The sequence below is a fragment of the Janthinobacterium sp. GW456P genome (assembly GCF_002127655.1).
Taxonomy (GTDB): Bacteria; Pseudomonadota; Gammaproteobacteria; order Burkholderiales; family Burkholderiaceae_D; genus Janthinobacterium.
Map to the genome: position 1 here is coordinate 1 of NZ_NEHB01000009.1, position 167956 is coordinate 167956.

The window sequence follows — 167956 nt, forward strand, 5'->3', positions numbered from 1 at the left end:
TGTGCCCACGGCCTGCGCCGCCTGCGCGCGCGACGCTTCCAGTGCGGCGCCCGTGCCGGCGCTGTCATCGGCCAGGCGCGCCACGTCGTCGATCAGGGGCCGCGCCGGCTGCAGCAATTCCCACTGCGCCAGCGCCGCGCGGCGCGCTTCGGCGGCGACACGTTCGGCATCGGCGTTATCTTGCGCCTCTTGCGCGGCCGTCGCCTGGGTTTGCAGCTTGTGCGTTTCCTGGTGCCAGCGCTGCTGCAGTTCCAGCACGGCCTTGCGCAGGTCGACGGCGTGCAGGGCGCTCTCGGCCGCGCCGCACAGCGCCTCGGCATCGCTGCGCTCTTCCTGCGACAAGGGCCGCTGGTCGGCCAGTTTTTCGCCCAGGCGTTCGAGGACCTGCTTTTCCTTTTTCGCCCGCTCGAAGGCGCGCATGGAAATATCGGTATAGATGCTGCTGCCCGTCAGGGTTTCCAGCAGCTCGCCCCGTTCATTGTCTTCCGTCTTGAGGAAGGTGGAAAACTCGTTTTGCGCCAGCAGCACGGCGCGCGTAAACTGGTCGAACGACAGGCCGATGCGTTTTTCGATCTCTTCCTTGACTTCCGTCTTGGTGCCGCCGATGGGTTGCAGCGCGGGCAGCTGGTGCAAGCTCATGGCGGTCGCCTGCAGCGCCCCTTCGGCCTTGGTGCGCGAGCGGCGCACGCTCCAGCGCGCGCGGTAGTGACCGCCATCGTTGCCGACGAAGTCGACTTGCGCGTAGCCGTCCGGCGTGCCGCGGCGCAGCAAGGTGCGCGTATCCTGGGCGTTGACGGTTTCCTTGCCCACGTCGGGCAGGGCGCTGCCCCGGCCCAGCACCTTCAGCAGGCGCGGCGTGGCGTCGTACAGGGCCAGGCACAGGGCGTCGAGCAGGGTGCTCTTGCCGGCGCCCGTGGGCCCGCTGATGGCGAACAGGCCGGAAGAGGCCAGCGGTTCCTGCTGGAAGTCGACTTCAAATTCGCCGGCCAGCGAGGCCAGGTTCTTGCCGCTGATTTTCAGTATTTTCATGGTTCTTCAGGTGCGCTCACGCGCCGGGCAGCAGCAGTTCGGCCAGGGCCGAGAGCAGTTCGGGCGGCGCCTCCCTGCCGTATTTTTGCTGGTGCAAAAGGCGGAAGACATCGTCCGGCTGCAGTTGCGCCAATTGGTCGAGCGTCAGGTTCTCGGGGGCGCTGCCGCGCGCGGCGCTCGACGTTTCGATCTTCGCCAGGCGCACGGGCTTGCCGTCGAGCGCCGTTTCGATGCGCGTGCGCAGGCCAGGTTCCGGCGCATCGAGGCGCACGCGCACTTCCAGGAACGGTTGCGCCTCGGCCGGTACGTCCGGCACGTCGAGGGCGGCCAGCTGCGCCAGCACCTCGGCTATGGGCGCCGGCGTGGCGGGCACGCGCAACAGGGGCACGGCGCGCGGCACGTCGATGGCGCGGACCTCGCGCAATTGCTCGCCGTCGATATCGAGGCACAGCACCTGGTGGCGATAGTTCACTTCGGCAAACGACAGCGGTATCGGGCTGCCGCAGTAGCGGATGTGCTGCTGGCCGCCCACCGCTTGCGCCTTGTGCAAATGGCCCAGCGCCGCATACGCGACGGCGGCATCGAATATCCCCGAGGGCAGCATTTCCGTGCCGCCGATGACGATGCGGCGTTCGGAATCATTCGACATTTCGCCGCCCACCATGTGGCAATGGCCCATGGCAACGATGGCTTGTCCGGGCTGGCGGCGCGCCAGCGCCAGGTCCGTCAATTGGCGGTACAGCAGGGCGATGCCGCCCAGGTAGGCGTCCTGCGTATCGCCGGCCGGCAGTTTCGGCACGTCGCCGGGGCGCAGGAAGGGCACGGCCAGGCACCAGGCCTGTACTTGCCCGTCGCTGCCGGTGAGCGGCAGCAGCAGGCGTTCCAGGTCGATATCGCCTGCCTCGTCGCGCAGCAGATGGCCGATCACGTGCGTGCCGTGCGCGGCCAGCAGGGGGCCGGGTGCTTCCAGGCGGCCCGCCGAATCGTGGTTGCCGGCGACGACGATCAGCTGCAGCGCGGGCAGGCGCGCGCGCGCCTGCTGCAGGAAGACATACAGCTGCTTTTGCGAGGCGGCGGACGGGTTGGCATTGTCGAACACGTCGCCGGCGACGAGCAGCACGTCGGCCTGTTCAGCCACGAGCGTGTCGAGCAGCCAGTCGAGGAAGCGCTGGTGTTCGTAGCCCCGCTCGTAATTGTGCAGGGTCTGGCCCAGATGCCAGTCGGAAGTGTGCAGCAGGCGCATGGTGGGGCAAGGATAGCGAAGACAGGCGCCAATATAGCAGGAATGACGGTATGCGCCAGTGGCTATATCAAGCCGTCAACGCGCCGGCGCGATAGGTATTCCGGCCATCCTGCTTGGCCTGGTACAGCAGCACGTCGGCCCGCTGCAGCAGCACGGCAGGGGGGATGTCTTCGTCGCGGTAGAAGGCCAGGCCGATGCTGGCGGAAATGCGCACGGTGATGCCGTCGAGTTCGAACGGCTGCCGCATGGCGGCGACGATCTTTTCCGCCAGCACGGCCGCGTCGTCGGGCCGGGTGATCTGTTCCATGATGATGGTGAATTCGTCGCCGCCCAGGCGGGCGATGATGTCGGTGGCGCGCATGGTGTGCGTCAGGCGCTGCGCAAAGGCGCGCAGCAGGGCGTCGCCGGTGCCGTGGCCGTGCGTGTCGTTGACGGGCTTGAAGCGGTCGATATCCATGTACATGACGGCCATCAGGTGCTGCTGCCGGCGGCTCGCGTGCATGGCGTCGCTGAGTTTTTGCTGGAAGCCGGCGCGGTTCGACAAGCCCGTCAGCGCATCGACCTGGGCCAGTTTCAGCAGCCGCTGTTTTTCGCGCTTTTGCACGGTGATATCCTGGCGCATCACGTGAAAACCCACCACCTGCAGCTTGTCTTCGCCGATCTGCGGGATGTAGATCACTTCCATGCAGCGCTCGATGCCTTCTTTTTCATCTTCCTCTTCAAAACTCAAGGTTTCGCCGGCCAGCACTCTGTCGATATACGGCGCCACCGTGGCGTAGCGCGCCTCGCCCACCGTGTCGCGCACGCTCTTGCCCAGCGCCTGCCGGCCTGTCAGGCCGAATTCGCGTTCATAGGCGATGTTCAGGAAGCGGTAGACCTGGTCGGCGTCGATGTAGGCGATCATGGCCGGCAAGGTGTCGGCGATGGTGCGCAGGCGCGCTTCGCTTTCCAGCAGCGCCACTTCCGATTCGCGCAAGGTGGTGATGTCGTCCAGGGAGCCCACATAGCCTTCGATCCGTCCGTCGATGAGGATGGGGGCAATTTTGACGGAAACCCAGACCAGCCTGCCGTCGCGCTGCAGGCAGCGCAAGGTGGACTGGAACGGGGCATGGCTGCGCGTGAGCTGTTCCAGCGCCCCGTGCATCAGCGGATAATCGTCCGGGTGCAGGGCGCTGGTCCAGCCGGCGCCCAGGGCGGCCGCGCGCGGCAGGCCCGTGATGGCTTCGAAGGTGCGGTTGACGTAGGTGCAGCGGCGCTGGCGGTCCAGACGCACCAGGCCGAGCGGCGAGGCGTCGTTGACGGCGGCCAGCTCGGCCTGTTTCTGGCGCAGTTCCAGTTCCTGCTGGCGGCGCTGCGAGATATCCTCGGCGATGCACAGGATATGTTCGATCTGCTGGCGCTCGTCGAACACGGGCACGGAGACGGCGCGCAGGTAGCGCAGGCTGCCGTCGCGCAGGCGCAACGGCTTTTCCGTATGGTCGATGACGCCGCGCTCGGCCAGGATGGCGCGGTCGTCCTCGGCGTCGTGCAGGCCGAAATCGGGCGGAAAGGCCTGGCAATCGGTCTTGCCGATGACATCGGCGGCCAGGTGGCCCGTGATGTCCTCGGCGGCCTTGTTCCACACTTCCATCTGGCCGAAATTTTCCGGCCGCGCGCTTTTCACGTACACCAGCACCGGCAAATGGTCGATCAGCGACTGCAGGAAGCTGCGGTTGTCCTGCAGCGCCAGTTCGTCGTGCTTGCGCGCGCTGATGTCGCGCGAGGTGACGGCCACGCCGTCGGCGATCGGCACCACCTGGTGGCGCAGCCAGCGCGTGCCGCCCGAGGCCAGCGGCAGTTCGAATTCGTCTTCCAGCGGCTGGCCCGTTTCCATCACCAGCACGAAGCGCTTGAAGAAACGCTCGCCGCGCAGCAGCGGCATCCGCGGCAGCACGCGCTGGCCCAGCAGTTCGGAGCGTGGCTTGCCCAGCATGTCGGCGGCCCGTTCGTTGATGTCGGCAAAGGTGAAGTCTTCCACCGGCTTGCCCGGGGCGGGCCGCCAGGCTTTCAGCAGCAGCACGGCGTCGAGGCTGCCCTGGTGCGCGGCGCGCAGCAGCGCTTGCGTTTCCGTGGCCTGGCGGATGCTGCGGCGCAGGCGCGCGCTCTGGCGCATCAGCAGGGCAGTAAAGCCGGCAATGAGCACGCTGGCGGCGAACAGCGCGCCCAGATATGCGAGGCGGCGCTGTTCGAAGCGGGCCAGGGCCGTGGCGCGGCTTACGCCCACCACGGCCAGCAGCGGGTAGCGGGACAGTTCGTGGTAGCTGTAGATGCGCGCCATCGCATCGACGGGCGGCTCGATCAGCAATTCCTCGGACGCGTGCTCGGGCGGCCCCGGCATGCGGAAGTCGATGCGGTCGCTGAGTATCAATTGCTCGCCGATGCGCCCCACCGTCAGGCCGCTGTCGCGCGCCACCAGCATCAGCGCGCCATGCTCGTCGAGGTTCAGGCGGTCGTAGTCGTCGACAAAATACGTAGGGTCGACGTGGATGACGATGGCCCCCGCAAAGCGGCCCTGGCCATCGTTCAGACGGCGCGCCAGGCGGATGGTCCAGTGCTTGCTGCCCGCGTCGAGCACGGGCGTGTCGACCAGGGCCGTGTCGGACGCATTGGCTGCCAGCGCCTTGAAAAATGCCTGGCTGGCCAGGTTTTCCGGCAGATACGCGTTGGCGCTGTCGATCACGTCGCCCTGCGCGTCGACGAGGGCGATCGGCAGTGCCAGCTTCGATGGCAGCACGCTGTCGAGCAAGCCCTGGCGGCGCGTGAATTCATTGAGGCGCAGGCTGCCGCCGGATTCCTCGTATTTGAGCTTGAACAATTGCGTGGCGTGATCCGTCTGGCGCAAGGTGAAACTGGTATGGTCGGCCAGGGTACGGGCCAGCGACTGGCTGACGGCCACGGCGTCGCGCACGGCGCTGGCCCGCTCCTGGCCCACCTGGTAAAAGACGGCCGCCCACAGCGCCAGCAGCAGGACGAGCGCGAACAGGGGCACCAGGCTGAGACGGTACAGGCGGCGGGCAAGGCGTTGCAGGGGTCTTGTTATCGCTATCACGGGCGCTTGCAGGCTAGGGTCATGAAAAAGGGAAGGGCGGCGAGGCGCGCATCATAGCCGAAATATGCCGACCTGCGCATTGCCTGCTGCCCTAAGTAACCCCAATAAATTATTGTGATTTCTGACTTTCATAACCGGCGCTCTGCGGCGTTGCTCACTGCTAGCAGTGCTCGCACTGCGTCGCAGCGAGCGCCTTGCATAGCATCCGGTTCTGTTCGTCATAAACTCACACTAATTTCCCGAGGATTACTTAGCGTCTGTTCATCGTCTGTCGCTGGGCTTATTTTGCGTTAAATCAAGTACCTGTGGCGCCGCGCACGCTAAAAAAAGCACGCCGGGGGCGGCACGGGCTGGCGGCGTGGCAGAAAAAGTACAATTGCGCCCCCATCCTCATTAAAATGGATGCTTCTTCCTCCCATATCGAAAGTTGTCATGCAGAGTAAAAAGCCCGACGCGGCAAGGCTGGACAAGATCGTGGCCGAAGCGCGCCGCGCCGCCGACCAGCGCGAGAGCGGCTACCGCGAGCGCTCGCTGAAGATGTATCCGTGGGTCTGCGGCCGCTGCATGCGCGAATTTACGCGCGCCAACGTGCAGCAGCTGACGGTGCACCACCGCGACCATAACCACGACAACAATCCGCCCGATGGCAGCAACTGGGAATTGCTGTGCCTGTATTGCCACGACAATGAGCACTCGCGCTACCTGGAAGCGGACCGTGGCGCCGGCCTGCTGTCGGCCGAGGTGGCGCCCGCCACGCACAATCCGTTTGCCGCGCTGGCGGGCCTGATCAAGAAAAAGGACTGAGCGGGCCGCGCCGCTTCCCCATGCGCATCCTGCTGACCGAAGACGACCCGCAGCTGGGCCGCGCCACGCAGATCGGCCTGGAACAGGGCGGCTATGCCGTCGACTGGGTCACCAGCGCCGAGCACGCGCACACGGCCGTGCGCCTGCACGACTATGGCTGCATCCTGCTCGACCTGGGCTTGCCGGGGCAGGATGGCATGCAGGCGCTGGGCGTGCTGCGCGACAATGGCTACGGCGGCGCCGTGCTGGTCGTCACGGCGCGCGACCAGGTGGGCGAGCGCATCGCCGGCCTCGACGCGGGCGCCGACGATTTCATCGTCAAACCGTTCGACCTCGACGAGCTGGCCGCGCGCATCCGCAGCGCCTGCCGGCGCGCCGCGGGCCGCCTGCGCGAGCACCTCGTGCATGGCGACCTGGTGCTCGATATCGCGCACCGGCAGGTGACGCAAGGGGGATTGCCCGTGGCCTTGACGGTGAAGGAATTTTGTATCCTGCAGCTGCTGCTGGAACACGGCGGCCGCGTGCTGAGCCGGGAACAGCTGGAGAAAAACCTGTACAGCTGGGGCGGGGAAGTGGAAAGTAATGCCGTGCAAGTGCATATCCACCACCTGCGCAAGAAGCTGGGGCGGGACTTGATACGCACCGTGCATGCGGTCGGGTATTGCATCGACAAGCCCAAAGCGGCTTGACGAAGGCGGCCGGGAAGCCGCCTCCCTGATCAGAAATCGACGGTGGCCGACAGCCACAGGCGGCGGCCGTCCAGGCTGTTGACGTAGCGGTTGGCGTAGGTCAAGGCCGGGCCTGATCCCGTGCGGTAAGGCTGGTAGTCGATGAAGTCCTTGTTGAGCAGGTTGTACACGGCCGCGTTCAGCGTCACGCGCCGGTTCAGCTGGTAGCTGCTGCCCAGGTGCAGCATGGTGTAGCCCTGGTAGTCGCCCAGCGCGGCCTTGGCGGCACGCGTGGCGGCCGAGGTGCCCGGATCGCGGAAGCGCTCGCTGCGGTACTCGGCGCGCAGCCAGCCGTTCCATTCGCGCGAGATATCCCAGCTCAAACGCGCGTTGACGGCGTGCTTGGGCGTGTCGCTCAGCGGCTTGCCCGCATTGCTGCCACTCTTCTGTTCGCTTTCCGTGTACGTGTAGTTGGCGCTGGCCGACAAGGTCTTGCCCAGCGGGAAGCGCGTATTCAGCTCGACACCGCGTGTGACGGCCTCATCCACGTTGACCGACTGGCCGAACGCATCGACGTTGGGCCAGTTGCCGAAGCTGACGCAGCCGGGACGGTTGGGCGAAGGACGGTAGCTGCAATTGACGAGGCCCGTGCCCGTGGTGATCTTGTCCTTGAATGCATTGTTGAACACGGTGCCGCTGGCCGTCCAGCCGGCCAGGTTGTCGAAGTAGGCGCCGATTTCCGTCGTCGTGCTCGTTTCCGGCTTCAGGTCCGGGCTGCCGACGAGCGGGATCGTGCCCTGGCCGCCGAAACCGTTGATGCCGGGCGACAGTTGCTCCACGCGTGGCGTCTTGTAACCCTTGCTGACGCCGCCCTTGACGGTCCAGCCCGGCGTCGCGTTCCACACGGCATAGGCGCGGGGGCTGGTCTGGCCGCCGAAGATGCTGTGATCGTCATGGCGGGCGCCGACAGTCAGCGCGACGTTGTCCAGCACCTGCCATTCGTCTTCCAGGAACAGGGCTTTTTGCGTGAACTCGAATGCCTTTGGCGCCACGCCGTCCGTCATGTCCGCTTTCCACCATTGCGCGCCGACGGTGGCCATGTGTTTGCCCAATGGCATGACCAGCTTGGTGTCGAAGACCTGGCTTTCCACTTCCAGGGTGCGCGCGCTGCCGGCCACGGCGCCCGGCGTGCCCGGCGGAATCGTGCGGCCCAGGGTTTGCGTCTTGTTCACCATGTAGCTGCTGTCGAGCGTGCCGAAACCGAAGCGGCCCGTGTGCGACAGGGTCCACTGGTCGCGCTGGTATTTCTGCTCGGGGCCGTAGCCGCCTTGCACGCTCTTGGTGCCCAGCTGGCCGTTCGAATTGTCGTAGGTCTGGCGGCCCGCGTCCGCGTCGAGAGTGACGGTATGAAAACGGTTCGGCGTGAAGGCCAGGCGCGCGCCGAAGTTGTCGATGTCCGCGCGCACGGGATTGGCGCCCATGTTTGGTGTGACTTCCGCACCGGCCGCGCCGTTGTAGCGGATGTCGGCCGCGTCGCGGCGTTGCTTGCTGCCGCGCAGCGACAGGCCCAGCAGATCGGTGGCGATGGGGCCGCTCAGGTAGAAGCGGCCGCTTTTCACGTCGCCGAAGTCCGATTCCTGCTGCACCGTGTAGTCGGCCGAGATAGAACCCATCCACTGCTTGCCCACCTTGCGCGTGATGATGTTGATCACGCCGCCCATGGCGTCGGAACCGTACAGGGTCGACATGGGGCCGCGGATGATCTCGATGCGCTCGATGGCGGCCAGCGGCGGTATGAAGCTCGTCTGCGTGCCGCCGAAGCCGTTCGGCGTGACATTGCCGGCCGCATTCTGGCGCCGGCCGTCGATCAGCACCAAAGTGTAGTCGCTGGGCATGCCGCGGATGCTGATGTTCATGCCGCCCGTCTTGTCGCCCGCCGCGCCCACGTCGATGCCTTCCACGCTTTCCAGCGCCTGCGTCAGGTTGCCGAAACGCTCCTTCGACAGTTCCTCACGCGTCAGCACGGTGATCGAGGCGGGTGCCTGTTTGATATCCTGCTCGAAGCCGGAAGCGGAAACGACCACTTCCGGCATGCTGGCCGGCGCCGCGACTTGCGCTTGCGCCGGCAGGCAGGACAGCGCGGCGAGCGCCAGGGCCAGGGTGGTGGGACGCGGCAGGCGCGCGCGGCGGGTGCTGTGGGACATGCAAACTCCTGAAGGGTTGATCAGTTATTGGTCTATGTTGTTGAGATAATGGGAATCATGGAGGCAATAAGAATCATTTACAATTACACCCATGGCTACCCAAAAAATATGTCGCTCCGGATCTTGCGCAGAAGTTCTTAAGAGATTCTTAACTGCTGGCGGCGGCATGCAAACCTGGTCCTTGCGGCGCACCCTGCTGGCCGTGCTGCTGGGCCTGACCCTGGCCCTGTGGGTGGGCAGCGCCGCCATCGTGTACGTGGAAGCGCGCCGCGAAAGCCAGGAATTGTTCGACCAGTCGCTGACCGAGACGGGCCATCTGCTGCTGTCGCTGGTGGCAAAGGAGGCGCGCGAACACGGCTTGACGGAGCCCGTCGACCTGCCCCTGCGCGGCCAGCCGAATCCCCACCAGTATTTGCTGTTCAAGGTGCGCGACGCGCAGCAGCGCGTGCTGTACCGCAATGACGCGGCAACCGATATCGCCCTGTCGCGCAGCGCGCCGGACGGCCTGTCGTGGACCACGATCGCGGGCCAGCGCTGGCGTCTGTTTTCGCTGTGGGATCCGCAGCGCACCTTGCAGTTGCTGGTGGCCGAGCCGACCAGTCACCGCGACGACATCAGCCGCGGCTTCTTTTACCGCATCGCGCTGTTCGGCCTGCTGCTGGTGGTGCTGGCCACCGTCGCCATCTGGTGGAGCATCCACCGCGTGTTTCGCGTGCTGCAGGCGTCGGCCGAAGAAGTGTCGGCGCGCACGCCCGATGAACTGGCCGACGTCAGGCTCGCTGGCGCGCCCACCGAGCTGCATCCGCTGCTGCTGGCAATTAACCGTTTGTTCGGCAGGGTGCGGCATAGCCGCGACAATGAACAGCGTTTCACGGCCGATGCGGCGCATGAGCTGCGCACGCCGCTGGCCGCCATCAAGACGAATCTGCAAGTGCTGCAGCGGGCCCGCAGCGCGGACGAGCGCGCGGAATTCATCGCCGCCCTGGGCGCCAGCGTGGAGCGCGCCACGCGCCTCGTCAACCAGTTGCTGGCGCTGGCCCGGCTCGATCCGCAGGTCCAGGAAACGGCGCTGGCGCCGGGCGACCTGGCGCACCTGCTGGAGGAACACGGTATGCAATGGCGGGAATGGAGCGACCAGTATCAGCTCTCGCTGGCCGTGAACGTGGCGCCGGCGCCGTGCGCGTTCGATGCGGACAGCCTGCAGATGCTGCTGCGTAACCTGGTCGACAATGCGCTGCGCCACACGCCGGCGCCGGGCGCCGTCGAGATCAGCTGCGGCGTGGAAGGCGGGCGCAGCTATGTGCGCGTGGCCGATACGGGACCGGGCATCGCGGAAGACATGCATGAGCGCGCGTTCGAACGTTTTGTGCGTCTGGGCGGCGCGCAGCTGCCCGGCAGCGGGCTGGGCCTGTCCATCGTGCGCCGCATCGCCGAGCGGCATGGCGCGGCCATCGTCCTGGGCGCCGGCTTGCAGGGCAGGGGGCTGGCGGTGACGCTTGTGTTTCCCGCCGCATAGCGTGGCTGCCGGTTGCGCGATCCGATAGCGATAAAACGCACAAGGCGCATCCGGAATGCGGTATCTTTCTGTTATGCACAGACCAGACAAGCACCCGCCGCCCGACCTCCCCCCGCTCTCGCTGGCCGCCGCGCGCGCCCTGCACCTGGCCGCCCAGGGTTTGCTGCAGGCGCGGCGCAAGAAAGCCGTGAAGGCCGACGTGCTCGATGTCATCCGCCAGATGGGCGTGCTGCAGATCGACACCATCCACGTCGTGGCGCGCAGCCCCTACCTGGTGCTCTGGAGCCGGCTGGGCGACTATCCGCAGCCGTGGCTGGAACAGTTGCTGGCCGAGGGCGCGCTGTTCGAGTACTGGGCGCATGAAGCCTGCTTCGTGCCCATCGAAGACTATGGCTTGTACCGCCACCGCATGCTCGACCCTGCCGCCATGGGCTGGAAGTATTCGGTCAAATGGATGGCCGAACAGGGCGAAGCCGTCGCGTCGGTGCTCGACCACATCCGCGCCAACGGCGCCGCGCGCTCGGCGGACTTCGAGCGCACGGATGGCCAGGCGGGCGGCTGGTGGAGCTGGAAGCCGGAAAAGCGCTCGCTCGAAGTGCTGTTTACATCTGGCGTGCTGATGATCGCCAAGCGCCATCAGTTCCAGCGCTATTACGACCTGGCCGAACGGGTGCTGCCTGGCTGGCACGACGGCTTGCTGCCGCCCGAGGATCAGGTGCGCCGCCGTTTGCTGCTGGCCAGCGTGAAGGCGCTGGGCCTGGCGCGGACCGGCTGGATCAGCGACTATTTCCGCACCAAACAGTCACGCGCCAGCCTGGCGCACGATCTGCAGGCGCTGGTCGACGAGGGCGCGCTGCTGCGCTGCACGGTGGACGGCTGGAGCGATCCCGTTTACGTGCATGCGGACCACGGTGAGCTGGCGCGCGCGGCCGCCGCCGGCAAGCTGGCGCCCACCCTGACGACGATTCTATCCCCGTTCGACCCCGTCGTCTGGGACCGGCGCCGCGCGCTGGAACTGTTCGGCTTTGATTACCGGCTCGAATGCTACACGCCCGCTGAAAAACGCCGCTATGGCTACTTCACGTTACCGATTTTGCGCCGCGGCGCGCTGGTGGGGCGGCTGGACGCCAAGGCGCACCGCGCGCAGGGGCGCTTCGAGATCAAATCGCTGGCGCTGGAAGACGGCGTGCGCCTCAGCCCCCGCCTGGTGCAGGACGTGGCCGGCGCCGTGCGGCGCCTGGCGCTCTGGCATGCCTGCCCGGATATCGATATTGCGCAGGCGCGGCCCGTGCTGTTCGGCCAGCAGCTGGCCGAGGCCCTGCACGACGGCGGCGCCGCCGCAAGGCAGGCCGCATGATGCTGCCGCCGGCGCCGCCATCCCTGCTCGCCGCCGATGGCCAGCCATGCTTCGGCCGCTACACGGGCCAGCTGGACGCCTTCGACTGGGCCGCGCTGGCGCCGCCGCATGCGCGCGGCGCCCTCTGGCGCCTGTTCCACCACAAGCGCTGGCATTACGTGGCCCTGTCGACCCCGGCCGTCTTTTGCGGCGTGGCCATCGTCGACCTGGGCTGGACCAGCACGGCCTTCGCCTATGCCTTCGACCGCCACAAGGGCAAGATCGTGGCGAGCTTTTCGCAGGATGGCCTTCCCGGCCTGTGCGCCACGGTGGCGCCGCATGCTGCCGCCTCCAGCCGTTTCCGCTTCCTCTCGCAAGTGATCTCCATCGAGGCGCAGCCGCAGCAGCGTTACCGATTGCGGCTCGAGTGCGGCCATTTCGGCATCGATGCGGAATTCGGCCCGCCCGTGGCGCCCACCTTGCTGGCCGTGGGACCCGTGGGCGAGGGCGGCAGCGCGCATGCGACGCAAAAATCGGGCGGCCTGCCCTTGTGGGGCAGCGTGCGCTGCGGCGCCGTCGGCTACAGCCTGGACGACGGCGTGGCCAGCGTCGATTATTCGAACGGCTTGCTGGCGCGCGAGACGGAATGGCGCTGGGCCTCGGCGCACAGCCTGGACCTCGGTTTCAACCTGCAGGCCGGCTATTTCGGCGCGCATGAAAACGCGCTGTGGCTCGATGGCCAGCTGCATGCGCTGGGCCGCGCGCATTTCGATTTCAATCCCGACAACCCGCTGGCGCCGTGGCACGTATGGACGGACGACGATCTGCTCGACCTGCATTTCAAACCCGAGGGTGCGCGGCGCGAGGACAAGAACCTATGGCTCGCCGCCAGCCGCTACATCCAGCCCATCGGCACGTTCAGCGGCTGGGTGCGTACCAGCGCGGAGTCTCCCAAGCGCATCGTGGCGCAGCTGGCGGGGGTGACGGAAAGCCACCGCTCGCGCTGGTGAGCATGCTTTTTCGCGAAACACATCGCAAGGTCAAATTTATTTGCCTGCGCATCCTTTACACTGGCGCACAGTCGCTCCGGCAAACCATGAGGCCAGAACATGAGTATCCGTAATCTCGACAAGCTGTTCAAGCCGGCCTCGGTGGCCCTGATCGGCGCCACGGCGCGCGAACGCAAGCTGGGCGCCATCGCCCTGTACAACCTGCTGGGCGGCGGCTACCAGGGAGATATCTGGCCCGTCAATCCCAAGTACGACGAGCTGATGGGCCTGAAATGCTACCGCAAGCTGGCGCACCTGCCGAAGGCGCCGGACCTGGCCATCATCTGCACGCCGCCCGCCACCATCACGGCGCTGATCCGCGAACTGGGCGCGCTGGGCACGCGCGCGGCCATCGTCATGACGTCGGGCCTCGACCCCGTGCGCGAGCAGTCGCTGCGCCTGGCCATGCTGAAGGCGGCCAAACCGCATTTGCTGCGCATCCTCGGTCCCAACAGCATGGGGCTGCTGGTGCCCAAACTGGGTTTGAACGCCAGCTTCGCCCATGTGGGGGCGACGGCCGGCAAGATCGCTTTCGTGTCGCAATCGGGCGCGCTGGTGTCGGGCGTGCTCGACTGGGCCAACGCGCACGGCGTGGGCTTTTCCAAGTTCATTTCGCTGGGCGCCAGCTACGACATCGATTTCGGCGACCTGCTCGACTACCTGGCCGGCGACATCGACACGGCCGCCATCCTGCTGTACATGGAAGATATCCAGGCGGCGCGCAAATTCATGTCGGCGGCGCGGGCCGCCGCGCGCAGCAAACCCGTGATCGTGCTGAAGGCGGGGCGCGAGGCGGAAGGCGCGGCCATGGCGGCCTGGCATACGGGCGCGCTGGCCGGCTCCGACGCCGTCTACGACGCGGCCATCCGCCGCGCCGGCATGCTGCGCGTGTATTCGGCCGAGGAACTGTTCGATGCCGTGGAAACGCTCACGCACATCCGCTCGCAGCGCGGCGAGCGCCTGGCGATTTTGTGCAACGGCGGCGGCCTGGGCGTGATGGCCACCGACGCGCTGGTGAGCAGCGGCGGCAAGCTGGCCGAGCTGTCGCCCGATACCGTGATCGCGCTGGAAAAGGCGCTGCCACGCGGCTGGTCGCACGACAACCCCGTCGGCTTGCCAGGCGACGCGGCCGTGCAGCGCTATGCCGACGCCATCGTGCCCCTGCTCGACGAGCCGCAGGCGGACGCCTTGCTGCTGCTGCACGCGCCCACGGCCATGGTCTCGTCGATCGACATCGCCGAAGCCGTCACGCCGCTGATCAAGGCCACCTCGCGCACCGTGCTGTCGTGCCTCCTGGGCGGCACCACCGTGGCGCCCGCGCGCCAGGTTTTTAATCGCGCCGGCATTCCCACCTACGACACGCCGGAAAAGGCCGTGCATGGCTTCATGCAGATCGTGCAGTACCGGCGCAACCAGGAAACCCTGATGCAGGTGCCGGCGCAGCTGCCCATGTCGGCCACGCCGCGCCGCGCCAGGGTGCGCGAAATCGTCGCCGCCGCGCTGGCGGCAGGCCAGACGGTGCTCGGCGAATGCCGCTCGAAAGAGATTTTGGCCGCCTACGGCATACCCGTCGCCACCACGCGCATGGCGGCCGACGTGGAAGAGGCGCTGGCCGTGGCGGCGGACATCGGCTATCCCGTCGCGCTGAAGATCCATTCGCCCGACATCGCGCACAAATCCGATGTCGGCGGCGTGGCGCTCGACCTCGATACGCCCGACATCCTGCGCACGGCCGCCGCCGCCATGCTCAAGCGCGTGCGCCGCATGCGGCCCGACGCGCTGATCGACGGTTTTACGGTGCAGCAGATGGCGCGCCGGCCGCAATCGCATGAATTGATCGTCGGCGTCACGACGGACGCCGCCTTCGGCCCCGTGATATTGGTGGGGCAGGGCGGCATCGCCGTCGAAGTGACGGCCGACCACGCCATCGGCCTGCCGCCGCTGAACATGGTGCTGGCGCGCGACATGCTGGCGCGCACGCGCGTGTCGAAATTGCTGGCCGGCTACCGCAACCAGCCGCCGGCCGACATCGACGCCATCTGCTACACGCTGATCCAGGTGGCCGAGCTGGTGGCCGACATCGGCGAGCTGGCCGAACTCGACATCAACCCGCTGGTGGCCGACGCGGACGGCGTGATCGCCCTCGACGCGCGCATTCGCCTGCAGCCGGGCCAGCAGCGCGACCGCCTGGCCATCCGCCCGTATCCGCAGGAGCTGGAAGAGCAGGTGACGTGGATGGACCAGTCCATCCTGCTGCGCCCCATCCGCCCCGAGGACGCGCCGCAGCACATGGATTTGTTCCACGCGCTGGACCCGGACGATGTGCGCCTGCGCTTTTTTACCTCCATGCGCGAGCTGCCCGTGTCGCAGCTGGCGCGCCTGACGCAGATCGATTACGACCGCGCCATGGCCTTCATCGCCACGCACACGGGGCCGGACGGCAAGCCGGAAACCCTGGGCGTGGTGCGCGCCGTGGCCGACCCGGACAACATCCACGCCGATTTCGCCATCGCCGTGCGTTCGGCCCTGAAGGGCAAGGGCCTGGGCCACATCCTGTTCGAAAAGCTGGTCGATTACTTCCGCAGCCGCGGCACGGAAGCGCTGGTGGGCGAGGCGATGGCGCGCAACAAGGGCATGCAGCGGCTGGTGAAAAGCTTTGGCGGCGAAGTCACACCATCGGAAGAGCCCGGTGTCGTCGACCTGCATATCGGCTTGCGCGCGCCGTAAAAGAAAGCGCGGCTGGCCCGCTGCGGGTTTGTGCAGGATCAAACCCATCGCTGTCGGTAGTCTTTACACTTTCACTTCCAGGATCAGACATCCAGCGCGTTTTCGGGAGTGAGTGCATGCTTACGGCAACATATATATTGGTTTCCCTGTCAGTGGAACAGGCCAGCATCCGCATGAGCCTACTGGCCTTTCAGAAGTACATGCATGTGCAGCTGCGTCACCAGAGCAGACTCAGCCTGGCGCAACTGCAGTATGCGGGCGACTGGCTGAGCCGCTTGTACCAGGGCGGCTACTGGCGCAAGGTGGAGATGTACCTGATCCCCGCCATCCGCCAGGCCGCGCCGCATGCCGATGGCTTGCTCAATGAAATCAATGGCTTGAACCACGTGGCGCTGGAAAGCATCAACGCGGTGCAGCAGCGCGCGGGCGCCGCCATCGACCATTCCGAATTGCAGGCCGGGCAGCTGTGCGCGGCCATCGACGCCTTTTGCGCAGCCTTGCTGCAGCGCCTGGAAAAAGAAGAGCGCGAACTGTTCGCGCTGGCGCGCAAGGTCATCGTGGGCGAAGCGTGGTTTGCCATCGCCTACCAGTTCCTCGCCCACGATGCGCGCGCGCAGGAAGCGCGCCGCGGCAAGGCGCAAGTGCTGCCCTTTGTTTTGCCGGCGCCTTTGCCGACATCCTTGCCGGCGCCGGGCGCGCCTGCCACCGACGGGGAAAGCGTCGAGGCCGGCGGCGCGTCGGCGCAGCTTGCACCGTCACCGCCGCTGCGCGCGCAGGCTTGAACGGTTAGCGAGCGCACACCCCGGCAGGCCCGCCTGTGCCGGGGTGGTTTTATCGCCGGGTACATGGCGCCGTCATAGGGAAAAGATTCATTTTATTCATTTGATAACTTGTTCAGCCCTGTCCGATGCAATACCCCGGGCTTTGTTATGATGGTGGTTTTGATCCACGCGAAACCCGTCATGTTCGAATTTCTCTTCAAGCGTTCTGCCAGCAAGACTGCCGTCCCCGATCCTGTCGTGGCAGAACAGGCCGCCGCCTCGGCGCAGAGCGCATCGCGCCGCGCCGAACAGGTTGCGCGTGCCCATGCCGTGGCGGGCGACGAAGCCGCCGCCTGTGAATTCATCCTGTCCAGCGAATTTGCCGATGCCCGCCTGATCGCGGCCGAACACGTCCATAGCTTGCCCCTGCTGGAAAAAGTCCACCATGCCATGCGCAATACGGACCGCCGCGTTGCCAAGCTGATGCAGGGCCGCATCGACCTGATCCGCCATCAGGCGGCCGAGACGCAACGCGCCCAGGCCAGCATCGATACGGCCCAGCGCCTGTTGAACGATGATAAGCTGAGCCCGAACCAGGTAGCCGAGCTGGACCGTCAATGGCAAGTCATCAAGGCCACGCCCGAGCTGGAGAGCGCCTTTGCCACCGCGCGCGCCGCGCTGGCCGCCCGCCTGGAAGCGCAAGTGTTGCTGCAGCGCGCCGTGATCGATGCCGTCGCCGCGGCGCGTGCCTTGGCTGCCAGTGGCCAGTCCGCCGGCGAGCTGGCCCAGGCGCTGGCCCGCCTGGACGCGGAACATGCGCAGCATGCGCAATCGCCCGAGCGCGCCTCCTTGCCGAAACACCTGGAAACCGATTTCACGCAGGCGCGCGAGCAGGCGCAGTCCGCCTTGCAGGCGCTGCAGCAGCACCAGGCCGTGTTCGACGCGCGCCAGCTTGCCCTGGCCGAATGGCAGGCGCAGGACGCCGCCACCTTGGACGTCGATGTGCTGAAACGTAGCTGGCAAGCCTTGCCGCGCCTGCCGGAATCGCCATTGTCCGACAGCCTGCAGCAGCAATTTGCGGCCCTGCTGGCCAGCGCGCCAGCGCCGGTCGTCACTGCCGCAGCCGTGGACGCGCCAGCGCATGCGGAACCGGCGCCGCGCAAGCCGCGCCAGGAACACGCGCCCGTGTCGAAGGAAGCGACGGAGCAGTTCTTCAAGGTGCTCGACGCCATGGAAGCGGCCTTGCAGGAAGGCTTGCTGCACGTGGCGTCCGAGCATGACAAGACCTTGCGCGATAGCAAGCACGGCCGTTTGACGCCTGCGCAAGCGGATCGCCTGGCCCATGTGCGCGGCGAGTTCAAGCGCCTGGCCGACTGGGCGCGCTGGGGCGGCAACGTGTCGCGCGAGGAACTGGTCAAGGCGGGCGAGGAATTGCCGGCGCAGCAATTACCGATGGCCGAGCTGGCCAAGAAAGTGGGTAGCCTGCGCGAGCGCTGGAAGTCGCTCGACACCTTGTCCGGCCCCGCACCGAAATCGCTGTGGGAGCGTTTCGACGCGGCCTGCAGCGTGGCGTATGCGCCGGCGGCCCAGCATTTCAAGCAATTGGCCGAAGAGCGCCACGGCAATGCGGCCAAGGCTCAGGAACTGATCGCGGAAACGGCTGCCCTGGCGGCAGAAGAGAGTACCGACTGGAAACATGTTGCTTCCGCCTCGCAGCGCCTGCGCCAGGCCTGGACGCGCCTGGGCACCATCGACCGCAAGGAAAAGAAACGCCTGGACGCCGAGTTTGGCGCCGCGCTCGATGCCCTGTCGAAGCCGCTGGACACGCAGCGCCAGATCGAGACGGCCCGCCGCGAACAATTGATTGTCGAAGTGGGCTTGCTCAAACCATCGGAACGCAACACGGTCGACATGCTCAAAGCCTTGCAGGATAAATGGCAGGAGCTGGCGAAAGCCTTGCCGCTGGAACGCCGCGCGGAACAGGCGCTGTGGCAGCGTTTCCGTGCCGCCTGCGACGATATCTTTGCCCGGCGCAAGGAAACGGCCCACGCGGCCGACCACGAGCGCCGCGAACACCTGCATGCGCGCGAAGCGCTGTGCGCGGCGCTGGAAACGGCCGTCGTGCCCGAGGGTGACGACAAGGCCCGCACGGCCTTCATCAATCACTTGCTGCGCGATACGCGCGCCGCCTGGAACGCCACGGGCCCCGTGCCGCGCGCCAGCGAAGCGAAGATCGAGCAGCGCTACCAGGCGGCGGTTGCCGGCGTGCAAGCGCAGGCGGACGCCATCGCCGAGCGCGCCGGCGCGGCCCAGGCCAATGCCTTGCGCGACAAGCTGCGCCTGGTGCAATCGCTGGAAGCGGCATTGGCCGATGGCAGTGCCGGCGCCGACGCGCAAGCGTGGAGCGAGCGCTGGAGCGCCTTGCCGCCGCTCGACACCCAGTACGAACGCAGCCTGCAGCAGCGCTTTGCCGCCGCCCAGGCCGCGCTGGGCGAGGGCAGCGCCGCCTACGCGCAGCAGTTGCAGGCCAACCAGCAGCGCCTGCTCGCTGAAGTCCTGCGTCTGGAAATCGTCGCCGGCGTCGACAGCGGCGCCGAGTTTGCCCGCGACCGCTTGAAGATGCAGGTGGAAGTGCTGCAATCGTCGCTCAAATCGGGCCAGAAGCCGCTCACGCAAGTGTCGCAGCTGATGCAGCTGTGCGCGATCGCCGCCGCCACCGATGCGCGCACGGCCAGCCGCATCGAAACCCTGCTGCGCCGCATCGGAGGCAATGCGAAATGAGTACCTCCGTCCGCATCCAGCAAGCCGATTTTGACTTGACTCAAGAAATTGCACAATTGCGTGCAGGCAACCCCAAGGTGGGCGCCGTCGTCGGCTTCGTCGGCACGGTGCGCGACATGAACGAAGGGCTGGACGTGGCCGCGATGGAGCTCGAGCATTATCCGGGCATGACGGAAAAGTCCATCGAAGCCATCATCGAGCAGGCGCGGGAGCGTTGGCCCCTGTCCGGCGCGCTGGTGATCCACCGCGTGGGGCCCTTGCTGCCGCAGGAGCAGATCGTGCTGGTGGCCGTATCGTCCGCCCACCGGGGCGAAGCGTTTGCCGCCTGCGAATTCATCATCGACTACCTGAAGACGGAAGCGCCGTTCTGGAAGAAGGAAGACACGCCGGAAGGGGCGCGCTGGGTCGATGCGCGCGACAGCGACGCGACGGCCCTGGACAAATGGACGACAAACGCAAGCCCCATTTGAAGCGAACGCGCCCCGCACCGTAGCATTTGCCAAAATGCATCAGTTTTCTGCTTTGTGTATGCTTGAAAAGTACTGCCTCACCCCAATTTGGTTAACAACTAATTAACCGGGAGCGCTTTTCATGCGACAAGATAAACTGACCACCAAGTTACAGGAAGCCCTGGCCGATGCGCAAAGCTTGGCCGTGGGCAACGACAACCCCTATATCGAACCAGTCCACCTGCTGACGGCCCTGTTGAACCAGGACGACGGCGGCGCCCGCTCGCTCTTGCAGCGGGCCGGCGTCAACGTGGGCGGCCTGTCCAAGGCCCTGGGCGCGTCGATCGAACGCTTGCCGAAGGTCTCGGGCACAGGCGGCGACGTGCAGGTGAGCCGCGAATTCGTGGCCTTGCTGAACCTGGCCGACAAGGAATCGCAAAAGGCGGGCGACCAGTTCGTGTCCAGCGAAATGGTCTTGCTGGCCATGACGGACGACAAGTCCGACTGCGGCAAGCTGGCGCGCGAAAACGGCCTGACCCGCAAGGCCCTGGAAGCGGCCATCGACGCCGTGCGCGGCGGCAACAAGGTCGACTCGCAAGAAGCCGAAGGCCAGCGCGAAGCCCTGAAAAAATACACGCTGGACCTGACGGAACGGGCGCGCAAGGGCAAGCTCGACCCTGTCATCGGCCGCGACGATGAAATCCGCCGCACCATCCAGATCCTGCAGCGCCGCAGCAAAAACAACCCTGTGCTGATCGGCGAGCCGGGCGTGGGCAAGACGGCCATCGTCGAAGGCCTGGCGCAGCGCATCGTCAATGGCGAGGTGCCCGAATCGCTGAAAGGCAAGCGCGTGCTGGCGCTGGACATGGCCGCCCTGGTTGCCGGTGCCAAGTTCCGCGGCGAGTTCGAAGAGCGCCTGAAATCCGTGCTCAAGGAACTGGCCATGGATGAAGGGCAAACCATCGTCTTCATCGACGAGATGCACACGATGGTGGGCGCGGGCAAGGCCGACGGCGCGATGGATGCCGGCAATATGCTCAAACCGGCGCTGGCGCGCGGCGAGCTGCACTGCGTGGGCGCCACCACGCTCGACGAGTACCGCAAGTACATCGAGAAGGACGCCGCGCTGGAACGCCGTTTCCAGAAGGTACTTGTCGACGAGCCGACCGTGGAGGCGACGATCGCCATCCTGCGCGGCTTGCAGGATAAATACGCGCTGCACCACAAGGTGGAAATCACGGACGCGGCCATCATCGCTGCCGCCGAGCTGTCGCACCGCTACATCACGGACCGCTTCCTGCCCGACAAGGCGATCGACCTGATCGATGAAGCGGCGGCGAAGATCAAGATCGAGATCGATTCCAAGCCGGAAGTGATGGACAAGCTGGAACGCCGGCTGATCCAGCTCAAAATCGAGAAGGAAGCCGTCAAGAAGGAAAAAGACGAAGCATCGTTGCGCCGCCTGGGCCTGATCGACGAGGAAATCGTCAAGCTGCAGCGCGAATACAATGACTTCGAGGAAATCCTGAAGGCGGAAAAGGCCGTGGTGCAGGGCAGCACGCACATCAAGGAAGAGATCGAGCAAGTCAAGCTGCAGATGGAGCAGGCCACGCGCGAAAGCAACTGGCAGAAAGTGTCGGAGCTGCAGTACGGCAAGCTGCCGCAGCTGGAAGCCCAGCTCAAGCAGGCCGACAGCGGCATGCCGAAACTCGACCCCGACCAGCCGAAATTGCTGCGCACGGAAGTGGGCGCCGAGGAAATCGCCGAAGTGGTGTCGCGCGCGACGGGCATACCCGTGTCGCGCATGATGCAGGGCGAGCGCGACAAGCTGCTGCACATCGAAGAGAAGCTGCATGAGCGCGTCGTGGGCCAGGATGAAGCGATCACGGCCGTGGCCGACGCCATCCGCCGTTCGCGCGCCGGCTTGAGCGATCCGAACCGTCCCTATGGTTCTTTCATGTTCCTGGGACCGACGGGCGTGGGCAAGACCGAGCTGAGCAAGGCGCTGGCCACCTTCCTGTTCGATACGGAAGAATCGATGATCCGCATCGACATGAGCGAGTTCATGGAGAAGCATTCCGTGGCCCGCCTGATCGGCGCGCCGCCCGGCTACGTGGGCTACGACGAGGGCGGCTACCTGACGGAAGCCGTGCGCCGCAAGCCGTACAGCGTGATCCTGCTCGACGAAGTGGAAAAGGCGCATGCCGACGTCTTCAACGTGCTGCTGCAAGTGCTCGACGACGGACGCATGACGGACGGCCAGGGCCGCACGGTGGACTTCAAGAATACCGTCATCATCATGACCTCGAACCTCGGTTCGCACAAGATCCAGGCCATGGAAAGCGATGACCCCGGTGTCGTGAAGCTGGCCGTGATGGCCGAGGTGCGCGCGCACTTCCGTCCCGAGTTCGTCAATCGCATCGACGAAATCGTCGTGTTCCACGGCCTCGACGAGAAAAACATCGGCGCGATCGCGAAGATCCAGCTGAAGATCCTCGAAGAACGCCTGGAGCGCATGGACATGCGCCTGAGCCTGACGGACGCTGCTTTGCAGCAAATCGCCGAGGCGGGCTACGACCCGGTGTATGGCGCCCGTCCTTTGAAACGGGCGATCCAGCAGCAGATCGAAAATCCGCTGTCGAAGCTGATCCTCGAAGGCCGCTTCGGCCCGAAAGACGAGATCCGCATCGACGCCCAGAACGGCAACCTCGTGTTTACCGGGGCGCAAGTGGGGCTGGACAAGGTGTAATGCTGTCTGGTCAGTCCCTGCGGGATTGGAAGCTATTTCATTGGGGGTAGCTTCCCCCGTCGGGTCTGACCCCAGTTTTACGGCATTTGCATTGAGGAAGATTTGCGACGATTTGCGACGTCTAACAAAACCGTAGCGAGCGGCAGTGATTTGTGGCAGAGAAGCGCAACCGTACTCTAGTACGGTGAGCATCGCAGGCCGCAAAGCGCGACGCGCAGTAGGTTTTGTTAGACGTCCTCAGGCAGGGCGGTATCAGGCTAGACCTGATGCCGCCCTTCTTGCTATCATCGTCACTATTTTCTGATGACTTCTGGAGGCAGCACGATGGCAAACACATGGCAAGCAGGACGGCGCATTGGACTGGGACTGACCTTGGCGGCGGCCGTACTGGCCCTGCCTGTCCAGGCCCAGGAAGAGAAGGTGCTGAACATCTACAACTGGTCGGACTATATCGGCGACGACACGATCAAGAATTTTGAGAAGGAAACGGGCATCAAGGTACGCTACGATGTTTTCGATAATAACGAAATCCTCAATGCGAAACTGGTGGCGGGCAAGTCCGGCTATGACATCGTCGTGCCGACGGCCCAATGGGCGCGCCTGCAGATCGATGCGGGCCTGCTGCGCAAGCTCGACAAGAGCAAGCTGACGAACCTGGGCAACCTCGATCCGAACCTGCAGGCGAAGCTGTCGAAGATCGACCCGAACAACGATTACCTGGTCGACTGGCTGTGGGGCTACACGACGGTGGGCATCAACGTCAACAAGGTCAAGGCCGCGCTGGGCGGCATGCCCATGCCCGACAACGCCTGGGATTTGATCTTCGACCCGAAATACGCGGCCAAGCTGAAATCGTGCGGCGTGTCCTTCCTCGACTCGCCGTCGGAAGTGCTGCCGGCCGCCCTGCAATACCTGGGCAAGCCCGCCTATTCGAAAACCGCCGGCGACTACCAGGAAGCGGGCAAGGTGCTGCAGGCGATCCGTCCCTACGTAACCCTGTTCAGTTCGTCAGGCTATATCAATGACATGGCCAACGGCTCCGTCTGCGTCGCGCTGGGCTGGTCGGGCGACATCAACATCGCGCGCCAGCGCGCCATCGACGCGAAGAATGGCAATGTGATCCAGGTGCTGGTACCGAAGACGGCCGCCCTGATGTTCGACACCATGGCCATTCCCGCCGACGCGCCGCATCCGAACAATGCGCACCTGTTCATCAACTACATCTTGCGCCCGCAAGTGCATGCCAGCCTGAGCAACAAGGTGTTCTACGCGAATCCGAATCCGGCCAGCATCAAATATGTGCGCAAGGACATCGGCGAGAACAAGGCCATCTTCCTGCCGGACGCCGACAAGCAGCGCATGGCCGCGCCGGAAGCGACCACGGCCGATATCCGTCGCTTGATGACGCGCATCTATACGAAGTTCAAGACGGGAGTGTAATACGGGAGTGTAAGACGGAAGCGTAAAAACAAGGATGGCGCGAGGGACGGGCCTGGTTGGCCGTCGCTGGCGCCATGCGATAGTGCCGAGGTGAACGCTACTCGTGATAGCGGTCCATCAGCTTATGGTGGCTGCCGCGCATTTCTTCGACCAGTTCAAAGGCGACAAAGCCGATGATGGCGGCGAAGATGGCGATGAAGAGAAAAACGAGGAAGGTGATTAACATGGTCTTTCAGCCGCCGTTGGACGGCCGTCCGCTGGGTTGCTCAATGTGCCGGAGCAGCGCGCCAGCACGTAGTTGATGCAATTAAACTCTAGCAGATCGGCAGCGCTTTACAAGGCTGCTGAGTTGTGAACTCCGCCAGTATTTGTCCCAGCGCATTTTTTGCGCATTTTCCTTATTTCACCGCCAGGTCATGCGCCATCACGGCTTTCAAATAGACACTGACGGGGTCGCCTGGCTCGCGCTGCGGGAACCTGGCCATGCTGCGCTGGCCCTGCGCATTTCCTTGTTTTATTTCACCACCAGGTCGTGCGCCATCACGGCTTTCAAATAGACGCTGACGGGGTCGCCTGGCTCGCGCTGCGAGAACCACCACGCGCTGGCCTTGCGCATTTCCCATTCCTGCTCTTCGCCCGTCAGCAGCAGGGCGGCCGCCTGGCCCAGAGTGGGCTGGTGGCCGACGATGAGCACGGTTTCCTTGCCGCCGGGCCAGTTGGCCGCCTTCAGGATGTCTTCCGCTTCGGCGCCGGGCGCCAGTTCCGGCATCAGCTTGAACTTGCGCCCCAGCGCCTCCGCCGTTTGCAGGGTGCGCAGGGCGGGGCTGACGAGGATGCGGCAATTTTCCGGTAGTTGCGAGGCCAGCCATTCCCCCATGCGGCGCGCCTGTTTCTGGCCTTTGACGGTCAGGGCGCGTTCGAGGTCGGGGAGGCCCGGCTCGGCTTCTGCGTGTCGCCACAAGATGAGATCCATGCTGTACTCCTGTGTGTAGAGTTGCCTATTCGCCGACCTCCGCGCCCGGCGTGCCCAGTGTGTGCATCAGGTATTGCTGGGCGCTGAACGGCATCTGCTTGCCGCGCGGCTTGCGGCGCGCATAATGGCCCGTCGGCTCCAGCTCCCATGCATTGGTATTATCCTTCAAATATGGGTTCAAGCCCTCGGCGATCACGCGCCGTTTCAGCGCCCGGTCCAGCACGGGGAAGGCCACTTCCACCCTGCGGAACAGATTACGGCTCATCCAGTCGGCGCTGGCCAGGTAGACATCGTGCGCCAGGTCGTTGCGGAAGTAGTAAATGCGGCTGTGTTCGAGGAAACGGCCGATCACCGAGCGCACCTTGATGTTTTCCGACAAGCCCGGCACGCCCGGCTTCAGGGTGCAGGCGCCGCGCACGATCAAGTCGATCTTCACGCCATCGGTCGAGGCCGCATACAGGGCGCGGATCACGGATTCATCGACGAGCGCGTTGACTTTCACGATGATGCGCCCGCGCCGGCCTGAACGGGCGATCTTCGCCTCGTTGCGGATGGCCTTGATGATTTCGCTTTGCAGGCCGAACGGCGCCAGCCACAAATGGTTCAGGTTGTGCGGCTTGGTCAGGCTGGTCAGGTGGATGAACACCTCATTGACTTCCACGGCCAGGTCCTGGTTCGCCGTCAGCAAACCGAAGTCTGTATACAGCTTGGTGGTCGTCGGGTGGTAGTTGCCGGTGCCCAAGTGGGCGTAGAAGCGCAGCGCGCCTTCTTCGCGGCGGATGACGAGCGCCACCTTGGCATGGGTTTTCAGACCCACGACGCCGTACACGACTTGCGCGCCCGCCTGTTCCAGCTTGTCGGCCCAGTTGATATTGGCTTCTTCGTCGAAACGCGCCATCAATTCCACGATGACGGTCACTTCCTTGCCCATCTTCGCCGCCGTGATCAGCGACTCCATCAAATCCGAGTTCATGCCCGTGCGGTAGATCGTCTGCTTGATGGCGACGACGGACGGGTCGTAGGCGGCGCTGCGGATGAAGTCGATCACCGTCTGGAACGATTGATACGGGTGGTGCAGCAGGATGTCGTGCTTGGTCAGCGCGGCAAAGATGTCGTTGCCGATGGCCTTGTGCGCGAGGCCCGGGAAGAACGGCGGGAAGCGCAGCTCCGGCTGCTTGACGTGGTCGATCATTTCCGACAGGCGCACCAGGTTCACGGGGCCGTTGACGCGGTAGAGGCGGCTTTGATCGAGGTTGAACTGGTCGAGCAGGAATTGCGACAATTCTGGCGGGCAATTGCGCGCCACTTCCAGGCGCACCGAGGTGCCGAACTGGCGCCCCACGAGTTCGCCTTTCAGGGCCTGGCGCAAATTCTTGACTTCGTCCTCGTCGACCCACAGGTCGCTGTCGCGCGTGACGCGGAACTGCGAATAGGCAATGACTTCGCGCCCGGCGAACAAATCCGAGATATGCGCATGGATGACGGAAGATAACAGGCAGAAGGACACGCCATCGCCGGAAATGTCGTCCGGCAGCTTGATGACGCGCGGCAAGACGCGGGGCGCCTTGACGATGGCGATCGCCGTGCCGCGCCCGAACGCATCCTTGCCGCTCAGCGAAACGATGAAATTGAGACTTTTATTGACGACCTGCGGGAACGGGTGGGCCGGGTCCAGGCCGATAGGCGTCAGCAGCGGGCGCACTTCGCGGTCGAAATACTGCTTGACCCAGGCGCGCTGCGCATCGTTGCGGTCGTTGTCGCGCAGCAGGTGCACGCCCGCTTCGCGCAGGGCCGGCAAGACTTCGCTATTTAATATGTCGTACTGGCGTTCCACCAGCGCATGGCATTCCTTGCCGATGCGCTCCAGGTTGGCCGCCAAGGCAGGGTGGCCGGCCAGCGAACCGCCGATGCTGCCGGCCGCCAGCAGGCTGGCCACGCGCACCTCGAAGAACTCATCCATGTTGCTGCTGACGATGCACAGGTAGCGCAGGCGCTCGAGTAGCGGAATGTTCGGGTCCTCCGCCTGGGCCATCACGCGCCGGTTGAAAGTCAGTTGCGACAGTTCGCGGTCAAGCAGGATGCCCGATTTGGTCACTTCCGTGTGCAGTTCAGGTTTCATATTCTTTTGTCTTTGCAGATAGTTAATTCTAGCCGTATTTCATCATGTATGACGCGTTGTGAGTGTAATCATGAAATATGACGTAAGCGTGACATAAGCTGTCATAAAGCGTCGCCCGTCCTGTCATTTTTCTCGCCAAAAAGAGCAATTCCCGGGGCGTAGCCAATTATTTCAGGATTTTTTACCCATGTCATAAAGCTGTCATATTCGCTTGCTAGACTGCGCAGCATTCAACCGGGACTTTGAGCCCTAACAACCCTGAGGACTTGATATGCAAATGAAGCAAATGTTCAAATTTATCGTCGTGGGTGCTTCGGCAGCGATGGCATTTTCTTCCGCTTCCGTCATGGCGGCAGATATGACAGGTGCTGGTGCAACCTTCCCGTACCCGATCTACGCCAAATGGGCCGAGACGTACAAAGCCAACACGGGCAACGGCCTGAACTACCAGTCCGTCGGTTCCGGCGCTGGCATCAAGCAAATCAAGGCCAAGACTGTTGAATTCGGCGCCTCCGACATGCCTTTGAAGGCGGAAGAGCTGGAAGAAGCGGGCCTGATGCAGTTCCCGGCCATCATGGGCGGCGTGGTCACCATCGTCAACCTCGACGGCGTGACCCCAGGCCAGCTGAAAATGACGGGCAAGGTCGTTGCCGACATCTACCTGGGCAAGATCACCAAGTGGAGCGCGCCTGAGATCGCCGCACTGAACAGCGGCGTCAAGCTGCCGGACACGGAAATCACCGTGGTGCACCGTGCCGACGGTTCGGGCACTTCGTTCCTGTTCACCGACTTCCTGTCGAAAACCAACCCGGAATTCAAATCGAAGATCGGCGCTGGCTCGGCTGTGAAATGGGCTGTCGGCGTGGGCGGCAAGGGTAACGAAGGCGTGGCAGCCAACGTGCAGCGCATCAAGGGTTCGATCGGCTACGTCGAGTGGGCTTACGCCAAGAAAAACAAAATGTCGCACACCCAGCTGCAAAACAAGGACGGCAACTTCCTGCAGCCTGACGACGAAAACTTCAAGGCAGCCGCCGCTTCGGCACCCTGGACGCAAACCCCAGGCTTCGGCGTGGTACTGACCGACCAGGCTGGCAAGAACAGCTGGCCGATCACGGGCGTGTCGTTCATCCTGATGCACAAAGTCCAGGCTGACGCAGCCAAGGCAAAAGAAGTCCTGAAATTCTTCGACTGGGCCTACAAGAACGGCGGCCCTGCTGCCGTCGAACTGGACTACGTGCCAATGCCGGCATCGGTCGTGAAACTGGTGCAGGAATCGTGGAAAGCCAACCTGAAAGACGCATCGGGCAAAGCCATCTATTAATTTGATAGCTTGACCATGTAAATACCCATCCTTGTCCCCGCCAGCAGCACGGCGGGGCAGGGAGTTAGCCAGGACCGCCCGCAAGCCCTTGCAGACGCTCCTGGCTAAAAAATGAAAGTAAGTAAAAGAATAAAAGCAACGACGCCTGACAAAACCGTAGCGAGCGGAAGGGAGTTGCGGTCGAGAAGCGCAACTGTACGAAGGTACAGTGAGCATCGCAGGCCGTAAATCCCGACGCGCAGTAGGTTTTGACAGGCGTATTAAAACAGCACGACCGGCAGTACCACCCACATCTGGCACAATATGAGCGCACAATCTACCTCCTCCACGATCCCCATGCCAGGCGGCAACATGACCGATTCCATCAGTCACGCGCAGATGCTTTCCACCATGCGCAAGCAGCGCTTCCAGGATTTCCTGTTCCACAAGGTGACGATGCTGTTCGCCCTGTCGGTGCTGATCGTCCTGGTCGGCATCATCATTTCGCTGATCATGGAATCGATACCGGCCTTCAAGACCTTCGGCCTGCATTTCATCGTGTCCGCGGAATGGGACCCCGTCAATGACCAGTACGGCGCCCTGATCCCCATCATCGGCACCCTGGTGACGTCCGTCATCGCCTTGCTGATCGCCTTTCCCGTCAGCTTCGGCATCGCCTTGTTCCTCACGGAAATTTGCCCGGCCTGGCTGCGCCGCCCGCTGGGCACGGCTGTCGAGCTGCTGGCCGGCGTGCCATCGATCATCTACGGCATCTGGGGCCTGTTCGTGTTTGCGCCCCTGTTCGCCGACCACGTCCAGCCCCTGCTGAAAGCCACCCTGGGCAACGTACCTGTCATCGGCCAGCTGTTCAGCGGCCCCATGATGGGCATCGGCCTGCTGACGGCCGGCCTGGTGCTGGCCATCATGATCATCCCCTTCATCGCTTCCGTGATGCGCGACGTGTTTGAAATCGTCCCTGCCGTGCTGAAGGAATCCGCCTACGGCCTGGGCTGCACGCGCTGGGAAGTGGTGCGCAAGATCGTCTTGCCATACACCAAGACCGGCGTCGTTGGCGGCGTCATGCTGGGCCTGGGCCGCGCGCTGGGCGAGACCATGGCCGTGACCTTCGTCATCGGCAACGCGAATAAACTGTCGTGGTCGCTGTTTGCCGCCGGTAACAGCATCACCTCGCTGCTGGCGAACGAATTCGGCGAAGCGCAATCGTCGCTGCACGTATCGTCGCTGTTCTCGCTGGCCCTGATCCTGTTTGTCATCACCTTTATCGTCTTATCCGCCGCCAAGCTGATGCTGGCTGGCATGTCCCGCAAGGAAGGCACGAAATGAGCCAGCTCAGCCAAGTTAGCACCCACGAAGCGCCGGCCAAGCCGGCCATGAATCCCGTCTACCGCAAGCGCCTGCTGATGCACCGCGTCGGCATCGCCCTGTCGGTGGCCGCCATGGCCCTGGGTTTGGCCGTGCTCGTATGGATTTTGTTCACCCTGGTGATCAAGGGTTTCGGCGCCCTGTCCGTCGACCTGTTCACGCAAACGACGCCGGCGCCTGGCAGCGAAGGCGGCGGCTTGATCAATGCCATCGTCGGCAGCGCCCTGATGGTGGGCCTGGCCACCGTCGTCAGCACCCCGATCGGCATCCTGGCCGGCATCTACCTGGCCGAATACGGCGAAGAAAACAAGCTGGCGCAAGTGACGCGTTTCGTCACCGACATCATGCTGTCGGCGCCATCGATCGTCATCGGCCTGTTCGTGTATGCGCTGTACGTGGCCCACGTAAAACACTTCTCCGGTTACGCCGGTGCCATCGCCCTGTCGCTGATCGCCGTGCCGGTGGTGGTGCGCACGACGGACAATATGCTGCGCCTGGTACCGAACAGCCTGCTGGAAGCCGCGTTTGCCCTGGGCGCGCCGCGCTGGAAGGTCGCCACCCTGGTGCGCTTGCGCGCCGTGAAGGCGGGCGTCATCACCGGCGTGCTGCTGGCCTTGGCCCGCATCGCCGGCGAAACGGCGCCGCTGCTGTTCACGGCCCTGAATAACCAGTTCCAAAGCTTTAACATGAACGCGCCGATGGCCAACTTGCCGTCCGTCATCGCTTCGTTTGCGATGAGCCCGTACGACAACTGGCGCTCGCTGGCCTGGGGCGGCGCACTGCTGATCACCTTCAGCGTGCTGGCCCTGAATATCCTGTCGCGCACCGTGTTCAGCCAAAAAGTCCCACATTAAACAGATACCGAGCGAAGCGAACCCATATGAATACGCAAATGAATCCAGCCCAAGACCTGGCACCAAAGAAAAAAACCATCGAGATTTCGGGCCTGAACTTTTTTTACGGCAAAACGCAAAGCTTGCATAACGTCAACCTGGACATCCACGAGAAGAAGGTCACGGCCTTCATCGGCCCGTCCGGTTGCGGCAAGTCGACCCTGCTGCGCACCCTGAACCGCATGTACGACCTGTATCCGGGCCAGCGCGCGGAAGGCTCCATCCTGTACCGCGGCCGCAACGTGCTCGACGCCGACCAGGACGTCAACATGCTGCGCGCCAAGGTCGGCATGGTGTTCCAGAAGCCGACGCCGTTCCCCATGTCCGTCTACGACAACATCGCCTTCGGCGTGCGCCTGTATGAAGACCTGTCGAAGGGCGAGATGGACGAGCGCGTCGAGTGGGCCCTGAAAAAGGCGGCGCTGTGGGGCGAAGTCAAGGACAAGCTGACCAAGAGCGGCCTGTCGCTGTCGGGCGGCCAGCAGCAGCGCCTGTGCATCGCGCGCGGCGTGGCCGTGAAACCGGACGTCTTGCTGCTCGATGAGCCGACCTCGGCGCTGGACCCGATCTCGACCTCGAAAGTGGAAGAGCTGATCAGCGAACTGAAACAGGATTACACGATCGCCATCGTGACGCACAATATGCAGCAGGCGGCGCGCTGCTCCGACTACACGGCCTATATGTACCTGGGCGAGCTGGTGGAATTCGGCGAAACGGACCAGATCTTCATGAATCCGGCCCGCAAGGAAACGCAGGATTACATCACGGGCCGCTTCGGCTGATCCGCGCAGCGCTATACACAAGACAACTGAATACGGAGAGACAGCATGATAGGCGAACATTCATCCAAGCAATACGACAACGAACTCGAAGCGATCCGCTCGAAGGTGCTCCTGATGGGCGGCATCGTTGAAACCCAGTTCCTCGACGCGATGACGTGCTTTCGTATCGGCAATGCGGAACGCGCCGACCGCGTGATGCGCGAAGACGACGTCGTCAACCAGCTGGAAGTGTCGCTGGACGACGCCTGCAGCCATTTGATCGTGCGCCGCCAGCCGGCCGCCAACGACTTGCGCACCATCATGGCCACCATCAAGGTGATTACCGACCTCGAGCGAGTAGGCGACGAGGCGACCAAGATCGCCCGCGTGGCGAAGAATCTGCACAAGCGCGGCAACGCCGTCGTCAACCACTACGAAATGGTGCGCGGCATCGCCAACACGGCCACCGACATGCTGCACGATGCGCTGGACGCGTTCGCGCGCAACGATGGCAAGCAAGCCTTACAATTAATTGCACAAGACGCCATCATCGACCATGAGTTTCGGTCTATCATGCGCAACCTGATTACCTTTATGATGGAAGACCCGCGCACGATTTCGGCGGCGCTCGATACCCTGTGGGTGGCCAAGGCCATCGAACGGATCGGCGACCATGCGAAAAACATCGCCGAATACGTGATTTACGTGGTTGAAGGCAAGGACATCCGCCACACCAAGGTGGCTGCTCCCGCCATTTCCGAGGAGCTCCCTGAGTAAGCTTTATGGCATCTGATAAAACCACGGTATTGATTGTTGAAGATGAGCCGGCCATCGTTGAACTGGTGACCTATTCGCTGCGCGAATCCGGCTGGAATTGCTGCTCCGTACAAAACGTCGCCGATGCCTGGGAATTCATCCAGCACCGCACGCCGCATCTGATCCTGCTGGACTGGATGTTGCCGGACCAGACGGGCTTGCGCCTGCTGTCGCGCATCCGCGCCGACCGCAATTTTGCCGCCATCCCCGTCATCATGCTCACCGCCAAGAGCATGGAAGAAGACAAGCTGGCCGGCCTGAACAGCGGGGCCGACGATTACGTCACCAAGCCGTTCTCGCCGCGCGAGCTGCTGGCGCGCGCCAAGGCGCTCTTGCGACGCAAGAGTCCGGAACACGCGCAGGCGCCCATGCGCGCCGGCAACGTGGCCCTGGACCCCGTCAGCTGCACCGTCATGATGGATGAACAGAAGATCGATATCGGCCACGCCGAATACAAGCTGCTGAAATTCCTGCTGGCCCACCCGGAGCGCGTGTTTTCGCGCAGCCAGCTGCTCGACAAGGTGTGGGGCGACCATGTGGTGATCGAGGAACGCACGGTCGATGTCCACGTATTGCGCTTGCGCAAAGCCTTGAAGGAGGCGGAAAGCCTGATCAAGACGGTGCGCAGCGTCGGCTACATGTTGTCTGAAAAGTAAAGCCTCACTCTATGAATCCGAAATTGCTGTTCTGGGTACCGGCCGCCTTGCGCATGGTGCTGGCGCTGCTGGGCGTGGCCGTCGTCTGGTATCTGTTTGGCGCCACGTATGCGCTGGGCATCGCTTTCGTGCTGATGGCCATGATGGTGTTCGTGCAGCTGTCGTATCTGTTTCAGCTGAGTAACTGGCTGGACAATCCGCAAAGCGCCAAGCTGCCCGACGGCTGGGGCGCCTGGACCAGCATCTTCGCGCGCCTGTACCGCATGCGCCGCGACGACGAGAAAAACCAGGCCGAGCTGACGGAATGGCTGGCGCGTTTCCGCCAGGCCATGCATCTGTTGCCCGACGGCGTAGTCATCATGGACGACGTGCTGTTCCTCGAATGGTGCAATCCTGCCGCCGAGAAACACCTGGGCCTCACGCACGAGCGCGACAAGGGCATGCGCGTGACGAATTTGATCCGCAGTCCCGAGTTCATGGATTACATCATCCTGGGCCGCTACGACCAGCCGCTGACGATCACCTTCCGCAACCGCAAGCTGATCGTGCAGATCATCCCGTTCGAGAACCGCCGCCAGATCCTCGTCACGCACGACGTGACGGAGACGGAACGCATCGAAATGATGCGCCGCGATTTCATCGCCAACGCCTCGCACGAACTGCGCACGCCGCTCACCGTCATCGTCGGCTTCCTGGAAATCGCTTCCGCCGAGCTGGACCTGGATGCCGCCACGCGCGCCGCCCACCTCAAGCTGATGACGGAGCAGGGCCACCGCATGCAGCATCTGATCGAGGACATGCTGACCCTGTCGCGCCTGGAATCGGTCGATTATCCGCTGCGCCCCGAGCCCGTGGACATCAAAAAGCTCATGCAGCAAGTCTTGCGCGACGCCAAGGGCTTGTCGGCCGGCAAGCATGAAGTGACCATGGAATGCAACGGCCCCGACGTGCTGGGCAGCTACGATGAACTGTACAGCGCTTTCGGCAATCTGGCGTCGAACGCCGTGCGCTACACGCCGGCGGGCGGCACCATCACTCTGCGCTGGCAGGATGGCCCGGCCGGACCGCAATTCATCGCGCAAGACACGGGCATCGGCATCAGCCAGGAACATATTTCGCGCCTGACGGAACGTTTCTACCGGGTCGACAAGAGCCGCTCGCGCGAAACGCAGGGCACGGGCCTGGGCCTGGCCATCGTCAAGCACGTGCTGCTGCGCCATGGGGGCACCTTGGCCATCCAGTCCGTGGCCGACAAGGGCAGCAGCTTCATCGTCAGCATGCCCAAATCCGTCGTCACGCCGCTGCAGGGCGAGTTGCTGGTCAAGTAGGTCGGGGAGGGGAACATCCCCTCCCTGTTTCCCGTGCGACTAGTGCGAAGTTGGCATAAGTCGTTACAATCTGGCTATGACTTTAATCAACGCCTCTTTTCGCCACGCCGGCGCGCAGCAACTGACCCAGTCGCTGCTGGCCGCGCGCCAGGACACCCTTTCCCTGTTCGACTGTTACGTCACTGCCGGCCTGGACGTGGTGGCGGGCTTGCCCCGTCATCCGCGCCTCAATCCGCCCTTATGGCAACTCGCGCAGATCGCCTGGTTTGCCGAGTGGTTCATCCTGCGCGAAGCGGCGTCCAGCCACCCGGCCGACGCCATCTATAACTCCCTGCTGACGCGCGGCGACGACTTGTTCGACGCCAACATGGTGCAGCAGCGCGCGCGCTGGACGCTGGAACTGCCCAGCCCCGGCGCCGTGAAAACGTATTGCCACGAAGTGCTCGACAGGGTGCTCGATAAACTGTCGCGCGAAGCCAATGTCGACAGCGCCCTGGCGCCGTACCGGCTGGCCCTGGCGCATGAAGACTTGTGTGGCGAAGAAATGCTGGCCGGCTTGCAATGGCTGGGCCTGGAAGCGCCGGCATCCCTCGCGGCCAGCCCGGCCTTGCCGCCCGGGGCGGGCGAGATCGCTTTTGCTGGCGGCACCATCGTAATGGGCTCGCCGCGCGGTGCCGGTTTTGCCTTCGACAATGAATCGCCGCCCCACAGCTGCTACGTGGCGCCGTTTTCCATCGATGCCTGCGCCGTATCCAACGCCCAGTTTGCCGATTTTGTCGCCGATGGCGGCTACCAGAACCGCCAGTTCTGGAGCGCGGCCGGCAGCACCTGGCTGATGCGGCAGGAGCGCTCGTCGCCCCTGTACTGGCTGCGCGAAGCGACGCAGTGGCGCACCATGCGTTTCGGCCAGCGCACGACCTTGCCGCCGAACGAAGCCGTGCGCCACATCAATCTGTATGAAGCGCAAGCGTACTGCGCCTGGGCCGGGCGCCGCCTGGCGACCGAGGCGGAATGGGAGTATGCTGCGCTGTCCGGCCATCCGCGCTTTCACTGGGGCCAGGTGTGGGAGTGGACGGCGACGCCGTTCGAGCCGTATCCGGGCTTTGCGGTGGATGCCTGGCGCGAATATTCGGCGCCATATTTCATGCAGCACCAGGTGCTGCGCGGCGCCTCCTTCGCCACGCCGCCGCGCCTGCATTCGGCCCGCATGCGCGCCTTCCACGCGCCCGAACGGGGCGACATCTTTGCCGGCCTGCGCACCTGCGCCTGGTAGCGCGCCGAGAACCGACATCATTTCAGGATACCCTTGAGTACAGATAACGCCCCGCAGTTCATTCCTAAACGCATCACGCCCACGCCGGAGCAGGTCGCCATCCAGACGGCGCAAAAGAAAGTGGTCTTGATCGACGCCAATGCCGGCGCGGCCAAGACGACGACCCTGGCCCTGCGCCTGGCCGAAGCCTTGCACCGGGGCCGCGCGCCCGAACGCATGCTGGCCCTCGTTTTCACGGAAGCGGCGCGCGTGGCCCTGCGCCAGCGCCTGCTGGAAGTGGGCGTGCCGCTGGGCGTCGTCAAGCGCCTGACCATCGACACCTTCGACGCCTTTGCCGGCAAAGTACTGTTGCAACTGGAAAACATGCAAGTGGCAATCATGCGCAGCGATGAAGAGCTGCGTCCCGTGGCCTGGGAAGCGCTGGAAGTGGTCTCCGAGAAATACGCTCACCGCTATCCGCTGGAAATCAACACGACGAATGGCGCCATCGCCGAATTCCTGAAACTGCAATTGCGCACCAAGGCGCGCCTGGATTTCCAAAATCCTGACTTCGAGAGCAATTCCCTCGACGACAACTTGGAGCTGCTGGGCATGTCGCGCACGCATTATCTGTGGCTGCGCGAATACGAAGGCTTGCGCGGCGCCGATACGGGCGATATCCAGTTCCGCGCCCCGTTCGATGCCACCTACGACCTGGTGCGCATGCTCGATGGCGACGAACCGCTGCGCCAGCAATTGCCCGCCTTCCAGATCATCGTGGCCGATGAATTGCACGACCTGAACGAAGCATCGTTCCGCCTGCTGACCATGCTGATACGTCGCGGCAACGCGTTTTTCTGCGGCGCCGGCGACAAGGATCAAGTCATCTACACCTGGTCGGGCGCCGACCACCGCTTCCTGCGCCAGCGTTTCGAACAGGAATTTCCCGCCTTGCAGCGCCTGCCGCTGACGGCGTCCTACCGCTACGGCCCGCAGCTGGCACAGGCCGTGGGTGTGCTGAAGAACAAGCCCAGCGTGTCGGCCCTGTCGCGCGCCACCCATATCGAGGTGCTCAAGTATGACCATGCGCAACCGCAGGCGTGCAGCGCCCAGCTGATCGCCGCGCTCGAACACGCGCATGCGGGCACGACGGCCATCTTGCTGCGCGACCGCGACCAGGCGATCCGCGTGGAAACGGCCTTGTTCCAGAGCGGCATCGCGTATGGTCTGGTGGACATGAACAGTTATCTGCTGAGTCTGGAAGTGCTGATGCTGCGCGGCATGGTCGCCATCGCCCGCAAGGATTTACATGCGATCAAGAGCGGCCCGCGCCGCGGCGAGATCCTCGAAGCCCTGGTGGCGTTCGCGGAAATCCCGTTTACACGCGCCGAATTGCAGCAGGCCAAGGCCGACGTGGCCAATTACCCGGACTTGCTGGAAGGCTTTTTGACCAACCAGCTGGCCAAGTCGCAGAACCAGGACAAGGCGGCGCTGACCCTGGCCGCCGTCGACTACCTGCGCGCGCTGCCCCCCGACGCCCTGGCCGGCGACGCGCTGCAGCACATCTTTGGCCTGATGCAGCTGGAACAGACGGCGCGCCGCATCTATGTCGATCCGGCCCAGGCGCGGGTCGTGGCCCGTTCCCTGCACGGTTTTATCGCCGTGTGCCGCGAAGCGGGCGTGGCGCTGGGCGGCTTTGCCGGCTGGCTGGGAGAAATGGAAGAGGCCGTGACGGTCTCGAGCGGCAAGGCCAAGCTGGTCATCGCCTGCATTGACCAGATCAAGGGCCTCGAATACCACCACGTGATCTTGCCCTACCTGGCTGTCGACGAATTCCCGCGCAGCAAGACTGACCCGCTGGAAGAGGAAAACCGCTTCTATGTCGCCGCCACGCGCGCGCGCGACAGGCTCAGCTTGCTCACGCCGCAAGACCCCGCCTGGCGGAGCCGCTACCTCGCCGCCCTGCAACTCAAGATTGTTGCTTCCAAGGCATAAATCTTTTGCCGCGCGGCTGCTTTCTGCGAAAGATGAAAGCGCGCATAATTTGTTGCTGTGATTGATTGCAATCTGAACCAACAAAGGAGTAATGATGCGAGTATTCTTGACAGGCGCGGCAGGATTTATCGGCAGTTCCATCGCGGCGGGCCTCGTGCGCGCCGGCCATCAGGTCACGGGCCTCGTGCGCCAGCCCGAGCAGGTGGCCGAGCTGGCCGCCATCGGCGTACAAGGCATCGTCGGTACGCTCAATGATCGCGAATTGCTCGTCGAGCAAGCGAAGGCGGTGGATGCCGTCATCAATGCGGCCAGCAGCGACCACCGGGGCGCCGTGGAAGCCATCATCGAAGCGCTGGCCGGCACGAACAAAGTGTTTTTGCACACGAGCGGCTCGTCCATCGTGGGCGACGCGTCGGGCGGCGAGGGCACGCGGCAGATCTATTATGAAGACCAGCTGCCGGCGCCCACGGCCGACAAGGCGGCCCGCGTCGCCATCGACGAGCTGGTGCTGGCCAGCGCCGACAAGGGCGTACGTGCGAGCGTGCTGTGCAACACCCTGATCTACGGCCACGGCGCCTTGCCGCGCGACAGCGTGCAGCTGCCCCGCCTGCTGAAACAGGCGCGCAGGAGCGGCATCGTGCGGCACGTGGGGCCGGGCCGCAATATCTGGTCGAACGTGCACGTCGACGATGTGGTCAGCCTGTATCTGCTGGCGCTGGAAAAGTCGCCCGCCGGCACGTTTTACTTTGTCGAGTCGGGCGAGGCGGCCTTTCGCGACATGACGGCCGCCGTCGCCAAGGCACTGGACATGGGCCCCGCGCAGGACTGGCCGCTGCCGGAAGCGATTGCCGAATGGGGCTACGAGATGGCGTCGTACGGCCTCGGTTCCAACAGCCGCGTGCGCGGCGAGCGGTCGCGCAAGCTGCTGGGCTGGCAGCCGCAGGGGCCGTCCGTGCTGGAATGGATCGGGAACGACATGCTCCAGCCGCCGCACACCATCTCCGGTTGATGCAGCTCAGCAAATCCGCATCTGTGTGCGCTAGCGAACGGTGCTTTTGGCCGATCGGGAGTATGATGCCTTTGCTTGGTTGAGACGCACTGCCGTGAAGTTGGCGGCATGTTCGATCTTCCAGCAGGTCAGCCGGTCGCCTCAAGGATCGGCACCAGATTCTTGCTGCCGGCGCACTTGCATCAGGCGGCTATGCACTGCAACTCCAGGTCGCGGTGTGAACTGCGAACCCCTTCAAGGCCGGCCTTAGCCGGTCTTTTTTTTGCCCGTCGTTCCCTCCGTTGCGCCATTCACCGCCACCTGTCCGCCATTCGCCGAAGCGCTGTTCTCGCGCGGCCGAAATCCGCGTATCTTTACGATCAATTAACTTCAAGGGGTGAGCGTGAAACCTGAACCAGCCTATTACCGCCGTACCCAGCTGCTGTGGGGCGTGCTGCTGATCGCCATCGGCGCCGTCATCCTGCTGGACCGGCTCGACGTGATCCATCTCCATGATTACTATGCACTATGGCATTATTGGCCGCTGATACTGGTCGTCTTCGGCCTCAACAAGCTCGTCGCGCCCGTCTCCGCCAGGCAGGTATTGAGCGGCTTGTGGCTGATCTTCTTCGCCGCCTGGTGGTATGTGTCGTACGAAGAACTGTGGAACTTGAACTTTTACAATAGCTGGCCAGCCTTGCTGATCGCCTGGGGCGTGGGCCTCGTGCTGGAACCGCTGTTGAACAAACATTTTATTGCCTACCGGGAGTCCGAGCATGAAAAATAGACCGCCGCTGCACTCGCCATCGCAGATCGTGCTGGGCGTCATCGTCATCGGCCTGGGGCTGCTGTTCCTGCTCGATAATCTCGGCTTCATCAATGTGCGCTACACCTTCCGTTTCTGGCCCACCATCCTCATCATTTTCGGCTTGCTGAAAATATCGCAAAGCCATAACCGCTCCGGCTACATTCTCGGCGGCGTGATGGTCTTGCTGGGCCTGAGCTGGACCCTGAAAGCCATGGGCTTGTTCTATATCAACTGGAGCATGCTGTGGCCGCTGCTCATCATCGCCGCCGGCGTGGCCGTCGTGTCGAAATCCTTGCCCGGCGCACAGCAGCGGCAGCGCCGCCGGCACTTTGCCGCGCCGCCCGATGGCAGCGCTGCGCCCGACGCATTCGGCCAGCCCAGGAATGGCGCCGTATCGCTCGACAAGGAACCGGTGGCGGCCGCGCCCGGCGCCGGCGGCCAGGCGGACGACGACAGCATCATCGAAGTGACGGCCATCCTGGGCGGCTACGTGCGGCGCGTGTCGTCGCAGCGCTTCAGGGGCGGCGATATCAACGTCATCATGGCCGGCTGCGAAATCGACTTGCGCCAGGCGTCGATCGACGGCGAAGCCGTGCTCAACGTGTTCGCCTTGTGCGGCGGCGTCACCATCAAGATTCCGCCCGACTGGAGCGTGGTGCTGCAGGGCACGCCCATCCTCGGCGGCTTCGAGGAAAAGACCATCGTGCCGCCGAACCAGAACAAGCGCCTGTACGTGACGGGCTACGCCATCATGGGCGGCCTGGAAATCCGCAACTAGGCGCGCATGTCCGTAGCCTTGTCGAAGCGGCGCGGCGCCGTGGTGCTGTTCCTGGTCTGCATCGCACTGGGCCTGGCCCTGGCCTTTGTCCTGGCCAGGGTGGCCCACGCGCCATGGCTCAACGCGGCCCTGCTGGTCGTGCCCGCCACGCTCGTGTATGCGATCGGTTCTGGCTTTTCCGCGTTTTACCTGTGCCGCGCCTATCCCTTGCACGCGGGCCATCCGCTCGCCATTGCCGGCGTAATGGGCGTGGCGGCGCTGTTCGCGGGCTTGCTGTGGGCGACCCTGCTGCAATTTCTGAACAGCGTCAGCCTGTTGCTGGAGCAGCACTGGCTGGGCGTGGACTTGACGCAATCGCTGCTGGCCCTGTTCTTCGGCCTGGGCGTGCTGCTGTATTGCCTGGCCGCTGCCGTGCATTATCTGCTGCTCGAATTCGTGCGCGCCAGCATGGCCGAGCAACGGGGCCTGGAAGCGCAGCTGACGGCGCAGGAAGCGCAACTGCGCATGCTGCGCACGCAGATCGATCCGCATTTCCTGTTCAACAGCCTGAACTCCATCAGTGCCCTGACGTCTATCGATGCGGCGGGCGCGCGCCAGATGACGGTGCAACTGGCCAGTTTCTTTCGCCAGAGCCTGAGCCTGGAAGCGCACAAGCACATTACCGTGGAGCAGGAACTGGTGCTGATCCGCCACTTTCTCGCCATCGAGCAAGTTCGTTTCGGCGCGCGCCTGCACGTGGCGGAAAGCATCGACGCCGCCGCGCTGGCGTGTTTGCTGCCGCCCATGCTGATACAGCCGCTGGTGGAAAATGCCGTCAAGCACGGTATCTGCGGCTTGACGGAGGGCGGCCTGATCGCCATCGAAGTCCGGCGCGCGGGCAGCCTGTTGCAGATCGCCGTGCGCAACCCCGTCGATGCGGATCAGGGACCGGCGCGCGGCAACGGCGTGGGCCTGGAGAATGTGCGCCAGCGCCTGGCCGGCGCGTATGGCCACGAGGCCAGCGTGCATTGGGAGCGGCGCGGCGGCCAGTTCGAAGTGATGATTTCCATGCCGGCGCAGACCGGCGACACGGAGGAAACATGATGCAGGCAAGAATGCGGGTGGCCATCGTCGACGATGAGTTACTGGCGCGCAGCGTGTTGCGCGAATACCTGGCGCGCCACAACGATATCGACATCGTGGCCGAGTGCGCCAACGGCTTCGACGCCGTCAAGGCCATCGCGGAATTGGCGCCGGAACTGGTGTTCCTCGACATCCAGATGCCGCGCCTCGATGGTTTTGAAGTGGCCGAGCTGATCGGCGCAAAGACTAAGCTGATCTTTGTCACGGCCTACGACCAGTACGCCTTGAAGGCGTTCGAGTGCCATGCCCTCGATTACCTGCTGAAACCGTTCAGCGAACAGCGCTTCGACCAGGCGCTGGCCCATGCGCGCGCCAGCCGCGGTACGCCGGACACTGTGCTCACGCTGGCGCGCGAGGCGGCCACGCGCGCCGCGCCCCTGGACCGCGTGCTGATCCGCGACGGCGCCAAGGTGCACGTCATCGCCAGCGCGCGCATCGACTACATCGAGGCGCAGGACGATTACATCAGCATCCGTTCCGAGGGCAAGTCCTACCTGAAAAGCCAGCGACTGTCGGAGCTGGAGACCCAGCTCGATCCCGCCAAATTCCTGCGCGTGCACAGGTCGTATCTGCTCAATATCGACGGCATCCGCCGCATCGAGGCGGCCACGAAAGACAGCCATGTGGCCATCCTGCGCGACGACACGCGCATACCCGTGAGCAAGGCGGGCTACCAGAAGCTGAAGTTACTGGTTGGCTAGCTGCACATCCCACCAGGCAGGCAAGAGTTGCCGGATTTCCGGGCGGGAAAAACGGTCGTCGATCAGGTAGACGACGCCCTTGTCGGACGTGGTGCGGATGACCCTGCCGGCCGCCTGCACCACCTTCTGCATGCCCGGATACAGATACGTGTAGTCGTAGCCGGCGCCGAAGATATCGCCCATGCGCTGGCGGATCTGCTCGTTGACGGGATTGATCTGCGGCAAGCCGAGGGTGGCGATGAAGGCGCCGATCAGGCGCGCGCCGGGCAGGTCGATGCCTTCGCCGAAGGCGCCGCCCAGCACGGCAAAGCCGATGCCGCGCGTGTCCAGGCCGAAACGGCCCAGGAATTGCGCGCGGGCACCGTCATCCATGCGGCGCGGCTGCTGCCAGATGGGCACATCCGGGTAATGCTGGGCGAACAGAGTGGCCGTCTTTTCCATGTAATCGAAGCTGCTGAAGAAGGCCAGGTAGTTGCCCGGCGTTTGCGCGTATTGCTTCGCCATCAATTGCGCGATGGGCAGCAAGGAGGCGGCGCGGTGCTGGTAGCGCGTGGAAATGCCGTCGGCCACGCGCACGGACAGTTGTTCCGCCTGGAATGGCGATTCCACGTCGACCCAGGCCGTGTCGGCCGGCATGCCCAAGGTGTCGCTGTAGTAATTCCACGGACTCAGGGTGGCGGAAAACAGGGCCGTGCTGTGGCTGGCCGCGAAGCGTTCTTTCAAGAACGGTGCCGGGACGATGTTGCGGATGCAGACGGTGGAACCCGTCTCCGTTTTGCTGACGTCGAACAGCGAATGCGCGCCGAAACTCTCCGCCAGGCGGTTGATCAGCAGCACGTCGAAATAAAAGCGCTGCAAGTTTTCATCGAGCGCGGCAGCGTGTTCGGCCAGGTAGTCGCCGATGGCCGTGGCCACGCCTTGCAGCGCGCCAAAGAATTTGTCGGGCAAGGCCGCATGCACGTGGTAGTCGCCATCGTGCTCCTTGAGTAGGGCCGTCCACTGGCGCGAGAGGCGGTCCAGCGGCTTTTTCAAGCCCTCGGGCGCAAACTTGCGCAGCATTTTGAGGTCGATCTGCGCCAGTTCGGCCGAATACATGCTGCGCGCGCGCGACACCATATTGTGCGCCTCGTCGACCAGCACGTTGACTTTCCAGTCGTGGGCCAGGGTCATGCCGTACAGCATGGCGCTGAGGTCGAAATAATAATTGTAGTCGCCGATGACGACGTCGCTCCAGCGCGCCAGCTCCATGCCCAGGTAATACGGGCAAATACCCTGCTGCAAGGCGATGGCGCGCACGGCTTCCTTGTCCAATATCAAACCGCTGGCCAGCGCCACCTCGCGCGCCAGCGGCAGGCGGTCGTAAAAACCCTTGGCCAGCGGACACGATTCACCGTGGCACGCTTTGTCCGGATGCTCGCAGGCGCTGGTCTTGGCGCTCAGTTCCAGCACGCGCAAGGGCAGCAGCGGCGCGTTCTCCTTGAGGATGGCGCAGGCGTCGAGCGCCATCTGGCGGCCCGGCACCTTGGCAGCCAGGAAAAACAGTTTGTCGAGGCCATGCGCGGCCGTCGCTTTCAACATGGGGAACAGGCTGCCCACGGTCTTGCCGATACCGGTCGGCGCCTGCGCCAGCAAACCGCAGCCGCGGCTGCTGGCCTTGTACATGGCCTCTGCCAATTGCCGCTGCCCCGGGCGGAAGTTCGCGTGGGGAAAGGCCATGGCCGTGAGCTGCGCGTCGCGGCTGGCGCGGTGCGCCAGCTCCTGCTCGGCCCAGTCGAGGAACAGCGCGCAATGCTGTTCGAAGAACAGACGCAGCGCCTCGGCCGTGCATTCCTCGTGCATGAGCGTTTCCTTCTGGCTGGCGATGTCGAAATACACGAGCGCCACGCGCAGCATGGGCAGGTTCAGTTGCTGGCACAGCAAGTGGCCGTAGATGCGCGCCTGCGCCCAGTGCAGCTGGCGGTGGTTGGCGGGCATGGCGTCCAGTTCGCCCCGATAGGTCTTGATTTCTTCCAGCTGCCGCCGCGCCGGGTCGTAGCCATCGGCGCGGCCTCGCACGTGCAGGGGGCCGAAGTCGCCGCACAGGCTGATTTCGCGCTGGTAATCGTCGTCGCGCCGGCCCGTGACGGTGGCGTGGCCGGCCATGCCTTCCTGCGCCGTGGGCGAGGGCGTGAACCGCAAGTCCAGGTCGCCTGTCTTGGCCGTGAATTCGCACAGGGCGCGCACGGCGATCGTGTACTTCATGCCCCCTCCCATTGCAGGTAGCACACGCTGACGGGCATGGCGTGTTCGGCGCAATAGGCGATCCAGCGCAGCTGGTTGTCTTGCAGGCGGTCGCCCGGGCCCTTGACTTCGATCATGCGGTAGCGCCGTTCCGCCGGCCAGAACTGGATTAAATCGGGAAAGCCGCTGCGGTTGCTTTTGATGTCGAGCAAGATGCGCTCGAATGCTTTCTTCAGGTGCGCGGCCGGGATGCAGGCCAGCGCCAGGTCCAGCAAGCCGCCGTCGAGCACGTCCCAGCTGACGAAGGGCGAGACGATGCCGCGCTTGGCGGCCAAGGTGGCGCGGATGGCGGCGTGGTAGCTGCCGTCGTCCAGTTGCGCCAGGCAAGCGGCGAAGTCCGGGTTGCGGCGCTGGTAAAAATCGGCGCTGTGCAAGTCGGCCGGGCCACGGTGGAACGGGTGGAAGAAGGCGCCCGGCATCGGCTTGAAGATGGCGGGCCAGCACAGCAGGCCGAACAGCGAGTTGATCAGGGTGTTTTCCACGTAATACACGGGCGCCTCATCGCGCATCAGGTGTTGCTGCACCACCCCTTCCACGTAGCATGCCTGTTCAGGATAGGGCAGGTGCAGATCGATGCGCTCCACGCTGGCTGCCGCGCTGGCCGCCTGCTTTGCATGGCCCAGCTTGCGCCGCAGACGCGGCGCCATGCGCAGCAGCAATTGTTGTTCCGCCTCGCTTTCCGGCGCCGCGAGGGCGATCATCAGGCGTTCATAGGCCGCTTGCGGCTGTTCATCTTTTTCCAGCACGCGGATGGCGCGGCCGCGCGCGCCCGGATAGCGGCAATCGGCGTAGGCGCGGTAGGCGGCCGGCCAGTCCTGGCTTTTTTCCAGGTGCTGGGCGATCTGGAAACGCAGCTTGTCGCGCCGACTGGCCAGCCAGGTATTGTCCTCGGACAAAGACAGCGCGGCCAGTTGCTGCAGCACCTCGGTTGCCGGCGCGCTGTCGTTGTAGCGTTCGCGGCACTGCTGCAACACTTCATAATGTTCGATATCCTGGCGCGTGCGAAAGCCGCGCGAAGCGGGCGAGAATTCGACTTTTTCGTATTGGTACACGCCCAGGTCGGATAGCACGAATTCCGACCAGTCCTGGTGATAGTTGCCAAAGTAGATCAGGCGCAGGCGGTCGCACAGCGCTTGCAAGCCGATGCGGTACAGCACGTCGGTACAGGCCGGGTGCCACGCGGAGAATGGTTTATTTTCCGCATGCAGTTCGCGCAAGGCGTCCAGTTGCTCGGCCTTGCGCGCCGCCTTCAGGGACGGGGCGAGATCGAAAGCCTGGGCGATTTCTACTTTCAGCAGCAAGTCGAACAACTCGTCGAGCGCAATGACGGGATCGGCTTCCACCCAGCCCGTGGCCAGCAAGGGCAGGGCGGCCGCGCGCGTGTCGCCGATTTCCGGGTAATTGAGTTTGCTGGCGCGAAACAGGCAGCCCTTGCGCATGACGAGGCGCACGAACAGGGCGCGCGACGGCTGCGGCAGTGCGCCGAATGCGGTGATGAAGCGCGATTCTTCAGGGCTCAGCAGATCGGCGTAACGCGCGCTGATCCAGTGCAGCACGTCCTGGAAATTATCCAGATAGTACAGGGGATTTTCCAGGACTCTCAACATGGGGATGGCAATAGGGCAAGTTGCAAGGCGATCTGTTTTACTGTGTTTATATACAGTTTAAACCTTCAGCCGCCGCTTGCCCAGCGATTTTATGTTCAGCCAGCCGTGCTGCAGGCAAACCAGCTGTCGAACTTTTCGTAGGGAATGAATTCCTCGCGCAGGCGGGCCAGCTCGCTATCGGTCAGCAAGCCCCGGTGCGCTTCCTTGCGTCCCTTCGGCAATGTCACCTCGTAATCGAGGATATCCCTGGCCAGCAAGGTCTGCAGCAGTTCGGCTTGCCGCGCCGTCAGGTAGCGCGCATGCGTGCCCAGGGTTTTGGTTAGTTGTTCCCTGAATTCCTCGTCGCTGACCTCGTTGTACGTATCCTGCTCCGCCATGCCGTTTAACAACATGTGGAACAGGAAGTCGTGCAAGTTTTTCGCCAGATATTGCGCTTCATGCTGGTCGTGCCACAGCAGCACGACGGGCATCTCGCCGTCTTGCTGGCCGGAGGCGAAAAAACAGTAGTGGTCGCCCGCGCCCGTTTGCGCGAAGGGGATGAACTGCAAGGCGGGGTCGATCTGCCGGTAGTCGTCGGCGTCCAGCAGCGTATCGACGGCATCGGCAACGGCCTCGATATTGAGCAATTCGAAGTCGTCCGCGTGCAGCAGCAGGGTAGGGCGCTCCGTCAAGGTGGGATAGACCAGCTTGTACCAGTCGGGCCCATATTCACCCACGGCCAGCATGCCGTCGTGCTCGAGCTGGCGATACAGCGCGGGATAGATAAAGCCGTGTTTGCTTTCAATTTCTGACAGTGTCATGTTTGTCCTGTTCGACGTGGGTCATGGCGGCATGATAGCCGAGGCGTTGTCTTGCACGCCTCACGGCAGCAGTGGCGCAGATATTTAATAAACTCTATCGTTTACTTATATGGCATGGCCACGTAGTCTTGCCAGACACTACCCATCGATTCCGCATGAAAAACATCATCCTGATTTCCGCCGCCTGTTTGCTGGCGCTGCTGTCGACCATCGGCGCCTCCTTGCCATACCCTATCTTGCCGCCGCTGTTCGCGGCCGAGGCGCCGAATGCCTTCAACAATTTCCTCGGCTTGCCGTCCAAATTGCTGTTCGGCCTGGCGCTGACGATCAACCCGCTGGGTTTGCTGATCGGTTCGGCCCTGCTGGGGCCGCTGTCCGACCGCTACGGCCGCCGCCCTTTGCTGATGCGCACGGCCGTGGGCGCCGCCATCGGCCATGCCATCACGGCCTGGGCGCTGGTGATCCAGTCCTATCCGCTGTTCATCGTCGCCCGTTTCATCACGGGTTTGCTGGAAGGTAACGGCGCCGTGGCGCGCGCCATGCTGGCCGACCAGTTGACGGGAGCGCTGCGCTTGCGCGCCATGTCCTGGCTGAATGGCGCGTTCTACCTGGGCTGGCTGGTGGGGCCGATTTTGGCGGGCGCGACCCTGCATTGGGGCGTGACGGTGCCGTTCTGGATCGCCGCCGCGGCCCTGATGCTCGTCGCCGTGCTGGTGGCCGTGGGCTTGCCGCGCGAAACCCCCTCGCTATTGACGACGTCGTGGTGGCAAGTGGCGCGCGACCGCCATTCGCTCAATTTGCTGCGCCATGGGGAGCTGCGCACCCTGTTCATCGTGCAACTGGCGTTCACCTGCGGCGTGGCCAGTTTTTATGAGTTTTATCCGCTGTGGCTGGTCGAGACGGCCAATTACCATGCGCAGGAGATTGCCTGGGTGAATGTGGGCCTGTGCGGCACGATGACGGTCACGTCCTTGCTGGCGGGCGGCCCCAGCCGCCATGCGCCGCTGCTGCGGGCCTGCTGGTATGCCTGCGGCGTGGCGCTGGCTGTCGGGATATTGGCGCTGGGTAATATCTGGGTGGGCATCGCCGCCATCGTGCTGTTCGGCATTCCGAATGCGCTGTACAACACGGTGATACAGGGTTGGTGCGCCGAGCGCTTCAGCGCGCACGGACAGGGCGCCGTGATGGGCTTGCTGGCCACCACCTTTTGCATCGCCAACATCGTCGTCGCCCTCAGCGGTTCAGTGCTGACCCTGATCGACACCCGCCTGATCCTTGTCGCCGGCGCCTTGTCCGCCGCCTGGGCCGCATGGCGCATGGCGGTCTGGCGCCGCCAGTTGGCCGGAACCGTCGAGGCGAAGGCTTGCCAGGATTGCTGCAGCTAGGCGCTGGCCATTTTTCGGCGGGTAGGAGGCTTATATCTGCTGGAGGGGAGGTGGTGCGTGTGCCGGCTCGTGCCGGTCAGATGAACCCTGAAAAAAGCCGGGGTCGTACCCTGCAGGGTACGACCCCGGTATCTGTCCTTGGGGTTCCTTACTTCTTCGCCGCCTTCGGCTTTGCCGCTGGCGCCGCCTTTTCAGCCGCAGCCTGGGGGCCGGCCGTCGCTTTTTCCGTGGCCTGCGCCACTTGCGCGCTGGCCTTGGCGATCTGCTCTTCCACGGTCTTCACGGCTTGCTTGGTGGCCTTGGTCACTTGTTCGTAGCCGAGGAAGGCGTTGTCGATGGCGGCCTTGACGATGGCGACGGCGTTTTCCGAGCCTGGCGGCACGTTTTTCGTGACGTCGTAGATCAGGGCGCTCAGATTGCTTTTCGCTTCGGCCACATGGGCTTCGGCGGCCGTCGTGAATTCCGTGTGGATTTCCTTGATGATGTCGTCGAGTTGCTGTTTATACGCCTTCGCGCCGGCCACGCCCGGTTGCAGCTGGGCGGCGGCGGCGGCCATGGCGGCCTTCGGATCCTTGGCCTGGCTGATTTCCTTGCCGGCGGCAAGGCCATCCTCAATGCCGGACTTGGCGGTGGCCATGTTCAATGCCAGCACCTGTTCCACGCCTTGCACGGCCTTCGAGGTGAGGGTGTTGAAGGTCATCAGCTGGAATTCAAACAGGGCCTTGGTGGCCGTTGCGAATTGTTCGGGATTCGTAAACATGTGGTCTCCTCGGTTTGAATAGATACGTTCTTATCGTTCCATACTCTTTCGACGCCGCATTGCCATCGCTTGATCTCAAGCCGGTGCCCCGTGTGGTCATGGCCCCATTATTTAACAAGCGCCGGTTTTTCGCAACGGCTATCTTTGTACGGTCCCGAGGCCAGTTCCCAGCCAAATCCCAGGGTGGACTGGGCGCACGACAGGGTGCCGTCGATCTTGCTGCGCCATTGATACCAGGGCGCCGGTCCGGCCGAGGCGTACGCGCAAGCGGCCAGCAGGGCCGTGGCAATCAGGTATTTCATAGTTGCTCCGAAAGAATGGCTTGCGGGTATTGTAGCGCGCCTGCCGCTCAGGGCGCGGGCGATTGCGGCGCCGCGGCGGGCAGTTGCAGGGTGAAGGTGGTGCCGCTGGCGTCACCGGTGCTGCTGATGGCGTCGATATGGCCGCCCAGCACGCCCGTGACGATGTTGTGCGCCACGTGCAGGCCCAGGCCCGAGCCGCCGGAACCGAGCTTGGTCGTGAAGAAGGGGTCGTAGACGTGCACGAGATCGTCGGCGGCGATGCCCACGCCCGTGTCGGCGATGGACAGGGTGATCGTCTGCCCGTCGTCGCTGCCGTGCGCGGTGATGGCGATGTTGCCGCCGCTGCGGCCCTCGAAGGCATGGCGCAGACAGTTTTCCAGCAGGTTGCTCAGCACCTGGCCCAGCGGGCCGGGATAGCTGTCCATGGCCAGGCCCTCCGGCACGTCCTGCGTCAGGCTCAGGCCGGCGGCCTTGAGCTGCGTGCACAGGGGCAGCATCAGCTCGGCCACGAACTGGCGCAGCAGGAAGTGGCGGCGTTGCGAACTGGCGCGGTCGACGGCGATCTGCTTGAAGCTCGAAACGAGGTCGGCCGCGCGCTGCAGGTTGCGCAGCATGATGGCGTCGGCCTCGCTGGCCTGGGTCAGGTAGGCGCCCAGTTCGGAGCGGCGCAGGCCGTCGAGAAAGCTGGCCTGGATTTCGCGCGTGCGCTCGGCCATCGTGGTGGCCACCACCAGGCCGTTGCCGATCGGCGTATTGAGTTCATGCGCAATGCCGGCCACCAGCGCACCGAGCGCGGCCAGTTTGTCGCGCCGCACCAGTTCTTCCTGCGTGATGGACAGGTTTTCCAGCGCGGCGGCCAATTCGCGGTTCGTCTGCTCCGAGTGTTCCTTGGCCTGCGTCAGGGCCGCCGTGCGTTCGGCCACCAGCTCTTCCAGGTGGGCGCGGTGGCGCTGCAGCTCGCGTTCGTGGCGCATGCGGCCGATGGCGATGCCGGCCAGGTCGGTGGCCGTGTCGATCAGCTCCAGGTCGCGCGCATCGGGCTGGCGTACTTCGCGGTAGTACATGGCGAAGGAGCCGAGCACGGCGCCATCCTGGCCGAAAATGGGCTGCGACCAGCACGCGCGCAAGCCGAACGGCGCGGCCAGTTCGCGGTAGGGCGCCCACAGCGGATCGCGCATGATGTCGCTGACCACCACCGGTTCGCGCAGGAACATGGCGGTGCCGCAGGAACCCACCCCGGGGCCGATGGCCACGCCTTCTAGCAGGGCCATGTACTCGGTCGGCAGGCTGGGACCGGCCGCGCTGTGCATGTGGACGCCGTCGTCGTCGAGCAGCATGATGGAGCACAGCACGCCACGCGACTGGCCTTCGATCAAGAGCAGCAGCTGGTTCAGCGTGGGGATCAGGGGCGCGCCCTTGGCGACCATTTCCAGCAGGGCGCTCTGGCCCGAGCGCATCGCTTCGGCGAGATTGCGTTCAGTCAAGTCGATGATGCGCGCATGCACGAGCTGGCGGCCCGGCACGGACAGGCGCATCAGCCGGATTTCGCAGGCGATCGGGTGGCTGTCGCGGTGGCAGCAGCTGGCGCGGAAGACGACGATCTTGCCTTGCAGGGTATCGCGGATCTTTTCTTCCAGCAGTTGCGGCGAGGCGCGGCCATCGCTTTGATGCTGGGGGAACAGCGGTTCCATGCCGCCTTGCAGCAGCTCGGCCAGCGGCATGCCGAACAGTTCTTCGGCCAGGTGGTTGGCGTCGATCAGCAGGCGGTTGTCGATATCGAACAGCAGCACGGCGTCGGGCGAACCGGCCAGGATCGAGTGGTAATTGACTTCCAGCGTTTGCGGATGCAGGGGGCGCGGTGGCGTGGCGGCATGCGCTGCGGGCGCCTCGGCCTTGTGCAGCGCCAGTTCCATCAGGATCTTTTCCGCCACGTCGCGCGCATTGAAGGGCATCTTGATGTAGTCGGAAGCGCCGGCGCCCACGCTGCGGCCCTGTTCCTCGGCGCTGGGTGTGGCCGACATAAGCAGCAGGGGCACGCTGTGGCGTCCGCCAGCATTGCGCAGACGCATGCAGGTGGCGCCGATATTCGAACCCGCCAGGGCCGCGTCGAGCAGGATCAGGTCCGTGCCGCCGGCCGCCAGTTCCACGCCTTCGTCGATATCGCCCGCCAGCCCCGTGCCCAGGTTATGCCGGTCCAGCACATACAGCAGTTCGCGCACTTCATTCGGCGAATTGCTGACCAGCAGCACATTGGCCCGGTCGGTGATGGAAGAAATCAACTGATTCATGGTGTCGCGCCCTTACGCGGTTCATGGGCCTAGTATTACATCAAGGCAAGTAGGAGTAAACGATAATTCTTGATGATCAAAAGCAATCTGCTCAAGCTGCATTTTGCGCTGCCGGTGCCGCATCCAGGGCCGCGCGCGCCTGTTCGATGCGCGGGTAATTGTCTTCGATCCAGTCGACCAGCACGGCCAGGCGTTCGGCCGCCTCGCGTCCCAGCGGCGTGAGGCTGTATTCCACCTTGGGCGGGATCACCAGATACGCCTGGCGCAGCACGAAGCCGTCGCCCGCCAGCGCTTCCAGGGTTTGCGCCAGCATTTTTTCGCTGACGCCGCCCACTTCGCGGCGCAGTTCGCTGAAGCGCCGCGTGCCGCTCAGCAACAGTACCAGCACCAGCACGGCCCAGCGGCTGGTCAGGTGGCTGAGCACGGCGCGCGACGGGCAGGCAGCCGCTAGCAGATGCGCGCCCTGGTTCTGACGGGCGAGGGCGGCGCGCAGGCTGGCGCCGGGAGTGTCTGTGGGCATGATAGTTGGCCTTCAATGTGAGGGTAATTTATACTTACCAAAAGGTACGTACTTACAATAAGTAAGCAATAGTCCTATTATAGGGTTTTACCAGCCACCTTCCAAGGAGAAATCATGATCGTCATCACCGGCGCCACAGGCAATCTGGGCCAGCACGTCATCGCCAGCCTGCTCGCATCCGTTCCCGCAGCGAACATCATCGCCGCCGTGCGCAATCCGGCCAAGGCCGCCGACCTGGCAGCCAAGGGCGTGCAAGTGCGCCAGGCCGATTACAACGACGGCGCCAGCCTCGATGCGGCCTTCAAGGGCGCAACGAAAATTCTGCTGATTTCGTCAAGCGAAGTGGGCCAGCGCGCGCAGCAGCACCAGAACGTCATCGATGCGGCCAAGCGCGCCGGCGTTTCCCTGCTCGCTTATACCAGCGTCTTGCGTGCCGACACCACGCCGCTGGGCCTGGCCGCCGAGCATGTCGTCACGGAAGCGGCCATCCGCGCGTCCGGCCTGCCGTACACGTTCCTGCGCAACGGCTGGTACCTGGAAAACCATACGGAACACCTGGCGCCCGTGCTCGAGCATGGCGTCGTGCTGGGCGCGGCGCAAAACGGCCGTTTCTCGTCCGCCGCGCGCGCTGATTATGCCGCCGCCGCCGCTGCCGTGCTGGTCGCGGACCAGCCGCAAGCCATCTATGAACTCGCTGGCGACCACGGCTTTACCCTGGCCGAGTATGCGGCCGAAGTGGCGCGCCAGTCGGGCAAGGTGATCGTCTATAAAGACTTGCCGCAGGCGGACTTCAAGGCGGCGCTGGTGAGCGTGGGCGTGCCGGAAGGCTTTGCCGATTTGCTGGCCGATTCCGATGCGGGCGCGGCCAAGGGCGGCCTGGAGGACAACGGCAAGCAATTGAGCGCGCTGATTGGCCGTCCGACGACGCGCCTGCTTGACGCCGTGAAGGTGGCGCTGGCCAAATAAGGGGAGGGAGGGCGCCATGGCAACACATGGCGTTCTGCAATGAAAAAAGCCGCAAACTCGTGAAAGTTTGCGGCTTTTTTGCGAATTAGGTAATGGTGCCCACGAAGGGACTCGAACCCCTACACCCGAAGGCACATGGACCTGAACCATGCGCGTCTACCAATTCCGCCACGTGGGCACTGGAAGGGACTCGAACCCCTACACCCGAAGGCACATGGACCTGAACCATGCGCGTCTACCAATTCCGCCACGTGGGCATGATGCTGCTTTTGCTGCTTTCTTGCTGTCTGCTGCGTGTTCTGCAGCGACGGACAAAATAATAAGGGTTGGCGGCGATTCGGTCAATGAACATTTTGCTCTTTTCTTCAAGAAACCCCCTTTTCCGCTGAAAAAAGCCTTTCTCCTATGAGAAATGGCTGAAAACTGCCTGTTTTTTCAGCGTATTCAGCGTCGTTGCTGCAGTGCCAGCAGCATCAGTGCCAGACATAGCAGCGGGACGGTGCCCGGCGCCGGGATGGCGTTCGGGGCGATATCCCAGCCGATGGCATCGAGGGCGATCAAGTCGTTCCAGCGCAGGCGCAGCAATTCGCCGTATGCCACCGTCGGGTCCATGATGCCCAAATGCAAATTGTCGCGCCAGTGGCTGGCCTGGTCGCCATCGCCGTGATAGCTGCCGTTGGCAAACAGGGGCCCGCGCGTGGCACCGCGGTCGAGCGAGAAATACTTGTCGCGGTTGTCGGCCGTCCAGTCGATCACGCCGGCCGCGGCGCTTTCTGCCGAGTAGCGGAACAGGTCCAGTCCCGAGACGTAGGTAAATTCCGTGTCGTCATAGGGGCCGCCCAGCGGCGGCGAGTTGTAGTCGAGGATGTCGACGCCGCTGAGAAAGCCCAGTGCGTGGCCGATTTCATGCATGGCCACGCCGATGAAGTCGATGCTGCGGGCCTCGATGCCATTGCCGGGATCGAAATCGAAGTTGAAATCGCTGTTGAACTGGATAAAGCCATCGCAATTGCCGATGCAGCCGTCCAGCGATTGCGGCGGCGGTGCCAGGCCGACGGCCTTGGCTTCGGCATTGCTCAGGGATAAATACTGATTGTTGGCGTCGCCATTATTGTCGAGATAGGGCAGGGCGCTGCCGGGTCCGTTGGGATTGTTGGCCGTGCGGTTGATCAGCATGCCGAAGCTGTCTCCCGTTGGCAGGTAGGCCAGCGCCCGCTGGTCGACGGTGGATGTGGCGTCGGCGGCCAGGGTGCCGCGAAAGTCGCTGTAGCGGTAAAACGCTTCCGACGAGCCCGTTTGCCCCAGGATGTTGCCGCCCAGCGAATTGAAGCCCACCGTCAGCTCGATGGTGACATTGTCTTTCAGGACGCGCGACCAGCGCGTGGCGGCCGCCTGGAATCCCTGCTGCGCCTGCGGCGAAGTGCCGGGTACGTATTGCAGATTGAACAGGGGCGAGGCGATGGTGCTGGCGGGCAAGATCAGGGCAAGGACGGCGACGAGGCTTTTCATGACGGCGCTCCGGGAATGGCGATGCCATCCTGCAGGCAAGAAGCGTGCTCGGTTTTAAAATCAGGCACTTATATACCTGCAGGCAGAGGACTGTCAGAAATGCCGACAGTCCGGGCCGCACCATCCTTGCCCGGTGCTTAATCGGGCAGGGCGATGATTTGCGTGCCGATCTGCAATTGACGTCCGCTGGGCGCGGAGAGTACTGCCGTGGCGACGGCCTTGCAGCCAATATCGAGCACGACCAGGAATTCCGCCGTCAGCGCAGGCGAAGACTTGATAAAGGCCGCATGCTGCTGCATTTCCAGCGGCGGATTGGGAGCGCTGAAGCTGGTCAATTGCTCTTCATCGGCGCGCAGGGATTGCAGGCACAGCGTGGCCGTGCCGTTCTCGATGCTGGCGCGGCCATTCGGGTACAGGTGGAGCGCGTTAATGGCATGCATGTTCCACTCGAAGCTGCGCGCAGTTGCCGAGCTTAGCTGGTCGCGGACCACCACCACGTCGTGCCGGCGTGAGTACCATACCTGGCGTTTGGCCCTGCTCAAGTCGTTGCTATAGGCGGCGCCGGCATCGCCCTCCACGAAGTCCAGGTCCGGAGTGTGCGTGAAAGCCGTGATTTTGCCGTTCTTGTAGCGCATATCGTAGTGGCCCTCGATGAATTGGCCTTTGCCGCCGTCGAAGGTGATGGCATTGTGCGCGCGCGACTGGCGATACCAGCTCTTCGACAGTGGCGACGCGTAAGAGTCCTGGTAGCCCGCCTCAATCAGCAATGGTTTGCCGTCGCTGTTGATGACCAGGCTATTCTGGTCGCCATGGCTGTGGTTGAATGCGCCAAACGGGCTGGACTTGAAGTATACCGAGGTGCGCGCGGAATCGGCGATATCGCTGTGCATGGCGGCCCAGCCTATGCTGGGGAAGAGCATGGCGTTCGCTGGCGGCTCGGGGTCGACACTGTCAGCTGGCAGCGGATAGGATGCCTGCAGCAAGGTGATGGGGTTTTCCTGGGGGCCCGGCTGGCTGCTGTACCAGGCCGCCGCCGGCGTGGCTTGCCGCGCCACGTAAGCCTTGAGCAGCGCAGGGTCCGGTTTGCTTTCATGGACGTCGCCAAAGACGTGGCGCGGTGCGCCAGGCGGAATGAACTGCATGAAATAATTGGCAAAGCCGCGCGACCACGGCTTGTCGAACAGGTTCACGCCCGTCATTTCGGCCAGCGGCTGCCATAGTTGCAACTGGAGGTCGGTGGTGTACTGGCCGTAGGCCGAGCCATTGGCAAAGCCGCCTTCCGGTCCGCTCCACACATGGGTGATGTGAATGTATGAGCGTACGGCGAAGTCGAACCATGTTTGCGCCTGCGGCGTGGTGTCGAGCAGCAGGGTCGATGTCACTGCCAGGTAGCCCAGCGCCTCGACGCCATGCGAATCCATGGGCGACTGGTCCAGGCGTCCGCCAGCGACGGCAAGATCGGCGTAGATGGGCGTCAGGCGTTGCGCGGCGATCGCCAGCCAGTGCGCGCGGCGCGCAGCGTCGAGATCCAGCCACAGGAAGTCGGCGCCCTTGGCCAGCACCAGTGCGATCATGCGCGCTACCTGGTCCTGCCCCTGGTAGCTGGTGGGGCCGTTCGGGTTCAGGGCGGCAAGCTGGTCGCCGCGCACAATGGCTTCGTCCAGGTAGCGGCGCTCCTTGGTCAGGCGGAACAGTAGCGCCGCCGCCTCCATCTGTCGGATGACGCCGCCTGCCGCGTTGGCGATGCGTACGTACTGGCCGCTATCGTTGGGCGTGGTCCATAGACCGTCATGCACGGGAGCGATGGCTGTGGTATTGGTGTTGACCTCGTTGATCAGCCGGTTCAGATAGGGGCGGCGCTTGCTGTCCATGCCGGCACTCCAGGCGTTCGCCTGGGCAAAGCTGGCCGGCAGTTGGCGCGGGCGAGGGTGGGCCCGTACGGTTGCCGCCAGTTGGTTTGATTCGGGCACGACAAAGTCGCGTGTGCTGGCATCGATGACGAATGGGCGCCAGGCCGACCAGTCGCGCTGCGTGGACAGCGGGCTGACGCGCCACTGGTAGGTGCCTATTGGCAGGGTGGCCGACGGCAGCAGGAAGTTGCGGGAAACCGTGTGGCTGGTGGCGACGCCCCCGGCAGGCTGGATTTCGACGATGTACTGTGCGGGATAGCTTGCATGCCGCGGCCAAGCAAACGAAGGCGGGTTTTGCACCTGCAGCAGCACTTGTTCCGGCGCCGGCTTGACGATTTCCGGGCTGCTGGAGCGGGTGGTGACCCAGTCCGCCGCCTGGCTGCCGCAGGCGCCGAAGGCGAGGCAGAGCACAATCAGACGGACGGCGAAGGAAGACTTGTTGTTGAGAGGGGTGTACGGCATCGACTATCTCCAGAGTTGCTGTTGCCAGTTGCGCGAGGTGCGGCACGGGGAAGTGATACTGTACTATTAAATTGTCAATTAAGTTCATTTTTAATAACTTAATTGTGTTCCTGCCGAAAATGAAAAAAGCCGCAAACTCGTGAAAGTCTGCGGCTTTTTTGCGAATTTTGGTAATGGTGCCCACGAAGGGACTCGAACCCCTACACCCGAAGGCACATGGACCTGAACCATGCGCGTCTACCAATTCCGCCACGTGGGCACTGATGCTGCTTTGCTGCTTTCTTTGCGTGTTCTGCAGAGAAGGCAGGATCATAGAGGCTGCCAGCGTGGAGGTCAATGAAAAAATACGGAAAGCGGCAAATAAATGCGGGGCGGCCTCCGGCGGGGGGAGCTGCAATGAAAAAAGCCGCAAACTCGTGAAAGTTTGCGGCTTTTTTGCGAATTAGGTAATGGTGCCCACGAAGGGACTCGAACCCCTACACCCGAAGGCACATGGACCTGAACCATGCGCGTCTACCAATTCCGCCACGTGGGCACTGTTGCTTGCTACTTTTTACTGCTCGAGTACTTGTTGCAAAATAACTTTACAGCAATTCTGCTATTATAGCGACTTGAAGAGTTTTGCGCCAGATGAGCTTTCGCTCCATACTGCACATCAACCCTGTACCGCTTTCCTGCAAAACATTCCCGTGAAGGTTTGTCGCTGCAAGAGACCGAGATTATAGAGCAATATTTGCCGAAGTCAAATGCATTGCGCAGCTTTTCTCCTTTTTTTCATCGGCGGGGCACTTGTTCGGTTTCCGCTACGCTGTGCGTTAGGCAAACCAAGGCGTCCTCCGGTACACTACCGCACATCACCGTGTCAATATTGACGGTGATGTCATCGGTCTTTGTCTTCCGTTTGATCACTGTCAATAACAACTATAGAAATACTTTTGAGCCAAAATACCCACACCATCCCCAGCCGGGAGGACATTCTCGGCATATTCCGCAGCGTCAACGCGCCTCTCGACCCGCAGTCTCTCGGGAAAACGCTGCAAGTGCATGCCGATTCCATGGATGTCCTGGTCCGTCGCCTGAAGGCGATGGAGCGCGACGGCCAGCTCAAGTCTGACGCCAGCGGTGTTTTCAGCCTGGCCGACCAGAGCGCGCTTGTCGCCGGTCGCGTCATGAGCCACCGCGACGGCTTCGGTTTCGTCATTCCCGACGACGCCAGCGCCGACCTGTTCCTGCCTGAGAAAGAAATGCAGAAAGTACTGCATGGCGACAAGGTCATGGCCCGCATCGTCGGCACGGACCGCCGCGGCCGCCCGGAAGGCACGATCGTCGAAGTCACGCAGCGCGCCAATACCCACGTCATCGGCCGCCTGATCCAGGAAAACGGTACCTGGGTCGTGGCGCCGGAAGACCAGCGCATCGGCCAGGACATCCTGGTCACCGGTTCGGTGGGCAAGGCGAAGGCCGGCCAGATCGTCAGCGTCGAACTGACCGAGCAACCGATGCGCTTCAAGCAGCCGGTCGGCAAGATCGTCGAAGTACTGGGCGCCCTGGATGATCCCGGCATGGAAATCGAGATTGCCGTACGCAAATTCAACGTGCCGCACATCTTTTCCGCCGCCGCCCTCAAGCAAGCTGAAAAACTGCCATTCGAAGTGCGCGCCGCCGACCTGAAAGACCGGGTCGACCTGCGCGACGTGCCATTGGTGACCATCGACGGCGAAGACGCGCGCGATTTCGACGATGCCGTGTATTGCGAACCCGTCAAGGTCGGCCGCGCCAACTGCTTCCGCCTGATCGTGGCGATTGCCGACGTCAGCCATTACGTGAAGCCGAACGATGCGCTCGATATCGACGCGTTGGAGCGCAGCACGTCCGTCTACTTCCCGCGCCGCGTGATCCCGATGCTGCCGGAAAAACTGTCGAATGGCCTGTGCTCGCTCAATCCTGCCGTCGACCGCCTGACCCTCGTCTGCGACGCCGTCGTCAGCGACAAGGGCGAACTCAAGGCTTACCAGTTCTACCCGGCCGTGATCCACTCGGCCGCGCGCCTCACGTATGACGAAGTCGCTGCCGTGCTGGGCAACACCAAGGGACCCGAAGCGGCACGCCGCGCGGACATCCTGCGGCACCTGCAAAATCTGGAAGCCGTCTACCGCGCCTTGCTGAAAGCACGCACGGAGCGGGGCGCCATCGACTTCGAGACGACGGAAACGTATATCGTCTGCAATAGCGCCGGGAAGATCGAAAAGATCGTGCCCCGCACGCGCAACGAAGCGCACAAGATCATCGAAGAGTGCATGCTGGCGGCCAACGTCTGCGCGGCCGATCTGTTGCTGCGTAATAAGCATCCTGGCACCTACCGCATCCACGCCAGCCCGACCAAGGAAAAGCTCACGCAAGTGCGTACTTTCCTGAAACAGGTTGGCTTGAACCTGACGGGCGGCGACACGCCATCGGCATCCGATTACCAGACCCTGATGCAGCAGATCAAGCAGCGTCCCGATGCGGCCCTGCTGCAAACGATGCTGCTGCGCTCGATGCAGCAAGCCGTCTACAGCCCGGACAATATCGGCCACTTCGGCCTGGCCTACGAGGCGTATGCCCACTTCACCAGCCCGATCCGCCGCTATCCCGACCTGCTGACGCACCGCGCCATCAAGGCCATTTTGCAAGGCAAGAAATACGAGCCAAAACTGTCCGATAAAGTCGTTCTGAACACCAACGTGTCGAACGCCACGCGCAAGCAGCAGGCCAAGGACAAGGCCGACGGCAAGCCGAAGAAGACGGACCTGACCATCTGGGACGCGCTGGGCGTGCATTGCTCGGCCAACGAGCGCCGCGCCGACGAAGCGTCGCGCGACGTCGAGGCCTGGCTCAAGTGCTACTTCATGCAGGACAAATTGGGCGAAGAGTTCACCGGCACCATCACGGGCGTGACCACCTTCGGCGTGTTCGTGCAGCTCGACACCCTGTTTGTCGAAGGCCTGGTGCACGTCACCGAACTGGGCACCGATTACTTCCAGTACGACGATGCGCGCCATGAATTGCGCGGCGAACGCACGGGCAAGCGTTATCAATTGACCGACCGTTTGACGGTGCAAGTGGCGCGTGTCGACCTGGAAACGCGCAAGATCGACCTGCGCCTGGTCACCGATGCGGAACTGGCGGGCGACGAAGCGCCGGCCAAGCAGTCTGGCGGCAAGCGCAAGGGCGAAAAGAAATCCATGGTCAAGCCCGGTCCCGCGACCGAACAGCGCCATGAGATTAAAGCCAATGGCAACAACGGCGGCAAACCCGGCAATGGTTCCGGCGGCCGTTCCAACGGCGCCAAACCCGCTGCCAAGGAAGTCCCCAAGGCGGCAGCCCCCAAGGCCGCCGCGCCAAAGCGCAGCAAGAAACCAGCCGCGGCAGCCGCTGCGGCGGCACCACGAGCAGCAAAAACTGTATCAAAATCAAGCAAGAACAAGCGATAAAAGAAACGATAACAAATGAAGAATAAAATGATTTTCGGCTTCCACGCCGTCACTTCGCGTCTGCGTCATGAAGCGTCGTCCGTGGAAGAAATTTTCGTCGATGCCAGCCGCGTCGACGGCCGCATGAAGGACATGATCGCCGCCGCCAAGGCGGCCAACGTGCGCGTCATGCCCGTCGACTCCTCGCGCCTGGACAAGATCGTCGGCACGCGCCGCCATCAGGGCGTGATCGCGTTTGCCTCGCAACTGTCGCTGGCGCGCAATCTCGACGAGCTGCTGGACGCCATCGACGGCCCGCCGCTGCTGCTGATCCTCGACGGCATCACCGACCCGCACAACCTGGGCGCCTGCCTGCGCGTGGCCGACGGCGTCGGCGCACATGCCGTCATCGTGCCGAAGGACCGCGCCGTGGGCTTGAATGCCACGGCCGCCAAGGTCGCCAGCGGCGCCGCCGAAACCGTCCCGTACATCACCGTGACGAATCTGGCGCGCACCATGCGCGAACTGAAGGAACGCGGCATCTGGCTGATCGGCACGTCGGACGACGGCGAAAAAGGCTTGTACGAAGCCGATTTCACGGGCCCGACCGCCCTGGTCATGGGTTCCGAGGGCGAAGGCATGCGCCGTTTGACGCGCGACACCTGCGACATCCTCGTCAGCATCCCGATGTTCGGTTCCGTCGAGAGCCTGAACGTGTCGGTCGCTTCCGGCGTGTGCCTCTACGAAGCGCGCCGCCAGCGCATCGCTTTAGAAGCTTAAGAACGTCCTGCACGTTTTTTCCCGCTGCCAGAAAACCAGCCGCCGCCCTTGAGGCGGCGCTTGTTTATCTGCCTCTCCGGCAGCACGCCGCCGAATACGCTACCATTTGCGTTCCACCTTATCCATTTTCATTATGTTCCACCACCTGCGCGAAGACATCAACAGCATCATCGAACGTGACCCGGCCGCCCGCAACGGCTGGGAGGTGCTGACCTGTTATCCGGGCCTGCACGCCATCGTCATGCATGGCTGGGCGCACTGGTGCTGGACGCGGCGCATGAAGTGGGTGGGACGCTTCATTTCGTATATCGCCCGCATCATCACCGGCATCGAAATCCATCCGGGCGCCGTCATCGGCCGGCGCGTCTTCATCGACCATGGCTTCGGCGTGGTGATCGGCGAGACGGCCGTCGTCGGCGACGACTGCACCATCTACCAGGGCGTTACGTTGGGCGGCACCTCGCTGCACAGCGGCGCCAAGCGCCATCCGACCCTGGAGCGTGGCGTCATCGTCGGCGCCGGCGCGCAGGTGCTGGGCAGTTTTACCGTGGGCGAGTACGCCAAGGTGGGCTCGAACGCCGTGCTGCTCAAGCCCGTGCCATCCGGCGCCACGGCCGTCGGCAACCCCGCGCACATCGTGCAAAAGGATGTCAGCGCCTTGCGCGAAGGCAGCACGGCCCATTTGTTCGCCGCGTATGGCGTCACGCCCAATGGCGACGATCCGCTGTCGAAAGCCCTGCAGGGCCTGATCACGCACGCTGTGGCGCAGGAACAGCGCATCGAAACCATCCTCGCCACCCTGAAGGCGGCGGGCATCTGCTGCCAGGGCGTGCCCGAGTGTGATAAATTCGATTCCGAGCAAATGAACAAGCTGGTTGATTAAGGATACAGGCATGAACACTGATGTGACGGCAGGCGAAAAAAGTAATGACAATCCGAATCTGCTCGACCCGTTCGAGATCCGCGTGCTGGCCGTGCTGGCCGAAAAGGAGGCGCTGACGCCGGACAGCTACCCGCTGTCGCTCAACGCGCTGACGAACGGCTGCAATCAATTGTCGAGCCGCGATCCCGTCATGGCGCTGTCCGAAGAAACCGTCTACGACGTGCTGCAGCGCCTGATGCAGCGCAAGTTGGTCAATGGCATCACGCAGGCGGGCGCCAGGGTCGCCAAGTACGAACACCGCATGCGCATCAAGTGGTCGCTGGAACAGGATAAACTGGCCATTCTGACGATCCTGATGCTGCGCGGCCTGCAGACGGCAGGAGAACTGCGCAGCCGCAGCGGCCGCGTGCATGAATTCAAGTCCGTGGCGGAAGTGGAATCGGGCCTGCAATTTTTGATCGACAAATACCCGCCGCTGGTGGCGAAACTGGCCATCGCACCCGGCGCCAAGGAGCCGCGCTACGGCCATCTGCTGGGCGGCGAGGAAGCGCTGGCGCAGTTCGAGACGGCGGCCGGTTTCGCCGGCGCCGTCAGCGCGCCGCAGCAGGGCAGCCGTGTCGCCCAGCTGGAACAGGAAGTGCTGCAGTTGCGCAGCGACTTCGATGGCCTGGCGGCGCAGTTCGAGGCGTTCCGCAAGCAGTTCGAATAATTTCCGGGCACGCGCCTATCGTGCCTGCGGGTCGAAATACGCGGTCCAGGTCAGGCGGGAAGCGGCAAGGCCCTGCGCCTTGCCAAATTGCGCCATGGCCTTGCGCGGTTTTGCCAGTCCCGCCAGGGCCACCCCCAGGTTGTAATGGGTATGGCTGTCCGTCGAGCCCAGCTTGAGCGCCGTTTCCAGTACGTTGACGGCTTCCCTGTACTTGCCCTGGTCACACAGTACGGCGACCAGGCAAGTGATCAGGGCAGTGTCTTGCGGGGTTGCTTGCACGGCGTTGCGCAACACGGCTTCAGCTGCCGCCATGTGCGCATCCCACTGCCCGGCATCGCCTTCGGCCAGCGCGATATGCGCCTTGCTTGCGGCGATGGCGTTCATTGCCGGCTTAGCCAGGCCAGGCGGCGCAATTACTTCCGGTTTCATAATCGACGCCAGCCGTAACATCCCAGTCATCGGTGTCGTTCATTGTTCATTCCTGGTAAATAGTCCATCGATACTGAAAGAGTTCAGGCATGCCATGCCGGTGGCGCGATGCGTCCCGTCTGCCCATCTTGAGCTTATTTAGAATATCATCTTGCCGGAATGCCAAGCGCGCAGTTTCTCCAAGTAGCTATTTAGCATGCACCACCATAAACAATTCGAATAAGCGGTCTTCACGCATGACTTTTTCCTTCCTCTGCCGCTCCTGCGGCGAGACCCACACGGGCATGCCCAGCTTCGGCGCCGATGCGCCGTGGCTGTACCAACAGATAGCGCCCGCCGAGCGCGCAGCGCGCTGCCAGATGGACAGCGATGCCTGCGTCGTCGATGAGGCGTACTGCTTCGTGCGCGCCACCATCGACATTCCCGTGCATGGCACCGACGAGCCATTCAGCTGGGGCGTGTGGGTGTCGCTGAGCGGCGAGAGCTTCGATGCGTGGGATGCCTGTTTCAACGATAGCAAGCGCGCGCACATCGGCCCCTTCTTCGGCTGGCTCAGTACGCAGCTGCCCGGGTATCCCGATACCGTGAACCTGAAAACCCGCGTGCACCTGCGCGACGATGGCGTACGACCGGTGATCGAACTGGAACCGACCGGCCATCCGCTGGCCGTGGAACAGCGCGACGGCATCACGGCAGAGCGGGTGGCCGAGCTGTATGCGCGGCTGATGCATGGCAGCTGACCGCCCGCCAAGTGCCGCTGCCGAGCTCATCATGCCAAGCATGACGGCGGCCGTTGCGCCGCAAGAAAAGAAGGAGCGCAAGCGGGCCGCGTACGTGCAGGCGATCAACAAGGAAAAGCGCTGAGCTGCGGGCCAGTCTGCCTTGCAGTATGTAAAGTAGGTTCTTCCGATGGCCTGCAAGCCGCCCTCGGCAACGAATTGGATGCCATATGATGATGCGATCGGTATTGACCTTGCTGCTGGCGGCAGGGGTGTGTGACGTGCATGCGCAGGGCGACAGCGGCGCGGTGACGGCCCGCAAGGCGCGGGTTGAGAACGGCTTGCTGCAGCCCGTTGCCGTGCGCGGGGCGCCTGTCCATGCCATGCGGCTGACCGAGCGGATGCCGGCCCTGAACGTGCCGGGCGTGAGCATCGCCGTCATCAATGCCGGCGCGCTGGAATGGAGCGGCTCCTACGGCGTTGCGGACGCGCGGACGGGCCGCCCCGTCACCGCCGGCACGCTGTTTCAGGTAGCCTCGATCGGCAAGCCTGTGGCCGCCCTGGTGGCGGTGCGGCTCGCGGCCGAGGGAAAGATCGATCTTGATGAAGACGTCAACCGGCGGCTGCGCCAGTGGCAGGTGCCCGGCGCGCAGCCGGTCGTGACGGTCCGGGCGCTGCTCAGCCATACCGCAGGCATGCCAACATTCGGCCTGGCAGGCTACGGCAGCGATGCGCCGCAGCCGACGCTGCTGCAGGTATTGGCCGGCTCCCGCCCGGCGACGAATCCGCCCGTCACGGTAGACACCCCCGTGGGCGGCCGCTACGCGTATTCCAGCCTCGGCTATGTTGTGCTTGAGCAATATCTGAATGACGCGACTGGCCAGCCGTTCGGCGTCCTGGCCGGTGAAACGGTATTTGCTCCGCTCGGCATGCGCGATACGCTGTATGCGCAGTCGCTGCCGCCAGCGCTCGCCACGCGCGCCGCATCTGGCCATGCGGCGGACGGCAGCGTTGTAGCCGGAAACTGGCGCGCCTATCCGGAACTGGCCGCAGCGGGGCTATGGAGCACGGCCCATGACCTGGCGCTGTTTGCGCTCGCCGTCCAGCGTGCCGCATCGGGAGAGGATGGGCAGCTGATCACGCCGCAGCAGGCAAGGGCGATGCTGACGCCCGTGCGCGGCAGTTATGGCCTCGGCTTCGAGCTCGATCATGCGGCAGTTGAGCCGGCATTCCATCACAGCGGCTCGAATGCCGGCTACAAGGCGCTGCTGTTTGCGTATGCGCGTACGGGGCAGGGCGCGGTCATTCTCGCCAATGGGGATAACGGCTGGATGCTGATAGAAGAAATCGCGCGCAGCATTGCTGCCGAGTATGGATGGGAAGACTATCGCCAGAGGGAACGCGTTGCCGCCCAGCCGAATGCCGCGTTATTGGCCCGGTTTGCCGGTGATTTTGCCGTGTCCAACACGACGCTGCGCGTCAGCCACGAGAATGGCCGTCTGTATATCGCCGGGCCGCCGGTTGGTCCGGTGCCAGTGGAATTAATCCCGGCGGGGGACTACGATTACTTCATGCGTGAAAAGGATGTCACATTGCATTTCGATAACAGTGGCGACGGCCGGATCCAGACCCTCACCTTTGTCGATGGCCGGCCGCGCAAGGGTACGCGGCTTGCCGAGGCTGTGCCGCGCGTCGATTAGCGGACCAGGGCACAGGGCGACCGTGCGGCAGGCGCCGCGCAATTGCCGCATGCGCCATGTTGCTGCGGCCGCTCCCTGTCGGTCCGGCGCCGTTTCCGGTATCATTCGGCATGAATACTATTTCCTTCCAACCGTTTGTTATTGGTGTCGCTGGCGGAAGCGGCAGTGGCAAGTCCACCGTATCACAGCAGGTGCTGGCGTCGTTCGGCGCCGACATGGTCTCGGTCGTGATGCAGGACGATTACTACTGCGACCAGACCCATCTCTCCCCTGAAGTGCGGCGCCAGCAGAATTACGACCATCCGCAGGCGTTCGAATGGCCTTTGCTGGTGCAGCATATCCAGGCCTTGCGCAATGGCGAAGCGATCGAGATGCCCGAGTACGACTTCACGCTGCACAACCGCTCCAACAGGACCATTCCCGTCAAGCCGGCGCCGGTGATCGTCATCGAAGGCCTGTTTGCCCTGTATGACGAAGACTTGCGCAACATGATGTCGCTGAAGATCTTTGTCGACACCGCTTCCGACGTGCGCTTCATCCGCCGCATGCAACGCGATATCACCGAACGCGGCCGTTCCGTGGAAAGCGTCATCGAGCAGTATCTGGAAACGGTGCGCCCCATGCACAAGCAATTCATCGAACCGACCAAGCGCAATGCCGATGTGATCTTGCCGCACGGCGCCAACGGCCCCGCCGTCGACATGATCACGGCCAAGGTGGCCAGCGTGATCGGCCGGTTGACGCGGGCCTGATCCCCGCCGGTCCGCTGCGCGTATGCCGGGCCGGCATACGCGTGCAGGGCGCCGCCCAAATCCGCCCACGGAAGAGGGGGCTCAGCCTTCCTCGCGCCAGCGGCGCAGGCAGATGGCGGCGTAAATCAGCGCCGCGCCTGCCGCCGCACCCAGCCAGACGGCTGGCAAGGCCAGGCTGGACCAGGAATCGCTGAACACATCCGTGCGCATTGCGTGCGATCCGCCCTCTGCCAGCGCGTGCATGTGCGGCAGCAGGTCCGGCTCGAACAGATACCAGCTGCCGGGGAGGGTGCCCAGCAGGGCGCGCCCGATGACGTTCATCTGTATCCAGTCGACGCCGCTTTCCGTCTGCGTCAGCTTGCCGGCCCAGACGGTCAGGATGAGCAGCAGCAGCGGCACGCCGACGGCCCACAGGAAGACTTTCGACTTGGCCCAGCTCGATACCATCAGCAGCCAGCCGACCGTCGGCAAGGCCCACAGGCAATACACGGGCAGCAAGCCGAACACGCGCAGCGGTCCCAGATACAGGCCGGGCGTGGCGAGCAGTTCGGCAAACACGTGGATGCCATTGGCCGCCAGCACGCCGCTCAGGATCAGGATCAGGGCCAGCGAAGTCAGGCTGGCGGCGGCGGCCACGATCAGCGGCGCGACGAGCAAGGCGATGGCCGCTTTCGACAACACCGTCTGGGCATCCGAGATGGGCAGCGATTTCCAGAACAGTACGCTGCGGTCGCGGCGGTCTTCATGCAGGGCGCTCAGGCAATAGAAAAACACGAGAAAGCCCAGTGCCAGGAACAGCGGCGCGGCCGCGTACGTGTAGTTGTTGGCGACGGCGTCGATGATTTCCGTGCGGCGCGGGCCGAAGGTGCGGGTATTGAAGACCGTGCTCCAGGACACTTCTTCGCCATTGACGATCAGCGCCGTGCGCATCTTGGTCTTGGCGATGGTGGCTATCGTCATCAGGGCGCCCAGTACCGTCATGACGACGCCGATGAGGGCGGGCGTCCATACCAGCATGCCCTTGTGTTCCCACAATTCACGCCGGATCAGCCATTGCATCTTGTTTGCAGGGGAAATACTCATTGGTACGATCCTTTCATGGTCGCGACAAACAGGTCCGCCAGGCTGGGCGTGCGGACTTCGCCGAGGGCTGCCAGCTGGGTGCGGGCGACGCCGTCGAACAGCATCACCGACTTGCCGAACACGCTGCGTTCGCTGATCGGCTGCAGCGCGCGCGCCGGATTGACGTGCTGCGGGCCCACCATTACCTCGATGTAGCGCTCGCCCACCTCTTCCATGGTCGAGGCCAGTACGATCTTGCCGTCGCGAATGAACATCAGGTCGCTCAGGATGTGTTCCACTTCCTCGATCTGGTGCGTGGTGATGACGATGGTCTTGTTTTCATCGAAATAGTCTTGCAGCAGGTTCTGGTAGAACTGCTTGCGGTACAGAATGTCCAGCCCCAGGGTCGGCTCGTCGAGCACCAGCAGTTTGGCGTCGATGGCCATCACCAGCGCGAGGTGCAGCTGCACCACCATGCCTTTCGACATGGCCCTGACCTTCATCTTCGGCGCCAGCTTGGTGTGCGCCAGGTAGCGCTCGGCCTTGCTGCGGTCGAAACGTGGGTGCACGCCGGCGACGAAATCGATGGCGTCGGCCACGCGCAGCCAGCCCGGCAGGATGGCCACGTCGGCGATGAAGCATACGTCGTCCATCAGCGCGTCGCGCTGCACGCGCGGATCGCGCCCCAGTACCGACAGCTCGCCATCGAAGCCCGTCAGGCCCAGGATGGCTTTCAGGGTGGTGGTCTTGCCGGAGCCGTTCGGCCCGATCAAGCCGACGATGCGCCCCGGCGCGATATCGAAGCTGATGCCGTCGATGGCGACCTGTTTGCCATACTGCTTGCGCAAGCCGCGGGCGCTGATGACGCTGTCATTGTTCAATGCATTCATGCGCTCTCTCCGTGTGCGCCACTGTCGCGGCTCGCCTGCAGTAGTTGCTCGAGGTTAAGGTCCAGTTGCGTGATGCGTTCCAGCATCGCCGGCCATTCTTCGCGCATGAAGCGCTCGCGTTCACTGGCCAGCAATTTGTCGCGGGCGCCTTCCAAGACATACATACCGAGTCCTCTGCGTTTTTCCACCAGGGCATCGTCGACCAGTTCCTGGTAGGCGCGCGAAACCGTGATGGGATTCAATTGATAATCGGCCGCCACCTGGCGTACCGACGGCAGGGCGTCGCCGGACTGCAGCACGCCATCGAGCATCATGCCCACCACCCGGGCCTTGAGCTGGCGGTAGATTGGGCTATTGTCGTTCCATTCCGCGCTCATGGGATGCGCTCCCACAAGGGCGGGGCAGTGCGGCGCGTGAAAAATGCTGTAGGCATCGAAGCTCCGTGATGTAGTTAATCGGTGTTGTAGTGAACTATAACACTAAGTCTCAAAAAATCAACACGTATTTTCAGGTCAGCCGCGCCTGCAAGTCCAGCGCATTGAACAGGGCGGCGCCGGCCGCCGTGTTATCGAAGATGCACCAGCTGTGCGCCTGCGCCGATGCGCGCCATTCGGCGGCCAGCGCCGCCAGGTAATCGGCCGGATAGTCGGAGTAATATATTTTCGGGCTGCCGTGCAGGCGCAGATAGGCCGCGCTCGTGGTCGGCACATGGGGGCCGCGCTGGCCGGCGGGCGGATCGGCGCGCACGCGCGTGATGCGCTGTGCCATCAGCAGTTCGGTGGCATCCGCCGCGAACCAGCTGGGGTGGCGCGCTTCGCAAGCGAGCATGCCGTTGAAGTGCTGGCGCAGCGCATGAAAAAATGCGGCGGCCGCATCCGCTTCGAAACGCAGGCTGGGCGGCAGCTGCACCAGCACGCAGCCCAGTTTATTCCCCAGCTGCATCACCTCTCCCGCAAAGCGGTCCAGTTCGGCCGCACAGTCGCGCAAGCGCCGTTCGTGCGTGATGCTGCGTGGTAATTTCACGCTGAAGCGGAAATGCTCGGGTACGCTGGCGGCCCAGCGCGCGTAGGTTGACGGCTGGTGCGGACGGTAGAAGGAGCTGTTGATTTCCACGCAGTCCAGTACTTGGGCATAGCGCTGCAGGTGGCTGCCATCGAGGGGGAAGTGGCTGGCGGCGACGCTGGAGATGCTCCAGCCGGCGGTGCCGATGTGAACAGTGTGCATGGCGCCATTACAGCAAGGCCAGGCGGGCGCGGCTATCGGACAAACACCCGTGCGGCCGTCGGCGCAGGCCTAGTCGACGATCTCGCCGTTCAGGTCATGGCGCGTGATGTTGCCGCGCGCATCGATGGCGATCCAGCCGCCGCGCGGCGGTTCCACGTCGCATTCCCAGTCGGGCAGGACATAGCGCAAGGTGTTGTCGACCTGGTGCAGGGCGGGGCGGTGCGTATGGCCGTGGATCATGACGGTGCTCGCGTGTTCGGCAAATACTTGCGCGACAGCATCGGGCGTGACATCCATGATGTCCATGGATTTTTCGCCATTGTGCTCGCGGCTGCTTTGGCGCAAGCCGTCGATGATGGCCTTGCGCTGCGCCAGGGGCATGGACAGGAACTGTTTTTGCCAGGCCGGCTGGCGCACCATGGCGCGAAACTCCATGTAGCTGGCGTCTTTCGTGCATTCGGCGTCGCCATGCAGCAGGACGATGCGCCGGCCGGCAATCGTGGCCACGTGCGGTTCGCTGAGCAGGGTGGCGCCGGCGGCGGCGGCAAAGCCGGAGCCGACAAGAAAGTCGCGGTTGCCGGCGATCCAATAAACATGCACGCCGGCATCGCTGACGGCGCGGATGGCGGCCGTCATGCGCGCATTGAACGGGTCTTCCAGGTCATCGTCGCCGGCCCAGTATTCGAACAGGTCGCCTAATAGATACAGCGCTTGCGCATACTGCGCATGGTGTTCCAGGAAAGAAAGAAACGCCGCGCTGGTGCGCGGGTGCGAGCTCTGCAGATGCAGGTCGGAAATAAAGAGTGCGGCAGGCATTGTCATCGTTCAACGCTCCCGTCGGTTTGGGATTGCTTGCTTGCGGGACGCATGATTGCTGCCTGATTTGTCTGGTGTGTTGAATGCATTGTTGAAGGTGGCTCTGAAAACCGTAGCGAGCAAGCCCAATGCCGGGTCGAGTAGCGGAGCCGTACCTTGAGTACGGCGAGCAACGGAAACCCGGCAGTGGGCTGCGCAGTAGGTTTGCAGGGCTACCTTAGGCGGCTTCGACTTTTTCGATGATGACATCGGTCACTGGCACGTCGGCGAACATGCCGGCGCGCGAGGTTTTCACGGCGCGGATGGCGTCGACGACTTCCTTGCCGTCGGTAACTTTACCGAACACGGCGTAACCCCAGCCGTCCTGGCCTGGATAGTCGAGGAAGCTGTTGTTCTTGATGTTGATGAAGAACTGGGCCGATGCCGAATGCGGATCCGACGTGCGGGCCATGGCCAGGGTGTAGGTATCGTTTTTCAGGCCGTTCTTGGCTTCGTTTTCCACGGTGGTGTCGGCAGGTTTTTGTTTCATGCCTGGCTCGAAACCGCCGCCCTGGATCATGAAACCGTCGATGACGCGGTGGAAGATCGTGTTGTTATAGTGGCCGGCGTTCATGTAGGCCAGGAAGTTGGCAACCGTTTTCGGCGCTTTTTCGGCGTCCAGTTCAGCGGTGATCTTGCCCAGATTGGTGGTGATGATGACGGAGGTCATGATGATCCTTAATAAATTGGATGAATAATTGATTCAGTGGCGCCAGGCAGGCCGGCGGGGCAAAAACGCTATTTTACAGTTTTGCGGGCGCGGACTTGAGTAAAGTCGCCGATTCGATCACCACGGGGGTGACCGGCACGTTCTGGTGCGGCCCCTTGTCTGCCACGGGCACGGCCTTGATCTTGTCGACCACGTCCATGCCTTTGATGACTTTGCCGAACACCGTGTAGCCGAAACCGTCGCGGCCAGGGTAGTCGAGCGCGCCGTTATCGTTCACGTTGATAAAGAATTGCGCGGTGGCCGAATGCGGATCGCCCGTGCGCGCCATGGCGATGCTGTAGGTGACGTTTTGCAAGCCGTTCTGCGCTTCATTCTTGATCGGCGCCTTGGTGGCTTTCTGCTTCATGTTCTTGTCGAAGCCGCCGCCCTGTATCATGAAGCCGTCGATGACGCGGTGAAACACCGTGCCCTTGTAATAACCGCTTTTGACATACTGCAAGAAATTGGCCACGCTTTGCGGCGCTTTTTCCTGATTCAGTTCCAGCACGATTTCGCCCATGCTGGTTTTCAGGGCCACATGGGGCGTGGGGTCGAGGGCGGTCGCCGGAGCGGCCGCCACGACGGCGCTGCCCAGGGTCAGACCGGCAAACAGGGTGCAAAAACGGGCCAGGAAAGACAGGCGTTTCGATTTGATTTCTTGCATGAAGGCGTCCTTGATCGTTATTTTTCTCTAAACTTGCTTTAATTGTAAAGAACTGAAAATTCGGTTGAACATCGTAAAAACCTGATTCATATCGGGCCAGTATGGTTTTTATCAATGTTATACTTGACCGCTAACGTCCCAATTCTAACAAACAAGAACAACAATATAGCGGGTCGACAGTTTTCGGCGCACACGGCAGTTCAGTGGCGCGGCACCCCCGGTGTCCGCGCCTGTCTGTCGTTTTGCCAGGCTGGCGGCCGCTTCACTTGCAAAGTACGATGAGCAATCTAAAGATTTACAACACCCTGGCTCGCGAGAAGCAGGTATTCGTCCCGATGGAAGCGGGCAAGGTACGCATGTACGTCTGCGGCATGACCATCTACGATTATTGCCATATCGGCCATGCGCGCATGATGATGGCTTTCGACGTCATCTACCGCTGGCTGAAGGCGTCCGGTTTCGACGTCACCTATGTGCGCAACATTACGGACATCGACGACAAGATCATCCGCCGCGCCGTGGAAAACGGCGAGACGATTTCCCAGCTGACGACGCGTTTCACCCGCTACATGGATGAAGACACGGCCGCGCTGGGCATCCTGACGCCCGACCACACGCCGCGCGCCACCGAATACGTGCCGCAGATGCTGCGCCTGATCGAGCAGCTGGAAGCGAAGGACCTGGCCTATCAAGGCGCCGATGGCGACGTCAATTACGCCGTGCGCAACTTCCCCCACTACGGCAAGCTGTCGGGCAAGTCGCTCGACGACCTGCGCGCGGGCGAGCGCGTCGACGTGAACACGGGCAAGCGCGATCCGCTCGACTTCGTGCTGTGGAAGTCGTCGAAGGAGTCCGAGCCGGAAGAAGTCAAATGGGATTCGAAGTGGGGCAAGGGCCGTCCGGGCTGGCATATCGAGTGCTCGGCCATGTCCTGCGCCTTGCTTGGCGAACAATTCGACATCCATGGCGGCGGCGCGGACTTGCAATTCCCGCACCACGAAAACGAGATCGCCCAATCCGAAGGCGCGTTCGGCCATACCAGCGTTAACTATTGGATACATAACGGCTTCGTGCGCCTGGACAATGAAAAAATGTCCAAGTCGCTCGGCAATTTCTTCACCATCCGCGAAGTGCTGCAAAAGTTCGATGCCGAAGTGATCCGCTTCTTCATCCTGCGCGCGCACTACCGCAGCCCGCTGAACTATTCGGACGTGCACCTCGATGATGCGCGTTTGTCCTTGACGCGTTTGTACACGGCGCTGGCCGACGTGGCGGTGGAAGAGGGCGCCATCGACTGGAGCGAAGCCCATGCCGTGCGCGTGCGCGAAGCGATGGACGACGATTTCAATACGCCGCTGGCCGTGGCCGCCCTGTTCGACCTGGCGACGGAAGTCAACAAGAGCAAGTCGCCCACCCTGGCGCGTCAATTGAAGGGCCTGGCGGGCGTATTCGGCTTGCTCGAACGCACGCCGCAGCAATTCCTGCAAGCGACCGTCGGCGCTGGCGCCGATAGCCGGGACGAGGCGGCCGGCATTGAAGCGGCCATCGCGGCGCGCAGCGCGGCGAAAAAGGCGCGCGACTTTGCCCAGTCCGACAAGATCCGCGCCGACTTGCTGGCGGCGGGCATCATTCTTGAAGACAAGCCTGACGGCTCGACCAACTGGCGCCGCGCATGATGGCTACGTCCAGGGAAAACGGGGAAGCGCCAGTAGTCGCTGCGCAGGTGATCCAGGTGCCGCACTACTGGGAAGAGGCGAAGATCGAGCTGATGAAGCGCGACCGCATCATGAAAAAGCTCATCCCGCAATTTGGCGACCTGCACCTGGTCGGCCACAGCGACCCGTTTACCACCCTGGCCCGTTCGTTGGTGGGGCAGCAGATCACGCCCAAGGCGGCTGATGCTGCCTGGAAAAAGCTGCTGCTGGCCTGCCCGAAATGCACGCCTTCGCAAGTATTGAAGGCGGGCGCCGAGCAACTGTCCGCCTGCGGTTTGTCCAAACGCAAGACCGAATACATCCTCGACCTGGCCGACCATTTCAAGGCCAAGCGCGTGCACGCGAGCCAGTGGGACCAGATGGATGACGAAGCTGTCATCGCCGAACTGGTGCAGATCCGCGGCATCGGCCGCTGGACAGCCGAGATGTTCCTGATATTTAATCTGCTCCGGCCGAATGTCTTGCCGCTCGACGACCCTGGTTTGATCCAGGGCATCAGCGTCAATTATTTCTCCGGAGAACCCGTTTCCCGCAGCGATGCACGCGAAGTTTCCGCCAATTGGGAGCCGTGGCGCACCGTGGCGACGTGGTATTTGTGGCGCAGTCTCGACCCTGCAGCCGCTCCTGCCGCATCCGATACAGCCCCCGGCGCACCAGCCGGTACGGTAAAATAAACATAGATGACGCCGCGCGCCCTGGCGCCGTGGCCGGTAAAACCTGGAGGTACAATGACTAAAACGACTTTCCTCAATTTTGAACAGCCGATCGCGGAACTCGATTCCAAGATCGAAGAGTTGCGCTTCGTGCAAGACGATTCGGCCGTCGACATCTCGGAAGAGATCGACCGCCTGGCCAAGAAGAGCCAGCAGCTGACCAAGGATATCTACGCCAAGCTGACCCCTTGGCAAGTGGCGCAGATCGCGCGCCACCCGCAACGCCCCTACACCATGGATTACGTGAATGAAATCTTTACCGATTTCCACGAATTGCATGGCGACCGCAGCTACGCGGACGATCTGTCCGTCGTCGGCGGCCTGGCCCGCTTCAACGGCCAGCCGTGCATGGTCATCGGCCACCAGAAGGGCCGCGACACGAAAGAGCGCGCCATGCGCAATTTCGGCATGCCGAAACCGGAAGGCTACCGCAAGGCCATGCGCCTGATGAAAGTGGCTGAGAAGTTCAACCTGCCCATCTTCACGTTCGTCGACACGCCAGGCGCCTTCCCCGGCATCGACGCGGAAGAGCGCGGCCAGTCGGAAGCGATCGGCCACAACCTGTACGTGATGGCCGAGCTGAAAGTGCCGCTGATCGCCACCATCATCGGTGAAGGCGGTTCCGGCGGCGCGCTGGCGATTGCCGTGGGCGATGCCGTGCTGATGCTGCAATACTCGACTTATGCCGTGATCTCGCCGGAAGGCTGCGCCTCGATCCTGTGGAAGAGCGCCGAGCGCGCCTCCGACGCGGCCGAAGCGCTGGGCCTGACCGCCCACCGCCTGAAAGCCATGGGCCTGATCGACAAGATCATCAACGAACCGCTGGGCGGCGCCCACCGCGATCCGAAACAGATGGCGACCTTGCTCAAACGCGCACTGGCCGACACCCTGCGCCAGTTCCAGGGCATGAAAACCAAGGACTTGCTGGCCGCGCGCCATGAAAAACTGCTGAGCTACGGCAAGTTCAAGGAAACCACGCCGAGCGAGTAAGCCAGCGCCGGCGCAGGCCGGCAGCAAGAACACCGGGGACAGGCTGCCAAACGACATGATTCGTTTGGTCGCCTGTCCCTCTTTGCATTCCAGGAGTCTTATGAAAAAGCAACAAACCGCCACCGTCGCCGATATCTTCGCCCGCGCGCTGGCAACTTGCGCACCGCCAGCAGGCAGCGCCGTCGGCATCGCCCTCAGCGGCGGCCTCGATTCCGCCGCCCTGCTGCACCTCGCGCATGCCTGGGCGCAAGAGCAGGGCGTGGTCCTGCACGCATTTCACGTGCACCACGGTCTGAGCCCGAACGCCGATGCCTGGCTGGGCCACTGCGAGCAGGCGTGTGCCGGCTTGGGCGTCGCCTTCGAGGCACGCAAGGTCACCCTGGAAAAGAATGCGAAGACGGGTACGGAAGAGGCGGCCCGCAAGCGCCGTTATGCGGCCCTGGGCGAACTGTGCGCCGCGCACGGCGTGCGCCTGCTGCTCACCGCCCACCATCAGGACGACCAGGCGGAAACGGTGCTGCTGCAATTGCTGCGCGGCTCGGGCACGGCAGGGCTGTCCGGCATGGATGGCGCCAACAGCGCGCCCGAGCTGCTTGGCAATCCGGACCTGGTGATGGCGCGCCCCTTGCTTTCCGTGGCGCGCAAACAACTCGAAGCGTATGTGGCGCAACACGCGATCGCGCACATCCACGATGAATCGAACGACGATCCCCGTTTTGCGCGCAATGCCCTGCGGCACCAGGTGATGCCCGTGCTGGCGCAGGCCTTTCCCGGTTTCCAGGAGCGTTTCGCCCGCAGCGCCCAGCACGCGCAATCGGCGCAGCGCCTGCTGACGGAACTGGCGACGCAGGATTTGGCCATGTGTCTCGATGGCGATTGCATCGAGCTGGCGAAATTGCGCGCGCTGAGCGCGGACCGCTGCTACAACCTGCTGCGCCACTGGTTCGGCACGCGCGGCTTGCGCATGCCGTCGACGGCGTGGCTGGCGGAAATGCTGGCGCAATTGCTTGAAGCGCGGCCCGATGCGCAGCTGCTGGTCACGCATCCCGAATGCCACGTGCGGCGCCACCGCGACCGTTTATACCTAACGCCGAAACTCGATGATCTGGCCGGCATGCGCGATAAAAGCGACGCGGGCATTCCTGGCCTGGAAAAAGCCAGCCAGCAATTTACGTGGCGGGGCGAGGCCAGCCTGGCCTTTCCCGCGTATGGCGGCGTGCTGCACTTCGATGCGGTGGAAGAGGGCGGGCAAGGTATCGATATTGCCTGGTTGCAAGCACAGACCTTGACCATCGACTTCCGCCAGGGCGGCGAGCGCCTGAAGCTGGCCTTGAACCGTCCCACCAAGAGCTTGAAATACCACTACCAGGCATTCGACGTGCCCGCCTGGGAGCGCGAACGCCTGCCCCTTGTCTGTGCGGCGCAACAATTGCTGTATGCGGCTGGTATTGGCCTCGATTGCCATTGCCTGAGCCTGCTGGACCGTCCCCGCGTGAGCTTGCGCTGGCTCTCCTGCTGAGCGCAGGGGCGGCTCCCACGGCCACTCCCGGGGTGGCCGGCAAGTGGCTGTCCATGCGCCCCCGACTGCATGGATTGGTTATTTCCATATGCGCAATCGGTATGAGCTAATGCGCTTTTTAGCTTGTTATTTTGCATTGCGGCATGTAGAGTAAAGCCCTCCTTTTTTATTCTTCTTGAGCGGAAACTTCACTCTTATGGCTTTAATCGTCCACAAATATGGCGGTACGTCGATGGGCTCGACTGACCGTATCAAGAATGTCGCCAAGCGCGTTGCCAAGTGGCACGACGCTGGGCATCAAATCGTGGTGGTGCCATCCGCCATGTCGGGCGAAACCAACCGCCTGATTGGACTGGCCAAGGAAATCATGGATCAACCCGATCCCCGTGAACTTGACATGATCGCCTCGACAGGCGAACAAGTGTCCGTCGGCCTATTGTCGATGGCACTGCTGGCGATCGGCAAACAAGCCGTATCCTATGCTGGCTGGCAAGTCGCGATCAAGACCGATTCCGCCTTTACCAAGGCACGCATCCAGTCGATCGATGACGAAAAAGTCAAACGCGACCTCGATGCGGGCAAGATTGTCATCATTACCGGTTTCCAGGGCGTCGACGAACACGACAACATCGCGACCCTGGGCCGCGGCGGTTCCGACACCTCGGCCGTGGCGATCGCCGCCGCCATGAAGGCGTCCGAATGCCTGATCTTCACGGACGTCGACGGCGTCTACACGACCGACCCGCGCGTGGTTTCCGAGGCGCGCCGCCTGAAGACCATCACCTTTGAAGAAATGCTGGAACTGGCTTCGCTGGGTTCCAAAGTGCTGCAAACGCGTTCGGTGGAATTCGCCGGCAACTACCGCGTGCCCACGCGCGTGCTGTCGTCGCTGACCGACCCGATGTTGCCGCTGGAAATAGAAGCCAATTCAGGCACCCTGATTTCGTTTGAGGAAGATACAAACATGGAACAAGCAGTCATCTCCGGCATCGCCTTCAACCGCGATGAAGCCAAAATCACCGTGCTCGGCGTGCCCGACCGTCCAGGCGTGGCGTACCACATCCTGGGACCGGTGGCGGACGCGAACATCGAAGTCGACATGATCATACAGAATCAGTCGGTCGACGGTAAAACGGACTTCACCTTCACCGTCTCGCGCGGCGAATACACGCGTGCGCTGGCCGTGCTGGAAGCGAACCGCGAAGCGCTGGGCGCGGCCAGCATCACGGGCGACGCGAAAGTGTCGAAACTGTCCGTCGTCGGCGTGGGCATGCGCAGCCACGTGGGCGTCGCATCGCAGATGTTCCGCACCCTGTCGGAAGAGGGCATCAACATCATGATGATCTCCACTTCCGAGATCAAGATCTCCGTGCTGATCGATGAAAAGTACATGGAACTGGCCGTGCGCGCGCTGCATAAAGCGTTCGAGCTGGAAAAAGCTTAAATATCCAAAAATATTGCCCCACGCCCTTGACCAAAGGGGGGGCAATCGATATTATGACGTTCGTCGCTGCAGCGCAGTTAGCTACAGAGACATAGTTGAGTAATCAGCTAGGAGACGTGGCCGAGTGGCCGAAGGCACATCCCTGCTAAGGATGCATACGGCTTATACCTGTATCGTGGGTTCGAATCCCACCGTCTCCGCCAGAATCAAATAAAAAAGCCTCCCCTGCGGGAGGCTTTTTTATTTGTCTGGACGGAACGATGGGATTCGAAGACGGAGCGCCCTGAAGGGCGCGCAGGCTCACCGAATCGCCGTTCTGCCGCGCCCCGCGCGGCCCCGTTGGCCGCGCAGCGGCCAACGCCGTCCCCTCATCCCAGGCACTGGCTGCCAGCGCATGCGCCGCCTTATGCGAGCACATACGCCGGCCTGTGCTCAGCAAGAGATTCTTTTTTATCGCATTCGTCCCAATCCCCTTAAAAAGTTGCATAATCCGCAAATGCCGCGCAGAAATTTCATACTGGCCAGCGCGGCCTATGCCGGCGGCATTGGCGGCATGGTCCGGATAAACGAGGGGGTACGCACATGCAGCTGCTTCGCCAAGTCAAACTGTCGCGCCGGCTGGCCTTGTTGGTCGCCATCTTTTCGCTGGGCCTGATCGTGTATGGCGGCTGGTCGCTGCGCGTGCTGCACGAACTGAAGGTCAACGGGCCCGTGTACCAGCGCATCGTGCAGGGCAAGGACCTGGTGGCCGACGTGCTGCCGCCGCCGGAATACATCCTCGAATCGTATCTGGTCGCCTTCCAGTTGATGGCGTCAGAAGACAGAAGCGCGCAAGACAAGCTGGTCGAACGCCTGAAAACCTTGAAGGCCGAGTACGACACGCGCCATCAGTTCTGGCGTACCCAGGATCTCGATCACGATATCGCCGAAGCCTTGCTGACGCAGGCGCACGCCCCTGCCGTGGCATTCTACGAGACGGCATTCACGCGCTTCATCCCGGCGCTACAGGGGCAGGACAAGGCGGGCGTCGCCACTGCCATGGCGGCCATGGCCGCCAGCTACGACAGCCATCTGGCGGCCATCAACCGCGTGGTCGATATGACCAGCAAGCGCTCGGCCGCGTTCGAGACCGAATCGGCCGACAAGGCGCGCTCGGCAACCGTGCTGCTGGCGGGCTTGCTGCTGGCATCGCTGGGCGTCAGCATCGCCGGCGCCGTGCTGATCAGCCGGAGCATTACCGGCCCCTTGCAGGAGGCGTTGCTGGCAGCGCAGAGGGTGGCCGCCGGCGACCTGAGCAATCGTGTCGACAAGCGCTTTTCCGACGAGCCCGGTCAGTTGCTGCAGGCCCTGGAAGCGATGAATGGCAGCCTGTCGCGCACCGTGGGCCAGGTGCGCAGCAGCACGCAAAGCATCACGATTGCTTCGCGCGAAATCGCGGCCGGCAATTTCGATCTGTCGTCGCGCACGGAGGCGCAAGCCAGTTCGCTGGAAGAAACGGCTTCCGCGATGAAGGAGCTGACCAGCACGGTCAAGCAGAATGCCGACAATGCCAGGCAGGCCAATCAGCTGGTGGTGTCGGCGTCGGAATTTGCCGTGCAGGGCGGACAGGTGGTCGGGCGCGTGGTCGATACCATGGGCGCCATCAATGCCAGCTCGCGCAAGATCGCCGATATTGTCGACGTCATCGACGGCATCGCCTTCCAGACGAATATCCTGGCCCTGAATGCGGCTGTCGAGGCGGCCAGGGCCGGTGAACAGGGACGCGGTTTCGCCGTGGTGGCCAGCGAAGTGCGCGGCCTGGCGCAGCGCTCGGCTGGCGCGGCGAGGGAAATCAAGGCCATGATCGGCGATTCGGTCGAGCGCGTCGACGCGGGCAGCAAGCTGGTGGACGAGGCGGGCGCGACGATGGACAAGATCGTGAACTCGGTCAAGCAAGTGGTCGACCTGATGAGCGAGATCGCCGCCGCCAGCCAGGAACAGAGCCAGGGCATCGAACAGGTCAACCAGGCCATCACGCAGATGGATGAAGTGACGCAGCAGAATGCCGCCCTGGTCGAGGAAGCGGCGGCCGCCGCCGGCAGCCTGGAAGAGCAGGCGGCCAGCCTGGTGCGGGAGGTGGGGGTGTTCAAGCTCGATGCCGGCGGCGCTGCCAGCGCGCTTGCCGCCTCAGCGCATCCGGGGCGCTGACAGGCTGGCTGGCGGCCAGGACCGTTGCTGCGCTACGGCGCGCGGGCCGCCGCCGTGGCTTGCTTGTCGCACGTCGCCAGGCTGCCGGCGCATGCGGAAAACGTTTCCAGATAGGTGATGGTTTTCTCGTATTCGTCGATCAGGTAACGCAGCTGATATGCCGCCTCGACAGATTCCCCCGTGCCGTTGTCCCGCAGCCTGTACATATCTTTCAAGAAGCGTTTTCTTCGCACCAGTTCCGCAGTCAGGCGCGCCCTGCGCTCGGCGGCCGGTGGCAGGGGATACGGCTTGCCATTGATGGATTTGACGCCCTCAGGCGTCAGATCCAGGTCCTTGCCGGGGTGGCGAAATTCCACGCTCATGCTGCCATCCGCTTGCACCAGTATCAGCAGTTCGTCGGCGTCGCTGTTGGCTGGCAAGGTCATGGCCAGCACTTCAGGCCTGCCTTTGGGCAGCCAGCGATATTCGAGCTTGACCTGCAACGGCGCCGCGGCCTGCGCCGGCAGGTGGAAGCAGCAACTGGCGGCGCTGCTCATGTGCGGATTCAGGGGATCGGTATCGACAGCGTTGTCAGGATTGCTGGTGGAACTGATGCCCACCTGTACCATGCGCGGGCTGTAGTTCAAGGTACTGACCGATACCTTGCGCTCACCGGCGCCGGGCGTGTACGCGTGCCGGCCCCGCTCCCCGCGCTCGTCGTGGCCCGCCCGGAGCGGCCGGCGGTACAGCGGTTCAATGCCGAAGCTCGCGATATTGCTGATATAGCCGGTATCGGACGGCCCGACGCGCGAGTGGCTGTTGCCCGGCGTATGGTAGAGGTAGCCGATCTCGTCCAGGGATAGCGCGCTGACCATGCGGTCCTGCTGAAACAGTGGCGGCGACGCGTAGCTGTCGCCGTTGCCCATGACTTTGGCGTAGATGGGGCCCGTCCATGGTCCGTGGCCGCCAAAGCGCGCCAGTACCACGTACTCGCCCAGCAGCGATTCTACTTTCAGGACATCTTTGGTCTCGCCAGTGACGGGATCGATGATGGAGTAAATGCCCGGAAAGGGATTGGTGGCGGCACGCGACAGCGTGGGCAGGGCAAAGCAGAGTGCGGCAACCGCGGCGATGCCGGTGGCGATGGCAGTGCTGGTTTTCATGCTTCGTCCGGTCGTTGTTGCTGCGTGTTCTGCGTTGCCACAGCGGCGCCGGGGGCGATCCCGTTCATCCGGCAGAACGCCACCAGGTCGGCCGGATAGAAGGGCGCGCCGCGATAGCTGCTGTCGTCGATATCGAGCACGCAGGTGATGGCGGCCGCTTCCCAGGACCAGTAGCCCCAGAATGACGTGTCGCGCCGGTGGCTGTCGTAATAGGGCTCGCGGCGGCTGGCCTCATACCATTGCCGCAGATAGGCGTGCATCAGGGCGGGACGGGCATCTTTTTCTGCCGCGAATATCTTGAGTGTGTTGATGTAGGGTAGCTGGCGCGTGCACGTTGGCCAGGCGGCATCCCTGCCGGCAACGAAGCATGCCAGCAGCCGCTCCAGCAAGCCATCCTTTTCATGGTTATTGAAATCGATGACGGGCGCCAGCCGGGGCAGCAAGCTATCCCAGCCCAGTAAAATGCCGAGGCAGACCATGCGGTTGACCTGTTCGTAGCCGTCGCCGGGCAGGGCGAAGTGGGGAAATCCCTGTTCCGCCTCGCCGGCCTGAGCGTCAAATGCCATGTCATAGCGGGCAAACGCCAGCCAGTAACCGAGTATCGTGGGATACGCGGCGCGCAACTCGTCGAGCCGGTGGCCGGCGCTGTAGGCGAGGGCCAGCTGGTCGACGCCATCCCAGGCCCGCTGGCGCGTGGCCGTCATGAAATTTTCTGGTGGAATATGTTGCAGCACGTGCGCCGGCTGTTGCAAGCCGGCTGCCACCATATCGTAGCACTCGTCCTGGCTTTCCTTGCTGTCAAGGTAGATGGCATAGGATAGCCGCGCTTCCCTGCGCCGGGCGCAAAAATCCTGTTCGTTCAGCGTCTGCATCCATGCCCCTTGCTGATTATGGTTGCGGCCATGCAACTTCGCTGGTGTAGCGCGCTTCCTTGCGTAGCCGTCGCGCATAGTCGACCAGATCCCTGGGGTACACCAGATGCGCGGCCTGGCTATCGTCCAGGTCGAGCAGGAAAACCGTCGCCCCCGCTTCGAATGCCCAATAGCCATAGTAGCCGGCATAGCCTTCCTCGCTGATATTGAGATGCTCGTTGTACCAGCGCGGATGATGTCGCATGGCCGGATACCATTGTTTCAGGTATTTCTGGAGCAGGGCCAAGGTAGCTTCCTCATCCTCCTCATAGAACACTTGCAGCAGGGTGTCATAGGGCCTGGCGATGATGCAGGCGTCGAGTGCTTGTCCATCCTCCACATATCCGTCGATCAATTGCTCGAACAGGCCATCGCGGCCACGATGACTGCGCAGCACGTGGATGATGCGCAGTACCGAACGCTGATCGCGCAGCAGGATCGCAATGCTCAGCAGTTGCAAGGTGTCCTCATAGTCGGACAGGACGTAAAACTCTGGTGCTCCCTCATATTCGTAGGGCCCAAACTCTGGAAATTCAAGCACCGCTTCCTGCTGATAGAGTTGATCGACCGCATTCCATTCTTCAAACTTATCCACGATGCCCGCGATGCGCGGCGCCAGTGCCTCAATCGGCTCGCCCGCCGTATAGTCGAGCATCCAGATCCAGAATTCTTCTAAATACAAAAAATGATGGACGGAAGCATTTTCCTGCGCTGAGTCGGCGACCTTTTTGTTTTCCAGTCCTCCTGCAATCAGCGCCAATTGATTGTTGCGCGTTTTGACATACAGTTCTTCATCAAGAAATTGCTGACGCCGCCGTTCGGTGAATGGGCGATTGTTCATCTTGTCTGGCTGCCGCCGTGATCGATGCGTAAGGAAGATGCGCTTGCATGGAAAAATGCGGACATTGCCTGGAACTCCGTGTGGTGAGGGAAACGTATCGACCGTTGATGTCATGACTTGTTTGCAAGATTACACACTAGAAATAGTGATCGAACAAGCGCGATTCAATTGAATCGTGTGCCAGAAAGAACTATTCAAAATAGCTACTATGGGCGACAGGATGGCGTGCCGCAGATATTTTTCGGCCGTCATCATCTTTTTACGTGAACCGGAGCAAGCATGAGCAAGATGAAATACGCGGCCGCAGCGGCCTTATGTGCCAGCCTGTCGCCCGCCATGGCGGCGTCCACCCCGGCCGCGCCGCCTTTCCTCGATGTGCTCGTCTATCAGTACGCCAATTGCGTCAAACCTGCCTACCATCAGACCGACCTGCTGATACAGGACGGGGCGGGGCGCTACCAGATTGACGTCAAGGGCGAGGCCTACACGGTCGAATTGCAGGAACGCATGGGCTTTTCGCTGCAGGCGGGCACAGGCGGCCCCGTGGCGGCAGTCGTCAAGCTGGACCGGCCGCCACAGGGACAGTTCGCGGAGCAGGCGCGCTGGCGCGAACGCTGGCTGCGCGACGTGGCCGAGCGTAGCGGCGTGGCGCTGGACGAGCGGGCGTTTGCGGGCGGCGCGCGCCTGCTGGCCGTCAACAAGGCTGAGATCAAGGGAAACTATGTCGGGCAGTCCCTGCTGATCGATCCGGCACGGCAGTTGTTCATCGATATCGCGTGGCCGAACACGCTGGATATCTATCGCGGCCCCGATGCCCTGCGGCAGGTGCGGCAAGTGCAGGACGATGTCTGGAAACGCATGCTGTCCTGCCCGCCGGCCACGTGAAGACCGTCGCCTTCGCATATCCCTGCTGCGTGCACGTGCATACACAAATAATAATGATTCTCATTTATAATTCAGCGTTATGGGCGTGCAATGGGCTGGCGCCATGGCGCCACGGGTGGTGAAGGAGGGCATGATGGGTAGTGTGTATGGCAACGAAGACGTGATCGCGCATGAGCATCGCGTGCTGATGGGCGAATATGGTCGCGCGCAGGCGCGTTGCAGTGCGCAGTTGGCGGCGCAGGCGGCCCGCATCGCGCAGCTGGAGTCGGAATTGATGCGCGCGCGGGCGCAGGTCGTCATCCGCGATACGCAGCTGGCGCTGGCGCGCGACGCATTGGCCGAATTGTCGGCCAGTATGCCGGGCTTGCCGACGCGTGCACGGCTGGCCCGCAAGGTCGAGTGGCTCAGCGAGCGCGTGCAGGACCTGATGCGCGAGCTGCTGCGCCTGCAGTGGCTGCCGGCGCCATCCTTGCAGGCCGACGTGCGCGAAAAGGCCGTGCTGTATGTGGGCCACTATGCAAGTCTGGCGCCGGGCCAGGACGCGGGCGGCGCCAACGTGGCTCAGCTGGCCATCGAACAGGCCGGCGGGCGCTTCCTGCATCACGCGGGCGGCGACGATGGCGCCGACGATGCGGCGGCGCTGGAAGCGGGTCTGGTGGCGGCCGACCTGGTGATTTGCCAGACCGGCTGCGTCAGCCACGACGCTTACTGGCGCGTGCATGACCATTGCAAGCGCACGGGCAAGCAGTGCGTGCTGGTGGACCAGCCGCAAGCCATGCATTTCGTGCGCAAGGAAGCGCTGGCCGCTTCTTAACGCCGGTTTAATCTGCATGGGCCACAATGGCCGTCCCTCGACGTTCCTGAAAGCGCCCATGCTGTCTCTGCAAATCGGCCCCCTGGCCCTGCCCACGGGCCTGGTCCTGTTGTTCCTTTCCCTGTGCGTCGCCTACGGTGCGGCGTGGTGGCTGCGGAAGTATCGCCAATTGCCGGACGCCGGCCCCCTCGTTTCCGACATGCTGATCGCCGGCCTGCTGGCGGCGCGCCTGGCGTTCGTGCTGCGCTGGCATGAGCAGTATTTCAGCTCCCCCTTGGCCGCGCCCGGGTCCATCATCAATATCCGCGACGGCGGCTTCATGGCTTCGGCCGGCATCGCGGCCGCGCTGGCCATCGCCGCGTGGCGTTGCCGGCGTCCCGCCATGGCGGCCATGCGCCGTCCGCTGGCTGTCAGCGTGGCCTGCGGCGCGCTGGCCTGGGCCGTGTTGAGCGCAGGGATCTCGCTGGCGTATGACAAGCCGGCGGCCTTGCCGGCCGTGGCGCTGCAGACGCTGGACGGCACGTCCACCAGCCTGGCGGCGCTGGCCGGCGGCAAGCCCATGGTCGTCAACCTGTGGGCCAGCTGGTGCCCGCCATGCCGGCGCGAGATGCCCGTGCTGGCCGCCGCGCAGCAGGCGCGCGCCGATATCGTCTTCGTGTATGCGAACCAGCGTGAGGATGCGGCCGCCGCCAGCGCTTTCCTGGACAGGAGTGGCGCGACCCTGCGCAATGTGGTACTCGACAGCGGGGCGGCGCTGGGCAAGGCGGCTGGTTCCTCGGCCCTGCCCACCACCCTGTTTTATGACGCGCAGGGGCGCCTGGTCGATACGCACCTGGGCGAATTGTCCGATGCCTCGCTGGCCAGCAAGCTGCAGCAGATCGCGCGCGTTCCCTGAGGTGGATATGCCTTGTTGACGTAGCCCTGGCGGTTTCTGATAGTATACCCCCCTATAGTATTTATCGGAGTGAATCATGGGCCACACGGCGCACAACAAGACCAGGCTGCTCAATCGCGTCAAGCGCATCAAGGGGCAGGTGGAAGGCCTGGAGCGGGGCCTGGAAGAGGGCCGCGACTGCGGCGAAGTGCTGCAGCTGATCGCCGCCGTGCGCGGCGCCGTGAATGGCCTGATGGCCGAAGTGATCGAGGAACACTTGCGCGAGCACGTGGCCAGCCCCGATATCTCCGGCGAGGAGCGGGCCAGGGGCGCCGACGATATCGCCGGCATCCTGCGCACCTACCTCAAATAATCACCAGGGACCATCACATGAAACACCAACACACGGCGGAAGACCTCTCCGCCTGGCAGCACGAACACGTTTTTGACAGCAGCAATGGCAAGGCCGAACGCCGCGCGCGCATCGTCATGTGGATCACGCTGGCCACCATGCTGCTGGAAATCCTTGCCGGCTGGTGGTACAACTCCATGGCGCTGCTGGCCGATGGCTGGCATATGAGTTCGCACGCGCTGGCCATCGGCCTGGCCGCGTTTGCGTATGCGGCCGCGCGCCGTTATGCGCGCGACCCCCGCTTTGCCTTCGGCACGTGGAAGATCGAGGTGCTGGCCGGCTACACGAGCGCCATTTTGCTGCTGGGCGTGGCCGTGCTGATGGTGGCCGCTTCCGTCGAGCGCCTGTTTTCACCGCAGCCCATCCACTATCCGCAGGCGATGGCGGTGGCGGCCTTCGGCCTGGCTGTGAACCTCGTGTGCGCGCTGATCCTCGGCGGCCACCACGACCATCACCATGGCCACGATCATCACCATGGCCACGGCCATCACGATCACCATGGTCATGGCGAAGACCTGAACCTGAAGGCCGCCTACATTCACGTGCTGGCTGACGCCGCCACCTCCGTGCTGGCCATCGTCGCGCTGGCCGGCGCGTGGGCTTACGGCTGGCAGTGGCTCGATCCCCTGATGGGCATCTTGGGCGCCGTGCTGGTGGCCCTGTGGGCGAAAAAGCTGATGCAGGAAACGGGCAAGGTCTTGCTGGACCGCGAGATGGATCACCCCGTGGTGGACGAAATCCGCGAAGCGGTGGAAGTGGCCAGTGCCGGCGACACGCCGCGCATCGTCGACCTGCATGTGTGGCGAGTCGGCAAGCAGCTGTATTCGTGCGCCTTGTCCGTCGTCAGCCGCGATGCCGCATTGACGGCGGCCGAGCTGCGCGCGCGTATAGGCATCCACGAGGAAATCGTCCACAGCACCATCGAGATTATTCGCCGGCCTTGATAATGATGGGGAAAAAAGCCCGCTGATACGGGGCGTAGGCCGTATAATGTCGGCTTTTACAGCACGCGCTGTTCACCAGACAGAGAAGAAAATGAGCACATTACCACCATGCCCGCAATGCCAATCCGAATTCACGTACGAAGACGGCAGCCAGTTGATCTGCCCTGAGTGCGCGCATGAATGGTCGGCCACGGCTGCAGAAGCGGCGGAAGAGGGCGCCAAGGTGTACCGCGATTCGGCCGGCAATATCCTGCAGGACGGCGACACGGTCAGCGTCATCAAGGACTTGAAATTGAAGGGCGGCGGCGGTGTCGTCAAGATGGGCACCAAGGTCAAGAATATCCGCCTGGTCGATGCCGACCACGATATCGACTGCAAAATCGACGGCTTCGGTTCCATGAGCCTGAAGACGGAATTCGTGAAGAAAGTGTAAGACTCTCCTTGCCATTCGCGGCGCGCCTCGCATTCCTGCCGGCGCGCCGTTTTTTATTTCAAACCCCATGCAAATCGATTATCTGCGCCAGCGCCTGCGCGCCTTGGGCGCCAAGCCCCTGCACGAACAGCGCGTGCTGCGCGACTGGATACAGGGCCAGCCGCACGACCAGGGCCGGCGCCGCGCCGAAGACTTTTTGCCGCTGCCCGTGCGCGAGGCCTTGCCTGCACTCGACCTGGAATTGCAGGGCATGCTGAAACTGCTGAGCAGCCATCCGGGCGCCGACGGTTCCGCGCGCCTGCTGGTGGGGCTGCACGACGGTCAGACGGTGGAAAGCGTGCTGCTGCCGCGCGACGGCTTGTGCGTGTCGAGCCAGGTCGGTTGCGCCGTCGGCTGCCAGTTCTGCATGACGGGCCGCGACGGCTTGATACGCCAGGTGACGAGCGGCGAGATCGTCGCCCAGGTGGTACTGGCGCGCACCCTGCGACCTGTGAAAAAAGTCGTCTTCATGGGCATGGGCGAACCGGCGCATAACCTGAACAATGTGATGGAAGCGATCGAACTGCTGGGCACCGAGGGCAATATCGGCCACAAGAACCTCGTGTTTTCCACCGTGGGCGACCCGCGCGCCTTTGAGCGCCTGCCGCAGGGGCGGGTCAAGCCGGCGCTGGCCCTGTCGCTGCACACGACGAAGCCGGCGCTGCGCGAGCAGCTGCTGCCGCGCGCGCCCAGGCTCACCCCGCGCGAACTGGTGGACTTCGGCGAATCGTACGCGCGCCTGACCGGCTACCCGGTGCAGTATCAATGGACCCTGATGGAAGGCGTCAACGATGGCGATGACGAGATGGACGGCATCGTCGCGCTCCTGCAGGGCAAGTACGCGGTGCTCAACATGATCCCGTACAACACCATCGATGACTTGCCGTTCAGGCGTCCCAGCTGGGAAAAGGCGCGGACGATTGCCGCCGCCCTGCACGCGCGCGGCGTGCTGACCAAATTGCGCGATTCGGCCGGGCAGGACGTGGAGGGCGGCTGCGGGCAGTTGCGGGCGCGCGCGGCCAAGGGCAAGAAAGTAATCGAGATACACGCAGCGTAAAACCGGGGTCAGCGGCGTAGGTCGGATTAGCGGGAACCGCGTAATCCGACATTGCGAAGCCAACAATGGTGTCGGATTACGCTCCGCTAATCCGACCTACCCGGCTCACATGCCACCCAGCAAATCGTTTTCATTCAATATCGCAAACGCGATCTCGGGATGCGCGGCCAGGCAGCGGCGTACGGCGGCGGGAATGGCCGCGCGCGTCTTGCGGCACAGCCCGGGCCGCTCCAGCAGGCGGATCTGGAAGCCGCGCACGGTGCGCACTTCGCCGCTGCCCGGCGCAATCTGCAATTCCACGCCCAGGTTGCTCTTCAACAGCCGCTGCAGCTTTTGCAACTGCGCATAGGTGGCGATGCCCTCGATGTGCGCCAGCAGGCGTTTTTCTTCCGTCAGGTTCAGGCGCAGGATGGAAACGTCCGCCTGCGGATCGTCGAGCAGCCGCTCGCGTTCGCAGTCGCACAGCTGCGGCGGGCACTCCTTGCGGACTTCAAAATCGACGATGCGCATGCTGGTGTTCCAGTGACGTTCCAATGGCGAGTTCCCGATCAATCAAGTATCGTCCGCCGCCTGGCGCATGTCAATCAGCGCGGGCTGACGATCAGGCGCCAGAGAATGGGGCCCTGTTCGCTGCTGTGCTGATGGTGGTTCTGCGGCGGCATGACGTGGCCTTCCGTCGACACGATCTCGTGCGCGCAGCCGTCGCAGCGGTAGATGCCCGAATACGGCACGGCTTCGCCGGGCGAGGTCAGTTCATCGAAGCGCGGGTGCATGGAGCGGGCCACGTAGCTGGGGTTCTTGTAGTCGGCCATGGATTCCTCGGGCAGTGGTCAATGTCCCCATTCTGGCACACAATCGCGCGCGGCCTTGACCGCGTGGCTTGGCGCGCGCGCCACCCTGTGTTGTAATGTTGATCATCCCGACTGAACATGCAAGGCCATGAGAACCCGCATCAAGATCTGCTGTATCGCTTCCATCGACGAAGCGCAACTGGCGATTGCCGCCGGCGCCGACGCGCTGGGCCTGGTGGCCGCCATGCCGTCCGGTCCCGGCCCGATTCCCGACGCGCGCATCGCGCAGATCGCCGCCTGGACGCCGCCGCCCGTGGCGACCTTCCTGCTGACGTCAGAGACGACGGCGGCAGCCATCGCCGAACACGTGCGCGCCACGCAGCCGTCCACCGTGCAGATCGTCGGGCATGTCGACCCGGGCGAAGTGGCGCAGCTGGCGCGCCTGTTGCCGCACGTGCGGCGCGTGCAGGTGATCCACGTGGAAGGGCCCGAGGCGCTGAACCTGATCCCCGCCTACGCGCCCCACGTGCACGCCTTTTTGCTAGATTCGGGCCGCCCCGGCGCGGCGGTGCCGGAACTGGGCGGCACGGGCCGCACGCATGACTGGTCCGTCAGCGCCCGCTTCGTGCGCGCCAGTCCCCGTCCCGTCTTCCTGGCAGGGGGGCTGGACGACACCAACGTGGCTGACGCGCTGCGCCAGGTGCGCCCCTACGGCATCGACCTGTGCTCGCGCGTGCGCACGGACGGCCAGCTCGATGTCATGAAGCTGGCCTTGCTGATGGCGGCCGTGCGCGACGTCGATGCGGCGCTGTATGCGGAAGGCTAAGCGGCCGGCAGTGTGCCCATTTCGCGCACGAACGCTTCCGTAAACGCGGCCACCATGCCGCTGGCCGCGCGCGGCGAGATCAGGCCGACGACGGAATGCGATTCCTCGTCCGGCAGGGCGATAAAACGCACGCCGGGCGGCGCCACCAGGCGCATGCTGTCGGGGACGATGGCGATGCCCAGGTTCGCCTCGATCAGGTTCAGCTGCGAGGTCTTGCGCGACATGGCGCGCGCCGCCTTCGGGAAGAAACCCTGCGCCAGGCACAGGCCCGCCACCAGGTAGCTGAGACCGCCCCGGTCCTTGTGCGGGATCGAGACGAAGGCCTCGTCGCGCAGGGCGCCGATCGTCGTGCGCTCCAGCGCGGCCAGCGGAGACTGCGCCGACACGGCCACCACCAGCTTTTCCGCAAACAGTTCGCGCACGACGATGTTGGCGTGCTTGCGCAGGGTGGGCAGGCGCACCAGGCCCAGGTCGGCGCGGCCTTCCTCGATATCGGCGGCCTGGTTTTCCGACGAGCCTTTTGACACGTCGAGCGTAACGCCGGGGAACTGCGCCAGCAGGCGGTTCAGCACGGCGCCGATGGCGGGCGTGAGGGTGACGGAGCTCGAATGCAGCAGGCGGATGATGCCTTGCGCGCCTTGGCCCACGTGGCGCGTCTGGCGCACGGTTTCCTCGATGTCGTCGAGGATGCGCCTGGCGCGTTCATAAAACAGCTGTCCCGCGGGTGTGAGTTCGATATGGCGCGCGTCGCGCGTGAGCAGCAGCGCCTGCACCTCGCCTTCGAGCTCCTTGATTTGTCGGCTCAGGGCCGACTGCGCGATATATAACTTTTCCGCCGCGCGCGAGTAGCTGCCCGCATCGACGACTTCGACAAAGTACTTGAATTGTTTGAGAGAAATCAATCGTATGCCTTTTCGAGATCGGAGACTGCCTGATTTGATATTGGCCTTGGCCCCGGCGTTCGCGCTACAGTGCATTGGTCCGCTGTCATTGCGAAGGAAAGACCATGCTGGAATTGATCGGGGTGCTGGGATTGCTCGTCAGTATTATCGTAAAACTGATTTTCGTCCAGATCGGCGGCGCGGCCGAGGGCAAGGAGGATTAGTATGCGAGGGTTGCCACATACGGCGCCGGCAAGTGCACGGCTTGCAGCCGGCAAGCCGGCGCCACGCCGTCCCATTCGGCCAGCTGCCGGCCCGCGCACTTGAGCGCCGCCTCGCGCGCCGTCCACGCCTGCGCCAGGGCGCAAGGACGCTCTGGATCGGGCAAGGAGGCCAGCTGCTGCGCCACCCGCGGCCCCAGGTAATCGCGCGCCACCTGTTCCCAGTCGGGGATGTCCTGCACGCGCATCACGTCGATGCCGACGGGACCATGCAGGCCGATGGCGGCCAGCGACAGTCCCTCGTCATGGCTGAACGACAGGCCAACTGTGCGTCCAGCCAGCAGCAAACGGGGAGGGGTGCCCGGCGTCGACTCCACTGTAATCGCCTCGATGTTCAGCTCGAGCCACTGCGCCGCCGCCTCGCGCACGGCGGCGCGGATGCGCTGGCGCGCCACGGCGCGGGGCAGGACGGCAGCGATGCCGATCGCCAGCACGCCGTCTCTTGACAAGAGCACCGTAAACTCCATCAGCCGCAATCAGCTACGCAAAGGCGCGGCCGGGCAGCCCGCCCAGTTGCTGCCGGCGGGGATGTGCTCGCCCTTCATCACCAGGGTCAACGGTCCCAGGCGCGCGTTGTCGCCCACCTTGGCGCTGTACAGCACGGAGCTGCGCGGGCCCATGTAGACGCGCTGGCCGATCTCGACGTGGTCGATCTTCATCACGCGGTCTTCGAACAGATGCGTTTGCGGGCAGGTCAACGCATTGAGTTCGCTATAGTCGCCGATGTGCACGCAGTCGAATTCCGTGATGTCCGTCGTGTCCATGTAGACGCCGCGGCCGATCTTGCAGCCGAACAGGCGGAAGGCCAGCGGCAGCCAAGGCGTGCCGCGCAGGTAGCGCATGAAGTTGGGCACGGCGATGCCTTCGTACAGGTTGGTCACGCCTTCCGAAATCCACACGAACGGCGTCCACATGGGCGCCGCATGCTTGCGGTAGCGTCCCAGCAGCAGCCATTTGAACAGCACCACCACGAGGAAATTGCCGATGCCGTAGGCCAGGCCGGCGATGGCCAGGTCGCCCACCACTTCGCCCCAGCGCCCGGCGCCCGCGATCGGCATCACGTCCAGCACCAGCGTGTAGCCGACGGCGATCACCACCGCGTGCGGCGCGACGATGCGGAACGCTTCGATCAGGCTGCGGCCCAGGCGGCGCAGCACGGATGGCTTGAACGTCAGGTGTTCGGCAAAGCCGCTGACCTGTTCGCGCGCGGGCAAATGCATGGGCGGGGAACCGAGCCAGGTATCGCCGCTGTGCATCTGTTCATTGCGCGGCGCATGCGTGTGCACGCCGATCAGCACGTGCTCGGGCAGCACGGTGCCATCGGGGATGTAGCTGCCGTTGCCGACAAAGCTGCGATGCGAGACGACGGTGGGGCGCATGGTCATCCAGCCGCCGTCGATCTGCTCGTCGCCCAGCATGACGGCATCGGCGATGAAGGTGTCGTCGCCCAGGGTTAGCATGTCGGGCACGACGCCCAGGGCCGTGGAAATCTCGGCGCCCTTGCCGACCTTGGCGCCCAGCAGGCGGTACCAGTACGGCGCGTACACGGTGGCGTAGATGCCGTGCAGGACGTTCAGGCTCGATTCCTGGATATGGCTGACCAGCCACTTGGCGCAATAGATATTGCTGTGCACGGGCGAGCTGCCCGGCTTCAGGCGCGGCAGCGCACCCCAGCGGATGGCGGCCGACAGCAGGGCCGTGAGCACGATCAGCACGGCGCTGGCGGGAAAGGCCAGCAGGAAGTAGCGGGCCAGCTGGGTCGTCACGTCGCGCCCCTGCAACCACGGCATCATTTCACGCTCGTCGAACCAGTCGATCAGGACAAAAGTAGGGAAGACTGGCATGAAGAACAGCACGGCGATGAGGACCATGCCGAAGCAGAAGAACACGGTTTCGCCCGTCAGGCGCAGGCGCGAGACGGCGGGGCGCGGCGGATGGCTGGCCACGTCAAACGCTTTGACATCGCGCGCGGGCGAACCGGTCCAGACCCTGCCGGCCGGCACCGAGGCGCCGTCGGCCAGCGCCGACTGCCCTTCCAGGTGGCCAAACGCGCCCACTGCGGTATTGCCTTCCAAAATCGCGTAAGAGCTGATGCAGGCATCGTCGCCGATGCTGATCTGGCCCAGCAGCAAACGTCCCCGTTCCACCCTGGCATTTTCAAAGTTGACGGCATTGCCCACGCTGACGTTGTCGCCGATGGCCAGCAGGTCGGGCGCGCGCAGGGTCATCGAGCCGATGACCACTTCCTTGCCCACTTTCGCGCCCAGCGCACGCAGCCACCAGCTGTTCAGGGACGAGCCGCTGAGCAGATACGCGGGCGCCGATTCGACCAGTCGGTCGGCCAGCCACCAGCGGTAATACGTGACGCCCCACAGCGGATAGCTGCCCGGCTTCAAACGGCCTGCGATCAGCCACTTGCCGGCGATCGCAATGGCAAATTCGGCCAGGGTCGCGAGTAAAAACACGCCGATCGAGGCGGCGATGGCGCGCGGCACGGTGTCGCCCGCGTCGCCCGTGAAGAAGTGGTAGGTGAAGAACGGCGCCATCCACTGCGCCATGCGCAGGGTGACGAGGCCCGGCACGGCCGCCGCCTGGGCCGCGCCGCAGACCCAGCGCTTCCAGGTCGATGGCGGCGTCCAATCCGCTTCCGGCGTGGCCAGCGCGGGCGCCTCGTTCAGGACGGCGGCGATCTTGCCGATTTGCCGGTTCTGGTAAATGTCGCGTACCGTCATGTGGGCATAGGCCGGGTCGGCGCGCAGGCTTGACGCCAGGCGGGCGGCCAGGAAGGAATGGCCACCGAGATCGCTGAAAAAGTCCAGCTGGCGCAGGATGGGCTGGCCGGGAAACAGCTTCGCCAGCGCCGCGAACAGGGCCGCCTCGGCCGGCGTTTCCGGCACGTCCGATACACCCGCTTCGCCGGCCGGCGGGGCGGACAGCGGCATGGCCTTCAAGGCCTTCCTGTCGATCTTGCCCGAGGTCAGGCGCGGCATCAGCGGCAGCAATTCAAAGCGGCCCGGCACCATGTAGGGCGGCAAATGCAGGTTCAGGGCCGCGCGCAGGGTTTTTGCCGCCAGCGCGTCGGCGGGCGCCTCGTCGCTGCCGACGATGTAGGCCACCAGCTGGTCGATGCCGTCATCCTTGCGCAGCAGGACGGCCACCGTGCCCACGCCCGGCTGCTGCGCCAGCACGGCTTCGATCTCGCCCAGCTCCACGCGGAAGCCGCGTATCTTCACCTGGTCGTCGGCGCGGCCCAGGCACAGCACCTGGCCGTCGGCATCGATACGTGCCAGGTCGCCTGTGCGGTACAGGCGCGCATCATCGGGACCCGTGCTCCAGGGATTGGGCAGGAATTTTTCCAGCGTCAGGTCGGGGCGGCCCAGGTAGCCCTCGGCCAGGCCGGGGCCGATGATGCACAATTCTCCCGTTTCGCCGCGCGGCAGCAGGGCCAGGGGACGGTTTTCTCCCGCTTCGGCCACTTGCAGCACCAGCAGGCCGTAATTGGGCAGCGGCGTGCCGATGGTGACGGGCTCGCCGGGCCGCAGCCGCGCCAGGCTGCACGAGACGGTGGCTTCCGTGGGGCCGTAGGTATTGAACATGGCGCGGCCCGGGCGCGACCAGCGCTCGACCAGGGACTCGGGGCACATCTCGCCGCCCAGATTGATCAGGCGCAGGCTCGGCACTTCCTCGGCGAACAGGGCCAGCAGGGTCGGCACGGCGTGGAGCACGGTGACCTTGTTCTCGGCCAGCGCGCGCGGCAAGGCTTCCGGGTCGCCCGAGATTTCCTTCGGTCCCAGCCACAGGGTGGCCCCCACCAGGTAGGCGATCCAGATTTCCTCGAACGACATGTCGAAGGCGACGGAAAATCCCTGGTAGACGGTGTCGCTTTGCATCACTTCCAGCACGGCGTTTTCGCTGCGCAGGAAGTGGCAGATGCTGCGCTGATTGATCAGTATGCCCTTGGGCTTGCCCGTGGAGCCGGACGTGTAGATCACATAGGCCGGGTGTTCGGGCCTAACTTCGCCGCGCGCGGGCAGCACTTCGCCTGGCGCGGCGGGGGCCAGCAGGCTTTCGGCCATCCACACGGGGCGGCCAAGTCCGGCGTCCGCCAGGCGCGGCGCGAATTGCGCGCAGCTGACGACGCCCGCGCCATGGGCGTCATCGAGGCACACCTGCAGGCGCTCGACGGGCGTGTCTTCATCGACGGGCAGCCAGGCGGCGCCCGCCTTGGCAATCGCCGCCTGCATCAGCAGCAGATGCGCGCCGCGCGGCAGCCACAGGCCCACGATGTCGCCCGGCTTGACGCCGGCCGCCACCAGGCGCGAGGCCGCCAGGCCCGCCTGCGCATCGAGTTCGGCATAGGTGATGCGGCGCGCGCCATCGATCAGGGCGATTTGCTGCGGGCAGCGGCGGGCCGTCGCTTCCAGCAGGTCAGCCAGCACTTCCTCGCGCAGCAGATCCGGTCGCGGCGGGCCGTACAGGATGTCGGCGTGGGTGGAAGGGGTGCCTGGGCTGACTGCGGTGAAATCGTTCATGGATGACGCTTATCTGTAGTGCTGTAGGAGGAATCTAAGGGGCGGCGCGTGGTGCGCGGCACAGTTGATACATTACAGCACGCAAGACATTTCAGCGTTGCAGAACGGGGAATTTTGCGGAGCTTTCCGAAATTATGTGCTTGCAGGATCAATTGCCATGATTACGGAATGTAAAACGGGGAAACATGGCGTCAATTTGCCGCAGAATATGCGCCGATGGATAGCCGTGCAGGGGGCGGCCGGACAGCGCCGCGTCCAGGCAGCCTTCGGCGCGGAACTGCTGCAGCACGTAGTTGTCGACGCCCTTGGTGGCCAGGGTGGCGGCCAGGGCCAGCAACTGTTCGTCCGGCAGCAGGTCCGGGTGGGTGGTGGTGCGGCATTCGTAGGCGACGCCGCTGGCGAGGATGGCGTCCAGGCAGGCGCGCGCCGGGTCGCCGCTGCCGGCCACGCGGGTCACATGTCGATAGTCGGCAAACGGCGCCTTGATGTCGAAGCCGACCCAGTCGACGAGAGGCAGCACTTCCTGCAGGCGCTGCGGATAGATGCAGGCCGTGTGCAGGCCGATGCCGAAACCCAGCGCCTTCACATCGAGCATGGCGCGCGCCAGCGCCGGGTCCATGCACGCCTCGCCGCCACTGAAGACGACGGCGTCGACCAGGCCCACGCGGCGCCGCAGCCAGCTCAAGACGTCCTGCCACGGCATGGCGCCTTCGGGCGTGCGCGCCTGCAGGTGCGGATTGTGGCAATAGCCGCAACGCCAGGGGCAGCCCTGCACGAACACCACGGCCGCCAGCTTGCCTGGGTAGTCGGTGGCGGAAAAGGGCGTCAGGCCGCCCACTTTCAACTCAGCCATGGCAGGCTGGCTGGCCAAGCCGGGCGCCCGCTTCCGTAAAATACTGGCGTTCGTGGAATTCGCCCTGCTTGCCGATGTTGAACGAGGCGACGGGGCGGTGGTAGCCCATCACGCGCGTCCAGATTTCGCAGCGCTGGCGTTCGGAATCGAGCAGGGTGATGGCGGGCGTGAAGTCGGGACGTGCGTTCATGGTGTTTCCTCCAGTGATGGAACAGGTTGGGCCTGCTTGCGGGCGATCAGTTCCGCGTCGCAGGTGGGGCAAAATTCATGTTTGCCGGCCAGGTAGCCGTGGCGCGGGCAGATGGAAAACGTGGGCGTGATGGTGATGTAGGGCAGCGAGAAGCGGCTCAGTGCGCGTTTCACCAGTTCGCGGCAGGCGTTGGCGTCGGACAGCGCTTCCGTCATGTACAGGTGCAGCACCGTGCCGCCCGTGTACTTGCGCTGCAGCGCGTCCTGCAATTCCAGCGCCTCGAACGGGTCGTCCGTATGGCCGACGGGCAGCTGCGACGAATTCGTGTAATACGGGTTGTCGACAGTGCCGGCCTGCAGGATGGCGGGATAGCGCTTGCGGTCTTCGCGCGCGAAGCGGTACGTCGTGCCTTCGGCCGGCGTCGCTTCCAGGTTGTACATATGGCCCGTCTCTTCCTGGAACTGCACCATGCGGGCGCGCACGTGGTCGAGCAGGCGGATCGCCAGCGCATGGCCTTGCGGCGCCGTGATGTCCCAGGCGTCGCCGCTGAAATTGCGGATCATCTCGTTGATGCCGTTCACGCCCAGGGTGGAAAAGTGGTTGCGCAAGGTGCCCAGGTAGCGTTTCGTATACGGGAACAGCCCTTGCTGCATCAGTTCCTCGATGGTGCGGCGCTTGATTTCCAGGCTGGTCTTGCCCAGTTCCAGCAGGCGGTCCAGGTCCGCCATCAAGGCCGCTTCGTCGCCGCGCCACAGGTGGCCAAGGCGCGCGCAATTGACGGTCACCACGCCCAGGGAGCCCGTCTGCTCGGCGGAACCGAACAGGCCATTGCCCCTTTTCAGCAGTTCGCGCAGGTCCAGCTGCAATCGGCAGCACATGGAGCGTATCATGTTCGGCTTGAGTTCCGAATTGATGAAATTCTGGAAGTAGGGCAGGCCGTAGCGGGCCGTCATCTCGAACAGGCGTTCGGCGTTCTCGCTGTGCCAGTCGAAATCCTCGGTGATGTTATAGGTCGGGATGGGGAAGGTAAACACGCGTCCCTTGGCGTCGCCCGCCATCATGATTTCGATGTAGGCGCGGTTGATCATGTCCATTTCCGCCTGCAGCTCGCCGTAGCTGAAGTCCATTTCCTGGCCGGCGATGACGGGAATCTGCTCGCGCAGGTCGTCCGGACAGACCCAGTCGAAGGTCAGGTTGGTGAATGGCGTCTGCGTGCCCCAGCGCGACGGCACGTTGAGGTTGAAGATCAGCTCCTGCATGTACTGGCGTACGTCTTCGTAGCGCAGGCCGTCCTTGCGGATATAGGGCGCCATATAGGTGTCGAAGGAGCTGAACGCCTGCGCGCCGGCCCACTCGTTCTGCAGGGTGCCGAGGAAGTTGACGATCTGGCCGATGGCGCTCGACATGTGCTTGGGCGGACTTGACTCGATCTTGCCCGGCACGCCGTTCAAGCCTTCGTGCAGCAGGGTGCGCAGCGACCAGCCGGCGCAATAGCCGGCCAGCATGTCGAGGTCGTGGATGTGCAGCGCCGCCTCGCGGTGCGCCGCGCCCACTTCCGGCGGATACACCTGGTCCAGCCAGTAGTTGGCGATGACCTTGCCCGACACGTTGAGTATCAGGCCGCCCAGCGAGTAGCCCTGGTTGGCGTTGGCGTTGACTCGCCAGTCGCGTCGCTCCAGGTATTCATTGATGGACGCGGCGACGTCGACCTGGCCGCGCGTGGATGGAACTGCATTTGTCGTCATGAAACCTCCAATAAACACAACATGCGGTGTTTTCATGGAGATTAATCACTAAATATAGTGGCGTCAAAGGCCGCGTGCAGTTGCGTGACGAATCCTTGACGCAGGTGAAAAAAGCGCCGCCGCGCTTACTTCCTGGCGCTGCCCTGGCGCAGGATGAAGCAGCTCACGCCGAAATAGGCGGCGCCGCAGACGGCGATGCTGATGACCGAGGCGGGCAGCACGTGCATCCAGATTTCCAGCGGCGAAAACGTGCTCCAGCTGGCCACGCGCACGTCGAACGTGACGTAGTTCGCCAGCAGCCAGTAGACGGCCAGCAGGCCCGTGCAGAGGGCGGCCTGGCGCGCCACGGGCATGGCGCGGCGGGCGAAGACGGCTTGCAGGAACAGCAGCAGCACGCCCGGATACGCGCCCAGCACCTCGGGCGACAGCAGCGACAGCGCCTCGGCGTCGTAGCCGTCGGCGGGTGCGGCCCACTGCACTTGCAGCACGGTGAGGAACAGGGTGAGCAGGAAAATCAGCAGCGGTTTGCGGGGCATGGCGGGCAATCGGAGAGGAAGAAAAGTGGGGCATTTTACAGCCAGGTCAAGCAAGTCGAACGCGCGCCAGCCATGCATGCATTCCTTCACCTGCGTCAAGGACTGGGCGGCATGGGCGGGGCTATAGTCTGCACCCTGAGCCGATACAGGACTGTGAACACCATGATGCTTGAATCAACCACCGCCACTCGCGTGGCCGGACCGCTGGAACTGGTCTGCCCCGCCGGCAGCCTGCCCGCCCTGAAAGCGGCCGTCGACAATGGCGCCGACACCGTGTACCTGGGTTTTCGCGATGCCACCAATGCGCGCAATTTCGCCGGCCTCAATTTCGATGAAAAGGCTATCGCCGAGGGCGTGCGCTACGCCCACCAATATGGACGCAAGGTGCTGCTGGCGCTGAATACCTATCCGCAGCCGCACAACTGGGCCGTGTGGCGCAGCGCCATCGACCGCGCCGCCGAGGCGGGCATCGACGCCATGATCGTGGCCGATCCGGGCCTGATGGCGTATGCAAGTGAGCATCACCCGCAGCTGCGCCTGCACCTGTCCGTGCAAGGCTCGGCCACCAATTACGAAGCGATCAATTTTTACCAGGAACACTTCGGCATCGCCCGCGCCGTGCTGCCGCGCGTGCTGTCGATGGCGCAGGTCGAGCAACTGATCGCCAAGACGGACGTCGAGATCGAGGTCTTCGGCTTCGGCAGCCTGTGCGTGATGGTCGAAGGGCGCTGCGCGCTGTCCTCGTATGCGACGGGCGAGGCGCCGAACACGCATGGCGTGTGCTCGCCGGCGAAATCCGTGCGCTGGCTGGAAACGCCGAACGGCCTGGAATCGCGCCTGAACGGCGTGCTGATCGACCGCTACGCACCGGGCGAAAACGCCAGCTATCCAACCCTGTGCAAGGGGCGTTTCGAAGTCAACGACGAAGAGTATTACGCCATCGAAGAGCCGGCCAGCCTGAACACGCTGGCGCTGCTGCCGCAGCTGATCGCCATGGGCGTGCGCGCCGTGAAGATCGAAGGACGCCAGCGCAGTCCCGCGTATGTGGCGCAGGTGACGCGCGTGTGGCGCGAAGCGATCGACGCCTGCCGCGAAGGCAATACGCGCTACGCCGTCAAGCCGGGCTGGATGGCGGCCATGGACAAGCTGGCCGAAGGGCAGCAGCACACACTCGGCGCCTACCACCGCTCCTGGAAATAAAGGATGAACATGTTAAAACTCTCTTTGGGCCCTTTGCTCTACTATTGGCCGCGCGCCACCGTCTTCGAGTTTTACCAGCAGATCGCCGGCACCGCCGTCGATATCGTGTATCTGGGCGAAACCGTCTGCTCGCGCCGGCATGAGCTGCGCCTGGCCGACTGGCTCGATATCGCCGACATGCTGGCCGCCGCCGGCAAGGAAGTGGTGCTGTCGACGCAGGCGCTGATCGAGGCGGGCGCCGAACTGGCGACTCTGCGCCGCATCACGGGCAATGGCCGCTACGGCGTCGAGGCCAACGACATGGGCGCCGTGCACTGTATGGAAAAGGGCGCGTCCTTCGTCGCCGGTCCCCATTTGAACCTGTTCAATGGTCCCAGCCTGCAATTGCTGGCGCGCATGGGCGCGCGGCGCTGGGTGATGCCGCTGGAAATGGGGCAGACGGCGCTGGCCGAGATGCAGCGCCAGAAACCGGAAGGGCTGGAGACGGAAGTGTTCGCCTACGGCCGCATGCCGCTGGCGTTTTCCGCGCGCTGCTTTACGGCGCGCAACCGCAACCTGCCGAAGGACGATTGCGGCTACAGCTGCCTGGAAGAGCCGGACGGCCTGCTGCTGCGCACGCGCGACGAAGTGCCCTTCCTCGTACTGAATGGCACGCAGACGCAGTCGGCGCTTGTCTACAACCTGGTGCGCGAACTCGACGCCATGCGCGACATGGGCGTGTCGGTAGCGCGCATCAGTCCGCAGGCCATGCATACGGAACAGGTGATCGCCATCTTCGACCGCGCCCGCCGAGGGCAGGTCAGCGGCATCGGCGCCCAGGCTCAGCTGGCGGCCTGCCAGCCGGCCGGCGCCTGCGACGGCTATTGGCACGGCCAGCCCGGCATGGAACAGCACGCCGCCCATTGAACGCATCGAAAGGAAGAACATGCAAGATCAACTGGAAAGATTGCCCGTGCCGGCCAAGCCTCCCATGAGCAAGCCCGCCGTGTCGTACCGGCTGCCCGAACCGCTGGCCGAATTGCTGTCCAAGCTGCCGCCGTATCCCGCCTCCTGGCTGTTCGTGCAAGGCTTGAACCGCCTGCTGGCGCCGCAATTGCCCGACGACGTGCGCTGCAGTCTGGAGGGGCGCAGCCTGCGCTTGCGCCTGCTGGACGCGGGTATCGCCTTCGATTTCGAGTGGCAGGGCACAGTGTTTGTGGCCGAACGCTATGTCGACGTGCCGGACCTGTGCATCGCCGCCAGTGTGCATGACTTGATGCTGCTGGCGCGGCGCCAGGAAGATCCGGACACCCTGTTCTTCAGCCGCCGTTTGAGCCTGGAAGGCGATACGGAGCTGGGCTTGCTGTTCAAGAACACGCTCGACGCCATCGAATTGCCGCCGTTCGACCTGCAGTCGCTGGGACCGCGCCGCGTGCTGGCGCATTTGCGCGACCGGGGCGCGCGGGGAGGCTGAGCGGAAAAGGGGAGGCGGCAGGCGCTCAGTGGCGGCAGTGGCCGCAGGCGCCGCTGCATGAGGGCAGTTGTTCTTCGTTGGACGCCTCGCCCATGAAGCCGGCGTCGTTGACGGCGGCCAGCAAACGTTCCTGCGTGGCCAGGCGTTCGTCGAATTGCACCGTGGCGCCGTGGCGCGCCAGCGAGACGCAGACGGTGGCCACGCCCGTGACCGCCTCAAGTGCGCCCGTCAATCTGTCGGCGCAGCCTTCGTGATCCATTCCAATAATATTCAAGCGCGCTGTCTGCATGTGGTCCTCTTGTTTTTCAGATAAAAAAACAGCGTAGGCGAGGGGCGCGCATGCCGTCCAGAGCAGCACGCAAGATTTATTTTCTATTTACGCTTTTATTGATCTGGATTAATTTGCCCCCCTCCACTTAGGCCTGAATAGCTGTTGTTTTGTACACAGTTTCCGTAATCCAGTCGACAAGCGTGCTCTGCTGCGTGATACTGTCATTCTGATAAGAACGCTGATAAAAGCGCTGGAAAGGAGGGGCCATGCAGCGCCGCCACCTGCTCAAGCTTGCGGCCCTGTGGCCGTTGGGCGCCGCCGCCGGCACGCCGCTGCCGCTCGTGTATCCGCGCCACCAGGCACTCGACGATCCGCAGCAAGGCTATGTGACGGCCTTGCTGCAACAGGCGCTGGCCCGTTCGGGCCAGGCCTATGCCTTGCGCCGCTCCGAACTGCGCATGGTGCAGACGCGCGCCATGCAGGAAATCGCCATGGCGTCGGGCAGCGTCGACGTCGTCTGGGCCATGACGAGCCGCGCGCGCGAAACGCAATTGCTGCCGGTGCGCATCCCCATCGACCGCGGCCTGATCGGCTGGCGCGTGGCCCTGATCCACGCCCGCCAGCCGCAGCTGCTGCGGGGCGTGCGCAGCATCGCCGCCCTGGCGCGGCTGTCTGCCGGCCAGATGCGCGACTGGCCCGACTGCGCCATCCTGCAGGCGAACGGCCTGCGCCTCGATACCTCGAGCACCTACGAAGGCCTGTTCCAGCAACTGGCGGCGGGGCGCATCGATTACTTTCCCCGCTCCGTGATCGAAGCGCAAAGCGAGCTGGCCAGCCATGCGTCATTGCCGCTGGCGCTCGATGTCCACCTGGTCATCCGCTACCCGGCCGCGCTGTATTTTTTTGTCGGCAAGCACCGGCCGGAACTGGCGCGCCACATTGAAACGGGATTGGAAACCATGCTGGCCGATGGCAGTTTCACGCAGCTGTTCGAGCGCCATTTCGGCCGTCTGGCCGAGGGCCTGAAGCTGTCCCGTCGGTACGTGCTGGAGCTGGCCAATCCGGACCTGCCGGAAGAGACGCCGCTGGCGCGCAAGGCACTTTGGTATCGTCCAAAACATTACTAATAGTTTTATTGATCAGTGTCAAACAACCGCTTCAATCGTGCGCAGGATGTTTGATGAATCGCAAGACGAGTTCAACAGAACACCTGTTGACACTAATAAAATTTTCGCCGAACATAATTCCAAGTTGCAACATTTTGCAGTTTTTTCCCAGCACAAGCGGTCATACGCGGGTCTCGTGCGGGATCCGTGCGCCCGTTCAATAGCCAGCTGCCGCCAGCCGCCGAACGCTCTGTCTCCTTGTAACCATCCGTTATCTTTTCGAAGGGTTGTCCATGCTCGAGTCGATCACGTCGGTATTGCACCAGGTGCCGGAACTGGCCCTGTTCCTGGCGCTGGCGCTCGGTTACGCGGCAGGGCAGATACGCTTCGGCCCGATCCAGCTCGGCGGCGTGTGCGGTACCCTGATCGCCGCGCTGCTGATCGGCCAGCTGGGCATTACTTTGGACGCCAGCGTCAAGAACGTTTTCTTCATGCTGTTCATCTTTGCCCTCGGCTACGCGGGCGGTCCCCAATTCTTTGCCAACCTGAATGCCAAGGGTTTGCGCCTGGGATTGCTGTGCCTGATCGAAGTGCTGGTGGTGCTGGCGCTGGTGCTGCTGGCCACGCGTTTCCTTGGCCTGGACCAGGGGACGGCGGCCGGCATGATGGCGGGCGCGGCGACGGAATCGGCCGTCGTCGGCACGGCCACGGACGCGATCTCGAAGCTGGCGCTGCCGGCGGCCCGCATCGCCGAGCTGCAAGCCAATGTGGTCACCGCGTATTCCATCACCTATATCTTCGGCCTGATCGCCATCGTCATTGTCACCAGCCAGATTTTTCCGCTGTTGTTGGGCGTCAACCTGCGCGAGGAAGCCGACAAATTATGGGAAAAGATGGGCGGCGCGCAAACCGACGGCGATGGGGTGCAGGCCACGCCGGAAATGGTGGGCCGCGCCTACCGCATCAGCCGGGGCGCGGGGCGCCGCCTCGATGCCTTGCAGCATATTTTTGCGGGCCGCGCCAGCATCACGCGCGTGCGCCGGCACGGCAAGGTCTTGCCGTTGGAGCCGGCACTGCGCCTGCGCAATAACGACGAAGTGCTGGTGATCGGCCACCGTCCCGCGCTGGTGGCGGCCGAAGCCATCCTGGGCGAGGAATTTGCCGACACGACGGGCTTGAACATGGCCGTCTCCGCCGTCGAAGTGGTGCTGCAGCAAGCCGCGCTGGTGGGCCAGCCCTTGCGCCAGCTGGCCTTGCCCACCGGCGTGCACGTGGCGGCCGTCATCCGCGGCGAGCACAACATGCCGCCGCTGCCTGATCTTTCCTTGCAGCGCGACGACGTGCTGCGCCTGTACGGCACGACGGAAGGGCGCGAGCTGAACACGGCGCTGGCCGCCATCGGCAAGCGCATGCCCACGGGCGACCGCAGCAATATTGTCTACGCCAGCATCGGCATCGTGCTCGGTGTGTATATCGGCGGCTTTACGGCCAAGCTGGGCGGCATTCCGTTTTCGCTGGGCACGGGCGGCGGCGCCCTGCTGACGGGCCTCGTGTTCGGCTGGTACCAGGCGCGCAAGCCTGGCATGCCGGGCATTCATCCCAGCGCGCTCGACATGATGAAGGATATCGGTCTGGCCACCTTCATCGCCTGCGTGGGCCTGGCATCGGGACCGCAGGCGATCGAGCTGGTGCGCCAGTACGGCCTGTCGCTGCCGCTGATGGGCGTCCTGATCGCCGTCATCCCCGCCTCGCTGTCGCTGCTGGTGGGCCATTTTTTCCTGAAGCTGGAAGCGCCCGTGCTCTTGGGCGCCATCGCCGGCCAGCAGGGCAGCACGCCGGCCCTGTCGGCCGTGCAGAACGCGGCCGGCAATTCCACGCCCTTGCTGGGCTACACGATCACGTATGCGATCTCGAACGTGGTGCTGCCCCTGCTGGGGCCGCTCATCGTGGCCCTGGCCGGTTCGGTGCGTGCATAAAGCGTCCGCAAGGGCGTAGTCAAGAATTCCTTCAACACGAAAGGCGGTCCGCATGGAATGGTTGCATGAGTTATTCAAGAAGTCGCCCGAAATTGCTTTGTTTCTCTCCCTGGCAGTGGGCTACTACATCGGCAAGATCAAGTTCGGCTCGTTTCAGCTGGGCGGGGTCGCCGGTTCACTGCTGGTGGCGGTCCTCGTCAGCCAGGTGGGCGTGGCCATCGATCCCGGCGTCAAGTCGGTATTGTTCGCCCTGTTCATTTACGCGGTCGGCTATGAAAGCGGGCCGCAATTCTTCAATTCGCTGGGGCGCCAGTCCGTGCGCGAAATCATCCTGGCCGTCGTGCTGGCCGTGACGGCGCTGCTGACAGTGGTCATCATGGCCAAGGTGTTCGGCCTGGACAAGGGCCTGGCGGCCGGCGTGGCGGCGGGCGGCTTGACGCAATCGGCGATCATCGGCACGGCCGGCGATGCGATCACCAAGCTGGGCCTGGCGGCCGACGAGGTGGCGCGCCTGCAGGGCAACGTGGCCGTCGGCTATGCCGTCACCTACGTGTTCGGCTCGTTTGGCGCCATCATCGTCTGCGTCAACATCTTGCCTAAACTCATGAAACGCACCATCCGCGAAGATGCGATCAAGGCGGAAACGGCGCTGCAGGCGGGCGTGCAGGTGCTGGGACCGGGCCAGACGCCGGCCGCGCCAGATTTGATCGGCCGCATCTACGACGTCGGTCCGGGCGCCGGCCGCACCGTGGAAGAGATCGAAAGCGCTCATCCGAACACGGCCATTACCATCGAGCGCGTGAAACGCAATGGCCAGATCATCGACGTCAGCCCGGACCTGGTGCTGGCGGCCGACGACATCGTGCTGCTGGTGGGCCGCCGCGAAGCCATGCTCAGCGTGTCTTCCCAGCTGGGCAAGGAATTGCTTGCCGTCGAAGGCATGGAGCTGGTGATGCAGCGCCGCGACATGGTGCTGACCAACAAGGCTTACCACAACAAGACGGTGGGCGAAATCCGCAGCGCGACGGCGCCGGGCGTGCGTCACGGCATCTTTGTCGTGCAGCTGAGCCGCATGGGCAAGATCCTGCCCATGCAGCCGGAAACCGTGGTGCAGACGGGCGACGTGGTGACCATCTATGGCGCCGAGCAGGACGTCAAGCGCGTGGCGGCCGAAGTGGGCTATATGATCGTGCCGAGCGCCAAGACGGACTTCGTCTACATGGGCGCCGGCCTCGTCGTCGGCCTGCTGGTCGGCTTGCTGGTGGCGCGCATCGGTTCGATTCCACTGACGCTGGGCAGTGGCGGCGGCGTGCTGCTGTCGGGCCTCGTGTTCGGCTGGTTCCGCGCCAAGCGCCAGACGTTCGGCTACATGCCCAGCGGCGCCGTGCAAATCCTCAAGGATCTGGGCCTGGCCGGCTTTGTTGCCGTCGTCGGCCTCACGTCGGGCCTGCAAGCCGTGCAAACCGTGCGCGAACACGGCCTGACCCTGTTTGGCGTGGGCGTGGTGGTGACCATCCTGCCGATGATGTTGACCATGCTGATCGGCCGTTATGTCTTGCGCTATGACAACGTGGCCGTGTTCGCGGGCGCCTTGTCCGGCTCGCGCAGTGCCAATCCCGCGTTCGGCGAAGTGCTGAACGCGGCGCAAAACTCGATTCCCACCGTACCGTTTGCCATCACGTATGCCCTGGCCAACGTTTTCCTGACCCTGCTGGGGCCGCTGATCGTGGCCTTCGTCTGAGTCTGCAAGAACCCTGCACATTGTCTGTCTAAAGGAGTAGCAAAAATGGATTTCAGTAACCCAAGCAAACTCGCCCTGTTGAGCCCATTCGAATTGAAGGATGCGCTGATCCAGACGGCCAAGCAAAGCAACCGCCTGATGCTCAATGCGGGCCGCGGCAACCCGAATTTCCTGGCGACTACGCCGCGCCACGGTTTCTTCCAGTTCGGCCAGTTCGCCATGACGGAAGCGGAGCGTTCCTATGTGTACATGGACGACGTGGGCGGCTTTCCCACGCGCGAGGGCATCGAGGCGCGCTTTGAAATCTTCGTGCGCCAGCATGCTGAGACGCCGGGCGTGCATTTCATCGAGGCGGCCGTGTCGTATGTGCGCGACCAGCTGGGCCTGAGCGCGGGCGACTTCATCTATGAGATGTGCGAAGCCATCCTCGGCTGCAACTATCCCGTGCCGGACCGCATGCTGCGCCTGTCCGAGAAAATCGTCGGCCAGTATATCCACCGCGAAATGATCGGCGACCATCCCTTTGTCGGCAACTTCGACATGTACGCGGTCGAAGGGGGCACGGCGGCCATGACCTATCTGTTTGCCAGCATGAAATCGAACCATATCATCCAGGAAGGCGACACGATCGCCCTGGGCATGCCGATTTTCACGCCCTACATCGAGATTCCGCAGCTGAACGATTACAAGCTGAACACCGTGCACATTGATGCGCCGCAATCGAACAACTGGCAATTCACCAAGAAGGAGCTGGACAAGCTGCTCGACCCGAAAGTGAAAGCTTTCTTCCTCGTCAACCCCAGCAATCCGCCTTCCGTCAAGATCGATGACGAGACGCTGGATTACATCGCCAAGATCATCAAGAAGCGCCCGGACCTGATCATTTTGACCGATGACGTGTACGGCACGTTCGCCGACAATTTCGTCTCGCTGTTCGCCATTTGCCCGTTCAACACCATCCTCGTGTATTCGTTCTCGAAATACTTCGGCGCGACGGGCTGGCGCATGGGCGTGGTGGCCACGCATGAAAACAATGTGCTCGACGCCAAGATTGCCAAGTTGCCGGAAACCATCAAGAAACAGCTCGATGCGCGTTATCACTCCATCACGACGGAACCGCGCGAGCTGAAATTCATCGACCGCCTGGTGGCCGACAGCCGCACGGTGGCGCTGAACCACACGGCGGGCCTGTCCACGCCCGTGCAGGCGCAGATGACCTTGTTCTCGCTGTTCTCGCTGATGGATGAAGAGCAAAAGTACAAGCAGTCGATGAAACGCATCGTGCTGCGCCGCAAGGAAGCGCTGTACCGCGAACTGGGCTTGCCGATGGCGCACGACGCCAATTCCGTGCGCTATTACCATCTGCTGGACATGGAATCCTTGGCCGCGCAGATGCATGGCGTGGAGTTTTCGCAGTGGCTGCTGAAAAAGCTCAAACCGAACGAAGCGCTGTTCCGCCTGGCCGAGGAAACGGGCGTCATCCTGCTGCCGGGCCGCGGCTTCGGTACCACGCATCCGTCCGGCCGCGTCTCGCTGGCCAACCTGAACGAATACGACTACGCCAATATCGGCCGCGCCATCCGCGGCATGGCGTCGGAGTTCTTTGCCGTGTTTGAAAAGGAGAAGGAAAAGGGCGGCAAGAAGGCGAAGAAGTAAGCCGCTAGCCGCTTGGTCTGACAAAAACGGGCGCCCCGCATGAGGCGCCCGTTTTTGTCTGTCAGCGTGCATAAGCAATAGTGTAGGCTGGAATGGACATCCGTAGATATAATTGCTATTGTGAAAGTATAAACATGGCAACCCCGTGCTTTCCCCTCATTCATTGACTGGACGCTACATGGGCAGATTGCAAGGACATTTATTATTCGCCGGCGCACTGGCCGCATTCCTGCCGGCGCTGCCGGCGCAGGCGCAGTTGCCGGCCGGCGCGCCTGTGAGTTTCAGCGAAGCGCTGCAGCAGGCCGCCGCCGCTTCGGGCGCCGTGCAGGGCGCCGCGCTCGACGTGCGCGCGAAAACCCTCAAGGCCGAGGCGCTGTCGAATATCGACGGCCCTTCCGTGGACTTGACGGCGTTTCGCGGCCGCCTGTCGACGGACTTGAACATCGATACGAGCGGCTTGTCCGGCGTGGTGGGCGGCATCGAATCGGTGCTGCCGCCGATTCCCGGCTTGCCCACGCCGCACATTCCCAATTCCCTGAACCGCGAAGTGGTGACGGACCTGACCTCGTTCGGCTTGCTGGGCATGTGGCCCATCTACACGGGCGGGCGGCTGGACGCTGTCAAGGGCCTCGCGTCGAGCCTGACCCTGGCCGCGCAGGCGGAACGCGCGGAAGCGGAAGAGCAGCTGGCGACCCTGGTGGCGCAGCGCTATTTCCAGTTGCTGCTGGCCAAGCGGGTGGTGGCCGTGCGGGCCGAAGTGACGGCCGGCGTGACGGAACATCAGCGCGACGCGGCCAGGCTGGAAAAGGGCGGCCTGATTTCGCGCGCGGAACGCCTGCGTGCCGACGTGGCCCTCGATAGCGCCCGCAGCGACGAGGCGCAGGCGCGCAGCGACGAGGAAATCGCCCAGGTGGCGCTCGACCGTTTGCTCTCCGTCAACACGCAAGTGCGACCCAGCACGCCATTGTTCGTCAACAGCTTGCCGGTGGGTACCTTGCAATCGTTCATCAGTACGGGCATGCGCGAAAATGCGAACTGGAAAAAGATCGACAGCAAGCGCGTGCAGGCCGAGCAGGCCTTGAAGCTGCATGGCAAGGAGTACGCACCCACCGTGTTTGCCATCGGTAACTACAACCTGAATCGCGGCAATGAAAAACTCGTGCGCTCGAACTGGGCCATCGGCCTCGTCGTGGCCGTGCCGCTCGTGCACCGCATCAATACGGGCAAGATGATCGCCGCCGCCAAGCTGGACCAGGAGCGCGTGGAAGTGGTGGCGCGCCAGGCCGAGCGCGACATTCCCACCCTGATCGAAAAGAACTGGCGCGCGCTGGAAAACGCGCGCATCCAGTACCTGTCCACGGCGTCGTCGGTGGAGCTGGCGCGCGAAAATATCCGTTTGCAAACGGTCGCCTTCCAGCAGGGACAAGTGACGTCGCTGGAAGTGGTCGACGCGCGCCTGAACCTGGCCAAGGTCGAGACCCAGCGCGCGCAGACGGCCTATAACTATGTGATGGGGCTGGCGCAATTGCTGGAAGCGACGGGCGAGACGCAGCGCCTGGGCAGCCTGGCGGCAGCGGCCGATATCCAATTACCTGTGGACAAATAAGAATGAGCACCTCCAAAAAAACCTTGGCCATCGCCGCCGCCATCGTCGTCCTGGGCTTCGTGGGCTGGGGCTTGTACCAGGCATTCCAGCCGCAGCGCCTGCCTTTGCAGGGACAGATGGATGCGCAGGAAGTCAATGTCTCGTCGAAAGTGCCGGGCAGGGTGGGCCAGCTGTACGTCAAGCTGGGCCAGACGGTGCCGAAAGGCGAGTTGCTGTTTCAGCTGACGAGTCCGGAAGTGGATGCGAAGGTCGCGCAAGCGACGGCCGCCACGCAGGCAGCCGATGCCGTGGCGCAAAAGGCGCAAGCGGGTGCGCGTCCCGAGGAAGTCGCGGCCGCGAAAGCCAATTGGGAGCGGGCGCAAACGGGCGCCACCATTGCCAAGACCACGTACGGCCGCGTCAACAATATGTACGAGCAAGGCGTGATCGCGCAGCAGAAACGCGACGAGGCGCAGGCGCAATGGCGCGCCGCCGAGCAGCTGGCGCAGGCGGCCCGCGCGCAATATGACATGGCGCAAAAGGGCGCCCGTCCGGAAGACAAGACGGCCGCCGCCGCCCAGGCGCGCCAGGTGGGCGCCGTGCTGACGGAAGCGCAAGTCGCGCTGGCGGAGACGAAGATCGCCGCGCCCGTGGCGGGCCAGGTCAGCAAGATCCAGATACAGCCGGGTGAACTGGCGCCGCAAGGCTTCCCAGTGATTACGCTGGTCAACCTCGACGACGCCTGGGCCGTGCTGCAGGTGCGCGAAGATGAGATGGCGGCGTTTGCCATGGGCAGCACGCATACGGCGAATGTGCCGGCCTTGAAACAGCAAGTGAGCTTCAAGGTCAGTTCCGTGGCCGTGCTGCCCGATTTCGCCACATGGCGCGCGGCCCGCCCGGGCGGCACGGATTTGCGCACCTTCGAGATACGCCTGCGTCCCGCCATCAAGGTCGAGGGCTTGCGCCCGGGTATGTCGGTTGTGTTTCCACCGCTCTGATACGCGATGAACGAAGCGGATAAGGGGCCGGTTTCTGCGCTGGCGCGCGAGTGGCGGCGCTTGCGCGGCGACTTCTGGGATTGGGGCATGCTCAGCTGGATTCCAGTCGTGCTGTGCGGCATGCTGTGGCTGGTGTTTTCCGCCGGCATCGCGCGCGACTTGCCCATCGTCGTCATCGACAATGACAACTCCACCTTGTCGCGCCAGCTCACGCGCTGGCTCGACGCTTCGCCCGGCATCGCGGTGGCGGCCAAGGTGGCGTCCAGCGACGAAGCCCTGCACCGCTTGCGCGAGCGCACGGCGTTTGGCTATCTGCTGATCCCCAACGATTTCGAGCAGAAACTGCTGGGCGGCCGCCAGGCCACAGTGCAATGGCTGTACAACGCGCAGTTTTCCTCGCACGCGGGCGCCTTGCTGCGCGACGTGCGCACGGTCAGCACGACCTTGTCGGCCGGCATCGAGATGACGGCGCGCGCGAAAAAGGGCATGTCGGGCGTGCAGGCTGCGGCCCAGTTCGAGCCGATCCGCACGACCTTGAACAGTTTGTACAATGAAAATATCAGCTACGAAGCATTCCTGACCCTGGCGCTGATGCCGGCCATGCTGCAGATTTTCATCGTCGTCGCCGTCGTCACGAGTATCGGACGGGAGTTGCGCGACGGCACGGTGCCGCAATGGCTGGCCTCGGCCAACGGCAGCTGGCTGCGCGCCGTCGGTGCCAAGCTGCTGTTTCCCCTGATCGCCTACTGTGCGCTGGCGCTGCTGTACTTGTTGTTTTTCAGCCTGGCGCGGGGCTGGGCCGTGGCGGGCAGCTTGCCCGCCTTGCTGCTGAGCATGCTGCTGCTGGTGCTCGCGTATTGCGGCCTGGCGACCTTGCTGATCGGCGCCACCCTGTCGCTGCGGCTGGCCCTGTCGGGCGCGGCATTTATTACGGCGCCGGCCTTCGCGTTCGCGGGCCAGGCTTTTCCCTTGATGGCCATGCCGGCGCCCGCGCGCGCCTGGGCGGAAGCCTTGCCGCTCACGCATTATCTGCAATTGCAGACGAAATTCTGGCTGGCCGGCGCGCCGTGGCGTTATGGCGTGCAGGAAATGCTGGTTTTGGCCGGCTTCGCCATCGGCTGCGGCGCCGTGGGCGTGTTCCTGCTGGCGCGCCGCGCGAATGCGCCTGCCGCCTGGGGGCGCGCATGATGTGGACCGCCTTCCTCGCCACCTGGCGCGCCATGCTGACGGACAAGGGCGCGCTGACCTTGCTGTTTATCGGCGGCATCATTTACTCCTTTTTCTACCCCTTGCCATACTCGGCGGAAATCGTCCAGCGCGTGCCCGTGGCCGTGGTCGACCAGGACCGCAGCGCCATGTCGCGCCAGCTCATGCGCTTTGCCATGGCCCATCCCTCGCTGCAGGTCGTGGCCGTCACGCCGGACTTGCCCGTCGCGCAGGATTTATTGTGGCGCGACCAGGTCATGGGCGTGCTGATCATTCCCGACGGCTTGCAGACGGACGTGCTGGCCGGCCGCGCCGCCCATGCCCAGGTGGCGGGTAATGGCTTGTATCTGATGCTGAACAAGGTGGCCTTGAACGGCCTGGCGGAAGTGGTGGGCACGGTGTCGGCCGGCATCGAACTCAAACGCCTGGGGGCGGGCACGCCATCGACCGTGCAAGCCAACCAGCAGCGCGCACCCATCGCCTTTGACGCCGTGCCCCTGTTTAACGTCAAGGAAGGCTATGGCGCCTATGTCGTGCCCGGCGTGGCGACACTGATCGTGCAGCAGACCTTGCTGATCGGCATGACCATGCTGTTCGGCACCTGGTATCAGCGCAAGAGTTTTCCGCTGGCGGGCCGGCGCACGGCCGGTGGCTATGCGGGCATGCTGCTGGCGTTTGCCTGCGTGGCGTTTTTGAACTGCTGCTATTTCTTCGGCTTCGTCTTCTGGTTCCAGGATTACCCCCGTGGCGGCAACTTTGGCGGCATGCTCTTGCTGCTGGTGCTGTTCTCGCTGGCGGAAGCGGCGTTCGGCATGTTGCTGGGCATGCTGTTCCGCACGCGCGAGCGGGGCACGCAGCTGATGATCGCCACCTCGATGCCGGTGCTGTTCCTCGCGGGCCTGACCTGGCCCGTGTCGTCCATGCCCGTCGTGCTGCAATGGCTGCGCTGGCTGCTGCCGTCCACTGCCGGCATCCAGGGCTTTGTCGCGCTCAATCAGATGGGCGCCTCGCTGTATGAAATCCGCCATGAAGTGGCGGGCTTGCTGGCCTTGCTGCTGGCCTGTGTGGCGCTGGGCTGGTGGCGCTGGCGCGCCGAGGCGCCGGCGCCCGTCGTCCAACAAGGATGAGCATGAAGCCGGGGGAAGCGCTGGAGCCCCAACTGCCTGTATCGTTAGCGACGGGATCCATCATGCTTTCTGCAATGCCGCCAGCAGCAGCTGGCAAAAACCGTCACGCACCGGGTCGGGCAGGTTGTCATTGGCCCGCAGCAGGCTGTCGACGCGCGGTAGCGGTGCCAGCCGTTCCAGTGCCGTGTGCCGGTGCACGCCCTGGTTCAGCTTGCGTGCATTGACCACCGCCATGCCCAGGCCGGCGGCAACGGCGGTCAGCATCCCCGCCACCGATGGGCATTCCAGGCCCACGCTCCAGGCCATGCCGGCCTGGCCCAGCTTTTCCTCGGCCAGCCGGCGGTAAAAGCAGTGTGGCCCGTAGGTAATCAGTTTGACGGTATCTCCCGGCAAGGTCTGCTCTGCCGAGGCAGCGCACCAATGCAGCGTTTCTGACCATAACAGGGTGTCGCTCGGCGCCGCCTTGCCGGCAAAATCCTGGTGCAAAATCACATCGAGCACGCCGTCGGCAAAGCGTTCGCGCAATACCTGGCTTTGCTCCACCACCAGCTGCACGTCCACCTTGGGGTGGTGATGCGAGAACTGCGACAGCACTGCGCACACGTCCGCCAATGAAATCTGCTCCGTCACGCCGATGCGCAGCCGGCCTTGCATCGCCGATGGCGAAAAATGGGCGACGGCGTCATCGTGGGCGTCGAGTATGTCGAACGCATGCCGCAGCAGCACGGCTCCCTGGTCGGTCGTGCCAAACCGCCCGCCACTGCGCGCCAGCAGCTGGCAATCGAGCTGCTGCTCCAGCCTCTTGATTTTCCAGCTGACGGCCGACTGGCTCAGATGGAGCAAGCTGGCTGCCTGGCTCATGCTGCCGGTTTGTGCCACTGCCCTGAACACCCGCAGGGCGTCGATGGAGAGACGCAAATTCATGAGTTATGACAAAAGTTGGATGGAAGGTCAAAAGAATGTCACTGGCGTCATGTTGAGTCAAGCCTTAGCCTGCAGGTTCTGCATACGAAAGGATAGTTGATGAGGAGTCAAGAACCGCTGTTGAATGGCCACGCCCTGATCCACGGACAGCGTATCGCCACCGGCATCCATGGCGCAGGCACGCCGCTGGTGCTGGTGCATGGCACGCCGGCGCACAGCATTATCTGGCGCGAACTGGTGCCGCTGTTCGTCGATGCCGGTTTTCAGGTGCACCTGTATGACTTGCTGGGCTTTGGGCGATCCGAGCGGCCCGTCGAGGCCGATACCTCGGTAGCGGCGCAGGTGACCTTGCTGGCGGCCTTGCTCGACCACTGGCAACTGCCGGCCACCCATTTGTTTGGCCACGATATCGGCGGCGCCATTGCGCTGCGCCTGGCGTTCGACCACGCGGCGCGCCTGCGCGGCTTGAGCATCGCCGACGCGCCCAGCTACGATTCCTGGCCATCGCCCACCTGGAAGCATCTGCGCGATGACTTCGCCCGGTGTGCTTTGACGCCGGCCAGCGAGCATTGCGCCACGATGGCACGCCAGCTGGCCATGGCCGTTTTTCACAAGGACAGGATGCAGGGCGAGCTTCTGCGGTGTTACCTGGAGCCGCTGTGCGGCGTGGTGGGGCAGCCCTCGTTTTACCAGCACCAGGTGGCGCACTATAACGCCTGCCATACGATGGACTTTAGCGAAAAACTGCCGCGGTTAACCTTGCCGGTACAGATATTATGGGGCCGGCAGGACGAGTGGCAGCCGGTCGCGTATGGCCATCGCCTGCAGCGCGATATTCCCGGCGCCACCTTGCACCTGTTTGACGAGGCCGGGCACTTCCTGATGGAGGATGCGCCAGCGGCCGTCGCGGCACAAGTGATCGCGTTTATTCATCAGCTGGAGAGGAGGGGGCCATGATATTGATCGGAATGCTCGATTCGCCTTACGTCAGGCGCGTTGCCATTGGCATGAAAGTGCTGGGTCTGGAGCATGAACACCGGCCCTTGTCGGTGTTTTCCGATGTCGACCAGGTACAAGCCATCAATCCTGCCGTCAAAGTGCCGACCCTGGTCACCGGCGACGGCCAGGTGTTGATGGACTCGACCTTGATCCTGGCATATCTGGAAGAACTGGCCATGCATGCTCACCGCATCAGGCCGGAGCCCGAGACGGACCCGGCACGCCTGCGCGCGCTGTGCCAGACCAGCTATGCTTTGGCGGCCTGCGACAAAGCCGTGCAGATCGTCTACGAGCGGCGCTTGCGCCCGCAGGAAAAACAGCATCAGCCCTGGCTGGACCGCGTCCAGCTGCAGTTGCATGGGGCCTGGCGGCAGTTGGACGCGTCATTGCGCGAAGAGGCGCCGGACTGCCTGAGTATTGCCGGCATCACCATTGCGGTGGCCTGGAGTTTTGCTCAGCAGATGGTGCCCGAGGTGATGGCGGCCGGCGACTATCCGGCCGTGGCCGCGCTGACGGCGCTGGCCGAGCGGCAGCCGGTGTTTCTGGCTACGCCGATGGCGGGCTAATCTGCTTTCATCCGAACCGGTAATTGCGGGCGGCTTGTGCAATAATTTCATTTCCTTAACGGAAGAGTATTGCCATGCCGTCTTTTAATCTGTTCCAGCGCCTGTCCCAGGCCCCCACCAAGCCCAAGGCCGCGCCCGTTGCGCGGCAATTCGACGTGGCAGACCTGTACCAGGGCCCCATCGCGCTGGGCAGCGACGGCGAGACGCAGGCGCGGCCTTTCGATGAAAAGCTGCGCCAGGCATATTTCTGGATCGTCAACCACGCCATCATCAGCCCCCATTACGACATCGAATACAACGATGGTCCGTCGCAGACGTATGCCGTGGGCGACAGCCGGCGCACCCTGAACTTGCCGTCGGCGCAAAGCTATTCCAGTTTTATTCTGCTGCCCCTGCTGACGTTTGCCACGCGCCGCAAATGCCTGTTCGTCGGCGGGCCGGGGCGGGGCAAGACGGCCAGCGCGCTGCTGATGGGCGTGCTGGCCGGCTCCACCGTCAAGGAAGTCAAGCGCGCGATGCAGCACGGCCACCCGCAGATGACGGTGGCCGATTTGCTGGGCAATCCGCTGCCAGCCGACCTGGTCAATGCGCAAAGCATGGACGATATCCGCATCGCCTGGCGCGCCTGGCTGGGCATGCGCGTCAAAATCGTCGATGAATACAACCGCATCCCCACGCGCACGCAAAGCGCGCTGCTCACCGTCATGGGCGACAATTACGCGGAAGTGCTGAACCATATCTATGAATGCCCGGAAGCGGCCTGGTATCTGACGGCCAATGACGACCAGGGCGGTGGCACCTATCAGGTGATCGAGGCGCTGCGCGACCGCGTCGACGTGACGGTGCAGGCGCTGGCCTTCAATCCGCGCTTTTTAAATGAACTGCTGCTGCGCGTGGAGGAAAACGTGCGCCCCGAAGAGCTGGTGCCGCCCGATATCATCTTCACGGAAGCGGAGGTGGACCAGATCGGCGCGGCGATCCGCCAGGTGGCCGTGCCCGAAGCCGTGCGGCGCCGCCTGGAATTTTTCGCCAGCCAGTTCGAACTGTTCGAGACGGCCGGCGGCCAGTTCGAATACATGACCAAGGATACGGCCCGCCTGGCCGGCGCCGACCGGGGCGCCGCGCAGGCGGCCGACAATGGGCGCGACCGTTTGAAGGATCTCGGTTGCCAGACACTGAACGGCATCTCCGTGCGTACCCTGATGGCGCTGCTGATCTACGCCAAGGCCATGGCCTATTTCCGCGGCAATGGCGAGGTGGCGCTGGAAGACTTGCGCCAGGTGCTGCCGTTTGTGCTGCATAACAAGCTGCAGCCGGACCCGGACGCGCCGTTTTTCGCGCTGCCGGAAAACGCCGCCTACCGCAGCGACAGATTGGGCTGGCTGCGCCGCCTGTTCGACTTGTCCAACGATGAATTCAACCGCCTCGACCTGGACCGCGACGATCCTGTCGGCGCGCTGTCGGCCGAATTCGACCTGGGCCTCGACGGCGTCAGCGAACGCGACACCCTGGCGCGCCTGAACCGCATCGAAAAGCTGATCGGCGAACGCACGAAAGGGAGAAAACTGTACGGTCCCCTGTACGACGACCTGCTGAAATTGAAATATCTGCATCAGCGCTATACCAACTACCGCAGCTGGCTGCGTTCGCAATGAGTATCGATCGTTGTCAAGGCTTCCTGGACGCGCTGGCCATGCTCAATGGCGAAGCGAGCGACCTGTGTGCCAGCTACGAGTTATCACGCCTGCCCGATGCGCCCGATCTGCTCACGGCGCTGGGCTTGCGCGTGGAAGACCATGCCTTGAACGCCATCGCCCCCGCGCGCCACTTGCCGCCCCCCTTATGGCATATCAAGCTGGCGCCGTGCGGGCGCGCGCAGCTGGAGCAGGTGTGCCAGCGCTGGTTTTTCTCGTCGCGGCACATGCAGGCGGCGCCCCCTGGGCGCTTCCGCGCGCAGCTGGTGGCCGGCTTCCTGGAATCGCTCGATGCGGCGCTTGGTGATTGCTCCCTGCATGCCGTGACGATGGTGCCGCCCGCCGGTTTCTGGTACGCGATCCACTGGGACGAGATCGCGTTCGAAGTGGGCGATGAGCGCTATCTGCTGCACTTTTCGCATAGCGACTGAGGGGCTGCGATGATCTCTCCTGCCTTTGCGGCGATCCTTGCCGGCGGCCGCGCCCAGTTCAATGCGCGCGCAGCGGAAGCGCGCCGGCGCTTTCCCTCGCTCGACATGGCTGCCTTCGGCGCCTTTTTGCACGACGGCGTCGATCCGCTGATAGTCGCCGTGTCTTCCGCCGCGCCCGAGCGCGCGGGTGGCGCGACCCTGGCCGCCTACGACATGGCTTTGGAACTGGTGGGCCATGGGCTGGCCGGTCCGGCCGCGAAAAACCCGTTCCTCAATACCGTGTGGCGCGAACTGGCGCCGCAGTTTGCGCCGCTGCTGGCGACTGCCCCGGTCGATGTGCTGGGCATGCTGAGCAACGCCGCCATCCACATCGCCTCCGTGGCGGGCGCGCGTCCCGCGCAGTGGCAGCGCGAGCTGAACGCCCTGGCGGCGCAGATCGCCACGCTGGCGCAGCTGCGCGCCGTGGGCCAGGTGCTGGCCTGGCGCGCGGGCGTCGCGCATTTCCGCCAGGGTGCGCTGGCCGCCGCCGATACCTTGCCGCCCGCCTTGGCGCTGGCCGCCTTCGATGAACCCGGTGCGCAGTGGCCGCAGGTGCATGCGCAGCTACAGGGCAATCCGTGGCGCGGCAATGCCGAAGGCCGCGAGTTCGGCAGCTTCAGCGGCCTTGGTGGCGACTTCGGCACGCCGCCGCAGGTGCGCGCTTCTGCGGACGGCTTTGTCGTGCGCAGCGCCGAACGCCATTACCTGCTGGTGGCCGACGCCTTTGGCGCCGTGCTGCACAGCGCCACGGCGCAGGAGTTCGAGCAGGCGCACACCGGCACGCCGGCGTCCGTCCGCCTCGATGGGACGACCGTGCACGTCGGCGCGCGCCGCATCGAACTCGATGTGCCGGCCGGCGACATCGCCATCGCCGCCAATGCGCATACGGTCGCCGTCACGTCGCCGTGGACGCACGCGATCCGCCTGCTGCCCCTCGCATGAAGAACGATGCCGACACCGCGCTGATCGAGGCCTGGCGCGCCGCCTGGCCCGAGGCCCTGGCTGTGTGGAGCAAATTTACGCGCCTGCGCGACCCCAGCCTGTGCGCCAGCCGCGTCGAGGCCAGCAAGCAGGGCCTGTCCGGCAGCTTCGCCATGATCCGTTTGCTGGACCAGAGCGTGGTGGTGGACTTGCCGCTGGTGACGGAACTGGGCCTGGACGACTATGCGCTGGAAATCCTCGCCCATGAAATCGGCCACCACATCCTCGCGCCAGGCAGCGCCGGCGACCAGTTCCGCCTGCTGGCGCGCATGCGCCGCGCCTTGCCCACTCTGGAGCAGCATGCGCCCATGGTGGCCAACCTGTACACGGACCTGTTCATCAACGACCGTCTGCAGCGCCAGGCGAATTTGCGCATGGCCGACATCTACCGCAAGCTGCAGCAGGGGCGCACGGCGCAAGCTGACGCCAAGGACAAGGCCAGCGGCGGCGTGTGGACGCTGTACATGCGCATCTATGAAAACCTGTGGCAGTTGGAGAAGGGCGAACTTGGGGGCGGCCATGCCGACGAGCGCCTGGACACGGATGCCTGGCTGGGCGCGCGCCTGATCCGCGTGTATGCGAACGACTGGATGCTGGCGGCGGGGCGTTTCGCCACCTTGCTGCTGCCCTATCTGGTTGACGATACGGACGCTTTGAGCCCCAGCCGTTATCTGCAGGATACGCGCGACGCGGCCCGTGGCTGCCAGACGTATGGCGCGCAGCAGATCGAGGATGACGAGATGGACGGGGCCATCCACCCGGTGCACGACAAGCGCATTTCCGGCCTCGATGGCGAGGAGCCGCAGGGCGAGGCGCCGGCCAGGCAGGGAGGCGGCCAGCTGCGCGAACCGTTCGAGCTGGGCGATATATTAAAAGCCTCGGGCATCGATCTGAGCGACCATGAAATCGCCATCCGCTATTACCGCGAGCGGGCCTTGCCGCATCTGGTGGCGTTTCCCAGCCGTCCCGCGCCCGAGTCGCAGGAGCCGCAGATGGAGGGGCTGGAAGCGTGGGAAACCGGCGATCCGCTCGAGGAAATCGACTGGCTGCAGTCCGTGATGCAGTCGCCGCGCCCCGTGCCGGGCGTGACCACCGTGCGCCGCGTGTATGGCCGCGAACCGGCGCGCGCCATCGACGCCGTGCCCGTCGACCTCGACATGTACGTGGACAGTTCCGGCTCCATGCCGAACCCGCAGGCGCACACCTCGTTCCTGACCCTGGCCGGCGCCGTCATCGCCCTGTCCGCCCTGCGCGCCGGCGCGAAAGTGCAGGTGACCCTGTGGAGCGGCAAGAACGAGATGATGCAGACGCCCGGCTTCGTGCGCGATGAAGACCTGATTCTGGGCGTGCTGACGGAGTTTTTTGGCGGCGGCACCTGTTTCCCCATCCACTGTCTGCGCAAGACCTATGCGGCCAAGCGCGAACGGCCCGCGCACATCCTGATGATTTCCGACGATGGCATCACCACCATGTTCGACCAGGATGAACTGGGCAACAGCGGCTGGGATATTTCGGCGAAAGCGCTGGCGCAAGGCGGCGCCGGCGGCACCATGGCGCTGAACCTGGCGCGCGACTGGGATGGCGCGGCCAGCCACACCTGGCTGCAGCAATGCTATGACGATTTAAAACGCGCGCGCCGCGAGCAGGGCTGGGATATCCACGCCGTCGAGCGCTACGAGGACTTGCTGGACTTTGCGCGGGCGTTCAGCCGGCGCCACTATAGACAACCATGACATGCAGAATCCCGGACCCCACCTCGAAATCCTGACCCACCGCCTGGCCGACACGCCCGCCGAATTCCTTGCCGAGCCCCGTATCGCCGGCGTTGCCAATGCGCAGGCTGTGGCGGTTGCCGCGCTGGTCAACGACATTTTGCTGCTGCATGGCGCGCGCGCGCCGGCCGCGTCACTGCAGGGGTTTATCGGCGCGCAGGTGAAGGCCGACCGCAACCGGCTGGCGCTGGCCATGATCGTGTGCTGGCTGCTGGCCGACGAGTGGTTCATCGCTCAGCGGTTGCCGCAGCATGATCTGCTGCAGGTGCTGGGCGAGGCGGCGCGCGAACTGGCCGCCGCCACTCCCGCCCACCAGTTCACGCAAGACCCGGAGCGGCGTGAAGAGCTGGCGCGCATCGTGCTGGCACGCCTGGGTTTCAGGCCGCGCGATGAAAGCGTGGCGCAGGCGACGGACAGATTGTCCGCCATCAGCGGTACGGAGCGGCGCCGCCTGCTCGAAGCGAGCCGCCTGGCCGAGCAGCGCGCGCGCGAAATCCGCGAGGCGCTGGCGAAGAAGGCGGCCGAGGAATCGGCCGACAAGTGGTCGCGCGAATGAGCGTGGACGTCAATCTGCCGGGCGGCGCCTGGGAATCGGACCGCGACTACTGCCCCACCCTGACGCCGGCGGGTGCGCATATGCTGGACAAGCTGCGCGGCCATCCCTGCGCGCCCGTGTATCGCAACCGCAGCGGCAACAAGCTGCTGGCTGGGGAAGTGGAAGCCTTGCGCATCTACGAGCAGGAAGTCATGGACGCCACGATAGGCTGGAGCGCCGCCGCGCCGCCGCCGTGGCTGGCGGATTTTCTCAGGACGGTCTACGCCACGGTGCCGCATTACCGCGCCTGCGGCTCGCCGCCCGCGCGCCTTCTGGACGTGGCGCCCATCAGCCGCGCCGAGCTGGCGCACGACATCGCCGCCTTCGTGCCCGACGATGCTGACCTGGCGCGCATGATCAATTTCCAGACGACGGGCACCACGGGCCACCCGCTGCTGATCGCCTCGCATCCGCTGGTGGCGGGGCGCTACCTGGCTTTCCACAAGCGCGCGCTGCGCCGCTTCGGCGTCACCCTGCGCCATGGCGCGGGCCAGGTGGGCGTGATGCTGCTGGGGCACCAGCGCCGCTGCTTCACTTATGTATCCGTCACGCCGACGATGCACGAATCGGGTCTGGCGAAGATCAACCTGCATACGGACGACTGGCGCCACCCGGACGACCGCGCGCGCTACCTCGATGCCATGGCGCCCGAGCTGATCGCGGGCGACCCCATCTCGTTTGCCGAGTTGCTGACCTTGCCCATGACGCACCAGCCGGCCGCGCTGCTGTCCGTCTCGATGATGCTGTTGCCCGGCATGCGTGCGCGCCTGGAAGCGCGTTTCGGCTGTCCCGTGCTCGATATCTATTCGCTCAATGAAGTGGGACCGGTCGCCGTCTACGACGAGCGGGCGGGCGGCCACGTGCTGCTGCAGCACCGGCTGTACGTGGAAATCCTCGATGCGGATGGCCGTCCCGTGCCCGATGGCGCGCGTGGCGAAATCACGGTGACGGGCGGTTTCAATTTTTGCCTGCCCCTGGTGCGCTACCGCACGGGCGACTATGCCTCGCTGGCGCATGGCCCGCACGGTCCCGTGCTGGTGGGCCTGGCGGGGCGCAGCCCCTTGCGCTACAGGACGCTCAACGGCGAGTGGATCAATAATATCGACATCACGCACGCCTTGAAACCGCTGGCCATCGCCCTGTTTGGCGTGCATCAGCATGGCGACGGCGCCGTCGCGCTGCGTCTGGCGCCGAACGCCATGCCGCAGGCTGATCGTGCGCGCGCCTTGCTCGCACCTTTTTTCGGCGCCATCACGGTCGAGACCTTGCTGGCGGAAGACAAGATCATTCAATACACTTCGGATTTGCGGGAAGCGGCAGCATGAAGCTTTATAAACGCGGCCTTGTGGTCGGCAAATTTTGCCCGCTGCACCTGGGCCATGAACTGTTGATACAACGCGCCACGGACGGGTGCGAGGAACTGCTGGTGGTCAGCTACACGAAACCCGAATTTCCCGGCCTGGAGCCGGTGCGCCGGGAACGGTGGCTGCGCGCGCGGTTTCCGCAGGCGCACATCGTGGTGCTCGACGATGCGCGCCTGGCCGCCTTGTGCGCGGCGCGCGGCATGCCGGCGCGCGCGCTGCCGCACAACGACGCCGATGGCGACGACCATCGCCACTTCATGGGCTGGCTGTGCTGGACGGTGCTGGACTTGCCCGTCGATGCCGTGTTTAGCAGCGAAGAGTATGGCCCCGGCTTTGCGCAGGTGCTGAAACGGCATTATGCGGTTGGCGCGGTGGCGCACGTGAGCGTGGACCAGGCGAGAACTGCGGTGCCCGTATCGGGCACCCTCGTGCGGCAAGACCCGCAGGCGCACAGCGCCTTCCTGTCGCCCATCGTGCGCGCCGATTTCGTCACGCGCGTGTGCGTACTCGGGGGCGAGTCGAGCGGCAAGACGACCCTGGCGCAAGCGTTGGCGCGGCACTTCGATACGGCCTGGGTGGCCGAGTATGGCCGCGAGTTGTGGGAAAGCCAGGATGGCGTGCTGGTCTATGACGATCTGCTGAAGATCGGCCGGGAACAGCTGCGCCGCGAAGCGGCCGCCGCCGGGCAGGCGCGGCGCTGGCTGTTCTGCGATACCTCGCCCATGACCACGTATTTTTATTGCGTCGAGATGTTCGGCAAGGCGGAGGCGGAACTGGCGCAGCTGGCCGAGCACCGCTACGACCTGGTCGTGCTGTGCGCACCCGATTTTCCCTTCATCCAGGACGGCACGCGCCGCGACGAGGATTTCCGCGCGCGCCAGCATGCGTGGTACCAGGCCGAACTGGCGCGTCGGGGGATCGCCTATATCGATGTGTCTGGTTCGGTGGACGAGAGAGTCAGGCAGGTGGCGCAAGTGTTGGCGGCGCAAACGCTGTGCTGACCGCCGCCAGGATTTCATCGGAAAACGCTTCATCGTCGACGGCGCGCGCCAGCGCCACGGCGCCCACCATGGCCGACAGCATGACGATGGCTTGCTGCCGGGAGTTGCGTTTTTTCTGCCACGGAAAATGTGCCGCCAGCTTGCCGATGATGGATTTCAGGTGGAAGGTGAAGGCGGGGCGCACGGCAGGCTGCTTGCGCGCGTCGCCTGCCAGCGCCGCCAGCAGGCAGCCATCGCCCGGCGCATCGCGGTGGGCCGCGCTCACGTAATCGCGCACATACTGGCGCATCGTTTCCGGGCTGATGGTCGCCGCATCGAGCGCCACGCGCGAGTGCTCCGAGCCGTGCCGGGTGCTTTCGGCCATCAGCGCTTCCTTCGAGGCGAAATGGTTGTAGAAGGGGCCATGCGTCAGCCCTGTCGCCTGCATGATCTGTCCCACGCTGACGCCGTCAAAGCCCTGTTCGCGGAACAGCCGCGCCGCTGCCGTGAGGATGCGCTGGTGCTTTTCGGCGGTTTCTTCGGCGGGATAACGCATGGCAGGCTCCTGGTCGCGGTTCAAAAATAATGGTTGACATCATACATGATGTTCGTCATGCTTCAACTTATTAAACATGATGATCGTCATATTTAACGCATATGAACATGATGAGCATCATGCTTGATGACACAATCCACCCCCTATTTTGAAGAAGGAATGATCATGAATGCAGTTACTACCCAAGGCACGGCCCTCGTCACCGGCGCCTCTTCCGGCCTTGGCGCCGTGTATGCGGACCGCCTGGCCGCGCGCGGTTTTGATTTGATTCTGGTGGCGCGCCGGGTCGAGCGCCTGGGCGTGCTGGCCAAGTCGCTGGCGGACAAGTATGGCGTGGCCGTGCGCGCCATGGCGGCCGACTTGTCCGCGCCGGCCGACCTGCAGCGTGTGGCCGATGAACTGGCCAGCAATCCCGCCATCACCATGCTGGTGAATAATGCGGGCGCCTCGACCCTGGCGCCCGTCGTCGATACGGCCAGGGCGGGCATCGCCACCATGGACAAGGTCAATGTGACGGCGTTGGCCGAGCTGACCTACGCCGTGCTGCCGCAATTCAAGCAGCGCAATGGGGGCACCATCATCAACATCGGTTCCGTGCTGTCCTTCCACGTCCTGCCGGTCAGCACGATCTATAGCGCCACCAAGGGCTATGTGATGAATTTCACGCGCGGCTTGCAGCAGGAACTGGCCGGCACGGGGATCGTGGTGCAGCTGGTGCTGCCCGCAACGACGGCGACGGAAATATGGGAATTGAGCGGCGTGCCGCTGTCGCAGCTGGACCAGGCCACCATCATGCGCGTGGAAGACTGCGTCGATGCGGCGCTGGCGGGCCTGGACCAGGGCGAGCTGGTGACTTTGCCCTCCGTCGAAGACCAGGCCTTGTGGGAGCAGTTTGACGCGGCGCGCCTGGCCCTGTTCGCGGGCGCGATGCGCGGCGCGCCGGCATCGCGCTATGGCATCAAGGACTGACAGAGGGGCTGCCAGAAATGATGCCAGCGCCGCATGCCGAAGTTACAGCGGCCGCACGGGGATGCAGATATCGCAAGAGAATTCGCCGGTGGCCGGGTCCATCGCCGTGGCGGCGGCAAATCGCTCGAAGCAGGGGCGCTCATCCCACTGCAGGCCGCTGGAAGGCAGCCATTCGCGCGTCATGCGCGTCCACGCGTCGGCGATGGTGCTGGCCGGTCCCTTGAAATGCGCCACCGCATAGCGCCCGCCTGGCAGGGTGGCGAGGCTGGCGCGTCCGGCTGACTGGAAGCCGTCGGGCACGGTGACGCAGGCGTCGTAGCGGCATTTTTCCGGCAGCGTGATGCTTGGATCGTCAAGGCCGATGCCGTAGCAGGTGGCGTCGCCCAGGCCGTGCGACTGTATCCACGGCGCGACGGTGTCGCGCCAGAAGGCGCTGATGGCGGGGCCGTAGGGACCGATATGGCGCTGGCACGCGACGGTGGCGGGCGGCAGGTCGAGGATGGTGACTTGCATGGGACTCTCTCTATCAAGTGGATTGGAGTGCCCATGGTGCTGGAAGTTCGGCCCGTTTTCCTGATCGGCATTGCGCATGGCCTGATCCGGATTGCTATCTTGCCGGCGCAGGCGCATGGCCGCGAGCATGGCGGCGTTCTTCGCGGCGATGCCGGCGCGCCAGGCTGTCGGCGTGCAGCCGAATTTCAGCTTGAAGGCGCGCGCAAATGCTTCGCCGGAACCGAAGCCCGTCGCCAGCGCGATGTCGAGTATCGTTTCGCCGGGGCGGGCGGCCAGGCGCAAGGCGGCCGTTTCCAGGCGCCGGCGGCGCGCATAGTCGCCCAGCGTTTCGCCCATCCAGGCGGCGAACACGCGGTGAAAGTGAAAACGCGAAAAATGCGCGACGTCGGCCAGTTGGGCCAGGTCCAGCGGCGTGTTCAGGTGCCGGTCGATATGGTCGAGCACGGCATTCATGCGGCGCGCGTATTCGGCGCGGAACTGGCCCGGCGCGGCCTGCAGCGGCGAAGAGGAAGGGGAGTTCATGCCGTCGATTATGGCATGAACTCCCCTGGGATCGGCGCGAAAAAAGCCTTACGCCGCGTTCAGCGCCTGCTCCAGGTCTTCGCGCAGGTCGTCGATATGCTCGATGCCGACGGACAGGCGCAGCATGTCTTCGGACACGCCCGCCTTGGCCAGTTCCTCGGGATTGAGCTGGCGGTGCGTGGTCGATGCCGGATGGGTGGCCAGCGACTTGGCGTCGCCGATATTGACCAGGCGCGTAAACAGCTGCAGGGCGTCGAGCACGCGGGCGCCGGCCGCGCGCGGGTCTTCGCCTTGTGCCAGCTTCAGGCCGAAGGACAAGATGCCCGAGGCGCGGCCGTGCATGTATTTCTTCACCAGCGCGTGGTCCGGGTGGTCTTCCAGGCCCGCGTAATTGACCCACGCGACTTTCGGATGCTGCTTCAGGTGCCTGGCCAGGGCCAGCGTATTGTCGCAGATGCGGTCCATGCGCAGGGCCAGGGTCTCGATGCCCTGGATCAGCTGGAAGGCGGAGAGCGGCGAAATAGCCGCGCCCATGTTGCGCAGCGGGACGACGCGCGCGCGTCCGATGAAGGCGGCGGGGCCGAACGCTTCCGTGTAGACGACGCCGTGGTACGACACGTCCGGCTCGTTCAGGCGCTTGAAGCGCTCCTTGTGTTCGGCCCAGGGGAATTTGCCGCTGTCGACGATGGCGCCGCCCACGGTGGTGCCGTGGCCGCCCAGGTATTTGGTCAGCGAGTGCACGACGATGTCGGCGCCATGCTCGATGGGGCGGAACAGATAGGGGCTGGGTACCGTGTTATCGACGATCAGCGGGATGCCGTGCGCATGCGCGATCTCGGCCAGCTTGGCCACGTCGGTCACGTTGCCCAGCGGGTTGCCGATCGATTCGCAGAAGATGGCCTTGGTGCGGCTGTCGATCAGGGCGGCGAAGGTGTCGGGCTGGCGCGCGTCGGCGAAGCGCACTTCGATGCCGATCTGCGGCAGGGTGTGGGCAAACAGGTTGTAGGTGCCGCCATACAGCTGGCTGGCGGAGATGAAATTGTCGCCCGCTTCGGCGATGGTCTGGACCGCGTAGGTGATCGCCGCCATGCCCGACGCGACGGCCAGCGCGGCCACGCCGCCTTCCAGCGCCGCGACCCGCTTTTCCAGCACGTCCTGCGTAGGGTTCATGATGCGCGTGTAGATATTGCCGGCCACCTTGAGGTCGAACAGGTCGGCGCCATGCTGGGCATTGTCGAAGGCGTAGGCCACCGTCTGGTAGATGGGGACGGCGGCCGCCTTGGTGGTCGGGTCGGGGGTGTAGCCGGCGTGCACGGCCAGGGTTTCGATTCTCATATGGTCTCCGGTTGCTGTGGTCTGGGATGATGAAATCCGCAGCCATTGTGCCATGCAGCCCTTAGCTCGATGCTACGCTTGATAGAATATTAAGTCATAAGCTAGTGCCGTCTTGATATAAGTCATGCAGCTCTGCCGATCCGATGAAGCGTTCATGCGTGCCGTGCTGCGCGCAGGCGAACGCGCCGCCGATGGCACCGCGGCGCATGGCCTCGTCCAGGCTCGCATCGCCCAGCCAGGCGTGCAAAAAGGCGGCGACGAAGGAGTCGCCCGCGCCATTCGTGTCCACCACGGGCAGTTTTAATCGCGCCGTCGGATAGTGGCGGACCTGGCCGCTGCCGCGTTCCAGCAGGTAGGCGCCAGCGCTGCCGGCCATGGCGATCACGGCCTGCGCGCGGCCCTGCGAGATGATGGCGCGCATGACGTCGTCCCGACGCTCGCCCAGCGCCGCCGTGCTGAGGAAGACCAGGTCGGCGCGCAGCGCGAAGACCTGGTGGTGCGGGTTGACGCCATCCCAGTCGTGCAGATCGGTCGATACCGTCGTGCCGCATGCTTGCGCATCGTCAAACAGCTGGGCCACCCAGCCCATGATGGAAAAGTGCGCATGGCGCGCCGGGCCCAGGTAGGGCAAATAGAAGGCGGCCGGCATGCGCAGGTCTTCCGGGTGGCGGCCGTCGTACAGCGACAGCCGGCGCCCTTGCGGGTCGACCAGGTTGACGCTGCGCCGCGTGCCCGAAGGTTCGACGAGGTGCGAAAAATCGAGCTTGGCCTCTTTATACCGCTGTAAAATCGCCGCGCCTTGCGCATCGTCGCCGATGAAGTCGATAAACTTGCAGCGCAGGCCCAGCGCGTGGCAGCCCAGCGCCACGCCATTGCCCGTGTGCGCCACGTAGTCGCGGATGGGCGGCACATGCAGCGAATCGGCGACGGGCAATTGCAGGTCGGGGACGCGCACGATGGTGTCGATGCCGGCGCCGCCGACCACTACAATGTCATAGGTACTCATGGTGCTGCCTTTTCCAACAGGACGGTGCCGGCCGCGTTCACGGCGACGGCGCCATTTTTTACCAGATAGGTTTGATGCGTATAGGCGTCGCGCAGCTTGGCGCCATTGGCGAACACGCCGTGCACCTTCAGTTCGAGCGCGCCTTGCGCCTCGGGCACGGCGATGATGGCATCCCCATCGGTGACGCGCGCGAAGGCATACGGTTTTTCATCGATCAGCCGGTGTTCGCCGCGCGCCAGCGCAGGGTGGCGCAGCCGGAACTGGCCCAGCTTGCGCGCATGCGCGAGGGCGGCCGCGTCGAGCGTGTTCCAGTTCATGTCGGACCTCGTCGCCTGCTGTTCGTCGCCGATGGGCGCCGCGCCAGGCTGGCGCGCGCTTTCATCGCCATAGAACAGCTGCACGCCGCCCGGCGCCAGCAGCAGGGCGCTCAAGCCATGCTTCAATTGATCGCGCGGGAACAGGCTGGTGTCGTGCGAGGAGATATACGACAAGATGTCGTAGCGGGGCGCATTGCCAATGCGCTTGCCCAGCAAGCCCGCATACTGGCGGTACACGCCGTCGATGCTTTTCCAGTCGCCGCCCGCGCGGTGCTGGAAGTCGAAATTGATCATCGAGTCGAAGCCCGCGTCATGCCAGCTGCTGCGCTCGGGGCCATGGCCCCACGCTTCGCCCGTCATCCAGAACGGCGCATCATCGATTTTTTGCTGCGGGTGGCGCGCCTTCCAATCCTTCAATGCCTCCGTGGCCGCCGCGCGCAGGGCCAGCCAGCTGTTTGGTTCCACGTGCTTGACGGTGTCGGCCCTGAAACCGTCGACGCCGAATTCGCGCACCCAGTCGGCCAGCCAGTGGACCAGGTAGCCGCGCACGGTCGTATCGGGCAGAGCCACGGCGCGCGTGTCGCTCTTGCGCTGCAAAATGTGTGGCAAGCCAACGGCCTTGGCGCTCTCGGTACGGAAGTCGGGCAGATAGGCCAGCTGCATGGTGAAATCGTCCTGGCCGCCATCGGGGTAGCCGGGCAGGCCCGCGCGTACCCAGTCCGGGCCCCACCATTGGGTGAATTCGAAGTTGTTGTAGTCGATGAAGCTGTGATAATCGCGCAAGGTGGCCTTGTCGTGGCCCGGCCACAGCACGGGCACCTTGTATTGCGCCAGGGTGCGCAAGTCCGCATAGCCGGGATGGTTCAGCACCACGTCGAACAGCACGCGGATGCCTTGCGCGTGGGCCGTGTCGATCATCTCGCGCAATTCCTCGCGCGTGCCCATGTTGGCGTCCATGGTGGTGTAGTCGAGCGCCCAGTAGCCGTGGTAGGCGTAGTGCTGGAATTGCTGCTTGCCGCCCACCACCCAGCCGTGGATTTGTTCGTACGGCGCCGTGATCCATAGGGCGTTGACGCCCAGTTCCTTGAAATAGCCGGCTTTGAGCTGTTGCGTGATGCCGGCGAGGTCGCCGCCGTGGAAGCTGCCGACATCGCCGCCTTGCGGGTCGGCGGCGCGGCCGTAACTGTGGTCGTTGCCGGAATTGCCGTTGGCGAAACGGTCGGTCACGGCAAAGTAGACGATGGGGTTATCGGCGAAAGACCCTGCCTGCGCCGAAGCGCACAGGAGCAGGGCGGCCAGCGTAGTCAGGGTGCGTCGCATGGTCAGCCTTTCACGCCGCCAGCCGTCAGGCCGGAGATCATCCATTTTTGCGCCAGCAGGAACACGGCCGTGATGGGCAGGCCGGACAGGATGGCTGCCGCGGCGAAGTCGCCCCACAGGTATTTTTGCTCGTACAGGAACAGTTTCGAGCCGACGGCCAGGGTCAGGTTGTTTTGTTCATGCAGCAGCACGGAGGCGATCGGGTATTCGATGATGGCGCCGATGAAGGACAGCAAAAACACCACCATCAGAATCGGCACCGTCATCGGCAGCAGCACGTAGACGAAGGCTTGCCACTGCGTGGCGCCGTCGACCTTGGCCGCTTCCTCGATCTCGACGGGGATGGTTTGATAGTAGCCCTTGATGGTCCAGATATGCAGGGCGATGCCGCCCGTGTAGGCCAGCACCAGGCTGCCGTGGTGGTCGATCCCCAGCCACGGCACGTAGCTGCCCAGCACGTCGAAGATGGCGTAGATGGCCACCAGGGCCAGCACGGCCGGGAACATCTGCAGCAGCATCAGCGCGGACAGGGTCTGCGACTTGAAGCGGAACTGCATGCGCGCGAACGCATATGCGCAGGTGGTCGACAGCAGCACGGTGACGGTGGCGCTCATGCTGGCCACCTTGATGGAATTCCACAGCCACAGCAGCACGGGGAAGTCCGGCTCGACCAGGGCGCCGTTGGCGGCCTGGTAGGACATGCCCAGCGCCAATCGCCAGTGCTCGAAGCTGATCTCGGGCGGGATCAAGCTGCCCGAGGCGAAATTGCCGGGGCGCAAGGAGATCGACAAGATCATCAGGAAGGGAAACATCACCAGCGCGATCAGCGCGATCACGGCGACGTGGGCCGCCAGGATGCGCCAGCGGTTGGAACGGTCGACAACGATAGCCATGGTCGGTCCTTTATGCTTTGTTCATGCGCGTCAGGCGCATGTTGACCAGCGAAATCGCGGCCACGAGGAAGAAGATCAGGGTCGAGATGGCGGCGGCCAGGCCAAAGTTCTGGCCGGAATCCTCGAACGCGATGCGGTAGGTATAGGACACGAGCAAGTCCGTCGTGCCGGCCGGCAGGGTGGTGTCGAGGAAATCGGGACGCCCGCCCGTCAGCAAACTGATCAGCACGAAATTGTTGAAATTAAAGCCCAGGCTGGCCACCATCAGCGGCGTCAGCGGCTTGATGATCAGGGGCAGGGTGATCTTGAAAAAATTCGTCAGCGGTCCCGCGCCGGCCAGGGCCGACGCTTCGTACAGGTCCGACGGGATCGCCTTGATCAGGCCCATGCACACCACCATCATGTAGGGGTAGCCCAGCCAGGTATTGACGATCAAAATCATGGCCTTGGCCAGCGTGGTGTCCGAGAACCAGGCGGGCTTGATGCCGAACAGGGCGTCGAGCACGAGGTTGATTTCACCAAAGTTATTGTTGAACAAGCCCTTGAAGACCAGGATGGAAATGAAGCCCGGCACGGCGTACGGCAGGAACAGCAGGGTGCGGTACAGGCCGCGGAAGCGCAGCGCGTCCCAGTTCAGGAGCACGGCCAGCACCATGCCCAGGCCCGTCGTGGTGGCCACGCTGATCAGGGCGAAGACGATGGTCCAGACGAAAATGCGCAGGAAGGGGCCGCGGAAGGCTTCGTCGGAGAAAATCTTGACGAAGTTGGCAAAGCCCACGTTGACCTTGAAGCCCGGTTCCAGCTTGGTGCCATCCGGCATTTCATAAAAGCCCGTCTTGAAGTTCGGCGTCACGAGTTCGCCCGTGGCGATCTTTTTCAGGGTCTTGTCCGGCAGTTGCTTGTAGACATGCGCGACGGGGCCGAATTCGCGCAAGCCCACCATGCGCAGCTCGATCTTGTTCGGCAGCACGAGCGTGAGCAGTTTCAAATCCTTTTGCAGGGCGATGATGTCCTTGATGGGCAGGGCGGGGGCGAGCACGGGCGCCTGCACGGGGTCAGCCGGCGCCACCTCGACATTCAGAGGCACGGCGCGCTTGAGGGCCAGCGGCTGCGTCAGCAGCACTTCGCCCGTGTCCGGGCTTTCCAGGCGCAAGCGGTATTCCTTGTTGTCGGCATGCACGGTCATGGCATAGCCGGCGCTTTCCACGCGCTGCGTCTCGTCGAGCAGGTATTGCGTGGCCCTGTCGTAGGTGAGCAGGTTGCGCGAGCTGAAATTGGTAAAGCCGATCGACACCGTGTACACCATCGGCAGCAGCACGAAAACGATGACCGCCGTGATGCCGGGAAACAGATAACGGTAGGCATAGGCGCGCGGCGACGTGAAGACAAACGTCGTCAGGGTCAGCAAGCCGAGGAAAACGGCGGCCAGCATGGTCTGGCCGGAAATGTACAACATGAAGAGCAGATACAGACCCAGCGCCATGCTGATGGTCAATACCGTAGGGCCGATAAACTTGCGCACGATGGGATACCTGTAATGATACGTAGGCCGGATTAGGCCCAAAGGGCCGTAATCCGACAACATTGTTGGCGTGCATGTCGGATTACGCGCAAGCGCTAATCCGACCTACCTAATTTAATTGGCGGTCGTGATGCGCTTGGCCGCTGCATCGAGGCCATCCTTGGTCGTCTGGCGGCCTTGCGTGATGTTTTCCAGCGCCGATTGCATCGACGACCAGAAGCGGCCCATTTCCGGATTGTTCGGCATCGGGCGGCCTGCCTGCGCGCTTTCCATCGTCGCCTGGATGTTCGGGTTGGCTTTCAATTCCGCGAACAGCACCTTGTTCGCCGGCGTGCCCAGCGGGACGTCAGCGTTGATGGTTTTCAGGCCGTTGAGCTGCAGCATCTGGTTTTCCAGGAATTCCGTTGCCAGGTCCTTGTTCGGGCTGGCTTTCGAAATCATCGCGCCCAGCACGCCCACGAAGGGGGTGGCCGTCTTGCCTGCCACGGTAGGAATCGTCGCCACGCCGTAATTGATCTTCGATTTGCGCGCGTTGTCCCACGACCATGGGCCATTGATCATCATGGCGATCTTGCCCTGGTTGAAGCCCGCTTCCATTTCCGCGTAGCCCGCGCCCTTGGCCATGGCGCCGCTGTTGATCAGATTCATCAGCGCATTCACGCCCGCCTGTGCGCCCGCATTGTTCACGCCCGTTTTCGCTGCGTCGTAGCGGCCGTCCGCCTTGACTTCAAACGGGAAGCCGCCGCCCGCGCCCAGCAAAGGCCAGGTGAAATAGGTATTCGTGTAATCCCACAGGATGGCTTTCTTGCCTTGCGCGGAGAGCTTCTTGTCCAGCGCGGCGATTTCCTCGAAGGTTTTTGGCGGATTCGGCACCAGGTCCTTGTTGTAGACGAGGGCGACGGCTTCGATCGAGATCGGGTAGCCCCAGGTCTTGCCGCCGACCGTAAAGGCGTTCCAGGCCAGCGGCAGGATGGCGGCGCGCGCTTCCTTGCTTGGCGTCACAGGTTGCAGCAAGCCGGCATCGATCCAGCCGCCGATGCGGTCATGCGGCCAGATCCAGATGTCCGGGCCCTTGCCGGCGGCGGCTGCTTGCTGGAATTTGTTCGGCGCATCTTCCGGGTGCTCGACCACCACTTTGACGCCCGTCTTCTTGGTGAATTCCTCGCCGACCTTGGCCAGGCCCTTGTAGCCCTTGTCGCCATTGATCCAGATCAACAGGGTGCCTGCTTCGGCCGCGTGCGCCATGCTGACGGCGGCCAGGTTGCCGATGCCGGCCAGGGCGGCGGCGATCAGGGTGGTTTTGATGAAGCTGCGTTTCGGGTGCGTAAAGGACATGTCAATCTCCAGTGTCTTTTTTTAATTAAGTATCAAGGCTGAAACGATGCAACCAGGCCAGGCGGCGCCTGTAGCGCCTGGCCCCTAAAGTGGAGTGTCAGGTGCGGGTCTGGCCGTGCTCGTCGAACACGTGGACGCGGGCGGGCGCCACCTGCAGCGCCACGGACTGGCCGATGGCCCAGTCCGTTTCCGCATCGGCGCGCACCACCAGCGGCTCGTCGCCGCCGGGCACGTGCACATACAGATAGCTGATGTCGCCCAGCTTTTCCACCGCCTGCACGGTGGCCGTGATGGCGGCGGTCGCGCCGGGCGCGCACGCCTGCACATGTTCGGGACGGGCGCCGATGGTGACGGGGGTGCCGCTGGCCAGCGGCTGCGTCAGCACGGCCTGCAGCATGCCGCCCGCATTCGTGGCGACGGTGGCGATGCCGTCGGCATAGCTGTGGATCTTGCCTTTGAGGAAGTTCATGCGGGGCGAACCGAGGAAGCCGGCCACGAACAGATTGGCGGGATGGTGGTACAGCTCCAGGGGCGCGCCCACCTGCTCGATGCGGCCCGCGTTGAGCACGACGATGCGGTCGGCCAGGGTCATCGCTTCGACCTGGTCATGCGTGACGTAAATCATGGTCGAGCGCAATTCGCGGTGCAAGTTCGCCAGTTCGATGCGCATCTGCACGCGCAGCGAGGCGTCGAGATTCGACAGCGGTTCGTCAAACAGGAAGACGTCGGGCTTGCGCACGATGGCGCGGCCGATGGCCACGCGCTGGCGCTGGCCGCCCGACAAGTCTTTGGGTTTGCGTTCCAGCAAAGGTTCGATGCGCAGGATCTGCGCGGCGCGCTGCACGGCGTCGGCGATTTCTACCTTGCTCATGCCGGCCAGTTTCAAACCGAAGGCCATGTTCTGCGCCACGCTCATGTGCGGGTACAGGGCGTAGCTCTGGAACACCATGGCGATGCCACGCTTGGCGGGCGGCACGTCGTTCATGCGCGTCTTGCCGATGAATAAATCGCCGCCGCTGATTTCTTCCAGGCCGCAAATACTGCGCAGCAAGGTGGATTTGCCGCAACCCGACGGGCCCACGAAGACCATGAATTCGCCATCGGCGATGTCCAGGTCGATGCCGTGCAGGGTTTGCACGTCGCCATATGCCTTCTTCAGCCCTGCTAATTTCAGTCCTGCCATGTCTGTCGTCCTCACTCTCACTGAATGTGCCTGGCCAAATCTGCTGCGCGTCGAAATTTGCGGCTGGCGATGCTCACTGTGCCTTCGCACAGCTGCGCTTCTCAGCCACAACTTTCATCCGCTCGCTACGATTTTGCCAAGCACTGCTACTCTGTTGTTCGTCCCCGCTGATGCGCGGGGCTCGTTATTGTAATTGGCGGCATGGCCGCCAAAGCCGGCGATTTACGCTACCGTGCCGAACCAGCCGCCATGCGGGGGCAGGCTGATCTGCTGACCATCTTTACTGCCTGGCAAGCCGTGACCGGCAAGGCCGGCTGCGGGCGCCGCATCGGGCCAGGCGAACATGACGGCTTGCGTACTGAGGTTGAAGGCGGCCAGCACGGACGGTTGGCCGGGCAAGTCGCGGCGCAGGGCCAGCACGGGTTCCGGCGCATCGAAGAAGACGATATCGCCGCGCCGCAATTGCGGCAAGGTGCGGCGCCAGGCGAGGATGTTTTGCGCGAAGCGCAGCGGCGAGGCGCTATCGCGCTCTTCCACGTCGGCGGCGCGCGCCAGATGCTCGGGCGGCACGGGCAGCCAGGGTTTTGCATTGCTGAAGCCGCCATGCGGCGCCTCGGCCACCCACGGCATCGGCGTGCGGCAGCCGTCGCGGCCCTTGAACTGGGGCCAGAACGGGATGCCGTACGGGTCTTGCAGCGCCTCGAAAGGAATGTCCGCTTCCGTCAGGGCCAGTTCGTCGCCCTGGTACAGGCACGGCGTGCCTTTCAGCGCCGCCTGCACGGCCAGCACCACCTTGGCCAGCGACGGTGACGGGTTCTCGCCGCCCCAGCGCGTCATGACGCGCACGCTGTCGTGGTTGCCCACGGACCAGGAAGCCCAGCCGTCGGCCACTTGCGCCTCGAATTCTTCCACCTGCTTGCGGATGTGCGCGGCGGAAAACTCGGCCGTCAGCAAGTTGAAGCTGTAAGCCATGTGCAGCTTGTCGGCGCCCGTGTAGGCCGCCATCGTGGCCAGCGCATTGTCGTCGCCCACTTCGCCGATGGAAATGGCCTGGTACTCATCAAGGATGGCGCGCACGCGCTGCAAATAGGCGATGTTTTCCGGTTGCGTCTTGTCATACATATGCGCCTGCATGCCGTACGGGTTGATGGCCGACACGCTGCTTGCATCGCGCTGCGCGGCGGGTGGATTGTCGCGCAGCAACTGGTCGTGGTAGGGGAAATTGCAGGAATCGAAGCGGAAACCGTCGACGCCGCGTTCGAGCCAGAAACGCAGGTTGTCCAGCTGCGCTTGCTGCACTGCCGGGTTATGGAAGTTCAGGTCGGGCTGGCTGACGAGAAAATCGTGCAGATAGTACTGGCCGCGGCGCGGCTCCCATTGCCAGGCGGAACCGCCGAACACGGACAGCCAGTTGTTCGGCGGCGTGCCGTCCGGTTTCTGGTCGGCCCACACATACCAGTCGGCCTTGGGATTGTCGCGGCTGGAGCGGCTTTCCACGAACCACGGGTGGACGTCGGACGAGTGCGACAGCACCTGGTCGATCATCACTTTCAAGCCCAGTTCATGGGCGCGCGCCACCAGACGGTCGAAATCGGCCAGGGTGCCGAACATGGGGTCGACGTCGCAGAAATCGGCCACGTCGTAGCCGAAGTCTTTCATCGGCGACGTGAAGAAGGGCGAGATCCAGACGATGTCGGCGCCCAGGGCGGCGATGTAATCGAGCTTGGAGGTAATGCCGGGCAAGTCGCCGATGCCGTCGCCATTGCTGTCGAGGAAGCTGCGTGGATACACTTGGTAGATGACGGCGCTGCGCCACCAGTCGGCGGGCAGGTGGGCGAGATTGTTCTGGATGGTCGGCATGAATGATTTCTTAAAAGTGCCTGTAGCCGTGGCTATCAGGGCTGCGCTGCTGGTTGGTAGGCGAACGTCTTATTTTAAAATTCAAAGCGCTTTGGGTATGAAATGAGTATAGTTCAAAGCGCTTTGAAAAGTAAAGCGATACACGCGCCAGACATGCGATTTTTTTATGGGGGTGATTCAGGACAACGATGTGGCGCCGCCGGCCAGGCGGCCGGCGGCGTAAAGGGGCGGAAAGCGCCTAGTGCGGCACCGGCCCGGCCGACTCGCCCGGCAGCAGTTCGCACGGCCACAGTTCCTGCAGGTCGGTGACGGGCGTGCCGTCCATCAGGGCCAGCAGCATGTGGATCATCTTCGCGCCGGCGCCGCGCGGGTCGGGCTGGACGACGGTGGTGACGTTGTGGCCGGCCAGGGAATCTTCCATCACGCCCCAGACGATCAGCGACATGTCGCGGCCGATGGCGATGCCGGCGTCGAGCAGGGCGCGCACGGCGCCCACGCCCGACATGTGGTTGTCGACGATGACGGCGGTGGGACGGGGCGAGCGGGCCAGCAGGCGCTGCATGGCCTGGTAGCCGGCGCGGCGGTCGTGCGCATTGTCGACCAGGTTGTCGGGATCGACGGCCAGGCCGCCCGCCTGCATGGCGTGCTGGAAACTCTCGACGCGCTGGCGCACGAAGTTCAGGTCCGGCGTGGCGCTGATCAGGCCGATGCGCTGATGGCCCAGCTGCGCCAGGCGCTCGACGGCCAGGCGCATGCCCGCTTCGTTGTCGTAGTCGAACCACGCATGCGGCTGGTTCAGCTGCGTGCGGCCATGCGCGACGAACGGCATGCCTTGCTGCGCCAGGTAGGCGATGCGCTCGTCGAACGGTTTCGTGCGCCCGACGATCAAGCCATCGATGCGGCGGCCCTTGACCATGCGTTCATAGGTGTGGAATTCGTTGGTGGCCGAGGCGGGCGCGATCATCATGTCCATCTGCTGCGCTTCCAGCGCTTCGGACATGCCGCCCACGATGTCGATGAACATGGGGTCGGCCAGGTCGTTCGGCATCAGCGGGTAGATGATGCCGACGATGTTCGTGCGCCCCACGGCCAGGCTGCGCGCCATGGGATTGGGACGGTAGCCGGCCGCCTGCGCGGCGGCCAGCACCCGCTCGCGCGTGCGCTCGCTCACTTCCGGATAGCCATTCAAGGCGCGGCTGACGGTGGTTTCGGATATTCCTAGCGTTCTGGCGAGATTTTTGAGGTTCATGGATGCTGCGTCTGGGTGGATCGGGAGCGGTGCGGGTAGTTTATCTGATAAATGCCCGAATGATCAGGGGTATGACCGGCGGCCGCCGCGCCCAAAAAAATACGCGGGCAAACCCAGGGGCGCCCGCGCTAAAAGAGGATACTGCTGAAACACTACAGTGAAGCTGCCGGCCATCGCGTGCAGCGGCGAAATGGTGGGTCCGGATACGGCGTGCCCCTCGACAAGCGGGCGGTGCTGCTGCCACGGGCAAGCGTCCGGGGACGCTCGCCTATGTTCTAAAGTCCTGCGATTACCACCAGGATTCCACCTGGAAACCGATCGAGCTGCCGTTGGTCTTGCCGCCGAACACACCCGTCGACGACAGCGCCGATTCCGCCGCGGCGGCCGACTGGGCTGCCTTGTTCCATTTGGCGTAGGTGTAGAAGGCGCGCAGCACGGGGCGCGACCAGAAGCTGTTGCCGGCCGACAGTTGCGGGGCAAAGGTCAGCTTGGTCAGGTTGCGGCTCTCGCCGCCTTCCGGCTTGACGATGTCGTGGCCCAGTTCCACGGCCAGGCTGTAGTTGTCCGTGAAGTGGTAGACGGGGCGCGCGCCGATCGACGTCCACTTGCTGCTCACGCCCGCCGTTTCCTTGTCTTCGTAGACGAAGGTGCCCATGCCCGACCAGGAACCTTTGGGCTGGATCATGATTTGTTCCGTCAGGCGCACCACCTTGTCATCCTTGCTGGCGCCCAGGCTGAAGCCGCCCGTGTTGGCCGCGCTGCCTTTGCCGTACTGCAGTGCCACCTTGTTGAAACCGCCCAGCAGATTGCCTTGCGTATGCATGATGGTCAGCAAGTGGCCGCTGGCGATGGGCGCCGCGCCTTGCGCGTTGCGTTTCTGGTTGAATTGCAGGCCCAGGGTCAGTTCGCCGTCCGGGTTGACCTTGATGCCGGAGAAGCGCAGGTCGTGGGACAGGCCCATGCGCTTGCTGTCGCCATCGTCGGCCGTGCGCACGATGGCGTAGGCCAGCTTGGCGGCGCCCAGGTCGATGTTTTCCAGGCCGGCGCCCGGGCCGCTGTTATTCCAGAAGTAGTAATCGGTGATGTGCACGTCCTGGCGGTCGTAATAGCGTTTTCCGACCCAGGCGCGCGCTTCGGCGAAGGCGCCCGTGCCGATCTTGTCGGCCACCACGTTCATTTCGCGCCACGACGGGTCCGATTGTTCCCAGTCCTGGTTCTGGTTGACGGAAAACGCCACCAGGGTATTGATGCGGAAGGTGGTGCCGTTGGCGGCCTTGAAGGCTTCGCCGCCGAATTTCAGCTCGCCGTAGGTTTCGCACTCATTGCCCAGACGATACTTGGACGAGGCGCCGGCCAGGCCGAAACAGGCTTCCTTGCCGCCTTCGCTGCTGGTGCCGAAGCCCGAGCGGATGTAGCCGCCGAAATCGATCGGCAGGGCGGCCTGGGCGGCCGAAGCACTCAAGGCCAGCGCCACGGCGGCAGGCAAAGTTTTCAGGAAATGTTTGTTCATTGCGTCTCCAGTGTTTTTATAGGTGTGGGATCGGCGTGCGTCACTTCGCACAACCAAAGCGCTTTAGTTATGTTTCAAAGCGCTTTGAGTATAGTTCAAAGCGCTTTGATCAGTAAACTAGTTTTATTCTTTGAATTCTTCCTAAACTTTTGAGGTGTTGCGGAGAAACATCAGGCAGGGCGGCGGCACGTGGGCGCCGCCGTGTATGGCAGGAGGAAATCAGGAAGGCGTGTCGCAGGCGGGGAAGGGGACCGAGTCCGTTGCGGCAGGTGCCGGATGGCGCAAAAAGACCAGGATCAGCAGGGCCGAGACCGTGGTAATGCTGGCCAGCACATACAGCAAGTGTCGGAAGGCCGTGCCGTACGCCTGCGCCAGTTCGGCGGCGCCGGCCTGCGGCAGCAGGGTGATCGCATGGCGCAGCTCGCCCAAGGCCAGGAAGGGGCCGGCGTGCGCCGCCTGTTCCGCGCCGATGCCGGCAAGGCCGGCACCACCGAGGGCTGCCACGGTAAACGTGCCCAGCAGCGCGCTGACGATGGCCAGCGCCAGGCCTTCGCCCGCCACCCTCGTCGTATTGAAAATGCCGGCCGCCATGCCGGCCCGCTCGACAGGCACGACGCTGATGGCCAGGCCATCCATCAAGCCCCATGGCAGGCTGATGCCGCAGCCGATCAGCAGCAGCGGCCCGATCAAGGTAGCGGGCGCCTGGCCCGGCACGCATGTGGACAGCCACAGCAAGCCGCCCGCCGCCAGCAGCAGGCCGCTGGCGCAGATGTGTGCGGCGGCGATGCGCTGCGCCGCCAGGCCAGCCAGGAGGGGCAGCACCAGCATGGGCGCGGACAGGGCGATCATCATGCGTCCCGCCTCCAGCGCGCTGTAGCCTTCGATGCCGATGAAGCGGGCCGGCAGCAATACGAGCAGCACGACGAAGGAAAACGCGGGTGCGGCCGCCAGCAATTGCACGCCGGCAAAGGCGGGCAGGCGGAATAGGGTCAAGTCCAGCATGGGCCGCGGCGCGCGCCGCTCCACGCCGATGAAGGCGGCCAGCAGCAAGGCCGCGCCACCGAACAGCCCCAGGCTGGCGGCGCTGCCCCAGCCGCTGCCGGGCGCCTGCAGCAAGCCATAGGTAAACAGGGACAGCGAGCCCGTAAACGTCAGGGCGCCGGGCCAATCGACGCCTTGCGCCTGCGGGTCGCGTGTGTCGCGCATGGCGCGCGCGGCGGCCAGCAGGGCGGCCAGGCCGGTCACGGCCGTGGCGGCAAACATGGCGCGCCAGCCCGTGTGCGTAATGAAGGTGCCCGCCAGAAAGGGCCCGAAGGCCAGGCCCACGCCGAAGGACGTGCCGATCAGGCTGAAGGCGCGCGCGCGGGCCGGGCCGTCGAATTCCTGCGCCAGGGCCGCCAGTCCGCTCGACAGGGCCATGGCGCAGCCCAGGCCCTGGACGGCGCGCAGCACGTCGAGCCACAGGATGGCGGGCGCGGCCGCCAAGGCCAGCGCGGCGGCGGAAAACACAGCCATGCCCAGCAAGAACAGGCGCTTGCGGCCATAACGGTCGGCCAGCGCGCCGGCCACCATCAGGCAGCCGCCAAAACTGAGCATGAAGGCATTCGTGATCCACGCCAGCGCCAGCGGCGTGCCGCGCAGGTCGGCGGCGATGGCGGGAATGGCGATGGCCGGCCCCGTAAAGCTGAGCGGCATGCACAGCGCAGCGAGGCAGACGGCGGCGAGCACGAAGGCGCGCCGGGATGCGGAAGCAGGTTGCATGCGGTGATTCGTATCCATGGGAATGATTCCAAAAAGAGGAAATCTGATGATAATATGGATGTAATCCATGAAAAAGTGGCTGAAAATCCACTCATAACGGACAAATATTCCCTAATTGAGGTCGCATGGATAATTTAAACGGCATAGCCGCTTTTGTACGCGCGGCGGAAACTTCCAGTTATGTGGCGGCCGGGCGGCTGCTCGGCGTGTCGGCCTCGGCCGTAGGCAAGAGCGTGGCGCGGCTGGAAGAAAAGCTGGGCGTGCGCCTGCTTAACCGCAGCACGCGGCGCATCAGCCTGAGCAACGAGGGCGCGCTGTTCTACGAGCGCTGCCAGCGCATCCTGGCCGACCTGGGCGATGCCGAGGCTGAACTGTCGCACCTGGCCGAGGCGCCGCGCGGCAAGCTGCGCGTCAGCATGCCCGTGATCGGCTACCGCATCATCCTGCCCCTGCTGGCGGACTTTACGCGCGAGTACCCGGAGATCGAGCTCGACCTCGATTTCAACGACCGCCTGGTCGACGTGGTGGCCGAAGGCGTCGACGTGGCCGTGCGCAGCGGCACGCTCACGGATTCGCGGCTGATGGCGCGCGAACTGGGGCCGTTTGCCTTTGCCATCGTCGGTTCTTCCGCGTACTTCGCCCGCCATGGCGTGCCGGCCACGCCACGCGCGCTGGAAGGGCACGCCTGCGTGCGCTATAAATTTCCCACCACGGGGAAATTACAGGAGTGGGCGCTGCGGCGCGCCGAGGGCGACGGCGGCGGCGAGCTGCGCTTGCCCACCGCCTTGACCTGCAACAATATCGAAGCCCTGATCGGCGCCGCCACGCAGGGCGTGGGCCTGGCCTATTTACCCGACTTTATCGTGCGCGACGCCATCGATAGGGGCGAGTTGCACGCCGTGCTCGGCGACTACCTGCAACACGCGAGCAAGTTCTGGGTGCTGTGGCCGTCGAGCCGCCACCTGTCGCCCAAAATCCGCGTCTTTGTTGACCACTTGTGTACCCACCTGCATTTCTCGTCGCCCCCTCCCGCCCCTGCGGCATTCCCCTGATACCCCTGGCCCCAGCGCTGGCGGCGGGTTGGGGAATATTCCTACCCCAAAGCGATTATTCCTAACGCTACGCAATTTATATTTGCTGCACTGCATTAGTCTATGCCGCACGGCATCAGCTTATATCCTTCCTGAATACCGGTCATTCGTTATGGAAATTGCCATAAGGAATTTATTTATGTTAATTTCATATCTGTTTCTGCAACATTGCATCAGCATGGCAGTTGCGGGGACATGTGCAGGATTAGGCGCCATAAGCGTGTAGTAACCAACAATTAAGGGGTGACCGCCCCGTTCCGTTCAGGGAGTGTGCATGAAGACAGTGATGACGACGCCGCCGGATCCGGCGCCAGCCGCGACCGCGAAACCGGCCCGCAAAACGGGTTTGCTGCTTGGTGGCGGTGCACCAAATTCCACCTTGATCGCCGGCGCCCTGGCCGCTTTTCTCGATGAGGGCATCGAGTTCGACGTCATTTCCGCGTCCGGCGCGGGAGTGTTGATGGGTTTGCTTTACACGACGCCGCACGACGCCGCGCCGCGCCAGGCCTTGCAAAGCTGGGCCGACACGGGCGTGGCCGACAGCATCTACAAGATGATCCCGATCAACTACAAGGTCTTCCAGAAGCCGGGCATGCATGCGAGCACCTTCCGCGACGCTTTCCAGCCGCCCGCGAACAATCCTTTTTTTCAAGCCTTCCAGCAAACGTTTGCGGGCATCCCCTCGGCCTGGTCGGACTGGGGGAAATTGATGGTGTCGTCGCTGTCGCCATCGGACCTGTCGGCGAAAAGCCTGGGCCTGTGCGCGCACTTGCCCTTCCTGGAAAAAGCCGTGGATTTCTCGGGCGTGGCGCGCATGCGCCCCGATTTCTACATCAATGCCTACAACCTCAGCGAGCACCGCATGCAAATCTGGGGCAAGCATGAGATCGAGCCCATCCACGTGCGCGCCGCGCTGTCGTTTCCCTTCCTGTATGCACCGACGACCATCGCGGGCGACGACTATATCGAAGGCGCGGCGCTCGACACGCTCAATTTCGACCCATTTATCGAAGGCAAGGGCGAGCACCATGACGCCGATACCCTGGTCATCCTCGACATCCTCGGCGACGAGCGCCTGCTGCGCAAGCCGCGCAACCTGTACGACGCCTGGGTGCGCTCCATCATCACGCCGCTGGTGAAAATTTCCAAGAGCGAGCTGCGCCTGTTTGAACTCGAGCACAATACGGATGCGCGCACGGGCCAGCCCAAGCGGCGTTTGCTGAAACTCGATCTGATGGGCGGCATCCCGGAGCAGCACTGGCCCGACACCCTGGACTGGTCCAGCTCGAACATGCAGCTGCTGTTCGACGTGGGCCACAAGGCGGGCCTGGCGTTTTGCCGCCAGCATGGCGACTTGCTGCGCCGCGCGCCGGACGCTTCCCCGCTGGCCGCATAGCTGCGCGCCGCCCGTCTCCCGAACCCGGCCACCCGATCGGCAGCTACCCATCCTGCCTGGCCTTGCCAGGCCCCTTTTTACTGTGAAACACCATGAATATCACCAAGCAATTAATCCTCACCCTCACCATCGCCTTGCTGGCCCTGCTATTGCTGGGCGCCGGCGGCGCCATCCAGTTGCAGCGCGCCCAGGAGCGCTTTGACACCGTGCAAAACCGCATCATTCCCAGTATCCAGGGCTTGAATGCGGCCAAGGGTTTCCTGGCCGATTCGCGCCTGGCCGGCTATCGCCTGTCCGTGTTCTCGAACCTGGCCGACAAGACGGCGCTGGACAAGGCCGTGGCCGACGCCAACACGAATTTTGACAAGGTCATCGCCACCTACCGCGCCGAGCGCCTGTACGACGCGACGGACGGCAAGATGCTCGACGCCGACCAGGCCGCCATGGAAGCCTACCGTCGCGCGCTCGTGCCATTCTTTGCCGCCGCCTATGCGGGCGACATGGATGGCGTGCGCGCCACCTTGCTGGCCGGCACGCCGCTGGCCATCACGGCCGCCGCCGCGAAAAAGAGCATGGATGACCATATCGCCTACAACAACAAGCTGGTCGACGACGTGAAGGCTGAAAGCCTGGCCGCCTACGACACGGCATTCAACACCATGCTGGCCGTGCTGGGCGTGGCCGTGCTGCTGACGGGCGCGCTGGCCTGGCATATTTACCGCACCATCAGTGGCGGCCTGGGCAATATCGAACACACGCTGGAGCGCGTCAGCGCCTCGCTCGACCTGTCGGCCGCCATGCCCGTCGAGCGCATGGATGAAGTGGGCCGCACGGCCACCGCCTTCAATAAATTCCTCGAACGCATCGTCGGCGTGATCGCCACCGTGCGCGCCTCGGCCGATACGGTCAGCGTGGCGGCCGCGCAGATTTCCGCCGGCAACGCGGACCTCTCCGTGCGCACCGAGCAGCAGGCCTCGTCGCTGGAGGAAACGGCCTCCAGTCTGGAAGAGCTGACTTCGGCCGTGCGCCAGAATACGGACAATGCGCGCCAGGCAAATACCCTGGCCGTGTCCGCCTCGGACGTGGCCCGCAAGGGCGGCGCCGTGGTGGCGCAAGTGGTGGGCACGATGGGTTCGATCAACGAATCGGCGAAGAAGATCGCCGACATCATCGGCGTGATCGACGGCATTGCCTTCCAAACCAATATTCTGGCGCTGAACGCGGCCGTGGAAGCGGCGAGGGCGGGCGAGCAGGGCCGCGGCTTCGCCGTGGTGGCGACCGAGGTGCGCAACCTGGCGCAGCGTTCGGCAGCGGCCGCCAAGGAAATCAAGGGCTTGATCGAGGATTCCGTCGACAAGGTCAACACGGGCAGCGCGCTGGTCGACCAGGCCGGCGCGACGATGGAAGAAATCGTCGCCAGCATCCGTCGCGTGACGGACATCATGGGCGACATCGCCAACGCCAGCCACGAGCAAAGCGCCGGCATCGAGCAAGTGAACCAGGCCATTTCGCAAATGGATCAGGTGACCCAGCAAAACGCGGCCCTGGTGGAAGAGGCGGCCGCCGCCGCCTCCTCGCTGCAAGACCGCGCCGTGGAACTGGTCGACGTGGTGGCCGTGTTCCGCCTGCGCGGCGATGCCAGGGAAAAATCATTGAAGGTGGCGGGCGGCTTGCCGGCCCCGGCCGTGGCTGCGGCCAGCCGGCGCCTGGCGCTTCCCGGCCGCAGCGCCCGCGCTTAAGCCTTGTGACTGCCCCGGTACGCCGGGGTTTTTCTTTGGTGGAGGGGCTGTCCCATGCGGGAGCGTTGATGTTCTGAGTCCGTGGCGAGGGCAGGTAACGTTGCCCGGCTTGGCAGGGCGGCAGGGAAGAGGGAGCCACCGTCGGGTTGCGCGCCAGCCAGGGCGTCTGCTGAGCTTTCGAGGACGTCAGTTCGCTTTCGCCCCGAAGCGCGCAGGCTATGCCAAGATTTTAACGAAACGTAGGCGTTTTTCCTGGTAGCCGTTACGCTCATAAAACAGATGCGCTCGGGTACGAGCACTGCTGCTGGACAATTCAAGCTGTGAACAACCATGCTGCAACGCAAACCCTTCCGCAGCAATTAATAAGCTTGCTCCGACGCCTGAACTCCTGCGTTCGTCGTCCACTACCAAAGCGGATAGTAGAGCCCAGGTGCCTCGAACATGTAACGGCTTTATGGTATGCACTACCGCAACTCCGACAACATTTTCACTGTCCTGCGCTACAAATACCTCGCCCGACGAACTTTGACGTAGTTCATGTAAGTATCTGTCGACTTGCTCGACTTCGTTTGCATATCCTAGTTGTGCCAATAGCTCGACGATACGTTCCAGGTCGCCGGTTGCAGCTTTACGAATGTTCATTTTGGGTATAGGTTCAAACAACATTTTTCAAGAACTGTACTTTCTCTTCTGGCGGCTCCCGCCTGTCGTCGACCAGTCATAGCCGACCCATTTGATTAGCCGATGCTCTGTTGTAGAGCGTCTGGTACCTTCGGTAATTTCGTAGCGTACGATATAAAATCGTCTGTGAGCGATATCACCAATATCAGACTGAAGAGCATACCAGCTGGTGCGGCCGGATAGGTGCCGCGTTTGGCGGCGCGGCACCTATCCAGTTCGCCAGCGACGCTGCGGGACCGCGATTCCAGCTTCAGCCCTTGGGCCAGCACGAGTTTGACTGCCTGGGCCCGGAACGCCGGTGTATCTGTCGCTGATTTCATGTTTTCACTCCCTTTCACAAGCTTATCAAGTGAAAGTGTCCGAACATGCCAGGCTCGCTCCATAGTGAGGCGTCTCGCGGCCGGAGACGCCATGCGGTGTCTACAGTGGCACCGTCTTTCAGAGGCGATACAGACTGCCGGAGCCAACGCCGTCCACCGGCGTGCCGTCCGTGCAGCCGGCCATCGGCAAACCCTGCGCCCATCCTGCTGCCAAGGCATGCACGTCACGCAAGGGATCGGATGCCTTGGCGCGCTCATTGCGAATGCGGCAGGTTTCAGGATCCGTGGCAAACAGACCGCGCGCGAAAACCCGACCCTGCTCGGCCAGCTTCGCGGTCTTCGGCCCGCGGATCTGCGCGAAGCGCAGCAAGGCTTCATCGAGGCAGCCGTCCGCTCCAACCAGACAGCGAGCCAGATGCCAGGCGTCTTCCAGCGCCTGACAGGCGCCCTGGCCAGATGTCGGCAACGGCGCGTGCGCCGCATCCCCCACGAGCAGCACATTCGCCCGGCTCCACGTGTGCAGCGGCTCCAGATCGTGCACGGCAATCAATCGGATGGCATGCCCCGGTGTCGCCTGGATGATGCGGGTGACAGGCTCCGGCCATCCCGCGAACAGATCCTCAATCTCCTTACGCATATCCGCTGCGGGCGCCGCCCCCGGCAAGGGCCGTGCCTGCGCCGCCGCCCAGTAGACCAAATCCGGCCGGACCGCCACGCAACCGAAGCGATCACCCGAACCCCAATAATCCTGAATCGCGATATCGCCCACTAAGGCACTGTCCCCCTGCGCCACACCCACCCAGTTCACGAAGCCCTGATAAACGGGCGTGTTGTCCCCCGCGACGAACCGGCGTGCCACCGAGTCCATGCGGCCATCGGCGCCGATCAGCAGATCTGGACGAATGCTGACCCCGTTGTCGAACCGCGCCACGGCTTTGCCGTCAGCATCGAGGTCGATCGCCACCGCCCGATGCCCGAATGCTACCGGGATCCCGGCCTGTGCCGCATGCTCCAGCAGTACCGCCTGCAAGTCCCGGCGCAAAATCGTATGGGTCGGATGTCCCATCACCTGGTCCAGCAGCGCAATATCGATGCCCCCCAAAGAATTGCCCGCGGCATCTTGACGGTGCATGGCCACTGGCCGGCCTCCCACAGCAGCGATGTCTTGCAGCAGTCCCAGTTCCTCCAGCACAAAGCCAGCGTTGGGCCATAGCGTCACGCCAGCCCCCATCGTCGCAGGCCCCACCCGGCGCTCATATACCCGGGGACTGTATCCCCGCTGGCTCAAGGCAAGCGCCACGCTCAACCCTGCAATGCCGCCGCCAAGTATTCCTATTTCCATGCTGAAGCTCTCCTATTGAATCCGTCCCGACGCACCGCCGACGGCGATCCATCGGACGAGACAGCATCTTAAATTGCGCCACTTTGGAGTACTAGTATGTGAAAATGGGCAGCTTTCATACCTTAATCGGGATAATCATGCGCAATGCCCTCGACCTCAATACCATCCGTGTCTACGTGGCGGTCGTCGATGAACAAAGCTTTGCCGGCGCGGCACGCCTGCTGACCCTGCCATCTTCCAACGTCAGCCGCCACGTCGCCTCGCTGGAACGCATGCTGGGCGTCCGTTTGCTGGAACGCAGCACCCGCCACCTGCGCATGACGGAAGCTGGCAGGCTACTCTACGAACGCGCAAAACCCTTGCTCGACGCCTTACTCTCCACCAAGGAAGAGCTTGGCGCAGTACAGGGTGAACTGCGTGGCCCCCTGAGGATGTGCATGCCAGGCGAAGCGCCAAGGCTGCTAGCGCCTATCCTGGCCGAATTCTGCAGCCTCCATCCCGGCGTCGAACTGGAATGCGACACGCGCCTGACCGGCCTGGAAGCTCTCCGAGAAGACATGGACCTGTCCATCGTCTTCCATCGTGGGCGGCAGGATGACAGTACTTTCATCACCCGCGAACTCGCTACGCTGCCCAGCATCGTGGTCGCGGCGCCCGCCCTGCTAGCCAAGACCGGAATGCCGCGCCAGGTGCGCGAACTTAGGTCATTGCCTTGCATTACCACCTTGAGCGCGTTAAAGGGCCAGCCCTGGCAGTTTCTCGACGCCACAGGCGAAATCGTGAAGGTCGCTGTGCGTAGCCGCTATCGTGTTAACAGCGGAGAGCTGGCATTGGCGGGTGCGCTGCAAGGCATCGGCTTCGCGATAGTGGCGGCCTATCCATGCCAGGAATATCTTGACGCAGGCCGATTGCGGGAAGTACCGCTGGACCTGTGCCCTGCGCCGCTGCAATTGCTTGGCGCGTACAGTCATCGGCATTCCGTGACTGCGCGGGTTCGGGCTTTGCTGGAATTGATACAGCTGCGGTTGGAAGGAGTCGGGAGCGGCTCAAGATGAAAATCGAATTGAGGAACACGCCCGAATAGCCGAATGCCTGCTCCGGTGCTGCGGTTGCCGTCGTGGGCATATTCCGCCCCGTTGCGTACCATTGGCGACCCGACCGCATAGATCACGCACACGATGCGCCGGACGAAGCCAATACTCATTTGCCGACGCATAAAAATTTTACGTGCAGTGCAGCTTTTGCCGGGCCATACACGGCTGGAGAGTACTGTGCGATATCCAGGAATTGAGATCGTCGACGCACTCGAGATGGCCGAACAGACTGACGCCCAAGAACAAGGGAGGCATCAGCTTTCGCTCTATTGCGTTGAAAAACTCCAGTTGAGCACGCGGCCTTCACGATTTGCCGCTGTCTAAGCAAAGAAAGGACGGAGGCTGCGATGATGGGACGTCAGGAGACCAAACGGGAGCTGTTCGTCTTGATTAGTCTAAACGAATACGTTCCCGAAGACCATCTGCTGAGAGCGGTGGACCACTACCTCGACCTGAGCGAGTTTCGCGAGAACTTGGCTCAGTCGTACAGCCATACAGGTCGGCCATCAGTCGATCCCGAGCTAATGGCCCGCATGCTGATTATTGGCTACTGCTATGGCATACGTTCCGAGCGGAGGCTGTGCGAAGAAGTCGGCATGAATCTGGCCTACCGCTGGTTCTGCCGGTTGGGTCTGAAGGACAAGGTGCCGGATCACTCAAGTTTTTCCAAAAATAGACACGGCCGTTTTCGCGATCACGATGCATTTCGCCAGCTATTCGATTCGGTTCTTCGAGGTTGTATGGCAGAAGGCTTGGTACAGGGTGAAGGGTTTGCAACCGACGCCAGCATGATCAAGGCTAACGCCCAGCGGCAACGTTCCTGTTCAGGCGATTCCGCTATCGATTGGGGTGATCCTGAGCAGGCAAGTCGACCGGTGCGAGAATATCTGGCAGCTCTGGAGCAAGCCAATCCAGTGCCGGCCAAAAGAAGCACGCTGACCGATCCGGCTGCAACCTGGACTGCCGCTGCCGGGCCGGCTATTTTCGCATACTCAACAAATTACCTGATCGATTTGAAAGTGGGAATGATTGTCGATGTCGAGGCATCCGCCGTCAACAAGATAGCCGAGGTCGAATCGACCAAAACGATGATCAACCGGGTTGAGGAGAAATTCGCTATCAAGCCACAGCGATTGGTGGGCGATACGAATTACGGTGTGGCCGCAATGCTGGGATGGCTGGTCGATGAAAAGAAGATCGCCCCGCATGTTCCTGTCTGAGATAAATCCGAGCATCACGACGGCACTTTCAGCCGTGCCGATTTCCTCTTCGATAGAGAAAACAATCGTTATGTTTGCCCTGCTGGCAAGTATTTGAAACACGCTCAGCGTAGCCAGCAGAAAAACCCATTTCGCTATCGGGCCAGCCTGTATGACTGCCAGGTCTGCCAGCTCAAATCGAAATGCTGCTTCCGCCAAGACAGAGCGTGAAACTAGTGATGCGTTAAGCGAGCCCAGCACCGCCACTGCGTACAATTTTCCTGTACATTGATTGTCTTGTGAAACGTCTTACCCAAGAGTTTTTCAACACAATAGCCCCAATTCGGACCTTCGCGATTGGGGCCGACTGCTGTCGTTGGCAGGTTTCGCCTTAAAGCGGCCGCTTACAGATGTTGATCCCGCTCTATTCGCCAAATCTCATGACCAATGTCGCGAGCTACCGACATCTCAAACTCGAAAACACCCATTATCAAAAGGAGGCATTCGTGTCGTTTGAATCCATCTTCCCAGGCCTTCCGATATACCTCTTCGGCAGAAGCGCAGCGCTGCTTCATCGCTAGGTAGGGAGATGGATCTTGGTTCATGTTACGAGTTTAATCCGAGGGAAAGTATAGGTGGTACGTCTGCTTATGGCCGAACCAGGCCGTTCAGCTCAGCTCCGCATGGCAGGTCGTCAGTACGAAAATCCAGCGCGTCCCACTATAGCCTGGATTCGACCCAAAGCCGCCATACAAATGAAATGATAGTAGGCAAAGCTCAGTGCTTACGACGCCAGTCAAGGTATTCAAACTCGCTGTCGTCCTTGTCCAATTCAACGCGGTAGTAGGAACGCTTCGCCATCTCGCTAGCGGTATCGTGCCAGTAAAGTTCAGCAATCTTCTCAACTGTTAGACGTGCAAGTAACTGGTTGTAATAAGAGCCTGTAATCTCTCGAGCGCGCTGACTCGGCACCCCAAACCGTTTCTTTAACTCGTCGATAGTTTGCTCTAGCAGGTGCGGCATCGTGCATTCTATCGGTGCGTCCGAGTCACGAAAAGTGGTAACTAGTTGTTTTAATGCCGAGTCCAGAATGTATCTCGCTACGCTAGAACCAGAGTTGGTTGTGAGAACGAGTTCCCCCTCTTGCTCCAGCTCGACGAGAGACTGCAAAATCTTTTCTACGAGCTGCTCGTCGTCCATATAGAACTCCCGATAATTATGAATTTGCCGTCGGCCCGAAGCTGCCAGTCGGCGAAGGTCCGCTTTTGGCTGCGGACTTACATTACATCAGGTATTAGGACTGCCCGGCGCCGGTATGCGAATTGTGATCGTACAACCAATTCTTGAATTCAGTGAGAAGAATGCCGTCATTCGATTCAAAGATGTTACCGTCGTGGGAAATATGGACAATATCAGAGAGCGACTTTAGGTCCCGCATTATTTCGAATAGCCCGATTATTGCAGGGGTATCCCACTCAGGTCCCATCCTATAGTCGAGGGCGATGAAACCCAGGTCCAGCACAAAGAATCCCAAATCAGGAATAGGCGCCCCATCGTTAGATCGTAGGCCGCCGAAAACGACATGAAATCCTTCAGCATCCCCATCCAAGAATCCGATCGCCGGATTTTCGCCAAAGCGAATTGGAGATTCCTCGCTCCTACTCTTTGACCAGTAATATGGGTTTTCCATCGCCAGATGAGTTGCTCGCCGTTGAATCAGGGCATATGCATCACCGGCAACCCGTTTCTGCCCAAAATCAAAATTGATATCAGGTAGCGAGCCATCATTCGTGTGCAGGATTTCGCGTACTTTGTCAAAATTCATCTTCGATTCACTAAGGGGGCCACTGTCCATCCATCCATCCATCCGTCAGTGATGACAGTATACAGAATCGTGCGGCATTTTTCCACATACGGGAAAGCTAATCCATGATTGCCAGTGAAGTCGACAAGGCGAATTGCCGATTCGTCCCAGGTTAACGTCGCCGCAAACCAGCCCCGGCCGTCGATAAAGTATTCATCGTTGGGGCCACGAGCAAGATCAGTGGATGGTGCAGAAAAAATTTTCGTGAGTTCAAATTGATTCATGTATCAAGCATATCAAAATTTGACATGCGAATAATTGACTCACCGCCGGGTTTTGGCCAATTGTGTTGAAAAAACTCCAGAGCAGAGCAGGGCTCGCAGCCAGTATTTATTTCTAATAGGCTTGAACTTTTTTTGCCAGATCCGTTTGTTATCTTGTTTTAATTTTCCCGGTCATTGCTATCAATGTTTTCTCATGTCCGCTCCTGGTCGAACTCGGCTTTTAATCAAAAACAAGCCGCTGCCCCAGCTCGAATTCATTTTCATGGCAATAAAACAGGATAAGCGGCGTGTCGTTCGAATAGATCATCGCGTCGTCACGTGAGGGAACAAAAATATTCCGCCAATTCTCGACCAGGAATGCACTGCTGCACAAGAAGCATTCGTCCTCTCCAAACACCACGATGACCTGCTGATTTCTCGGCACACGGGCACGCAGCCAGTTGGTGGCACTGGCCACGTCACTCCCGAATGCGAGCCGTTCGATTGCGCTGACGGTATTGGCGTCCAGGCCGAGATGCGTCTTCGAATCATGAAGGCCCGCCAAATCATATGCACGACGGGCACCCTCGGCGTTAAGCCAGGCGATATCCGCTGAGTAATGGATGAGCTCCTGAACCCTCCAATGTGTTGCGTTCATAATCTCTCAAAAAATCAATGGGATCACGGCTATGTTTCTCGAGCCAGGCTGTCATCGTGCCCCTGTTCTGTCGGCGACAAATGCAAGCGCAATCCGTTTATGTTGGTAAGGAAAACAAATTACAGTGTATCCTGCATCCCCAGTAATGTATCTTTTCTGTCGAGAAAAAAGAATAGCAGCTGTATTGGTTTTTGCTGGAAGAAGATGTTTTGATCGGCGCAATTATCATGGCGATACTGCATGATGAATGCTAGTCGTTGGCCAATATCCTGGCACCGCGCGGCGCCGTATGGAAGGTCCCTTTACTTTCATTGAAATGATATGGAGATTCCCCAATTGCTGCATATCGAAGAAAACATCCATATTGCCGTCCCGCCCGCGGTCATTGACCAAATCTGGAGCGAGGTTGACCGATGGCATTTGTGGGATCCGGATACGAAGCAAGCCCGGCTCAACGGGCCATTCGCCGTGGGAACACATGGCCGGATCGTTCCGAACAAGGGGATGGGGATCCGCTGCTGGTCACCGAGCGTACCGCAGGGCGTTCATTCACCGTCGAGGGTTACATCCCCTTGTTCCGCATTCACTTCGAGCACACGGTCGCTGCCGTCGAGGGCGGGTCGGAAGTCGCGCACCGCGTGTGGTTTACGGGTGCGCTGGCCTTTCTGTTCGGCCCGGGCGTTGCCAGGCAAGTCAGGGAAGGGTTGCCCAGGACGATGTTGTCGCTCAAGGTATATGCGGAGAAACGCAACGAAGCCGTCAATCATGCCGCCTGACAAGTCATCGAGGCGCAGCAGCTAAAGCAGCATCGCCGGTGGAATGCATGGGGAGCGACTCGCGGCGGCGTTTCTGTCGCCGCTCTCGTCGACCATGCCGTGCAAGGCCCATGTTTGCCGCTTCTTTGGGCAACACTTTGTACTTAGTTTCTCCTCGTCAATTCCTTGCAAAGCACCGTAGCAAATTAACGTGCCGTTCCCGTCATGATGGAATACAATTCCTGCGTGGCAGCCAGCTTGCCTGGCAAGGCCGGGCACGGCGTCACGCTTTGACCTTGGAAGATGTTTGCTTATGACTCTGCAGTTCCCCCTGCCACAGGTGCCCCGCGCGCCCTCCCGTCTGTCCAAGCCATTCGGCCCGCTGTTTGCCCTGACCTTGTTGTTCCTGATTCCTGCAGCACCCGTCACGGCGGCCACGCCAGCTAGCAGCAGCGTCATGCTGGAAGACCTGACCAGCACGGAGTTGCGCAGCCGTATCGATCACGGCGCCACCACCGTACTCGTGCCGATCGGCGGCGTCGAGCAGAGCGGGCCGTATATCGCGCTGGGCAAGCACAATGTGCGCGCCGGCTTGCTGGCGCGGCAGATTGCGCAAAAGCTGGGCAATACCATCGTCGCGCCCGTCGTTTCCTACGTGCCGGAAGGCGCGATTTCGCCACCGGCCGGTCACATGCGCTTTGCCGGCACGATTTCGATACCGCCCGCCGATTTCGAAGCCGTGCTGGAAGGCGCGGCCGCCAGCCTGCGCCAGCATGGCTTCCGCGACATCATTTTTATCGGCGACCATGGCGGCTATCAAAAAAACGAGCAGAACGTGGCCAACAAGCTCAACCGGGCTTGGGGCAAAGCTTCCGCCGCCAACGATGCGCGCGCCTACGCCTTGCTCGATTACTATGACATCACGCAGTCGGCCTATATTGCCGAACTGCAAAAGCGCGGCCACAGCAGCGCCGAGATCGGCCTGCATGCGGGCTTGGCGGACGCGGCGCTGATGCTGGCGACGGACCCGTCGCTGGTGCGCAGCGAGGCCATGGCGCGCGGACCCAAGCCCGGCGTGGCGGACGGCGTGCGCGGCGACGCCACGCGTGCCACGGCCGAATTGGGCCAGATCGGTATCAAGCTGCAGGTGGACACCTCGGTGGCTGCCATCAAGCAATTGCTGCAACGAAATAAGTAAATCTTCCGCCGGAAGTGCTGAACTTCCGGCTTTTGCAACGAAACGACGCGAAAACACATGAAAAAATCTCAACGACGCACTATCGTCACCTTGTCCGCCCTGGCTGCCGCACTGGCTGGCCTGGGCGTGGCCAGCCAGGTCATCGGCGCCAGCACGCCGGCCCCGGCGGTTGCCGCTGCGGCGCCGGCCGCCGCCTATTCTCCGCTGCCTGGCATGCCGCCGCTGGTGGACCCGAAAAACGTCTACGGCAGCATCGCCAGCAGCAATATGAGCGCCGTCGTCAAGGATCACTTGCGCCGCGTCTACGTGCCGAACCTGCGCTCGAACGATGTCTACGTGATCGACCAGGACAGCCTGAAGGTGGTCGACAAGTTCAAGGTCGGCAGCGGCCCGCAGCACGTGGTGCCGTCGTGGGACTTGCGCACCCTGTGGGTGGCGAACAATGCGGAGCGCACGGACAAGGGCAGTCTGACGCCCGTCGACCCCTTGACGGGCAAGCCGGGCAAGGAAGTGCCGGTCGACGATCCCTACAATATGTATTTCACGCCGGACGGCAAGTCGGCCATCGTCGTGGCTGAAGCACGCCACCGCCTCGATTTCCGCGATCCGAAGACCATGGCCGTGCAGTATTCGATCGACACGCCCCAGTGCGGCGGCATCAACCATGCCGATTTTTCCAATGACGGCCGCTACGCCATGTTCACCTGCGAGTTCGACGGCACCATCGCCAAGATCGACCTGGTGGGGCGCAAGGTCGACGGCTACCTGAAATTGCAGATGCCGGCCAAGCGCTTTGCCGAGTCCGGCCCCGTGGGCGGCCCCGCGAATGAAATCTGCAGCGTCAAGAAGGGCATGCCGCAAGACATACGCATCTCGCCGGACGGCAAGAAATTCTTTATTGCCGACATGGATGCCGACGGCGTGCACATCGTCGATGGCGCCACCCTGAAGGAAATCGGCTTCATCCAGACGGGTGTGGGCGCGCACGGCCTGTACCCCAGCCGCGACGGCAAGAAATTATACGTGGCCAACCGCGGCACGCACCGCATCCATGGCAAGCCGAAGGGCAAGGGCAGCGTCAGCGTGATCGATTTCGCCACGGAAAAAGTCGTGTCGAACTGGCCGATTCCCGGCGGCGGCAGCCCCGACATGGGCAATGTGTCCGCCGATGGCAAGTATCTGTGGCTGTCCGGCCGCTTCGACGACGTGGTCTACCGCATCGAGACGACCAGCGGTGATGTGTCCAAAGTGAAAGTCGGCCAGGAACCGCACGGCCTGACCGTGTGGCCGCAGCCGGGCCGCTATTCGCTCGGGCATACGGGCAACCTGCGCTAGCCAGCCGCCTGGCGATTTCCCTGGAGAAAATGCGCCGCATCCGCCGTTGTGATTGCTTAAAAGGCAATGTTCGCGCATACTGTCTTTTCCATTCCACTACTTCCAGGGAACACCATCATGATTCTTGATCACATCGGTTTGACTGTCAGCGATGCACAGGCCAGCAAGGCTTTCTTTTCCGCCGCCCTGGCGCCCCTGGGCGTGTCGGTGGTGATGGAAGAGCAGGGCTGGGTTGGCATGGGCAAGGATGGCAAGCCCGATTTCTGGTTCGGCGCAGGCGGCGCGGCGCATGCCGGCATGCATCTCGCCTTCGCGGCCGACAACCGCGCCCAGGTGGACGCGTTCTACAAGGCCGCGCTGGAAGCGGGCGGCAAGGACAATGGCGCGCCAGGCATCCGCGCGCTGTACCACCCGAATTACTATGGCGCTTTCGTGCTGGGGCCCGATGGCCACAATGTCGAAGCCGTCTGCCACCGTCCCGAGCCTTGATGCCGGGCATTACCTGAAGAGAGCAGCATGAAGCACAGCGCCACCCTGTTTGCCGATGATGCCGGCCGCTATGCCTACGTCAAAGCGGGTTTCTCCTGGCCGGCCCTGTTCCTGGGCTCGTTCTGGGCCGTCGCCAAGCGCCGCTGGTGGCTGGTGCTGCTCATGCTGGCGATGGATGCGTGCCTGTGGTTTGGCAGTCATCTCGCCACCGAACTGCGCATCGGTCCGATGATGCTGCTGATGGCCGGCGCGGAGCTCAGTTACCTGCTGGCGCGTGGCTGGTATGGCAACCGCTGGCTGGAAGCGTCGCTGCGCAGCCATGGCTACAAGCCCGTCGTGCCGGGCAAGGGCGCCGCTGGCTGAGCTTGTCTGACACAGATTTTCCTTTCCATTACTGACGTTTGCCAAGAGCAAGCCGTCCAGCCCAAACTTTTTGCGCAGTCCAGCGCACCTTTGATCCAGATCATGCCTCACCTGCGGTGCTCACGTAGCCTTGGGACTCGCGTTGCAAAGCATCTTTCCACCAATCGGATATGTTTTTTCGCGTTTCGTGGCGTAGCCCGGTCGTCTGCCTCACCGTTCGACAGCCGGTGGTGTCGCCATCTGTTTTTATGTCCACCCAACCGCTATTTAATGAGGAACTCCATGTATCCATATTCCCGTAGTGTTACCCCCGCCGCCAAGAACCACCTGGAAGCGCAACTGGCTTTCTTCAATGGCCTGTCGAAGTCGCTGTTTCAGTCGATGCAGCATTTCAGTGACCTGAACATGCAACTGGCACAAGGCTTGCTGGAAGAAAGCACGGTCACCAGCCAGAACCTGTTGACGGTCGAGCGCGCCGAAGATGTGTTCCAGGTGGCCGCCGCCTCGGGCCAGCCAGCCGCCGAGCAACTGCGCAAGTATCAGCAACAGGTGTCGCGCCTGGCTGCCGATACGCAGGTCGAACTGGCCAACGTGGCCGAACAGCATGTGAATGAAACGAGCCGTACCGCCAAGGCCCTGGCCGAGGAAGTGGCCCGCACCGCTTCGGAAGAAACGGAGAAAAACGTGCGCAAGCAGCAGGAAGCGATGCAGCGCATGGCCGAACCGTTCCAGGCCTACCATCAGAACGGCGCCAACCGCGACCAGCAGCGCGGCGCCCAAAGCCGTGACGGTCAAAGCCTGCAAAGCGCCAGCCACCAGGGCAGCCAGCAGTCGTCCGGCAGCGAAAGCTCGGCCAGCGGCAGCGCATCGCAAGCTGGCTCCGCACAGGGCAAGAGCAGCAGCGCCAGCCGTAAAGAGTAAGCACGAGGCTGCTTGCGGCTGAGCCGTATCGCGAGGGCCGAGCCTTGCTATGCGGCCAGCCGGCACGCGGCATTGTGCGTATTGGTTTGGGCAGAGCGCCCGCCCTTCACGGGGCGGGCGTTTTGTCGTATGCGTGCAACTCCGGGGCTGTCGTGCCTGAGTCAGGTGAGCGGGGCGGCAAGGCTGGGCCTGCCGGCGAGCCGGTAGCTGACAAGACCGCAGACGAGACCGCGTTGCCGGCTCCACTGTGCGCATCGATGAAGGCGCTGACGGCGTCCAGCGTGGGCGCCAGCCTGCGCAAGGGGGCAGCCAGCGTGGCGACCAGGGTGGCGTGGCCCACATGGTCGAAATAGGTTTCCGTCACGGACCTGTGCAGCGCGCGCAAGGCGCTGGCCAGGCCGCCTGTGTTGCGTTGTGGATCGACCAGCTTGTCCTTGCCGGGCTGGGGGGCGATCAGCAGGGCGGGCGGGGCGTCGGCCGTTACGTGGTGAATGGGCTGCGAAGCGGCGGGCGTGTCCGGGTAAAAGAACACGGGCCGGGTGGTGGTGTTTTCGATGGGCAGGAAATCGTAGGGACCGGCCAGGCCTATCCATCCCCGCAAGTCGTGCGGGCGCATGCCGTGGCGCGCCAGCAGGCTGGCGTCGAGCGCCAGCATGGCCGCGTTGTAGGCGCCGGCGCTATGGCCCATGACGAACAAACGCGTCGGGTCGCCGCCATGGCGGCTCGATTCCATCGCAGCCCAGGCCACGGCGCGGGCCGCATCCTGCAGGATTTCGGGGTAGTGCACGTCCGGATACAGCCGGTAGTCGGCGATCACGGCCAGGTAGCCGCGCGCGGCGAGCGCGTGGCCGACGAAGGCATAATCGGCGCGCTCGCCCGTCGTCCAGTTGCCGCCGTAAAAGAATACCACCACGGGAACGGGGCCCGTGCGGGTCTTGGGGGCGTACACATCGAGTTTCTGCCGTGGCAGGGGGCCGTAGGCCAGGCCGCGCGTCACGTGCGAGGCGCTGCCGGACGACAAGGCATTGATGGCCATCAAGGGCGAGCAGGCGGCCAGGCCGGCAGCGAGCGGGATGGCCGCCTGCAAGCCGAGCAGGGTGGTGCGCAGGATCGTCATGCAGGCTCCCGATGGTGATGGTTGATGCTTGCAGTGTAGGCCAGACTGGGCAGGGCGCACACGGGGAAGTTGCTGTCTGGCATAGATAAATGTTGCATGCGTCAATCAATCCTGCAACAGCCATTTGCGCGCCGTGGCGATGACGGCGTCCGACAGAGTGCGCGTGAGCGGCGTCTGGATATCCCAGGCATGCCAGGTCAGAGGCACGTCGAGCGCCTGCCCGGCCGCCACATCGACGAGCTTGCCGGCGGCCAGCGCCGTTTCCGCCTGCAGCAAGGGCACCATACCATAGGCATAGCCCGCTTCGATGAAGCGCACGAAGTCGCGCGCCGAACCGAGCACATGGTGCGGATAGCGGCCCGTGTAGCCGAGGCGGTGCTGCAAATAGCGCTCGTGCAGCGCATCCTTGCTGCCGAACGTGATGGCGGGCGCCTGGCTGACGGCCTCGACCGTAAAACCATGGGGGAACCATTGCTGCGCGAATACGGGCGAGGCCACGCACAGATAGCGCATGCCGCCCAGCGGCGTGGCCGTGGTGCCGGCCACCAGGTCGTTGGCGCTGGTGACGCAGGCAAACACGCGCCCTTCGCGCAACTGGCTCAAGGTATGGTCCTGGTCGTCGAGGCGGATATCGAGCAGGCACGACGGCGGCGACAGCAGCGGTCCCAGCGCTTCCGGGATCCAGGTGGCGGCGCTGTCGGCATTGACGGCGATGGCCAGCGCCGGCAATTGCGTCGTGGGGCCGGGCTGGGCGTCGAGCGCCGCTTCGAGCAGCTTGACTTGCCGGTAATGGGCGATCAGGCGCTGGCCCGCTTCCGTCGGCAGCGGCGGGTGGCTGCGGATGATCAATAAGGTACCTTCGAGGTTTTCCAAGGTGCGGATGCGCTGCGATACGGCCGGCTGGCTGATCGCCAGCGCCTGCGCGGCCTTTTCAAAGCTGCCCAGGCCGATCACGGCGTCGAGGGCGGCCAATCCACGGTAATCGACGACGCGCATAAGTTTCTCTTATATATAGTTAGAATCATTCATTATACTTATATTTACTTTTTCTTTACACTGTTGAAATAGGGTAACAACTCCACTCTCCCGCGCGGTTCCCCAGGTTCCGCACCACCCTCCACCTACCTCTGATGACTTTGCCGTTGCCGGCAGAGCGTGGGCGGCCGTGCGCGTGATGGAAAGCAATGGAAAGGAATCAATATGGACAGCGCAATTTTCTTGAAAGGCATGGGGCTCGGCGCGAGCCTGATCGTGGCCATCGGCACGCAAAACGCGTTCTTGCTCAAACAGGGGCTGAAGCGCCATTACGTGCTCACCTGCATCCTGGTCTGCTTGCTGTGCGACGCCATCCTGATCACGGCCGGCGTGGCCGGCATGGGCACCTTTATTGCCGATAACCCCAATTTCCTGCTGTGGGCCAAGGCCGGTGGCGCCACCTTCCTGATCGCCTACGGCTTGCGCGCCGCCAAGTCGGCCTGGCGCCCGACGGCCCTGACGGTGTCGGCCGCCAAGGCGCCCGAAGGCTATTGGGCAGTGATCGGCGCGGCGCTGGCCTTCAGCCTGCTGAACCCGCACGCCTTCCTCGACACGGTCATCCTGCTCGGCTCGATCGGCGGCCAGCATGAAGGCGTGGGACGTTTCTACTTTGCCGGCGGCGCCATCATGGCGTCGGCCCTGTGGTTCTTCCTGCTGGGCTTTGGCGCCCGCTACCTGGCGCCCGTGTTTGCCAAGCCCATGGCCTGGCGCGTGCTCGACGGCATCATCGCCCTCGTCATGTGGGCCATCGCGGCCTCGCTGTTCCTGTAATCAGCGGGTCAGGAAGGCCAGTACGCGGCTGGCCAGCTTGCCATACGGCGGCCGCAGCAGTGCCAACGGGCTGTAGCGTGCCTGGTAAAACACGGGCCGCAGCTTGCTGAAAGTGTGAAAACCTTCGACGCCGTGGTAGTGGCCCATGCCGGACTCTCCCACTCCGCCGAAGGGTAAATCATGCTGGCCCACGTGGAATAGGGCATCGTTGACGGACACGCCGCCCGACATCACGCGGTCGATCAGCAGCTGCACCGTGCATGCGTTATTGCTGAACGGATAGATGGCCAGCGGGCGCGGCCCCCCGTTGATGCTGGCGATCACGGTCTCCAGCTTCGTATAGCCGCGCAGTGGCAGGATGGGGCCGAAGATTTCCCGCGTCAGCAGCAGGCTGTCTTCGGGCGCGTCGAGCACGATGTGCGGCGCGATCTTGCGCGTGGCCCGGTCATATGTTGGCCCCGGCAGCAAGGAAATCACTTGCGCGCCCCCCGCGCGCGCTTCGTCGAGCGCCTGCAGCAGACGCTCAAAGGCGGCCTCGTCGATGATGGACGTGTAGTCGGGCGTGTCCAGCCTTGGGTAGCGCGTGGGCATGATCCGGCGCGCATGGTCGACGAAGGCGGCGATGCCGGCCTCGGGCAGCCAGGCATGGTCGACGCTGGTGCAGATTTGCCCCGCATTCAGGTACTTGACGAACAAGATGCGCTCGGCAGCCGTGCGCACGTCGAAATCGGCGCAGACGATGGCCGGCGCCTTGCCGCCCAGCTCCAGGGTCACCGGGCACAGATTGCGTGCGGCGGCCGCCATGACGGCCCGGCCCGTCTGGCCGGAACCCGTAAACAGCAAGTGGTCGAACGGCAGTTGCGAAAAAGCGATGCCCACGCCGCCCGTCTCATCAACAAACCGCAGCTTTTCCGGCGGAAAATAGGCGGGCATGGTCTCGATCAGCAGCCGCGCCAGATGGCGCGAGTTCTCGCTCATCTTGACCATGGCGCGGTTGCCGGCGGCAAAGATGTAAGTCAGGGGCACCAGGCTCAGGTTGACGGGGAAATTCCACGGCACGATGACGCCCACCACGCCCAAGGGCTGGGGCAGCACGCGGTTGCGGGCACCCGGAAAATTGCGCCAGTCCACGCTGCGGCGCTGCGGTGTCATCCACTTTTTCAACTGGCTCAGTACGTGAGCGATGCCGTCGATGGCAGGGAATATCTCCGCCAGCAAGGTTTCGTGGTGGGAACGGTTGCCATAATCGGCGCTGATCGCCTGGCACAGCGCCAGCTTGTGGTCGCGGAGATAGCGCTGCAGGGTTTGCAGGTCGCGTTTGCGCTCGGCCAGGGTCGGCACGGGGTGGGCCAGGCAGGCGGCGCGCTGCAAGGCCAGGGCGGCAGCGAGTTCGGCGTGCTTCAGTTCCATGTTGTTTGCGACATCAGGCATGTTTCTCCTTGGCCGGCCGGGCAATACGCGCGCCGTTCCAGCGCACTATAGGCGAGTATTTGCAAATGTGCCGCCAGCGAGCCGACGCTGCTGCACGATACGCCGTAAAATGTCCGTCAACTTGACGCTACGCTTTCCAGGAATGCCATGACCCCGACCACGCCAGACTCCCTGCACATCGTGTGCCCCCATTGCGACGCCGTCAACCGCCTGCCGGCCGCCCGGCTCACGGAGCAGCCCACTTGCGGAAAATGCCAGAAGGATTTGTTTACGGGCCAGCCCGTGGACCTGGCCAGCGCCCGTTTCCTCAAGCATATCGAGCGCAGCGACATTCCCGTGCTGGTGGACTTCTGGGCGCCGTGGTGCGGCCCGTGCCGCAGCATGGCGCCATTCTATGTGCAAGCCGCCAAGACCCTGGAACCGGCATTTCGTGTCGTCAAGGTGAATACGGAAGCGTCGCCGGACCTGGGCAGCCGTTTCAACATCCGCAGCATTCCCACCCTGGCCCTGTTTTTGCGCGGCGTGGAAGTGGCGCGCCAGCCGGGCGCCATCGATGCCAATGCCATCGTCGCCTGGGCCAGGGATAAAGCCCGCCTGTGAGGCAACAGGAAAACCAGCGTGGTTTTCCATTTGACATGTAGTATGGCGCCATATTATATTGCGCCATATGATAAAACTCGAACAGAAATACACGGCCCTGCTCGGTGACGTGCAGCGCCGCGCGCCCGGCCCCGATATGCCTGCATCCGTAGAACGTTTGCGCCTGTGCTTTGAAGTGCTGGGCCTGGCATCGGCCATCGATGGCGATTGCGCCACGCGCCTGGGCCGGCATGGCTTGTCGGAAGGCAAGTTCGTGCTGCTGGCCCTGCTGCGCGACGTGCCCGGCGGCCTCTCGCCGCACGAACTGGCCGAGCGGGGCGGCGTGACGCGTGGCACCATCACGGGCTTGCTCGACGGCCTCGAGCGCGATGGCTTCCTGGCGCGCCATGCGGACCGACTCGACCGGCGCAAGCTGCTGGTGCGCCTGAGCGCCAAGGGGGAAGCCGCCGCCGCGACCCTGGTCGATGAGCACGCGCAATGGATCGCCAGCCTGTTCGCCGATTTCACGCCGGAAGAAAGGCAGTTGTTGAGTGCGCTGCTGGAAAAAGCCTGGCGCAAGACGGACCGGGGTGCTGCATGAGCCGGAGCATTGCCGACATCGCGCCCGCGCGCCTGGCCCTGCTGAATCAGGGAACGGTGGCCAGCGCCACCCTGACGGAAGGGCTGGCCATCGATTTCGCCCAACTGCTGGCCGCCGCCGTGCCCGCTATCGGCGCCGCCCGCCTGGAGCGGATGCGCGCCCAGGCCGCGGCCGGCATCACCCGGCGCATGGCACTTGCGGCGCAATTGCTGCTCGATGCCGACGCCGACCTGGCGCTGCTGCAGGCGCACCCCTCCGACACGGTGCGCGGCTGGGTTTGTTTTGCCATCGCCGACCAACCCGGCTTGACCTTGCCGCAACAGCTGGCCGCCCTGCGGCCGCTGGCCGACGATGGCCATTTCGGCGTGCGCGAATGGGCCTGGCTGGCGCTGCGGCCCCGGCTGGCCGCGAACCTGGCGGACGCGATCGCGCTGCTGGTGCCGTGGACGGCGGACCCGTCGGAAAGAGTGCGGCGTTTCGCCAGCGAAGCGCTGCGCCCGCGCGGCGTGTGGTGTGCGCACATTGCCGAGTTGAAGCAACAGCCGCAGCTGGCCTTGTCCCTGCTGCAGCCCTTGCGCGCCGACCCGGCCATCTACGTGCAGGATTCCGTGGCCAACTGGCTCAACGATGCGGCCAAGAGCCAGCCGGACTGGGTGCGCAGCCTGTGCGCGCAATGGCTGCTGGAAAGCCCTGTTGCCGCGACCAGGCGCATCTGCCAGCGCGCGCTGCGTTCACTTTCTTGATTGTTTGGAGGACAAACATGCATTACCTGTTAGAACTGTACAGCCCCAAACCGGCCTGGCTGGCCCTCGATGGCGCCGCGCGCCAGGCGTATTTCGACATGGTAGGCGCCGGCATGGCGGCCTTGTCCGGCAGCGGCGCCGAAGCGCTGGCCCTGGGCGCCATCGATGGCGGCAAGCCGCATGCGGCCAGCCAGCAATTTTATGCCGTCTGGCGCTTCCCGGACGCGGCGGCACTGGACGCCTTGCTGGCCGGCATCGCCGCCACGGGTTGGCATGATTATTTCGATACCGTCAACGCGGCTGGCCCGGCCGTGGATTTTCCTGGCCACCTGGCGCAGCTGGCCGCCGTCTAAGCGTACGGCGTTTTCCCTGCCGCTGCGGTAAAGTTGGCATTTTCATCCAACCACCGACGTTGATGCTGCTCAAACCGCTCTCTATTCTGTTGCTTGCCCTGGCGCCCATGCTGGCGTCGGCCGCGCCTGCCACGCCGCACGCCCTTGTCGCCGCCGCCCGCCAGCAGGTGGGCGTGACCCTGCAGTACGACCCGCGCTACGAACGCCTCGCCTATCCCGGTGGCGACGTGCCGCTCGAGCGGGGCGTGTGCACGGACGTGGTCGTGCGTGCCTACCGCCAGCTGGGACAGGATTTGCAGGTGCTGGTGCACGAAGACATGCGCAAGGCGTGGCAGGTGTACCAGCAGCAGGGGCGCTGGCAGATGAAGGCGCCGGACCGCAATATCGACCACCGCCGCGTGCCCAACCTGGGCACCTACTTTGCCCGCCACGGCACCAGCCTGCCGCCCAGCAAGGAAGCGAACGCTTACCGCGCGGGCGACATCGTCACCTGGCGCCTGCCGCGCAACCTGACCCATATCGGCATCGTCAGCGACAAGCAGTCGTGGAGCGGCGTGCCGCTGATCATCCACAACATCGGCGAGGGCGCGCGCGAGGAAAATATCTTGTTCAGTTATCCGATCACGGGGCACTATCGCTGGCAACCGCGCTGAGGGGCAGGGGCGCGATCTCTTGCAGGATCGCCAGCACGAGCGCCAGCGCCGTGTCGATATCGAGCTTGTCGATGGCGCCATAGCCGAGGAACAGGCCCTCATGGCGGGCGGGGCCATGGTAAAAGCCCGATAGCGCATACAGGCTGATGTCGGCCAGGCGCGCGCGGCGCAGCAATTCGGCGATGTCGAGCGGCGCCTGCGCCAGGGCCGCCACGTGGAAGCCGGCGCTGGCCGGCACCAGGCGGAACCACGGCGCCAGCGGGCCGTTGAACCAGTGCAGCAGCCGCTCGCGCCGCCCCGCATAGATATCGTGGCAGCGGCGGATATGGCGCAGCAGATGGCCATCGCCGATGAACTTGGCCAGCGCATGCTGGCCCAGGCTGGCCGTATGGCAATCGCTCAGGTATTTCACCGTCTGCATGGCGGCCACGATGGCTTGCGGCAGCACCACATAGCCCAGGCGCAATTCCGGCAGCAGGATCTTGGAAAAGCTGCCCACGTGCGCGACGAGGCCATAGCGGTCCATGCTTTGCAGCGCATCCTCGGGCCGGCCCTCGTAGCGGAAGGCGCTGTCGTAATCGTCTTCGATGATGATGGCGCCTAATTGTTGCGCCCGCTCCAGCAAGGCATGGCGGCGCGCCATGCTCATCGGCATGCCGAGCGGGAATTGATGCGCGGGCGTGACATAGATCAGCCGCGTGCCGTCGGGGATCTGGTCGACCATGAGGCCATCCTGGTCCACTTCGACGCCCACCACGCGCGCGCCCTGGCTGGCGAATACGGCGCGCGCCACGGGGTAGCCGGGTTCTTCCACGGCTGCCGTGTCGCCCGGTTCCAGCAGGGTAAGCGCCAGCAGGTGCAAGGCTTGCTGCGCGCCGCTGGTGACGAGCACTTGTTCCTCGGTGCAATGGATGCCGCGGCTGAAGGCGGCATGGCCGGCAATCGCCGCGCGCAAGGCGGGCAAGCCTTCCGCGGGGCCATAGCGGCCGCGCGCCTGGCCGCCCTGGCGCAGCGCGTGCAGCAGGCAGGCGCGCCATTCATCGTGCGGGAAATGCGACGGCGTGGCGCGTCCGCCGATGAAGGCGTAGCGTGCCGGCGTTTCCTGGCTGGCGCGGCGCAGGGGCGTAGGCGTCGCTTCCCAGCGGGCGATGCGCTGCGCGCTGGCCAGCGGCGCGCTGGCATGGCGGCGCTGCGGCGAGGCATGCGGCGTCTGCACGAAGCTGCCCACGCCTACCTTGCCCACCAGCAGTTTTTCATAGCCGAGCTTGTCGTACACGTCGGACACCGTCTTGCGCGACAGGCCCAGCTGGCTGGCCAGCAGGCGCGAGGGCGGCAATTGCTGGCCGTCGGCCAGGCGGCCCGAGCGGATCGCCGCGCTGAGCTGGCGGTACAACTGGCCGCCCAGGTCGCGCGTGCCGTCGATCAGGATATGTAATTCCATGGAGTTTATGCTGGTGGTCTGCTGTTTTTCGGGAAGATTGGCCTGCCGCACGCTCTTCTTGCGCTTCTACAATGATGCACCTCTCATTATCAAGGAAACCATCATGACACAGCAACGACTCGATTTCACACAAGCTTCTCCCGACGCCGTCAAGGCAATGTACGCGCTGGAAGCGGCGATTGCCAAGCTGGGCGTGGAACACTCGCTGCTCGAGCTGATCCGCCTGCGCGCTTCGCAAATCAACGGCTGCGCCTTTTGCGTGGACATGCACACGAGCGACGCGCGCAAGGCGGGCGAAACGGAGCGCCGCCTGTATGCCGTCTCCGTCTGGCGCGAAACGCCGTTCTTCACGCCGCGCGAGCGGGCCGTGCTGGCCTGGACGGAAGCGCTGACCCTGCTGCCGCAGAACCATGCGTCCGACGCGGACTACGCTGCGCTGGCGGAACAATTGACGCCGGCGGAAATGGTCAACGTGACCCTGGCCATCGGTTCCATCAATACCTGGAACCGCCTGGCCGTGGGCTTTCGCAAGATGCCTGAATAAATCCTGTGTTCGTTCGCGAACAGACGATAGGCTGGTCCCTGCGTAGGCTGGCAGGATGATTGATCAGCCAGGGAGCAGCCATGCAAGTACATATAGGGGAAGGCGCCGAAAAGACGCTGCAGCAGGAGGAAGAGGCGCGCCGCGAGTTCATCGCCGAACTGTGGCGGCGCTTTGAAGCTCTGCAGGAATGGGCCGTCAGCCACTGGCCCGACCAGCAGCACCCGCTCAGTTCCGCCGACTTCGTTGAGACGCGCAAGGAAATCTTGAGCTTGCGTTCGCCGGCCGGTTCCTTGAACCAGCCAGCCACGCGCGATGCGGCAGAGCCGGAGCAGGGCGGCGCGCAATACCAGGATGTGACGCCTGCGCCGTGGCCGTGACCTTGGGTCATCGTGCCGCTATCTCTGTTGTGGTGGCCGTAGATACTGTTATCCCCGTCAAGCGGCGTGCAAGGCCGGATCAAATATTTTTCCCGACCTGAGCACGCCGAATGCCACGTGCACCAGCTTGCGCATCATGGCGCCGATGATCAGCTTGGGCGCTTTGCCGGCGTCACGCAAGCGCTGACCGAAGCGCCTGCCCCAAAGCGTCTTATGGACGGCCACCATGGCCGGCATGTACAGTGCCTTGCGCAGGAAA

Annotated in this window: 150 protein-coding genes, 4 tRNA genes and 2 pseudogenes; 91 read left to right on the forward strand and 65 right to left on the reverse strand. The window is 63.5% G+C overall.

The window, feature by feature from the left end:
* From CBW66_RS10105 to CBW66_RS10115, 3 genes are all read right to left on the reverse strand, one after another.
* A partial coding sequence (locus CBW66_RS10105; RefSeq protein ID WP_172402966.1) for an AAA family ATPase occupies positions 1-1029 on the reverse strand: 1029 nt, incomplete at its 3' end.
* A 16-nt stretch (positions 1030-1045) separates the two neighbouring features.
* A complete protein-coding gene (locus tag CBW66_RS10110; protein WP_086138269.1) occupies positions 1046-2272 on the reverse strand; it encodes an exonuclease SbcCD subunit D C-terminal domain-containing protein in 1227 nt (408 codons plus the stop codon).
* Between the two features lie 67 nt (positions 2273-2339).
* Positions 2340-5360: a PAS domain-containing protein gene (locus tag CBW66_RS10115; protein ID WP_230492201.1), complete on the reverse strand. Its 3021-nt coding sequence runs from the start codon at positions 5358-5360 to the stop codon at positions 2340-2342.
* A gap of 432 nt (positions 5361-5792) precedes the next feature.
* Between CBW66_RS10115 and CBW66_RS10120 the strand changes: the two genes are divergently transcribed.
* Together CBW66_RS10120 and CBW66_RS10125 are read left to right on the forward strand one after the other, a co-directional pair.
* Entirely contained in the window at positions 5793-6164 is a 372-nt protein-coding gene (locus tag CBW66_RS10120; protein ID WP_034755042.1) for a YajD family HNH nuclease, read from the forward strand.
* Between the two features lie 20 nt (positions 6165-6184).
* A complete protein-coding gene (locus CBW66_RS10125) occupies positions 6185-6853 on the forward strand; it encodes a response regulator (RefSeq protein ID WP_086138271.1) in 669 nt (222 codons plus the stop codon).
* Positions 6854-6882: 29 nt separating this feature from the next.
* Here the strand turns inward: CBW66_RS10125 and CBW66_RS10130 are convergent, their stop codons facing one another.
* The gene (locus tag CBW66_RS10130; protein ID WP_086138272.1) at positions 6883-9036 is read right to left on the reverse strand and encodes a TonB-dependent receptor; all 2154 of its coding nucleotides are present in this window, start codon (positions 9034-9036) and stop codon (positions 6883-6885) included.
* Between the two features lie 166 nt (positions 9037-9202).
* Between CBW66_RS10130 and CBW66_RS10135 the strand changes: the two genes are divergently transcribed.
* From CBW66_RS10135 to CBW66_RS10175, 9 genes are all read left to right on the forward strand, one after another.
* Complete coding sequence (locus tag CBW66_RS10135; RefSeq protein ID WP_086138273.1) at positions 9203-10552, forward strand: ATP-binding protein; 1350 nt, start codon at positions 9203-9205, stop codon at positions 10550-10552.
* A gap of 73 nt (positions 10553-10625) precedes the next feature.
* Entirely contained in the window at positions 10626-11909 is a 1284-nt protein-coding gene (locus CBW66_RS10140) for a winged helix-turn-helix domain-containing protein (RefSeq protein ID WP_086138274.1), read from the forward strand.
* Positions 11906-12898 (forward strand): DUF2804 domain-containing protein, encoded by a 993-nt coding sequence (locus tag CBW66_RS10145; protein ID WP_086138275.1) that lies wholly within the window; start codon positions 11906-11908, stop codon positions 12896-12898. The genes CBW66_RS10140 and CBW66_RS10145 overlap by 4 nt, the downstream gene beginning before the upstream one ends.
* 99 nt (positions 12899-12997) lie before the next feature.
* Complete coding sequence (locus CBW66_RS10150; protein WP_170932852.1) at positions 12998-15664, forward strand: bifunctional acetate--CoA ligase family protein/GNAT family N-acetyltransferase; 2667 nt, start codon at positions 12998-13000, stop codon at positions 15662-15664.
* A gap of 173 nt (positions 15665-15837) precedes the next feature.
* Positions 15838-16446, forward strand: a complete 609-nt coding sequence (locus CBW66_RS10155; RefSeq protein ID WP_139841658.1) for a hypothetical protein — start codon at positions 15838-15840, stop codon at positions 16444-16446.
* Positions 16447-16626: 180 nt separating this feature from the next.
* Positions 16627-19206: a DUF349 domain-containing protein gene (locus tag CBW66_RS10160; protein ID WP_086138383.1), complete on the forward strand. Its 2580-nt coding sequence runs from the start codon at positions 16627-16629 to the stop codon at positions 19204-19206.
* A complete protein-coding gene (moaE, locus tag CBW66_RS10165) occupies positions 19203-19676 on the forward strand; it encodes a molybdopterin synthase catalytic subunit MoaE (protein WP_086138277.1) in 474 nt (157 codons plus the stop codon). The genes CBW66_RS10160 and moaE overlap by 4 nt, the downstream gene beginning before the upstream one ends.
* A gap of 121 nt (positions 19677-19797) precedes the next feature.
* On the forward strand, positions 19798-22404 hold the full coding sequence (gene clpB, locus CBW66_RS10170) for an ATP-dependent chaperone ClpB (protein ID WP_086138278.1): 2607 nt from the start codon (positions 19798-19800) through the stop codon (positions 22402-22404).
* Positions 22405-22728: 324 nt separating this feature from the next.
* The gene (locus CBW66_RS10175; protein WP_086138279.1) at positions 22729-23844 is read left to right on the forward strand and encodes a polyamine ABC transporter substrate-binding protein; all 1116 of its coding nucleotides are present in this window, start codon (positions 22729-22731) and stop codon (positions 23842-23844) included.
* A 97-nt stretch (positions 23845-23941) separates the two neighbouring features.
* On the opposite strand, the gene CBW66_RS29685 is transcribed toward CBW66_RS10175, so the two are convergent.
* The 3 genes from CBW66_RS29685 to ppk1 form a co-directional block, all read right to left on the reverse strand.
* A complete protein-coding gene (locus CBW66_RS29685) occupies positions 23942-24070 on the reverse strand; it encodes a hypothetical protein (RefSeq protein ID WP_256267160.1) in 129 nt (42 codons plus the stop codon).
* Positions 24071-24358: 288 nt separating this feature from the next.
* A complete protein-coding gene (gene sixA / locus CBW66_RS10180; RefSeq protein ID WP_070290771.1) occupies positions 24359-24817 on the reverse strand; it encodes a phosphohistidine phosphatase SixA in 459 nt (152 codons plus the stop codon).
* A 25-nt stretch (positions 24818-24842) separates the two neighbouring features.
* Complete coding sequence (gene ppk1, locus CBW66_RS10185; RefSeq protein ID WP_086138280.1) at positions 24843-26936, reverse strand: polyphosphate kinase 1; 2094 nt, start codon at positions 26934-26936, stop codon at positions 24843-24845.
* A gap of 271 nt (positions 26937-27207) precedes the next feature.
* On the opposite strand from ppk1, the gene pstS reads away from it, so the two are divergent.
* From pstS to CBW66_RS10255, 14 genes are all read left to right on the forward strand, one after another.
* The gene (pstS, locus tag CBW66_RS10190; protein ID WP_086138281.1) at positions 27208-28257 is read left to right on the forward strand and encodes a phosphate ABC transporter substrate-binding protein PstS; all 1050 of its coding nucleotides are present in this window, start codon (positions 27208-27210) and stop codon (positions 28255-28257) included.
* 351 nt (positions 28258-28608) lie between these two features.
* Positions 28609-29580 (forward strand): phosphate ABC transporter permease subunit PstC, encoded by a 972-nt coding sequence (gene pstC / locus CBW66_RS10195; RefSeq protein ID WP_170932853.1) that lies wholly within the window; start codon positions 28609-28611, stop codon positions 29578-29580.
* Complete coding sequence (pstA, locus tag CBW66_RS10200; RefSeq protein ID WP_086138283.1) at positions 29577-30473, forward strand: phosphate ABC transporter permease PstA; 897 nt, start codon at positions 29577-29579, stop codon at positions 30471-30473. The genes pstC and pstA overlap by 4 nt, the downstream gene beginning before the upstream one ends.
* A 26-nt stretch (positions 30474-30499) precedes the next feature.
* Positions 30500-31294: a phosphate ABC transporter ATP-binding protein PstB gene (gene pstB, locus CBW66_RS10205; protein ID WP_034755069.1), complete on the forward strand. Its 795-nt coding sequence runs from the start codon at positions 30500-30502 to the stop codon at positions 31292-31294.
* A 45-nt stretch (positions 31295-31339) separates the two neighbouring features.
* A complete protein-coding gene (phoU, locus tag CBW66_RS10210; protein ID WP_086138284.1) occupies positions 31340-32050 on the forward strand; it encodes a phosphate signaling complex protein PhoU in 711 nt (236 codons plus the stop codon).
* 5 nt (positions 32051-32055) lie between these two features.
* A complete protein-coding gene (locus CBW66_RS10215) occupies positions 32056-32745 on the forward strand; it encodes a response regulator (protein ID WP_034755074.1) in 690 nt (229 codons plus the stop codon).
* Between the two features lie 11 nt (positions 32746-32756).
* A complete protein-coding gene (gene phoR, locus CBW66_RS10220; RefSeq protein ID WP_034778134.1) occupies positions 32757-34073 on the forward strand; it encodes a phosphate regulon sensor histidine kinase PhoR in 1317 nt (438 codons plus the stop codon).
* 76 nt (positions 34074-34149) lie between these two features.
* On the forward strand, positions 34150-35346 hold the full coding sequence (gene senA, locus CBW66_RS10225; RefSeq protein ID WP_230492202.1) for a selenoneine synthase SenA: 1197 nt from the start codon (positions 34150-34152) through the stop codon (positions 35344-35346).
* 33 nt (positions 35347-35379) lie between these two features.
* Positions 35380-37320 carry a UvrD-helicase domain-containing protein gene (locus CBW66_RS10230; RefSeq protein ID WP_086138285.1) on the forward strand — a complete coding sequence of 647 codons (1941 nt, stop codon included), beginning with the start codon at positions 35380-35382 and terminating at the stop codon, positions 37318-37320.
* Positions 37321-37414: 94 nt separating this feature from the next.
* On the forward strand, positions 37415-38329 hold the full coding sequence (locus CBW66_RS10235; protein ID WP_086138385.1) for an NAD-dependent epimerase/dehydratase family protein: 915 nt from the start codon (positions 37415-37417) through the stop codon (positions 38327-38329).
* Between the two features lie 382 nt (positions 38330-38711).
* Positions 38712-39095: a DUF5668 domain-containing protein gene (locus tag CBW66_RS10240; protein ID WP_086138386.1), complete on the forward strand. Its 384-nt coding sequence runs from the start codon at positions 38712-38714 to the stop codon at positions 39093-39095.
* Positions 39085-39894 carry a DUF5668 domain-containing protein gene (locus CBW66_RS10245; RefSeq protein ID WP_086138286.1) on the forward strand — a complete coding sequence of 270 codons (810 nt, stop codon included), beginning with the start codon at positions 39085-39087 and terminating at the stop codon, positions 39892-39894. Before CBW66_RS10240 ends, CBW66_RS10245 begins: the two co-directional genes overlap by 11 nt.
* A 6-nt stretch (positions 39895-39900) precedes the next feature.
* On the forward strand, positions 39901-40977 hold the full coding sequence (locus CBW66_RS10250; protein WP_086138287.1) for a sensor histidine kinase: 1077 nt from the start codon (positions 39901-39903) through the stop codon (positions 40975-40977).
* Between the two features lie 11 nt (positions 40978-40988).
* Positions 40989-41717: a LytTR family DNA-binding domain-containing protein gene (locus tag CBW66_RS10255; RefSeq protein ID WP_086138288.1), complete on the forward strand. Its 729-nt coding sequence runs from the start codon at positions 40989-40991 to the stop codon at positions 41715-41717.
* On the opposite strand, the gene CBW66_RS10260 is transcribed toward CBW66_RS10255, so the two are convergent.
* The 3 genes from CBW66_RS10260 to CBW66_RS10270 form a co-directional block, all read right to left on the reverse strand.
* On the reverse strand, positions 41703-43958 hold the full coding sequence (locus tag CBW66_RS10260) for an ATP-dependent DNA helicase (RefSeq protein WP_086138289.1): 2256 nt from the start codon (positions 43956-43958) through the stop codon (positions 41703-41705). The genes CBW66_RS10255 and CBW66_RS10260 overlap by 15 nt on opposite strands.
* A complete protein-coding gene (locus CBW66_RS10265; protein WP_086138290.1) occupies positions 43955-45604 on the reverse strand; it encodes a VRR-NUC domain-containing protein in 1650 nt (549 codons plus the stop codon). Before CBW66_RS10265 ends, CBW66_RS10260 begins: the two co-directional genes overlap by 4 nt.
* A 95-nt stretch (positions 45605-45699) precedes the next feature.
* On the reverse strand, positions 45700-46404 hold the full coding sequence (locus CBW66_RS10270; RefSeq protein ID WP_086138291.1) for an SMI1/KNR4 family protein: 705 nt from the start codon (positions 46402-46404) through the stop codon (positions 45700-45702).
* A 155-nt stretch (positions 46405-46559) separates the two neighbouring features.
* Here CBW66_RS10270 and CBW66_RS10275 point away from each other — a divergent pair, with 155 nt between their 5' ends.
* Positions 46560-47789, forward strand: coding sequence for an MFS transporter (locus CBW66_RS10275; RefSeq protein WP_086138292.1), 1230 nt, complete (start codon positions 46560-46562; stop codon positions 47787-47789).
* Between the two features lie 148 nt (positions 47790-47937).
* On the opposite strand, the gene phaP is transcribed toward CBW66_RS10275, so the two are convergent.
* From phaP to CBW66_RS10295, 4 genes are all read right to left on the reverse strand, one after another.
* Entirely contained in the window at positions 47938-48549 is a 612-nt protein-coding gene (gene phaP / locus CBW66_RS10280; protein WP_086138293.1) for a TIGR01841 family phasin, read from the reverse strand.
* Between the two features lie 107 nt (positions 48550-48656).
* Entirely contained in the window at positions 48657-48851 is a 195-nt protein-coding gene (locus CBW66_RS10285; RefSeq protein WP_086138294.1) for a hypothetical protein, read from the reverse strand.
* Positions 48852-48898: 47 nt separating this feature from the next.
* Positions 48899-51139 (reverse strand): ATP-binding protein, encoded by a 2241-nt coding sequence (locus tag CBW66_RS10290; RefSeq protein ID WP_086138295.1) that lies wholly within the window; start codon positions 51137-51139, stop codon positions 48899-48901.
* Positions 51140-51230: 91 nt separating this feature from the next.
* Positions 51231-51659, reverse strand: coding sequence for a helix-turn-helix domain-containing protein (locus CBW66_RS10295; protein ID WP_139841659.1), 429 nt, complete (start codon positions 51657-51659; stop codon positions 51231-51233).
* A gap of 114 nt (positions 51660-51773) precedes the next feature.
* Between CBW66_RS10295 and CBW66_RS10300 the strand changes: the two genes are divergently transcribed.
* Positions 51774-52625, forward strand: a complete 852-nt coding sequence (locus CBW66_RS10300) for an SDR family oxidoreductase (protein WP_086138296.1) — start codon at positions 51774-51776, stop codon at positions 52623-52625.
* A 93-nt stretch (positions 52626-52718) separates the two neighbouring features.
* Here the strand turns inward: CBW66_RS10300 and CBW66_RS10305 are convergent.
* A tRNA-Leu gene (locus CBW66_RS10305) sits at positions 52719-52803 on the reverse strand.
* 36 nt (positions 52804-52839) lie between these two features.
* Here CBW66_RS10305 and CBW66_RS28960 point away from each other — a divergent pair.
* Entirely contained in the window at positions 52840-53034 is a 195-nt protein-coding gene (locus tag CBW66_RS28960) for a hypothetical protein (protein WP_172402968.1), read from the forward strand.
* A gap of 35 nt (positions 53035-53069) precedes the next feature.
* Here CBW66_RS28960 and CBW66_RS10315 read toward each other — a convergent pair whose 3' ends face one another.
* The 4 genes from CBW66_RS10315 to CBW66_RS10330 all read right to left on the reverse strand — a co-directional run bounded on the left by CBW66_RS10315 (position 53070) and on the right by CBW66_RS10330 (position 57041).
* Positions 53070-54134, reverse strand: a complete 1065-nt coding sequence (locus tag CBW66_RS10315; protein WP_086138297.1) for an NF038122 family metalloprotease — start codon at positions 54132-54134, stop codon at positions 53070-53072.
* A 137-nt stretch (positions 54135-54271) separates the two neighbouring features.
* On the reverse strand, positions 54272-56506 hold the full coding sequence (locus tag CBW66_RS10320; protein ID WP_086138298.1) for a heparinase II/III family protein: 2235 nt from the start codon (positions 56504-56506) through the stop codon (positions 54272-54274).
* A 174-nt stretch (positions 56507-56680) separates the two neighbouring features.
* Positions 56681-56765: transfer RNA gene (locus CBW66_RS10325), tRNA-Leu, on the reverse strand.
* Positions 56766-56956: 191 nt separating this feature from the next.
* Positions 56957-57041 (reverse strand) — tRNA-Leu (locus CBW66_RS10330).
* A gap of 400 nt (positions 57042-57441) precedes the next feature.
* On the opposite strand from CBW66_RS10330, the gene rnr reads away from it, so the two are divergent.
* The 4 genes from rnr (at position 57442) to CBW66_RS10350 (ending at position 62330) form a co-directional block, all read left to right on the forward strand.
* Positions 57442-59979: a ribonuclease R gene (gene rnr / locus CBW66_RS10335; RefSeq protein ID WP_086138299.1), complete on the forward strand. Its 2538-nt coding sequence runs from the start codon at positions 57442-57444 to the stop codon at positions 59977-59979.
* Between the two features lie 15 nt (positions 59980-59994).
* Positions 59995-60738, forward strand: a complete 744-nt coding sequence (rlmB, locus tag CBW66_RS10340) for a 23S rRNA (guanosine(2251)-2'-O)-methyltransferase RlmB (RefSeq protein ID WP_034756912.1) — start codon at positions 59995-59997, stop codon at positions 60736-60738.
* Positions 60739-60871: 133 nt separating this feature from the next.
* A complete protein-coding gene (gene cysE, locus CBW66_RS10345; RefSeq protein WP_034756915.1) occupies positions 60872-61621 on the forward strand; it encodes a serine O-acetyltransferase in 750 nt (249 codons plus the stop codon).
* A 10-nt stretch (positions 61622-61631) separates the two neighbouring features.
* Complete coding sequence (locus CBW66_RS10350) at positions 61632-62330, forward strand: YceH family protein (protein WP_086138300.1); 699 nt, start codon at positions 61632-61634, stop codon at positions 62328-62330.
* 15 nt (positions 62331-62345) lie between these two features.
* Here CBW66_RS10350 and CBW66_RS10355 read toward each other — a convergent pair whose 3' ends face one another.
* Positions 62346-62759 carry a tetratricopeptide repeat protein gene (locus CBW66_RS10355; RefSeq protein WP_205701120.1) on the reverse strand — a complete coding sequence of 138 codons (414 nt, stop codon included), beginning with the start codon at positions 62757-62759 and terminating at the stop codon, positions 62346-62348.
* A 236-nt stretch (positions 62760-62995) separates the two neighbouring features.
* Between CBW66_RS10355 and CBW66_RS10360 the strand changes: the two genes are divergently transcribed.
* From CBW66_RS10360 to udk, 3 genes are all read left to right on the forward strand, one after another.
* Positions 62996-63499 carry a DUF2199 domain-containing protein gene (locus tag CBW66_RS10360; RefSeq protein WP_086138301.1) on the forward strand — a complete coding sequence of 168 codons (504 nt, stop codon included), beginning with the start codon at positions 62996-62998 and terminating at the stop codon, positions 63497-63499.
* 209 nt (positions 63500-63708) lie between these two features.
* Positions 63709-65178, forward strand: coding sequence for a serine hydrolase (locus CBW66_RS10365; RefSeq protein WP_086138302.1), 1470 nt, complete (start codon positions 63709-63711; stop codon positions 65176-65178).
* Positions 65179-65288: 110 nt separating this feature from the next.
* On the forward strand, positions 65289-65930 hold the full coding sequence (udk, locus tag CBW66_RS10370; RefSeq protein WP_086138389.1) for a uridine kinase: 642 nt from the start codon (positions 65289-65291) through the stop codon (positions 65928-65930).
* An 81-nt stretch (positions 65931-66011) separates the two neighbouring features.
* On the opposite strand, the gene CBW66_RS10375 is transcribed toward udk, so the two are convergent.
* From CBW66_RS10375 to CBW66_RS10405, 7 genes are all read right to left on the reverse strand, one after another.
* Complete coding sequence (locus CBW66_RS10375; protein WP_086138303.1) at positions 66012-67013, reverse strand: hypothetical protein; 1002 nt, start codon at positions 67011-67013, stop codon at positions 66012-66014.
* Positions 67010-67882 (reverse strand): ABC transporter ATP-binding protein, encoded by an 873-nt coding sequence (locus CBW66_RS10380; RefSeq protein ID WP_086138304.1) that lies wholly within the window; start codon positions 67880-67882, stop codon positions 67010-67012. Before CBW66_RS10380 ends, CBW66_RS10375 begins: the two co-directional genes overlap by 4 nt.
* Positions 67879-68259, reverse strand: coding sequence for a GntR family transcriptional regulator (locus CBW66_RS10385; protein WP_086138305.1), 381 nt, complete (start codon positions 68257-68259; stop codon positions 67879-67881). Before CBW66_RS10385 ends, CBW66_RS10380 begins: the two co-directional genes overlap by 4 nt.
* A gap of 130 nt (positions 68260-68389) precedes the next feature.
* On the reverse strand, positions 68390-69106 hold the full coding sequence (locus tag CBW66_RS10390; protein ID WP_086138306.1) for a DUF72 domain-containing protein: 717 nt from the start codon (positions 69104-69106) through the stop codon (positions 68390-68392).
* A gap of 69 nt (positions 69107-69175) precedes the next feature.
* Complete coding sequence (locus CBW66_RS10395; protein WP_086138307.1) at positions 69176-69922, reverse strand: UDP-2,3-diacylglucosamine diphosphatase; 747 nt, start codon at positions 69920-69922, stop codon at positions 69176-69178.
* Between the two features lie 217 nt (positions 69923-70139).
* On the reverse strand, positions 70140-70631 hold the full coding sequence (locus tag CBW66_RS10400) for a peptidylprolyl isomerase (protein ID WP_086138308.1): 492 nt from the start codon (positions 70629-70631) through the stop codon (positions 70140-70142).
* A 73-nt stretch (positions 70632-70704) separates the two neighbouring features.
* Positions 70705-71334: a peptidylprolyl isomerase gene (locus tag CBW66_RS10405; RefSeq protein WP_170932854.1), complete on the reverse strand. Its 630-nt coding sequence runs from the start codon at positions 71332-71334 to the stop codon at positions 70705-70707.
* Positions 71335-71612: 278 nt separating this feature from the next.
* Here CBW66_RS10405 and cysS point away from each other — a divergent pair, with 278 nt between their 5' ends.
* The 7 genes from cysS to CBW66_RS10440 all read left to right on the forward strand — a co-directional run bounded on the left by cysS (position 71613) and on the right by CBW66_RS10440 (position 79902).
* Complete coding sequence (gene cysS / locus CBW66_RS10410) at positions 71613-73010, forward strand: cysteine--tRNA ligase (RefSeq protein ID WP_086138309.1); 1398 nt, start codon at positions 71613-71615, stop codon at positions 73008-73010.
* Positions 73010-73723: a DNA-3-methyladenine glycosylase gene (locus CBW66_RS10415; protein ID WP_086138391.1), complete on the forward strand. Its 714-nt coding sequence runs from the start codon at positions 73010-73012 to the stop codon at positions 73721-73723. The genes cysS and CBW66_RS10415 overlap by 1 nt, the downstream gene beginning before the upstream one ends.
* 54 nt (positions 73724-73777) lie before the next feature.
* Positions 73778-74752: an acetyl-CoA carboxylase carboxyltransferase subunit alpha gene (locus CBW66_RS10420; protein ID WP_034784047.1), complete on the forward strand. Its 975-nt coding sequence runs from the start codon at positions 73778-73780 to the stop codon at positions 74750-74752.
* 100 nt (positions 74753-74852) lie between these two features.
* Complete coding sequence (gene tilS / locus CBW66_RS10425) at positions 74853-76271, forward strand: tRNA lysidine(34) synthetase TilS (RefSeq protein WP_086138310.1); 1419 nt, start codon at positions 74853-74855, stop codon at positions 76269-76271.
* Positions 76272-76467: 196 nt separating this feature from the next.
* Positions 76468-77715: an aspartate kinase gene (locus CBW66_RS10430; RefSeq protein WP_070221317.1), complete on the forward strand. Its 1248-nt coding sequence runs from the start codon at positions 76468-76470 to the stop codon at positions 77713-77715.
* Between the two features lie 110 nt (positions 77716-77825).
* Positions 77826-77918: transfer RNA gene (locus CBW66_RS10435), tRNA-Ser, on the forward strand.
* 379 nt (positions 77919-78297) lie between these two features.
* Entirely contained in the window at positions 78298-79902 is a 1605-nt protein-coding gene (locus CBW66_RS10440) for a methyl-accepting chemotaxis protein (protein ID WP_086138311.1), read from the forward strand.
* A 32-nt stretch (positions 79903-79934) separates the two neighbouring features.
* Here CBW66_RS10440 and CBW66_RS10445 read toward each other — a convergent pair whose 3' ends face one another.
* The 3 genes from CBW66_RS10445 to CBW66_RS10455 are packed head-to-tail and all read right to left on the reverse strand — an operon-like array spanning position 79935 to position 82910.
* Positions 79935-81044: a hypothetical protein gene (locus tag CBW66_RS10445; RefSeq protein ID WP_086138312.1), complete on the reverse strand. Its 1110-nt coding sequence runs from the start codon at positions 81042-81044 to the stop codon at positions 79935-79937.
* Positions 81041-81916, reverse strand: coding sequence for a PoNe immunity protein domain-containing protein (locus CBW66_RS10450; RefSeq protein ID WP_170932855.1), 876 nt, complete (start codon positions 81914-81916; stop codon positions 81041-81043). The genes CBW66_RS10445 and CBW66_RS10450 overlap by 4 nt, the downstream gene beginning before the upstream one ends.
* 16 nt (positions 81917-81932) lie before the next feature.
* The gene (locus CBW66_RS10455) at positions 81933-82910 is read right to left on the reverse strand and encodes a PoNe immunity protein domain-containing protein (RefSeq protein ID WP_086138314.1); all 978 of its coding nucleotides are present in this window, start codon (positions 82908-82910) and stop codon (positions 81933-81935) included.
* A 165-nt stretch (positions 82911-83075) separates the two neighbouring features.
* On the opposite strand from CBW66_RS10455, the gene CBW66_RS10460 reads away from it, so the two are divergent.
* From CBW66_RS10460 to CBW66_RS10490, 7 genes are all read left to right on the forward strand, one after another.
* Entirely contained in the window at positions 83076-83681 is a 606-nt protein-coding gene (locus tag CBW66_RS10460; RefSeq protein WP_086138315.1) for a hypothetical protein, read from the forward strand.
* Positions 83682-83955: 274 nt separating this feature from the next.
* The gene (locus CBW66_RS10465; RefSeq protein WP_230492206.1) at positions 83956-84495 is read left to right on the forward strand and encodes a DUF2325 domain-containing protein; all 540 of its coding nucleotides are present in this window, start codon (positions 83956-83958) and stop codon (positions 84493-84495) included.
* 58 nt (positions 84496-84553) lie between these two features.
* Entirely contained in the window at positions 84554-85390 is an 837-nt protein-coding gene (locus tag CBW66_RS10470; RefSeq protein ID WP_086138393.1) for a TlpA disulfide reductase family protein, read from the forward strand.
* Positions 85391-85466: 76 nt separating this feature from the next.
* On the forward strand, positions 85467-85742 hold the full coding sequence (locus CBW66_RS10475; RefSeq protein WP_086138316.1) for a metal/formaldehyde-sensitive transcriptional repressor: 276 nt from the start codon (positions 85467-85469) through the stop codon (positions 85740-85742).
* A 17-nt stretch (positions 85743-85759) separates the two neighbouring features.
* The gene (gene dmeF, locus CBW66_RS10480; RefSeq protein ID WP_086138317.1) at positions 85760-86725 is read left to right on the forward strand and encodes a CDF family Co(II)/Ni(II) efflux transporter DmeF; all 966 of its coding nucleotides are present in this window, start codon (positions 85760-85762) and stop codon (positions 86723-86725) included.
* A gap of 91 nt (positions 86726-86816) precedes the next feature.
* Complete coding sequence (locus tag CBW66_RS10485; protein WP_086138318.1) at positions 86817-87158, forward strand: zinc ribbon domain-containing protein YjdM; 342 nt, start codon at positions 86817-86819, stop codon at positions 87156-87158.
* Between the two features lie 67 nt (positions 87159-87225).
* Positions 87226-88254: an RNA methyltransferase gene (locus CBW66_RS10490; RefSeq protein WP_086138319.1), complete on the forward strand. Its 1029-nt coding sequence runs from the start codon at positions 87226-87228 to the stop codon at positions 88252-88254.
* Between the two features lie 105 nt (positions 88255-88359).
* On the opposite strand, the gene CBW66_RS10495 is transcribed toward CBW66_RS10490, so the two are convergent.
* Together CBW66_RS10495 and CBW66_RS10500 are read right to left on the reverse strand one after the other, a co-directional pair.
* Positions 88360-88764, reverse strand: a complete 405-nt coding sequence (locus CBW66_RS10495) for a hypothetical protein (RefSeq protein WP_086138320.1) — start codon at positions 88762-88764, stop codon at positions 88360-88362.
* Positions 88765-88838: 74 nt separating this feature from the next.
* Positions 88839-89066, reverse strand: a complete 228-nt coding sequence (locus tag CBW66_RS10500) for a hypothetical protein (RefSeq protein WP_086138321.1) — start codon at positions 89064-89066, stop codon at positions 88839-88841.
* Between the two features lie 127 nt (positions 89067-89193).
* Here CBW66_RS10500 and CBW66_RS10505 point away from each other — a divergent pair, with 127 nt between their 5' ends.
* Positions 89194-89871, forward strand: coding sequence for a phosphoribosylanthranilate isomerase (locus CBW66_RS10505; RefSeq protein ID WP_086138322.1), 678 nt, complete (start codon positions 89194-89196; stop codon positions 89869-89871).
* On the opposite strand, the gene CBW66_RS10510 is transcribed toward CBW66_RS10505, so the two are convergent.
* The 7 genes from CBW66_RS10510 to CBW66_RS10540 all read right to left on the reverse strand — a co-directional run bounded on the left by CBW66_RS10510 (position 89868) and on the right by CBW66_RS10540 (position 98967).
* Complete coding sequence (locus tag CBW66_RS10510) at positions 89868-90773, reverse strand: LysR family transcriptional regulator (protein WP_086138323.1); 906 nt, start codon at positions 90771-90773, stop codon at positions 89868-89870. The two genes, CBW66_RS10505 and CBW66_RS10510, sit on opposite strands and share 4 nt — an antisense overlap.
* A gap of 199 nt (positions 90774-90972) precedes the next feature.
* Entirely contained in the window at positions 90973-91488 is a 516-nt protein-coding gene (locus CBW66_RS10515) for a 4'-phosphopantetheinyl transferase superfamily protein (RefSeq protein ID WP_170932857.1), read from the reverse strand.
* 21 nt (positions 91489-91509) lie between these two features.
* A complete protein-coding gene (locus tag CBW66_RS10520; protein WP_086138325.1) occupies positions 91510-95565 on the reverse strand; it encodes a Pls/PosA family non-ribosomal peptide synthetase in 4056 nt (1351 codons plus the stop codon).
* 148 nt (positions 95566-95713) lie between these two features.
* Positions 95714-96418: an anaerobic ribonucleoside-triphosphate reductase activating protein gene (locus CBW66_RS10525; protein ID WP_086138326.1), complete on the reverse strand. Its 705-nt coding sequence runs from the start codon at positions 96416-96418 to the stop codon at positions 95714-95716.
* Positions 96411-96608 carry an anaerobic ribonucleoside-triphosphate reductase gene (gene nrdD / locus CBW66_RS10530; RefSeq protein WP_086138327.1) on the reverse strand — a complete coding sequence of 66 codons (198 nt, stop codon included), beginning with the start codon at positions 96606-96608 and terminating at the stop codon, positions 96411-96413. Before nrdD ends, CBW66_RS10525 begins: the two co-directional genes overlap by 8 nt.
* Entirely contained in the window at positions 96605-98353 is a 1749-nt protein-coding gene (locus CBW66_RS10535; protein ID WP_086138328.1) for a ribonucleoside triphosphate reductase, read from the reverse strand. The genes nrdD and CBW66_RS10535 overlap by 4 nt, the downstream gene beginning before the upstream one ends.
* 125 nt (positions 98354-98478) lie before the next feature.
* Positions 98479-98967 (reverse strand): hypothetical protein, encoded by a 489-nt coding sequence (locus CBW66_RS10540; RefSeq protein ID WP_139841660.1) that lies wholly within the window; start codon positions 98965-98967, stop codon positions 98479-98481.
* Positions 98968-99054: 87 nt separating this feature from the next.
* Between CBW66_RS10540 and CBW66_RS10545 the strand changes: the two genes are divergently transcribed.
* The 3 genes from CBW66_RS10545 to CBW66_RS10555 are packed head-to-tail and all read left to right on the forward strand — an operon-like array spanning position 99055 to position 101542.
* Complete coding sequence (locus CBW66_RS10545) at positions 99055-100089, forward strand: peptidase U32 family protein (protein ID WP_086138394.1); 1035 nt, start codon at positions 99055-99057, stop codon at positions 100087-100089.
* 9 nt (positions 100090-100098) lie between these two features.
* Entirely contained in the window at positions 100099-100995 is an 897-nt protein-coding gene (locus tag CBW66_RS10550) for a U32 family peptidase (protein WP_086138395.1), read from the forward strand.
* Positions 100996-101014: 19 nt separating this feature from the next.
* Positions 101015-101542: an SCP2 domain-containing protein gene (locus tag CBW66_RS10555; RefSeq protein WP_086138330.1), complete on the forward strand. Its 528-nt coding sequence runs from the start codon at positions 101015-101017 to the stop codon at positions 101540-101542.
* Between the two features lie 25 nt (positions 101543-101567).
* Here CBW66_RS10555 and CBW66_RS10560 read toward each other — a convergent pair whose 3' ends face one another.
* Positions 101568-101831, reverse strand: coding sequence for a heavy-metal-associated domain-containing protein (locus CBW66_RS10560; RefSeq protein WP_086138331.1), 264 nt, complete (start codon positions 101829-101831; stop codon positions 101568-101570).
* A gap of 248 nt (positions 101832-102079) precedes the next feature.
* Between CBW66_RS10560 and CBW66_RS10565 the strand changes: the two genes are divergently transcribed.
* The 8 genes from CBW66_RS10565 to CBW66_RS10600 all read left to right on the forward strand — a co-directional run bounded on the left by CBW66_RS10565 (position 102080) and on the right by CBW66_RS10600 (position 113208).
* Positions 102080-102940, forward strand: coding sequence for an ABC transporter substrate-binding protein (locus CBW66_RS10565; protein ID WP_086138332.1), 861 nt, complete (start codon positions 102080-102082; stop codon positions 102938-102940).
* A gap of 272 nt (positions 102941-103212) precedes the next feature.
* On the forward strand, positions 103213-104895 hold the full coding sequence (gene aspT, locus CBW66_RS10570; RefSeq protein ID WP_086138333.1) for an aspartate-alanine antiporter: 1683 nt from the start codon (positions 103213-103215) through the stop codon (positions 104893-104895).
* 52 nt (positions 104896-104947) lie between these two features.
* The gene (gene aspT, locus CBW66_RS10575; RefSeq protein ID WP_086138334.1) at positions 104948-106636 is read left to right on the forward strand and encodes an aspartate-alanine antiporter; all 1689 of its coding nucleotides are present in this window, start codon (positions 104948-104950) and stop codon (positions 106634-106636) included.
* Positions 106637-106681: 45 nt separating this feature from the next.
* Positions 106682-108292: a bifunctional aspartate transaminase/aspartate 4-decarboxylase gene (locus CBW66_RS10580; RefSeq protein ID WP_086138335.1), complete on the forward strand. Its 1611-nt coding sequence runs from the start codon at positions 106682-106684 to the stop codon at positions 108290-108292.
* A gap of 178 nt (positions 108293-108470) precedes the next feature.
* Positions 108471-109898: a TolC family protein gene (locus CBW66_RS10585; RefSeq protein ID WP_086138336.1), complete on the forward strand. Its 1428-nt coding sequence runs from the start codon at positions 108471-108473 to the stop codon at positions 109896-109898.
* A gap of 2 nt (positions 109899-109900) precedes the next feature.
* The gene (locus tag CBW66_RS10590; RefSeq protein WP_086138337.1) at positions 109901-110875 is read left to right on the forward strand and encodes an HlyD family secretion protein; all 975 of its coding nucleotides are present in this window, start codon (positions 109901-109903) and stop codon (positions 110873-110875) included.
* 6 nt (positions 110876-110881) lie between these two features.
* Positions 110882-112063, forward strand: coding sequence for an ABC transporter permease (locus CBW66_RS10595; RefSeq protein WP_086138338.1), 1182 nt, complete (start codon positions 110882-110884; stop codon positions 112061-112063).
* A complete protein-coding gene (locus CBW66_RS10600; protein WP_086138339.1) occupies positions 112060-113208 on the forward strand; it encodes an ABC transporter permease in 1149 nt (382 codons plus the stop codon). Before CBW66_RS10595 ends, CBW66_RS10600 begins: the two co-directional genes overlap by 4 nt.
* A 60-nt stretch (positions 113209-113268) precedes the next feature.
* On the opposite strand, the gene CBW66_RS10605 is transcribed toward CBW66_RS10600, so the two are convergent.
* A complete protein-coding gene (locus CBW66_RS10605) occupies positions 113269-114132 on the reverse strand; it encodes a LysR family transcriptional regulator (protein ID WP_086138340.1) in 864 nt (287 codons plus the stop codon).
* Between the two features lie 99 nt (positions 114133-114231).
* On the opposite strand from CBW66_RS10605, the gene CBW66_RS10610 reads away from it, so the two are divergent.
* The 9 genes from CBW66_RS10610 (at position 114232) to CBW66_RS10650 (ending at position 123574) form a co-directional block, all read left to right on the forward strand.
* A complete protein-coding gene (locus CBW66_RS10610; RefSeq protein ID WP_086138341.1) occupies positions 114232-115089 on the forward strand; it encodes an alpha/beta fold hydrolase in 858 nt (285 codons plus the stop codon).
* Positions 115086-115697: a glutathione S-transferase gene (locus CBW66_RS10615; RefSeq protein WP_086138342.1), complete on the forward strand. Its 612-nt coding sequence runs from the start codon at positions 115086-115088 to the stop codon at positions 115695-115697. The genes CBW66_RS10610 and CBW66_RS10615 overlap by 4 nt, the downstream gene beginning before the upstream one ends.
* Before the next feature lie 74 nt (positions 115698-115771).
* Positions 115772-117352, forward strand: coding sequence for an AAA family ATPase (locus tag CBW66_RS10620; protein WP_086138343.1), 1581 nt, complete (start codon positions 115772-115774; stop codon positions 117350-117352).
* The gene (locus tag CBW66_RS10625; RefSeq protein ID WP_086138344.1) at positions 117349-117822 is read left to right on the forward strand and encodes a hypothetical protein; all 474 of its coding nucleotides are present in this window, start codon (positions 117349-117351) and stop codon (positions 117820-117822) included. Before CBW66_RS10620 ends, CBW66_RS10625 begins: the two co-directional genes overlap by 4 nt.
* A 9-nt stretch (positions 117823-117831) precedes the next feature.
* A complete protein-coding gene (locus tag CBW66_RS10630) occupies positions 117832-118803 on the forward strand; it encodes a hypothetical protein (protein WP_086138345.1) in 972 nt (323 codons plus the stop codon).
* Positions 118800-120575 (forward strand): hypothetical protein, encoded by a 1776-nt coding sequence (locus tag CBW66_RS10635; RefSeq protein ID WP_086138346.1) that lies wholly within the window; start codon positions 118800-118802, stop codon positions 120573-120575. The genes CBW66_RS10630 and CBW66_RS10635 overlap by 4 nt, the downstream gene beginning before the upstream one ends.
* Before the next feature lies 1 nt (position 120576).
* Positions 120577-121170: a hypothetical protein gene (locus tag CBW66_RS10640; RefSeq protein ID WP_086148600.1), complete on the forward strand. Its 594-nt coding sequence runs from the start codon at positions 120577-120579 to the stop codon at positions 121168-121170.
* Positions 121167-122534 (forward strand): AMP-binding protein, encoded by a 1368-nt coding sequence (locus CBW66_RS10645; RefSeq protein WP_086138348.1) that lies wholly within the window; start codon positions 121167-121169, stop codon positions 122532-122534. Before CBW66_RS10640 ends, CBW66_RS10645 begins: the two co-directional genes overlap by 4 nt.
* Entirely contained in the window at positions 122531-123574 is a 1044-nt protein-coding gene (locus tag CBW66_RS10650; protein WP_086138349.1) for an AAA family ATPase, read from the forward strand. Before CBW66_RS10645 ends, CBW66_RS10650 begins: the two co-directional genes overlap by 4 nt.
* Here CBW66_RS10650 and CBW66_RS10655 read toward each other — a convergent pair.
* Positions 123531-124109: a TetR/AcrR family transcriptional regulator gene (locus CBW66_RS10655; RefSeq protein WP_086138350.1), complete on the reverse strand. Its 579-nt coding sequence runs from the start codon at positions 124107-124109 to the stop codon at positions 123531-123533. The two genes, CBW66_RS10650 and CBW66_RS10655, sit on opposite strands and share 44 nt — an antisense overlap.
* A gap of 165 nt (positions 124110-124274) precedes the next feature.
* On the opposite strand from CBW66_RS10655, the gene CBW66_RS10660 reads away from it, so the two are divergent.
* Positions 124275-125078, forward strand: coding sequence for an SDR family oxidoreductase (locus CBW66_RS10660; RefSeq protein ID WP_086138396.1), 804 nt, complete (start codon positions 124275-124277; stop codon positions 125076-125078).
* A gap of 42 nt (positions 125079-125120) precedes the next feature.
* On the opposite strand, the gene CBW66_RS10665 is transcribed toward CBW66_RS10660, so the two are convergent.
* The 12 genes from CBW66_RS10665 to CBW66_RS10720 form a co-directional block, all read right to left on the reverse strand.
* Positions 125121-126113: a GyrI-like domain-containing protein gene (locus tag CBW66_RS10665; RefSeq protein ID WP_205701121.1), complete on the reverse strand. Its 993-nt coding sequence runs from the start codon at positions 126111-126113 to the stop codon at positions 125121-125123.
* A gap of 48 nt (positions 126114-126161) precedes the next feature.
* Positions 126162-127448 (reverse strand): O-acetylhomoserine aminocarboxypropyltransferase/cysteine synthase family protein, encoded by a 1287-nt coding sequence (locus CBW66_RS10670; protein ID WP_086138351.1) that lies wholly within the window; start codon positions 127446-127448, stop codon positions 126162-126164.
* A gap of 94 nt (positions 127449-127542) precedes the next feature.
* Positions 127543-128454 carry a carbohydrate kinase family protein gene (locus CBW66_RS10675; protein WP_086138352.1) on the reverse strand — a complete coding sequence of 304 codons (912 nt, stop codon included), beginning with the start codon at positions 128452-128454 and terminating at the stop codon, positions 127543-127545.
* On the reverse strand, positions 128451-130091 hold the full coding sequence (locus CBW66_RS10680; RefSeq protein ID WP_086138353.1) for an alpha-amylase family glycosyl hydrolase: 1641 nt from the start codon (positions 130089-130091) through the stop codon (positions 128451-128453). The genes CBW66_RS10675 and CBW66_RS10680 overlap by 4 nt, the downstream gene beginning before the upstream one ends.
* Positions 130092-130093: 2 nt before the next feature.
* Positions 130094-130984 (reverse strand): maltose ABC transporter permease MalG, encoded by an 891-nt coding sequence (gene malG, locus CBW66_RS10685; RefSeq protein WP_086138354.1) that lies wholly within the window; start codon positions 130982-130984, stop codon positions 130094-130096.
* Between the two features lie 10 nt (positions 130985-130994).
* Positions 130995-132506 (reverse strand): maltose ABC transporter permease MalF, encoded by a 1512-nt coding sequence (gene malF, locus CBW66_RS10690; RefSeq protein ID WP_086138398.1) that lies wholly within the window; start codon positions 132504-132506, stop codon positions 130995-130997.
* Positions 132507-132620: 114 nt separating this feature from the next.
* Positions 132621-133841, reverse strand: coding sequence for a maltose/maltodextrin ABC transporter substrate-binding protein MalE (gene malE / locus CBW66_RS10695; RefSeq protein ID WP_170932858.1), 1221 nt, complete (start codon positions 133839-133841; stop codon positions 132621-132623).
* A 97-nt stretch (positions 133842-133938) separates the two neighbouring features.
* On the reverse strand, positions 133939-135024 hold the full coding sequence (locus tag CBW66_RS10700; protein WP_086138355.1) for an ABC transporter ATP-binding protein: 1086 nt from the start codon (positions 135022-135024) through the stop codon (positions 133939-133941).
* 222 nt (positions 135025-135246) lie between these two features.
* Positions 135247-136884, reverse strand: coding sequence for an alpha-glucosidase (locus CBW66_RS10705; RefSeq protein ID WP_086138356.1), 1638 nt, complete (start codon positions 136882-136884; stop codon positions 135247-135249).
* Between the two features lie 238 nt (positions 136885-137122).
* Entirely contained in the window at positions 137123-138133 is a 1011-nt protein-coding gene (locus CBW66_RS10710; protein WP_086138357.1) for a substrate-binding domain-containing protein, read from the reverse strand.
* 289 nt (positions 138134-138422) lie between these two features.
* Positions 138423-139643 (reverse strand): carbohydrate porin, encoded by a 1221-nt coding sequence (locus tag CBW66_RS10715; protein ID WP_086138358.1) that lies wholly within the window; start codon positions 139641-139643, stop codon positions 138423-138425.
* Positions 139644-139862: 219 nt separating this feature from the next.
* Positions 139863-141422, reverse strand: coding sequence for an MFS transporter (locus tag CBW66_RS10720; protein WP_086138359.1), 1560 nt, complete (start codon positions 141420-141422; stop codon positions 139863-139865).
* 107 nt (positions 141423-141529) lie between these two features.
* Between CBW66_RS10720 and CBW66_RS10725 the strand changes: the two genes are divergently transcribed.
* The 3 genes from CBW66_RS10725 (at position 141530) to CBW66_RS10735 (ending at position 145630) form a co-directional block, all read left to right on the forward strand.
* On the forward strand, positions 141530-142456 hold the full coding sequence (locus tag CBW66_RS10725; protein ID WP_086138360.1) for a LysR family transcriptional regulator: 927 nt from the start codon (positions 141530-141532) through the stop codon (positions 142454-142456).
* 325 nt (positions 142457-142781) lie between these two features.
* Positions 142782-143891 (forward strand): patatin-like phospholipase family protein, encoded by a 1110-nt coding sequence (locus CBW66_RS10730; protein ID WP_086138361.1) that lies wholly within the window; start codon positions 142782-142784, stop codon positions 143889-143891.
* A 92-nt stretch (positions 143892-143983) separates the two neighbouring features.
* Positions 143984-145630 (forward strand): methyl-accepting chemotaxis protein, encoded by a 1647-nt coding sequence (locus CBW66_RS10735; protein WP_086138362.1) that lies wholly within the window; start codon positions 143984-143986, stop codon positions 145628-145630.
* A 216-nt stretch (positions 145631-145846) separates the two neighbouring features.
* On the opposite strand, the gene CBW66_RS10740 is transcribed toward CBW66_RS10735, so the two are convergent.
* Both CBW66_RS10740 and CBW66_RS10750 read right to left on the reverse strand, forming a co-directional pair.
* Positions 145847-146272: a GNAT family N-acetyltransferase gene (locus CBW66_RS10740; RefSeq protein ID WP_086138400.1), complete on the reverse strand. Its 426-nt coding sequence runs from the start codon at positions 146270-146272 to the stop codon at positions 145847-145849.
* 477 nt (positions 146273-146749) lie between these two features.
* Complete coding sequence (locus tag CBW66_RS10750; RefSeq protein WP_086138364.1) at positions 146750-147973, reverse strand: FAD-dependent monooxygenase; 1224 nt, start codon at positions 147971-147973, stop codon at positions 146750-146752.
* Positions 147974-148110: 137 nt separating this feature from the next.
* Between CBW66_RS10750 and CBW66_RS10755 the strand changes: the two genes are divergently transcribed.
* The 3 genes and pseudogenes from CBW66_RS10755 to CBW66_RS10765 all read left to right on the forward strand — a co-directional run bounded on the left by CBW66_RS10755 (position 148111) and on the right by CBW66_RS10765 (position 150287).
* Complete coding sequence (locus CBW66_RS10755; RefSeq protein ID WP_086138401.1) at positions 148111-149028, forward strand: LysR family transcriptional regulator; 918 nt, start codon at positions 148111-148113, stop codon at positions 149026-149028.
* 96 nt (positions 149029-149124) lie between these two features.
* Positions 149125-149301: pseudogene (locus CBW66_RS29390) on the forward strand (integrase); the annotation flags it as partial.
* A 113-nt stretch (positions 149302-149414) separates the two neighbouring features.
* Positions 149415-150287, forward strand: coding sequence for a transposase (locus CBW66_RS10765; protein ID WP_086138365.1), 873 nt, complete (start codon positions 149415-149417; stop codon positions 150285-150287).
* A gap of 756 nt (positions 150288-151043) precedes the next feature.
* Here the strand turns inward: CBW66_RS10765 and CBW66_RS10770 are convergent.
* The 4 genes from CBW66_RS10770 to CBW66_RS10780 form a co-directional block, all read right to left on the reverse strand.
* Entirely contained in the window at positions 151044-151466 is a 423-nt protein-coding gene (locus CBW66_RS10770; protein ID WP_086138366.1) for a hypothetical protein, read from the reverse strand.
* A gap of 94 nt (positions 151467-151560) precedes the next feature.
* Positions 151561-152091 carry a hypothetical protein gene (locus CBW66_RS10775; protein ID WP_086138367.1) on the reverse strand — a complete coding sequence of 177 codons (531 nt, stop codon included), beginning with the start codon at positions 152089-152091 and terminating at the stop codon, positions 151561-151563.
* Positions 152088-152354: a hypothetical protein gene (locus tag CBW66_RS28425; RefSeq protein ID WP_139841661.1), complete on the reverse strand. Its 267-nt coding sequence runs from the start codon at positions 152352-152354 to the stop codon at positions 152088-152090. The genes CBW66_RS10775 and CBW66_RS28425 overlap by 4 nt, the downstream gene beginning before the upstream one ends.
* Positions 152355-152574: 220 nt before the next feature.
* A complete protein-coding gene (locus tag CBW66_RS10780; protein ID WP_086138368.1) occupies positions 152575-152991 on the reverse strand; it encodes a hypothetical protein in 417 nt (138 codons plus the stop codon).
* A 413-nt stretch (positions 152992-153404) separates the two neighbouring features.
* Between CBW66_RS10780 and CBW66_RS10785 the strand changes: the two genes are divergently transcribed.
* The 6 genes from CBW66_RS10785 (at position 153405) to CBW66_RS10810 (ending at position 158052) form a co-directional block, all read left to right on the forward strand.
* Positions 153405-153767 carry a hypothetical protein gene (locus CBW66_RS10785; RefSeq protein WP_230492203.1) on the forward strand — a complete coding sequence of 121 codons (363 nt, stop codon included), beginning with the start codon at positions 153405-153407 and terminating at the stop codon, positions 153765-153767.
* A 292-nt stretch (positions 153768-154059) separates the two neighbouring features.
* Positions 154060-154944, forward strand: coding sequence for a creatininase family protein (locus CBW66_RS10790; protein WP_086138369.1), 885 nt, complete (start codon positions 154060-154062; stop codon positions 154942-154944).
* Between the two features lie 57 nt (positions 154945-155001).
* Complete coding sequence (locus CBW66_RS10795) at positions 155002-156279, forward strand: YncE family protein (protein ID WP_086138370.1); 1278 nt, start codon at positions 155002-155004, stop codon at positions 156277-156279.
* Positions 156280-156396: 117 nt separating this feature from the next.
* The gene (locus CBW66_RS10800) at positions 156397-156768 is read left to right on the forward strand and encodes a VOC family protein (RefSeq protein ID WP_205701122.1); all 372 of its coding nucleotides are present in this window, start codon (positions 156397-156399) and stop codon (positions 156766-156768) included.
* Between the two features lie 27 nt (positions 156769-156795).
* Positions 156796-157131 (forward strand): hypothetical protein, encoded by a 336-nt coding sequence (locus tag CBW66_RS10805; protein ID WP_086138371.1) that lies wholly within the window; start codon positions 156796-156798, stop codon positions 157129-157131.
* Between the two features lie 282 nt (positions 157132-157413).
* Positions 157414-158052, forward strand: coding sequence for a phasin family protein (locus tag CBW66_RS10810; RefSeq protein ID WP_086138372.1), 639 nt, complete (start codon positions 157414-157416; stop codon positions 158050-158052).
* Positions 158053-158158: 106 nt separating this feature from the next.
* Here the strand turns inward: CBW66_RS10810 and CBW66_RS10815 are convergent, their stop codons facing one another.
* Complete coding sequence (locus tag CBW66_RS10815; RefSeq protein WP_086138373.1) at positions 158159-159169, reverse strand: alpha/beta hydrolase; 1011 nt, start codon at positions 159167-159169, stop codon at positions 158159-158161.
* Positions 159170-159274: 105 nt separating this feature from the next.
* Positions 159275-160165, reverse strand: a complete 891-nt coding sequence (locus CBW66_RS10820; protein WP_086138374.1) for a LysR family transcriptional regulator ArgP — start codon at positions 160163-160165, stop codon at positions 159275-159277.
* A gap of 204 nt (positions 160166-160369) precedes the next feature.
* Between CBW66_RS10820 and CBW66_RS10825 the strand changes: the two genes are divergently transcribed.
* A complete protein-coding gene (locus CBW66_RS10825) occupies positions 160370-160975 on the forward strand; it encodes a LysE/ArgO family amino acid transporter (protein WP_070218259.1) in 606 nt (201 codons plus the stop codon).
* On the opposite strand, the gene CBW66_RS10830 is transcribed toward CBW66_RS10825, so the two are convergent.
* On the reverse strand, positions 160976-162406 hold the full coding sequence (locus CBW66_RS10830) for a coniferyl aldehyde dehydrogenase (protein ID WP_086138375.1): 1431 nt from the start codon (positions 162404-162406) through the stop codon (positions 160976-160978).
* Positions 162407-162553: 147 nt separating this feature from the next.
* On the opposite strand from CBW66_RS10830, the gene trxC reads away from it, so the two are divergent.
* The 5 genes from trxC (at position 162554) to CBW66_RS10855 (ending at position 165335) form a co-directional block, all read left to right on the forward strand.
* Positions 162554-163006, forward strand: coding sequence for a thioredoxin TrxC (gene trxC / locus CBW66_RS10835; protein WP_086138376.1), 453 nt, complete (start codon positions 162554-162556; stop codon positions 163004-163006).
* Between the two features lie 70 nt (positions 163007-163076).
* Positions 163077-163586 (forward strand): MarR family winged helix-turn-helix transcriptional regulator, encoded by a 510-nt coding sequence (locus CBW66_RS10840; RefSeq protein WP_205701124.1) that lies wholly within the window; start codon positions 163077-163079, stop codon positions 163584-163586.
* Positions 163583-164329, forward strand: a complete 747-nt coding sequence (locus tag CBW66_RS10845) for a HEAT repeat domain-containing protein (RefSeq protein WP_086138378.1) — start codon at positions 163583-163585, stop codon at positions 164327-164329. Before CBW66_RS10840 ends, CBW66_RS10845 begins: the two co-directional genes overlap by 4 nt.
* A 17-nt stretch (positions 164330-164346) precedes the next feature.
* Positions 164347-164682, forward strand: a complete 336-nt coding sequence (locus tag CBW66_RS10850) for a DUF6616 family protein (RefSeq protein ID WP_086138379.1) — start codon at positions 164347-164349, stop codon at positions 164680-164682.
* A 62-nt stretch (positions 164683-164744) separates the two neighbouring features.
* Positions 164745-165335 carry a DUF1287 domain-containing protein gene (locus tag CBW66_RS10855; protein ID WP_086138380.1) on the forward strand — a complete coding sequence of 197 codons (591 nt, stop codon included), beginning with the start codon at positions 164745-164747 and terminating at the stop codon, positions 165333-165335.
* Here CBW66_RS10855 and CBW66_RS10860 read toward each other — a convergent pair.
* On the reverse strand, positions 165304-166776 hold the full coding sequence (locus CBW66_RS10860; protein WP_086138403.1) for a PLP-dependent aminotransferase family protein: 1473 nt from the start codon (positions 166774-166776) through the stop codon (positions 165304-165306). The two genes, CBW66_RS10855 and CBW66_RS10860, sit on opposite strands and share 32 nt — an antisense overlap.
* Before the next feature lie 103 nt (positions 166777-166879).
* Between CBW66_RS10860 and CBW66_RS10865 the strand changes: the two genes are divergently transcribed.
* On the forward strand, positions 166880-167320 hold the full coding sequence (locus CBW66_RS10865) for a carboxymuconolactone decarboxylase family protein (protein WP_086138404.1): 441 nt from the start codon (positions 166880-166882) through the stop codon (positions 167318-167320).
* Between the two features lie 80 nt (positions 167321-167400).
* Positions 167401-167697 (forward strand): hypothetical protein, encoded by a 297-nt coding sequence (locus CBW66_RS10870; RefSeq protein WP_086138381.1) that lies wholly within the window; start codon positions 167401-167403, stop codon positions 167695-167697.
* Positions 167698-167754: 57 nt separating this feature from the next.
* Here CBW66_RS10870 and CBW66_RS10875 read toward each other — a convergent pair.
* A pseudogene (locus CBW66_RS10875) lies at positions 167755-167956 on the reverse strand (IS110 family transposase); the annotation flags it as partial.

What these genes read in the sequence shown, in the direction of transcription:
- CBW66_RS10855 (WP_086138380.1), top strand. Translation starts at nt 164,745, where the DNA reads ATGCTGCTCAAACCGCTCTCTATTCTGTTGCTTGCCCTGGCGCCCATG.
- CBW66_RS10290 (WP_086138295.1), bottom strand. Translation starts at nt 51,139, where the DNA reads ATGAATCAGTTGATTTCTTCCATCACCGACCGGGCCAATGTGCTGCTG.
- CBW66_RS10440 (WP_086138311.1), top strand. Translation starts at nt 78,298, where the DNA reads ATGCAGCTGCTTCGCCAAGTCAAACTGTCGCGCCGGCTGGCCTTGTTG.
- CBW66_RS10390 (WP_086138306.1), bottom strand. Translation starts at nt 69,106, where the DNA reads ATGCACACTGTTCACATCGGCACCGCCGGCTGGAGCATCTCCAGCGTC.
- CBW66_RS10270 (WP_086138291.1), bottom strand. Translation starts at nt 46,404, where the DNA reads ATGACACTGTCAGAAATTGAAAGCAAACACGGCTTTATCTATCCCGCG.
- CBW66_RS10140 (WP_086138274.1), top strand. Translation starts at nt 10,626, where the DNA reads ATGCACAGACCAGACAAGCACCCGCCGCCCGACCTCCCCCCGCTCTCG.
- CBW66_RS10615 (WP_086138342.1), top strand. Translation starts at nt 115,086, where the DNA reads ATGATATTGATCGGAATGCTCGATTCGCCTTACGTCAGGCGCGTTGCC.
- CBW66_RS10265 (WP_086138290.1), bottom strand. Translation starts at nt 45,604, where the DNA reads ATGTTGAGAGTCCTGGAAAATCCCCTGTACTATCTGGATAATTTCCAG.
- CBW66_RS10295 (WP_139841659.1), bottom strand. Translation starts at nt 51,659, where the DNA reads ATGCCCACAGACACTCCCGGCGCCAGCCTGCGCGCCGCCCTCGCCCGT.
- CBW66_RS10630 (WP_086138345.1), top strand. Translation starts at nt 117,832, where the DNA reads ATGATCTCTCCTGCCTTTGCGGCGATCCTTGCCGGCGGCCGCGCCCAG.
- tilS (WP_086138310.1), top strand. Translation starts at nt 74,853, where the DNA reads ATGAAAAAGCAACAAACCGCCACCGTCGCCGATATCTTCGCCCGCGCG.
- CBW66_RS10260 (WP_086138289.1), bottom strand. Translation starts at nt 43,958, where the DNA reads ATGAAGTACACGATCGCCGTGCGCGCCCTGTGCGAATTCACGGCCAAG.
- CBW66_RS10670 (WP_086138351.1), bottom strand. Translation starts at nt 127,448, where the DNA reads ATGAGAATCGAAACCCTGGCCGTGCACGCCGGCTACACCCCCGACCCG.
- CBW66_RS10375 (WP_086138303.1), bottom strand. Translation starts at nt 67,013, where the DNA reads ATGAGTATTTCCCCTGCAAACAAGATGCAATGGCTGATCCGGCGTGAA.
- CBW66_RS10785 (WP_230492203.1), top strand. Translation starts at nt 153,405, where the DNA reads ATGGCATTTGTGGGATCCGGATACGAAGCAAGCCCGGCTCAACGGGCC.
- CBW66_RS10460 (WP_086138315.1), top strand. Translation starts at nt 83,076, where the DNA reads ATGAGCAAGATGAAATACGCGGCCGCAGCGGCCTTATGTGCCAGCCTG.
- CBW66_RS10730 (WP_086138361.1), top strand. Translation starts at nt 142,782, where the DNA reads ATGACGACGCCGCCGGATCCGGCGCCAGCCGCGACCGCGAAACCGGCC.
- CBW66_RS10445 (WP_086138312.1), bottom strand. Translation starts at nt 81,044, where the DNA reads ATGAAAACCAGCACTGCCATCGCCACCGGCATCGCCGCGGTTGCCGCA.
- CBW66_RS10595 (WP_086138338.1), top strand. Translation starts at nt 110,882, where the DNA reads ATGAACGAAGCGGATAAGGGGCCGGTTTCTGCGCTGGCGCGCGAGTGG.
- CBW66_RS10860 (WP_086138403.1), bottom strand. Translation starts at nt 166,776, where the DNA reads ATGGAATTACATATCCTGATCGACGGCACGCGCGACCTGGGCGGCCAG.
- phoR (WP_034778134.1), top strand. Translation starts at nt 32,757, where the DNA reads ATGAATCCGAAATTGCTGTTCTGGGTACCGGCCGCCTTGCGCATGGTG.
- CBW66_RS10775 (WP_086138367.1), bottom strand. Translation starts at nt 152,091, where the DNA reads ATGAATTTTGACAAAGTACGCGAAATCCTGCACACGAATGATGGCTCG.
- senA (WP_230492202.1), top strand. Translation starts at nt 34,150, where the DNA reads ATGACTTTAATCAACGCCTCTTTTCGCCACGCCGGCGCGCAGCAACTG.
- CBW66_RS10420 (WP_034784047.1), top strand. Translation starts at nt 73,778, where the DNA reads ATGACTAAAACGACTTTCCTCAATTTTGAACAGCCGATCGCGGAACTC.
- CBW66_RS10360 (WP_086138301.1), top strand. Translation starts at nt 62,996, where the DNA reads ATGACTTTTTCCTTCCTCTGCCGCTCCTGCGGCGAGACCCACACGGGC.
- CBW66_RS10135 (WP_086138273.1), top strand. Translation starts at nt 9,203, where the DNA reads ATGCAAACCTGGTCCTTGCGGCGCACCCTGCTGGCCGTGCTGCTGGGC.
- CBW66_RS10740 (WP_086138400.1), bottom strand. Translation starts at nt 146,272, where the DNA reads ATGAACATTCGTAAAGCTGCAACCGGCGACCTGGAACGTATCGTCGAG.
- CBW66_RS10610 (WP_086138341.1), top strand. Translation starts at nt 114,232, where the DNA reads ATGAGGAGTCAAGAACCGCTGTTGAATGGCCACGCCCTGATCCACGGA.
- CBW66_RS10715 (WP_086138358.1), bottom strand. Translation starts at nt 139,643, where the DNA reads ATGAACAAACATTTCCTGAAAACTTTGCCTGCCGCCGTGGCGCTGGCC.
- CBW66_RS10255 (WP_086138288.1), top strand. Translation starts at nt 40,989, where the DNA reads ATGCGGGTGGCCATCGTCGACGATGAGTTACTGGCGCGCAGCGTGTTG.
- CBW66_RS10625 (WP_086138344.1), top strand. Translation starts at nt 117,349, where the DNA reads ATGAGTATCGATCGTTGTCAAGGCTTCCTGGACGCGCTGGCCATGCTC.
- CBW66_RS10565 (WP_086138332.1), top strand. Translation starts at nt 102,080, where the DNA reads ATGCAGCGCCGCCACCTGCTCAAGCTTGCGGCCCTGTGGCCGTTGGGC.
- CBW66_RS10315 (WP_086138297.1), bottom strand. Translation starts at nt 54,134, where the DNA reads ATGAAAAGCCTCGTCGCCGTCCTTGCCCTGATCTTGCCCGCCAGCACC.
- CBW66_RS10125 (WP_086138271.1), top strand. Translation starts at nt 6,185, where the DNA reads ATGCGCATCCTGCTGACCGAAGACGACCCGCAGCTGGGCCGCGCCACG.
- CBW66_RS10605 (WP_086138340.1), bottom strand. Translation starts at nt 114,132, where the DNA reads ATGAATTTGCGTCTCTCCATCGACGCCCTGCGGGTGTTCAGGGCAGTG.
- CBW66_RS10725 (WP_086138360.1), top strand. Translation starts at nt 141,530, where the DNA reads ATGGATAATTTAAACGGCATAGCCGCTTTTGTACGCGCGGCGGAAACT.
- CBW66_RS10525 (WP_086138326.1), bottom strand. Translation starts at nt 96,418, where the DNA reads ATGGCTGAGTTGAAAGTGGGCGGCCTGACGCCCTTTTCCGCCACCGAC.
- CBW66_RS10825 (WP_070218259.1), top strand. Translation starts at nt 160,370, where the DNA reads ATGGACAGCGCAATTTTCTTGAAAGGCATGGGGCTCGGCGCGAGCCTG.
- CBW66_RS10585 (WP_086138336.1), top strand. Translation starts at nt 108,471, where the DNA reads ATGGGCAGATTGCAAGGACATTTATTATTCGCCGGCGCACTGGCCGCA.
- CBW66_RS10540 (WP_139841660.1), bottom strand. Translation starts at nt 98,967, where the DNA reads ATGCATGGCTGGCGCGCGTTCGACTTGCTTGACCTGGCTGTAAAATGC.
- CBW66_RS10790 (WP_086138369.1), top strand. Translation starts at nt 154,060, where the DNA reads ATGACTCTGCAGTTCCCCCTGCCACAGGTGCCCCGCGCGCCCTCCCGT.
- CBW66_RS10430 (WP_070221317.1), top strand. Translation starts at nt 76,468, where the DNA reads ATGGCTTTAATCGTCCACAAATATGGCGGTACGTCGATGGGCTCGACT.
- CBW66_RS10795 (WP_086138370.1), top strand. Translation starts at nt 155,002, where the DNA reads ATGAAAAAATCTCAACGACGCACTATCGTCACCTTGTCCGCCCTGGCT.
- CBW66_RS10395 (WP_086138307.1), bottom strand. Translation starts at nt 69,922, where the DNA reads ATGCCTGCCGCACTCTTTATTTCCGACCTGCATCTGCAGAGCTCGCAC.
- CBW66_RS10600 (WP_086138339.1), top strand. Translation starts at nt 112,060, where the DNA reads ATGATGTGGACCGCCTTCCTCGCCACCTGGCGCGCCATGCTGACGGAC.
- CBW66_RS10285 (WP_086138294.1), bottom strand. Translation starts at nt 48,851, where the DNA reads ATGAAATACCTGATTGCCACGGCCCTGCTGGCCGCTTGCGCGTACGCC.
- CBW66_RS10735 (WP_086138362.1), top strand. Translation starts at nt 143,984, where the DNA reads ATGAATATCACCAAGCAATTAATCCTCACCCTCACCATCGCCTTGCTG.
- sixA (WP_070290771.1), bottom strand. Translation starts at nt 24,817, where the DNA reads ATGGATCTCATCTTGTGGCGACACGCAGAAGCCGAGCCGGGCCTCCCC.
- CBW66_RS10465 (WP_230492206.1), top strand. Translation starts at nt 83,956, where the DNA reads ATGCGCGCGCGGGCGCAGGTCGTCATCCGCGATACGCAGCTGGCGCTG.
- CBW66_RS10770 (WP_086138366.1), bottom strand. Translation starts at nt 151,466, where the DNA reads ATGGACGACGAGCAGCTCGTAGAAAAGATTTTGCAGTCTCTCGTCGAG.
- CBW66_RS10385 (WP_086138305.1), bottom strand. Translation starts at nt 68,259, where the DNA reads ATGAGCGCGGAATGGAACGACAATAGCCCAATCTACCGCCAGCTCAAG.
- phaP (WP_086138293.1), bottom strand. Translation starts at nt 48,549, where the DNA reads ATGTTTACGAATCCCGAACAATTCGCAACGGCCACCAAGGCCCTGTTT.
- CBW66_RS10355 (WP_205701120.1), bottom strand. Translation starts at nt 62,759, where the DNA reads ATGAAACCGGAAGTAATTGCGCCGCCTGGCCTGGCTAAGCCGGCAATG.
- trxC (WP_086138376.1), top strand. Translation starts at nt 162,554, where the DNA reads ATGACCCCGACCACGCCAGACTCCCTGCACATCGTGTGCCCCCATTGC.
- CBW66_RS28425 (WP_139841661.1), bottom strand. Translation starts at nt 152,354, where the DNA reads ATGAATCAATTTGAACTCACGAAAATTTTTTCTGCACCATCCACTGAT.
- CBW66_RS10750 (WP_086138364.1), bottom strand. Translation starts at nt 147,973, where the DNA reads ATGGAAATAGGAATACTTGGCGGCGGCATTGCAGGGTTGAGCGTGGCG.
- CBW66_RS10845 (WP_086138378.1), top strand. Translation starts at nt 163,583, where the DNA reads ATGAGCCGGAGCATTGCCGACATCGCGCCCGCGCGCCTGGCCCTGCTG.
- moaE (WP_086138277.1), top strand. Translation starts at nt 19,203, where the DNA reads ATGAGTACCTCCGTCCGCATCCAGCAAGCCGATTTTGACTTGACTCAA.
- CBW66_RS10475 (WP_086138316.1), top strand. Translation starts at nt 85,467, where the DNA reads ATGGGCCACACGGCGCACAACAAGACCAGGCTGCTCAATCGCGTCAAG.
- CBW66_RS10405 (WP_170932854.1), bottom strand. Translation starts at nt 71,334, where the DNA reads ATGCAAGAAATCAAATCGAAACGCCTGTCTTTCCTGGCCCGTTTTTGC.
- CBW66_RS10675 (WP_086138352.1), bottom strand. Translation starts at nt 128,454, where the DNA reads ATGAGTACCTATGACATTGTAGTGGTCGGCGGCGCCGGCATCGACACC.
- phoU (WP_086138284.1), top strand. Translation starts at nt 31,340, where the DNA reads ATGATAGGCGAACATTCATCCAAGCAATACGACAACGAACTCGAAGCG.
- CBW66_RS10710 (WP_086138357.1), bottom strand. Translation starts at nt 138,133, where the DNA reads ATGAACCTCAAAAATCTCGCCAGAACGCTAGGAATATCCGAAACCACC.
- CBW66_RS10300 (WP_086138296.1), top strand. Translation starts at nt 51,774, where the DNA reads ATGATCGTCATCACCGGCGCCACAGGCAATCTGGGCCAGCACGTCATC.
- CBW66_RS10400 (WP_086138308.1), bottom strand. Translation starts at nt 70,631, where the DNA reads ATGACCTCCGTCATCATCACCACCAATCTGGGCAAGATCACCGCTGAA.
- CBW66_RS10655 (WP_086138350.1), bottom strand. Translation starts at nt 124,109, where the DNA reads ATGCGTTATCCCGCCGAAGAAACCGCCGAAAAGCACCAGCGCATCCTC.
- pstB (WP_034755069.1), top strand. Translation starts at nt 30,500, where the DNA reads ATGAATACGCAAATGAATCCAGCCCAAGACCTGGCACCAAAGAAAAAA.
- CBW66_RS10580 (WP_086138335.1), top strand. Translation starts at nt 106,682, where the DNA reads ATGGATTTCAGTAACCCAAGCAAACTCGCCCTGTTGAGCCCATTCGAA.
- cysS (WP_086138309.1), top strand. Translation starts at nt 71,613, where the DNA reads ATGAGCAATCTAAAGATTTACAACACCCTGGCTCGCGAGAAGCAGGTA.
- CBW66_RS10490 (WP_086138319.1), top strand. Translation starts at nt 87,226, where the DNA reads ATGCAAATCGATTATCTGCGCCAGCGCCTGCGCGCCTTGGGCGCCAAG.
- CBW66_RS10640 (WP_086148600.1), top strand. Translation starts at nt 120,577, where the DNA reads ATGCAGAATCCCGGACCCCACCTCGAAATCCTGACCCACCGCCTGGCC.
- CBW66_RS10500 (WP_086138321.1), bottom strand. Translation starts at nt 89,066, where the DNA reads ATGGCCGACTACAAGAACCCCAGCTACGTGGCCCGCTCCATGCACCCG.
- CBW66_RS10705 (WP_086138356.1), bottom strand. Translation starts at nt 136,884, where the DNA reads ATGCCGACCATCCAGAACAATCTCGCCCACCTGCCCGCCGACTGGTGG.
- malG (WP_086138354.1), bottom strand. Translation starts at nt 130,984, where the DNA reads ATGGCTATCGTTGTCGACCGTTCCAACCGCTGGCGCATCCTGGCGGCC.
- CBW66_RS10155 (WP_139841658.1), top strand. Translation starts at nt 15,838, where the DNA reads ATGAGCCTACTGGCCTTTCAGAAGTACATGCATGTGCAGCTGCGTCAC.
- CBW66_RS10160 (WP_086138383.1), top strand. Translation starts at nt 16,627, where the DNA reads ATGTTCGAATTTCTCTTCAAGCGTTCTGCCAGCAAGACTGCCGTCCCC.
- dmeF (WP_086138317.1), top strand. Translation starts at nt 85,760, where the DNA reads ATGAAACACCAACACACGGCGGAAGACCTCTCCGCCTGGCAGCACGAA.
- CBW66_RS10545 (WP_086138394.1), top strand. Translation starts at nt 99,055, where the DNA reads ATGCTTGAATCAACCACCGCCACTCGCGTGGCCGGACCGCTGGAACTG.
- CBW66_RS10450 (WP_170932855.1), bottom strand. Translation starts at nt 81,916, where the DNA reads ATGCAGACGCTGAACGAACAGGATTTTTGCGCCCGGCGCAGGGAAGCG.
- CBW66_RS10620 (WP_086138343.1), top strand. Translation starts at nt 115,772, where the DNA reads ATGCCGTCTTTTAATCTGTTCCAGCGCCTGTCCCAGGCCCCCACCAAG.
- cysE (WP_034756915.1), top strand. Translation starts at nt 60,872, where the DNA reads ATGTTCCACCACCTGCGCGAAGACATCAACAGCATCATCGAACGTGAC.
- rlmB (WP_034756912.1), top strand. Translation starts at nt 59,995, where the DNA reads ATGAAGAATAAAATGATTTTCGGCTTCCACGCCGTCACTTCGCGTCTG.
- CBW66_RS10780 (WP_086138368.1), bottom strand. Translation starts at nt 152,991, where the DNA reads ATGAACGCAACACATTGGAGGGTTCAGGAGCTCATCCATTACTCAGCG.
- CBW66_RS10680 (WP_086138353.1), bottom strand. Translation starts at nt 130,091, where the DNA reads ATGCGACGCACCCTGACTACGCTGGCCGCCCTGCTCCTGTGCGCTTCG.
- CBW66_RS10110 (WP_086138269.1), bottom strand. Translation starts at nt 2,272, where the DNA reads ATGCGCCTGCTGCACACTTCCGACTGGCATCTGGGCCAGACCCTGCAC.
- CBW66_RS10815 (WP_086138373.1), bottom strand. Translation starts at nt 159,169, where the DNA reads ATGACGATCCTGCGCACCACCCTGCTCGGCTTGCAGGCGGCCATCCCG.
- CBW66_RS10660 (WP_086138396.1), top strand. Translation starts at nt 124,275, where the DNA reads ATGAATGCAGTTACTACCCAAGGCACGGCCCTCGTCACCGGCGCCTCT.
- CBW66_RS10485 (WP_086138318.1), top strand. Translation starts at nt 86,817, where the DNA reads ATGAGCACATTACCACCATGCCCGCAATGCCAATCCGAATTCACGTAC.
- CBW66_RS10365 (WP_086138302.1), top strand. Translation starts at nt 63,709, where the DNA reads ATGATGATGCGATCGGTATTGACCTTGCTGCTGGCGGCAGGGGTGTGT.
- CBW66_RS10415 (WP_086138391.1), top strand. Translation starts at nt 73,010, where the DNA reads ATGGCTACGTCCAGGGAAAACGGGGAAGCGCCAGTAGTCGCTGCGCAG.
- CBW66_RS10650 (WP_086138349.1), top strand. Translation starts at nt 122,531, where the DNA reads ATGAAGCTTTATAAACGCGGCCTTGTGGTCGGCAAATTTTGCCCGCTG.
- nrdD (WP_086138327.1), bottom strand. Translation starts at nt 96,608, where the DNA reads ATGAACGCACGTCCCGACTTCACGCCCGCCATCACCCTGCTCGATTCC.
- CBW66_RS10275 (WP_086138292.1), top strand. Translation starts at nt 46,560, where the DNA reads ATGAAAAACATCATCCTGATTTCCGCCGCCTGTTTGCTGGCGCTGCTG.
- aspT (WP_086138333.1), top strand. Translation starts at nt 103,213, where the DNA reads ATGCTCGAGTCGATCACGTCGGTATTGCACCAGGTGCCGGAACTGGCC.
- CBW66_RS28960 (WP_172402968.1), top strand. Translation starts at nt 52,840, where the DNA reads ATGGACCTGAACCATGCGCGTCTACCAATTCCGCCACGTGGGCATGAT.
- CBW66_RS10320 (WP_086138298.1), bottom strand. Translation starts at nt 56,506, where the DNA reads ATGCCGTACACCCCTCTCAACAACAAGTCTTCCTTCGCCGTCCGTCTG.
- CBW66_RS10380 (WP_086138304.1), bottom strand. Translation starts at nt 67,882, where the DNA reads ATGAATGCATTGAACAATGACAGCGTCATCAGCGCCCGCGGCTTGCGC.
- CBW66_RS10505 (WP_086138322.1), top strand. Translation starts at nt 89,194, where the DNA reads ATGAGAACCCGCATCAAGATCTGCTGTATCGCTTCCATCGACGAAGCG.
- CBW66_RS10865 (WP_086138404.1), top strand. Translation starts at nt 166,880, where the DNA reads ATGACACAGCAACGACTCGATTTCACACAAGCTTCTCCCGACGCCGTC.
- CBW66_RS10495 (WP_086138320.1), bottom strand. Translation starts at nt 88,764, where the DNA reads ATGCGCATCGTCGATTTTGAAGTCCGCAAGGAGTGCCCGCCGCAGCTG.
- CBW66_RS10150 (WP_170932852.1), top strand. Translation starts at nt 12,998, where the DNA reads ATGAGTATCCGTAATCTCGACAAGCTGTTCAAGCCGGCCTCGGTGGCC.
- CBW66_RS10470 (WP_086138393.1), top strand. Translation starts at nt 84,554, where the DNA reads ATGCTGTCTCTGCAAATCGGCCCCCTGGCCCTGCCCACGGGCCTGGTC.
- CBW66_RS10590 (WP_086138337.1), top strand. Translation starts at nt 109,901, where the DNA reads ATGAGCACCTCCAAAAAAACCTTGGCCATCGCCGCCGCCATCGTCGTC.
- clpB (WP_086138278.1), top strand. Translation starts at nt 19,798, where the DNA reads ATGCGACAAGATAAACTGACCACCAAGTTACAGGAAGCCCTGGCCGAT.
- CBW66_RS10350 (WP_086138300.1), top strand. Translation starts at nt 61,632, where the DNA reads ATGAACACTGATGTGACGGCAGGCGAAAAAAGTAATGACAATCCGAAT.
- CBW66_RS10810 (WP_086138372.1), top strand. Translation starts at nt 157,414, where the DNA reads ATGTATCCATATTCCCGTAGTGTTACCCCCGCCGCCAAGAACCACCTG.
- CBW66_RS10560 (WP_086138331.1), bottom strand. Translation starts at nt 101,831, where the DNA reads ATGCAGACAGCGCGCTTGAATATTATTGGAATGGATCACGAAGGCTGC.
- CBW66_RS10850 (WP_086138379.1), top strand. Translation starts at nt 164,347, where the DNA reads ATGCATTACCTGTTAGAACTGTACAGCCCCAAACCGGCCTGGCTGGCC.
- CBW66_RS10175 (WP_086138279.1), top strand. Translation starts at nt 22,729, where the DNA reads ATGGCAAACACATGGCAAGCAGGACGGCGCATTGGACTGGGACTGACC.
- CBW66_RS10130 (WP_086138272.1), bottom strand. Translation starts at nt 9,036, where the DNA reads ATGTCCCACAGCACCCGCCGCGCGCGCCTGCCGCGTCCCACCACCCTG.
- CBW66_RS10665 (WP_205701121.1), bottom strand. Translation starts at nt 126,113, where the DNA reads ATGAACTCCCCTTCCTCTTCGCCGCTGCAGGCCGCGCCGGGCCAGTTC.
- CBW66_RS10120 (WP_034755042.1), top strand. Translation starts at nt 5,793, where the DNA reads ATGCAGAGTAAAAAGCCCGACGCGGCAAGGCTGGACAAGATCGTGGCC.
- CBW66_RS10250 (WP_086138287.1), top strand. Translation starts at nt 39,901, where the DNA reads ATGTCCGTAGCCTTGTCGAAGCGGCGCGGCGCCGTGGTGCTGTTCCTG.
- CBW66_RS10805 (WP_086138371.1), top strand. Translation starts at nt 156,796, where the DNA reads ATGAAGCACAGCGCCACCCTGTTTGCCGATGATGCCGGCCGCTATGCC.
- CBW66_RS10535 (WP_086138328.1), bottom strand. Translation starts at nt 98,353, where the DNA reads ATGACGACAAATGCAGTTCCATCCACGCGCGGCCAGGTCGACGTCGCC.
- pstC (WP_170932853.1), top strand. Translation starts at nt 28,609, where the DNA reads ATGACCGATTCCATCAGTCACGCGCAGATGCTTTCCACCATGCGCAAG.
- CBW66_RS10645 (WP_086138348.1), top strand. Translation starts at nt 121,167, where the DNA reads ATGAGCGTGGACGTCAATCTGCCGGGCGGCGCCTGGGAATCGGACCGC.
- pstS (WP_086138281.1), top strand. Translation starts at nt 27,208, where the DNA reads ATGCAAATGAAGCAAATGTTCAAATTTATCGTCGTGGGTGCTTCGGCA.
- CBW66_RS10870 (WP_086138381.1), top strand. Translation starts at nt 167,401, where the DNA reads ATGCAAGTACATATAGGGGAAGGCGCCGAAAAGACGCTGCAGCAGGAG.
- CBW66_RS10520 (WP_086138325.1), bottom strand. Translation starts at nt 95,565, where the DNA reads ATGAACGATTTCACCGCAGTCAGCCCAGGCACCCCTTCCACCCACGCC.
- CBW66_RS10455 (WP_086138314.1), bottom strand. Translation starts at nt 82,910, where the DNA reads ATGACATCAACGGTCGATACGTTTCCCTCACCACACGGAGTTCCAGGC.
- CBW66_RS10245 (WP_086138286.1), top strand. Translation starts at nt 39,085, where the DNA reads ATGAAAAATAGACCGCCGCTGCACTCGCCATCGCAGATCGTGCTGGGC.
- CBW66_RS10800 (WP_205701122.1), top strand. Translation starts at nt 156,397, where the DNA reads ATGATTCTTGATCACATCGGTTTGACTGTCAGCGATGCACAGGCCAGC.
- CBW66_RS29685 (WP_256267160.1), bottom strand. Translation starts at nt 24,070, where the DNA reads ATGTTAATCACCTTCCTCGTTTTTCTCTTCATCGCCATCTTCGCCGCC.
- CBW66_RS10235 (WP_086138385.1), top strand. Translation starts at nt 37,415, where the DNA reads ATGCGAGTATTCTTGACAGGCGCGGCAGGATTTATCGGCAGTTCCATC.
- ppk1 (WP_086138280.1), bottom strand. Translation starts at nt 26,936, where the DNA reads ATGAAACCTGAACTGCACACGGAAGTGACCAAATCGGGCATCCTGCTT.
- CBW66_RS10555 (WP_086138330.1), top strand. Translation starts at nt 101,015, where the DNA reads ATGCAAGATCAACTGGAAAGATTGCCCGTGCCGGCCAAGCCTCCCATG.
- CBW66_RS10830 (WP_086138375.1), bottom strand. Translation starts at nt 162,406, where the DNA reads ATGCCTGATGTCGCAAACAACATGGAACTGAAGCACGCCGAACTCGCT.
- pstA (WP_086138283.1), top strand. Translation starts at nt 29,577, where the DNA reads ATGAGCCAGCTCAGCCAAGTTAGCACCCACGAAGCGCCGGCCAAGCCG.
- CBW66_RS10720 (WP_086138359.1), bottom strand. Translation starts at nt 141,422, where the DNA reads ATGGATACGAATCACCGCATGCAACCTGCTTCCGCATCCCGGCGCGCC.
- CBW66_RS10700 (WP_086138355.1), bottom strand. Translation starts at nt 135,024, where the DNA reads ATGGCAGGACTGAAATTAGCAGGGCTGAAGAAGGCATATGGCGACGTG.
- CBW66_RS10145 (WP_086138275.1), top strand. Translation starts at nt 11,906, where the DNA reads ATGATGCTGCCGCCGGCGCCGCCATCCCTGCTCGCCGCCGATGGCCAG.
- aspT (WP_086138334.1), top strand. Translation starts at nt 104,948, where the DNA reads ATGGAATGGTTGCATGAGTTATTCAAGAAGTCGCCCGAAATTGCTTTG.
- CBW66_RS10215 (WP_034755074.1), top strand. Translation starts at nt 32,056, where the DNA reads ATGGCATCTGATAAAACCACGGTATTGATTGTTGAAGATGAGCCGGCC.
- CBW66_RS10755 (WP_086138401.1), top strand. Translation starts at nt 148,111, where the DNA reads ATGCGCAATGCCCTCGACCTCAATACCATCCGTGTCTACGTGGCGGTC.
- CBW66_RS10635 (WP_086138346.1), top strand. Translation starts at nt 118,800, where the DNA reads ATGAAGAACGATGCCGACACCGCGCTGATCGAGGCCTGGCGCGCCGCC.
- CBW66_RS10550 (WP_086138395.1), top strand. Translation starts at nt 100,099, where the DNA reads ATGTTAAAACTCTCTTTGGGCCCTTTGCTCTACTATTGGCCGCGCGCC.
- udk (WP_086138389.1), top strand. Translation starts at nt 65,289, where the DNA reads ATGAATACTATTTCCTTCCAACCGTTTGTTATTGGTGTCGCTGGCGGA.
- CBW66_RS10820 (WP_086138374.1), bottom strand. Translation starts at nt 160,165, where the DNA reads ATGCGCGTCGTCGATTACCGTGGATTGGCCGCCCTCGACGCCGTGATC.
- malE (WP_170932858.1), bottom strand. Translation starts at nt 133,841, where the DNA reads ATGTCCTTTACGCACCCGAAACGCAGCTTCATCAAAACCACCCTGATC.
- CBW66_RS10765 (WP_086138365.1), top strand. Translation starts at nt 149,415, where the DNA reads ATGATGGGACGTCAGGAGACCAAACGGGAGCTGTTCGTCTTGATTAGT.